Source organism: Amycolatopsis sp. cmx-11-12 (assembly GCF_046269425.1).
Classification (GTDB): Bacteria; Actinomycetota; Actinomycetes; order Mycobacteriales; family Pseudonocardiaceae; genus Amycolatopsis.
This window is the reverse complement of record NZ_JADNQM010000006.1, coordinates 170,592-343,974: the sequence shown is the minus strand read 5'-3', so window position 1 is coordinate 343,974 and position 173,383 is coordinate 170,592. Positions and strand designations below refer to the sequence as shown.

General features: G+C 68.4%; 125 protein-coding genes and 3 pseudogenes (1 of these 128 running past the window's edge). 84 read left to right on the top strand and 44 right to left on the bottom strand.

What is annotated here, in order from left to right; all coding sequences use genetic code 11:
• Window positions 1-21 precede the first annotated feature (21 nt).
• Together ACLARN_RS11285 and ACLARN_RS11280 are read left to right on the top strand one after the other, a co-directional pair.
• Window positions 22-354 carry a group II intron maturase-specific domain-containing protein gene (locus tag ACLARN_RS11285; RefSeq protein WP_409491290.1) on the top strand — a complete coding sequence of 111 codons (333 nt, stop codon included), beginning with the start codon at window positions 22-24 and terminating at the stop codon, window positions 352-354.
• Between the two features lie 98 nt (window positions 355-452).
• Window positions 453-722: pseudogene (locus ACLARN_RS11280) on the top strand (HNH endonuclease signature motif containing protein); the annotation flags it as partial.
• Window positions 723-2,081: 1,359 nt separating this feature from the next.
• Here the strand turns inward: ACLARN_RS11280 and ACLARN_RS11275 are convergent.
• Window positions 2,082-3,005: a helix-turn-helix domain-containing protein gene (locus tag ACLARN_RS11275; RefSeq protein WP_409491278.1), complete on the bottom strand. Its 924-nt coding sequence runs from the start codon at window positions 3,003-3,005 to the stop codon at window positions 2,082-2,084.
• Between the two features lie 185 nt (window positions 3,006-3,190).
• On the opposite strand from ACLARN_RS11275, the gene ACLARN_RS11270 reads away from it, so the two are divergent.
• Together ACLARN_RS11270 and ACLARN_RS11265 are read left to right on the top strand one after the other, a co-directional pair.
• Entirely contained in the window at window positions 3,191-4,393 is a 1,203-nt protein-coding gene (locus ACLARN_RS11270; RefSeq protein WP_409491277.1) for a cytochrome P450, read from the top strand.
• 5 nt (window positions 4,394-4,398) lie between these two features.
• Window positions 4,399-4,578 carry a ferredoxin gene (locus ACLARN_RS11265; protein ID WP_409491276.1) on the top strand — a complete coding sequence of 60 codons (180 nt, stop codon included), beginning with the start codon at window positions 4,399-4,401 and terminating at the stop codon, window positions 4,576-4,578.
• A gap of 49 nt (window positions 4,579-4,627) precedes the next feature.
• Here ACLARN_RS11265 and ACLARN_RS11260 read toward each other — a convergent pair whose 3' ends face one another.
• Complete coding sequence (locus ACLARN_RS11260) at window positions 4,628-5,179, bottom strand: snapalysin family zinc-dependent metalloprotease (protein WP_409491275.1); 552 nt, start codon at window positions 5,177-5,179, stop codon at window positions 4,628-4,630.
• A gap of 155 nt (window positions 5,180-5,334) precedes the next feature.
• Here ACLARN_RS11260 and ACLARN_RS11255 point away from each other — a divergent pair, with 155 nt between their 5' ends.
• The 6 genes from ACLARN_RS11255 to ACLARN_RS11230 all read left to right on the top strand — a co-directional run bounded on the left by ACLARN_RS11255 (window position 5,335) and on the right by ACLARN_RS11230 (window position 12,231).
• The gene (locus ACLARN_RS11255) at window positions 5,335-7,959 is read left to right on the top strand and encodes a P-loop NTPase fold protein (RefSeq protein ID WP_409491274.1); all 2,625 of its coding nucleotides are present in this window, start codon (window positions 5,335-5,337) and stop codon (window positions 7,957-7,959) included.
• A 36-nt stretch (window positions 7,960-7,995) separates the two neighbouring features.
• On the top strand, window positions 7,996-9,750 hold the full coding sequence (locus ACLARN_RS11250) for a substrate-binding and vWA domain-containing protein (RefSeq protein ID WP_409491273.1): 1,755 nt from the start codon (window positions 7,996-7,998) through the stop codon (window positions 9,748-9,750).
• A 1-nt stretch (window position 9,751) separates the two neighbouring features.
• Window positions 9,752-10,264: a hypothetical protein gene (locus tag ACLARN_RS11245; RefSeq protein ID WP_409491272.1), complete on the top strand. Its 513-nt coding sequence runs from the start codon at window positions 9,752-9,754 to the stop codon at window positions 10,262-10,264.
• A gap of 59 nt (window positions 10,265-10,323) precedes the next feature.
• The gene (locus tag ACLARN_RS11240) at window positions 10,324-10,689 is read left to right on the top strand and encodes a hypothetical protein (protein WP_007034234.1); all 366 of its coding nucleotides are present in this window, start codon (window positions 10,324-10,326) and stop codon (window positions 10,687-10,689) included.
• 29 nt (window positions 10,690-10,718) lie between these two features.
• Entirely contained in the window at window positions 10,719-11,420 is a 702-nt protein-coding gene (locus ACLARN_RS11235) for a Crp/Fnr family transcriptional regulator (protein ID WP_037307965.1), read from the top strand.
• A 121-nt stretch (window positions 11,421-11,541) separates the two neighbouring features.
• Window positions 11,542-12,231 carry a hypothetical protein gene (locus ACLARN_RS11230; protein WP_409491271.1) on the top strand — a complete coding sequence of 230 codons (690 nt, stop codon included), beginning with the start codon at window positions 11,542-11,544 and terminating at the stop codon, window positions 12,229-12,231.
• Window positions 12,232-12,382: 151 nt separating this feature from the next.
• On the opposite strand, the gene ACLARN_RS11225 is transcribed toward ACLARN_RS11230, so the two are convergent.
• The 5 genes from ACLARN_RS11225 to ACLARN_RS11205 all read right to left on the bottom strand — a co-directional run bounded on the left by ACLARN_RS11225 (window position 12,383) and on the right by ACLARN_RS11205 (window position 17,639).
• On the bottom strand, window positions 12,383-13,819 hold the full coding sequence (locus ACLARN_RS11225; protein ID WP_409491289.1) for a DUF1996 domain-containing protein: 1,437 nt from the start codon (window positions 13,817-13,819) through the stop codon (window positions 12,383-12,385).
• 167 nt (window positions 13,820-13,986) lie between these two features.
• Entirely contained in the window at window positions 13,987-14,541 is a 555-nt protein-coding gene (locus ACLARN_RS11220; RefSeq protein ID WP_409491270.1) for a hypothetical protein, read from the bottom strand.
• 118 nt (window positions 14,542-14,659) lie between these two features.
• Complete coding sequence (locus ACLARN_RS11215; protein WP_409491269.1) at window positions 14,660-16,177, bottom strand: tripartite tricarboxylate transporter permease; 1,518 nt, start codon at window positions 16,175-16,177, stop codon at window positions 14,660-14,662.
• Window positions 16,177-16,674 carry a tripartite tricarboxylate transporter TctB family protein gene (locus ACLARN_RS11210; protein WP_409491268.1) on the bottom strand — a complete coding sequence of 166 codons (498 nt, stop codon included), beginning with the start codon at window positions 16,672-16,674 and terminating at the stop codon, window positions 16,177-16,179. The genes ACLARN_RS11215 and ACLARN_RS11210 overlap by 1 nt, the downstream gene beginning before the upstream one ends.
• Window positions 16,671-17,639 carry a Bug family tripartite tricarboxylate transporter substrate binding protein gene (locus ACLARN_RS11205; RefSeq protein ID WP_409491288.1) on the bottom strand — a complete coding sequence of 323 codons (969 nt, stop codon included), beginning with the start codon at window positions 17,637-17,639 and terminating at the stop codon, window positions 16,671-16,673. The genes ACLARN_RS11210 and ACLARN_RS11205 overlap by 4 nt, the downstream gene beginning before the upstream one ends.
• Window positions 17,640-17,771: 132 nt before the next feature.
• Between ACLARN_RS11205 and ACLARN_RS11200 the strand changes: the two genes are divergently transcribed.
• Together ACLARN_RS11200 and ACLARN_RS11195 are read left to right on the top strand one after the other, a co-directional pair.
• A complete protein-coding gene (locus ACLARN_RS11200; protein ID WP_409491267.1) occupies window positions 17,772-19,304 on the top strand; it encodes an ATP-binding protein in 1,533 nt (510 codons plus the stop codon).
• Window positions 19,301-19,963, top strand: coding sequence for a response regulator (locus ACLARN_RS11195; protein ID WP_409491266.1), 663 nt, complete (start codon window positions 19,301-19,303; stop codon window positions 19,961-19,963). The genes ACLARN_RS11200 and ACLARN_RS11195 overlap by 4 nt, the downstream gene beginning before the upstream one ends.
• A gap of 146 nt (window positions 19,964-20,109) precedes the next feature.
• Here ACLARN_RS11195 and ACLARN_RS11190 read toward each other — a convergent pair whose 3' ends face one another.
• Both ACLARN_RS11190 and ACLARN_RS11185 read right to left on the bottom strand, forming a co-directional pair.
• A complete protein-coding gene (locus tag ACLARN_RS11190; RefSeq protein WP_409491265.1) occupies window positions 20,110-20,895 on the bottom strand; it encodes an isocitrate lyase/phosphoenolpyruvate mutase family protein in 786 nt (261 codons plus the stop codon).
• 55 nt (window positions 20,896-20,950) lie between these two features.
• Complete coding sequence (locus tag ACLARN_RS11185) at window positions 20,951-22,252, bottom strand: PLP-dependent aminotransferase family protein (RefSeq protein ID WP_409491264.1); 1,302 nt, start codon at window positions 22,250-22,252, stop codon at window positions 20,951-20,953.
• Between the two features lie 342 nt (window positions 22,253-22,594).
• On the opposite strand from ACLARN_RS11185, the gene ACLARN_RS11180 reads away from it, so the two are divergent.
• A complete protein-coding gene (locus ACLARN_RS11180) occupies window positions 22,595-23,407 on the top strand; it encodes a BTAD domain-containing putative transcriptional regulator (RefSeq protein ID WP_409491287.1) in 813 nt (270 codons plus the stop codon).
• A 101-nt stretch (window positions 23,408-23,508) separates the two neighbouring features.
• Here the strand turns inward: ACLARN_RS11180 and ACLARN_RS11175 are convergent, their stop codons facing one another.
• Genes ACLARN_RS11175 through ACLARN_RS11145 form a run of 7 tightly spaced genes read right to left on the bottom strand, consistent with a single transcriptional unit; the run spans window position 23,509 to window position 30,533 of the window.
• Complete coding sequence (locus ACLARN_RS11175) at window positions 23,509-23,763, bottom strand: acyl carrier protein (RefSeq protein WP_409491263.1); 255 nt, start codon at window positions 23,761-23,763, stop codon at window positions 23,509-23,511.
• A 28-nt stretch (window positions 23,764-23,791) separates the two neighbouring features.
• Window positions 23,792-25,054 (bottom strand): ketosynthase chain-length factor, encoded by a 1,263-nt coding sequence (locus tag ACLARN_RS11170; protein WP_409491262.1) that lies wholly within the window; start codon window positions 25,052-25,054, stop codon window positions 23,792-23,794.
• Window positions 25,051-26,325: a beta-ketoacyl-[acyl-carrier-protein] synthase family protein gene (locus ACLARN_RS11165; protein ID WP_409491261.1), complete on the bottom strand. Its 1,275-nt coding sequence runs from the start codon at window positions 26,323-26,325 to the stop codon at window positions 25,051-25,053. Before ACLARN_RS11165 ends, ACLARN_RS11170 begins: the two co-directional genes overlap by 4 nt.
• Window positions 26,326-26,342: 17 nt before the next feature.
• A complete protein-coding gene (locus ACLARN_RS11160) occupies window positions 26,343-27,353 on the bottom strand; it encodes a methyltransferase (protein WP_409491260.1) in 1,011 nt (336 codons plus the stop codon).
• A gap of 29 nt (window positions 27,354-27,382) precedes the next feature.
• Window positions 27,383-28,156: a cyclase family protein gene (locus ACLARN_RS11155; protein WP_409491259.1), complete on the bottom strand. Its 774-nt coding sequence runs from the start codon at window positions 28,154-28,156 to the stop codon at window positions 27,383-27,385.
• Between the two features lie 35 nt (window positions 28,157-28,191).
• Window positions 28,192-28,935 carry an SDR family oxidoreductase gene (locus ACLARN_RS11150; protein ID WP_409491258.1) on the bottom strand — a complete coding sequence of 248 codons (744 nt, stop codon included), beginning with the start codon at window positions 28,933-28,935 and terminating at the stop codon, window positions 28,192-28,194.
• Complete coding sequence (locus tag ACLARN_RS11145; RefSeq protein ID WP_409491257.1) at window positions 28,932-30,533, bottom strand: FAD-dependent oxidoreductase; 1,602 nt, start codon at window positions 30,531-30,533, stop codon at window positions 28,932-28,934. Before ACLARN_RS11145 ends, ACLARN_RS11150 begins: the two co-directional genes overlap by 4 nt.
• Before the next feature lie 153 nt (window positions 30,534-30,686).
• Here ACLARN_RS11145 and ACLARN_RS11140 point away from each other — a divergent pair, with 153 nt between their 5' ends.
• The 4 genes from ACLARN_RS11140 to ACLARN_RS11125 are packed head-to-tail and all read left to right on the top strand — an operon-like array spanning window position 30,687 to window position 34,535.
• Window positions 30,687-32,249 (top strand): class I adenylate-forming enzyme family protein, encoded by a 1,563-nt coding sequence (locus ACLARN_RS11140; RefSeq protein WP_409491256.1) that lies wholly within the window; start codon window positions 30,687-30,689, stop codon window positions 32,247-32,249.
• 36 nt (window positions 32,250-32,285) lie between these two features.
• Window positions 32,286-32,588 (top strand): antibiotic biosynthesis monooxygenase family protein, encoded by a 303-nt coding sequence (locus tag ACLARN_RS11135; RefSeq protein ID WP_409491255.1) that lies wholly within the window; start codon window positions 32,286-32,288, stop codon window positions 32,586-32,588.
• 37 nt (window positions 32,589-32,625) lie between these two features.
• Complete coding sequence (locus ACLARN_RS11130) at window positions 32,626-33,648, top strand: methyltransferase (RefSeq protein WP_409491254.1); 1,023 nt, start codon at window positions 32,626-32,628, stop codon at window positions 33,646-33,648.
• Complete coding sequence (locus tag ACLARN_RS11125) at window positions 33,645-34,535, top strand: aromatase/cyclase (protein ID WP_409491253.1); 891 nt, start codon at window positions 33,645-33,647, stop codon at window positions 34,533-34,535. Before ACLARN_RS11130 ends, ACLARN_RS11125 begins: the two co-directional genes overlap by 4 nt.
• Window positions 34,536-34,548: 13 nt before the next feature.
• Here the strand turns inward: ACLARN_RS11125 and ACLARN_RS11120 are convergent, their stop codons facing one another.
• Window positions 34,549-35,097, bottom strand: coding sequence for a TetR/AcrR family transcriptional regulator C-terminal domain-containing protein (locus ACLARN_RS11120; protein WP_409491252.1), 549 nt, complete (start codon window positions 35,095-35,097; stop codon window positions 34,549-34,551).
• A gap of 101 nt (window positions 35,098-35,198) precedes the next feature.
• Between ACLARN_RS11120 and ACLARN_RS11115 the strand changes: the two genes are divergently transcribed.
• Window positions 35,199-36,641 (top strand): DHA2 family efflux MFS transporter permease subunit, encoded by a 1,443-nt coding sequence (locus tag ACLARN_RS11115; RefSeq protein ID WP_409491251.1) that lies wholly within the window; start codon window positions 35,199-35,201, stop codon window positions 36,639-36,641.
• A 733-nt stretch (window positions 36,642-37,374) separates the two neighbouring features.
• Here ACLARN_RS11115 and ACLARN_RS11110 read toward each other — a convergent pair.
• Window positions 37,375-38,988: an FAD-dependent monooxygenase gene (locus ACLARN_RS11110; protein WP_409491250.1), complete on the bottom strand. Its 1,614-nt coding sequence runs from the start codon at window positions 38,986-38,988 to the stop codon at window positions 37,375-37,377.
• 10 nt (window positions 38,989-38,998) lie between these two features.
• The gene (locus ACLARN_RS11105) at window positions 38,999-39,442 is read right to left on the bottom strand and encodes a nuclear transport factor 2 family protein (RefSeq protein ID WP_409491249.1); all 444 of its coding nucleotides are present in this window, start codon (window positions 39,440-39,442) and stop codon (window positions 38,999-39,001) included.
• 196 nt (window positions 39,443-39,638) lie between these two features.
• Between ACLARN_RS11105 and ACLARN_RS11100 the strand changes: the two genes are divergently transcribed.
• The 25 genes from ACLARN_RS11100 (at window position 39,639) to ACLARN_RS10980 (ending at window position 72,568) form a co-directional block, all read left to right on the top strand.
• Window positions 39,639-40,562, top strand: coding sequence for an aromatase/cyclase (locus tag ACLARN_RS11100; RefSeq protein WP_409491248.1), 924 nt, complete (start codon window positions 39,639-39,641; stop codon window positions 40,560-40,562).
• Entirely contained in the window at window positions 40,559-41,221 is a 663-nt protein-coding gene (locus ACLARN_RS11095; protein ID WP_409491247.1) for a class I SAM-dependent methyltransferase, read from the top strand. The genes ACLARN_RS11100 and ACLARN_RS11095 overlap by 4 nt, the downstream gene beginning before the upstream one ends.
• 122 nt (window positions 41,222-41,343) lie before the next feature.
• Window positions 41,344-42,546, top strand: a complete 1,203-nt coding sequence (locus ACLARN_RS11090; RefSeq protein WP_409491246.1) for an ROK family protein — start codon at window positions 41,344-41,346, stop codon at window positions 42,544-42,546.
• A gap of 394 nt (window positions 42,547-42,940) precedes the next feature.
• Window positions 42,941-44,347 carry a hypothetical protein gene (locus ACLARN_RS11085; RefSeq protein ID WP_409491245.1) on the top strand — a complete coding sequence of 469 codons (1,407 nt, stop codon included), beginning with the start codon at window positions 42,941-42,943 and terminating at the stop codon, window positions 44,345-44,347.
• A gap of 14 nt (window positions 44,348-44,361) precedes the next feature.
• On the top strand, window positions 44,362-44,844 hold the full coding sequence (locus ACLARN_RS11080; RefSeq protein WP_409491244.1) for a hypothetical protein: 483 nt from the start codon (window positions 44,362-44,364) through the stop codon (window positions 44,842-44,844).
• A 401-nt stretch (window positions 44,845-45,245) separates the two neighbouring features.
• Window positions 45,246-46,475, top strand: coding sequence for an ROK family protein (locus tag ACLARN_RS11075; protein WP_409491243.1), 1,230 nt, complete (start codon window positions 45,246-45,248; stop codon window positions 46,473-46,475).
• Window positions 46,472-47,974, top strand: a complete 1,503-nt coding sequence (locus tag ACLARN_RS11070; RefSeq protein ID WP_409491242.1) for a sugar ABC transporter ATP-binding protein — start codon at window positions 46,472-46,474, stop codon at window positions 47,972-47,974. Before ACLARN_RS11075 ends, ACLARN_RS11070 begins: the two co-directional genes overlap by 4 nt.
• Window positions 47,971-48,987, top strand: coding sequence for an ABC transporter permease (locus ACLARN_RS11065; protein ID WP_409491241.1), 1,017 nt, complete (start codon window positions 47,971-47,973; stop codon window positions 48,985-48,987). The genes ACLARN_RS11070 and ACLARN_RS11065 overlap by 4 nt, the downstream gene beginning before the upstream one ends.
• A 22-nt stretch (window positions 48,988-49,009) precedes the next feature.
• Window positions 49,010-50,062 carry a substrate-binding domain-containing protein gene (locus ACLARN_RS11060; protein WP_409491240.1) on the top strand — a complete coding sequence of 351 codons (1,053 nt, stop codon included), beginning with the start codon at window positions 49,010-49,012 and terminating at the stop codon, window positions 50,060-50,062.
• Window positions 50,063-50,102: 40 nt separating this feature from the next.
• Window positions 50,103-51,272, top strand: coding sequence for a Gfo/Idh/MocA family protein (locus tag ACLARN_RS11055; RefSeq protein ID WP_409491239.1), 1,170 nt, complete (start codon window positions 50,103-50,105; stop codon window positions 51,270-51,272).
• A 108-nt stretch (window positions 51,273-51,380) separates the two neighbouring features.
• Window positions 51,381-52,538 (top strand): inositol-3-phosphate synthase, encoded by a 1,158-nt coding sequence (locus ACLARN_RS11050; RefSeq protein WP_409491238.1) that lies wholly within the window; start codon window positions 51,381-51,383, stop codon window positions 52,536-52,538.
• Window positions 52,535-53,383 (top strand): SCO3242 family prenyltransferase, encoded by an 849-nt coding sequence (locus tag ACLARN_RS11045; protein ID WP_409491237.1) that lies wholly within the window; start codon window positions 52,535-52,537, stop codon window positions 53,381-53,383. Before ACLARN_RS11050 ends, ACLARN_RS11045 begins: the two co-directional genes overlap by 4 nt.
• Complete coding sequence (locus tag ACLARN_RS11040; protein WP_409491236.1) at window positions 53,380-54,795, top strand: EboA domain-containing protein; 1,416 nt, start codon at window positions 53,380-53,382, stop codon at window positions 54,793-54,795. Before ACLARN_RS11045 ends, ACLARN_RS11040 begins: the two co-directional genes overlap by 4 nt.
• 2 nt (window positions 54,796-54,797) lie before the next feature.
• On the top strand, window positions 54,798-55,661 hold the full coding sequence (locus tag ACLARN_RS11035; protein WP_409491235.1) for a TatD family hydrolase: 864 nt from the start codon (window positions 54,798-54,800) through the stop codon (window positions 55,659-55,661).
• Window positions 55,658-56,728 carry a metabolite traffic protein EboE gene (gene eboE, locus ACLARN_RS11030; RefSeq protein ID WP_409491234.1) on the top strand — a complete coding sequence of 357 codons (1,071 nt, stop codon included), beginning with the start codon at window positions 55,658-55,660 and terminating at the stop codon, window positions 56,726-56,728. The genes ACLARN_RS11035 and eboE overlap by 4 nt, the downstream gene beginning before the upstream one ends.
• Entirely contained in the window at window positions 56,725-58,098 is a 1,374-nt protein-coding gene (locus ACLARN_RS11025; protein ID WP_409491233.1) for an alkaline phosphatase family protein, read from the top strand. Before eboE ends, ACLARN_RS11025 begins: the two co-directional genes overlap by 4 nt.
• Window positions 58,099-58,310: 212 nt before the next feature.
• Entirely contained in the window at window positions 58,311-61,400 is a 3,090-nt protein-coding gene (locus ACLARN_RS11020) for a ThuA domain-containing protein (protein ID WP_409491286.1), read from the top strand.
• Entirely contained in the window at window positions 61,400-62,404 is a 1,005-nt protein-coding gene (locus ACLARN_RS11015) for a sugar phosphate isomerase/epimerase family protein (protein WP_409491232.1), read from the top strand. Before ACLARN_RS11020 ends, ACLARN_RS11015 begins: the two co-directional genes overlap by 1 nt.
• Before the next feature lie 10 nt (window positions 62,405-62,414).
• Complete coding sequence (locus tag ACLARN_RS11010) at window positions 62,415-63,302, top strand: sugar phosphate isomerase/epimerase family protein (RefSeq protein WP_409491231.1); 888 nt, start codon at window positions 62,415-62,417, stop codon at window positions 63,300-63,302.
• Between the two features lie 14 nt (window positions 63,303-63,316).
• Entirely contained in the window at window positions 63,317-64,333 is a 1,017-nt protein-coding gene (locus ACLARN_RS11005) for a multicopper oxidase domain-containing protein (RefSeq protein WP_409491230.1), read from the top strand.
• A 19-nt stretch (window positions 64,334-64,352) separates the two neighbouring features.
• Window positions 64,353-68,309, top strand: coding sequence for a ThuA domain-containing protein (locus ACLARN_RS11000; RefSeq protein ID WP_409491229.1), 3,957 nt, complete (start codon window positions 64,353-64,355; stop codon window positions 68,307-68,309).
• A 67-nt stretch (window positions 68,310-68,376) separates the two neighbouring features.
• On the top strand, window positions 68,377-70,257 hold the full coding sequence (locus ACLARN_RS10995) for an OmpL47-type beta-barrel domain-containing protein (RefSeq protein WP_409491228.1): 1,881 nt from the start codon (window positions 68,377-68,379) through the stop codon (window positions 70,255-70,257).
• A gap of 578 nt (window positions 70,258-70,835) precedes the next feature.
• Window positions 70,836-71,702: a sigma-70 family RNA polymerase sigma factor gene (locus tag ACLARN_RS10990; RefSeq protein ID WP_409491227.1), complete on the top strand. Its 867-nt coding sequence runs from the start codon at window positions 70,836-70,838 to the stop codon at window positions 71,700-71,702.
• Between the two features lie 27 nt (window positions 71,703-71,729).
• Entirely contained in the window at window positions 71,730-72,203 is a 474-nt protein-coding gene (locus ACLARN_RS10985) for a carboxymuconolactone decarboxylase family protein (RefSeq protein ID WP_409491226.1), read from the top strand.
• Complete coding sequence (locus ACLARN_RS10980; protein WP_409491225.1) at window positions 72,203-72,568, top strand: DoxX family protein; 366 nt, start codon at window positions 72,203-72,205, stop codon at window positions 72,566-72,568. The genes ACLARN_RS10985 and ACLARN_RS10980 overlap by 1 nt, the downstream gene beginning before the upstream one ends.
• A gap of 77 nt (window positions 72,569-72,645) precedes the next feature.
• Here ACLARN_RS10980 and ACLARN_RS10975 read toward each other — a convergent pair whose 3' ends face one another.
• Both ACLARN_RS10975 and ACLARN_RS10970 read right to left on the bottom strand, forming a co-directional pair.
• Window positions 72,646-74,385: a BCCT family transporter gene (locus tag ACLARN_RS10975; RefSeq protein WP_409491224.1), complete on the bottom strand. Its 1,740-nt coding sequence runs from the start codon at window positions 74,383-74,385 to the stop codon at window positions 72,646-72,648.
• A 240-nt stretch (window positions 74,386-74,625) separates the two neighbouring features.
• Window positions 74,626-74,769 carry a hypothetical protein gene (locus tag ACLARN_RS10970; RefSeq protein ID WP_409491223.1) on the bottom strand — a complete coding sequence of 48 codons (144 nt, stop codon included), beginning with the start codon at window positions 74,767-74,769 and terminating at the stop codon, window positions 74,626-74,628.
• Window positions 74,770-74,855: 86 nt separating this feature from the next.
• Here ACLARN_RS10970 and ACLARN_RS10965 point away from each other — a divergent pair, with 86 nt between their 5' ends.
• Entirely contained in the window at window positions 74,856-75,812 is a 957-nt protein-coding gene (locus ACLARN_RS10965; protein WP_409491222.1) for a GlxA family transcriptional regulator, read from the top strand.
• 26 nt (window positions 75,813-75,838) lie between these two features.
• Here the strand turns inward: ACLARN_RS10965 and ACLARN_RS10960 are convergent, their stop codons facing one another.
• The 3 genes from ACLARN_RS10960 to ACLARN_RS10950 all read right to left on the bottom strand — a co-directional run bounded on the left by ACLARN_RS10960 (window position 75,839) and on the right by ACLARN_RS10950 (window position 77,380).
• Window positions 75,839-76,531 (bottom strand): hypothetical protein, encoded by a 693-nt coding sequence (locus ACLARN_RS10960; RefSeq protein ID WP_409491221.1) that lies wholly within the window; start codon window positions 76,529-76,531, stop codon window positions 75,839-75,841.
• Window positions 76,532-76,590: 59 nt separating this feature from the next.
• Complete coding sequence (locus tag ACLARN_RS10955) at window positions 76,591-77,085, bottom strand: hypothetical protein (protein WP_409491220.1); 495 nt, start codon at window positions 77,083-77,085, stop codon at window positions 76,591-76,593.
• A gap of 106 nt (window positions 77,086-77,191) precedes the next feature.
• On the bottom strand, window positions 77,192-77,380 hold the full coding sequence (locus ACLARN_RS10950; protein WP_409491219.1) for a hypothetical protein: 189 nt from the start codon (window positions 77,378-77,380) through the stop codon (window positions 77,192-77,194).
• Between the two features lie 462 nt (window positions 77,381-77,842).
• Here ACLARN_RS10950 and ACLARN_RS10945 point away from each other — a divergent pair, with 462 nt between their 5' ends.
• Both ACLARN_RS10945 and ACLARN_RS10940 read left to right on the top strand, forming a co-directional pair.
• Window positions 77,843-78,406, top strand: a complete 564-nt coding sequence (locus ACLARN_RS10945; protein ID WP_409491218.1) for a TetR/AcrR family transcriptional regulator — start codon at window positions 77,843-77,845, stop codon at window positions 78,404-78,406.
• A gap of 21 nt (window positions 78,407-78,427) precedes the next feature.
• Window positions 78,428-79,624: an FAD-dependent oxidoreductase gene (locus ACLARN_RS10940; protein ID WP_409491217.1), complete on the top strand. Its 1,197-nt coding sequence runs from the start codon at window positions 78,428-78,430 to the stop codon at window positions 79,622-79,624.
• 91 nt (window positions 79,625-79,715) lie between these two features.
• Here the strand turns inward: ACLARN_RS10940 and ACLARN_RS10935 are convergent, their stop codons facing one another.
• Together ACLARN_RS10935 and ACLARN_RS10930 are read right to left on the bottom strand one after the other, a co-directional pair.
• Complete coding sequence (locus tag ACLARN_RS10935; protein WP_409491216.1) at window positions 79,716-80,462, bottom strand: SDR family NAD(P)-dependent oxidoreductase; 747 nt, start codon at window positions 80,460-80,462, stop codon at window positions 79,716-79,718.
• The gene (locus tag ACLARN_RS10930) at window positions 80,453-81,649 is read right to left on the bottom strand and encodes a glycosyltransferase 87 family protein (RefSeq protein WP_409491215.1); all 1,197 of its coding nucleotides are present in this window, start codon (window positions 81,647-81,649) and stop codon (window positions 80,453-80,455) included. The genes ACLARN_RS10935 and ACLARN_RS10930 overlap by 10 nt, the downstream gene beginning before the upstream one ends.
• Window positions 81,650-81,987: 338 nt before the next feature.
• Between ACLARN_RS10930 and ACLARN_RS10925 the strand changes: the two genes are divergently transcribed.
• The 6 genes from ACLARN_RS10925 (at window position 81,988) to ACLARN_RS10900 (ending at window position 88,394) form a co-directional block, all read left to right on the top strand.
• Entirely contained in the window at window positions 81,988-82,893 is a 906-nt protein-coding gene (locus ACLARN_RS10925; RefSeq protein ID WP_409491214.1) for an AraC family transcriptional regulator, read from the top strand.
• A gap of 78 nt (window positions 82,894-82,971) precedes the next feature.
• Complete coding sequence (locus ACLARN_RS10920; RefSeq protein WP_409491213.1) at window positions 82,972-83,820, top strand: carbohydrate-binding protein; 849 nt, start codon at window positions 82,972-82,974, stop codon at window positions 83,818-83,820.
• Window positions 83,821-84,011: 191 nt separating this feature from the next.
• Window positions 84,012-85,361, top strand: a complete 1,350-nt coding sequence (locus ACLARN_RS10915) for an erythromycin esterase family protein (RefSeq protein WP_409491212.1) — start codon at window positions 84,012-84,014, stop codon at window positions 85,359-85,361.
• A 78-nt stretch (window positions 85,362-85,439) separates the two neighbouring features.
• Window positions 85,440-86,396, top strand: coding sequence for a sporulation protein (locus ACLARN_RS10910; RefSeq protein ID WP_409491211.1), 957 nt, complete (start codon window positions 85,440-85,442; stop codon window positions 86,394-86,396).
• A gap of 145 nt (window positions 86,397-86,541) precedes the next feature.
• Window positions 86,542-87,036: a MarR family winged helix-turn-helix transcriptional regulator gene (locus ACLARN_RS10905; RefSeq protein WP_409491210.1), complete on the top strand. Its 495-nt coding sequence runs from the start codon at window positions 86,542-86,544 to the stop codon at window positions 87,034-87,036.
• A 179-nt stretch (window positions 87,037-87,215) separates the two neighbouring features.
• Complete coding sequence (locus tag ACLARN_RS10900; RefSeq protein ID WP_409491209.1) at window positions 87,216-88,394, top strand: MFS transporter; 1,179 nt, start codon at window positions 87,216-87,218, stop codon at window positions 88,392-88,394.
• 237 nt (window positions 88,395-88,631) lie between these two features.
• Here the strand turns inward: ACLARN_RS10900 and ACLARN_RS10895 are convergent, their stop codons facing one another.
• On the bottom strand, window positions 88,632-89,534 hold the full coding sequence (locus tag ACLARN_RS10895; protein ID WP_409491208.1) for an alpha/beta hydrolase: 903 nt from the start codon (window positions 89,532-89,534) through the stop codon (window positions 88,632-88,634).
• A gap of 96 nt (window positions 89,535-89,630) precedes the next feature.
• Here ACLARN_RS10895 and ACLARN_RS10890 point away from each other — a divergent pair, with 96 nt between their 5' ends.
• From ACLARN_RS10890 to fxsT, 5 genes are all read left to right on the top strand, one after another.
• On the top strand, window positions 89,631-90,665 hold the full coding sequence (locus tag ACLARN_RS10890; protein WP_409491207.1) for a helix-turn-helix domain-containing protein: 1,035 nt from the start codon (window positions 89,631-89,633) through the stop codon (window positions 90,663-90,665).
• Window positions 90,666-90,841: 176 nt separating this feature from the next.
• The gene (locus ACLARN_RS10885) at window positions 90,842-91,558 is read left to right on the top strand and encodes a S1 family peptidase (RefSeq protein WP_409491206.1); all 717 of its coding nucleotides are present in this window, start codon (window positions 90,842-90,844) and stop codon (window positions 91,556-91,558) included.
• Between the two features lie 182 nt (window positions 91,559-91,740).
• Window positions 91,741-93,552, top strand: coding sequence for a hypothetical protein (locus ACLARN_RS10880; RefSeq protein ID WP_409491205.1), 1,812 nt, complete (start codon window positions 91,741-91,743; stop codon window positions 93,550-93,552).
• Between the two features lie 13 nt (window positions 93,553-93,565).
• On the top strand, window positions 93,566-94,645 hold the full coding sequence (locus ACLARN_RS10875; RefSeq protein ID WP_409491204.1) for an AAA family ATPase: 1,080 nt from the start codon (window positions 93,566-93,568) through the stop codon (window positions 94,643-94,645).
• A 1-nt stretch (window position 94,646) separates the two neighbouring features.
• A complete protein-coding gene (fxsT, locus tag ACLARN_RS10870) occupies window positions 94,647-99,050 on the top strand; it encodes an FxSxx-COOH system tetratricopeptide repeat protein (RefSeq protein WP_409491203.1) in 4,404 nt (1,467 codons plus the stop codon).
• Window position 99,051: 1 nt separating this feature from the next.
• Here the strand turns inward: fxsT and ACLARN_RS10865 are convergent, their stop codons facing one another.
• The 3 genes from ACLARN_RS10865 to ACLARN_RS10855 form a co-directional block, all read right to left on the bottom strand.
• Entirely contained in the window at window positions 99,052-100,521 is a 1,470-nt protein-coding gene (locus ACLARN_RS10865) for an aKG-HExxH-type peptide beta-hydroxylase (RefSeq protein WP_409491202.1), read from the bottom strand.
• A 347-nt stretch (window positions 100,522-100,868) separates the two neighbouring features.
• Window positions 100,869-101,066 (bottom strand): hypothetical protein, encoded by a 198-nt coding sequence (locus ACLARN_RS10860; RefSeq protein WP_409491201.1) that lies wholly within the window; start codon window positions 101,064-101,066, stop codon window positions 100,869-100,871.
• Window positions 101,067-101,143: 77 nt separating this feature from the next.
• Window positions 101,144-101,848 (bottom strand): Crp/Fnr family transcriptional regulator, encoded by a 705-nt coding sequence (locus tag ACLARN_RS10855; RefSeq protein ID WP_409491200.1) that lies wholly within the window; start codon window positions 101,846-101,848, stop codon window positions 101,144-101,146.
• 186 nt (window positions 101,849-102,034) lie between these two features.
• On the opposite strand from ACLARN_RS10855, the gene ACLARN_RS10850 reads away from it, so the two are divergent.
• From ACLARN_RS10850 to ACLARN_RS10830, 5 genes are all read left to right on the top strand, one after another.
• The gene (locus ACLARN_RS10850; protein ID WP_409491199.1) at window positions 102,035-102,445 is read left to right on the top strand and encodes a hypothetical protein; all 411 of its coding nucleotides are present in this window, start codon (window positions 102,035-102,037) and stop codon (window positions 102,443-102,445) included.
• 229 nt (window positions 102,446-102,674) lie between these two features.
• Entirely contained in the window at window positions 102,675-105,206 is a 2,532-nt protein-coding gene (locus tag ACLARN_RS10845) for a phosphocholine-specific phospholipase C (RefSeq protein ID WP_409491198.1), read from the top strand.
• A 35-nt stretch (window positions 105,207-105,241) separates the two neighbouring features.
• A complete protein-coding gene (locus tag ACLARN_RS10840) occupies window positions 105,242-105,532 on the top strand; it encodes a hypothetical protein (RefSeq protein WP_409491291.1) in 291 nt (96 codons plus the stop codon).
• A 233-nt stretch (window positions 105,533-105,765) separates the two neighbouring features.
• Entirely contained in the window at window positions 105,766-106,473 is a 708-nt protein-coding gene (locus ACLARN_RS10835; protein ID WP_409491197.1) for a hypothetical protein, read from the top strand.
• Complete coding sequence (locus tag ACLARN_RS10830; RefSeq protein ID WP_409491196.1) at window positions 106,473-106,838, top strand: GntR family transcriptional regulator; 366 nt, start codon at window positions 106,473-106,475, stop codon at window positions 106,836-106,838. The genes ACLARN_RS10835 and ACLARN_RS10830 overlap by 1 nt, the downstream gene beginning before the upstream one ends.
• A gap of 123 nt (window positions 106,839-106,961) precedes the next feature.
• On the opposite strand, the pseudogene ACLARN_RS10825 reads toward ACLARN_RS10830, so the two are convergent.
• From ACLARN_RS10825 to ACLARN_RS10810, 4 genes and pseudogenes are all read right to left on the bottom strand, one after another.
• Window positions 106,962-107,027, bottom strand: a pseudogene (locus ACLARN_RS10825) (MarR family transcriptional regulator); the annotation flags it as partial.
• A complete protein-coding gene (locus ACLARN_RS10820) occupies window positions 107,024-107,197 on the bottom strand; it encodes a hypothetical protein (RefSeq protein WP_409491195.1) in 174 nt (57 codons plus the stop codon). The pseudogene ACLARN_RS10825 and the gene ACLARN_RS10820, both read right to left, overlap by 4 nt.
• Window positions 107,190-113,531, bottom strand: a complete 6,342-nt coding sequence (locus tag ACLARN_RS10815; RefSeq protein ID WP_409491194.1) for an SDR family NAD(P)-dependent oxidoreductase — start codon at window positions 113,529-113,531, stop codon at window positions 107,190-107,192. Before ACLARN_RS10815 ends, ACLARN_RS10820 begins: the two co-directional genes overlap by 8 nt.
• 279 nt (window positions 113,532-113,810) lie before the next feature.
• Complete coding sequence (locus ACLARN_RS10810; protein ID WP_409491193.1) at window positions 113,811-115,025, bottom strand: cytochrome P450; 1,215 nt, start codon at window positions 115,023-115,025, stop codon at window positions 113,811-113,813.
• Window positions 115,026-115,164: 139 nt separating this feature from the next.
• On the opposite strand from ACLARN_RS10810, the gene ACLARN_RS10805 reads away from it, so the two are divergent.
• Together ACLARN_RS10805 and ACLARN_RS10800 are read left to right on the top strand one after the other, a co-directional pair.
• Entirely contained in the window at window positions 115,165-116,103 is a 939-nt protein-coding gene (locus ACLARN_RS10805) for an ATP-binding cassette domain-containing protein (RefSeq protein ID WP_409491192.1), read from the top strand.
• Window positions 116,104-116,138: 35 nt separating this feature from the next.
• A complete protein-coding gene (locus tag ACLARN_RS10800) occupies window positions 116,139-116,861 on the top strand; it encodes an ABC transporter permease (RefSeq protein WP_409491285.1) in 723 nt (240 codons plus the stop codon).
• Here the strand turns inward: ACLARN_RS10800 and ACLARN_RS10795 are convergent.
• The 3 genes from ACLARN_RS10795 to ACLARN_RS10785 form a co-directional block, all read right to left on the bottom strand.
• Complete coding sequence (locus tag ACLARN_RS10795; protein ID WP_409491191.1) at window positions 116,845-119,967, bottom strand: BTAD domain-containing putative transcriptional regulator; 3,123 nt, start codon at window positions 119,965-119,967, stop codon at window positions 116,845-116,847. The two genes, ACLARN_RS10800 and ACLARN_RS10795, sit on opposite strands and share 17 nt — an antisense overlap.
• An 83-nt stretch (window positions 119,968-120,050) precedes the next feature.
• Complete coding sequence (locus tag ACLARN_RS10790; protein ID WP_409491190.1) at window positions 120,051-120,623, bottom strand: YbhB/YbcL family Raf kinase inhibitor-like protein; 573 nt, start codon at window positions 120,621-120,623, stop codon at window positions 120,051-120,053.
• Between the two features lie 314 nt (window positions 120,624-120,937).
• A complete protein-coding gene (locus tag ACLARN_RS10785) occupies window positions 120,938-121,702 on the bottom strand; it encodes an NBR1-Ig-like domain-containing protein (protein WP_409491189.1) in 765 nt (254 codons plus the stop codon).
• Window positions 121,703-121,956: 254 nt separating this feature from the next.
• On the opposite strand from ACLARN_RS10785, the gene ACLARN_RS10780 reads away from it, so the two are divergent.
• Complete coding sequence (locus ACLARN_RS10780) at window positions 121,957-122,778, top strand: peptidoglycan-binding domain-containing protein (protein WP_409491188.1); 822 nt, start codon at window positions 121,957-121,959, stop codon at window positions 122,776-122,778.
• 235 nt (window positions 122,779-123,013) lie between these two features.
• Here ACLARN_RS10780 and ACLARN_RS10775 read toward each other — a convergent pair whose 3' ends face one another.
• A complete protein-coding gene (locus ACLARN_RS10775; protein WP_409491187.1) occupies window positions 123,014-123,217 on the bottom strand; it encodes a hypothetical protein in 204 nt (67 codons plus the stop codon).
• Window positions 123,218-123,288: 71 nt separating this feature from the next.
• On the bottom strand, window positions 123,289-123,906 hold the full coding sequence (locus ACLARN_RS10770; RefSeq protein ID WP_409491186.1) for a TetR/AcrR family transcriptional regulator: 618 nt from the start codon (window positions 123,904-123,906) through the stop codon (window positions 123,289-123,291).
• 67 nt (window positions 123,907-123,973) lie between these two features.
• Between ACLARN_RS10770 and ACLARN_RS10765 the strand changes: the two genes are divergently transcribed.
• From ACLARN_RS10765 to ACLARN_RS10750, 4 genes are all read left to right on the top strand, one after another.
• Window positions 123,974-124,615, top strand: coding sequence for an MSMEG_1061 family FMN-dependent PPOX-type flavoprotein (locus tag ACLARN_RS10765; RefSeq protein WP_409491185.1), 642 nt, complete (start codon window positions 123,974-123,976; stop codon window positions 124,613-124,615).
• Window positions 124,616-124,628: 13 nt separating this feature from the next.
• Window positions 124,629-125,534, top strand: a complete 906-nt coding sequence (locus ACLARN_RS10760; protein WP_409491184.1) for a PDR/VanB family oxidoreductase — start codon at window positions 124,629-124,631, stop codon at window positions 125,532-125,534.
• 209 nt (window positions 125,535-125,743) lie between these two features.
• The gene (locus ACLARN_RS10755) at window positions 125,744-126,694 is read left to right on the top strand and encodes an alpha/beta hydrolase (protein ID WP_409491183.1); all 951 of its coding nucleotides are present in this window, start codon (window positions 125,744-125,746) and stop codon (window positions 126,692-126,694) included.
• 94 nt (window positions 126,695-126,788) lie between these two features.
• On the top strand, window positions 126,789-127,085 hold the full coding sequence (locus tag ACLARN_RS10750) for a DUF1540 domain-containing protein (RefSeq protein ID WP_409491182.1): 297 nt from the start codon (window positions 126,789-126,791) through the stop codon (window positions 127,083-127,085).
• 99 nt (window positions 127,086-127,184) lie between these two features.
• On the opposite strand, the gene ACLARN_RS10745 is transcribed toward ACLARN_RS10750, so the two are convergent.
• The 4 genes from ACLARN_RS10745 to ACLARN_RS10730 form a co-directional block, all read right to left on the bottom strand.
• Window positions 127,185-127,415, bottom strand: coding sequence for a hypothetical protein (locus ACLARN_RS10745; protein ID WP_409491181.1), 231 nt, complete (start codon window positions 127,413-127,415; stop codon window positions 127,185-127,187).
• Between the two features lie 107 nt (window positions 127,416-127,522).
• Window positions 127,523-128,224, bottom strand: a complete 702-nt coding sequence (locus ACLARN_RS10740; RefSeq protein WP_409491180.1) for an FG-GAP repeat domain-containing protein — start codon at window positions 128,222-128,224, stop codon at window positions 127,523-127,525.
• Window positions 128,225-128,496: 272 nt separating this feature from the next.
• On the bottom strand, window positions 128,497-130,683 hold the full coding sequence (locus ACLARN_RS10735; RefSeq protein ID WP_409491179.1) for an RICIN domain-containing protein: 2,187 nt from the start codon (window positions 130,681-130,683) through the stop codon (window positions 128,497-128,499).
• A gap of 157 nt (window positions 130,684-130,840) precedes the next feature.
• The gene (locus ACLARN_RS10730; RefSeq protein WP_409491178.1) at window positions 130,841-131,734 is read right to left on the bottom strand and encodes a helix-turn-helix domain-containing protein; all 894 of its coding nucleotides are present in this window, start codon (window positions 131,732-131,734) and stop codon (window positions 130,841-130,843) included.
• Between the two features lie 189 nt (window positions 131,735-131,923).
• On the opposite strand from ACLARN_RS10730, the gene ACLARN_RS10725 reads away from it, so the two are divergent.
• Window positions 131,924-133,276 carry a hypothetical protein gene (locus ACLARN_RS10725; RefSeq protein WP_409491177.1) on the top strand — a complete coding sequence of 451 codons (1,353 nt, stop codon included), beginning with the start codon at window positions 131,924-131,926 and terminating at the stop codon, window positions 133,274-133,276.
• A gap of 169 nt (window positions 133,277-133,445) precedes the next feature.
• A complete protein-coding gene (locus ACLARN_RS10720; protein WP_409491176.1) occupies window positions 133,446-133,889 on the top strand; it encodes a hypothetical protein in 444 nt (147 codons plus the stop codon).
• Here ACLARN_RS10720 and ACLARN_RS10715 read toward each other — a convergent pair.
• Window positions 133,810-134,475, bottom strand: coding sequence for a TetR/AcrR family transcriptional regulator (locus ACLARN_RS10715; protein ID WP_409491175.1), 666 nt, complete (start codon window positions 134,473-134,475; stop codon window positions 133,810-133,812). The two genes, ACLARN_RS10720 and ACLARN_RS10715, sit on opposite strands and share 80 nt — an antisense overlap.
• A 71-nt stretch (window positions 134,476-134,546) precedes the next feature.
• On the opposite strand from ACLARN_RS10715, the gene ACLARN_RS10710 reads away from it, so the two are divergent.
• The 13 genes and pseudogenes from ACLARN_RS10710 to ACLARN_RS10650 form a co-directional block, all read left to right on the top strand.
• Window positions 134,547-135,251, top strand: coding sequence for an alpha/beta fold hydrolase (locus ACLARN_RS10710; protein WP_409491174.1), 705 nt, complete (start codon window positions 134,547-134,549; stop codon window positions 135,249-135,251).
• 222 nt (window positions 135,252-135,473) lie between these two features.
• Window positions 135,474-136,517, top strand: a complete 1,044-nt coding sequence (gene vanH-Ac1 / locus ACLARN_RS10705; protein ID WP_409491173.1) for a D-lactate dehydrogenase VanH-Ac1 — start codon at window positions 135,474-135,476, stop codon at window positions 136,515-136,517.
• 1 nt (window position 136,518) lies between these two features.
• Window positions 136,519-137,562, top strand: a complete 1,044-nt coding sequence (gene vanA, locus ACLARN_RS10700; protein WP_409491172.1) for a D-alanine--(R)-lactate ligase — start codon at window positions 136,519-136,521, stop codon at window positions 137,560-137,562.
• The gene (gene vanX, locus ACLARN_RS10695) at window positions 137,559-138,173 is read left to right on the top strand and encodes a D-Ala-D-Ala dipeptidase VanX (protein ID WP_409491171.1); all 615 of its coding nucleotides are present in this window, start codon (window positions 137,559-137,561) and stop codon (window positions 138,171-138,173) included. Before vanA ends, vanX begins: the two co-directional genes overlap by 4 nt.
• 1,037 nt (window positions 138,174-139,210) lie before the next feature.
• Complete coding sequence (locus ACLARN_RS10690) at window positions 139,211-140,176, top strand: ParB/RepB/Spo0J family partition protein (protein ID WP_409491170.1); 966 nt, start codon at window positions 139,211-139,213, stop codon at window positions 140,174-140,176.
• 27 nt (window positions 140,177-140,203) lie between these two features.
• The gene (locus ACLARN_RS10685; RefSeq protein WP_409491169.1) at window positions 140,204-141,277 is read left to right on the top strand and encodes a prephenate dehydrogenase; all 1,074 of its coding nucleotides are present in this window, start codon (window positions 140,204-140,206) and stop codon (window positions 141,275-141,277) included.
• A gap of 338 nt (window positions 141,278-141,615) precedes the next feature.
• Window positions 141,616-143,574: an ABC transporter ATP-binding protein gene (locus ACLARN_RS10680; RefSeq protein WP_409491168.1), complete on the top strand. Its 1,959-nt coding sequence runs from the start codon at window positions 141,616-141,618 to the stop codon at window positions 143,572-143,574.
• Between the two features lie 32 nt (window positions 143,575-143,606).
• A pseudogene (locus tag ACLARN_RS10675) lies at window positions 143,607-152,983 on the top strand (amino acid adenylation domain-containing protein).
• Between the two features lie 300 nt (window positions 152,984-153,283).
• Window positions 153,284-165,502 carry an amino acid adenylation domain-containing protein gene (locus ACLARN_RS10670; protein ID WP_409491167.1) on the top strand — a complete coding sequence of 4,073 codons (12,219 nt, stop codon included), beginning with the start codon at window positions 153,284-153,286 and terminating at the stop codon, window positions 165,500-165,502.
• A gap of 19 nt (window positions 165,503-165,521) precedes the next feature.
• Window positions 165,522-171,107, top strand: a complete 5,586-nt coding sequence (locus tag ACLARN_RS10665) for an amino acid adenylation domain-containing protein (RefSeq protein WP_409491166.1) — start codon at window positions 165,522-165,524, stop codon at window positions 171,105-171,107.
• The gene (locus tag ACLARN_RS10660; protein ID WP_409491165.1) at window positions 171,104-171,313 is read left to right on the top strand and encodes an MbtH family protein; all 210 of its coding nucleotides are present in this window, start codon (window positions 171,104-171,106) and stop codon (window positions 171,311-171,313) included. The genes ACLARN_RS10665 and ACLARN_RS10660 overlap by 4 nt, the downstream gene beginning before the upstream one ends.
• 114 nt (window positions 171,314-171,427) lie before the next feature.
• On the top strand, window positions 171,428-172,603 hold the full coding sequence (locus tag ACLARN_RS10655; RefSeq protein WP_409491164.1) for a cytochrome P450: 1,176 nt from the start codon (window positions 171,428-171,430) through the stop codon (window positions 172,601-172,603).
• Between the two features lie 33 nt (window positions 172,604-172,636).
• Window positions 172,637-173,383: the 5' portion of a cytochrome P450 gene (locus ACLARN_RS10650; RefSeq protein ID WP_409491284.1), read on the top strand. 450 nt of this gene lie beyond the right edge of the window; the window shows 747 of its 1,197 coding nt (coding positions 1-747); it begins with the start codon at window positions 172,637-172,639; the stop codon falls past the right edge of the window.

Genomic DNA, 173,383 nt, shown 5'->3' with positions numbered 1-173,383 from the left:
TCGGGATCACCCTATGTCTCGCTGGAACAACTCCTGAAACACCTCAACTCGGTGGTTCGTGGATGGTGTAATTACTTTCGACACGGAGTCTCATCGGCTACCTATCGCTATCTTGGCCTCTACCTGTGGCAAAGTGTGATGAAGTGGCTACGGGCGAGACATCCGAAACTGGGTTGGCGGAAGATCAAACGCCGGTACCTCACCGGGTATCCGGCAGGCCTCCCGGTGGAAAACGGGACCGTGCTCTATAACCCGCAAGAAACACCTATCGAGCGATATCGATGGCGTGGTTACGCGATCCCTACACCCTGGACAAGCCTGGCGAACATGCTGAACACAGCCCAACAAGCATAACTACATGGAGAGCCCGTTGCGGCGAGAGTCGCACGGCGGGTTCGGCGGGCGGCCTCTGGGAAACGCACCCGAGGAAACTCGGGCGGCGCGCCCAGGGCCGACCCATCTGCCACCGCCCCGCCCAGGCCTGCGACCTCGACCATGCGGTGCCCTGGCAACATGGCGGCCACACCGACGCCGACGACCTCGTCAGCTTTTGCCGCCGTGACCACCGGTTGAAAGACGAACCCGGCTGGACCTACCAGCTCACCCCCGACGGCACCCTCACCGTCACCACCCCCACCGGACACCGTTACGACAGCACGCCCCCGCCCCTGCACGAACCCCGCACCCGAACACCCCTCACCGACGAACCACCACCGTTCTGACCCCTTGTTGCCGAAAAACGGCTACAGGTCTTGTTCGCGCGAGTCAGGCCCGAGGTCCGGGCAAACGCCACCGCCCACCCCGTAGCCGAAACTCGGCGACGTGTTCTTCCACGTCACGCACGGACCCAGTGCTGCCAACTGCGCGACCATCGGCCGGTTCATCAGCCGAACCGTTGTCCATTGCCGATATTCGGCTATCACTCTTCCTGTACCGCTCACGATCCCAGCGTCATCAGCGAACAACTGTCACCGGACCGGCGACGTACGATCGGTCCTCCGCTCGTTCTGAACCTATTGCCGAAATCCGGCCACGCGTTCTTCCGCGTCACGCGCGGCCGTCGGTCATTTCATCAGTGGAACCGTTGTCGCTGGGACCGGCGGCGTACGGTCGGTCCTCCGCCACCGTTCTGAGCCCATTGCCGAAAATCGGCCACCGCTCTTCCATGCCGCTTACGATCCCAGTGCCTTCGGCTGCGCGGTCGTCGGTCGTGCTATCGGCGGAACAGCTGGTACTGGACTGGCGAGGTGTAGACGATCTTCGGTTAGTTCTGAGCCTATTGCCGAAATTCGGCCACGCGTTCTTCCGCGTCACGCGCGGCCGTCGGTCGTTCCACCAGCCGAATAGTTCTCGCTGGACCGGCGGCGTGCGGTCTGTCCTCCGCCACCGTTCTGAGGCCATTGCCGAAATTCGGCTATCGCTCTTCCGTACCGCTCACGACCCAGTGCCTTCGGCTGCGCGGTCGTCGGTCGTGCTATCGGCGGAACAGCTGGTACTGGACTGGCGAGGTGCGGACGATCTTCGGTTAGTTCTGAGCCTATTGCCGAAATCCGGCTACGCGTTCTTCCACGTCACGCGCGGCCGTCGGTCGTTTCATCAGTGGAACCGTTGTCGCTGGGACCGGCGGCGTGCGGTCGGTCCTCCGCCACCGTTCTGAGCCCATTGCCGGAAAACGGCGACGTGTTCGTCCTGTCACGCACGAACCCAGTGCTGCCAGCTGCGCAGTCGTCGTCCGCTCCACCAGCCGAACAGTTCTCGCTGAACCGGCGACGTACGGTCGGTCCTCCGCCACCGTTCCGAGCCCGTTGCCGAAATCCGGCCACCGCTCTTCCCGTACCATTCAAGAGCCCAGCGCGGCCAGGTGCGGCGGCCGTCGGTCGTCCCGTCGACGGAATCGCTGGTACTGGACTGGCGAGGTGTGGACGATCTTCCACTCGTTCTGAACCTATTGCCGAAATTCGGCCACGCGTTGTTCCTCGTTACGCGCGGCCGTCGGTCGTTTCATCAGCCGAACAGTTGTCACTGGACCGGCGGCGTACGGGCGGTCCTCCGCCACCATCCCGACCCCATTGCCGAAAAACTCACGAACCCAGCGCCGCCAACTGTGCCGCGGTAAGCCGTTCCACCAACGGAACCGCCCGATACTCGCCACCGACGGATACCACCGTCACCGGCCCGGCGATGTGCGGATGCTCGACGGTGACCCGCAAAGCGGCTGACACCTGTTCGGAGGGCCACCCCAGCGCACCCGAAAGTGCCGCGACGGACAGTGGGCGTCCGGCGTGCAGGAGGGCGGCGAGCACGGTCACCGCGTCGGCGACGAAGACCGCGACCCGGTCGTCCAGCATGACTTCGTGGATGCGCGCGTGGAATCGGGCGAGGTCGTCCATGCGGGCGCCTGCGGGGGTCGCCGTGCCGAGGATCTCGGCGCCGCGGCGGGCGATATCGGCCCAAGCGCGGTTCGAGCGGACGCTTTCGGCCCAGACCCGTTGGGGCATTTCCTCGTCGACGACGTACCGTTCCCGTCGTCCGTCCCGTTCCCGTTTGAGCATCGCCTGCGTTTCTAGGTAGGCGACGGCGTTCGAGATCGACGCAGGGCTGACTTGGAGCCGCTGGGCGAGTTCGGCCGCGGTGTGCACGCCACCGTCGCTGACGGCCAGGCACGCGAGGACTCGCGACATCATCCGCGGCAGTCCGGTCTCGACCATCATTTCGGTGAAGTCCGTTTCGAAGCGGCGCATGGCTTCCGGGTCTCGGCCGTAGCCGGGGGAGGCGAACGCGGCTTCCGGCGCGGGTGGCTTCCGGCGGCGCCGTGCCCGTTCGCCGGTCACCCGGCTCGCCTCGTCGGCGCGGTAGCCGGAATGACCGCTGTTGCGCGCGACCTCGCGGCTGATGGTCGACGTCGGGCGTTCGAGCCGCCGGGCGATCTCGGCGTATCCGAGGCCGTCCTTGAGCCACGTCGCGATCAGCCGCCGGTCCTCCAGCGTCAGCCTGCCGCCCGGCATGGGGCGCCTCCTGTGCGTTCACGCGCAGACCAATGCAACGAAGCGTTGCATTCATCGGCACCATAATTGCAACGATTTCACGAACTCTACCAGCTATAACCGGCAGAAGGCCCGTTCAAATCTTTGAGCGGCCAGTGAACGCAACGTAGCCTTTTGTTCTAGCTGAATATCTGGGAGGAACAGCTGTGACGAACTCAGTACCCCATCTCGCGGAACTACCCCTCGAACGGCCGTCGGGCTGCCCGTTCGATCCGCCCGCCGAACTCGCCTCGCTGCGTGACGAGCATCCGCTCGTCCGGCTGACGTTCCCCGACGGCCACGAAGGCTGGCTCGCGACCGGGCACGCGATCGTCCGGACCATCGTCGCGGATCCCCGGTTCAGCGCACGGCAGGAGCTGATGCACTCGCCGCTGCCGGGCGCCGCCGCGATGGTGGAGATGCCGCCCGCGGCGCCGGGGATGTTCATCAAGATGGACGATCCCGAGCACGGCCGCTATCGCAAGATGCTCACCGGCAAGTTCACCGTCCGCCGGATGCGGCTGCTCACCGAACGGGTCGAGCAGGTGACCACAGAGCACCTCGACGCCATGGAGCGGCAAGGGTCGTCGGCCGATCTGGTGACGGCCTTCGCGCAGCCCATTCCGGCGCTGATGATCTGCGAACTGCTCGGTGTCCCGTTCGCCGACCACGAGTTCTTCCGGCGCAATGTCGTGCCGTTGAACAGTCCGGGCGCATCACTGGCCGAGCAGGAAGCCGCGATCAACGCCCTCGGGGAGTACCTCTACAAGCTCGTCGTCGCGAAGCGGGCCGAGCCGACCGACGACATCCTCGGCGAGCTGGCCACCACGGAACTCACCGACGAAGAGCTCACCAGCATCGCGTTCCTCTTGCTGGGGGCCGGGTTGGACACTACGGCGAACATGCTGGCGCTGGGCACCTTCGCGTTGCTCCAGCATCCGGACCAGCTCGAAAGTCTGCGCCAGGATCCGGAGAGCGTCGAAGGGGCGGTCGAGGAACTCCTGCGCTACCTGAGCATCACGCACACCGGTGCGCGCACCGCGCTCGAAGACGTCGAGATCGGCGGACAGCTCGTCAGGGCGGGGGAGGCGGTCGCGCTCTCGATGGTGGCCGCCAACCGCGATCCGCTGAAGTTCCCCGAGCCCGACCGGCTCGATCTCCGCCGGAACACCGCCGGGCACGCGTCCTTCGGGCACGGCGTCCACCAGTGCCTCGGCCAGCAGCTCGCGCGGGTCCAGATGAAGGTCGCCTTCACCGGGCTGCTCGCCAGGTTCCCGGCGCTGCGGCTCGCCGTTCCCGCGAGTGAGGTTCCGATGCGGACGGACTCCGACATCTATGGGGTGCACGCGCTCCCGGTGGCCTGGGGCTGATCGCGATGAGACTCGAAGTCGACCGGGAACGCTGTGTGGGCGCCGGAATGTGCGTGCTGACCGCGCCAGAGGTGTTCGAACAGGACGAGCAGGACGGCAGGGTCCGGTTGCTGGAACCGGAACCGGCCGAGATCGGCGACGCCGTGCAGTTGTGCCCGGCGGCGGCGATCACGGCTAACGGCTAGGACATCGCCAAGGCCAGGGGGTGCCGGGCGGGCACCCCCTGGCACGGGATCAGCCGACGTCGACGAGGACCTTGCCCGCGTCGGCGCTCTGCGCGGCGGTGCCGGCGTAGAGCTGCTGGACCCTGGCCTTCTCCTGCGCGTTGGGGTTCACGATCTTGCAGCTGACCCCACCGGTCGAACCGGACATCAGCGACGAGCACGGGCCGGGCTTCACGTCGGGCAGGCCGAGGCTGTGCCCGAGTTCGTGGGAGGCGATCCGCGGCGTGTGATAGCCCTGCTGGACGGCCTGCCTGCCCATCCACACGGTGACCGTGCCGCCGGGGCGGACCGGGCCGAGGGTGGCGCGCGGCCAGCCGTTGTCGGCGATGACCCGGATGTTGACGCGCTGTCCCGGCGTCGCCTTCACGATGCGGACGTTGGTGACGTTGGTGTTCCAGACGTTGACGCCGGCGGCCACCGCGTCCTTGAACTCCGCGGCCTGGCTGTCGTCGTAGGTCAGGGTGGTCGCCATGATCTCGGCGGCACCGGCGGAGGGTGCTGAGAGCACCGATATGGAGAGCGCGGCGCCGGTGAGCACCGCGGCGAAGGTACGTCGAAGCACGTTGAACTCCTCGCGTTAAGGCGTGCTGGAATTTCGGAGCAGTGTCGACACTTTGTTCTGGCGAGAGGTTAAGACCTGTCAAGGTTGTCGCGGAACCCGCCGATAGTCGCCTGTCGTTAACCATGATCTTGACGAACCCGGAAGACTGTGCCGTTATGACGACGGCGCGATTCACCGGACACGAAGAACCGATCCTCGCGGTCGCGGTGAAGGGAAACCGGCTGGTCACGGGCGGCGCGGACAAGACGGTGCGGGTCTGGGACCTGGAGACCGGCGCGCAGCGGTTCGCGTTGAGCGGCCACGATCGGCCGGTGCTCGCGGTGGGCATCTCGGGTCAGTACGTGGTCGGTTGCGATGGGGCGACGGTGCGGCGCTGGCGGCTCACCGGCCGCGAGGTGCAGCCCCCGGAGGTCCAGACCACCAAGCGGACGCTCGCGGTCGCGGTGGCGAAGGAATTCGCCGTGTCCGGCGCGGGAAGCACCGTCGAGGTCCGGCGGCTGGACGGCGTGACGGTGCGCGGCCTCCGCACCGGCGGCCCGGAGATCGAATCCGTCGCGGTGACCCCGGACGGCCGGGTCGTGGTGGCCGGCGACGACACCGGCGGGGTTCGCCTGTGGGACAAGGAAGTCGTTTCCCACTACCGGTTCGGCGGCGCGGGCGCGGTCCACGTGGTCGCGGTTTCGGCCGACGGCGAGCGAGTGCTGTCCGGTGAGGGGGAGACGGTGCGCCTGTGGGGGCGACACGGCGATCCGGCCCTCGTCTTCCGCGGGCACCTCGGCGTGGTGCGGGTACTGGCCTTCAGCCCGGACGGCAAACTGGTGCTGTCCGGCGGTTCCGGCGGCGAGATCTACGTCCGCGAGATCGACGCCCCGGCCGATTACACCCTCCTCAAGGGACATGAGGGGAACGTCCGGGCGATCGCCTGCACCGCGGGCAACGAGAAGATCGTCTCGGTCGGCGACGACCGCACGATCCGGGTGTGGGATCGCTTCGGTAACCAGATCGACGGCACCGGTTTCGTGGAGCCCAAACCGGGGCGGGCGCGTCCCCGGATCACGCCCGACGTCGAAAGCGCGATCGACCTGATCGGCTTCCAGGACGACGTGCGTACCCTCGCCGCGGTCATCGCCGACCGCGAGACCAGCCCGCCGCTGTGCGTCGCCCTGCTGGGGCCTTGGGGTTCCGGCAAATCGAGTTTCGTGCGCCAGGTGACGGACCGGGTGGCCGAACTGGCCCGCCGGTCCCGCGGCGACGCCGCCAACAGCGTGTTCGCCGGTGAGATCCGGCAGATCCGGTTCAACGCCTGGCAGTACCACGACGATCACCTGTGGGTCGGGCTGGTGGACCACCTGTTCCGGAACCTCGGCGCGCCCGAGGCGCACGCGGACGCCGGCGAGGTCCGGGCCGAACGCGAGGAGCTGCGGACCCGGCTCGCGAGCCTCCGGGCCATCAAGGCGGATTCCCCGCTCACCTGGCGCTGGCGGCTGCTGGTGTCCGGCGTGGACCGGGCCGAACGCCGGCGGCGGCGGCTCGCCGTCGCGGGCTACGCGGTCTTGGGGGTGCTCGGCATCGCCGCGGCGATCACCGGATGGGCCTTGTGGCACAACGCGATCCTCGCCGTGGCGGGCGCCGTCGTCGCGCTCGGCGCCGTGCTGACCCCGGCGCTCACCACCGCGAAGTCCGCGCTCGCGCCAGTGAAGTCCACATTGGACAGACTGCGATCCGATGTCGACAAACGGGCCGAACGGTTCGAGACCGAGGTACGGGAGACCGAGGAACGGCTCCGGCGGCTGGACGCGGCCACGCGGCTCGGCGACCTGATCGAAGAGGCGACGGCAGGCAGATACGGGGACTACCAAGGGGTCTTCGCCCGGGTCCGGGAAGATCTCGCGGACCTGAGCGCCGATCTGGCGGACGCGCGGACGGAATGGCTGCTGGCGGGCGGCAAGGGTGAGCCGCCGCTGGAACGGATCGTGCTCTACATCGACGATCTCGACCGTTGCCCGCCGTCGAAGGTGATCGAGGTGCTCGCCGCCGTGCACCTGCTGCTGGCCCTGCCCGCGTTCGTCGTGGTGGTGGCCGTGGATCCGCGATGGTTGCGACGATGCCTTGACCAGCACCACGAAGAGCTGTTCGGCGCAGGGGAGGCGCGGCGGGCGGAATACCTCGACAAGATCTTCCAGATCGTGTTCGCGTTGCGCCCCATGGGGGCCGCGGCGGACGAACTGATCGACGTCCTGATGCCGATCGAAGGACGGGAACCAGTGCCGCCCGGGCACGAAGAATGGCCGGAGGAACCTGTCGAACCCGGTGGAAGCGGCGAACCGGTGGAGGTCGTCGTCAAGGACACATCCCCGCCGACGTTCTACAACATGCGGCCGGACCGGTTGCGGCTCACCGAAGTCGAACGCGATTTCGTGCACGTTCTCCGGAAACGGCTGAAAACGCCGCGGGAGATCCGGAAGCTGGTCAACCTCTACCGGCTCGTGCGCATCGGCATTCCCGACGCGGAACTGACCAGGTTCGTCGACGGCCCCTACCGGGCGGTGCTCGTCCTGCTGACCCTGCTGGTCGTCGATCCGGACTCCGCGCGCACGACCTTCCTCGCGCTTTCCGCCGGGGAATCGTTGTCCGACGCCTTTCCACCTGAATGGCGGCTAGACGCCGAATCCTTCGATGATCTAGAGGTCTATCGGAATTGGGTGGGCACCCTCGCCCGCTTCAGTTTCGAAACCTACGACCTGGTGACCGGGGAAACAGAACCGGGAACCACGGGGTAGCTACACTTGCCCGCTACAACGGCTAGGGGGCGGCGTATGCGGAGATCAGGCTGGCTTTCGCTCGTCTTCGGCGCGCTCGTCGGGACGCTCGTGATCGTGCTGCTCGCGACCACGGTCACCGCGCCCTCGAACGCGGCGAGGACCGACTGCGTCCGGCTGGTCACCAGTTCCTCCACGGAAAAGGGCGACCTGATCCGCGAACTGGCCGAGCGGTACAACAACACCGACCGGACGTTCGACGGCGGCCGGTGCGCGAAGGTCGAGGCGCACAAGAAGACCTCGGGTGCCGCGCTCGATCTCATCGCCGACGGCTGGAACGACATCGACGAGCAGCAGCCCGAACCCCAGGTCTGGCTGCCGAGTTCGTCGCTGTGGCTCGATCTGCTGCGCCAGCGCGGCAAAGGGAACCTGATCGACGAAGGCCCCAAGACCTCGCTCGCGACGAGCCCGATGGTGATCGCGATGCCGGAACCGATGGCCGCGGCGATGGGCTGGCCGAAGAAGACCATCGGCTGGAGCGACGTCCTTCAGATGAATCAGAAGGGCGGCTGGGCCTCCACTGGAGGAGAAAACGCGAAGTGGGGGAACTTCACGCTGGGCAAGGACAACCCGCGCCGGTCGACCTCGGGGCTCGCCGCGACCATCGCGACGTACTTCGCGGCGACCGGTGGCGACTACGGCAAGATCGAGACGGCGGACGCCGTGCAGTTCGTCCGCGGCATCGAGGCGTCGGTCGCCTACTACAGCGACGATTCGGTGGCCTTCCTGAAGACGCTGTACGAAGAGGACAAGAAGCCGACGCCCTACATCAGCGCGATGGCGATGCAGGAGCAGATGGTCTACCTCTACAACCACGGCGCGCCGACCGGGGATCCGAAGCAACTGAAGAACGATCCCGTCCCCCTGAACCGGCCGCTCGTCGCCGTGCACCCGAGCGAGGGGACGGTGCTGATCGACCATCCCTTCCTGACCACGGCCAAGGCGTCACCGGAGCAGCACGCGGCGGCCAAGGACTTCTACGACTTCATGCGGGAATCCCGGCAGCAGGAGAGTTTCCGCGGCCTCGGCTTCCGTGACCCGGAAGGCAGGAGCAACCCGAAGCTGGCACAGGGCGCGCACACCGCGGAAACCGGCGACTCCCGGAAGATCGAACTTCCCACCGGGGAGCAGATCCAGAGAATGCTGGACGGCTGGGAGTACACCCAGCGACGCGGCCGGATCCTGCTGGTGCTGGACCTGTCCGGATCGATGAAGGAACCGTTCGACAAGACCCGCAAGGACAAGCCGTACTCCGAGTCCCGGATCGAACTGCTGAAACCCGCGATCCGGAAACAACTCGAATACCTGCATCCCGAAGACGAGGTCGGGCTGTGGACGTTCTCGGACGGGTACGAGGAAAAGATGCCGATCGGCAAGGTGAAGGACGTCCGTGGCCCGATGATCGACCTGGTCGAAAACCTGACCCCGAAAGGGGACACGGCACTCTACAAGACCGTGGTGGAAGCCAACGGCAAGATGCGGCGGGAGTTCGATCCGAACCTCATCAACGCCGTCGTCTTCCTGACCGACGGCGACAACACCGCGGCCGGGACCACCAGGGAACAGATGCTCCAGGCCGTCGACGCCGAGCGGCTGGACAACTCCGTCCGGATCTTCACCATGGCCTACGGCGCGCAGGCGGACAGCGGCGTTCTCGACGAGATCGCGCTGAAATCCAAGGCCCGTAGCTACAAGGCCGTCGACCCGCAGGGCATCGACAAGATGTTCGTCAACGTCTTCAGTAACTTCTGACATGGCCGATCACGACAACCGCGCGTTCCACACCGTCGCCGGAGTGCTCACGCTGATCGCCGCCCTGCTCGGTCACGCGGTGACCGTGCCGCATCCGCAGGCGTGGTTCTTCGGCGCCGCCGCCGCGTTCGCCGTCCTGCTTCCCGCCGAAGTCGCGTACTTCGTGTTGAACGCCAAGCGATCGAGGCCGGCGAGGGTGGTCCGCGCGCCGGAGCCCGCCGACGACCACAAGCTCTACAGCCTGCTCGGGCGTGTGCTGACGGCCATCGAAACGGTGCAGCCTGGCGAGATGGACCTTTCGGGAACCTTCCGGCGGGCGGTGGCGAGACTCGAAAGCCGGACGGACCGGAACGCGCCCGAGGTCGTCGCGCTGCGGGTGCTGGTGCGGCAGACCACCGAGAAGCTGGTACGACACGCGCGGGACGAGAACCCGGATTCGGTGATGCTCGTCCAGCGGATGAGGGTGTACCGGGAGGATCTCGAAGAGGCCATCGCGGCGGTCGAACCAGGCTGATAGCGTCGAGTGTTCGGTGGCGAACAGACTACGGCCGTGCGTCATGCTGATCTGACAGTATGCCGTTGATCGGGCGCCGGGTTGTCGAGGGCGTGGAACATGTGGTCGTACCGGTGGAGCACCGGTTCAGCCTGGAGGAGGCCGTGCTGGCGGTGATGGCCGCCAAAAGCACCGTGCGGCCGGCCCCTGGGATCAAGGTCGCTCCGCTGAAGGTGTCAGAGGTACGGTCAGCGCTGCTATACGCGGCGAAGCACGCCGACAGACGACACCAGATCGTGGACAGCTATTTCGTCGAGGCCGAAGACGGACCGTTGCACCGGCTGGCCGAGTGGATCAGGTCGGAGCTGGTCCGGCTGGGCATCTTCACCACGCACGATGGTTCCGCCGCCGGATCGGGTGGCCGATTCGGTTACTCTCCGCGATAGGTGTTCACGACTGCCTGGGAGGGTGTTTCGTGGGTTTGGGCCCGGAGGCCGCCGAAGAAAGAGAACGTCCGTTCCTGGAGCGGCTGGACGAACCCGTCCGTGCCCGGTTGCTGGAGATGGGCACCCCGCAGACCTACGAGAGCAGGCAGGCGCTGATGCGGGCCGGTGAGCCCGGCGACTTCGTCATGCTGCTCCGGCACGGGTACGTGAAGGTGACCAGCGCCGACCGGATGGGGGCGACGGTCATCCTCGACGTCGGGGTGCCCGGCGATCTGCACGGCGAGATCGCGGTGATCGCGGGTGGTATCCGGATGGCCGACGTCGTCGCCATCGAGGAGGTCCACGTCCGGCGGATCGCGGCGAGCGAGTTCAACCGGTTCCTGCTGGACCATCCGTCGGCGATGCGGGAGGTGCTCGTCAGTGTCGCCCGCCGGTTCGTGCTCGCCCAGCGGCAGCGGACGCAGTCCTGGAAGCCGCAGGCGGTGGCGCGGGTCGCGACACGACTGGATTACCTGGTCGACGTCTGTGGCATTCGGACACCGGCCGGCTGGCGGATCGGGATCCCGTTGAGCCAGGACGAACTCGCGCAGTTCATCCCGATGGGACGGACCATGGTCGCGCAGGCACTGGACAAGCTCCGGAAGGCGGGAGTTGTGGCCAGTTCGCGCCGTGCGATCACCGTCGTCGACCGCGAGGCGTTGCGGGTGATCACGGAAAAAGGTGTGACTTAGCTCACTGGCGTTGACCATGGCGGGGTCAGGTTCTGTTCGGTTCCGAACAGAACTTCCGGTGAGGAGTGGGAACACTGCTTCCTGCCGCCAGTTTTCACCGATCAGGGGAGGGGTCGCAGAGATGCAGGTGCTGACCTCAGGCCAATACAACGCGCACACCCACGCCGTGCTCGCCGTCGACATCGTCGGTTCGTCCAAGGCCAGTGATGACCTGCTGGATCCGATGAAGACCGAGATGGAGACGCTGGTTTCCCGCTCCTTCAACGCGGTCGGGCTCGCGCCGGGGGAAGCACGTCACTTCCGGGAGACCGGGGACGGGCTCATGGTCGCGTACCCGGACCGGGCCGTCGGGCAGCTCTGCGAGGTGGTGTTCCATCTGGACCATCTGCTGCGATCCCGTAACCGCTACGCCCGCGTCCCGATGCGAGCGCGCGTGGCCGTCCACATGGGACCGATGGCGGACAATCACCGCTACCACCGCACCTACATCACGCTGACCCGGTTGCTGTGTGCCTCGACCTTCAACGACGCCGTCGGCTACTGGTGCCGTCTCGATCCGACCGGCGACAAGTTCGGCGCCGGGATGATCGTCTCGCAGTCGGTGTGGCGCAACGTGGTCGAGCCCTTCGGTGTCGCGCTGATCCCGCCCGCGCGCTGCGGCCGGATCAGTGTCACCACACCGGATTTCGCCGACAGCGCGTGGATCCACCTGCCCGGCCTGGACGCCGACGCCGTACTGGCCGAAGTGAACCCGGCGATGCCGGCGCCGCTCGTGTTCGACCGGGTGAGCCGGTTGTCGACGACGGCCTAGCCCCAGACCGGGCGGTCCGGCTTCCAGGGAGGGAGAGCCGTACCGCTCGCCGGTTTCTGGTCCGGTACCCCTACGCCGGGCCAGAAACCGGACCCCCGGCGCGGGGGGTGGGGGCGCGGGTCATCCCCGCCGCGCCCCCACCAGCTCCCATCTACTGACGGCAGCGTTTCCCGCTGTTGACGCACTTCACCAGCTGGTTCATCAGCCGCTGCGACATGACGTTCGCGAAGTCGTCGTGGTCGGAGCGCGGGTTATGCTTCTCCTGCGCGAACGCGTCGACGGCGTACTGTCCGGCGGCCTGGACCTCCGGCGGGATGTTGTACACCAGCGTGATCCGCAGCTGCGGCACGTTCTTGAAGCCGCGCGGGCATTTCCCGTTGCGGTCGGAGAACACGATATGCGTGCGGTGGTTGGCGCTGTCGGTGTTCTTCCCGTCCCAGCAGTTCGGGAACGCGTGGACGCGCGTGACCTTGCTGCCCCGCGGGCAGATCGGGTACAGCTCGGTGAGCCGGTCCTCGAAGCCGGAACAGGTCCAGCTGGGCCGGGCGTTGGCCGGTCCGTTGGTGGTCTGCTTGGCGTCGCCGTAGAGCACCCGCAGGAACCTCGGCATCGCCACGACCCGGCGGGCACCGCCGCTGGTGAACGTCAGGTCCACCTTCTCGGGCCGCTGGATCTCGCCCTCGTTGTCGCCGATCTCGTTGTTGTCGTTGACGCCGGGAAGGTCGGCGGTCTTGCCGTCGGACTTCTTCTTCTCGACGTCACCGGCGGCGTTGACGTTGCTGTTCTGGCCGCCGTTGTCGAGGCCGCCTTCGCCGTTCTGCTTCACCGCGCATCCGGCCAGCTGGTCTTCGGGCTTCGCGACCGGTTTGCCCGCCTGCCGCATGGCGTCGCCGATCTGCTTGATCGACGGCTGCCGCTTGTTCTTCAGTTCGTCGAGCACCTGGCCGGCCTGTTTTCCTTGCGCCAGCTGGTTGTTCGCGTTCTCGGCGTCCTGGTCGAGTTTGTCGAGGTTTTCGTCGACCGCGGGCATGGCCTGGTCGGGGACTTCTTCGAGTTCACTGGCGACATCGGGGCAGTCGACCTGGGCACCGGCCTCGTCCTTGGCCGCGTTCGCGCGGTCGGCGGCGAGTTTCTCCTCGTTCGCCGCCTCGTTTTCTTCCTCTTCCTCGGTGTTGATCCGGATGACGGGCCAGAAGTACGCGGATTTGTCGCCGTTCTTGCAGGTCGTGCCCGCGCGCAGCAGGCTCTTGTTGTTCGAGTCCGCGTTGGTCGAGAGGTTCCCGACGTAGTCGTGGAGGTGTTCGGCTCCATTGCGGACGCCGGGCTGCGCGATGAAGTTGTCGCCGTTGAAGTGGCCGTTCTCGTTGCGGCCACAGTCGACGGTGAACGTCCCTCGGGCGCCTCGTTTCGCGAGGTCGAGGTTGACGTTGTTGCCGCGGGGGACCTTCGCGATGTCGATGAAGAACGACTTGTCCGCGCCGTCGGCCCTGGCGGCGTCGGGGGTTCCGGTCGTGTTCACCACGACGATCCCGCCGACGGCGAGGGACAGCGCGATGGCGCCGGTGGCGACCTTGGTCCGGCGTGCCATGCGGTGGCGGCCGGCGGTTCTAAGGTTTCGGGGCATGAAATTGTTCACCTCGTTCGGTGTCGTTGCGCGGAGCCCGGGGGATGCGGCACCGGCATCACCGGTGTCACTGACTCCGTGTTGGCTGAAACGGCCCCGACGGACAGCCGGTTCAAAACGCGACCTCGCCGTTATGCTTTCGTTACCTTGTGGCGGCGGTGATAGGCGATGCCCAGGGTGATGACGATCGGCCCCCACAAGGCGATCGGGGTGACGCAGATCGTGGCCAGCGTTTCCCAGCCCTTGTTGACATAGGCGACGTTTTCGACGACGCCGTACGCGGTGAGCTGACGGCCGTCACCGAGCGGAATCGAGCTGAACAGCGCGGTGAGGATCAAGCCTCCGGCCACGGCGGGAACGACCGCCGCCATCGGCCGGACGGGTTTGCCGCCGAGGAACGGGATCCACCGGGGCACCACCTCGCCCCAGCCTCGGACCAGGCCGATGGCCAGGATCGCGATCACCTCGGAAAGCACGCTCAGCGTGAGGACGTACGGAATGCTCAGCCAAAGTTCCGGCATCTCGCGATCGTGGATCTGCCCCATTTCGAAATGGAAGGCGAAAGGGAGCCGCCACAGACACGAAGGCAGCAGAAGCCAGGGGAGCGCATAGGCGAGGCGTGTCGCCCATCGGGGAACCGGCCGTTCGGTGTCACTGACGGCCGGAGGCAGGTGAAGGATCTTCATGAGACTGATCCTGTCGCCGTGGGGCGCCGGAAAGATCACTCGCGCGGACAAGTGCCCTCCTTCCGGAGAGGGAAAAGCCCGGCCTCGGGGCAGTCGAGGCCGGGCCGGTTCCCACTGGTCAGGCGTCCACCTTGTCCTTGGGCTCCGCCTCGGGGGCGGTGGGCCGGGCAGGCAGGAAACGCTTGAGCAACGGGAAGAACAGGATCACCAGGATGATCACGTAGACGACGATCGCGAACGGGGTGTTGAACAGCCCGCCGAGGCTGCCGTCGCTCAGTTGCAGCGCGCGCCGCATCTGCTGTTCGGCGGCCGGGCCGAGGATGACGCCGATGATCGCCGGCAGCACCGGCAGGCCGTAGCGGCGCATCGCGAAGCCGATCAGGCCGATCACGAACATCACCAGCAGGTCGAAGATGTCCGCGTTGACCGCGTACGCGCCGACGCTGGCGAAGAACAGGATGCCCGCGTAGAGGTACGGCCGCGGGATCCGCAGCAGCTTCGCCCACAGCGGCGCCAGCGGCAGGTTCAGCACCAGCAGCAGTGTCAGCCCGACGAACAGCGAGGCGATCAGGCCCCACACCAGCGACGACTCCCGCTCGAACAGCAGCGGTCCCGGCTGGATGCCGTACTGCTGGAACGCCGCGAGCATCACGGCCGCGACCGCGGTGGTCGGCAGGCCGAGGGTCAGCATCGAGACCAGCGTTCCCGCCGCCGACGCCGACGCCGTCGCTTCCGGACCCGCGACGCCTTCGATGGCGCCCTTGCCGAACTCGTCCTTGTGCTTCGAGAGCCGCTTTTCCGTGACGTAGGAAAGGAACGTCGGGATCTCCGCGCCACCGGCGGGCACCGCGCCGAACGGGAACCCGATGAGCGGACCGCGCAGCCACGGCTTCCACGTGCGCTTGAGGTCGGCGCGCGACAGCCACGGCCTGCCGACCGGGATCGGTTTGAACGCGTTGCGCCGCAGGTGCGCGGCGACCCACAGCGACTCGCCGACCGCGAACAGCGCCACCGCGACGATGACGACGTCGATACCGTCGGCCAGATGCAGCGAGCCGAAGGTCAGCCGCTGCTGGCCGGTCATCTCGTCCAGTCCGACGAGACCGATGGTGAGGCCGATCAGCAGCGACGCCACACCGCGGATCCGGGAACTGCCGAGCACCGAGGTGACCGCGATGAACGCCAGCACCATGATCGCGAACAGGTCCGGCGCGCCGATGTCGACGGCGTGCTTCGCGATCACCGGGGCCAGGACGACCAGCGCGATCGTGCCGAGGATGCCGCCGATGAAATGCCCGATCGCGGCCGCCGCAAGCGCTTGCGCGCCACGTCCCTTGCGGGCCATGGGATTACCGTCGATGGCCGCGACGACCGCCGCGCTCTCGCCGGGGGTGTTCAGCAGGATCGACGTCGTCGAGCCGCCGAACATCCCGCCGTAGTAGATGCCGGCGAACATGATGAACGCGCCGGTGGGCTCCAGGCCGTAGGTCACCGGGAGCAGCAGGGCCACCGCCATGGCCGGGCCGATCCCGGGCAGCACGCCGATCGCGGTGCCCAGCAGGACCCCGATCGCCGCCATCGCGATATGGGTCGGGGTCAGCGCGGTGCCGAAGCCATCGATGAGTTGCTGGAACATCAGAACACCTCCATCAACGGGCCACCGGGGAGCGGGACACCGAGCAGGTTGTTGAAGACCAGGAAGGTCACGACGGACATGCCCGCCGCGATCAGCGGGTCACGCACCAGGTTGCGGCTGCCGAGCGCGTAGGCCGCGCCCCAGAACAGGATCGCGCCCGAGATCGGGAACCCGACCAGGCCGATCAGCGCCGCGTTGGCCAGGAAAGCACCGCACAGCAACAGGACCGTGCGCAGGTCGGCGGGCGCGGTGAGGTCGATGTCCTCGCCGCCCTCGGCCTCTCCCTTGCCGCCGCGCAGCACGTCGCGCGCCAGCAGTACGGCGACGATCAGCAGCAGCGAGCCGACCAGGATCGGCACCGCCTCCGGTCCGACGGGACCGCGCTGGGCGAAGTCGGTGGGAATGCTCAGCGCGTCGGTGAGCACCAGCACGCCGAGCACCACGAGCCCGACGCTCACCCCGAGTTCGGAGCGCTCCTTCAGCCACGTGGTCGTCATGCCAGACCCAGCTCTTTCAGCACCGTTGCCACTCGAGTGTTCTCCTCTTTGAGAAACGAACCGAACTGCTCCCCGGGCGCGAACGCCCCGGTCCATCCGTTGCGCTGCAAGGCTTCCTGCCACTGCGGCGTCTTCTGCAGCCGATCGAACAGGCTCACCAGCTTCGCGCGGTCCGCCTCGGTGATGCCGGGCGGAGCGACGATGCCGCGCCAGTTGGTGAACTTGACGTCCACACCGGACTCCGAAAGCGTCGGCGCGTCGATGCCAGGGATCCGCTTCTCGCTGGTCACCGCCAGCACCCGGAGCGTGCCCGCCTGGATCTGGTCGCGGTACTCGCCGACGCCCGAGACGCCGAACGCGACCTTGCCGCCGAGGACCGACGCGAGCAGCTCGCCGCCACCGTCGAACTGGACGTAGTTGACCGCCTTGGGCGCGAGCCCGACAGCCTTCGCCATCAGCATCGGCGCCAGGTGATCCGGTCCGCCCGGCGACGAACCGCCGCCGACCTGGACCGCGCCGGGATCCCTCTTCCACGCCTCGATCAGCTGACCGATGTTCTGGTACGGCGAGTCCTTGCCGACCACGACGATGTCCGACTCTTCGATCAGCTTCGCCACCGGCGTGGTGTCGAGCAGCGAAGACGGCGACTTGTTCGTGAACACGCTGCCGACGACGCCGAGCCCCATCGACATGACGAGTTTGCCGTTGCCGCGTTCGGCCACCGTGCGGCCGAGGCCGACCGTGCCGCCGGCGCCGGGGAGGTTGAAGACCTCCGCGTTGCCGAGCAGGTCCGCGTCCTCCATCGCCTTGGTCGCCGTGCGCGCCGTGATGTCGTAACCGCCGCCGGGCGCGTTGGGCACGAGCACCCGCAACGACCGGATCTGCGAGCCCTCGTCGGCCTCGCTGCCCGGGGTGAGCAACGGTGGCACCAGCAAAACGGCGACGAGCGCCGCCGCGATGGCCAACCAGCTACTGGGCTTCACTGTGATCCCCGCCTCTCTGCCGCGTGGTTGGACATGTTGCACTCGTGTAAACAGAGATGTCCCGCTTGCGGGCCCAATGGTTGTTGTGGTCGTTTTGGTCACGCGGAGGTGGCGATGGGTGCTCGGGGTTCCCTGGCCCGCCAGCTCCTCGTGTGGCAACTCGTAGTCGTGACCTGCCTACTGTGCGCGGTCGGCGTGCTGGCCGTCGTCCAGGCGGGGAACAACTTCCGCACGACCGAGGGACGCCGGGCGCTTTCGGTCGCGGAGAGTGTCGCCGCGCAGGGCGTCGTGGGCGACCTCGAGAACGGCCCGTTCGAACTGAACGCGCCCGCGGCGACCGCGCGGAGCTTCTCCGGGGTGGATTTCGTGGTGATCGCGGGAGCGGACCGCTACGTGCTCGCGTCACCGGATCCGGGTCAGTTGCGGACGACGCTCGACATCGGGGAGAGCACTGTCCTCTCTGGACGGTCCTGGGTCGGCGAACTCGACGGTTCGATCGTGGCGCACGTCCCGGTGCTCGACGAAAAGGGCGGCAAGGTGGTCCGCATGGTCGCGGTGGGCTCGAAGTCGCCGGGTTTCTTCGCCGGCGTGCTCGACTCGCCGGACAACGCCCTGCGGGTGCTGGGGGTCGCGCTGGTGATCGGCGTGAGCGGCTCGCTGCTGCTGGCACGGCGGGTGAAGAACCAGACGCTCGGCCTGGAACCGCACGAGATCACCGCACTGGTGGAAAACCGGGAGGCGCTCCTGCACGGCATCAAGGAGGGCGTCGTCGGCCTGGATCCGCAGCACCGGATCACCCTGGTGAACGATCAGGCCCGCGAACTGCTGGCGTTGCCGGAGGACGCCGTCGGCCGGTCGGTCGAGGATCTCGACCTCAACGAGCGGATCCGCGACCTGCTTACCGGCCGCGCGACCGGCGCCGACCAGATCGTGCTGCGGAAAGGGAAGGTGCTGACGCTGAACCGGATGCCGATCGACGTGCGAGGTGCCGTCGTCACCTTGCGGGACCGCACCGATCTGATGACCCTGCGGGACGAACTCGACGCCAGCAGGCACGCCACCGACACGTTGCGGGCGCAGGCGCACGAGTTCAGCAACCGGCTGCACACCATCTCCGGTCTGCTGGAACTCGGGGAGTACGAAGAGGTTCGCGGGTATGTCAGCCGGATCAGCTCGGCGCAGGGGGAATGGCGCGCGGAGGTCGGCTCGCGCATCGGCGACCCGGCGGTGGCGGCGCTGCTGATCGCGAAGGCGTCGCTCGCCGCGGAACGCGGGGTCGGGCTGCGGATGGCCCCGGACAGCGAACTGGACCGTGTCGAGGACGCGCTCTCCACGGATTTGGTGACAGTGCTGGGAAATCTCGTCGACAACGCCTTGGACGCGCTGGGTGGGGAACGCGGCTGGATCGAGGTCGGGGTGTGGCAGGAGGAGGACGAAGTGCGGGTGGAGGTCCGTGATTCCGGGCCCGGTGTCGCCCCGGAGATCGCCGAGGAAGTGTTCGAACACGGCTTCACCACGAAGGCCGCGGCGCACGGCCAGCGTGGTCTCGGACTCGCGCTGATCCGGCAGGCGTGCGTCCGGCGGGGCGGCTCCGTCGAGGTGCACAACGACGACGGCGCGGTGTTCACGGCGAGGCTTCCGCGATGATCCGGGTCCTCGTCGTCGACGACGATTTCATGGTCGCGAAAGTCCACAGTGGATACGTCACGCGCACGGAAGGGTTCGCCGTGGTCGGGGTCGCGCACACCGGCGCCGACGCGCTCCGGCTGGCACGGGAGCTGAAGCCGGATCTGGTGCTACTGGACGTCTATCTCCCCGACCTGGACGGGCTTTCGGTGCTGCGCGAACTCCGGGCGACCGAGGACGTCGACGTCATCGTGATCACCGCGGCGACCGACGTGGAAACCGTGCGGCAGGCGATGCGGGGCGGTGTCCTGCACTATCTGATCAAGCCGTTCGAATACGCGTCACTGCGGGATCAGCTCACTCATTTCGCCACGCTGCACCGGCGGCTGGACCGGCTGGCCGAGGCCGGACAGGCCGACGTCGACCAGGTCTTCGGCGCGCGGCCGAGTGCGAAACCCGTGCTGCCCAAGGGACTCACCGCCGAGACCGCGCGGCTGGTGGAGACCGCACTGCGCGGCGCGTCAGGTGGGATATCCGCGAGCGAATGCGCCGAGGCGACCGGCGTCGCGCGAGTGAGCGCGCGCCGGTACCTGGAGCACTTCGTGGCGACAGGGAAGGCCGAGGTGACCCTCAAGTACGGCGGGACAGGCCGCCCGGAGCGCCGCTACCTCTGGTCCTGACCGCCGCCCGCAGGTTTCTCTTGAGGGGGTAAGGCAAAGGTGTCGCTCGTGTCGCGAAAGCCACTTTCGGGACACCAGACGTCGCGAAAGTGGCTTTCGCGACACGCCACAGTTGCCCTACCTCTCTTATCACTCACGCCCCTGGACTACTTGCGGGGAGCCAGGAGGTCGTTGAGGGTGCCGTAGTCCACGGCCTCTTCGAGACGCGAGTAGGTCCCGGTCGAGAAAAGCTCCCGGGCGCTTTCGCGCGCGACGGCGTACGCGGCCTGGCTGATTCCGGAGCCGACGCTCACCCGCGCGACCCCGAGTGCGGCCAGTTCCTTGACGCTCGGCGCGCCGGGGTGGGCCATCACGTTCACCGGCGCGTCGATGCCCTCGACGAGCGCGGCGATCACGGCGGGATCGGTGGCGCCGGGGACGAAGATCCCGTCCGCGCCCGCCGCCAGGTACGCGGCGGCGCGCTCCAGCGTCTCCGGCACGCCGCCGAGCCCTCGTAGGAAGGTGTCGATCCGGGCGTTGACGAAGACCTCGTCGCTCGCCGCGCGGGCCGCCGCCAGCCGCGGGACCATCTCTTCAGGCGGCCGCGGACCGTCCTCGATGTTGATCCCGGCCGCACCCGCGGCCACCACCGCCGCGACGGTTTCGGTGACACCGGCGAGAGTGTCCGCGTAGCCGCCCTCGATGTCCGCGGTCACCGGAACCGTTGTCACGCGGGCGATCCGGGCGATCAGGTCCACCGCGAGCTCGCGGCCGAGCAGGTCGCCGTCGGGAGCGCCGAGGCTCCAGGCCACCCCGGCGCTGGTGGTGGCGATCGCCGCGGCACCCGCGTCCTCGATGATCCGGGCGCTCGCGACGTCCCACGCGTTGGCCAGCACCAGCGGGCTCGACGGGACGTGCAGGGAACGGAACAGCTGGGCCTTCTCGCTCGTCATGGGATCAGTCCAGCAGCCCGGTGGCCCGGGGTCTAGCGGTTTCGCGACATCCACCTCAGCGAGGCGAGGACGCCTTGATGAACCCGGCCAGCCGCCGGATGCCCTCGCCGAGTTCGTCCCGGGTCAGGGAACTGAAGCCGAGCCGGATGACGTTCGCCCCACCGTCGCCGACGTAGAACATCCGCATCGGCGCCCACGCCACCCCGTGGTCGCGCGCCGAGGTTTCCAGCTCCGCGTAGCCGGCGTCGAAGGGGACCTCCAGCAGCAGGAAGAATCCGCCGCCTGGCACGTTCCACCGCACGCCGTGCTCGGCGAACCCGGCCTGCGGGAAATGCTCTTCGAGGCAGCGCAACGTGGTTTCGAGGTGCCCCACGTAGAGGTCGGCCAGTTCGCGGGTGGCCTTGCGCAGGCTGTGGCCCGCCTCGGCGAGCAGTCCGCCGATCAGCGCCTGCGAGACGCCGGAGGTGTTCACCGTGAACATGCTTTTGACCTTGGCCAGCTCTTCGGCGAACGGCCTCGGCTCGCCGGTGCCGCCGAGTACCGGCTGGTCGGCGACGAGATAGCCGACCCGGGCGCCGGGGAACGCGGTCTTGGCAAAGGAGCCGAGGTAGATCACCCGCTGCTCGTTGTCGAGCGCCTTCAACGTCGGGATCTCCTCGCCCACCCGGCCGAAGAGCCCGTAGGGGTTGTCTTCCAGGAGCAGCAGATCTTCGTCCCGGGCGACCTCCAGCAGCCGCCGCCTGGTGGACAGGGGAAGGGAATGCCCGGACGGGTTGGAGAAGTCGGCGGTCACGTAGCAGGCCACCGGACGGCGGCCGCCCGCCCGCACCCGCCGCGCGACCTCGGCGACCGTTTCGGCTTCGAGGCCGTCCTCCCCCTCGGGCACCGGCTCGATGTCGATGTCGAGCAGCTTCGCCGCGCCGGCGATGCCGACGTAGCAGGGTGAAACGGTGAGCAGGACGTCGTCGGGTGAGGCGAACAGCCCGCGGAGCGCGATCATCATCGCCTCCTGGCAGCCGTGCGTGATGAGGATCGACTCCGGCTCGACGCGGATGCCCTCGTCCGCTTCCAGCATCCGGGCCACCGCGTCCCGGATCACGCCGTTGGTGGGGCCGTACTGGAACACCGCCTTCTTCACGCGTTCCTCGGGCAGCCCGCGTGCCAGCGAATCCTCGACGAACCGGTCGAGATAGCGGTGCAGGTCGGCGAACTCGAAGAAACCCTCGTACGGCCTGCCGGAAGCGAACGACAACGCCTTCGGGTAGCGGAAGGACGTCTCGCTGAGCAAGCGCATCGAATCCATCCGCGGATCAGCGACACCCGGATGCAACCGGGACAGGTGCAGGCCAGAACTCATCGGTAGCCTTCCTTCAGAGCTGGACAGTGCGGATTCGGCTGAGTAGGGTCCGGCGATTCGCCGCATTGCCCCCGACGCGACTGTTCCAGGTCCCGCTTGAATACGGGTATCGCAATACTCGAAGACAAAGTGACGCCCCAGTGGTCCAGCTCACTCGCGCTGGTCTTTTCGAGTGAGCAGCGCGGTCCACCCGGGTAAATCCTTGACCTGCACTGTCGGCGTTCGTATACATGGAAGAGGGTCATATGCAGGAATAATGGGGCCTGTATCCGGGATGCATATCAGTTTTCCCGATTAATCCGGATAGTAATCATTGAAATTGATTTTTGGGGGTTGACTTTCGTGCACATCGACCTGCTCGGTCCATTGGTGGCACACCGGGGCGGCGTTTCCTTCGTGCCAACCGCGGTGAAGCCGAAGAAGGTCCTTGCCCTGCTCGCGCTGAACGCGAACCGGTTCGTGCAGTTGCAGGCCATCGAGAACGAACTCTGGGGTACGACGCCGCCGAAGAGTGCGCTGACCACCATCCAGACCTACATCATGCAGATCCGCAAGCGGATGGACGCCGCGCTGGACGGCGACGGGCCGAGGGCGAAGGACGTGCTGATCACCGGCACCACCGGTTACCAGCTGCGGATCTTGCCACCCGACCTCGACCTCGCCCGCTACCAGGACCTCATCGCCAGGGGTGAACTAGCCCTGACCTCGGGGAAATACGACCGCGCGGCCTGTCTGTTCGCCGACGCCCTCGCCGTCTGGCGGGACGACGCGCTGGTCGACGTCCGGCACGGCCCGGCCATCGAAACCGAGGTCCGTGAACTCGACGCCTCCCGGACGCTCACCCTCGAACGCCGTATCGAGGCGGAGCTGCGGCTCGGCCAGCACTACGGCGTGCTGACCGAGCTGGCGGTGCTGACCAGGCGGCATCCGTTCAACGAGAATCTGCACGGGCAGTTCATGCGCGCGCTCTACCGCTCCGGGCGCCGGGCCGAGGCGCTTTCGCTTTACCGCCGGGTCCGGGAACGGTTCATCGGCGAGCTGGGTATCGACCCCTCGCCCCGGCTGCGTGAGCTCCACCAGATCGTCCTCAACTGTGACGACTGCCGGGGCGAAGTGTTCTCACCCAGTACGCCCGATGTGAAATCGGCTTGCTGAAAAGGACATTTCCGACAGTGTCCGGGTAATTCCCCGCGTGACGAATAAAAGATGCCATTCGGCGGAGCCCCGGTCAACGGAGTCCCGCCGAATGGCTGTCGCTATGCCGATTTCGTGACGTCGAGAGCCGTATTGACCCGATCCAGCAGGAACCGGGGTGTGGTGGCCTCCGCCACGACGTCGTCGGGGAGTGCGATCCCCATTTCGCGTTCTATTCGGCCGACCGTGTTGAACAGGGCGAGCGAGTCGTATCCGAGTTCTTCGAACGGGGTGTCCAAAATGTCCCCATCGAGGTCGACGCCCTCCTCCTCACCGGCGCTTTCGCGGAGGATGGAGGTCAGTTCCCGCAGCTGCATCTTGTTCCTTTCTCGTGCTGAACGTGACTCACTCCGCCCGGCGGAGCACCATCGCGGAGTTGAACCCGCCATGGCCCCTGGCGAGCACCACCGCGATCCGCGGCGCAGTCGCCCTCGGTTCGCCGCGGACGAGGTCGAGCAGGCCGGGATGTGCCGGGTGTCCGATATGGACGGTCGGCGGGACGACGCCGTCACGCAGCGACAACGCAGCCGTCGCCAGGTCGAGCGCCGCTCCGCCGGCGAGCAGCCGCCCGGTCGCCGTCTTGGGCGCGGTCACCGGGACCGCTCGCGGCCCGAACACGTCCGCGATGGCTTCGGCCTCCACCGCGTCGGCCTCGGGCAGGCCGCTCGCGTCGGCGAACACCACGCCGACCTCGTCCGGCCGGACCAGGGCCCGGTCCAGCGCCAGATCGATGGCCCGGCGCAGGGCCGGACCCCGGCCGGAACCGGGCCGCGGGTCGAACGTCGCAGCGTACCCGGCGATCTCGCCGTAGACCCGGGAAACGCCCCTGGCCAGCGCGTCCGCGCGGTCTTCCACCGTCAGCAGCGCCCCGCCCTCACCGGGAGCGTGCCCGTTCGCCCGGCTGTCGAAGGGCAGGTACCCGGCGGCCGGATCGGAGGCCGTGGTCAGCCCGCCCGACGCGATCATGCACACCCAGCCCCACGGGCACAGCGATCCGTCGATCCCGCCGCTGACCATGAGCGACGTCCCCAGTCGTAACCGCCGGACCGCCTTGGCGACCGCGTCGAGCCCGCCCGCTCCTTCGGCGACGACGGCGCCGCTCGCGCCGCGGATTCCGTGCCGGATGGAGATCTGCCCGGTGTTGACCGGGTAGAACCAGGCGAACGACTGATACGCGCTGACGTACGAGCCGCCTTTGCTCCACAACGCTTCGAGTTCCCGCTGGCCGAACTCGAAACCGCCGCCCGAGGCCGCCGTCAGCACGCCGACGGCGTACTCCGGCAGTTCACGGGGATCGGCGCCCGCGTCGTCGAGGACCTCGTCCGCGGCGATGAGGGCGAGTCTCGTCATATGGTCGGTCTGTGGCAGGAGCCTGCCCGGCAGATGCCGTTCGGGGACGATGTCCACCTGGCCCGCCAGCCGGGCCGAATAGCCGCGGCTGTCGAACCGGGTCACCGGCGCGATACCGCTCTTCCCGGCCAGCGTCGCGGCCCAGTACTCCTCGGCGCCCAGGCCGGTCGCTGCGACGACGCCGAGCCCGGTCACCACCGGCCGGACCGTCCTCGGCTTGCCGCCGGTGACGGCGGGGCTCCCGGTCGCGGCGGTCATGACCGCCGCCAATCCGGCGCGGTCAGCACGATCGCGCTCTGGAAGCCGCCGAACCCGCTGCCGACGCTGAGCGCGACGTCGACCCGCCGCTCCCTTGCCACCAGCGGCACGTAGTCGAGATCGCAGGCGGGATCGGGTTCGTGCAGGTTCGCCGTCGGCGGGATCACCCCGTGCTCGATGGCGAGCGCGGACGCGGCGATCTCCAGCGAACCGATCGCGCCGAGCGAATGCCCGACCATGGATTTGATCGAGCTGATCGGGACGCGGTAGGCGTGTTCGCCGAGCGCGAGTTTGTACGCGCCCGTTTCGTGCCGGTCGTTCTGCTTGGTCGCCGAGCCGTGGGCGTTGACGTACCCGAGGTCGGCCGGTTCCGTCCGTGCCCGCGCCATCGCGCCGTGGACGGCGTCCGCCAGTTCGCGGCCGTCGGGCCGCAGGCCGGTCATGCTGAACGCGTTGCAGCGCGAGGCGTACCCGCCGATCTCGCAGTAGATGTGCGCGCCACGCTGCAGCGCACGTTCCCGCTCCTCGAGGACGAAGAACGCCGAGCCCTCGCCGAGGACGAACCCGTTGCGGGTCCGGTCGAACGGCCGGGACGCGGTGTCTGGCTCGTCGTTGCGGGCGGTGGTGGCCTTGATCGCGTCGAAGCAGGCGGTGGTGATCGGCGAGATCGGCGCGTCGGACGCGCCCGCGATCATCACCTCGGCCGAACCGTCGGCGATCTGGTCGGCGGCGTGCCCGACGACGTCGATCCCCGACGTGCACCCGGTCGACACCACGCCGACCGGCCCTTCCGCCTCGACGAGCCAGGCGACCTCCGCCGCCATGGACGACGGGACGAAGTAGTCGTACAGGTGCGGCGAGCCGCGTGTTTCGTCCACCAGCCAGTCGCGGCCACCGTCGCTGACCACGCCGTACTCGCGGTCCAGGCTCATCGTCAGCCCGACGGCCGTCCCGGTGAGCACTCCGGTGGACGCCGGGTCGAGTTCGCCGAGCAAGCCGCTGTCCAGCACCGCTTCCCGCGCCGAGACCAGCGCGAACTGCGTCGCCCGGTCCCAGCGGCCGACGTCCTCCGGGGCCAGCCCGGCGGCGACCGGGTGGAAGTCGCATTCGGCGGCGACCCGCGACCGGAACGACGTCGCGTCGAACAGCGAGATCGTCCGGGTGGCCGTCCGGCCGGCGGTGAGCAGATCCCAGAACTGCTTGGTCCCGGTGCCGCCGGGGGCGACGACGCCGATCCCGGTCATCACCACTCTTCTTTCCTCGGGATGCATGGGTTCTCCTCGCACGGTCAGGCCTTCTCGGCGACGAACACCGTGTGCTGCGCCTTGGGACCGGTGTACATCCGCGTGCCGGTGAACCCGCTCGCCGTGAGCATCCGCTCGTAGGTCTCGATCGAATGCGTCTCCCCGTCGTGGGTCTGCACGAGCATGCTGACCGAGAACAGGAACGGCATCGGTGACCGCGCCGGGTCCGCGCCCTCGGGGAAGGTGTGGCCGACCACCGCGATCCGCCCGCCCGGCTTCACCACCGCGGAAAGCCGTTCCAACAGCCTCGTCGCGGTCTCCTCGGCGAAGTGGTGCAGCACGTTGGTGAGCAGGACGAGGTCGTACGGCCCGCCGAGCGGCACCGAGAACATGTCGCCGGGGATCTCTTCGAGCCGGTCGGCCAGGCCGAACCGTTCCGCGTTGCGCCGGGTGTGCGGCAGGACGTTGGGCCAGTCCAGGCCCCAGATCCGGGCCCGCGGTTCACGGCGGGCGAACGAGAAACCGTACGACCCGTGGCTGCACGCGACGTCGAGCACGTCGACGGTCTCACGGTCCTTCGCCCAGGGCACCAGCTGGTCGGCGAGCAGTTCCGCGGCGCCGTTGTTGAACCAGGTGGTGTGCTCGGCGAAGTCCTCCCAGTAGTCCAGGTCCGGGGTGAGGTAGTGCTCGTCGAGTACGGTGCCGCCCTTGCGCACCGAGTCGGTCAGCCGTTTCTGCGCGTCCCATTCCCAGTCGCTCGCGCCGAGCCGCACGGCCCCGCCGAAGTACTGCGGGCTCGACGTCGGCAGGTAGTCCTCGCCGCCCGGGGCGAGCCGGTAGCCGGTGCCCGACTTGGCCAGCAGCCCGATCGCGACCAGCCCGTCGAGCAGGATCCGCAGTGCCCGCGTGTCGACGCCGAGGGTGGTGGCGATCGCGGCCGATCCGGCGGGGCCGTCCGCCATCGTGTCGAACAACCGCAGGTCGATCGAGGTGCGCAGCATGGCCGTCTTCAGGTAGCCGCGCGAGATCTCGTGCAGCGTCTGCTTGGTGATCATGGTCGCCTTTCTCTGGCGTGGAGGGAGGTTCAGGACTCGATGAGGGCGGCGGCGCGCGCCCAGCCCGCCCCGGCGCCGGCGATCTTCACCGGCAGGCACAGCACGGTGAAGCCGGTCGCGGCGGGCAGGGCCGCCAGATTGGCCAGCCGCTCGATCTGGCAGTACTCCCGGCGTCGTCCGGCGAAATGCGCGGGCCACAGCACGTTCTTGTCGCGGGTGCGCCGGTATTCGCCGATCATGTGGCCGAACGGCGCGTCCAGGCTGAACGCGTCGGTGCCGATTACCCGCACCCCGAGATCGAGCAGGAGCTCGGTCGCCGGACCGTCGAGGCCGGTGAAATCGGTGAAGTACTTGGGGGTTCCGGCGAACTCGTCGGCGCCGAACCGCAGCAGGACGATCTCGCCGGGCCGTGGGCGGTGCCCTATCGACTCGAAGGCGGCTTCGAGGCGCTGGACGCCGACCGTGCCGACGGGTTCCTCGCTCAGGTCCAGCAGCACCCCCGCGCCGACGAACCAGTCGAGCGGGAGTTCGTCGATGTGGCGGGGCCTGCCGTAAGCGGCCTTCGAGCCGTAGTGCGACGGCGCGTCCACGTGGGTGCCGGTGTGCGTGGTCAGGGTGAGGGTGTCCAGTGACAGCAGCTCGCCGTCCGGCAGGTCGGCCGGGTCGAACTCGATGCCGAACTTCGCCGCCATCGCCTCCGCCATATGCCGCCCGCCTTCCTCGGGCGAGAGGATCCGGTGTTCGACTGGATCGGGTTCCCACTGCCCGGCGTCGACCGGGGTGGACAGATCGATGATCCGCATACGTCTCCTCGTCTCGGTTCCGCTGGGATGGCTGTTCAGGCGAGCAGGGAGAGCCCGCCGTCCACGGTGAGCACCTGCCCGCGCAGCGCGGCGGCTTCGTCCTGGCACAGCAGGAAGACGGCGTCCGCCAGTTCCTCGCGGCGGGCCAGCCGTCCGGTCGGGGTCCGGGTGGCGACCATCGCGGAGATCGGGTCGTCGCCCTGTTCCTCCCGTTCGTCGAGTTTCCCGCCGGCGACGGCGTTCACCGTGACGCCGCGGACCGCGAGGTCGACGGCGAGATAGCGGACCAGGTTCTCGAGCGCGGCCTTAGCCATGCCGAGACCGACGTAGCCGGGGATCACCGCCCGCGCGCCGAGACTGGACACGACGACGATCCGCCCGGCGCTCTCGGGGAACAGGTCGGTGAGTTTCTTGATGCCGTGCAGGAACGGCCCGAGGGCGACCCGCATATCCGCCGCGCAGGCGTCCGCGTCCGGTGTGGAAGCCGTCATCGGGTGATAGGTCGCGGCGTTGTGCACGAAGATGTCGAGACCTCCGTGCCGCTCGCGGATCCCGTCCAGCAGGTCGTCGACCTCGGCGGCGACGCCGACGTCCGCGCGGACCGAAGTCACTTTCCCCGGCAGGTCGGACAGTTCGCGGACGACGGACGCCGCTCCGCTCTCGTCCCGGGCGTGGGCGATGACGACGTCGCAGCCTTCGGACGCGAGCTTCCGGGTGATGGCAAGGCCGAGCCCTCGGTTCCCGCCGGTGACGACGGCGAGTTTCCCGCGCGGGCTCATCGGTCCGCCTTCGGCCGCAGGTGGACCCGGCCCAGCACCGAGGTCAGGTCCGTGCCGTCGAGTTTCCCGCGTGCGGCGAGGTAGCCGTCCGGCCTGACCAACAGGAAGTCGCCCTCCTCGGCGTCCAGCCCGGAGCGCAGGAGGTTCCCCGGATCCGCGAGCCGATTCGGGAAAGAGTCCATTGTGGACACCGTGCGCACGGAGACCACGCTCCGGTACTCGTCGGAGATCTCGGTCAGTGTCCGCCCGAACCCGGCTTCGTCACCCGGGAACGTCAGCAGGAGCCAGCGGGGGTCGGCGAGTTCGGCGCACAACGCACGCCAGCCCGGCGAGGCCTGTTCGGTCTCCGCCGAGCAGCCGACCCGGTCGCCCGCCTGCAGTACGTCTGCTTCTTCGATTCCCTGGCTCAGCGGGCTTTCCCGGTAGTTCAGGGCCAGCCCGGACATCCCGCGCAGGATCTTGCGTTCGATCTTGCGCCGCAACGGCGTGACCCGTTTCAGGATGCCGAGTCCCAGCGGGAGCATCACGGGTGCGGCGAAGTTGCGCAACGCGATGAGGGCGGTCGCGGTCTTGGTCGAGCCCAGCAGGACTTCGCCCACCGGGACGCGTTCCTCGCCGTAACTGTCCAAAAGCGACTCATCGGCTTCGCCGCGGACGACCTGCGCCAGCTTCCAGCCGAGATTGTGCGCGTCCTGGATGCCGGTGTTCATTCCCTGCCCGGACGCCGGGCTGTGCACGTGTGCCGCGTCGCCGGCGACGAAACAGCGGCCGGACCGCATACTCGGGATCATCCGCTGCTGGATGGTGAACGCCGATACCCACGTCGGTGTCGAGACCTCCACCGGTTTCCCCAGCGCGCGCTTCAGCTTCTCGGCGAAACGAGCGCCGACGGCCGCGTAGTCGTCGGCGTCTTCGACGTCGACGGTGTCCAGCAGCCGCCACTTCCCCGGTGTGGCGAACGGGACCAGCAGGACGGTGCCGTTCCCGGTGTGCAGCCAGTGCAGGCTGTCCCTCGGCAGGTCGAGATCGATCATCGCGTCGGCGACCAGCCAGGTCTCGATGGAGTCGCCGAGCAGTTTCAGCCCGAGACTCCGGCGGACGAAGCTGTGCGCGCCGTCGGCGCCGACGAGCCACGGAACGGTGAGCTCCTCGGTACCGCCGTCCCGGGTGAGCTTCGCGGTGGCACCTCGCTTGTCCTGGACGAGCCCGGTCACCTCGCACGACCATTCGACGTCGACCCCGAGTTCGCTCAGTTTCTTGCGAAGCACCTCTTCGGTGAAGACCTGGTCTATCTGGAGGGTGAACGGGAACCTGGTCGGCAGTTCCGAATAGTCGGTCCCGAGCCGCGCCAGCATCCGCCCGCCGCGGTGCATCGAGAAATGCCCGACCCGCTGTCCGCGCGCCAGCAGTTCGTCGAGCACGCCCATCTGGTGGTAGACCTCGAGGGTCCGGGCGTGCGTCGCGGTGGCGCGGCTGGTGGGCGCAGGGCCGTCCGCCCGGTCCACCACCCGGACACCCGCCCCGCGGCGGCGTAGTTCGTGCGCGACGGTCAGTCCCACCGGCCCCGCTCCGACGACGAGCACATCGAGCGCGTCCATCACGTTCCTCCAATCGGCATGACGTCAGCCTCACCGCCGCTGCTCTAATCCGGGCACAACGGCGGTGGAGCAAGGCGTCCGAGGTGCTCGACCCGTTTTCCAGCCGGTGCTGTGAACCTGGAATCCGCGAACGGAAACGGCGGAAGGGCGGCCATGACGGCGAGTGCGGAGAAGACGGGCGACGGGATCGTTTCGGGCCCGGCACTGGACGAGCTCGGCTCGTTCACCGCCGGATCGCGGATCGACGATCTGCTCGCGGCGGCGGCGGAATCCGTCCCCGATCAAGTCGCGTTACGCACGCCCGGCGCCGCCATCACCTACCGGGAACTCGACCGCCGGGTGACCGCGTTCGCCGCCGCGCTGCGGGAACTGGGTGCCGGGCAGGGGGAAACCGTCGCCTTGGCCGTCGGACTGGATTTCGCTTTCGCCGTCGCCTATTTCGGTATCGCCAGGGCAGGCGCCGTGAGCGCGATCGCGAACCCGTTCCTGCCGGACGACCGGCTGGCACGGTCACTCGGCCGGTCCGGCGCGGGCACCGCCGTCGTGACTCCCCGTGTCTACCGGCGGCTGGCGGGTTCCCCCGCGGTGCGGCGGTTCGTGCTGACCCACCGAGACGGCGAACTGGACACGGAAGGCGCCGGTCTATCCACAATGGACGAATTGGTGTCGGTGGGCTTCCGGCCGCGTCCCGTGACGGCGGGTGAGGTGGCCGCGCTGCAGTTCACCAGCGGTACCACGGGCCCGCCCAAGACCGTCCGGCTGACCCATCGGAACCTGATCGTGAACGCGGCCCAGACCGCGTACGGGAACCGGCTTTCCGGCACCTCGGTGCTGTTCAACTTCCTGCCGACGTTCCACCCCATGCATCTGACGATCGGCGTCGCCGCGAGGGCGACCCACGTCCTCTTCCCTGGGCAGGACCTGGCCGATGCGGTGCGGTTCGCCGCCGAAACCGGGGCGACGCATTTCTACAGCCTGCCTGTCCGGCTTTCCCGGCTCGCCGCCGACCCCCGGCTCCCCGGACTGGAAGTGCCGACACTGCAAGCGATCCTGTGCGGCGGCTCGGCACTCCCACCCGCAGCCGCGGCCACGCTTTCGGCACATTTCGGCGTACTCACGCTGCAGGGTTACGGCCTCGCCGAGACGTCACCGTCGGTCTCCCTCGGCGCGCCGGACCGGCCGAAACCCGGGTCGTCCGGGGTACTCGTACCGGGCACCGAATGCCGGATCGTGCATGTCGGCACCGGAGAAGTGCTGGACCCGGGGGAGAAAGGCGAGATCCAGGTCCGCGGACCGCAGGTGATGAAGGGCTACCTCGACGACCACGACGTCGCGCCGGGGGACTGGTTCGCGACCGGCGACGTCGGCCGCTTCGACGAAGACGGCCACCTGTTCGTGGTGGATCGGATCAAGGACGTCTTCAAATGCGACAACTGGCTGGTCGCGCCGACCGAGATCGAACGTGTGCTCGGCAGTCATCCCGCCGTCGTCGATTGCGTGGTCTTCGACCGGCCAGACGAGGTGCACGGCGCGGTCGCCTGCGGTATCGCGGTCCTCGCCGAAGCCGTCGAACCCGATGAACTCCTGAGGTTCGTCAACGACCGGGTCGCCGAATACGAACGGCTGCACGTGCTCTGGCCGGTGCCGGAGATCCCGCGTTCACCGACGGGGAAGGTGCCCCGTCGCGCGCTGCGCGACCGGTTCCTCGCCTATTGACCCCGAAACACCGAGAAACCCGAGAGAAGGAGAGCGATGTTCCACTTCATCAACCGCTTCACCGTCACCGGCGACCACGCCGAGTTCCAGCGGATCCTCGGCGACATCAACAAGTACATGTCCGCGCAGCCGGGGTTCCGCAAGCACCGGCTGTACCGTTCGGCCCGCGACCCGCAGGTCTACGTCGAGACGGCCGAATGGGAAAGCGCCGAGCAGCACAAGAAGGCGATCTCCGGCGACGACTTCCTCGCCGGTGTCAAGCGGATCATGGCGCACGCGACCGCCGAACCCGCCCCGTTCACCGTCGTCCGCGAGAACAGCGCCGCCGGTGTCCGCTGACCCCGTTTCCGTCCACACCGCGAAAGGCGGTCCTCCCATGACCAGCTCAGTTCCCCCCGCAGTGCGGCAACTGCGGGAGATGGCCCTCAGCGCCGCTTGGGCGGCGTCGATCCGCGCCGCCGCCAAGATCGGCGTCGCCGACGCGCTCGGCGACGAGCCCGCCCCGGTCGACGATCTCGCCAAGGCTGTGAAGGCCGACCCGGAGGCGCTCAACCGGCTCCTGCGGGCCTTGGCCTGCCACGGCATCTTCGACGACCGCGGGGACGGGGTGTTCGCCCACACCGACGTCTCTCGCTTGCTCCGTGACGACCACCCGAACAGCCTGCGGTACATGACCCTGTGGGCGACCGAGCCGTGGACCTGGGAGCTGTGGGCGAGGCTCGACGAGTCGATCCTCTCCGGCGAGAATGTCTTCCAGTCGTTGCACGGCAAGGACTTCTTCGACTACCTCCACGCAGACGCCCCGGAATCCGCAGCGGTGTTCGACAAGGCGATGACGCAGGCGAGCAGGTTGTCCGCCCGCCGGCTCGCCGACACGCTGGACCTGTCCGGCGTCGGGACCGTCGTCGACATCGCGGGCGGACAGGGGCAGGTGCTCGCGACCCTGTTGGAGGCCAATCCCGAAGTCCGAGGGGTGCTGTTCGACCTGCCGGAGGTGGTGGCGAACCCGGATCCGCGACTGGCCGAAGGGGGTGCGCTCGCTTCCCGTGCTGAACTGGTCAAGGGCGACTGCCGCCGCAAGGTCGGCGTGCCCGCGGATCTCTACCTGCTCAAGAACGTCTTGGAATGGGACGACGACAGCACCGTCGACACCCTGCGGAACCTCGCCGTCGCGGCGAAACCCGGCGCACGCATCGTGATCGTCGAGAACCTCATCGACGGCAGCCCCGAATCACGGTTCACCACCGCGATGGATCTGTTGCTGCTGCTGAACGTCGGCGGCAAGAAGCACACCCAGGACGGGCTGGTCAAACTCGTCTCGATGGCCGGGCTGCGGGTCGAGGAGGTCCGTCCGGTCAACGCGTACCTGCACATGGTCGTGGCGACGGTGTCCTCGTGAGCGGCGAGCACGCGCTGGTGCGGGCGGAGATCGGCGCGCCGGCCAAGGTCGTCTACGACCTGCTGACCGATCTGGGCACCTGGCCCTGGTTGTTCCCGTGGATCCTGCACACCGAACGGCTCGCCGGGAACAGTACCGAGGACGTCGTCCGCTACTGGGGTGTCACCGCGGACGAGACGATCCGGACGTGGGTTTCGAACCGCCGTCTCGACCCGGCCGCGCTGCGGATGGACTTCACCCAGCAAGGCGCCGTCGGTGAGGTGACGCGGCTGCGCGGATCGTGGACCTGCGCGGAGCTGCCCGGCGGGGGGACCAGGGTCGAGTCCGACCACGAGTTCGAAGTCGGGGAAGGAGTGCCGAAGGCGAAGGTCGCGGCGATGTTCGCCGGCCGCGGCGAGGTCCAGCTGGCGAGGCTGGGCGAATGCGCCGAGAACCAGGTGGACGTCGAGCGACGCACTTTGTCCTTTGTGGACACACTGTTCGTCTCGGCGGATGCCGCCACGGTCTTCGGGCTCCTGGAGGAGGCCGGGGCCTGGGCGGGGCGCCTTCCCGGTGTCCGGCGTTCCGACGTCGTCCGCTCCGAGTCGGACGTGCGGTTTCTCGAACTGGAGTGGACGGCTGGTGAGTCGCGTTCGGCGCGGCTGTCCCTCGCGGAGCAGCGGAAGATCGTCTGGAAGCAGCTCGCCCCGGTGGCCGGGATCGAGCTGAGCACCGGGCGGTGGCAATGCGTCCCGACTCCCGAGGGGACCGTGGTGGTGGCCGCGCAGCTGGCGATCGTCGAACCGTCGGACGAGCCGGTCGAGCAGGTCCGGCGCCGGGTGCGCCGGGACCTGACCGGGGAGAGTGTCGGGTTGCTGACCGAGGTGAAGAAGTTCGCGGAGTCCTGATCGGACTCCCGCGTCACGGGGTCGAGGACCGGAGACCGGAGATCAGCAGGCGCAGGCCGAACTCGAAGGAGGCAGCCGGGTCTTCGTGGTGCTCGACCCCGTCTTCGTCGTCGAGGTGCTGCTGCTCGTCGATCGCGCAGCCGAGGGTGTACCGGCTGATCGCCAGTATCGCGTGCACGGCGTCCTGCTCCGGGAAACCGGCCTCCAGCAACGGTTTGATCAGCGGGAGCATCGACGATTGCTCGGTGGGCCGGGAGCCGGCGTGCAGGCGCGCGCCGTCCCGGTAGGACAGCAGGGTCCGTCGGATGGTGCGGGCGCGTTCGGTGAGCCAGCCCGCCCAGTCGGTCATCGCGGCAGGGTCGTCCAGCGGGGCGAGCCGTTCGTCCAACATGGTCTCGGCCATCTGGTCGAGCAAGGCCTGCTTGCTCTTGAAGTGCGTGTACAGCGCCGGGCCCTGCACGCCGAGCTTCTCCCCGAGCTTGCGCAGGCTCAATCCGTCGAGCCCGACCTCGTCGAGGAGTTCGAGCGCGGCTCGCACGTAGCCATCCCGTCTAACGACCATGGGCACACCTTTGCCGGTTGGTGTCCGGCTTGACAACCCGAAGCCGGTCAGCCCAATATTAGCATCGTTAAGTTCTTAGTGGTGCTAAGGTTTGGATTCCCATGACGAAGACGGACCCGGTCGAGGCCCCCGACGACGAGCGCATCACGCCGGCGCTCTGGGGGATGGCTTCGATCTTGACCCTGGGCGGGGTCATGTCCATGTTCACGTCGACCGTGGTCAACGTGGCGCTGGGCACGGTCAGCGAAAAGCTGAACGCCCCGCTCAGTACGGTCCAGTGGATCGCGACCGGTTATCTGATCGCGCTCGCCGCGATGGTGCCGGTGAGCGGCTGGGCGAGCAGGCGCTACGGCGCCACCAAACTTTGGCTGGTGTGCGTCGGCCTGTTCGCGGTGTTCTCGGCGCTCAGTGCGATGGCGACGTCGATCGAGATGCTGATCGTCTTCCGGGTGCTGCAGGGCGTCACGGGCGGTCTGCTGGTCCCGGCCGGGCAGATCCTGTTCGCGGTGGCCGCCGGCCCGAAGCGGCTCGGCCGGATGATGAGCGTGCTCAGCATCCCGATCTACCTGGCCCCGGTGCTCGGCACCCTGTTCGGCAGCATGCTCACCGAAGGGCTCGGCTGGCCCTGGCTGTTCTTGGTGAACGTGCCGATCTCGGTGATCAGCCTGCTGCTGGGCTGGAAGTGGCTGCCGAGGCAGACCCCGACCGGCGACCAGCCGCTGGACTGGCCGGGGCTGCTGCTGGCGATGGTCGGCCTTCCGCTGCTGGTGTACGGCGTCGCGGAGTTCGGCGAGTCCGGCGGCCACGCCGGGGCGATGCAGCTGATCCCGACCATCGCCGGCGCGATCCTGCTCACGGCGTTCGTCCTCAACGCGCTGCGGTCGAGACATCCGCTGCTCAACCTGCGGCTGTTCCGCGACGGCGCGTTCTCCTCGGCCGCCGTGGTCATCTTCTGCATGGGCATCGCGTTGTTCGGCGCGATGATCGTGCTGCCGCTGTACTACCTGGACGTCCGGCACGAAAGCCTCGTCGACACCGGCCTGCTCACCGCGCCGCTGGCGCTGGGCACGGTGGCGGCGTTGCCGCTGGCGGGCAAGCTGACCGACAAGATCGGCGGCGCCCGCGTGATCTTCGCCGGGCTGATCATCACCATCATCGGCACGGTGCCACTGGCGATGATCACCGAAACCGACAGTTACTGGTGGCTCTCGGCGGTGCAGATCGTCCGCGGGATCGGGATCGGCCTGACCACGACGCCCGCGTTGGCCACCGGGCTGGTGATGGTGCCGAAGGAACAGATTTCGCACGCCATGCCCATCTTCAACATGCTCCAGCGGATCGGTGGTTCCTTCGGGACCTCGATCCTCACCGTGATCGTCGCCTTCCAGCTGGCCAACACCTCCCCCGGGACGGCCGCCGGAGCGGCGTCGGCCATCGCCTACACCCATTGGTGGATCGTCGGTGTCACCGCGATCGTGCTGATCCCGTCGGTGATCCTCGTCCGGGCCGAAGCCCGGCGACGACGGGAATCCACCGCCGCCTGACCTGCATTTATCGAGGGATAAGGCAAAGGTGTCGCGTGCCGTGGGCGGTCAGCCTGCGGCCGCCCGCGACCGTGTCGCGAAAGCCACTTTCGGGACATCACACGTCGCGAAAGTGGCTTTCGCGACACCCGCCCAGGCCTTGTGTCTCACCGAAGGCATGTCGGCGGCGTAGTGAAGGCCTCCTTCCCTACTTTGAAGGTCAATGCCAGGAACTTAAGGGGCGGCGCCCGAGGTTCTCCGACTGTCCATAAAGGACTCCAGGTGGGTTAAATTGTCTGATTAGCTGTTGTTTGTCCGAGTTCTCTAGTACGGGAAGGCCCCCTTCCTTGCGCCTGGCGCAAGGAAGGGGGCCTTCCTGTACTAGAGACAACCGGGCCGACGCGAGAGCATGTTCACTCCCCGTCGGCGACCCGTCCGGGTCCTGCAGCTGCCCGGTCCGACCAGGGTAAACACGTCAAAAACACGCCCGCGCCATCAACCTAAGTTCCTGACATTGACTTTGAAGGTAGGGAAGGAGGAGGCCTTCACTACCGTCTGGGCCGGCCACTCGCGCTCCCGGTCTCCGCGGAGGTTGCGAAAGTGGCTTTCGCAACCTGCCACCTTTTCCTTACCCCCTCAATGGTAGGTAAGTAAATGAAGGCCTCCTTGAGGGACCCTGGGTCCCTCAAGGAGGCCTTCACGACATCCGGCACCGCCGCAGCCGGAGGGCCCAGGGCGTTCCCCGCCTCCGGGGTCAGGGCAGTGCGACGACCTGCCGGACCGCGGCTTCGAGGACGGCTTCGGGTGACTCGGCGGTACCGGTCGCGCGCCAGGCGACCTGACCGTCGGGCCGGACCAGCAGCGCCCCCGACGGACCGATGCCCGCCTTGCGCTCCCAGGCCCCGCCCGTGTCGAGGGCGAACGCGGTGACCGGGACGCCGGTCGCCTTCGACGCCGTCCGGGCGGCCTCCGTCCACGCCGTCCCGTCCCGGCCCGCCAGCAGGGTGAACCGTTCGCGCGCGATGTCCACAGTGGACATTCGTGTACCCTCGTGGTCCACCTCGACATGCGGCACCCTGGTCCCCGGCGAACCGTCGAGGTTGGCGCCGGCGTCGGTTCCGGAGAGCGGTTCGGTGCGGGGGCCGACGATCGCCTCGGACCGGTAGACGTCGCAGAGGTGCGCGATGGCGTGCTCGGCGATCCCCACCGCCGCGCGGTCTTCCGCGGTTCCCTTGCCCCAGTGGAGATCGGGATGCCGCATCCGCAGGAGCACCTGTTCGGTGAGGAACACCGAACGTAGCCGCCGCTCGGCGTCGTAGGAGTCGAGCAGCCCTTCGCCCGCCTCGCCCCGCAGCACCATGGCGAGTTTCCACGCGAGGTTGTAGGCGTCGCAGATCCCGGTGGTCAGGCCGAAGACGCCGACCGGCGGCAGGGTGCGGGCGGCGTCCCCGGCGAGGAAGACCCGGCCCTCCCGGAACCGGTCGGCGAGCCACGCGGTGGGCCGCCATGGCGAGGTGCTCAGGATCTCCAGTTCCTGGTCCGGTTTACCGAGGCCTGCTCGGATCACCTCGCGGCAGCGTTCCGCGGTGTAGTCCTCCGGCGTCGCGTCGCGGTCTCCCGGGACCATGATGTGGTAGCACCAGCGGTCCTGTTCGGACAGTGCGATCAGCATCCCGGCCGCGTCGGGATGGGTGATGATACTGGGGGAGAAGAATCCCTTGCTCGCGATCAGCTCGCCGAGGTCGGCGCGGAACAGCACGTTGATGTGGTACCCGCCCACGATTCCCTGGCCGTCGCGGGGGATCCCGGCGAGTTCCCGTGTCCGGCTTTCGGCACCGTCGGCGCCGATGAGGTAGTCCGCCTCGATCGTGGACGTCCGGCCGCCTTCGCGAACGGTGGCAACGACACGGTCCTTCTCGCGCTCGAACGAAAGCAGCTCGGCCGAGCGGCGCACTTCGCCGCCACCGGACTCGACCGCGCGCACCAGGATGGGGTCCAGCTGGTGCTGCCCGCAGCCGCCGAGGTCGTAGGCCGGGGTGTGTTCCCGGATCAGGTCCACAAAGGACTTCGACACGTCGGACGGCGGACCGGCGGCCGACGGGTCGAATTCGGCGATGCTCCTGGCCTTGATCGGCGGTTTGCTCTCACTGCGGCGCTCCGCGACCGCGAGGAACTCCGCGCTTCGCCCGGTACTGAGCAGCGCCTCCCAGGCGCGCGGCCCGATGGAGGTGGCCCGCGGGTGGTCGGACAGGGCCGCCCGCTGCTCGACCAGCAGCGGCCGGATGCCCTGCCGGGTGAGGAAAGCGGCGGCCGCCAGGCCGACGGTACTGCCGCCGGCGATCAGCACCGGCACACGTTCCGGATTCATCGGCTCCCTTTCAGGCCAGGTCGTCGCGGGTGACGACTCGCTCGCGGACACGCAATACGCCGTCCTCGCGCACCAGGACGTCGCGGCAGACGCAGACCCGGTGCAACCGGGAGGGCCCGCCCCCGGGCGAGGCGAAGACGAGCGCGTAACAGACGACGCCGAGCGCGCCGTCCGGCCGGTCGTCGACGGTGATCATCCCGTGCCAGTGACGGTGCGTTTCGCCCGTCTCCGCCAGTGCCGCCCTCGTGCGCCGGACCGCGGCGACGAGCGCTGCGCGCCCGCGGGTCGGTTCGGGCAGCGTCGGCACGGCGAAGGTGCCGTCCTCGGTGAACGTCTCCGCCCACGCTTCGGCTTCGCCGGCGTCGAGCAGTTGCAGGTGCCGCGAGTAGAATCGTTCGATTTCGAGATAGGTACCGTCGGAGACGGTTTCTTCGGTCAGCTGCCGGGTCCGCATCGCCACTCCTCGAGGTCTCTGTCGTCGTTCTCCGACACCATCCCGATCGCCGTTGGAACGGCACTGGAGGATCCGCGGCGCGACCTCCACCGGCGGTGAACCCGTGCTCCAGCCCCGATCCCGAGAATCGTCCTGGTCAGCGACTTGGCAGGCACAGGAGGAGAGGAACCGGGCAATGACTCGGAAAATTCACCGGGTGGAAGAGAGTCGTGTCATCGCGGCGGGGGCCGAGACGGTCCGCGGCCTGATCGACGATCTCGACAGCTGGTCGCACTACCACCCGGCAGCGGTCCACGCCGAATACCTGGAGCGCAAGGACGGCGAAAGCCTGGTCGAGCAGTGGGCGCTGACCGGCGCCGAGACCGTGCGTACCTGGAAGACGCGGCGCTGGGACAAGGACAGCGGAATCGCCTTCGCGCACGAACCGGCCGCAGCGCCGTTCGCCGAAGTGCACGGGGAGTGGGTCTTCGAGAGGCGTGACGAGAAAAGCACCCTCGTGCGGATGGTGCATGAGTTCACCCTGCTCGAAGAGGACGCCGGGGCGGCCGAACGCCATCGCGAGAAGATCCGGCAGGGCAGCGTCGGATTCCTCGACACCCTGCAGTACGTCTCGGAGAACCGCGAGGAACTCTCCCGATTGACGATCACCTTCGAAGACCCGCTCTTCATCGCCGGATCGATCGAAGACGCCTACGCCTATCTCTACGAGGCCGACAAATGGCCGGAGCGCATGCCGCACGTCGCCGCGCTCCAGCTCGAAGAGACCGTGTCCAACATCCAGTTCTTCGACATGGACACCGCCGACCCGGACGGCGCGCACCGGCACAGCACGCGTTCGGTCCGGATCTGCCTGCCGCACCGCAGGATCGTCTACAAACAAGTCAAACTGCCGAAGCTGCTCGACGGCCACACGGGACATTGGGACTTCGTCGAAACCCCGGAAGGGGTCATCGCGACGACCCGGCACACCGCGACGATCAAGCCGGCCGCGCTGGACGTGCTCGGCGAGGGGACGACCGTGCGGGACGCGCGGAACTACCTCCGCCGTGTGCTCACCAACAACAGCATGTCCAATCTGCGCCTCACCAAGGCCTACGCGGAACAGCGTGCGGGCTGGTGACCGCGCACGAAGAGCGCGCGCTCGCCGGCGTCCAGAGCTACAGCCGCAAGATGCTCGCCGTCTACGACCTGTGGATCCTTGGTGTGGTCTGCCCGGTGGTATGGCACTGCTCGCGCGGGACGATGGCGGCGCAGTACGCCCGCAACGTCGGGGCCCGGCATCTCGACATCGGGCCGGGCACCGGATATTTCCTGCGTCGTACCAGGTTCCCGGTCGAGCGGCCGGAGGTGACCCTGGTCGATCTCAACGAGGACGTCCTGCACACGGCGTCGCGGCGGCTGGCGAAGTACCGGCCGTCCACCTTCCGCCGCGACGTGCTGCGCCCGCTGGACCTCGGTGAGCGCCGGTTCGATTCGGTGGGGATGAATCTGCTGCTGCACTGCCTGCCCGGCGATCTCACCGAGAAGGCGGTCGTGTTCGACCACGTGCTGCCCCATCTCGAACCGGGCGGACGCGTGTTCGGCAGCACGGTGCTCTCCCACGGGGTGAAACACGGGTTTCTCGCACCCAAGGCCTTGGAGGCGCTGAACCGGGACAACGACATGAGCAACGCCGACGACTCGCTGGAACACCTGGAAACCGCACTGGCGAAACGGTTCTCCGAGCATCGGATCACCGTCCGCGGTTCGGTGGCGCTGTTCGAGGCGAAGCAGCCTTAGTCCACTTTCGCCGTCGCGTGGGTTTGTTGCCGCCCACGCACGGCGGAGGGTTCCGAATGTCCGGGGTGCGCTCCGCCGTGGCATTCGGGACACCCCGGGCGGAACACCGTAGGCTCGGCTGAATGAGCACGGCATCCACCACGGAGCATCCGATGGTCGAAACCCGGCACCAGACCCAGTTGCTCACCCTGCTGCGGGACGAAGGCCCCATGTCCCGCGTCGAACTGGGGGAGCGGCTGGAGCTGCCGCGTGCCAGGGTGGGTGCCGAGGTCGCGCGCCTCGCCGAGGTCGGCCTCGTCGAAACCGCCGGTCCGTCGGCGAGCCGGGGCGGCAGGCGGTCGACGCTGGTGCGGCTGGCGGGGGACCTGCGGGTGCTCTCCGTCGACGTCGGCGCGACGTCGGTCGGGGTCGCCCTCACCGACGCCTCGTGCGAGGTGCTGGTGCACACCGTCGAGGACTGCGACGTCCGGAAGGGGCCGCACGCCGTCCTCAAACGCATCGCCGAACTGGCGGAGAAGATCCGCGAAGACGTGCCGGGGAAGCTGATCGCCGCCGGGATCGGCCTGCCGGGGCCGGTGAGCTTCGCCGAGGGTATGGCGGTCGCGCCGCCGATAATGCCCGGCTGGGACCGGTTCTCCGTGCGAGACCACCTCGGCGGGCTGCTGCGCTGCCCGGTCACCGTCGACAACGACGTGAACTCGATGGCGCTCGGCGAACGGCACGCCGGGGTCGCCCGCTCCATCGACGACCTGGTGTTCGTCAAGATCGGTACCGGTATCGGCTGCGGGATCGTGCTGGGCGGCAAGGTGTACCGCGGCGTCGCGGGCACCGCGGGCGACATCGGGCACATCCGCCTCGACGACTACGGGCCGACCTGCGCCTGCGGTGAGACCGGATGCCTCGAGGCGTACTTCGGCGGTGCCGCGCTGGCCCGCGACGGGCTGACGCTGGCCCGCAGCGGCCGGTCCGCGTACCTCGCCGACGTCGTCGCCGACCGCGGCGCGATCACCGCACAGGACGTCGGCCGCGCGGCGGCGTCGGGTGACTTCGGCGCGGTCAACCTGATCCGCGACGGCGGACGGCGGCTCGGCCAGGTGGTCGCCTCGCTGGTGAGTTTCGTGAACCCGGGCATGGTCGTGATCGGTGGCGGCGTCGCGCAGCTCGGGCATCAGCTGCTCGCCGAGATCCGCAGCTCGGTGTACCGGCGGTCGCTGCCGCTCGCGACCGGGAACCTGCCGATCGTGCTGTCCGAGCTGGGGGACACCGCCGGGGTCATCGGGGCCGCCTGGTCGGCTACGGACCGGGCTTTCACGCTCAGTAGCTGAGTCTCGGCGGACGGCCGACCGCCCGCAGACGTAGATCAGGATCGCGCGCCAGACGAGGCCACCCCATTCCCCCGGCGTGGGTGGCTGTCCGGGATCGACGGCACAGACGAGGACGAACGCGACGATCAGATCCGCTCGTCTGCCCGTGAGCCAGACCAGAGCCCTGTCGTGGAAACGGAATCCGTCGGTGCGCGGTTCGGTCGGGGTCGTGCTCATACGAACTCCTCCGGGTCGGTTTCCTGCCGTGGGTCGTCACTGTCAGCGCCCGGGCGCCGGACCGGTACGCCTGATGAACGGGCAGGTTGGGGCGATGCGGGGAAAGCCGGGGCAGCTTCACGAGCCGGTGACCACACGGTCGCGGACGACTACACTTCGTGTGATCGGGGAGGGACCGATGACCGAGCCGAACAGGTTGCTGCGGGCGGCGCGAGAGCGCTTGCCCTCGCCCGGCGCGCCCGGTGAGCAGGCGGGCCGGGCAGAGGTCGCCGAGGCGGTCAACGCCTGGTTGTGGGAGACCACCGGTAAACGGCACGCACTGGACGCGCACTACCTGGCGAAACTCGAGAGAGGCGTCGCGAGGTGGCCCAACGCGGCCTACCGCGCGGGCCTTCGGCACGTTCTCGGTGCCGTGGACGACGCTGCCCTGGGCTTCACGCCACCTCGCCGAGCGCTGGCCGAGCCGCGGACGTCACCCGCTTCCCTCGGTTCGCAGTGGGACTCCAGGGACATGATCGAGCGGGCGATCGTGCTGACCGACCACGATCTCCTGACCGCGGCCCGGGGAAGTCCGCTCGCCGGACCGCGACTCGGCTCAGCACTCGCCACTGAGTTACAGCCGTTCCTGTGGCCGGTCGCCGTCGACGCCCATCGTGACGGAAGCGCCTTCAGCACACCCGAACTCGACGCCGCCGAGCGGTTCGTCCAGGTGCTGCGTTCCTGGCATTCCGCGCACGGCGCTCTGTCCCGGCAAGCCGTCGCCGCGCAACTGGGGGCACACGTCCGTCGTCTGCGTGCCGCGCCGCAGGGCACTCCGGAGACCGTCCGGGGGTTCCGGGTCGGAGCCGAGATCGCGGACATCGCCGCCACCATGGCTTGGGACGTGGGGGAAAGCGGCGCGGCCCAGCGCTATTTCGTCCTCGCCGCCCAGCTCGCCCACGCGGCAGGGGACGACGCACTTGCCGCGGTCGCGTTGGCCTCGCTCGCACGCCAGTGTTTCGACCTGGGACGGCCGGGTGACGGGCTCGAGGTCATCCAGCTCGCCCAGTACTGCACAAGGCGCACCGCGTCGCCCAGACTCCGAGCCGTTCTGGCGACCCGCGAGGCGTGGGCTTACGCGCTACAAGGTGAAGCGAGAGCTTTCAGGCGAGCCGTCGCCCTCGCCGAGGACTATCACAGCGAAGGAGTGCGTGACCTCGACTCGCGCACCCCTTCGGCGAGAAGTCTCGACAGCGCGGAACTCGCGGGCGTCATCGGTGCCCGTTACCGGGATCTGGCGCGCCACGACGTTCGCTACGCCGTGACCGCGCAGGACTACATCGGCCGGGCGCTGGACCTGCGGCATCCGAGCCGGGCCCGCAACCGGATCTTCGACCTCGTGGGGCTCGCCAGGGCCCACCTCGTTTCCCGGGAGCCGGAAAGGGCCGCGGAGCTGATCGCCGAAGCGCTGCCGTCCGCCGGTGCTTGGGTGTCCGGAAGGGTGGGCGTGCGGCTGAGGGACTTCCATCGTGAAGCAGCGGTGTTCGCTACGGTGCCCGCCGTGCGGGACGCGCGTGACGCCGTCCTGATGCTGACCGCCGCCTGACGAGAGGAACTTCGTTGCCCCGCATCGGAATCACCGGCCACACGAACCTGTCCGGGGCCACCGTGCCCTTGGTCGCCGATGCGCTTCACGGGGTGCTCGCCGGGTTGGCGGGCGAGCCGCTCGTCGGCGTGACCTGCTTGGCTCGCGGTGCCGATCAGGTCTTCGCCCGGGTCGTGCTCGACCTTGGCGGCTCGGTGGAGGTCGTCCTCCCCGCCCGTGACTATCGCGACCGGAAGGTCAAGCCGGACAACGCCGCCCACTTCGACGAGCTGATCGGCCGGGCGGCGGCCGTCCACACCCTGCCCTTCCCGGAGTCGAACCGCACGGCCTACATGGCGGCCAGTGAACATCTGCTGACCGGTGTGGACGTTCTGGTCGCGGTCTGGGACGGCGGGCTCGCGGGTGGGCACGGCGGGACGGCCGACGTCGTCGACGCGGCGCGCGAGCGGGGTCTCCCGGTGACGGTCGTCTGGCCAGAGGACGCTGTCCGAGACTGACCTCGGCCACGGACCGGGCCTGCACCCTCAGTAGCTGACTGAGCCCTGTGGTCCGCCTCCAGGACTGCAATGAAAGGGCCTTTCATAGCAAAATTTGCTATGAAAGGCCCCTTCATTGCATGGGGGAGGGGGCGCGGCGGTAGCGCTGCGTGGTCTCAGGAGAGGCGCCCGGCGGCACGTTAGGCACTCACTCGACTCCGATTAGTAACGTCAAGATCGTACAGACTTTTGCATGCAAAGTGCGAAAGTCTGTACCGATCTGGACGGCTATTCGGGTGACGGAGGCCATTTCTGTCCTGTTGTCACCTTGACGAGTGACACTGACCACCCTACTTTCGCTGGCTAAGTAACAAAGTTTGTTACGGCCGATTCGTAAGTGAGGCGTCGTCAAATGGGGCAGTGTGGCCGCGACTGAATCCGGGCAGTTCGACCCGGTCAGCCCACGCACGGCGAACCTCGCCGCGCTCCTGCGGGCGTTGCGTGCGGGGCCGCTCTCGCGTACCCAGCTCGCGGCGCGGTGCGGGCTCACCAAGGCGGCCGTCTCCGGGTTGATCACCGAGCTGTCCGGACGCGGCCTCGTCCGCTCCGCCGGACTCCAGGCAGGCGGCAACGGCAGGCCCAGCCAGCTGGTCGAGCTGAACGGCGCCAGCGCCTACGGGCTCGCGCTCAGCGTCGAGGCCGACCGCTTCGCCGCCGTCGTCACGAACCTCGAAGGCCGCGTCATCGCCGAACGGGTCGAGACCGCCGACGTCGCCGCGCTCGGCCTCCACCGGAGCATGGACGAACTCGCCTTCCTCGCCGGGCAGGTGCTGCGCGACGAGCGGCCGGTCGGCGTCACGGTGTCCGTTCCCGGTCTGGTCGACTCGGCCGCCGCGGTGCTGCGGTTCGCGCCGACCCTGCGCTGGCGCGACGCCGAGATCGCCGATCTCCTGGCCGCCCGGCTCGGGCTGCCGGTCGACGCCATCGCGGTCGACAACGAGGCCAACCTCGGCGCGGTCGGCGAAACGGTCGCCGGGGTCGGTGCCGGGGTGAGCGAACTCTTCTACCTCAGCGGCGGGATGGGCGTCGGCGGCGGGCTGGTGTCCGGTGGCGCGATCCTGCGTGGTGCCAGGGGTTTCGCCGGCGAGGTCGGGCACATCACCGTCGATCCGTCCGGCGAGCAGTGCCAGTGCGGCCGGGTCGGCTGCCTGGAGACCAAGGCCGGGCTCAACGCCGTGCTGCGCGGCGCCGCCTCACCGGGCGACCCGCTGCACGATCCCGCACTCGGCGTCGACGGTCGGGTCGGGCTGCTCAAGCACCGTGTGCAGTGCGGTGACCAGCGCGCGGTCGCGGCGGTCTCGGAACTCGGGGTCGCGCTCGGCATCGCGGTGTCCACTGTGGTCGATGTACTCGACCCGGACGTCGTGGTGCTCGGCGGCTACTTCGCCGAATTGGGTGAGTGGCTGGTCGAGCCGGTGCGCCGCGAACTGTCCGCGCGGCCGCTCGGGCACGATCCCGCCTGCCGCGTCGAGCCGTCGCCGCTGGGCACCACCGCCCCGCTGCGCGGCGCCGCCCACCTCGCCACCGAACGGCTTTTCGCCGATCCGACGCTCGTTCCGCTTGCCACCGAGGCCGAGGAGGCGCCGGCATGACCTTGCTATCCGTCCGGGGGATCGTGAAGACCTTCCCCGGGGTGCGTGCGCTCGACGGCGTCGACTTCGACGTCGAACCCGGCGAGGTGCACTGTCTCCTCGGCCAGAACGGCGCGGGCAAGTCCACTTTGATCAAGACCCTCGCCGGGGCACACCGTCCCGACGAAGGCGAGATCACCTGGCAGGGCGAGCCGGTCACGCTGCCCTCACCGGTCGCCGCGCTGAAGATCGGCATCGCCACGATGTACCAGGAACTCGACCTGGTACCCGGGCTTTCCGTCGCCGACAACATCTTCCTCGGCCGCGAGCGCGCCACCTTCGGCTTCACGCGGATCAGCGAATCCCGGCACAAGGCCGCCGAGCTGATGGCCCGGCTCGGGCATCCGGAGATCTCGCCGTCGACCGAGGTCGGCAAGCTGTCCGCCGCCGGACAGCAGCTGGTCTCGATGGCGCGGGCGCTCGCGTACGACGCGAAGCTGCTGGTGATGGACGAGCCCACCGCGGCGCTCGCCGGGGAAGAGGTCGACAACCTGTTCCGCATCGTCGGCGAACTGACCGCCGAGGGGGTCGCGATCGTCTACATCTCCCACCGGCTCGAAGAACTGCGCCGGATCGGGCACCGCGTCACCGTGCTCAAGGACGGCAGGACCGTCTCCACCGGCCTCGACGCCAAGGAGACCCCGACCTCGGACCTCGTCGCGCTGATGGCGGGCCGCAAGGTCGAGACCGTCTTCGGCCCGCGTCACCAGGAGCACGTGGACCCGGACACCGAGGTCCTCAAGGTGGAAAACCTGACCACCGTCGGCGAGTTCGAGAACGTGACCTTCACCGTGCACGCGGGTGAGGTCGTCGGTATCGCGGGCCTCGTCGGTTCGGGCCGCAGTGAGCTGCTGGAAACGATCTTCGGGGCGCGCAAGCAGGACACCGGATCGGTCTCGGTCGACGGGAACACCATCCGGGGAGGCAGTGTGTCCGCGGCGGTCAAGGCCGGGATCGGCCTGGCGCCGGAGGAACGCAAGAGCCAGGGCCTGCTGCTGGACCTGTCCGTCGCGCACAACGTGACGCTGGCCAGCCTCTCCAAGTACGCGACGTTCGGCTTCTCCGACCGGTCCCGTGAACTGGAGGACGCCGGGGAAAGCCTGCGGCGCCTCGATCTCCGGCCCGCCGACCCGCAGCGGATCATCCGCACGCTCTCCGGCGGCAACCAGCAGAAGGCGGTGCTCGCGCGCTGGCTGGTCCGCGGCTGCCGGGTGCTGCTGCTGGACGAGCCGACGCGCGGGGTCGACGTCGGCGCGCGGGCCGAGCTGTACCGGCTGATCGCCGAACTGGCCGCGACCGGGGTCGCGATCGTGCTGGTCTCCAGTGAGATCCCCGAAGTACTCGGACTGTCCGACCGGGTGCTGGTGCTGCGTGAAGGACGTGTCCTGGCTGAAAAGCCGTCTGCGGAGCTGACAGAGGCGGATGTGCTCGACGTGATTCTCGAGGGGAGTGCGGCGTGACTGACCAAGCCGAGTCGGTGCGTACGGGAACCGCCGTGGAACCCGTACCACCCAAGAAGAAGGGGTTCGCCTTCTCACTCGATTCCCGGCTGCTCGCGCTGACCGGGGTGCTGGTGATCCTGTGCATCGTCGGCCAGGTGACCCGGCCCGACCAGTTCTTCACCGAAGGCAACATCTCCACGATCCTGCGGCTCGCCGCGGCCATCGGCGTGGTCAGCGTCGGGATGACGTTCGTGATCATCGCCGGTGGCATCGACCTCTCGGTCGGGTCGATCGTGGCGCTCTCCAGCGTCTGGCTGACCACCTTGGCCACCCAGTCCTACGGCCCGTGGGTAATGATCCTTTGTGGACTCCTCGTCGGCCTCGGCTGCGGGCTGGTCAACGGGATACTGGTGTCCTACGGGAAAATCGTGCCGTTCATCGCGACCTTGGCGATGTACGTCTCGGCCCGCGGCCTCGCGGAACGCATCAGCGGCCGCCGCACGCAGGTGGTGTCGGAAGCGGGCTTCCTGGAGTTCTTCCGCGGTGACCTGCTCGGCATCCCGGTGCTGATCTGGATGTTCGCGCTGGTGTTCGCGGTCGGCTGGGTGGTGCTGAACCGCACCACGTTCGGCCGCCGCACCTACGCCGTCGGCGGCAACGCGGAAGCGTCGCGGCTGGCCGGCATCAACGTCAAGCGGCACACCGCCCTCGTCTACGGCGTCGCCGGACTGTGCTGCGGTATCGCCGCGCTGATGGTCGTCGCCCGCACCACCGCGGGCGCCTCGACCAACGGCATGCTCTACGAACTCGACGCCATCGCGGCGGTCGTCATCGGCGGCACGCTGCTCACCGGTGGCCGCGGCTCGCTCATCGGCACCCTGATCGGCGTGCTGATCTTCACCGTGCTGTCCAACATCTTCACGCTCAACAACCTGGACACCGACATCCAGAACATCGCCAAGGGCGTGATCATCGTGCTGGCCGCGCTACTGCAGTTCCGCTCCGTGAAGAAAACCAAGACGAGTACTTGATCACCGTGGATGGAGAGTCGTCATGACCGAACAATCCCTGCATCGCCGCCGTTTCCTGCTGGGAGGCGCGGCCGTCGGAGCGGGTGCGCTGCTGACCGCGTGCACCTCGAACGAGGCACCGGCGCAGAACAACGCCGCCAACGTCGCGAACGCGGGTAGCAACGCGCAGCCCGGAAGTCCCGTCACCATCGGGTTTTCGGCGCCCGCCGCCGACCACGGCTGGATGGCGGCCATCACGAAGAACGCCCGCGCGCAGGCGCAGAAGTTCAGTGAGGTCACGCTCAACGCGACCGAGGGCACCAACGACGTCAACCAGCAGATCTCCCAGGTGGAGACGCTGATCAACGCCAAGGTCAACGTGCTGGTGATCCTGCCGTTCGACGGCAAGGCGCTGACCGCGGTCGGCCAGCAGGCGATGGACGCCGGTATCCAGGTGATCAACCTGGACCGCGTTTTCGACACCCCGCTCGCGTACCGCACCTGGATCGGTGGCGACAACTACCGCATGGGCGTCAACGCGGGCAACTACATCGCCCAGCAGATGAAGGCGAAGAACGTCGCCAGCCCCATCATCGGTGAGGTCGCGGGCATCGACTCGCTGCCGCTGACCCAGGAACGCAGCAAGGGTTTCAAGGATGCCTTGGCGCGTCAGGGTTTCGCGGTCGGCCCGCGGGTCTCCGCGGAGTTCACGCCGGAGTCGGGCGAGAAGCAGACGTCGAACCTGTTGCAGTCCGCGCCCAAACTGGACGCGCTCTGGAACCACGACGACGACCAGGGTGTCGGTGTGATCGCGGCGATCAACAACGCCAACCGCAAGAACTTCCTGATGGTCGGCGGCGCCGGTTCGAAGAACGCGATGAACCTGATCAAGTCCGACGCCGAGCCGCTGAAGGCGACGGTGCTCTACAGCCCGTCGATGGCGTCTTCGGCGATCTCGCTCGCGCGGCTTCTCGGCCAGGGCAAGGGCGCCGGTGACTTCGCCGAGCACGAGATCCCCGCCGAGATCACCACGTACTCCGCGGTGGTCACCAAGGAGAACGTCGACAAGTACATGGACGTCGGCTTCGACTCGTAAACCCAGCACTCCCGACACGCAGGCGGATTCTAGGAGGGGTATGAGCACGGCAAGGGAAACGATCGGGATCGGCATGGTGGGCCACGCGTTCATGGGTGCGGTGCATTCGCACGCGTGGCGCAGTGTGCACCGGTTCTTCACGCCACCGCTGATCCCGAGACTCGCCGTGCTCGGCGGCCGTGACGAGGTGCGGGCGAAGGCCGCAGCGGAACGGTTCGGCTGGGAAGACGTCGAGACGGATTGGCGTGCGCTGATCGCCCGCGACGACGTCGACCTTGTCGACATCTGCACGCCGGGCGACAGCCACGCCGAGATCGCGATCGCCGCGCTCGAAGCAGGAAAGCATGTCCTGTGCGAGAAACCGCTCGCCAACACTCTCGCCGAAGCCGAAGCGATGGCCGAGGCGGCGGCGAAGGCACGGGCGAACGGTGTCCGGTCGATGGTGGCCTTCAACTACCGCCGGGTGCCCGCGCTCGCGCATGCCAGGAAGCTGGTCGCGAGCGGGGCGCTCGGCGAGATCCGCCACGTGCGGTCGGTCTACTTGCAGGACTGGTTGTCCGACCCGCTGTCGCCGATGACCTGGCGGCTGCACAAGGACAAGGCGGGCTCCGGCGCGCTGGGCGACCTCGGCGCGCACATCGTCGACGCCGCCCAGTTCGTCACCGGCGAGAAGATCACCGGGGTTTCCGCGCTCACCAACACCTTCGTCAAGGAGCGGCCGGACGGGAACGGCGGGACCGGGCGGGTCACGGTCGACGACACCGCCCTGTTCCTCGGCCGGTTCACCGGCGGGGCCGTCGCGAGTTTCGAGGCGACCCGGTTCGCGCTGGGCCGTAAGAACGCGATGCGGCTGGAGATCAACGGGTCGAAGGCGAGCCTCGCGTTCGACTTCGAATCGATGAACGAACTGTCCTGGTTCGACGGCGGGCAACCCGCCACCGAGGCCGGGTTCCGCCGGATCCTGGTCACCGAACCCGAGCACCCGTACGTCGGGGTCTGGTGGCCGCCGGGGCACCTCCTCGGCTACGAGCACACCTTCACCAACGAGGTCGCCGACCTGCTCACCGCGATCGGCGACGGCACGGATCCCGAGCCGTCCTTCGAGGACGGATTGAGGGTTCAGCAGGTCCTCGACGCGGTCGAGCGCAGCGCGGCCGAAGAGGCTCGATGGACCGCTGTGCCCGGCGTCACTGCTAAGGGGAGTAACTGAGGAGTAGATCCAGCCGAAAGTCGCATGACGGCTATCACTGCGACTTGGTTCGATCCGAAACGTCCGACCATCCGAGGTTGGTGTTTTCGGGTTTGGAAAGGTGGAGAAATGCCTGCTCACGAGCGTACGGGCATCTGGTTGATCGGTGCGAGGGGGTCTGTCGCCACCACCGCCGCGGTCGGGCTGCTCGCCCTCCGCGCGGGGGTGACGGGCGGTGGCGGTTGCGTCACCGAACTGCCCGCTTTCGCCGATGTTCCGTTGCCGGGCTGGGATGATCTGGTCCTCGGCGGGCACGACATCGTGCACACCCCGCTGGAGAAGCGGGCCGAGCAGCTGGCGCACGCCGGCGTGTTCGGGCAGTCGGTGTTCTCGGCGGTCCGGTCCGGGCTGGCCGAAGTGGACGCCGAGATCCGCGACGGCTATCACCCGGCGACGCATACGGGTGCCCAGGCCGACGCGGCCGCCCGGCTCACCGCGGACATGCGAGCTTTCGCCGACCGGCACGACCTCGCACGGGTCGTGGTGGTCAACGTGTCCTCCACCGAGGCCCCGTGTCCCCACCTTCCCGAACACGACGACCTCGACTCGCTGGAGAAGGCGCTGGACGACCCGGCGCGGGCGGTGCTCCCGGCCAGTTCGTTGACGGCCTACGCGGCGCTGAAAGCGGGGGCTCCGTACGTCGAGTTCACGCCGTCGGCCGGGATCAGCCTGCCCGCGCTGCGGCAGCTTGCCGAGCGGGAAGGCCTGCCGTACGCGGGTTCCGACGGCAAGACCGGGGAGACCCTGCTCCGTACCGTTCTCGCGCCGATGTTCAGCGCGCGGGCGCTGAAGGTCCGTTCCTGGGCGGGCACCAACCTCCTCGGCGGCGGTGACGGCGAGACCCTGGCCGACCCGGTGACCGCGAACAGCAAGCTGGAATCGAAGGCACGCGGACTCGCGGCACTGCTCGGCGACGACGTCGTCGCGCCACTGCACATCGACAACGTGCCGGACCTCGGCGAGGTCAAGACCGCGTGGGACCACGTGTCGTTCGAGGGATTCCTCGGCGCGCGCATGAGCCTGCAGTTCACCTGGACCGGCTACGACTCCGCGCTCGCGGCGCCGCTGATCCTCGACCTCGCTCGCCTGGTCACCACCGCGCACGCCGCGGGCCAGAGCGGCGCGCTGACCGAACTCGGCTTCTTCTTCAAGGACCCGCTGGGCAGCGACGAGCACCGCTTCGCCGAGCAGTCCGCTCGCCTGATCGCCTGGGCAGGAGCCCTGTGAAGGCTTACGTAGAACTCGTCCGGGCGCCCGCGGCGCTGACGGTGCTCGGCGACACGGTCGCCGGGTCCGCCGCGGCGGGGCTCAAGATGACCGGGCGACGGCTGCTGCTGCCGCTGTCCTCGGTCGCCTTCTACTGGGCCGGGATGGCCCTCAACGACTGGGCGGACCGGAAGCTCGACGCCGTGGAGCGTCCCGAGCGGCCGATCCCGTCCGGGCGGGTGAGTGCCGGCGCGGCGCTCACCACCGGCGCCGCGCTGACCGCGGCCGGGCTCGGCCTGGCCGCGCTCGGCGGTGGCCGCACGGCGATGAAGGTCGCGGTCCCGCTCGCGGCCGCGGTCTGGGCCTACGACACCGTGCTCAAACCGACTCCGGCCGGACCGGTGGCGATGGCGGCTTGCCGCACGCTCGACGTCCTGCTGGGCGCCGGTGGCGAAACCCGCCTCGCCGCCACCGCCGCAGTGGCGGTGGGCGTGCATACGCTCGGCGTCACGGCGTTGTCCACCGGGGAGGTCCACGGCGCGGATCCGGCGACGGCCCGCGCCGCACTCGCCACCAGCTGCGCGGCGACAACGTTGGCATTGACCGGTCCGGCCCGCGGTGGCTGGCATCGCGCGGCCTCGATGGCGGCCGGTTCGGGCTACGCGGGGATGGTCGGCCGGGCGCAGGCGGACGCCGTCCGCGACCCGTCGGCGAAGGCCGTGCGCACGGCGACCAAGACCGGCATTCACGGCATGGTCCCGCTCCAGGCGGCGATCACGGCCAAGGGCTCGGTACTGGGGGCGGCGCTGGTCGCGGCCGCGCTGCCGATCGCCCGCAAGCTGTCGCGGAAGGTGAGCCCCACATGAGCTTCTCCTTGGGATACGGCACCAACGGGTTCTCCAACCACCGCCTCGACGACGCGCTCGCGGTGATCGCCGACCTCGGGTACACCGGGGTGGCGCTGACGCTGGACCACGACCACCTCGACCCGTTCGCCGACGATCTGGCGCGGCAGGTCGACCACGTGGCCTCCCGGCTCTCGGCGCTGGGCCTGAACCGCGTCGTCATCGAGACGGGCGCGCGATACCTGCTCGACCCGTGGCGCAAGCACTCGCCGACGCTGCTGTCCGACGATCCCGCGCTCCGGATCGACTTCCTGGCGCGAGCCTTGCAGATCGCGGGCGACCTCGGGGCGGATTGTGTGTCGTTCTGGTCCGGTGTGTCCACTGTGGACAACGATGTCGCGTGGTCCCGGTTGCGTGAGGGTGTCGCGGCGGTCCTGGAGCACGCCGCGCGGCTGAACGTCCGGCTGGCCATGGAGCCCGAACCCGGGCACCTCGTGCAGCATCTGGGCCAGGTACTGGACCTGCGCAAGGAACTCGGCGAACCGGAGCTGTTCGGCGTCACGCTCGACGTCGGGCACTGCGTCGCCGTCGAGCCGGTGGACGCGGCCGAATGCGTCCGCCTCGCCGGGTCGCTGCTGTGGAACGTCCAACTGGACGACATGCTGCCGAAGGTCCACGAGCATCTGGAGTTCGGTGACGGGCAGCTGGATCTGCCCGCGACTTTGGCGGCACTGGCGGAGATCGGCTACACCGGGCTGGCCGCTGTCGAGCTGCCTCGGCACAGCCACGCCGCGCCGGACGCCGCGCGGCGCGCCTTCACGGCACTGACCGCGGCGATGCCGGAGTCGTGGCTGGACAAGGCGGAACGCCGGATCCGGGAGAAGCCGTCGGTCGTCGGCTCGGTCTTCCCGGCCGTCGGCCGTGAGGTCGGCCGGGCGGCACTGCGACCCGGTACCGATCCGCAGGGGCTGGTCCACGGCACGCTTGACGACCGGGCGCGCGTCCGGCTCGTCACGGTGCTGGCCGACGTCCTCGACTCCTCGGCGCTGGCCGCGGAACTGCGGGACCTCTACCGCTACGGCGACGACGCCGAGCGGCGCGGAGTGCTGCGGGGACTCAACGCGCTGGAGTCGCCGGCGGCCGAAGTCGTCGACGCCGGTGTCCAGCTGGTCCAAGACGCCTTGCGCGCCAACGACATCCGCCTGGTCGCCGCCGCCATGGGTGCCTTCGCCCGGCACCTCGACGGGCACACCTGGCGGCACGGCGTCCTCAAATGCGTCTTCGTCGGCGTGCCACTGGCCGCCGTCGCGGACCTCACTTCCCGCGCGGACGACGAGCTCAGACGCATGCTCGCCGACTTCGCCGACGAACGCAGGGCGGCCGGACGTGACGTTCCCGCCGACGCCCTCTCATTGCTCAAGGAAGGGCACTAGCAGTGCGCATCTTCGATCCCCACATCCACATGTCCTCCCGGACCACCGACGACTACGAAGCCATGTACGCCTCCGGTGTCCGCGCGCTGGTCGAACCCGCGTTCTGGCTGGGGCAGCCGCGCACCAGCGTCGGCTCGTACACCGACTACTTCGACGCGCTCATCGGCTGGGAACGGTTCCGCGCCGCCCAGTTCGGCATCCGGCACCACTGCACGATCGCGCTGAACCCCAAGGAAGCCAACGATCCCCGCTGCCGCGAGGTGCTCGACGTCCTGCCGAGGTACCTCGCGAAGGACGGCGTGGTCGCGGTCGGCGAGGTCGGCTACGACTCGATGACCAAGGAAGAGGACGAGGTCTTTGCGCAGCAACTGGCGATGGCCCTCGAACACGATCTTCCGGTGATGGTGCACACTCCGCACCGCGACAAGCTGGAAGGCACCAAGCGCACACTCGACGTCGTCCGTGAGGCCGGCGTCGCGCCGGAGCGCGTGGTCGTCGACCACCTCAACGAGGTCACCGTCGAGCTGGTCAAGGATTCCGGTGCCTGGATGGGTTTCTCCATCTACCCGGACACCAAAATGGACGAACATCGGATGGTCGAGATCCTGCGCCGGTACGGGCTGGACAAGATGATCGTCAACTCGGCCGCGGACTGGGGCCGCTCCGACCCGCTGAAGACCGCCAAGACCGGGCAGGCGATGCTCGACGGCGGGTTCACCGAGGCCGACGTCGACAAGGTGCTGTGGCAGAACCCGGTCGACTTCTACGGCCAAAGTGGCCGACTCACCCTCGACCCGCTGCCCGGTTTCACCGGTGAGGCAGTGACTTTCGAGGGCAACTCGGTCCTGCGAGGTGCCCGCAAATGATCTCCTACTGTACGAACGTCCACCCCGCCGAAGACGTCGAGGGCATCGTCGCGCAGCTGGAGCGGTACGCGCTCCCGGTGCGTGAACGGCTGGGCGCCGATCGGCTCGGCGTCGGGCTGTGGCTTTCCGCGCCGGTCGCGCGCGGCCTCGCCGACGACCCTCAGGCGCGCAAGGATTTCCGTGCCGAACTCGACGCGCGCGGACTCAGCGTCTACACGCTGAACGCGTTCCCGTACGGCGGTTTCCACGACGACGTCGTCAAGCACGCGGTCTACCGTCCTGAGTGGACTGATCCGGACCGGGTCGCGTACACCATCGACTGCGTGAACGTGCTGTCCGACCTGCTCGCCGAGGACGCGACGTACGGCAGCATCTCGACGTTGCCGCTCGCGTGGCGCGAGCCGTGGACCGAGCACGACGACCGCCGCGCGGCCGAGGCTTTCGGCCAGGTCGTGCGGGCGATCGGTGACCGGCCGATCAAGTTGGCCGTCGAACCCGAACCCGGCTGTGTCCTCGACACCGTCGCCGACGCGCTCGGCTGGCTGTCCGGCCGCGTCGACCCAGAGTACGTCGGGCTGTGCCTGGACACCTGTCACCTCGCGGTGTCCTTCGCCGACCCGGCGGAGACCCTCAAGGCGATCGCGGCGTCCGATGTGGACATCGTCAAGGTGCAGGCCTCCGCGGCGCTGCACGTCGAGAAGCCTGCTGAGGCAAGAGAAGCACTGGCCGCCTTCGCCGAACCGCGCTATCTCCACCAGGTGCGAGAGTTTTCGGGCGGTGTCGTGCACAAGGCCGACGACCTGCCCGAGGCATGGACGGAGTTGCCGGGGGAGGGCCCGTGGCGCGTGCACTTCCATATGCCGCTGCACCAAGCTCCGGCCGCGCCGCTCGCCACCACGACCGACGTCCTGCGCACCGTCGCCGCCGGGCTGCCGGGCGAACCGCATATCGAGGTCGAGACCTACACCTGGAGCGTGCTCCCGGACGCGGGTGACCTCGTCGGCGGGATCGCCGCCGAACTCGAGTGGGCCAAGGCGAACCTCACCAGGGAAGGGGCTTCCGCATGAAGCCGCTGGTCGTCATCGACGTCGTCGGGCTGACCCCGAAGGCGTTGCGGGACATGCCGAACCTGTCCGCCGTCGCCCGCGACGGCTGGCAGGCCGAACTGGGCACGGTGCTGCCCGCCGTCACCTGCAGTGCGCAGTCGACGTTCCTCACCGGACTCATGCCCGCCCAGCACGGAATCGTCGGCAACGGTTGGTACTTCCGCGAACTCGGCGAGATCTTCCTGTGGCGCCAGCACAACCGGCTCGTCGGTGGCGAGAAGCTGTGGGAGACCGCGCGGGCGGCGCACCCCGGTTACACGTCGGCGAACGTGTGCTGGTGGTACGCGATGGGGATGAGCACCGACGTCACGGTGACCCCGCGGCCGATTTACCACGCCGACGGCCGCAAATCCCCGGACGCCTACGTGCGCCCGCCGGAACTGCACGATCAGCTGACCGGTGCGCTGGGGGAGTTCCCGCTCTTCCAGTACTGGGGCCCGACGGCGTCGATCAAATCGAGCAAGTGGGTGATCGGCGCGTCCCGGCAGATCCTGTGTGAGAAGCGGCCGGATCTGCTGCTGACCTACGTCCCGCACCTGGACTACGATCTCCAGCGCTTCGGCCCCGACGCGCCACAGGCTGCGTTGGCGGCGCGGGAGTTGGACAACGCGCTCGCGCCGCTGCTCGACGACGCCCGCAACGCCGGGGCCACCGTGGTCGCGCTCAGCGAGTACGGGATCACGAACGTCAGCAGGCCGGTCGACATCAACCGGGCGCTGCGTCGCGAGGGTCTGCTGGAGGTCTACACCCAAGCGGGCATGGAGTACCTCGACCCATGGGCGTCGCGCGCGTTCGCCGTCGCCGACCACCAGGTCGCGCACGTCTACGTCCGCGACTCTTCGGATGTGGAGCGAGTGCGTTCGATCGTCGGCGAACTGACCGGCGTCGACGAGGTCCTCGACCGTGAGGCGCAGGCTCGTTACGGGTTGGATCACGAACGCGCCGGCGACCTCGTCGCGGTCGCGGAGCCGGACTCGTGGTTCACCTACTACTACTGGCTCGACGACGAGCGGAAGCCCGACTTCGCGCGCGGCGTCGAGATCCACCGTAAACCGGGTTACGACCCCGCCGAGCTGTTCTTCGACCCGGAGGACAAGTTCGCCAAGGCGCGGGCCGGACTCAACCTGGCGAAGAAGTTCGCCGGACTGCGGTACGCGATGGACGTCGTCCCGACCGACCCGCGCTGGGTGCGCGGCTCGCACGGGCGACTGCCTGATTCCACTGAGGACGGTCCGGTGCTGCTCTGCTCGGATCCGTCGTTCCAGCCGTCCGGCCGCATCGGCGCGACCGACGTACATCCGCTGCTCCTTTCCCTGCAAGGCCTGAAATGACGGGAGGGTCAGAGGCCGGCTAGCCGGGACGTGTCGCGAAAGCCACTTTCGCGACGTCTGGTGTCCCGAAAGTGGCTTTCGCGACACCCCCTCCCCGGATCTCACGAAAGGAAAGTTCCACCCCGCAACTCCTTCCTTGATCGCCGCCGCTCATCGAAAGGATCGCCACAGCTATGTCCTTGAAACGACGACTAGGCGTGCTCGTCACGTCGATGGTCACGGCTTTGACAGGCGTCGCGCTACCGGTGCAGGCCGCACCGGAGCACGAAGCGGCGACGGTGCTCGTGTTCTCCAAGACCGCGGGATTCCGTCACGATTCGATCCCCACGGGGATCCGGGCGATCAAGGAACTGGGTGCGCAGAACCACTTCGGGGTGGAAGCCACCGAAGACGCGGCGGCCTTCACCGACGCGAACCTCAAGCGCTTCAACGCCGTGGTCTGGCTTTCCACAACCGGTGACGTGCTGAACGCGGACCAGCAGGCCGCGTTCGAGCGGTACGTGAAGGGAGGCGGCGGGTACGTGGGCGTGCACGCCGCCTCCGACACCGAGTACGACTGGCCCTGGTACGGCGACCTGGTCGGGGCGTACTTCAAGTCCCACCCGCAGATCCAGAAGGCGAACGTCAAGGTCGAAGACCATGACCATGTGTCCACTGTGGATCTTCCGGAGACCTGGCCGCGCACCGACGAGTGGTACAACTACCGCGAGAACCCTCGCAGCAAGGTCAACGTCCTGGCGAGCCTGGACGAGAAGAGCTACCAGCCCGGCGACGGCGCGATGGGCGATCACCCGATCGCCTGGTGCCACGAGAACTCCGGCGGCCGCTCCTGGTACACCGGCGGCGGGCACACCAAGGAGTCCTACGCCGAGCCCGCGTTTCGCAAGCATCTGGCTGGCGGTATCAAGTACGCCACCAAACTGAGCGAGGCGGGCTGCGCCAAGCAGACCCCGGATCCGGTCGACGCGGACTTCGACCAGATCACCCTCGCCAAGGGTGAGGAGAAGACCGGCGAGCCGATCGCGCTTTCCGTGCTGCCCAACCGCGACGTCCTGCACACCTCGCGCGACGGCCGCGTCTGGTACACCAGCTCGTCGGCGACGACCAAACTGGCCGCGACGATCCCCGTCTACAACCACGACGAGGACGGCCTCCAGGGTGTCGCCATCGACCCGGACTTCGCCAAGAACCGCTGGGTCTACCTGTACTACGCGCCCAAGCTGAACACCCCGGCCGGTGACGCGCCGGAGAACGGCACCGCGGCCGATTTCGCGCCGTTCAAGGGCCACAACCAGCTCTCGCGGTTCAAGCTCACCGCCGACAACAACCTGGACCTCGCGAGCGAGCAGAAGATCCTCCAGGTGCCGGCCGAGCGCGGCATCTGCTGCCACGCGGGCGGTGAGATCGACTTCGACGCGCAGGGCAACCTGTATCTGTCCACAGGGGACGATTCCAACCCGTTCTCCTCCGACGGTTTCACCCCGATCGACGAACGCGCCGACCGCAACCCGGTCTACGACGCGCAGCGCACCTCCGGGAACACTAACGACCTGCGCGGCAAGGTGCTGCGGATCAAGGTCGCCGCGAACGGTAAATACACCGTTCCCCAGGGCAACCTCTTCCCCAAGGGCAAGGCCAAGACCAAGCCCGAGATCTACGCGATGGGCTTCCGGAACCCGTTCCGGTTCGCCGTCGACCGTAAGACCGGCTGGATCCACCTCGCCGACTACGGCCCCGACGCCGGTACCGCCGACCCGAAGCGCGGTCCCGGTGGCACGGTCGAGTTCAACCTGATCAAGAAGCCGGGCAACTTCGGCTGGCCGTACTGTATCGGCGACAACCAGCCGTTCATCGACTACGACTTGGCCACCAAGCAGTCCGGTGCCGCCTTCGACTGCGCCAAGCCGAAGAACACCAGCCCGCGCAACACCGGGCTGACCGACCTGCCCCCGGTCGAGAAGGCGTGGATTCCTTACGACGGCGGCTCGGTGCCCGAGTTCGGGACCGGTCCGGAGTCCCCGATGGGCGGTCCGGTCTACCAGTTCGACGCGAAGAACCCGTCGCAGACGAAGTTCCCGGAGTACTTCAACGGCAAGACCTTCGCCTACGAATGGGAACGCGGCTGGATCAAGGAGATCACCGTCGGCAAGAACGGTGAACGCGGTGCCATCAAGCCGTTCTTCGACTCGATGGACCTGGTCCGCCCGATGAACGTCGAATTCGGCCCGGACGGCGCGATGTACGTCCTCGACTACGGCACCGGGTATTTCGGTGGCTCCAAGGAATCCGCGGTCTACCGCGTCGACTACACGAAGGGACGCCGGACGCCGGTGGCCCGGGTGGCCGCGGACAAGACGTCCGGCCAGGCACCGCTGACCGTCAAGTTCGACCCGGCCGGGACGAACGACCCCGACGGCGGAGCACTCACCTACGCCTGGGACTTCGACGGGAACGGCACGACCGATTCCACCGAAGCCGCGCCGGTTTCCCACACCTACGCCGCGAACGGCCAGTACACGGCGAAGCTTTCGGTCACCGATCCCACCGGTCTGACCGGTTCGGCGAGTGTGGTGGTCACCGTCGGCAACACGGCACCGGTGGTCACGCTCAAGACGCCGGTCAACGGCAGCGTGTTCAGTTTCGGCGACAAGGTCCCGTTCAAGGTCGAGGTGACCGACGCCGAGGACAATCCGATCGACTGCGCCAAGGTGACCGTCGAATACATCCTCGGTCACGAGGGCCACGGACATCCGCTGAGCCGCGCCACCGGCTGTGAGGGCACGATCGCCACCCCGGCGGACGAAGGCCATGGCGCGGACGCCAACGTGTTCGGCGTCATCAACGCCAGCTACACCGACAACGGGGGCAACGGTGTCCCGGCGCTGACCGGCGAGGCGGAGTCCATCCTGCAGCCGAAGCTGAAGCAGGCGGAGTTCTACACCCAGTCCAGTGGGATCGAGGTCGTCGGGCACGACGGCGCCAGTGGCGGCAAACGCGTCGGCCACATCGAATCCGGTGACTGGATCAAATTCGACCCGGTGAACCTCGTGGGTGTCAGCGGTATCGGCTACCGGGTCTCCTCCGGCGGGGCCGGCGGCACGATCGAGGTCCGCTCGGGTGCGGTGGATGGCCCGCTTGTCCAGACGGTCACCGTCGCCAACACCGGCGGCTGGGACACCTATGCCGACATCCCGGCCTCCGCCATCACCGACCCCGGTGGGACCGGCCCGCTGTTCCTCGTGTTCAAGGGCGGTTCCGGCGGCTTGTTCGATGTAGACGCGATCACTTTTGAGGAGTCTTGATGAGCCGTCCGATCACCTTGTTCACCGGCCAGTGGGCGGATCTCCCGTTCACCGAGGTGTGCAGGCTGGCCAGTGAGTGGGGCTACGACGGCCTCGAGATCGCGTGTTCCGGCGACCACTTCGAGGTCGACCGTGCACTGTCCGAAGAGGACTATGTGCCCGGGCGACTGAAGCTGCTCGCCGAACACGGCCTCAAGGTGTGGGCCATTTCCAACCACCTCGTCGGCCAGGCCATCTGCGACGACCCCATCGACGAACGCCACCAGGCCATCATCCCGTCCAGGGTGTGGGGCGACGGTGAACCGGAAGGCGTCCGGCAGCGGGCAGCGCAGGAAATGGCCGACACCGCCCGTGCGGCGGCGAAACTCGGTGTGGACACGGTGATCGGCTTCACCGGGTCGAAGACCTGGAAGTACGTCGCGATGTTCCCGCCGGTGTCGCAGGCGGTCATCGACGACGGCTACACCGACTTCGCGGACCGCTGGAACCCGATCCTCGACGTCTTCGACGAGGTCGGCGTGCGGTTCGCCCATGAGGTCCATCCGTCGGAGATCGCTTACGACTACTGGACGACAAAGCGTGCGCTCGAAGCTGTCGGCAACCGTCCGGCATTCGGGCTGAATTGGGATCCTTCGCATTTCATCTGGCAGGACCTCGACCCGGTCGGCTTCATCCTCGATTTCGCCGACCGGATCTACCACGTGGACTGCAAGGACACCAGGAAACGGTTCGACGGACGGAACGGACGGCTCGGCTCGCATCTCCCCTGGGGAGACCCCCGACGCGGCTGGGACTTCGTTTCGACCGGGCACGGCGACGTGCCGTGGGAGGACTGTTTCCGGGCACTGAATTCGATCGGCTACGCCGGTCCGATCTCGGTGGAGTGGGAAGACGCCGGCATGGACCGGCTCCGGGGCGCGGCGGAAGCCGTGACCTATCTGCGGGGGCTCCTGTTCGACAAGCCGTCGGCGGCCTTCGACGCGGCTTTCAGCAACCAGAAGTGAGGGCGGTTTCATGTGCGGTGAAGAAGCTGAGCGGTTCCACTCTCGACGGTCGCTCCTCCGAGGTGCCGCGACGGCGGCGGTCGCGGTGGGTGCGGCGGTAGCCCTGCCAAGTGTGGCCAATGCCGCGCAGGAGGGGCAGGACCAGGGACACGGCCACCACGGTCGGGGCCGCGTTCCGGTGGACAAGATCAGCATCCAGCTCTATTCCCTGCGCACCGCGCTGCAGGCGGATCTGCCGGGCACCCTGTCCGCGCTGGCGGATATCGGCTACCGGAAGGTCGAGCTGGCCGGGACCTACGGCCGGACGGCCGAGGAGTTCCGCGGTCTGCTGGACAAGAACCACATCAAGGCGACGTCCACGCACACCGGCATCGACGGCGATCTCGACAAGACCATCGCGGACGCGAAGGTCCTCGGCAACACCCGCGCCAACGTGCCGTGGGCGAACTTCGACACCATCGACGGCTGGAAGCAGTTCGCCGGGCGGATGGACACGGCGGCGCGGAAGTTCCGCCAGGCCGGGATCCCACTCGGGTATCACAACCACGCGCACGAATTCGCCCCCATCGGCGGCGTGCGTCCGTACGACGTGCTCACCAGGAACACGAACCCGCGTTACGTGCACCTGGAGATCGACCTGTTCTGGGCGGTGGAAGGCGGCGTCGACCCGATTTCGCTGTACCGCCGGCACTTCCCGCGCGTGGTGCAGTACCACGTCAAGGACCGGACGGCCGACGGGAAGATGGTCGACCCCGGCAAGGGTGTCATCGACTTCCCGCGCATCTTCCGCCACACCCGTCCCCATCTCGCCGAGTACATCGTCGAGCACGACAACCCCACGGATCCCCTGAGCACCGCCCAGACCGGATTCACCTATCTCCGTAACGTCCGCTTCTAGCTGGGGAATCCACAATGGACACGAACAAACGCGGGTTGTCCCGCAGATCGATGCTCGCGGGCACCGCGGCCGGGGTCATCGCCCCGGTCGTGGTGTCGGCCAGCGCCGGGTCGGCACCCGCCGCCGCGGCAGGGATGACCCGCAACATCACGGTGTACGCGGACTACGTTCCCGGCTCGACCCGGGTCGGTTACGGGCTCGAGCCCGGTAAACCGACGATCCCCGGACCGCTCCTGGAATGCTACGAGGGCGACACGCTGGTGATCGAACTGGTCAACAACACCGACCAGCGGCTCTCGATCCACCCGCACGGCGTCAACTACGACACCAAATCCGACGGCTCGCCGTTCAACGATTCCTTCAACAAACCGTACGAAACCAAGACCTACACCTGGAAGACGCGGACGGCTTACCAGGCGGCCAACGGTTTCTGGATGCCCGGCAGCGCGGGGTACTGGCACTACCACGATCACGCGTTCGGCGGGGACCACGGCACAGCGGGCCTGATGAAGGGACTCTACGGCGGCCTGATCGTGCGCAAACGCGGGGATCTGCTGCCCAGCAAGCAGTTCACCGTGGTGTTCACCGAAATGTGGATCAACCACCAGATCGCCCCGAACACGCCGATCTTCGAGGCGAACCTCGGCGAACGCGTCGAGTTCATCTGCATCGGGCACGGCAACCTGATGCACACCTTCCACCTGCACGCGCACCGCTGGGCGGACACCCGCACCGGCATGCTCACCAGCGCGACCGACAACGCCCCGATCCTCGACAACAAGACCCTGGACCCCGGTAACTCCTTCGGGTTCCAGGTGATCGCCGGTGACGGCGTCGGGCCGGGCGCGTGGATGTACCACTGCCACGTCCAGCAGCATTCGGACGACGGCATGTCCGGGGTGTTCCTGGTCCGCAACGCCGACGGCGGGATGCCCGCGGGCGCGCAAGCGGCGATCGACCGCTTCAAGGGACACCAGCATTCCACGGCCAAGCCGGACGCCAGCGGCGTTTCGGCCCACGCCCACCACTAGTCTTGAAAGGAGCGAGAACTTGAGACGAATCTTTTCAAAGAACCGCCTCCGCAGACGGTCCTTGGCCGCGTTGGCGGTCGGCGCCGTCGTCACCTCCGGGCTTCCGCTGGCCATCGCACCGGTGACCGCCGAGGCCGCCACGAACGTCCCGATCAACGTCCTGGTCTTCCACGGCACCGCCGCGGACCAGAAGGACCCCGTCCTGCGTGCCACGGACGCGATCGCGAGCCTTGGCCAGGCGAACGGGATCTCCGTGTCGTCCTCTTCGGACCCCGCGGTGTTCACCCAGGCCAACCTCGCGAAGTACCGCGGCGTCGTCTTCCTTTCCGCGCAGGGCATCACGCTCAACCGCGACCAGGAAACCTCGCTGCAGAACTACATGAAGGCGGGCGGTGGCTTCCTCGGGCTGTCGGACGCCGCTCGTGCGCAGGACGGATCGCAGTGGTTCTCCGGGCTGATCGGCGCGCGTCCGGTGGGCGCGCGTCCCACCCCGGAAGCGGTCGCCTCGGTCACCGCGAGTGCGGAGAACCCGCCCAACGAGAGCAAGGAAAAGCTCGCCGACAACAACGAGAACACCAAGTGGCTGGCCTTCTCCCCGACCGGCTGGGTCGCCTACAAGCTGGCCGCCCCGGTCGCCGTGAGCAGCTACGACCTCGTCGCCGCGAACGACTTCGCCGGCCGTAACCCGAAGAACTGGACCGTGCAAGGGTCCAACGACGGGACCACGTGGACGGATCTGGACACCCGGACGAACGAGGTGTTCACCGACCCGTTCCAGAGCCGCAAGTTCACCTTCGCCAACACCACGGCGTACTCGAACTACCGGCTGAACATCACCGCCAACGCGGGTGACCCGCTCATCCAGCTGGCCGATTTCAAGCTGTACAAGGACAACTCGACCACTCCGCCGCCGCCGGAGAACGACCCGGCCCAGGCGACGGTCGACGTCCTCGACAAGGCGAACCCGGCCACCGCAGGCCTGCCGCAGAAGTGGGTCCGCACCGACCGGTGGCTCAACTGGGAGGTCAACCCGGTCGGCACCGTGCACACCGTGGCGCAGGTCGAGGAATCGACCTACAAGCCGGGAGTCGGCGCGAACGGCGCCTTCCACCCGGTCTCGTGGTGCCGTGACTACGACGGCGGCCGTTCCTTCTACAGCGGGATGGGCCGGACCGAGGCGAGCTACGGCGAAGCCCAGTTCCGCAGCCACCTCCTCGGCGCGCTGAAGTGGACCACCGGCATGGTCCGCGGCGACTGCAAGGCGGGTATCGCGGCCAACTACAAGGTCGAACGCCTGACCGCGAAGAACCAGGCCGGTCAGCTCGATCAGATCGGCGAGCCGCACGGGCTCACCATCGCCCCCAACGGCCGGGTGTTCTACATCGGCCGCGCCGCCTGCCCGACCGGTTTCGTGGAGAGCTGGGACGACCCGAACGTCGGCCTCGGCTGCGGCACGGTCCACCAGTGGGACCCGGTCACGAAGAAGGCGAAGCTGCTCACCACGTTGAAGGTGATGGGCAACCGCGGCAACACCAACGAGATGGTCAAGAACGAGGAAGGCCTGCTCGGGCTCACGCTGGACCCGAAGTTCAGCGAGAACGGGTTCATGTACGCCTACTGGATGCCGCACGAGTCGATCAACCGTGACACGCGGATGGGCAAGCGGGTCGTTTCCCGGTTCACCTACGACCTGAAGAACCAGGCGCTGGACCAGGCGACCCGCAAGGACGTGCTCTCGTGGGACGTCCAGATCCACAGCTGCTGCCACGCCGGTGGTGGCATGGACTTCGACTCCGGCGGGAACCTGTACATCGGTTCCGGCGACAGCAACTCGTCGGGCGGCTCCAACGGGTACTCCGGCAACAACTGGACCCAGGACTACAAGGGCGTCTCGTTCCAGGACGCGCGCCGCACCGCCGGTAACACCAACGACCTCAACGGAAAGATCCTGCGGATCCACCCCGAGGCCGACGGTACGTACACCAACCCGGCTGGCAACCTGTTCCCCGAGGCGAACGATCCGGGCAACAAGACCAGGCCCGAGATCTACGTGATGGGCGTGCGGAACATCTCGCGTCTGCAAGTCGACAAGAAGACCAACTGGCTGACCGCCGCGTGGGTCGGTCCGGACGCGTCCTCGCCGAGCCCGGAACTCGGCCCGGCGAAGTACGAGACCGCGACGATCATCACCGAGGCGGGCAACCACGGCTGGCCGTACTGCATGGGCAACAAGCAGCCGTACCGTGACCGCAGCAGCACCGACGCCGCGGTCCTCACCGGCTGGTACGACTGCGACAACCCGGTCAACACCTCGCCGCGCAACACCGGCCTGGTGAACCTGCCGCCGGTCAAGAAGAACATGATCTGGTACTCGCCGGACGGCGGCGGGCCGGTGTTCCCCAACCGTCCCAACAGCTCCGTCCCGACGTACAACGCGGCCGAGGCCACCTACACGCAGCCCTACCTCAAGGGTGGCGGCCAGGCGGTCATGACCGGGCCGACGTACCACCGCGACCTGGTCAACACCAACAGCGGTGTCGCGTGGCCGTCGTACTGGAACGACAAGTGGTTCATCGGTGACCAGAGCAACGGCCAGAACCGGATCGCGGTCACCGTCGACCCGAACGGCGTGCCGAAGCAGGATCCGCCGGTGTTCGCCGAAACGGTGCGGCAGATCGTGCCGACCGGTGGCGGCGACCAGAAATTGCAGAGCTGGATGGATGCCAAGTTCGGCCCGGACGGCGCGTTGTACGCACTCGACTACGGCAACGGGTTCTTCACTCTGGACGCCAACCAGAAGCTGCTGAAGATCAGCTACACCGGCGGCGAGGCGACCCCGTCCGCGTCGGCGGTGTCGACCATGGTGCAGAACAAACCGCTCACCGCGGCCTTCACCGGGTCGAAGTCCGGCGGCGTCTCCTACAAGTGGGAGTTCGGCGACGGCACGATCTCGACACAGGCCGACCCGCGGCACACCTACCCGCGCACCGGTTTCTATACCGCCAAGCTGACCGTGACCTACGCGGACGGCGAGACGGTGACCACGCGGAACTCGGTGAGCGTCGGATGTCTCGTGGCCGATCCCAGTGCCACGGTGACCATCGGTGACACCGATACTGGGGTGACCAACCGGAACGCGGGCGGCGGCTGCACGGTCGACGACATGATCGACGACGACAGCACGTGGACCTCCCACGCCGGTTTCGTCAACCACGTCACGCAGGCCGTGGACCGGCTCGGTGACCTCGGGGTGCTGAACTCGGCCGAGTCGGACAAGATCAACGCCGCGGCCGCCGCGTCGCCCATCGGCAACAAGGGCGTCACCGGCTACGACGCGATCTACGACGGCACGGCTGAATCGTTCCGCAACTGGTCGCAGGCGCCGTCCGGGCAGTTCGCCATCCAGCCGGACGGGTCGTTGCGACCGTCCGGTGGGCTGGGGATGCTGTGGTACTCGGCTCGGCAGTTCGGCAACTTCTCGGTGAAGCTCCAGTTCAAGGACATCGCGCCGACGGGCAGTGCCAACAGTGGTGTGTTCGTGCGGTTCCCGGACCCGCGGACTCCGCTGGAGCAGCGTCCGCCGGGCAGCTGCGGCACGGTCGGGTCGGCGAAGACGTCGCAGGCCTGGGTCGCGATCTACTGTGGACACGAGGTCCAGCTGTACGACGGGGCCACCGGTGAGCCGCAGAAGACCGGGTCGATCTACAACTTCGACCCGCGGCCGCTGGACCAGGCGGGCGTGAAGCCGAAGGGGACCTGGAACGAGTACGAGGTCAAGGTCGTCGGGCAGAAGTACACGATCAGCCGCAACGGCGTCGTGATCAACGAGTTCGAGAACGCGCCGGGGATCAACTCGTCGCGGGCGGGCGACCCGTCGACCGACTTCCGGCAGTTCGTCAGCGGGTTCATCGGTCTGCAGAACCACGGTGACAACGACCTGATGGAGTTCCGCAACATCCGGGTGCGGCAGCTGTAGCCAAGACCGGCCGGGTGCGACCTCCCTCGCGCCCGGCCGGTCTCCCTGTACGGAAGGTTTTCCCGCGATGTCCCCAAGAAACCTCGCTGTGGCCCTGCTGGCCGCGGCGTTCGCCTTAGTGGGCCTGGTATTGCCGGGCTCCGCCACACCAGCCGTCGCCGCACCCGTCCAGACCCTGGAATGGACCGCCGGCGACAGCACCGACCACTACCTCAGCGCGCCCACCACCGCGGTGGCCGGTGAGACCAAGATCCTGTTCAAGAACACCGAAGCCCTCGGCTCGACGATGTCGCACTCGCTGACGTTCGACACCACGACCCCTGGCTACAACCACGACGTCACCCTGAACCTCTTCGCCAATCCTTATGACGAGAAGAACGGCGAGCACGAAGCGACCGTCACGCTGACGCCCGGGAAGTACCGGTTCTACTGCACGGTGCAGGGGCACAGCAAGATGATGGGCGAGCTGATCGTCACCGACGGCGGCGGCAACCCCGACACCACTCCGCCGACGGTGACCGCCAACGTCACCGGCACCAAGGACACGGCGGGCAACTACGTCGGTTCCGCCACGGTGAACCTGGCCGCTTCGGACAGCCAGTCCGGTGTGGACAAGGTCGAGTACCAGCTCGACGGCGGCGCGTGGACCGCGTACACGGCGCCCGTGGTGGTCTCCGCGGCCGGTTCGCACATGGTCCACCACCGCGCTACCGACAAGGCGGGAAACGTTTCGCCGGAAGGGATGTCGTCGTTCAGCGTCGTCACTGGTGACCCCGATGACAAGACGCCGCCGACGGTGACGTCCGAGGTGACGGGCACCAAGGACGGGGCGGGAAACTACCTCGACACCGCCACCGTGAAGCTGACCGCCACCGACGCCGGCACTGGCGTCGACAAGGTCGAGTACAAAGTGGACGATGGCGCGTGGACCGCGTACACCGCTCCCGTCGCGGTCTCCGCGCCGGGCATGCACATGGTCCACTATCGCGCGTCGGACAAGGCGGGCAACGTCTCGCCGGAAGGCATGGCGCACTTCACCGTCGTCAGCAGTGACACCACCGCCCCGACCGTGACCTCCGAAGTGACCGGCACCAAGGACCCCGCCGGGAACTACGTCGGCAAGGCGACCGTGACCCTGGCGGCCACCGACGCCGGTTCGGGTGTCGGCAAGGTCGAATACCAATTGGACGGTGGCCCGTGGCTGACATACTCGGCGCCACTCGCGCTGACCGTCGTCGGCGCGCACACGGTGAAGTACCGCGCCACCGACAAGGCGGGCAACGTCTCGCCGGAAGGCACGGCGACGTTCACCATCGTCGAAGGCGACGACAGCACCGCGCCTGCCGTTTCCGTGGTGGTGAGCGGTGATCTGGACGGAAGCTGGTCGTACATCGAGGACGCGACCATCAACCTGACCGCGACGGACACCGGGTCCGGTGTGGACAAGATCGAGTACAAACTGGACGGTGGTGCCTGGACGGTATACACCGCGCCGGTCAAGGTGACCGCGCTCGGCACGCACACCCTGACGTACCGGGCTTCGGACAAGGCGGGCAACGTCTCGGCGGAACAGGGCGGCGCGTTCACCATCGTCGCCGCGCCGCCGGGCCCGGACGCCTGCCCGGACTCCGACGTCCGGGACACCGTGATCCTCGGCACGGCGGACAGCCAGGTCGAGAACCGCGACACCGGTGACGGCTGCACGATCAACGACGTGATCGACGACGAGTCGGACTACTCGTCGAACGACCAGTTCGTGACCTACGTGCGGGCCGTGACGCAGGAACTCCTCGACGGCGAACTCATCTCGTCCGACGAGCGGAACCTGATCGTCACGGCGGCGATCGACTCCGGCATCGGCGGCTCGACCGCCGAACCGCAGAAACGGCCGGAGACGAAGAACCCCGGCATGAAGAAGGTCGTGAAGACGCCGATCCGGGACGTCTGAGCGCTGGACCCGCTACGCAAGTAGTCCTCTAGTTGCGGACTCCGCTGGCCGTGAAGGCCTCCTTGCCTACTCTGAAGGTCAGGGTCCCGGCAAAGTCGAGATCTTGCAGTTCAGGCGGCTATTCGCCGCCTGCGTGAGGCTGACGGTGAAGGAATGGGGACGTTGAGTGTCCCCATTCCTTCACCGTCACGGGTCACACCGGTTGCGGAGCCCCTGAGCGGGGAGGATTCCGGACGTTCAACGTCCGGAATCCTCCCCGCTCGACCCTTTCGGGCACTAGCGATGTCAAGCCCGGATTACCAAAAGCAGCGCTGACCAGCAGCTCTGCGACTTTGCCGGGACCCTGACCCTCAAGGTAGGGAAGGAAGCTTCACGGACCAACCACCCGACACGACACCTTGACGTTCTGCCCTCTAGTTGCGATCACGCGAAGGCCTCTTTCCCCGCGTCAGACGAGGGGAAGGAGGCCTTCACCACGTCAGACGCGGGGAAAGTCCCCTTCAGCTCTTCCACCGGTTACCTTTCTTCAGCCGAATCCGTCATGGCCATGACGGATTCGGCGCGAGAAAGGGAACGACATGACCGGCGAAACCTTGGCGAGCGCGTTCGAGGAGCAGCGTGGCCGTCTGGTGGCGGTGGCCCACCGGATGCTCGGCTCGCGGGCGGACGCCGAGGACGCCGTCCAGGAGGCCTGGCTGCGGCTGGCCCGCCAGGACGCCGACACGATCGACAACCTTTCCGGCTGGCTGACCACCGTCGTCGGCCGCGTCTGCATCGACGTTCTTCGCTCCCGCAAGGCCCGGCCCGAGGACTCGTTCGACGACGAGCCGCCCGAGCTGCTGGTGTTCGAGGATTCTCCCGAAGAAGACGCGGTGCTCGCCGAGTCGGTCGGGCTGGCGCTGCTGGTGGTGCTCGACACGCTCGGCCCGGCCGAGCGGCTGGCCTTCGTGCTGCATGACCTGTTCGCGGTCCCGTTCGCCGAGGTCGGCGAGATCCTCGGCAAATCCGCGGACGCCGCCAAGATGCTCGCCAGCCGCGCCCGCCGGAAGGTACAGGGACGGCGCCCCGCCGACGAGCCTCAGCAGCGCGCGGTCGTCGAAGCGTTCCTGGCGGCCGCTCGCGAAGGGGACTTCGACGGGCTGCTCCGGGTGCTCGACCCCGACGTGAAGTGGCGTTCGGAGACCGCGCACGGCGTGGTCGTCAGGCTGGGCTCGGCCGAGGTGGCCACCCGCGTGCAGCGTGGCGCCCGTGCCGTGGCGACCTTGCGTCCCGCACTGGTCAACGGCAAGCCCGGCGTCGTGACCTGGAACAAGCACGGCAAGCTGGCCGGCGTGATGGCGTGCACCATCGCCGACGGCCGCATCGTCGCGATCGACTCCGTGAGTGATCCACGTCGCCTCGCGGCCATGGGTGTTACCTCTCCGGAGGCCCCCTCGTCCAAGTAAGTGAACCTGGACGAGAAGGAGAAACCCATGCAGGCACGACTCGAACTCTTCAAGACCGCTCTCGCGCCGAAGCTGGTGAAGCACCTCGTCTCGGCGGCGAAGGTCATCGAGGCGACCGAACTTCCTTTGGCGACAAGGGAACTGGTGAACATCCGGGCCAGCCAGATCAACGGCTGCTCGGGTTGCCTCGACATGCACACCAAGGACGCGGCGCAAGCGGGGGAGACGTCGACCCGGTTGAACCTGGTGGCGGCGTGGCGGGAAACGACGGTCTTCACCGAGGCCGAACGCGCCGCGCTGGAACTCACCGAGCAGGGCTGCCGCCTCGCCGACAGCGCCGGTGTCACCGACGAGGCGTGGGACGCCGCCGCCAAGCACTACGACGAAGAGCAGCTTCTGGCGCTGGTGACGCAGATCGCGCTCATCAACGCCTTCAACCGGCTGAACGTCATCACCCGGCAGCCGGCGGGCGACTACCAGCCGGGCCAGCTGGCGCACTGATGGACACGGCACTGTGGATCGTCGCCTGGCTGCTGGCGATCATGTATCTCGTCTCCGGCGTCGGGAAACTGTTCCTGCCGAGGGAAAAGATCGCAGGGGTGGCGTCCGGCGCGGGCTGGGTGCTGGACTTCAGCCCGGGGGTGGTCAAAGCGATCGGGGCGGTCGAGATCGCGGGCGCCGTCGGCCTGGTCCTGCCCGCGCTGCTCGACATCGCGCCGGTACTGGTCCCGCTGGCCGCACTGGGACTGGCGCTGGTCATGGCGGGGGCGGTGGTCGTGCGGATCCGCCGTCACGAACCCTTGGTCGCGGTGCTGGATCTGGGCTACCTCGCCCTGTGCGTCTTCGTGGCCATCGGCCGCGCCTGATACGCGTGAAGGCCCCCTTCCCTCGGCTGGTCATTTGAAACCGTGGCCGAGGGAAGGGGGCCTTCACGCGTATCAGATCAGGACTTCTGCTTCGCGCGTCCGAGGATGCGACGGCGTCCGTGGCCGTTGGTGCGTTCCTCGTGCAGTTCCTTCAGCGACAGCATCATCGCGTCTTCCTGCTTCATCAGCGGGTCGTTGCGCAGGTCCTTCCAGACCGACGCGCACAGCCCGATCATCACGAACAGGAACGGCACCGCGATCAAGATGGTGAGATTCTGCAGACCGGTCAGCGCCTTGTTCCCGCCGACCAGCAGCATCACCGCCGCGACGGCGCCCATCAGGACGCCCCAGAAGATGACGACACCCTTCTTCGGATGCACGCTTCCGCGCTGGGACAAGGTACCCATCACCACCGACGCCGCGTCCGCACCGGAGACGAAGAAGATGGACACGAGGATCATCACCAGGATCGCGATCGGGATGAACCACGGCAGTGTCTCGAGCAGTTCGAACGTCGCCGACTGGGCACTGCCCGCGCCCGCGATGTCCGTCCCCGCCCGCTGCCTGCTGATCGCCGCGCCGCCGAAGATCGCGAACCAGATCAGGCTCACGACGCTCGGGATCGCGATGACACCGAAGATGAACTGCCGGATGGTGCGGCCGCGGGAGATCCGCGCGATGAACATGCCGACGAAGGGCGTCCACGAGATCCACCACGCCCAGTAGAAGACCGTCCAGCCACCGAGCCAGGTCTGCATCTCGTCGCCGCCGGTCATCCCGGTGCGGCCGGACATCTCCGCCAGTTCGCGGAAGTAGTCGCCGATCGCGCCCGGCACGATGTTGAGGATCAGCACGGTCGGCCCGACCACCAGCACGAACACCGCGAGCACCGCGGCGAGCACCATGTTGATGTTGGACAGCCACTGGATTCCCTTGGCCACCCCGGACACCGCCGACGCGATGAACGCGATGGTGAGGATCGCGATGATCGCGACCAGCAGGCCCTTACCGGGGTCGTCGATCCAGCCGACGGCGCCCATCCCGCCACCGACCTGAAGCGCGCCGAGCCCGAGGGAAGCGGCCGAACCGAACAGGGTGGCGAAGATCGCCATGATGTCGATCGCCTTGCCCAGCGGGCCCTCGGTGCGCCGCTTGCCGATCAGCGGCGCGAACACCGAACTGATCAGCTGGGTGCGGCCCTTGCGGAAGGTGCTGTAGGCGATCGCGAGGCCGACGACGGCGTAGATCGCCCACGGGTGCACGGTCCAGTGGAACAACGTCGTGGCCATCGCGGTGTGGACGGCTTCGTCGGAGTTCGGGGCCGCGGTGCCCGGGGGCGGGCTCGCGAGGTGGGAGACCGGCTCGTACACGCCGAAGAACATCAGGCCGATGCCCATCCCGGCGCTGAACATCATCGCGATCCACGACGACGTCCGGAATTCGGGCAGTTCCTTGTCCCCGCCCAGCGGGATCCGGCCGTAGCGGCTGATGGCCAGACAGACCGCGAAGACCACGAAACCGCTCGCGGTGAGGACGAAAGCCCAGCCGCCGTAAGGGATCACGGCGTCGTTGAGGAGGGTCGACGCGACACTCGCGAGGCTCTCCGGCGCGAGCACGCCCCAGACGATGATCGCGAGCGCGAGGGCCGCGGCCACACCGAAAACGGTCCGGTCGGTCTCGGCGGGTCGTTCGGAGGCGAGGGGGACGTGCTCATCGGGCGTGTGCCCCGGACCTGTCGTATCCGGTGCGTTGGCGAGGTCTGTCGCGGTCTCCGCGACACCCTCTTCTTCCGCTTGTTTACCGTCCTGCGAACTCATGTTCAGCCACGCGCCGATGACAGCGCGATCTCCTTCCGCCCGAGTTAACCCGTTTGCACCACTGCACCCTAACCAGAAAACTGGTAACCGGCAGAAAATACGGACTAAGTGGTTTAAACCCGTGATTATGGGTCTGACCTCGGCGGATGTCGGCTTGGTTCGCGGTCTCGGCGGGGAACGTGTCGCTCGTGACACCGGCGGTCAGGAGAGCGGGGCCGAGTTTCGCGCGAAGGGCACTGCTCAGACCGTGACGCCGCCCCGCCAGAAGGGACGGCTGAGCGGGTCGCCACCGGCGGCGCTGGGGCGGCCCTGACGCGTGTGGTTGCGCTGCAGGAGGTAGGCGACGAGGGCGATGAAGGCGAAGGTGACGATGAGTGCGGTCATGGCAGTAAGTTTGCGCCGCTGAACATCCTGCCAAAAGTGGCAGTTCTGTCGTTGTGCATCAAAATCCTGCCAGCTATGCTTCGGTCATGCTGAAGAGCGTCGCTGTAGTGCTGCTGGACGACTTCGCTCCCTTCGAGTTCGGCGTCGTCTGCGAGGTGTTCGGCTACGACCGCACCGATGACGGGGTGCCGCTGCTCGACTTCCGCGTATGCGGGGAGCGGGCGGGAGAACCGCTCAGCCTCGGCTATGGCGTCAAGATGACCCCGGAACACGGCCTCGAAGCGACCGAGGACGCGGACCTCGTCGTCGTCCCCGCCTGCGACGTGCGCGACGAGTATCCGCCCGCGGTGCTCGAAGCGCTCCGCGCGGTTTCGGCGCGGGGCGCCACGCTGCTTTCGGTCTGCACCGGCGCTTTCGTGCTGGGCGCCGCCGGTCTGCTCGATGGGCGCCGGTGCACGAACCACTGGCGGCACAGTGCCAGGTTCCGGAAGCGATTCCCGCTGGCGCAGTTGGATCCGGACGTCCTCTTCGTCGACGACGGCGACATCATCACCAGCGCCGGAACGGCCGCCGGCATCGACGCCTGCCTGCATCTGGTCCGGCGCGAACTCGGATCCGCCGCGGCCACCGCGATCGCCCGGCGCATGGTGGTGCCGCCGCAGCGTGAGGGTGGCCAGCGGCAGTTCGTCGAGGTGCCGATCCCGGAGTGCACCGGCGACAGCCTCCAGCCGGTGCTCACCTGGATGCTCGACACCATCGACCACGAGCATCCCGTCGCCGATCTTGCCCGCCGCGCCCAGATGTCCGAACGCACCTTCGCCCGCAAATTCGTGGCCGAGACGGGCACCACGCCGCACCGGTGGCTTTCGACGCAGCGGGTCCTGCACGCGAGGTCCCTGCTGGAAGAGACGACAATGGGCATCGACGAGGTCGCGCGCCGCTGCGGGTTCGGCTCGGGCGCCCTGCTGCGCCACCATTTCCACAAGGTCGTCGGTGTTTCCCCGCAGGACTACCGCCGGACCTTCGCGCCGCAGCGCGTCTAGTTCACGACATAGTCCACAAAGGACGATCAGAGGCCGAACACGGTGACGTATTCCGCGTCCCGCACGACATAACCGAAGCGCGCGCGGAGTTCGCGGACGACCGCGCGCATATGCTCGGCGCCGTAGACCACGCCGACCGTCCCTGGCTCGTGATGGCGCCGCTCGTGCAGCCCGGCCAACGCGTCCACGAGGAGTTTGTCGCGGCTGCCGCTGATCAGGTCGTCGAATTCGGGCATGGCCTCGGCCGACTCGACCCAGGAGTCGTCTTCGTCGTCGACGGTCAGGAATCGCGCCAGCATCCCGCGAGTACCGAAGCCACGCAGGAACACCCCCAGCGTCGGCGCCAGAACGGAGATCATCAGCCTGTCGCCGAGCGGGACGCGTCGCCAGCCCTCGGAGAAGCCCGGGCCGTCGAGGTCGGGGCGGATGGTCGGCGCGGTGAAGGTGTCCGCCTTCAGATCCTGCACCACCAGTCCGAGCCGTTTGTTCCGTGCCGCGAGCCGGTAGCTCGCGGTCAGCCGCGACACCGGCTTCGCGTCGCCGACCCCCTCGGCCACCACCACGTCGCAGGCGTTCGCCTGCCGCCGCACGGTGTCGAAGTAGGTCTGCGTGCCGATGTGCACCATGGGGAACAGCCGGAAATCGAGGGCCGATCCCTTGGCTCGTAACGTCAGCACCACGGCGCGGACGCCCAGTTCGTTCACGACGACGATCTCCATGGCCACCTCCTCCCTCGGTGATGGGAGAACGCGCGGCGGGTCCGGAAGGTTGCCGTGGTTCAGGCGTGACGTCGCCCGACGGCCTCCGAGATGTCGTGGGCCAGCAGGGCCGCGCCTTCGGTGAACCCGTTGATGAGGATCTTCTTGCCGTCGGTGAGCTTGACGAGGCAGCCGACGTCGCCGCCGAGGGCCTTGGCGAGGATGTTCTTCTTGGTGTGGTCGATGACCGCCTCGACCGCGTTCCACGGCACGACGGTGGTCGACCTGCTCCAGGTGTGCACGAACCCCTGCTCGTACAGGGTGAAGGTCTCGCCCCGTTTGCTGATCGCGTGCCAGCAGGCCCAGGCGCCCATCAGCATCAGCCCCAGCCCGCCGCCGATGACGACGCCGAGGAACATCTCCCCGCCGGAGGCTCCCGCTTCCTGGCCCATCAGGAACAGGACGACTCCGACGAAGGCGATCGGTGCGCCGATCGCCATCGCGGCCAGACCCCGGAGTGCGCGGCTGCGGGAATTCGTCTCGAAGCGTTCGATGTAGGCACCCAGTTCGGTCACACGCGGAACGCTAACGGCGAGCGCGGGGACCGGTCCCTGATCTGTGTCTCTCGAAGCGCGCGCCTGTCCTCGCCCAACCTGCCAACCTCAGTTTGGGAGACACACCCTAATCCTTCGGTGCCTTGGTGAAGAGACCGAGGGACTGGGCGAAGACCGCTCCGCCGACCATCACGGCGATGGGCAGGGTCTTGACCCAGAAGGCGTCAGCCTCGAGCGAGACCAGCAGCGCGATCATTCCGCCCGCCAGCACCGCCAACACGAGCATTCCCAGCGCGACGCGGGGCTTCGAGACCATGTGTCCTCCAAAAGTGGATTGAAGGAGCAAGCTTCGCGACGGCTCAACCGCGGAGCGAGGTCATTTTTGCCGCTTTCGGACTCGTCTCCGCGCAGAGCACGACATGCAGCATGCCGCTAGGCACGCCACCGTCCGGGTCTTGAGGTAGGTGGGGCCGCTGTCCTCGCGGCCGAAGACCGGGAAGGCGTTCGGCGGCAGTTTCACCGTGCTCCGGCGCCGAGCCGGGTATGCACACTTTTCCACCGGGACAACGGAAACTGAAGACTGTGGTGCAGCAAGACCAGATCAAGGAGTGGGCGTGCGGCCGCTTTGTCCAGCGAGCCGTGTGAGATCGGGCGTGCCGGGCGGATGACGCGGAACTCGTCCTTACCGAGGCGGACCTGACCACCGAGTTTGCGCGGCGGTCGCAGCCGGACATATGATCAGGGCAGTCGTACAGGACGATCGCCCTAGGAGGCGGATGTGGCAGGCTCCCCGGCCGCGGAACGTGGTCAGGCCGTGCGGCGGCGGTTGCTGGAGGCCGCGGTCGAGCTGGTGCCGGAACGAGGCTGGTCCGCGGTCAGCACCCGGATCCTGGCCGAACGTGCCGGGGTCACGCCGAGCGTCGTGCACTATCACTTCCCTTCGTTGCAGGCCTTGTTGATCGAGGGTGTGCTGGGGGCGATGCGCGAGGTCGCCGGCGCCTTCGAACCGGCGCTGGAAACCATCGACACGCCCGAGGAGGCGGTGGACGCGCTGCTGGCGTCGGTCGGCGAGTACAGCGGCGTCGATCCGATGTCGTCGCTGTTCGCCGAGGCCTATCTGACGGCGACTCGCGACGACACCTTGCGCCAGGGCATCCAGGAGATCCTCGCCGGCTTGCGCGCCCGCTTCGGCGGCTGGCTGGCGGAGCGCGGGGTGGCCGAAGCCGACGGCACGGCCGGGGTGCTTTTGGCCACGGTGGACGGGCTTCTGCTGCATCGCGCGCTCGAACCGGAGTCCGATCGCGGTGTCACCGCGGCCGTCCTCCGTCGTCTGGTCAACTGAACCCACAAGGGAGGAACCCTGATGAAGGTGGCGATCTGCGGTGCCGGGATCACCGGGCTGGCACTGGCGCACCGGCTAGCGGCGCAGGACGTCGAGGTCGTGGTGCTCGAGCGTGCCGCGGGCCCTCGGCAACAGGGCTACATGATCGACTTCTTCGGGCCGGGCTTCGACGCGGTCGAGGAGATGGGCCTGCTTCCTCAGGTCGAAGACGCGGCGTACCGGGTGGATGAAGCGAGTTTGCTGGACGATCGGGGCCGTAGCCGGGCGGCGATCGACTACGTCCGGTTCGCCAAGTCCGTGGGCGGCAGACTGTGCAGCATCATGCGGCCGGATCTGGAACGGGTGCTGCGCACGACCCTGCCGTCCACAGTGGACGTCCGGTTCGACGCCGGGGTCGCCGGAGTCGAGGATCTCGGCGACCGGGTGCGGGTCACGCTCGCGGATGGCGAGGCGCTCGAAGCCGATCTGGTGGTCGGCGCCGACGGGATCCACTCGACCGTGCGGCGGCTGGTTTTCGGTGACGAGAGCGGGTTCTTGCGCTACCTAGGCTTCCATACTGCGGCGTTCGTTTTCGAGGACGAAGAGATCCGCGAGTGGGTGGGGGAGAGGTTCTGCCTGACCGACACCATCGGGACGCAGATGGGTTTCTACGGTCTCCGCGACGGCAAACTCGCGGCGTACGCCGTGCACCGCACGGCGGATCCGACCCTGCCGGACGACGCGCGAGCGGCGTTGCGCACGACCTACGATTCGCTCGGCTGGGCGGTGCCGAAGGCACTCGATCTCTGTCCGCCCGCCGAAGAGGTGTACTACGACCAGGTGGCGCAGATCGAGATGTCGTCGTGGAGTCGCGGTCGAGTCGTTCTCGTCGGCGATGCTTGCTATGCCGTCTCCCTTCTCGCCGGTCAAGGCGCTTCTCTGGGCATCGCGGGCGCGTTCGTGCTGGCCGAACAACTCACCCGGGCGCCCTCGATCGAAGCCGCGTTCGCGGAGTACGAAAAGCTGGTCCGCCCGGTGGTGACCGAGAAGCAGCAGGTCGCCCGCCGGGGAGCGCGCTGGTTCCTGCCCGCGAATCGGTTCCTGCTCCAGGCACGCCGGGTTTTCCTTCGGGTGGCACGACTTCCTGGGCTCGAGCGTCCGCTCGCGGCTGCTGTCACGGGTAAGTCGACGGCGCTGGTGACGAATCTGAAGCAGGGGACTGTGATCCGGAGCCGGTGAGTCACGGTTCGACCTACGCCCGGGGTGTCGCGAAAGCCACTTTCGCGACGTCTGATGTCCCGAAAGTGGCTTTCGCGACACGAGCCCGTGGTCACCAGGTGGGGTGCGCGGACGCGCCTCCGTCCACGGTCAGGTCGTGTCCGGTGATCCACGCCGCGAGCGGCGAGGCGAGGAACAGGCAAGCGTTCGCGACGTCGCCGGGGGTGCCGAGTCTGCCCAGTGGCGCGGCCTGTTCCCAGCGGCGGACGCCTTCCGGCCAGGCGTCGCCGAGACCTGGCCGGTCGATGAGCCCGGGGGAGACGGCGTTGACGCGGATACCTCGCGGGCCGTATTCGAGTGCGGCGGCGCGGGCGTGCATGACCAGGGCGGCTTTCGCGCTGCTGTAGTGCGCGTGTCCGGGTGCGGGCCGGGCCGCCTCGATCGAGGCGATGTGGACGACGCTGCCGCCGTTCATCACCTCGGCCGCGGCCTGCGTGCACGAGAACGCGCTGGTGAGGTTCGCGTCGAGGACGGCACGCCAGCTTTCCGCCGACATCCCCGGCAGCGGTTCGACCGGCTGAACGCCGGCGTTGTTGATCAGGGTGTCCAGCCGTCCGGTCCAGGCCGCGGCGGCGGCCACGAGCCGTCGGCACTCGCCGTCGTCGGTGAGGTCGGCGGTGAACGTGGCGGCGGTGCCTCCGGCCTCCTCGATGCGTTCGACGAGGGCGAGCGCCGAGGCTTCGGCACGGTGGTAGTGCACGGCGACGGCGCTGCCCGCTTCGGCGAAGCGCAGGGCGATCCCCTGGCCGATGCCGCCACTGGCGCCGGTGACGAGTGTGGTGGTGCCGGTCAGATCCATCGGTCTCCCTGTCGGTTCCGCAGTGCGAGCACGCCCGAAACGGCGACGAACACCAGGCCCGCGACGACATAGCAGTTCCCCAGCCACTGCTGGGCGGTCGTCCACGTCTGCCCGGGCCGGTCGAAGGCGGGGAAGTACCGGAACGGCGCGGCGACGAAGATCGTGGCGATGACCCCCGTGCCAGCGAGCCAGGCCAGTGCCCGGCGGTGATTCCGGCGGTGCAGTACCGCGCAGCCCGCCGTGGTGAACAGCGCCGGGGCGATCCACACCCAGTGGTGTGACCACGACGTCGGCGAGATGAGCAGGGCGAACGTCGCGTTCAGCAGCAGCGCTGGTACCACCGCCGAGCGGTACATCGTCAGCGTCACCAGCACCAGCAGCACGCCGGTCAGGATGAGCCACAACGGCTTCGCGGCGGCGGAATCGACTCCGAACCGCGCCAGCACGGCTTGCAGGGTCTGGTTGGTGTGGAACGAGGTTCCGCTGATCCCCGACGCTCCGGCCAGCCCGCCGAACCAGTAGCGTGCGGAGGACTCGGGGGCGACCGCGAACGCGACGGCCGAGGCGGCCACGAACGTGCCCATAGCGGTCAGTGCACCGCGAAAGTCCTTGCGTACCAGGAAGAACAACAGGAACGCCATGGGTGTCAGCTTGACGGCCGCGGCGAGGCCGACGCCGATACCGCGGTAGCGGCCCCGTGCCAGCAGGCAGTCCGCCGCGACCAGCCCCATGAGCAGCAGGTTGATCTGCCCGAAGCCCAGTGTCTGGCGGACCGGTTCCAGGAAGAGCGCCGGTGTGATCGCCGCCGACGAGACGAGCAGCGCCTTCCACCGGTCGCCGGAGGGCCACAGCGTGCGGGTGATCGCGTAGAACGTGACGCCCAGCGCGGCCAGGCTGAGCACGAACAGCAGGAACACCGCGCCGGTCCACGGCACCAGCGCCAGCGGCGTGAGCACCAGCGCGGCGAACGGCGGATAGATGAACAGCAGCGGGATTCCGGCGTCCGAAAGCGGCAACGCGCCGTAGAGGTCGCCGCCGCTCCACAGGGTGTCGACGCCGAAGCGGTAGATCTCCAGGTCACTGTGTGAATTGCCCGCCGTCAGCATGGCGACGACGTACGCCACCGCCAGCGCGGCGAGCGCACCGGCCGACCACCAGGCCCGCCCGCGCGACGAGGCAGGAGACATCGCGTGGTGAACCCTTCAACGGCGGTGAGTGATCCGACTGTACCGGGTCAGGCCCGCCGCGCCCGCCGGCCAGGTCGCAGAAGCAGGCTTCGCCGGTTCGGAGCCCGCGGACCAGGCGAACCCGGCGGCCGCGACGTCTTGCGCGGACTGTCCTTTCCGGACCGATCCTGCCTGGCTGGATCGTCGCCGCCATGGTGATCATCCGGAACGGCCTCGCCTGCGGGGCCCTGTGGAGACCGCAGGCTGATCCGGCACGGTCAAGCGACTTCCGTCGGCAGCGGAAACACCACGCATTGGTCTAGACTTTTTATCCCCAGTGTGGTGAAAGGGACCGGTCCATGCGTGGAACAACGGTGTTGCCGAGGACGCCTTGCCTGCAGCCGAAGGCGGGCGAATTGCCATTGCACCGGCTGGAGGTCCGCGCGCCGGACGCCCTGCCGTTCACCGTCGGCACTTTCGACACGATCGGCCCGATGTCGCGGGCGGCTTTCCCGCATCGGCACACTTTCTACGAAATCGTCCACGTCACCGGCGGTACCGGTGACCACGTCGTCGATTTCACGCGCTGGGAATTGGGGCCGCCACAACTCGCGGTCATAACACCGGGGCAGGTGCATCATTGGGATGCCCGCGATCTCGCCGGATTCGTCGTGTTGTTCACCGACGACTTCCTTCTCGAGCATCCGGCCGACCGCGAAACCCTGCGACGGCTGAGTCAGCAGCCGTGGCGGCTCGACGAACGCGCGGCCGAGGAGACGGCGCGGCTGGTCGCCGAATTGGACGAGGAATTCCGTTGTGGCGGTCAGGGCACCGAGACGGTACTGCGTGCCCTGATGCACGTGCTGATCGTGCGGGCGGGACGGCTTCCCGGCCTGGCGGACGCGCGTCCGCCTGCCAGGGCACAGTCGGTGGGAACGGAATTCACCCGGCTGCTCGGCAGGCCCGATCTCGGGCTCTGGTCGGTGGGCGCGCTCGCGGAACGCATCGGGGTCACCCCGGGATACCTGACCGACGCGGTGAAGACGGCGACCGGCCGGACGGCGGCGCAACTGATGCGTGAGGCAAGGACGCGGGAGGCGAAACGGTTCCTGCTCGGCACGGATCTCACCGTCCGGCAGGTCGCCAGCCGGGTGGGATTCGCGGATCCCGCCTATTTCTGCCGGTTCTTCCGGCGGGAGACCGGATTGAGTCCCGGTGATTACCGGCGGACGGGCGACGCGCCCCCGGAGATTCACCACGACTGACCATGCCAGTCCATCGTCCGCAGCTGATCTTCTCCATACCGTCGAGGGTGATTCCCGAAGCCCCCACGAGGAGCAGGTATGGACGACGAAAAGAAGCTCAGCCGAAAGACTGTGCTGAAGGCCGCACTCGCCGCGGGTGTCGCGGCGCCGGTCGCGCTGATCGGTGGGCCCGCCCTCGCGCGCACCACCGTCGCGAGCGGCCAGGCACCCGAGCTGACCCCGTCCTGTGACGACGGCGACGACCCGACTCCGGCGCAGACCGAAGGTCCTTATTTCAAGCCGAATTCCCCGCAGCGCACCTCGCTGGTCACGCCGAACACGCAGGGTACGAGGCTCACCGTCTCCGGATACGTCTTCGGTCTCGGCTGCCTGCCGATCGCGCGGGCGCTGCTGGACTTCTGGCAGGCGGACGTCAACGGCGCCTACGACAACGTGGGGTACACGTTCCGCGGGCACCAGTTCACCAACGACCAGGGCGCGTTCTCGCTGAGCACGATCGTGCCCGGCCTGTACCCGGGCCGTACGCGGCACATTCACGTCAAGGTCCAGGCCCCGGGCGGACGGGTGCTGACCACGCAGCTCTACTTCCCCAACGAGCCGCGCAACAACACCGACTCGATCTTCGATCCGCGGCTGTTGATGACCGTGCGTGACGCGCCTCCCGCCAAGCAGGCCGCGTTCGACTTCGTGCTCAACGTGCCGCAGACGTCGACCACCCGGCCGACTCAGACGACGCAGACGACGTCGAACCCGCCCACCACTTCGACCTCCAACCCGCCTGGCGGGACGACCTGGGCGGCGGGAACCGGCTATTCCGCGGGCGCCCGGGTCACCTTCAGCGGTCGCGGTTATGTGTGCTTGCAGGGGCACACGGCCCAGCCTGGCTGGGAGCCGCCGTCCACGCCCGCGTTGTGGCGCGCGGAGTGACGAGCAACCGCTGCGGAGGGAGATAAACGCGGGTGGACTCCCGCCGCCGGGACCCACACCCCGGCGGCGGGGTCCACCCGCTCTTCGCGGGGTGGGGTTTTCCCCACCCGAAGTCGGAGCTCTGCTACAGCGCGCCACCGCCGATGCGCGGGCGATGATCGCCAACGACATCGAGCGAAGGGGCGAACGACATGGCGGACACGAAAAGGCACTGGGGAAGACGGGGACTGGCGGCGGCCGCGGTGGTCGTGACGGGAGCGGTGCTCGCTCCCCTGGCGAGCCCGGCTTTCGCGAGTGCCGCGGAGACGGCCACGGCCTGGCGGGACCCGGTGCGGTCGCTGGATCGAGCGGCACATCCGTTGTTCTCGACCGAACCCGGCCGGAACACGGCCGACCTGCGGGCGCTGGGCGCGATGATCGGTGGCGCGAAGGTGGTCGGCCTCGGCGAGGCCACCCACGGTTCCCACGAGTTCTTCACCATGAAGGAGCGGGTCTTCCGTCAGCTGGTCGAGGAGAAGGGGTTCCGGGCCTTCGCGCTGGAGCTGAGCTGGTCCGCCGGTCTCGAGATCGACGAGTACGTCCAGACGGGCAGGGGCGACGCGCGAGAGGTCGCGAAGCGGACCCTGGCCGGTTCCCCTTGGGACCGCGAGGAGTTCGTGAGCCTGATCCGGTGGATGCGTGACTACAACCGCGCCCATCCCGGCCGCACCGTGCACTTCGTCGGCGACGACCTCGGAGCGCCTTCGGTGAACGACGCGTTCTTCGCCAAGATCACCGACTACGTACGGCAGCACCATCCGGCGGCGCTGCCCCGGCTGAATCAGCTTTACACCGGCCTTCGCCCGATCGACGACGCGTTCGCCTACCTCCGCAAACCCCTCGACGAGCGGCAGCGGCTCGCCGGTCAGGCAGAGCAGGCTTTCGAGCTGGTCAAGGGCCTGACGGGCACGGACGCTCTCGACTGGACCCAGCAGCACGCCAAGTTCGTCGCGCAGACCGCCCGTTTCCTCGCCGTCGACCTCACGGACCCGAAGTCGCTGCCCGCCGCGCAGATCCTGCGTGACCGCGCGATGGCGGAGAACGTGGCCTGGTGGCAGCGGCGGACCGGCCACAAGGTCCTGCTTTCCGCGCACAACGGTCACGTCTCCTACGTCTCCGACAACCCTGAGCTGTACCCGAAGACCCAGGGCGCCTTCCTGCGCGAGACGCTGGGCCGGGACTACCTGCCGATCGGGTTCAGCTTCGACCAGGGATCCTTCCTGTCCAAGGACACTGCCGTCGGCGGCGACTGGAAGCGGTTCTCCGTCCCGGCCGCGCCGTCCGGCTCGAATGAGGACACTCTCGACAAGGTCCGTTTCCAGGACTTCTACCTCGACGTCCGCACCGCGCCGCCCGCCGCGCGCGCCTGGCTGGACACCGCCCGGCCCACCCGCACCATCGGCACGCTGTTCCCCGTCGACCCCGCGGCCATCTCGCTCGGGCGTTCCTACGACGTCGTCATCCACCTGCACGACGTACGTCAGGCCGATCTGAGAAAGTAGTGACGTCGCGCCCGGATCTCGGTAGTAGTCGAAGTGTTCCGGCACCCTTGTTCCTGTATCCAGTGGAGGAAATCCCTGATGTTCAAACGGATGCTCAGCGCCTTCGGGGTCGGCGGCCCGTCCGTCGACACCGTGCTCGACTCACCGCACGCCGTACCCGGCGAGGTGATCACCGGCCAGGTCCGCATCCAGGGCGGTTCGAGCGACGCCCAGATCGAGGAGATCCTGCTTTCGCTGGTGACCAGGGTCGAGGTCGAGCACGGCGACCACGAGCGCGCCGGGACCGCGGAGTTCCTGCGGGTCAGCGCCGGCCGGAAGGTGCGGGTGGCGGCGGGGGAGCTGACCACCGTCCCGTTCCAGATCGCGTTGCCGTGGGAGACGCCGATCAGCGCGGTCGGCGGACGTGAGCTGCCGGGCATGGTCGTCGGCGTGCGGACCGAACTCGTCATCGCGGGCGCGCCGGACAAGGGTGACCTCGACCCGGTGCTGGTCGGGCCGCTGGAATCGCAGGACCGGGTGCTGGAGGCGTTCGGCGAACTGGGCTTCTCCTTCCGCAGCGCCGACGTCGAAGCCGGGCGCCTGCACGGCGTCCGGCAGGAACTCGGGTTCTTCCAGGAGATCGAGTTCTTCCCGCCGTCGCGGTACGCCGGCCGTGTCAGCCAGGTGGAGCTGACCTTCGTCGCGAGTCCGGGCGAGCTGGTGGTGGTGCTGGAGGCGGACAAACGCGGTGGCATGTTCCGCTCCGGCGGCGACACCTTCGGCCGCTTCCACGTCTCGCACGAGGAGGCCCTGCGCACCGACTGGGCGGCGGCCATCGACGGCTGGCTGGCCAACGTCGCCGAATCCGGTGGCGGGCACGCCATGTTCGGTGGTCACCACGACCATGACTACGACCATCACGGTCATCACGGTCATCACGGCAGGCGTGGCCCGGGGATGGGCGGGGTGGTCGCCGGTGCCGCGGCCGGTGTGGTCGGCGGCATGATCCTGGGCGAGGTCATGGAGGACGTCTTCGACGGGGGAGACGAAGAGTGAGTCGTTAGTACATGAAGGCCCCTTCCTTGCGCCAGGCGCAAGGAAGGGGCCTTCATGTACTTGGGGAGTCCCGATTTCGGCCGAGATCGCCGCTCCCGCCTTGTCGACGAACGTCCGCGCTCCGAGGCCGGGGTAATCTCCGGGCGTGCCGGATCACGTTGACCACATTCTCCGCCAGTGGGCCGAAGCCCGCCCCGACCTGGACGTCTCCCCGATGGCCGTCATCGGGCGGCTGTCCAGGCTGACCCGGGTACTGGACGGCGAACTACGCGAGACGTTCGCGCGGCACGGCCTCGACCGGTCGTCGTTCGACGTGCTGGCCACCCTGCGTCGCGCCGGCACGCTGACCCCGGCCGACCTGATGCGTTCGGCGATGATCACCTCCGGCGCGGTCACTCAGCGGCTCGACCGCCTCGAAGAACGCGGCCTGGTGGCCCGCGCGCCCGACGAGACGAACGGCCGCCGCGTGCTGGTCGACCTCACCGAGCAGGGCCGTGAACTCATCGACCGGGCGCTGCCCGACCACGTCGACACCGAGCATCGGCTGCTGGGCGCGGTCAGCCCCGAGGAACGGGACCAACTGGCCGCCTTGCTGCGAAACCTGTTGCAGTCACTGGGAGACGTCGCCCTGGAGGACTGACGCTCACCGCCTTCGGTTACCCGTTTGACTTAGCGCTAAGCATCGAATAGCTTAGCGCTAAGAGGTTCGCGGGGCTGTCCCGCGTACCGCGGATCTTCCTGGGGATGAAGCACCCCGCGGCCGGAATCGCCGGTCCCGCAGGGGTTTCTTCGTCATGCTCGTGAATCGAGAGAGAAGAAATGGTCACCCGAACCGAAAGCGCGCATTCGACTTTGAAGGGCTGGGCCGGGGTCGCCGCGATCACCGCCAGCCTGTTCGTCTTCCTCACCACCGAACTGATGCCCGTCGGCCTGCTCACTCCGGTGAGTTCCAGCCTGGGCATCTCGGTGGGCGTCGCCAGCCTGATGGTCACGCTTTACGGCGTCTCCGCCGGGCTCGGCGTGCCGTTCATCGTCGCGTGGACTCGGCGGATCAACCGGCGCGTCCTGCTCTCCACCTTGCTGGCGATCCTGGCCGTCGGCAACCTGATCACCGCCCTCGCGCCCAGCTATCCTTTGGTGCTGGCGACCCGGCTCGTCATGGGCTTCGCCAACGGGGCGTTCTGGGCCATCGGCGTCGGCATGGCGATGCGGATCGTCCCGGACCGCCACGCGAACCGGGCGGCGGCGGTCGTGATGTCCGGGATCTCGATCGCCACGGTGCTGGGCATGCCGCTGGGCACGATCCTGGAGAGTCTCACCAGCTGGCAGACCACGTTCCTGATCTGGAGCGGGCTCAGTGTCCTGGTCTTCCTCGCCGTCCTCGTCCTGGTCCCGTCGCTGCCGTCGGCGAACGCGGTTTCGGTCCGCGAGGTCTTCAGCCTGCCGCGGGTGAACGTGCGCCTGCGCTCGGTCCTGATCACCGTGGTGTTGTTCGTACTCGGGCATTTCGGCGTCTACACCTTCATCCGTCCCTTCCTGGAAGGCACTTCCTCGGCCTCGTCCACCTTCATCACGGTGTGCCTGATCGTCTTCGGCATCGGGGGAGCGGCGGGGAACTTCGTCGCCGGATACTTCGTGTCGAGGAACGTGCTGGCAAGTTTCACGGTCGGGGCCGTTTCGCTCGTGGTGTCGCTGGTATTGCTGCTCACCATCGGCCACGGACAGGTCGGGGTGATGATCGCGCTGGTGCTCTGGGGGTTGTCCTACGGTGTCGTGCAATTGAGTCAGCTCACCATGACGCAGAAGTCCGCCCCCGACACGTTCGAGGCCGCGATGTCGCTCAACACCTTGGCGTACAACACTTCCATCGCCCTCGGCGCGTTGTTCGCGGGACTGCTCGCGGACAACGCGGGCATCACCAGCGTGGTGTGGTTCGGCGTGGTGCTGACCGCGGCGTCCCTGCTGTTCACGGTCGGCACCCGCCGGGCCACGACCTAGCGTCGCGTGATCAGACGGAGATCACCCGTGATTGGACGGAGATCACGCGAGATCTCCGTCTGATCACGCGTAACCTCCGTCTGATCACGCGAGATCTCCGTCCAGTCACGCGACACTGGCGTCAGAACCAGTGCAGGCAGTGCGGGGAACGCTCGGCACGGAAGAGCGCGGGCGCGTCCTGGCCCGCGGTCCATTTCGAGGGCGGACCAGGTCTTGAGCGGCCGCCCCACGGCCGGGTCAAGCGCTTTGCAGGGCCCGGCGCAGGACATCGCCCAGCTCGGCGATCTGGCGGCGCGACACGTCGGCGGACAGGATCGCCTGCGACCCGTGGAAGGTGCCGGGCCACTGGTGCAGTTCGACCGGAACACCCGCCCGCATCAGGCGGACCGCGTAGTCGATGTTCTCGTCGCGGTTGGGGCAGAACTCCGCGGTGGCCAGGTACGCGGGCGGCAGACCGGACAGGTCGGTCGCCCGCGCCGGTGCCGCGTAGGCCGAGGAGGCGGGCTGTCCGTCCAGGTAGTACCGCCACATCGCGGCGAGCTTCTCGCGGTACACCCAGGGGGTGTCAGTGAAGTTCCGCGCTGACCAGGTCTCCAGCCGGTCGTCGAGTCCCGGCTGGTTGAGCAGCTGGAAGCGGATCGGCGGCCCCTGTTCGTCCCGCGCCCGCAACGCCGTCGCCGCCGCGAGCCCGCCGCCGGCGCTGTGCCCGCCGATCGCGATGCGGTCCGGGGTGACACCGAGTTCGGCCGCGTTCTCGGCGGCCCAGGTCAGCACGGTGTAGACGTCGTCGATCGCGGCCGGGAACGGATTCTCGGGAGCCAGCCGGTAGTTCACTGAGATCACCACCGCGCCGGAGGCCTCGGCGAGCCGGGCCGCCCACGGGTGTTCGGTGTCCAGGTCGCCCATCACCCAGCCGCCGCCGTGCAGCCAGACGATGGCGCCCGGTGCCTCGATCGGGCGATAAACGCGGATCGCGACCTCCGGGTCGCCGGGCACTGTCCGGTCCTCGATCGTCATGGCGGAGGTGTCCGGTTTCGGCACCGAGGTGGCGAGCTTGGCGAAACTTTCGCGGTCGGCGACCGGGTCGTCGAGCCTCGAGGCCGGGAACAGGGCGATGAAGGCTTCCAGTTCGGGATCCATGACGACGATCCTTCCGGTTCCCGGCCAGGAGGTCGCCCGCCGATCGTCGCGCGTAGCCGCCCCGCCGCGCGACGATCGCCGCGTACGCTCGCGGTCATGGAGGCGGTGGCCGCACGGTTGTCCCATCTGGATCCCGACGTCGAAGGCGTGATCCGGGTCGTGATGTTCTACGACACCCTGATGCGACGGCGGGTCGACCTCCCCGCGCTCGCCCGCGCCACGGCGGGACTGGCGGAATGCGTGGCGGGTATCCGGCTCTCCGGCTCGGGGCGCACGATCCGGATGGCACCGGACGGCCGTGAAGCCACCGCCCCGCCCGCGCCCGCGTCCACCACCACGGCGATCACCCTCGACGAGGAAGAGATCGGCACGGTGTGGCTGGAACGCGAGGGAGCGCCCGGCGCCCTCGACGAAGCCGTACTGGACCGGCTCGCGATCGCCGTGGCGACGGTCGTGGAGCGCTACGGCCCGGCCCGCACCACCATGGCCGACCCGGCGCTCGTGGAACTCGTGATCAGCTCCACCAGCGACGAGGCGGCCAGGAACCGGGCCCTGCGGCTGCTGGGGTTCGCGACCGAGCTGCCGATCAAGGTCGTCGCCGTCCGGTCGCGGATCCCGCTCGAGAAGATCGGCACCCTGATCTGCCCGGGTCGCCCGGTCAAGGCCGCGCCGCTCGGCGAGGTGGGCATCATCCTGGCCACCGCGGTGGATCCGGCCCGGCTGCCGGATGGCGTGCGCGCCGGGATCGGAGCGGCGGAGTGTCCCCATCGGTCCTGGCAGGACGCCGGAACCGCCCTGCGTTTCACGACCGCGCGCCAGCCGGTGATCCACTACGCCGACCTCGGAGCGCTGGCGCTGCTCGCGCGGATCCCGGCGGAGGACACCCGGGCCAACGCCGACGTCGTCGCGATCACGCGCCTGGCGGCGGAACCGGAGGACCTGCGGACACTGGACGCCTACTGCGCCACGGGTTCCGTACGCCAGGCCGCCGACTCCCTGCACCTGCACCACAGCAGCGTCGCGCGGCGGCTCGCGCAGATCGGGAAGGGCCTGGCCATCGACCTGAACGAGCCCGGCGGCTTGACCAGGGCCAGGATCGCCCTCACCGCGTGGCGCCTGCTCGGCGAGTGAAGCACTACCTAATGATCTTCGCCGGATACTCAAAGATCGTTCCTGGCCGTCATGGAAATAAATACGTAGCCCACGCTAACTTTCGTCGGTTTCCGGCTTCCCTTGGCACGACACAGAATCAGCGCGTTGGTCCCCACTGACGCGGCTGTGAACCGGCCGCAGAAATGAGTCGGAACATGCGACTGCGCTCCCTTGTCCTCCTGGCAGGCACCGCCTTCATGGCGTTGCTCGGCTCGACCGCCCCCGCCGCGTCCGCCGCCGAGCCTTCCGGCGCGCAGCCGATGATCATCGGTGGCCAGTACGCGCAGAGCGGTCCCTGGGCGGCCCGGCTGTTCGTGAACGGCCAGCAGAACTGCAGTGCGACCATCATCGCGCCGCAGTACATCCTCACCGCGAAGCACTGTGTCGCGAGCAGCGGCAGCTACACCTTCCGGATCGGCAGCCTCGACCAGCAGAGCGGCGGCACCATGGCCACCGGATCCACCATCACCCGCCACGCGAGCGCGGACCTCGCCATCGTCCGGCTGACCAGCTCGATCAACGCCACCTACGCCCCGCTCGGCACCACTAGCAATGTCGCGGTCGGCCAGAACGTCCAGGTCTACGGCTGGGGCGCGACCAGCCAGTGTGGTTCCGAGATCAACTGCCAGTCCCGCTACCTGAAGGTCGCCACCGTCCGGGTCAACTCGGTCAACTGCAGTGACTACAACGGTGGCGTCGCGGTGTGCGCGAACCGCGTCGACGGCATCACCGCCGGCGGTGACTCGGGCGGCCCGATGTTCTCCGGTGGCCGCCAGGTCGGTGTCGCCTCGACCAGTGACCGGTCGAACAACACCGCCTACACCAACATCACCCGCTACCGCCCCTGGATCCAGCAGGTCGCCGGCGTCTGACCCCGGTGAATACGGAGCCCTCCCCGGCGCGGTCAGGGAGGGCTCCGTTCGTGGTGAGGAAGTCACCGGCACGGAAAAGCGCTGACTTATTTGTCATTTGATACTCAACTCCGGGGCGATCGACGCGATAATGTGGCGGTCGGCGCCGGTGGGCCGGCGCCGTGGACCTTGGGAGGGGGCCAATGGCGCAATCGACGCAGGCTCTCGACCGCACGATCGTCGTGGTGGACGTCGTGGGCTTCACCTCCCCGGACCGGAACCCACTCGATCGGCTGGCCGTGCGCCAGGGCATGTACGAGGTGCTGAAGACCGCGTTCGGGGAGAGTGGCGTCGACTTCGATTCCTGCGTAGCGGAGGATCGTGGCGACGGTGCGTTGATCCTGTTACCGCCTGGCACGACCAAAAGCCTGGTCGTCGACCGATTACCAGGCCGTATGTCGGTCGCCCTCGTCCGGCACAACCACACGCGGACCCCGCAGGCGCAGATCAGGCTGCGAGTGAGTCTCAACGCAGGTGAGGTGCTGAACGACGGGAACGGATGGGTCGGCGAGGCCGTCGACACCGCTTTCCGCATCCTGGACGCCCAGCTGGCGAAGGACGCGTTCGCGAAATCCGGTGGGATGATCGCGTTCATCTCTTCGGAGCGGTTCTTCGACGACGTCATCGCGTCGGACCCGGGCTTGCTGCCAGAGTTGTACCAGCCGATACCGGTTTCGGTGAAGACGTTCACCGGAACGGCTTATTTACGACTACACGGCGAACTCGCCGCGCCGGTTCCGAAACCGCGCCCATCCGAACTCGAACCTCCCGCCGACCGGCTTCCCGTCGACTTGCACAGCGATGTTCTCGAGTTGATTCCGCGCAAGGATTTGGTGGAGCTGCACCATCGATTGACCCAAATGGAGGTCCCCCATTTGGCGGTCATGATGAGTCGCGCGCTCGGCCCCGCCATTCCGGTGCCCCGGTTGGACGGCGTCACCGACGCGTGGAGCGCGTTCCATCTGCTCACCGACTTCAACGCCGGACCGGACGGAATCCCGCCCTCCGTAACGTTTCTGAGACTGCTGGCCGAAAACGTCGGCGGCGAGGTGGGGGCCATGCTCCTCGGCTGGATCGAGGGTCAGGCGCGGTCGCTGCGCATCGTGCCCGCACTCGGGCATCAACGGCAGAGCAGGCTCCCGATTCCGGAAAACCCCCATCTTCATTTGATGATCATGCTGGAACCGGTTTCCGTGGATCCCACGCGATGCACGCTCGCATTCTGGCGTCAGGATGACCCGGAAGTGTGGCCTCCCGCGCTGGCGGGAGTTCGGGAAATCGCCATAGACAGGGTCGAGTTCGAGGTCGACGAGGTCATCCTGGAGACTGAAGGAGTCTGGTCCGGTCAGAGTGTGTCCGCGTCGGTGGAATTCCTGTTGCCGCGCACCTTGATCACCTTGCCGGTGCAGCGATGGTCCAAGGAACACGGGACCGGCAGACCGCAGCCGTTACGGTACGGGTACAGGCTGGGAATAAGATCACTGGAGAGGATGCGGGCGAAGCATTGGCATCGCGAATGGCGCGTTCGCTGGGACTCGATGGCGAAAGATCCTTCACCCGACCGGCTGCACTATTCCGGATGCGCGGAGTTCGAGGATCACCCGATCGACGCGATACTGAGCGACGAACACTGGGTCGGAGTGGTGCTGACGAAACCGCCGTCACCCCAAGTCGACCCGGATGCCGCACCGGACGAGTTGACGAGCGCCCTTCGCAGCGGCCTGCCGGTGATCTTGTGGCATCCGGACGCCGAGCCGGAGAGTCTGCGCGAGCTGCTGGACTGGGTATTGGAGACAAAGCACGGTTTGAGAGAACTGCCGCATCGTCGCAAACTCGCGAATTCGGGCGCGGCCGTACCGGTCAAGAAATCTCTGGCTCACGATCTGGTGGTAATGTGGGACGATCCGGAGCGTGTAATTGTTCTCGACCAACCGTTGATCCCGACTCGACCGTAGGGGGATACCGCGGATGAGCGTGAACGACCAGGACGCGACCGTGAACGGCCGGACGACACCGGATGCACCTGATTGGTGGATCTATCGGGGCACCGGCAGGCCGATCCACGACATCGACCTCGCGCAGATTCTTCCCGCGCCGCCACCGTGGCGTTCTTATCGCGGTGACCCGCCGCCGGAGCACGACGTGCCGCCGCCGGACGACGGTGAGGCGGAGCGCAGGCTCGGCACCGCGTTCACGCTTTCCGAGCAGGATGTGGACGCCGGCGAACTCAACATGGTGAACGCCGCGCTGTACCTGCGGCGTCCGCTGCTCGTCACCGGGAATCCGGGCACCGGGAAGTCGAGCCTCGCCTATCGGATCGCGAGAGAACTCGGTCTCGGCCGGGTGCTGCGCTGGGCGATCACCAGTCATACCGCGCTGAGTTCCGGGCTGTACGGCTACGACGCGATCGGCCGGGTCCAGGCGGCGGCGACCGAACAGGCGCAAACCGGTGAAGAAGCGGAAGAGCCACCGATCGGGGATTTCGTCCGGCTCGGCCCGCTGGGCACCGCGTTCCTGCCCGGCAGGCTGCCTCGGGTACTGCTGATCGACGAACTCGACAAATCCGAAGCCGATCTGCCCAACGACCTGCTGTCGATCTTCGAAGACGGCGAATTCACCATCGAGGAACTGGCAAGGGCACGCAACCGCCACCCCGAAGTCACCGTGCACACCGCCGACCCGCAGCGCACCGCCATCGTCCGCGACGGCCGGATCGCCTGTCGCGCGTTCCCGGTCATCATCATGACCAGCAACGGAGAGCGGGAGTTCCCGCCCGCGTTCCTGCGCCGGTGCCTGCAATTGCGGATCGAGAACCCGGATCACGACCAGCTCGCGGCGATCGTGGCCAGTCACCTGGTCGGCGAGGACGGCGAGCACCGCGACAGTCTCATCCGCGAGTTCGCCGAACGGAGCAAGGCCGAAGGCGGCCTGCCCACCGATCGGTTGCTCGATGCCGTGTACCTGGCCACTTCTGGCGCCTACCAGCCGGATCAGGAGGCATGGCCGCGGCTGGTGGACGCCCTCTGGCAAAGACTGACGGTGCGGTGACATGGGTGGGCCGGGCGGTGCATCCGACTCGCGCTCCGTCCCGGTGGCGGAGCGGCGGCCCCCCTTTCCCAAGGGGGGTAAGCGGTTCGAGTTCGAGGACCTGAGCTGGACCGATGTCGCGGACATCGTGTGGCTGGCCGCGGCCATCGAGCCGAGGCGCACCGGCGGCGAGCCCGATGCCGCCGAGAAGCCGGAGCCGGCGTCCGGCGAAAAACGAATTCGCAACGCGCCCTCGGACCGCGGGGAAGTCCCCCCGCTCCCCGAACCGGGGCAGTCCGTGGTTCCGGAATCTTCCTCGTCGAGCGGGAGCGACGGCCGCGTCGTCGAACTGGAGGCGGTCCCCGCTGAGCTGCCCGAACCCGCGGTGGACGGCACGGGACCCGGCGGAGTGGTACTCCTCGAATCGCTGGAGTACTTCCGCGCGCTGAGAACGTTGAAACGGGAGACGCCTTCGCAGCGACATAACAACGTGGTCCTGGACGAAGTGGCGACCGCCGTCCAGGCCGCGGAGACTGGACGGTGGTGGCCAGTCACCCGATCGAAAAGAGAGCGCTGGCTGGACCTGACGCTCGTCCTCGACAACGGTCCGTCGATGGCCTTGTGGCGGCCACGGGTGTCCGCGTTTGTCGAATTGCTCCGGCAAGTGGGTGCTTTCCGCAGTATTCAGGTCCGTCTTTTGGAAACCGCGAAAGACGACGGCCAGGAGGAGCTCGTTCTCCGTGGTGGCACGCCTGGCGCCCCGGCCCGCGACCCGAACGAGATCCTGGATTCGTCGGGACGGCGCGCGGTATTGCTGCTGACCGACGGTGTCGGGGACGCGTGGCAGAAGAAGGACGCGCTGTACCCGATGCTGGCGCGCTGGGGCCGGACGATGCCGGTGAGTATCGTGCATCTGCTCCCGCAATGGTTGTGGGGGCGCTGCGGCATGAGCCCGCACAAGGCCCGGTTGAGGGTCCCGAACACGTTGGCCCCCAACGGACGCTGGGTTTGCGACCTGGCGGACGCCTGGCTCGAGCCCGGCTCGAAAGTGCCCCAAGAGGCCGTACCGGTGCCGGTGCTCGAAATGCGGCCGCGGTCGCTCGAGTGGTGGGCCGGGCTGATGACCGGCGAAAACGCCGCCGCCGTCGAAGGCACGGTCGTGCTCACCGCGGAACAGTTTTCCCGGGTTGATTCCGTTGACCGGTCGGTAACTTTGTCACCCGCCGAAAGAGTACATAGATTTCGCAGTGTTGCGTCGCCGCCAGCGCTACGCTTGGCACAGTTGCTCGCGGCGGTACCGGTCCGTCTCGACGTGGCGAAGCTGGTGGGACAACGGTTCGTGCCGGAAGCAGGACTTGAGCACCTCCTGGAACTTCTGCTTTCAGGCATCCTGTACGCTCCCGGCCTTAGGGAAGGGAAGACCACTTGGGACACAGGTGGGCTATTCGCATTTCCCGAGGCGGTCCGGGAAATGTTGCTCAGTGGCGCGCGAAGGTCGGAAACGGCCAGTGTCGTTCGGGTGGCGGCCACTCACCTAGGTCGAAGGATTCCGCTGCTCGGTCACCTCCGAGACGCTATTGCCGACCCGAACAACACGCCGGATCCGGTGCTCACACATGAGTCCTCGTCTGACGTCGAACTGGAGAGCGTTCTCATGCGCGCGCTGTCCGGGCCGTACCTGTCTCGCGCGGACCGGTTGCGGAACGTCGTTCAAGGGCGGAGCCCTGTCCTGCCCTCCCTTGAACCGAGACTGAATAAGACATCCAAGACTGTGAGCCCCAAGATGCCTGAGACGGCCGAACGTCCACCTGCCTCGACTGCTGCGATACAGGGGCGCTCGTCCTATCTCGGTGACCCCGAAGCGAATGAGCCGACGACCAGGATCACCCACCCCGCCGCGTCGGAGACATCCCGGAACTTCCCCGCCCGCCAACCCGACGACCCGCCACTGGTATTCGGGAACGTCCCGCCGCGTAACCCGAATTTCACCGGTCGCGACGAACTCCTCGACCAGCTCACCAAACGGTTGAGCAGCGGCACCACCGCCGTGCTCCCTTCGGCGCTGCATGGTCTCGGAGGTATCGGCAAGACCCAGATGGCCACCGAGTACATTTACCGGCACCTCCAGGATTACGACCTGGTCTGGTGGATCGACGCCGCGCACACCACGCAGATCCGGGCCGGTCTCACCGAACTCGCCGGGCTCCTCGGCCTCCAGGGCGCGGCTGAGGCCAACGTCGCGGTACCGGCGGTGATCGAGGCGCTGCGGACCGGACGGCCGTTCCGCCGCTGGCTTCTGATCTTCGACGCGGCGGAGAGCCCGGAGACCGTGCTGCCGTTCTTCCCGCGCAACGGTCCCGGCGAAATCCTGATCACCTCTCGGAACTCCGACTGGGCAGGCATCGCGCGCCCGTTGGAGTTGGCGGTGTTCAAGCGTGAGGAAAGTGTCGAACTGCTCGGGCGCCGCGGCCCGGAGATCGACCCGGGCGACGCCGACGAACTCGCGGAGAAGCTGGGCGATCTGCCGCTGGCTGTCGAGCAGGCGGCGGCTTGGCGTGCGGTGACCGGAATGCCGGTGCAGGAGTACCTGCGCTTGTTCGACGAGTCTGTCGAGGAGATCCTCGATACCGCGTCGGCGCCTGACAACGAGGTTTCCGTCGCCGCGGCGTGGAATGTTTCGTTCGAGGAGCTCAAGACCCGTAATCCGGCGGCTCATCAGATCCTGCACATCTGCGCTTTCTTTTCCCCGGAACCGATTTCGCGTGACCTGCTCACCGGAGTCAGCCGGGTGTCGATTTCCCCGGAGCTCGACGCCGCGCTGCGCGACCCGATCAAGCTGGCTCGCGCCATCCGTGACATCAACCGATACGGCCTCGCGAAGATCGACCACGGCAACAACACCCTTCAGCTGCACCGGCTGGTACAGCTGGTCCTGCGCAACCGGGTCATGGCCCGGCAGGTGCACGCGCGGATGCAGCACGGTGCACATCAACTACTCGCCGCGCTGGACCCGAACGACCCCGATTCCAGCAGGCACTGGTCGCGCTACCGTGAACTGCTGCCGCACGCCTATGCGGCGAATGTGCTGAACTGCGACGACGACTGGCCGCGTCAGCTCCACATCAACCTGATGCGCTATCTGTTCGAGTACGGCGACCACGAAGAAGCGGCCCGGCTCGGTCTCGAAGCGCGGGAGAAGCTCACCGACAACCTTGGTCCCACACATCCGCAAACACTCGAAGTCTCGTCGAGGCTGGGGCTCTACCTGTGGGCGATCGGCCGGTACGCCGAAGCCGCGGAACTCAATCAGCGCACACTCGCGTTGCGCCTTCAGGTGTCCGGTGAAGAGAACGAGGAGACCTTCGCTCTCCAGCTGAACATCACGATCGATCTCCGGGCACAGGGTGACTTCGCGGCGGCGACCAAGCTGAGCGAAGAGATCTACCACAAGGCCAAGCGTATGTTCGGTGAAGACGACCCGGAGACGCTGAAAGCCGCGTACCAGCACGCGATCAGCCTCCGGCTGACCGGTGCCTACCGGGCGGCGGCGGAATTGGACCAGGACACCCTCAACCGGCGGATCGAGGTCCTTGGCCGTGACCACGTCCGCACTTTCGGCGTCAACAGTTCGCTGATCGTGGACCTGCGCGAGGCTGGGGAGTACGGCAAGGCCCGGGTCCAGCAGGAACGGCTCACGGAAAACTTCTACGCCCGGTTCGGCGCGGACCAGCTGGACGCGGCGGCCAACTCGTTCCTGCTTTCGGTGGCGAGGCGCAAGGACGGCGACCATCCCGGCGCGCTCAACCTGTCCACCGACGCACTCAGGCGATTCAGGCTCGCCTACGGTGACGACCATTCCGTCACGATGGCTTGCGCTCTCGCCCACTCGATCGATCTCCGTCACTCGGGCGATCTGGCGGCTGCCAGGAAACTGGGTGAGGAAACGTTCGAGCGGTACCGGAGTGGTCTTGGTGAACACCATCCGCACACCCTCGCCGCCAACGCCGACCTCGCGGTGACCTTGCGGCTCATGGGCGACCCCGCGGCCGCCCGCGTACTCGACGAGCGTGCTCTCGAGCACTTCCGCGCCACCATCGGCCCGGATCATCCCTATGCCATCATCGTCACGATCAACCTGGCGAGTGATCTGTCGGCGTTGGGCGAGCTCGACAGGGCGGTCGAATTGGGGCGGGACGCGGTCGAACGTGGCACGCAGGTACTGGGGGAGGAACACCCCACGGTACTGGCGGCATCCTTCAACCTCGGCCAGGACCTGACCGCTCTCGGCTTGGACGAGGAGGCCGCGCCGTTACGCGACCCGATCCTGGTGAAGTATCGCCGGGTTCTCGGCGAGGCCCATCCGGGAACGCAGGCAGCGGGCCACGGTACGCGCGGCGACTGTGACATCGACCCGATGCTGATGTAGCTCAGTCCGGTACGAGTTGCCCGATCCACGAGGCGAGCTGTTCCACGGTCGGTGGCCGGGGAACAGCTCGCAAGGGCCGGTGCACCGCGCGGACGAGTTCGGGGCAGCGCAGCAGGGCACGGGCGGCCGGGTGTGGGCCTCGCGCGGACAGGGCGAGGCCCAGCCCGACCAGGGAAGCCGGGCGGTCCGGATCCGTGGCGAGTTCCTCTCGGTAGCCCTTGATGGCTTCGAGGAACTCGCCTGCGGCGTAAGCGAAATCCGCGGTGGTGGCACCGGGCACCGCGGGCGGCGGTCCATCCTGGGACAGGGGCGTGTCGCTGACGGCGAGCCGGATCAGGTCTGTCCGGGCGTGGGACCAGCTTCCGTCCGGTACCGGCGTCGGGGGGAGGTCGGTCGCATCGAGGGTGACCGGTGGCCTTGACCGCCCGCTCGACCAAGCGGCCGCCAGGCCGGCGACCACGCACGGATCCGGACGCAGGTGTCGGGCGCGCCAACCCGCGAGATGATCCCGGCCTGCCGCCGCGGCCAGTTCGCTCGCCTCCACCGGAACGGGCTCGTCCTGCCAGGGGCCGAGGCGTTCGGCGACGCTGTCGAGGAACCGGCGTCCGGCGTCGGTCAGTGTCGCGTCCGCGCGCAGGACCCGGAGCGTGCGCCATGTTTGCTCGCGCCAGTACGCGAACTCGAAGCCAGAGCGCCGGGGGCTCTGACCGGCCTTTGCCAGCGCACGCCAGAAGGCCGTGACACCGAAGAAGGCGTAGACCCCTTGCAGGGCACCGCTCAGAGGTCTCGGGTCATCGCGCCAAGCCACATAAATGCGTTCCCGCGGATCCGGCTCGGACAACTCGACCAGGTGCAGCAGGCCGCCGAGCACGATGTGCTGGAACTCGTGGATAAGGCTCTCGGCGAGGGACGCGCCGTCGGCGGGAAGACCGACCACCGCACTGCCGAACGCTTCCCCGGTCGACGCGCTCGGGTTCCGGAAGAGCACCTGGGGTTTCGGTACCAGCGAGGCCAAACCCACCGGCATGATGCGGGCAAGGCCGGGCAGATGGCCGGCGATCAGACGGCATGCCTCGTCGATCAGCCGTTGCCAGGCTGCCAAATCCTTAGCCGGCAGCCTTTCCGGCGGTACCGGCTCGTAGAGTCCGCGATAAGGATCGAGGTCGTCCAGTCGTAGCGAGAATCGGTGCGCGCCGACCTGGCTCCGCACCCGCCGGATTCCCCACCAGCCAGGGCCGTCGGAGTCGGGCGTGCTCGGCAGGCGGACCGTCGTTTCGGCGTTCGACACGAAGTACCGGCCGTTCACGCCTCGCACGACGGCCGAAGAAAAGGGTGCGGCACCGGGAAATCTGGCCATCCCCAGTGAAGGGAGCATGGCGTTGCCGTGCCACGCCGGGATGGCGGTCTCGAAGTCCAGTTCCGCCCGGATCGCCGCGGCCGCCGCGATCGCGTGTGCGTGCCCCAGGTGCATCCACAGTGGACCGACTCCGTCGATTCCGTTGCGTAGTAAGCGGGTCGTATAACCTGCCCAGCTCCCGGTGTAGGGATTGGTGAGTATCCGGTTGACCGCCCGAGGTGCTCTTGCTTCGGCACGTGCAAGGAGTTCCCAGGCGGAATCCAGCGGTGGCAGGGGGCCCGAATGCTCCGGAAGCTTGGTGGCGTCGGTCAGTAACGTGTGGATCAATAGTTTGCGCCGGCTCCGCTCGGCACGTCGCAGACGGCGAGCCATGTCCTCTTCGCCGTCAAGGCGTGCGAGTGCGTCGAAGTCCCGCCACGACAAGCGGTGGAACGCGGGACGAGCCTCGGCCGGTGGCGGCATCAGTCGATGCGCTCACCGGCCCCGTTGGACCCGCTTCTGTAGCGCGCGCGGACGTTGGTGGTGCGTTCGACGACGTGGTGCGCCGAATGCCGGAAGGCTTCACTGTCCAGATCACGTAACGCGGTGAACGAGACCGCGTCGAGATCGATCAACGTGGATTCGATGTCCGGTTCCGTGCTTGCCGAGAAAGAACTCATCGTGCCGATTCCCTCCACCCCGTGAAACGGTTGCGAGAGTTGAACCTTGACCAGGATAGCCGAGATTTCACGACTGTTCAGGCCTCTTCTGCTGGTGGCGGCCGTCCGGCGGCCAATTCTCGGAGTGCGCGAGGGCGGGTGATGGTGACGCGCTGGCGGGCGGTGTGCACCACGCCCAGCCGCCGGAGTTCTTCGAGGCCGCGGATCAGCGTGCTGCGGGAGACACGGGCGAAGCCCGCCAGCTCCCCTTGATTGAAATGGAGAGTGACCTGTTTCTCGTCCGTCCAGTCGTGGGCGTGCTGGAGGGCCAGTTCCAGGAGCACCGCCGCGAGGCGTTGCGGGAAATCCGGCCCGCCGGACTCGAGACGCAGCCGATCGGACTGTTGCAGCCGGATCGCCGCGGTACGGAAGATCTCCTCGGCGATACGCGGCCGGTCGCGCAGCACGCCGAGGAATTTCTCTCTCGACACGACAAGGGTGTGCACCTCGTCGATCGCCGACATGGTGGCGGAACGGGGGAGTCCGCTGATCGGCGCCACTTCGCCCACGATTTCCGCCGGGCCACGGGCGGCGAGCGGGGCGTCTTCGCCGCGATAGTTGGTGGCGCTGATCTTCACCCAGCCGCGCAGGACGACGAACATGCTCGTGGGCGGGCTGCCCTGGAGGGCGAGGATCTGGCCGGGGCGCCACACCTTCAGATGGCCCGCGCCGCGGAGAGCGGACTGCTCGGCGGGCGTCAGCCGTCGCCAGATCCCGTACTCGGCCGCGGAGGAATCGGTCATCCTGGCGCCGTCGGGCCCACGGGAATCGGATCGGCGCTGTGTTCCATATGACGCATCAGTCACTCCCCCGACTCGTCAGCATGGTCAGTGGGCAGAACGACCCGGAAGTTTCGAACCGCAACCGGTAATTGTGCCAGGCGAGAGGTGACTTCACCAGGCCTCGGCCCGGCGACGGGGGAGGATGTCATGCGCAGTGCCGAAAGTGTCATGGGACGGCCGAAGGATCACCGCCACGAGCCGGCCGGAGAGAATCTGCGGACGCCCAAGGCGTTCGGGCGAAGACCGGCGTTCTTCGCGCCGCACCCGCCGCTGATGTCCGGCGGGTGGTATCAGGGCGCCGATCACGAGGTCACCGGCCCTGGCCGGTACCCGGTTCCCCGTCCGCCTGCCAAGTCCGTGAAGGCGGCTTTGTTGTGGGCTCTGTTCTTGGGGCCTTTGGGTCTTTGTTACGTGTCGCCCGTCGGCGGGCTGATCGTGACGGCGATCGCGGTCACGGTGATCACCTTCGGGGGAGCCTCGATGGTGGCCGTGATCTGGCCGCTCGTCATGGCGCTCTCGCTGACGGCCTTGTCCCGGCGCTCCGGGAACGGGAAATGAGCGTCCGGCCGATCTCGGCCGGATGAACCGGGTGGGGGCCGCTCAAGGGGGGCGGCCCCCACCGCGGTGTCGTCATCCGAAAGTCGCGTCTTGTTGCTCCGATCATGCAGCCCACAGGCGGAACCCTTGTACCGAGTAGGCGACTATGTTTCCATCTGCTCGATAGTCGGACCAAAGGTGCAGTTTCGAACACAATCGAACGGGTTCAACGCAATTCCTGGAGGGCTCCGTGCGCCGTCGTACCCTGCTGAAGGCCGCTGGTGCGGCATCCGCCTTCACCTTGCTCCCGGAGAGTGTCCGGCAGGCGCTCGCCGCGGACGCGCCGGCGGGCGGGCTCGACGTCATCGAGCACGTCGTGGTGTTCATGCAGGAGAACCGGTCGTTCGACCACTATCTGGGGACGCTGCGCGGCGTCCGGGGCTTCAACGATCCGGCCGCGATCAAGCTGCCTTCGGGGGCGTCGGTCTTCCAGCAGCCCAACGGCTCGGGAACCTTGCTTCCCTATGCGATCGACGACCAGTTCATGGCCGACGTCGACCACAGCTGGTCCGGTGGGCACCGGGCGTGGAACAAGGGCCGTCACGACGCTTGGTGTGGCGTCAAGGGCGTCCGGTCGCTGACCTATCACACGCGGTCCGCGCTGCGGTTCTATCACGAGCTGGCCGACGCCTTCACCGTATGCGACGCCTACCACTGCTCGGAACTGGGACCCACCAACCCGAACCGGATGTACCTGTTCACCGGCAAACTCGGCTTCGAGCCGGACGGCACGACCCGCGCCATCGGCAACGACGCCTGGCAGAACCCGGGGCACACCGGCTACACCTGGAAGACCTACGCCGAGCGCCTCCAGACGGCGGGCCGCAGCTGGCGGGTCTATCAGGAATGGGACAACTACGGCGACAATTCGCTGGACTACTTCAGCAGTTTCCTCGCCGTCGGCACCAAAGCGCTGTCGAAGGTGAAGGACTCCGCGGGAAAGGCCTTCCCGAAGCTGGAGTACTTCTACTACGCGCTGGACTCGGCCTCGGCGGCCGAACGGACACGGTTGCTCAACGGCCTCGCGGCGGGGGTAGCGACCCTGACCGCGACCGAGCGTGCCCTTTACGATCGCGGGCTGGCCCGGGTCGCGCCCAAGCAGTTGCTCAGCGCCTTCAAGTCCGACGTCGACACGGGCAAGCTGCCGTCGGTGTCTTGGATCGTCGCGCCGGAGTCGCAGACCGAGCATCCCGCGTGGGGTCCCAACACCGGCGCGGATCTGGTCAAGTCGATCCTCGACACGATCGCGTCGAAACCCGCGGTGTGGAACAAGACGCTGTTCCTGCTGACCTACGACGAGGACGGCGGTTTCTTCGACCACGTGCCGCCACCGGCTCCACCCGCGTCTGACGACGAAGGCAAGAGCTCCGTGGCGACGACCGACGAATTCGTCTCCGGTGAGCCGATCGGGCTGGGTGTCCGGGTGCCGATGTTCGTCATCTCGCCGTGGAGCCGGGGTGGGAAGGTGTGCTCGGAGGTCTTCGACCACACCTCGGTGCTGCGGTTCCTGGAGCGGTGGAGCGGGGTCGGCGAACCGAACATCTCGCCGTGGCGGCGGACCGTCTGCGGCGATCTGACGTCGGCGCTGGACACCACGGCGCCGAGCGCCACCTATCCGGCGCTGACCAAACCGGTGCCGACGAGCGGACCGTGGAACACCCAGCCGCAACCGCCTTCCGTGCAGAAGCCACCCGTGCCGGAGACCGGGGTCCGGACGGCGCGGCCGTTGCCCTATCAGGTGACGGCGTCGGGGCGAGTGACGGCCGAGCGGTTCTGGATCGACTTCGCCAACACCGGATCGGCGGGCGCGCACTTCTACGTCTACGCCACCGCGCACCGGACCGACGGGCCGTGGCGCTACACCGTCGGCGCCGGGGCGACGCTGTCGGACTACTGGCAGGTGGGCTCCCCGGACGGGGCGTACGACCTCACCACGCACGGCCCCAACGGTTTCGTGCGGCGGTTCGCGGGGAACCGGATCACCGCGACCACCGCGGGAAAACCGAATCCGGAAGTCGTGCTGCGGCCGGGTTCCGGCGTCGTGTACCTGAAGATGACCAATGCCGGCGCCGGGTGCGAGCTGACCGTGCGCACCGGCAACCGGGGCGGCGGACCGTGGACGTACTCGGTCGCTCCCGGTGCGACGGTCGAGGACTGGTTCAGCACCGAAGGCGGAATGAGCGGCTGGTACGACCTGACCGTTCAGGGGCCCGACGGTTTCCTGCGCCGCTTCGCAGGCCATGTCGAGACCGGCGCCGAGACTATCAGCGACCCGGTCATGGGCTCCGGGCCGCTCGCGGCCACCGTCCGCTCGGCCGACAGCCAGGAGACCGCGGGCGAGTCCGGTGCCGCCACGAACGCCGTCGACGGCAACCCCGCCACCCACTGGCATACCAAGTGGTCCGGCGGGGAGGACCCGTTGCCCCACGAACTGCACCTCGATCTCGGGGCGGCCCGCACCGTCACCGGCCTGGCCTACCTGCCGCGCCAGGACGGCTCCGCCCACGGCCGTGCCGGCGGCTACGAGGTCTACTTGAGCGCCGACGGTTCGGCCTGGGGGAACCCGGTCGCCACTGGGACCTTCGCCGACGACGCCGTCCTGAAGACCCTTCGCTTCTGGCCGGCAAGGGCCCGCTACGTTCGCTTCCGCGCCCTCACCGAGGCGGGCGGGCGCGGCCCGTGGACGTCCGCGGCGGAGGTCACCCCGCTCGGCTGGACTTGATCTTTCGGGCAGAATTCGCTGTCTTAAAGGGAAAGATGCGTGACGACCGACGAGGTTGCTTTGGTGAGAGCAGCGTCATCGTGACACATCTGTCCCGCCAGTTGATGAGCCACTTTGCGCGTGCCGTCAAGGGAATCGCGGTATGCGCCGCCGCGCCCACCCCGCAGAGCCGGAACCCGAAACCGTCAGCCACCGAGCGACAGGAGGGGTCGGGCGGCAATCCTCGTTGCGTGACAACGGATCTGGCGGATCTCCCTGTGCTGCGCCAGGATGCCGCCACGCATCCGGGAACCTGCGTCAACGGAATCCTCGCCGATCCGCTGTGACGTCGTGAGCGGTACGGGCGGTTCTGGGGGCCTCCTTGCCTACCCTCAGGGTAGGCAAGGAGGCCTTCACTACCTGTGTGACAGTCACATGCGGCGGCGGTCATCCCGGGTGTCGCGAAAGCCACTTTCGCGACGTCTGATGTCCCGAACGTGGCTTTCGCGACACGGCCACTGGTCATCTGCGCACTAGTGGCGTCTCTTGTATCATGGGCTTGATACAAGGGAGGCTGATCGTGCCGTTCGACAACATCGTGGCCGTGGCCCTGTTCATGGGCCTGTTCGGGCTGCTGATCCTGGTCTTGCTGTGGCCGGGCGAAAAGCAGGGCAAGAAGGTGCTGCGCCGATGGGGTGTCGACGATCCCTCGCCGTCCGACGTCGCCGAAGCCGTGCGTTATCTGCGACGCCGCCGGTTCTGGTACCCCTGGCTGTTCCTCGGGTTGCCGGTGCTGGCCGATCTCGCCGGAGTGCGCGGCGACACCACGTCGTTCTTCCTCGCCACCCTGCTCATCGGCGCGCTGATCGCCGAGGTGCTGGCTCAGCGGCCGCGAAAGAGCGCTCGTCGTGAGGCAGGGTTGGACCGGCGTGGGGTGCGCGGGCTCATTCCCGTCTGGGGTCTGGTCACCTACGCGGCGATCGTCGCGGCGGCGGCCGCCTGGCTCGTGGTCCATCGTTGGTGGGGTTTGCTCGGGGTCGCCGTGGCCGTCTCGGCGGTCACCTGGCTGGTCATCCTGCTCGCGGTGCGCCGACCGTCCACAGGGGACAGTGTGGCGGACGGCGCGCTGCGGGTCCGCAGTGCCAGGGTGGCCGCGGGGCTGGGCCTGGCCGCCACCGTGACACTGACGATCCCGGAGGTGACGAACCTGGTTTCGTGGATCCTGGTCGTCGCCGGGTTCGCCGGCTGGTTCAACCTCGCTCACCGATCGCGGGCCGAAACCGCCTGATGTCGCTCAAGGTCGTCGTCGACACGGATCTCGGGATCGCGCCGTGGCGGCAGGTCCGGGATCAGATCGTCCGGTTGATCACCACCGGCGCGCTGGCGCCGGGCACCCGGCTGCCGCCCATTCGGCAACTCGCCAGGGATTTGGCGCTGGCGTCGGGCACGGTGGCCCGGGTGTACCGGGAGCTGGAAGAAAGCGGCTGGGTGAGCACGGCTCGCGCCAAGGGGACGGTCGTCGCCGAAGCCGCCGACCGTCCCGGCAAGGCCGATCTCCTGCGGGCCGCGGCGGACGAGTACGCCCGCGCGGCTCGTGAACTCGGCGTCGATCCCGGCGACGCGTTGGACGCTGTCGCCGCCGCGCTGGACTGAGTCACTCCAAAGACGTGTCACCGAAGTGTTCGAGCAGCAGGCGGGCTTCGTCAACCGGATCTTGACCGAACGCAGGTCGTCGCTGTCGCGCACCCGCTCGACAAGGCCCTTGGTCTCCATGCGGTCGATGCGATTCGTGATCGCCCCTGAGGTGACCATCGCGGCCTTGAGGAGCGCGCCCGGTGTCAGGCCGCCCGGTTCGCCGGATCGGCGGAGTGTGGTGAGTCGGCTGGCCAGAGCTTGTCGTCGAGGTCCGGGCGCTCGCCACGGCCGCCGGGTTCCTTGTGCTCGGCCAGACCCTCACCGGCTGGCAGCTCACCGGATTCGCCATCGCCCTCACCGCACTGACGCTCAGTCAAACACTCGCCCGGCCGGGTCGCGCAGAAGTTCGGCGAGTTCGGTGACGGTCGGGTGGTCGAACAGGACGCGCGCGGGCAGCTCCAGTCCGGTCAGCTCACGGAGCCGGGTACGCAGGTCGATGACGGCCAGCGAGTCCAGTCCGAGGTCGGTGAACGGCTTGTCCTCGGGGATGGCGCCCGGATCCGGGTGGCCGAGAACCTCGGCGAGTTCGACGCGAAGCAGGTCTCGCAGTTCCTGTTCCGACGGCTGATCCGGCCAGCGCCGATTCGACGACGGCGGCGACAGTCTCGGTGCCCGTCCGCTGATTTCGGCGATCGGGGGCAGGCCGGTGGCAGAGGGGTCGAGCCGGGCGGCGATCAGGACCGGTTCGGCGTGCCCGATCGCGGCGTCGAACAAGGCAAGCCCCTGCTCCAGGGTCAGTGCGGCCACACCGGAGGCCTGGATGCGGTGCCTCGCCGCGTCGGGAATCTGGGCGCCCAGCCCGATTTCCAGATCCCAGAGGCCCCACACGATCGACGTCGCGGGCAGGCCCTCGGCCCGCCGTCGGACGGCCAGCGCGTCGAGATAGCGGTTGGCGGCGGCGTAGTTCGCTTGCCCGGCATTGCCGAAAGTGCCTGCCAGTGAGGAAAAGAGCACGAACGCCGACAGCGGAAGACCCCGGGTGGCCTCATGCAGGATCCGGGCTGCGTCGGCCTTCGGGCGGAACACGGTGTCGAGCCCGGCGGTCGTCTGCGCGGTCAGCGCGGCGTCAGCGACGACAGCGGCCGCGTGCACCACGGCGGTCAGCGGCGGGTCGCAGGTGTCGACCAGATGCCGGACGACGTCGGGATCGGCGATGTCGCCCTCGGCGATCCGCACGTCGGCGGGCAGCTGACGGAGTTCTTCCGCGCCGGGCGCGGCGGGGCCGCGGCGGCTGACGAGCAGCAGGTGCCGGACACCGTGCGCGGACACGAGATGCCGCGCCAGTGCCCCGCCGAGCGCGCCGGTGCCGCCGGTGATCAGTACGGTGCCCGCCGGATCGAGCGGCCGGGTGGAGGCGGGCGCGGTCCGGGTGATCCGCAGCGCGTGCGGCACACCGTCCCGGATCGCCAGTTGGGGTTCCGGGTTGCCTCCGACGAGTTCGCGCACCTTCTCCATGGACACGTCGGTACCGGCTTCGACCACGGTGACCAGGCCACGGTATTCGGTCGAGGCGGCGGTTCCGAGCCCGAAGATCGCCGCCCCCGCCGGATCGGTAGCGTCGCGGGTGACCACGACACTGCGTTCTCCGCGTGGGAGCGTGTCCTGCAACCCGGCGAGCACGGTCCGGACGTCTTCGTCGCGGGCGTCGACGATCCGGACATCGTCGGCGCGTGCCGCCGGCACGGGGATCCATCGCGGGCGGTACAGCATCGTGTTTCCGGCGGGCAGCGGCCGGGTGAGCAGGGATTCCACGAGCGCGAGCGGTGCTCCGGTGGGGTCGTAGAGTTCGACGCGGACTTCGCCGGGGCCCGTCCGTACACAGTGGACTCGGGCTCGGCGCGCGGCCGGGGCGAACACGTGGACACCGCCCCAGAGGAACGGAACGCGCGTCTCCGCGTCCGGCGGCTCGGCCAGTGCCACGGTGTGCACGGCGGCGTCGAGCAGCACGGGGTGCATCTCGAAGCGACCGTCGACACCCTCGGGGAGCACGACGTCGGCGAACAGCTCGTCGCCGTCCCGCCACAAGCCCGTCACCGCGCGGAAGGCGGGACCGTAGTCGCGGGCCGCGTAGGCCCGGCTCAGGTCGACCGGTTCGGTGGCGGGAGGCGGCCACTCGCCTTTCCACGGCAGCGCGAAGACGTCGGACGGCCGCAGGCGGCCCGTGGCGTGCCGTGTCCAGTCGCCGGAATCCTTGGCGTAGATGTCGATACGGGGCCCGTCCACGACCACCTGGAGTGCGACGTCCTCGGTCCGGTCGAGCCGCAGCGGTGCCTCGATCGTCAGCTCGGCCACACTCTCTTTGCCCGCGTGCAAGGCGATCTCGACGAAAGCGGTCGCGGGGAACAGGGTCGCGCCGCCGACGACGTGGTCGGCGAGCCATCCGTGCGTGCGCACCCCGGCCGAGCCGCCGTGCACGATCCTGGGCGAGTCGGGCGCGACCAGCGCCGGTCCGAGCATCGCGTGCCCGGCGCCCGCCGGGCTCCGGCGCGGTTGCGGGTCGAGCCAGAAACGCTCGCGCTGGAAGGGATAAGTCGGCAGGTCGACTCTCCGGGCACCGCTGTCGGCGAACACCGATCGCCACGAGACGGGCACTCCCGCGGTGTGAAGTTCGCTGACCGCATCCAGTGCCCCGCGTGTTGTGTCCAAAGTGGACACTGTTGGGAGTACCGCTCCGGCGGCTCTGCTGAGCACGGCCGACGGCCCGATCTCCAGGCAGATCCCGGTTCCCGCCGCGGCCACGGTGTCCAGCGCGTCGGCGAACCGGACCGTGTCCCGGGCGTGCCGCACCCAGTGCTCCGGGCCGACGTCGGTGATCGCGCGGCCGGTCAGCCCGGAGATCAGGGTGCTCTCCGGGCTCCGGTAGGTCAGCTTCGCGGCGACCTCGCGGAATTCGGGGAGTATCGGATCGATCAGCGGCGAATGGAACGCGTGGCTGACGCGCAACCGGGTCGAACCCGGCCACTGGGCCGCGATCGCTTCCGTTACGCCCTCGGTTCCGGACAGGACAAGGGATCGGGGGCCGTTGACCGCGGCGATCGCCACCTGGTCGGCGAATTCCCCGACCAGCGGCGCGACCTCGCTCTCGGCCGCCCTCACCGCGATCATGACGCCTCCCGGCGGCAAGGCGGCCATCAGAAGGCCACGCGCGGCCACCAGAACCCCGGCGTCTTCGAGGGAGAGCACGCCGGTGACGTGCGCGGCGGCGATCTCCCCGATCGAATGCCCGGCGACGACACCCGGCCGCACACCCCAGGATTCCAGCAGCCGGACCAAGGCGACCTCGAACGCGAACAAGGCGGACTGCGCGTGGTCGGTGCGGTTCAGCAGTTCGCCGCCGTCGAACGCGACGTCACGGACCTGGCCGCCCAAGGCCTGGCAAGCCGCGTCGAAAGCCTTGCGGAACACCGGGAAAGCGGCCGACAGCTCTTTTCCCATCCCCGCGCGCTGCGCGCCCTGTCCGCTGAACAGGTACGCCGCCGTCGCCGGTGCGCGCACGGTCCGGCCGCGGCGTTCACCGGTGGCGAGAGCACGCAGGGCGGTGAGGTCGCCGGACGGGACCATCGCGCGGTGCTCCAGCGCGGTGCGGGTGGCGAGGGTGAACGCGACGTCGCTCGCGTCCCGGCCGCCCGCCGTCGCCAGCAGCCCGGAGGCGACCGCGCGCAGGGCGTTGTCGTCGGCCGCGCTCAGCAGCCACGGCGCGGGGAGAGACGCCGGACGTCCGGACTCGATCGGCGGTGGCGCTTCCGAGACGAGAACGTGCGCGTTGGTACCGCCGATCCCGAACGCGGACACCCCGGCGTGCCGGGTTTTCGTTCCTGTCCGCCATTCCTGGGCTTCGGCGAGCAGGCTCACCTCGCCGGCCGACCAGTCGACGCGGGGACTCGGATCGTCCGCGTGCAGCGACGGCGGCAATTGCTCGTGCCGCAGCGCTTCCACCATTTTGATCACCCCGGCCAGTCCCGCCGCCGCCTGGGTGTGCCCGATGTTGGCCTTCACGGATCCGAGCCACAGCGGCCGGTCACGTCCGGAATAGGCGGCGATCAGCGCCTCCGCCTCGATCGGGTCGCCGATCGGGGTGGCGGTGCCGTGCCCTTCCACGGCGTCGACGTCCGCCGCCGACAGCCCGGCGTCGGCCAGCGCGGACTCGATCACCGCGCGCTGCGCCCGGCCGCTCGGCGCGGTCAGCCCGTTCGACGCCCCGTCGGAGTTGACGGCCGAACCGCTCACCAGTGCCAGCACCGGATGCCCGTTCCGGCGAGCGTCCGACAGTCGCTCCAGCAGGATCACACCAGCGCCCTCGGCCCAGGCCGTGCCGTTCGCGCCCGCCGCGTAGGAGCGGCAGCGCCCATCGGGGGAAAGGCCGCGCTGGCGGCTGAATTCGAGGAACGTGCGCGGCGTCGACATCACCGTGGCGCCACCGGCCACGGCGAGCGAGCACTCCCCGGCCCGCAGCGCGCGCACGGCCCAGTGCAGCGCGACCAGCGAAGAGGAACACGCGGTGTCGACCGTGATCGCCGGACCGGTCAAGCCGAAGGTGTAGGAGATCCGGCCGGACGCGAGGGCGTGCGACGACCCGATGCCCAGCCGTCCTTCCAGCTGATGCCCCTCGAAACGGCTGGCGTAGTCCTCGTGCATCACCCCGACGAACACACCGGTGTCGCTGCCCCGAACCGTGGCGGTGTCGAGACCGGCGCGTTCGAACAGTTCCCACGACGTCTCCAGCAGCAGCCGCTGCTGCGGGTCGGTCGCCAGTGCCTCGCGCGGCGACATGCCGAACAGGGCGGGGTCGAAGTCCGCCGCGTCGTACAGGAAACCGCCGCGGCGGGTGGTGGAACCGCCGATGCGGTCGGGGTCCGGGTCGTACAGCGCGTCCAGGTCCCAGCCGCGGTCGGCAGGGAAGTCGCCGGTGGCGTCGACCCCGCCTGCCACCAGGTTCCACAGGTCCTCCGGCGAGGTCACGTCACCGGGGAACCGGCACGCCGTCGCGACGATGGCGATCGGTTCGTCGATCCGAGCGGTCGCGGTCGCCGTCGCGACGGGCCGGATCTCCCCGGACAGCAACCGTTCCAGTTCACCGATGACCGCCGCCGCGGTCGGGAAGTCGTAGACGAGCGACTGGGGAAGGTCGAGACCGGTCGCGTCGGCCAGCCGGTGCCGCAGGTGCACGCCGCCCACGGACGTCAGGCCCAGTTCGGCGAACGCCCGGTCGCGCCAGCCCTCTCCGAGGTCGCACAGTTCGGCGATCTCGTCGCGCACGAGGGCTTCCACGTCGTCCGGCCGGGGGATCCGCAAGGCTTTCCGCGTCGCTTTTCCCGACGGCGTCCGGGGAAGCCGCTCGACCCGGTGAAAAGCGACCGGAACCTTGAAGGGGGAGAGCCGCCGGCGGCACAGACGGCGCACCTCGTCGAGGTCCAGCTCGCCGGATCGGGGGACGAGGAACGCCACCGGCACCGAGCCGAGGACCCCATCGGGTCTTCCCGCCACGAGGACGTCGCCCACCTCCGGGATTTCGGCGATGACCGCCTCGATCTCGGTCGGGTGCACGTTCTGGCCGCCGCACACGATGACGTCGTCGACCCGGCCGTCGACCGTGAGGCGTCCTTCGGCGAGCCTGCCCGCGTCACCGGTCCGGTACCAGCCGTCCTCGCCCTCGACGCCCGGTGCGACCCCGGGACCCCGCACCTCGATCTGCCCGTCGACGATGCGGATCTCCATGCCCGGCAAGGGAGTCATGTCGTCTTCGCCGGGGATCTGGGCGGCGATCTTGCCGCTGGTCTCCGTACTGCCGTAGCCGTCGAGGACGGGGATGTCGAACAGTTCCCGGACCGCTGCCCGTGCCGACGGAGTGCAGGGCGCGCCCCCGGACAGGCACAATCGCGGAGCGGGGAGCGGGCCCTGAACCTCCTGCCGCAGGTTCAGGAAGGTCGCCGGGGTACCGGCGAGGACGCTGCCGGGATACGCCGTGAGCGCTCCCCGCAGATCGCGGTCGACGATCCTCGTATGCGTGCCCAGCGCGATCGTCCCGACGAAGGCCTGCGACAACGCGTACGCGTGGTGCAGCGGAAGCGGCCACAGAACGGTGTCGGCGTCGGAGATCCCGAACATCGGGCCGTAACAGGCTGCCGACGACCACAAGAGCGCCCGTTGCGTCGTCAGCACGCCTTTGGGGCGGCCGGTGGTGCCCGAGGTGTACAACAGCCAGGCGGGTTCGTCGAGATCGAGGTCGTCCCTTGGCTCGCCCTGTGCGGGAAGCTCGTCCTCGATGAACACTACCCGCAGTTGTGGCCGCTCCGCTTGGAGTTCGCGCGCGGTCGCCGCGTGCCGGGCTTCCGTGATCAGCAGACCGGCGCCGGAGTCGCCCACGATCCGCGTCAATTCCGTGACCGTCGACCGGGCGCTCGCCGGAACACCGATTCCGCCCGCCCGTGACACCGCCAAACAGTATTCGGTGAATTCCACCCTGGCGCCGAGGTGCAGCAGAACCCGGTCGCCGCGGGCGATTCCGAGCCCGGTCGCCAATCGGCCGCTCGAATCCAGCAATTCACCGAAAGTCAGGGTCCGGTGCTCGTCGGTGAACGCGGGCCGATCGCCCGGCTGTTCCTTCAGCAACGTCACCAACGGCCGCAGCAGCCCGCCGCGAATCTCGGTCATCGTTCGAAGGTATAGCCGCGGCGCGTTACGGCGGTTGCCCGATCGGGCAGTATTCGGTGACTCGAGGACCTCTTCCCAAGTACATGAAGGCCCCCTTACTTGCGCCTAGCGCAAGTAAGGGGGCCTTCATGTACTTCAAGCGGGCCGGTGGCAGTCGGGGCCTTGTGTCAGGACGGCGAACACGCGTGATCAGACGGAGAACTCGCGTGATCAGACGGAGAACACGCTGTTCTCCGTTCAAGCACGTGAGTTCTCCGCCTGATCACGCGTCATACGGTTCTAGGCCCAGGTGACCGGCAATTCGTGGACGCCGTAGATGTTCATGTCGGTCTTGAGCTTCACCTCGTCGGCGGGGACGGCGAGTTCGAGGGACGGGAAGCGGCTCAGCAGCCCCTCGAAACCCGCGCGCATCTCGATCCGCGACAACTGCTGCCCGAGGCACTGGTGGATGCCGTGGCCGAAGGACAGGAGACCGCGGGCGTTGCGGTGGATGTCCAAGGCGTCGGGGTCTTCGAAGCGCCGCGGGTCGCGGTTGGCGGCCAGCAGCGACACGATGACGGTCGAACCGGCGGGGATCGTTTCGCCGCCGAGTTCGAGATCTTCGGTGGCGTAGCGGAAGAAGATGTCGGCGACGGACAGGTAGCGGAGGAGTTCCTCGACGGCACCGGGGAGCAGTTCCGCGTCGGCGCGCAGTTCGGCCAGCTGCTCGGGGTTCTCCAGGAGCGCGAAGGTGCCCAGCGCCAGCATGTTCGCGGTGGTCTCGTGGCCGGCGAGCAGCAGCAGGAACGCGGCGCCCGCCAGCTCCTCGATGGTGAGGTCGTCGTGGCGGCCCAGGTCGGACAGGATGTCGTCGCCGGGGGTCTCGCGTTTACGTGTGACCAGTTCGGTGAGGAACGTGTTCATCCCGATGAACGCGGCCATCTTCTCTTCCAGTGTCTGGTCCCTGACCATGAGCTGGGCGGAGTTGGCCTGGAAGTTCTCCCGGTCCTCGTAAGGGACACCGAGCAGTTCGCAGATCACCAGCGACGGCACCGGCAGCGCGAACTCCTTGACCAGGTCGACCGGCGGGACGAGGGCGGCCATCGCGTCCAGCTGCCGCTCGGTGATCTCGACGATGTGCTCTTCGAGCTGCTTCATCCGCTTCACGGTGAAGGCGCCGGTGAGCCGCTTCCGCAACCGGCCGTGGTCCGGCGGGTCCATGGCGACGAACATGCCCGGCATCGGCGGGGACGGTTCGGTCGGGGCGGGCATCCCCGGGGTCTCGTAGGGCATGTGGAGGATGCCGATGTCCTGGCGGGAGCTGAACCGGGTGTCGGCCATCATCTGCCGGACCTCGTCGTAGCCGGTGACGAGCCAGCCCTCGTGACCGTCCGGGAAGACCATGGGACTCACCGGGCGGGCTTCACGCAGCCGGGTGATCTCGCGGGGCGGATCGAAAGGACCCGCGTCGCGCTGCATGGGGAGGCCCTGCGGGACGGGGACGGTCTGAGTCATCGGGTCGCCTTTCGTGGTGGTTGTGACGACCACGATCACCGAGGGGCCTGACACCGGACTGACACGGCGCTGACATCGGCGCCGCTCGTGTCAGCGGCGTGGCGGCGGCGTGTCAGGCCCGCCGTTCACTGTTGCTCCCATGACAGAAACAGCGATCGCGGTCTCCGGGCTGCGGAAGACCTTCGGCGACAAGGTCGTGCTCGACGGCATCGACCTGGACGTCCCCGCGGGCTCCATCTTCTCACTGCTCGGCCCGAACGGGGCCGGCAAGACGACCACGGTGAACCTCCTGACCACCTTGATGAAGGCCGACGGCGGGACGGCGAGGGTCGCCGGACACGACCTCGCGACCGAGGCCAAGGCGGTACGCGCGGCGATCGGGGTCACCGGCCAGTTCGCGGCGGTGGACGAACTGCTGACCGGCCAGGAGAACCTGCGGCTGATGGTGGACCTGAACCGGAACGCCCGTGGTGGCGAACGGGTCGTGACCGAGCTGCTGGAACGCTTCGACCTGGTGGAGTCGGCGAAGAAGCAGGCGTCGACCTACTCCGGCGGGATGCGCCGGAAGCTGGACCTGGCGATGACGCTGGTCGGGAACCCGCGGATCATCTTCCTCGACGAGCCCACCACGGGACTGGACCCGCGCAGCCGCCGCACGATGTGGTCGATCATCCGCGAGCTGGTCGCCGACGGCGTGACCATCTTCCTCACCACCCAGTACCTCGAAGAAGCCGACCAGCTCGCCGACCGGATCGCGGTCCTCGACCAGGGCCACCTGGTCGCGCAGGGCACCGCCGACGAACTCAAACGCCAGATGCCGGGCACGCACGTCCGGCTCCGGTTCACCACCGTCGCCGAACTCGACGCGGCGGCGCGGATCTTCCCCGGGGCCACCCGGGACGACGAGACGCTGGCCCTGCGGGTCCCCAGCGACGGCGGGACGAAATCCCTGCGGTCGCTGCTGGACCGGCTCGACGAGTACTCGATCGCCGCCGAAGAGTTCTCCGTCCACACCCCTGATCTCGATGACGTTTTCCTCGCCCTGACGGGCCACAGCAGCACGGAGGCAGCGCAGTGACTACTCAAACCAGGAGCAAGTCCCCCTCGATGGTGATGTTGCGCCGCAACTTCAAGCACCTCGCCCGCAATCCGACCTCGGTGTTCAACGCGATCCTGATGCCGGTCGTGATGATGCTGATGTTCGTGTACGTGTTCGGGGACGCGTTCAGCGTCGGCGTCGACTACATCGATTACGCGACACCGGGTTTGATGCTGCTGGCCGTCTGCTACGGCCTCGGCGGCACCGCGACGGCGGTGAACTCCGACATGACGAAGGGCATCATCAACCGGTTCAAGGTCATGGACGTCTCGCGGGGCGCGGTGCTGACCGGGCACGTCGTCACCAGCGTGCTGACCAACCTGGTCGCGATCGTGGCGCTCACCGGCGTGGCCTTCTTGCTGGGGTTCGCCCCGGCGGCGGGTTTCCTCGACTGGCTCGGCGTGGCCGGGATCGTCGTACTGCTCGGCTCGGCGGCGGGCTGGCTCACGGTCGCGCTGGGCTTGGCGGCGAAGTCACCGGAGACCGCGGGCATGGCCTCCGTGCCGCTGGTCATGCTGCCGTTCTTCAGCAGCGCGATCGTGCCCGCGGAGAAGATGGGTCCCGGACTCCGGGAGTTCGCGGAGTACCAGCCCTTCACACCGATCATCGAGACGCTGCGCGGACTCCTCAACGGGGCACCGGCCGCCGGCGACGTGCTCCCCGCCCTCGGGTGGTGCGTCGGGATCGCGCTCGCCGGGTATCTGTGGGCGTCCTCGACGTTCAAGAAGCGAGCGTGACCTCGACCAACTGCTTCCAGCTCGTCCGTGCACCCTCCTGCGCCGCTTCCGCGAACTTCTCTTCGCCGAGGCGGCGCAGCACTGTCTGCTCGATGCGGGTCACGTCCGGGCGCGAACGATCCGGCAGCCCGCGCAGCTCGTCGGCCGCGCCCAGCAGCCGCGCGGCCTGCTCGGGATCGTCGCGGCGCAGTGCCAGATCCGCGACCCCGACGACCATGTGGGCGATCAGGGGCACATGCCGCACCTCGGCCGCCACCTGGAAGGCCGACTCGCGGTGCGCGCGGGACTCCTCGACGTCTTCGGCGAGGTAACCCAGCAGGTCGTGGGTGATGGCGCGGACGTGCCCCAGATCCGCTTCCTCGCCCATCACGGTCGCCGCGAGGGCGAGCTGCCGCGCCGTTTCTCCGGTTTCGCCGCGCCAGTGAGCGAGCTCCGCCCGTGAAAGGGCCAGCATGCCCAGTGCTCCCGGCCACGTGACCCGTTGGGCGTACCGCTCCGCCTTGGCCGAAGCGGCCGCGCTGGAGTCTTCGTCGCCCATCAGCCAGTACAGCTGTGCCTGTCGCGACCACAGCCGGATGAGGTCCTCGACGGAACCGATCTCGGTCACGACCGTGACCGCCTGTTCGTAGTACTCGCACGCGGTGGCGAAGTCGCCGCGTGTGGCGAGCCGGTCCGCCAGTTCGGTCAGGGCGAACGAGATCCCGAACCGTTCGCCGAGGGCGCGGAACTCGTCGAGCGCGCGCTCGAGATACGTCTCCGCGTCCGGTCCGCGGTGGCCGAGCGTGATCCGCATCTTGCCGAGATGCAGCCTGGCCAGCGCGCGGACCCAGGCGTTTTCGTCCTCCAGCACCGGTTCCCAGGCGGACAAGGTCTCATCACCCCGCAACATGCGTTCCAGCGGGACGATGAGTCCCAGCAGCGGGTGACTCGCTTCTTTGCCCCGGCTGAGCCGGTACGACTCGTGGATCCACTTCGCCGCGGTGTGTTCGTCGGCGTAGCCGGAACTCACGAACAGCGAGACGAGCCCGTACACGACGGCCCCGACCTCGTCGGGTACCTCGCCTGGCGTTTCGACGGCCGCGCTGACCAGCTCCATGCCTTCCGTCCGGTGCCCGCTGAGCCACCAATACCAGCCACAGGCCGCCGCGAGCCGCATCGCCGCCGGTGCCTCGCCCGCCGCGAGGGCGCCGCGCATCGCGGAACTGATGTTGTCGTGCTCGGCGTTGAGTTTGGCGAGCCACTCCAGCTGCTCGGTGCGGCGGAGCATCGGCTCCGCCGCCTCGGCGAGTTCGGTGAAATAGGCGAGATGCGCGTGACGAGCCAGCAGCGTTTTCTCCGCCTCGGCGAGCCGTTGCGCGGCGTACTCCTTGATCGTGCCGAGCATCCGGTAGCGCGGCGCTTCGTCGCCCGCGGCCACCAGCAGCGACTTCTCGGTCAGCGCGGTGAGCAATTCGAGGACCTCGTACTGCTCGACGGCCTCACTGACGCAGACGTGCTCGGCCGCTTCCAGGCTCGCCCCGCCCGAGAACACCGAGAGACGGCACAGGACCGTCCGTTCGGCGTCGGTCAGCAGTTCCCAGCTCCAGTCGACCATCGCGCGCAGCGTCCGGTGCCGGGGCAACGCGGTCCGGCTGCCGCCGGTCAGCAGGCGGAAGCGGTCGTCGAGCCGGTTGGCGAGCTGGTCGATGGACATGGTGCGCAACCGGGCCGCGGCCAGTTCGATCGCGAGCGGCATCCCGTCCAGGACCCGGCATACCCGCGCCATCGTGGCCAGCGTGGCCTCGTCGGCCACGAAATCCTTGCGTACCGCGCTCGCGCGGTCCCGCAGCAACCGGACGGCGGGGGAGGATTCGATTTCGCGGGGATCCGCGTGCCGGTCCGGTACGGTCAGCGGCACGACGTGCCACAGCGTCTCACCGGTGATGCCGAGCGGCTCCCGGCTTGTCGCCAGGATCCGCAGCCGTCGGCATTCCCCGAGCACACGGTGCGCGAAGGCCGCGGCCGACTCGATCACGTGCTCGCAGTTGTCCAGGATCAGCAGGACTTCCCGTTCGCGGATCGCGGCGATGACCCGGTCGGTGGGTTCGGCGCTCATCGTCTCGCCCAGCAGCGCTTCCCGGAGTCCGAGCCCGGCGAGCGTCGCTTGCGCGACGTCGCCCTCCGCGCCGATGGCCGCGAGTTCCACCAGCCAGGCCCCGTCCGGCAGATCGCCGAGGAGGGTGCGCGCGGTTTCCGTGGCCAGCCTGGTCTTTCCTGAACCGCCGGGTCCGATCAGGGTGGTGAGCCGGTGTTCGGCGACGAGTTCGCGGACGGTGGCGAGATCGGCGTCCTTGCCGACGAAACTGGTCAGTTCGGCGCGCACGTTGGTCTTGCGGTTCTCCTCCCGCCGTCCCAGCTCGCCCCGCAGCAGCGCGACATGCACGGCGGACAGTTCCGGCGAGGGGTCGACGCCCAGCGCGTCGGCCAGTGCTTCCCGCGTGCGCTGGTACACGAGCAGCGCTTCGGTGTCGCGCCCTGTCGCCGCGAGAGCCCGCATCAGCGCGGCGACGAGCCGCTCGCGCAGGGGATGCGCGGCCGCCAGATCGGTCAGTTCGGTGACCAGTTTCGCGCTGTGGCCGAGGTCGATCTCCGCGTCGAACCGATCCTCCATGGCCGTCAGGCGAAGCCCTTCGAGCCGGGTGACCGCCGCGTCGAACGCGCCGCTCTCCTGCAAGCCGACGTCCTGCATGGCCGCGCCGCGCCACAACGCGAGGGCCTCGCGCAACCGCCGTGTCTCGTCGCCGCCCGCCTGACCGAGGAGGCGCTCGAACCGCACGGCGTCGACGTCGTCGGGGTCCACCTTCAGCCGGTAGCCGTCGGTCTGGCCGTCGACGACCCCTTCCGGCAGCACCTTCCGCAGCCGGGAAACGAGGCGCTGCAAGGCATTCGTCGCGTCGGCCGGCGGTTGCTCGCCCCAGATCCAGTCGACGAGCGCCGACTTCGGGACCACCCGGCCCGGTTCGAGCGCGAGGGCGATCAACAGCCCGCGCAGCCGGGCGCCCGGAACGTCGGCGAGGACGCCGTCAGCCGTGCGAACCTCGAAGGGGCCGAGCATCCCGATCTGCATTGCGCCGATTTTGCCACGGGTGATCAGCGGGCCTCCGGGCGCGGACGTCGGATGGCTCTGGGTATCTCGCCGATGTCACCGCGCTACGACTCGCCGCTGATCCTGGCCGAGCCGATCGACGCCGCGGTGATCGCCCTGGCGGCCGTCTGGGTCGACGAACTGGAGTTCAGGCTGGTGAGCGACGTCTGGTTGAGGGCGTGCACGACGAACTCGTAGGTGTTCACCGTCGAGGGCGAACACGGTCCCTGGTAGCCGTAGAGGCTCGCGCTGCCGCGGTAGTAGATCTGCCTGGCGCCCGCGGGGACCGAAGGCCGGTAGGCGTGCTGGACGTTCTGGGGGAGCGAGGCCGTGGCCGCCGGGATGTCGTAGATGACCCAGTGGATGAGGTTGGCGTTGTCGAGGTCGCGCATGACGATCGCGTAGCTCTTGGCCGCGGCGGGGGCGCCCGACCAGGCCAGAGGCGGGGACTCGTTCTTCTTGGCGGGGTCGTTCCCGCCGCCGCTGGTGCACTCGTGGACCTTGGGCAGCACGCCGCCGTTGGCGAAAGCGGTGCTGGACAAGGTGAACGCGTAGTGCTCCGCTGATGCCGACGGCGCCGAAACAGCGGCCAGGCCGGTGACGAGCAGAGCGCAGAACACGATTCTCGTGCTTCTCATCGAGGCTCCCGAGGATTCTTCGGTCCGTGGGGCGAATGGGGCGCACGCGCGCTCAACTCAGCGTAGGCATTCCGGATTCCGGCGGCTAGCGCACTTTCCGGGGTGAACAAGGTGAATTCACCGGCTCCGTCCCCGCCACCCACCGGCGAACACGCGTGATCAGACGGAGAACTCGCGTGATCAGACGGAGAACACACGTGATCAGACGGAGAACTCGCGGCGGAATCCGGCTGTGGGTGTGTCCTCCACCCCATCACGCGAGTTCTCCGTCTGATCACGTGTGTCGTCCGCCTGATCACGGGGATCGCCAGGCGTCAGGGGCGGACGTGGACGGCGAAGTAGATCGGCTGCCGGGCGGGGAACAGTTCCCGGTCCTGCTCGTCGACCATCTTCCAGAAGACCTTGCAGTCGACCGGGGCGGTGGGCGGGGTGCTGACGGTGACCGTCACCTGCACGGTGCCCTGCGGGGCGGTGTCGTTGACCGGGATCCGTTCCGGGGTGCGGCAGGTGCCGGGCGCGACCGGGAGGTCGGTGCGGCGCAGGTACCGCTTCCGCCATTCGACCGTGCCGGTGTTCTTGAGCTCCCACACCTTCACGAACTGTGTCCCCGGCTTGACCACGGTGTCGTCGGGGATCGTCACGTCGCCGAGGAACTGGCTCGAATCACCGGGATGCGGCGGTCCGGCGGGCTGGTCACCCGGCAGCAGGATGACCACGACGGCGGCGATGGCGGCGACGAGCACGAGGACCAGCGGCACCAGGACCCGTTTCGATCGCCACCGTCGCCGCGGCGCGGGGTCTGGTTCGCGGTCGGCGGAGAGCAGGAGCTGGACGCCTTGCCATCGGGCGTGCCATTCCTCTTCGTCACCGTCGCAGGCGCGGACGAACTCGCGGACGGTCTCCCACGGTTGCAGCCGTCGGCCGGTGACGGTGAGGTGCAGGGTCGCGTGGGACACCGCGCCGGACTTCGCGGCCATCTTCCGGAAGGACGGCTCCCCGGCGCGCGTGCGTAGCTTCCGCAGCTCGGCCATGAACGCTTCCAGCTCCGGTGCCCGTTCACCCGCTTGAAGTTCCGGCACGCTCCCCCTCGCGGTCTTGTCCGATGTGACAAGAATTTTCGTCACTCTGCGCGGCCGGGTGAGTGTATCGCGAACTTCGTCCCGATCGCCGCGCCGACCAGCGGGATCAGGCTGGTCACGGCCGCTGTCAAACGCTGTCAACCTGCGGTTTTTGACGTCAGACGTGCTGTACAGGTGCTTCCGGACGCCCCTCGTCCGGGCCAGTGTCGAACACGAGCTGTTCACAGGGAGCAGCACCGAGTGAAGGAGCAGTCATGCGCAAGGTGGCAACCGCCGCGATGTTCACCGCTCTGTCCGGAGCCGCGCTCATGGGGATGACGGCGGGGCAGACCGCGGTGGCCGCACCGTCGGTCAACATGGAGGCCGTGGTCAAGGCCGCCATGTGGGACCCGTACAAGGCCGACCAGTCGATCACGCCGGGCTCCGGCCCGAGCGTCAAGGCGGTCGAGGAGGCGCTGGCGGCGAAGAACCTGCTCGACAAGAAGCAGGTCGACGGGCACTTCGGCACCTCGACGGTGAAGGCGTACGCGCAGTACCAGAAGTCGCAGGGGCACAGCGGCCTGGCCGCCAGCGGTCTGCCCGGCAAAGGCTCGCTGACCGAACTGGGCAAGGGCCGCTACACCGTGACGGCGCCGATCGCCGTCGGAGCGAAGACCAGCCTGGACGGCAAGACGGTCAACAAGCGCACCGCCGACATGATCGCGGCCGCGGAGAAGAAGGCCGGGGTCAAGTTCACCGTCACGCAGGGCTCGTACAACGCCGGCGGTGTCGGTGCCTCGGGCGGCACGCACGACGGCGGTGGCGCGGTCGACATTTCGGTGAACAACATCTCGAACAAGACCGCCGCGGTGAAGGCGCTGCGTGAGGTCGGGTTCGCCGCGTGGCACCGCACGCCGAGCCAGGGCAACTGGGCGGAGCACATCCACGGCATCGCGATCAGCGACACCGACATGTCGCCGCAGGCGCAGGCCCAGGCCGGTGACTACTTCAAGGGGCTCAACGGCCTGGCGAGCCACGCCAAGGACGACGGTCCCAAGGTGAAGAAGGTGACCTGGGAGGAGTTCAAGCGCGGCTGACCTCGTCGCGTTTCGAGAAAGGGCGGGTGGCTTCGGCCGCCCGCCCATTCTCGTCAGCAGTGGCGCGACCACCAACGCCGCTCCGTTCCTCAGCCTGCCGCTACCTCTCCGGTGGCGGGGCGTACAGGGAGATAGCGGAAGCCATGGCGCGGCACGGCGAAACCGGGCTCAGTGACGTTCCGATCCCAGCGTCGTCGTGGCGGCCATGCGCTGGCCACCCGCGCGACGAAGTAGCTCAGCTCTCCGCCCGGCGGCGGGCGCGCGCGACGCCGATCCACAGCAGAACGGACACGACGGCACTCGGCGCCGCCGTCAGATAGACCGGCCACGCACGGAATCCCGACACCCACAGCATCGTGGCCAAACCGAGGGTGATCAGTGTCCAAGCCAGCGCGAGACTGTTCCCTCTCCGTTTCCAGCCTGCGATGAGGCCGCGCATCCTGTTCTCTCCTCGCGATACTCGGGTCACGATGGTGGGTACCCACTCAGCGCCTGGTCAACACCCGAAAATCAGGCGCGGAGATAGCCGGTGATCATCGCCACCAGTTCGTTCTCCAACCGCGTGGTGTCGATGGAGCCGGGGGCGGCGATGAGCTGGTGCACGGTCATCTCCACGGTGGACGAGACGAGCCGGGCCGCGGTGTCCTTGTCCTGGACGCGGACTTCGGGGTGGGCGAGGAGCAACTCGTGCAGGTCGGTGATCATCTCCCACTCCACCCGGGTGACCCGCTCCAGCAGTTCGGCGGAGCGGGGCGCCTGCTCGAACATGATCCGCAGCAGCTCCGGATCGTCGAGATGGTTGTCGATCACCGCGCGCACGAACTCCCGGATGATGGTCTCCAGCGAATCCGGGGACTCCTTGTACCTGCGGAGCGTCGCGGTGCCCCGGTCGCCGTCGAGGTGGCGGGTCAGCAACTCGGCCAGGATCGCGTCCTTGTTCGGGTAGTACTGGTACAGCGAGCCGATCGAGATCCGCGCGCGTTCGGCGATCCGGTTCGTGGTCCCCGCGGCGTACCCGTACTCGGCGAAAATGTGAGCAGCGGCGGCGAGGATGCGCTGACGGGTCAGCTCGGCCCGGACCTGACGCGGCTGTTTACGTGGCTGGATCCGTCGTTGCTCCGACGTCATGGCACTCCCGGTGAAGCGGCGTGAAAGCGAGTAGCGAACCGACTGAGTAATTGCTCATAATTGTGCCATGACCAGCAGTGATCTCGTCCAAGGGACGCGTCCTCGCCGGATCTCGTTCGAGGAGGTGCGTGCCCGGCTCGGGGAGCCGGAAGCCATGATCAAGGCCAAGGTCCACGATCGCGTCGACCGGCACGGCCATCGGTTCATCGCCCATTCCCCGCTGCTGGCGATGGCCACGTCGGACGCGTCGGGCCTGCCCGACTGCTCACCGCGCGGCGACTACCCGGGCTTCGTCAAGGTGCTCGACGAGCGCCTGCTCGCGATCCCCGACCGGCCGGGCAACAAACTCGCCGACTCCTTCCGCAATCTCGCCGAGAACGACGGGATCGGCCTGATGTTCATGGTCCCCGGCCTGCGGGAAGTGTTCCGGGTCAACGGTCGCGGGTATCCCACCGACGAACCGGACGTGCTCGCCCGGATGCGGACCGAGGGCAAACCGGCGGAACTGGCGATCATCGTGGAGGTCGAAGAGGCCTTCTTCCACTGTGGACGCGCGCTGGTCCGATCCCGGATCTGGGATCCCGCGAGCCAGGCGCTCGCCGAAGAACTGCCGTCCGCGGGAGAGATCGCCGTCGAGCAGATGGGGATCGACGTCGACCCGTCGGTACTGGAGAACATGCTCGAAACCAGCTACCGGCAGTTGTACTGAGGTGATTTCGTTGATGCAGCGGACAATTCTCGACCACGTCGAGCCGGTCGCCGAGGGCACCGTCTCGCTCGTCCTGCGCGGTGCGGAGGGCCCGCTGGCCCCCTGGGAACCGGGCGCGCACGTCGATCTGGCACTGCCGAACTGGCTGACCCGGCAGTATTCGCTGTGCGGGGATCCGGCCGATCACGGCAGCTACCGGGTCGCCGTCCGGTACGACCGGCTCAGCCGGGGCGGCTCGGAGTACGTCCACCTGTTCCTGCGCACCGGCCGCCCGCTCGAAGTTTCGGTGCCGCGCAACAACTTCCGCTTGCTGCCCGCACCGGAGTACCTGTTCGTCGCCGGCGGCATCGGCATCACTCCCCTGAAACCGATGCTGGCGGCGGCGGTCGAGGCGGGAGCATCGGCGACGTTGGTGTACGTGGGCAGGTCGATGGCCGCCATGCCGTTCGCGAGCGATCTCCAGGCGACCTATGGCGACCGGGTGCGCGTCTACGCCACAGAGGAACACGGCAGGCCCGATTTCGCCGCGCTGGCGGCCGGGCTCGGCCCACAGGCGCTGGTGTACTGCTGCGGTCCCGCGTCGATGCTCGACGCGGCCGAGGCGGCGTTCCCCGTGCAGGGACTGCACCTTGAGCGTTTTCAGCCCGTCGTCAAGGAGTTCGCGCCCAACAAGCCGTTCGAGGCGCACTGTGTCCGATCAGGACGGACGGTGCCGGTCGCCGCGGAAGAGTCCTTGCTGGACGCGTTGAACCACGCGGGGTATCCGATCCCGTCCGGGTGCCGCGAAGGGGTTTGCGGCAGTTGCGAGATCTCCGTCGTCGGCGGTGAACCGGAGCACCGTGACGACATCGGCGCGCCGCCGGGGCGGATGTACTGCTGCGTCTCCCGGGCGCCGTCCCGCCTCGATCTCGACCTCTGATCCGGCGTGTACGGCTCGTCTGCGCCGGATGGCTAGGCCGTGTCCGGTAAGTCTGTTCGATGGGCTTCGTGATCCAGGTGGTTCCTGACGGTGCGGGCGGATCGGCCTCGTACCGGGTCGTACTCGGCCGCGTCCGCCCGTGCCGTCAGGGACCGCCTGGGCGCGAAGACCGCGAACAGACTTACCGGACACGGCCTAAGCTTGGGCGGATGGTGGAGCCCGCATACGATCCCGAACTCGCCGCCGTGCTGCCCGCGCTGGCGGGGAAGGTGCCGGTCGGCATGACGGCGGAGCAGTTGGAGCGCTATCGGGCGATGGATTTCCCGTCCATCGAGGAGCAGATCGGCGACCAGCCGGTCACCCGCGCTGACCACACGATCCCCGGACACGGCGGCGAGCAGATCACGGTGTCGGTCTTCGCGCGGGCGGATCACCGCGGCCGCGGGCCGGGGATCTACCACGTCCACGGCGGCGGGATGGTGATGGGAGACCGGTTCGCGTCGGTGCGTCCGCTCATCGAGTGGGTGATGAAGTACGACGCCGTCGCGGTCACCGTCGAGTTCCGGCGTGCGCCCGAACATCCGCATCCGGTGCCGGTGGAGGACTGCTACGCCGGTCTGGAATGGATGGCCGCGCACGCGGGCGAACTGGGGTTCGACCCGGATCGGCTGGTCATCTTCGGCGGGAGCGGCGGAGGCGGCCTCGCCGCCGGCGTCACGCTGCTGGCCCGCGACCGCGGTGGCCCGGCGCTGTCCGGACAGCTGCTCCAGTGCCCGATGATCGACGACCGCGGCGAAACCGTGTCCTCACGCCAGTACGACGGTGTCGGGGTCTGGGACAGGACCAGCAACCTGACGGCGTGGACGATGGTCCTGGGGGAGCGGCGGGGAACGCCCGACGTCTCGCCGTACGCCGCCCCGGCCCGCGCCACCGATCTCGGCGGGTTGCCGCCGACGTTCATCGACGTCGGCGCGGTCGAGGTGTTCCGCGACGAGGCCGTGGCCTACGCCAGCGCCATCTGGGCCGCCGGTGGTGAAGCGGAACTGCATGTCTGGGGCGGCGCTTTTCACGGCTTTTACGATCTCGCACCCGAATCGGCGGTCACCCGGGCGTGTCTCGCCGCGCGGGAATCCTGGCTGGAACGGCTGCTCGCCAGATAACCCCCTCGCGGGTGTTTCGAATTGCCGCGGCCGTGGAGCGGTGTAACCCTGGAGGCACCGAACGACACCACCACCACGAATCGCAGGAGTCGTTATGACCACCACCGAAATGCCCGCTGTCCACGAATGTACGGTCAGTGGTTGTTCCTACAACCACGACGGCTGTCACGCTTTCGCCATCACGGTGGGCGGAGGCAATGGGTCCGCCGATTGCGGAACGTTCGTCCCGCTCAACACCAAAGGCGGACTCGATCGGGTGACCGCGCAGGTGGGGGCCTGCTCGCGGTCCGACTGCCGCCACAACTCGGCTCTGGAATGCACCGCGTCGAGTGTCCGAGTCGGTCCGGGTCAAGGCGACCATGCCGCCAACTGCCTGACCTACGCCCCGTAACGCGAACCGCCCGCGATTCGGCACCTGGTTGCGATCCTTGCGCGTGCAACCATCGCAAGTAGGTGCCGAATCGCGGGCTCTCCTGCCTCGCGGCGGCTGTCAGCTGGGAACGCGCAATTCGGTGTTGCCGTTGTAGAACACGCATTCACCACTGGGGAAGTAGAGAATCCTCATGCCTTCGCAGGTTCCCGCCTGTTCGTTTCCGGTCCCGGCCCACCTGCCGACGACCGTGTAGGACTCTTCTGCGGCGGAAGCCGGTGCGGCCACGGAAACAGCGGCGCCGAATGCGACGACGGCGATGCCGAAACCGGTGGCAAGCTTGCGGAACATCCTTTTCCTCCCTTGGTCATTTCGCTCGCGGGGAAAACAGGGCCGTGCTTCGGCTGAAAGGCGTTCCCGGGCAGTGGGTCTGCCCGAATTACCTTCGCCCGCCGAGGTCAGCTTCCGGTCTGGGCGCAGGTCGCGGCGTCGGCGCCGAGCACCGGGTCGGTGACCGGGCGGGAAGTGATCGGCAGGCGGCTCTGGGCGGTCAGCGCGCCGTCGCGAAGGGTGTAGACGGTGCGGGTGCCGCTGTAGGTGAGCGGTTCCGCGCTGACGTCGTCGGCCTCGGAGGCGACGACTTCGAAGGTGCGTCCGCCGCCGTTGAGCGGGGTGCACTGGTAACCGAGGTGGGCGGCGACCCCGCCGCCCTCGGCGACGGAGAGGGGCTTGCTGTTCTCGTCGACGACCTGGCTGAGGTTGCGGCCGTCGTAGTGCAAAGCGGTGAAGAAGGTCGTGTTGGCCCCCACCGACTGGGCGACGATGAGCTCCGCGCGGCCGTCGCCGTTCAGGTCGGCGACGCGCGGGGCCTCGAGGGGGACGGAGCTGTCGGCGCCGAGGTGGATCGAGGTGAACGTCCCGTTCACGGTCGCGGAGATGACCTGGTCGTTGTCGCCGGTGAGCTGGGCGGAGACCGTCTCGATCTCGCCGTCGCCGTCGAGGTCGGCCACGGTGGTGACCGGGTCGGCGGACGGGGCGGCCAGCGGGTTGGACAGCGGGCTGGCCTGCGGGGTGGCCAGCGCCGGGACGATGGCGGCGAGGCTCAGAGCTGCGGCGACGCCGGTGATGGTGGCGGTGCGGATGATGCTCGTGCGGTTCATGATGGTCTCTCCCTCCAGCTCCCGGTGAACTTTTCACCGAAAGTGTTCTCATAAGGGGAGACGGCCACGAGGGGGATACGTGCAGTGAAAGTGTGATGGGCCACACAGGCGCAACCCGCCGGTGAAGGCGCGTGTGGCCCGCCCCGGGTCGGGACGGGCCATACGTTTCGAGAGTCTTCGCGTGCTTGGAGGGCGAACACGCGTGCTTGGAGGGCGAACACGCGTGTCTGGATGGAGATCTCGCGTGTTTGGGTGGAGATCTCGCGTGTTTGCTAGGAGATCGCCCAGAGTTGGAGCGCGGAGCCGGTGTCGGCCCGTTGCGTGACGGCCGCACCGTCCGAAGTGGACGCGGTCGTCAGGAGCAGTCCCGACCGGACGCTGGTGAGCTTGTATGTCCCGTTCGGCTGTTTCGCCGCGGACCAGCGCTGGTTGGGGCCGCCGGTGCACGTCCACTGGATGACCCGCGCACCCGCGGTGGTGGCCCCGCCTTCGACGTCGGCGCACAGCTTCGAATGCGTGTTGGTCAGGGTGTAGGAACCGTCGGATTGCCTGGTGAACAGCCACTTCTGGTTGGCGCCCTGGTTCGGCGCCCAGGTGACCAGTGGGGTGCCGGTGGCCGTGGACGAGTCCGGGTCGTCGAGGTTCTTGCCGGACGCGGCGAGGGTGTGGACCCCGTCGAGCGTGCCCGTACCCGCGCCGGCGTCGGTGAACTTCAGCGTCTGCTCGGCCGCGGTCCGGCCGCCGCCGACGGTGTTTCCGGTGGTGTCGGTCCATGACCGCGGCGGGGTGGTCTCCGCCAGGCGTGACGCCTTGCCGGAAAGGCCGAGCACCAGTCCGCTGTAGCGGTTCACCAGCCGGAACGTCTTGGAGTCCACAGTGGACTGAATGATGAACCACTGTTGCCCCACCGTTGAAGACGAGGTGACGGTGGGTTTCACGCCCCACGCCCTGCCCGCCTGTACCGCGTCGACGCCGAGGAACTGGCCTGTGGCGGCGTTGACGACGCGGTACGAGCCGTCGCCGTCGGCGGAGAACTGCCACGCTTCGCGGTCGGAGCCGGTCGTGCTCGCGACGGACGTCGTCGCGGTTCCGGTGCCCTGAGCGAGAACGCGGCCGTCGCCGAGGCCGATGCGGTACTTGCGTGAAGTGTCCACAGGGGACGGTGCGGGCGCGGACGACGTGATGGTCTGGGTGGTGTACTCGCCGCCCGCGTTGCCGGAACACGCCACCGCGCAGTACGACCGGAACTGCTTGCCGATGATGGTGGAGTTCGTCTTGTTCGCGGCGTCGACGAACCAGCGGTACCAGGACTGGTTGGTGTAGCTCCCGGTGTCGCCGATCAGCCGCCACTTCTGCGTCGCCAGGTCGTCGGTCACGTAATAACGCTGCGGGACGACGCTGTCCACGGCTTCCGGCGCACCGATGTAGAGACCCAGATGCGCGTTGTAGGCGATGTTCATGATGAACAGATCGGATTTACGCGGCAGCTGCCCGGCGGCGATCTGCTGGCTGACGTTGCCGGTGTTGGCCGGGTCGTAGTCGTCCGCGACAGGGGTGAAACCGGTGTCGCCTGCCGACGACACGGGGACCATGTTGCTCTCGCGGCCGCCGACGCCGGGCTGGGTCCAGGCGCCGTCGAACCACTTCTGCCACGAACCCGTCGCCATCTTGCCCGAGATCGGTGCGCGGGCGACGTGGGCCAGCCCGGTCATCGGACCACCGGCGCCCGCCTTCGGCACGATGCGCGAGCCGTAGTAGACGTAGAAGTAGCCGGACGCGGTGTCGACGAACAGGCGCGGGTCGCCGTCGCCGTAGTCGAACGTCTGGTGCGGGAAGGCCGACGTGTCACCGCGCTTGGTGCTGTACGGCGAGGTGATCGCGTGGTCCTTGATGGCCCACGTCTTCCCCTGGTCCTTCGACACGGCCCAATCGATCGCGTCGTAGTGGGAGAACGAGTACGCGCCGAACGGCTCGGGCGTGAATTCGTTGTGGATCAGGCCGTACCAGTCACCGGTGTCCGGATCGACCCACGTGCCGACGAGGTCGCAGAAGTTGCGTTGCGAGTAGCCCGATCCGGCGGGCGGATAGGTGGATTCCTTGCCGGTAGGGCTGTTGTTGCAGCGCCAGGTCGTGTCGTCGTTGCGGTCGGCGGGGTTGGCCGGGTTCACCGCGTCGCTGACGGGGTTCTTGGTGAAGCTGTCGAAATCACGCCCGCTGTAGAACTCCCACTCGCGCGGCTGGTCCGCCCCGTAGAGCGCGGCCGCCTGCTGGAAGTAGAACGTGCCGTCCTTGTCGACATAGGTACTCGCCGGGGTGTCGGTGGTCGGGCTGAACGACTTCTTGGCGTCGACCGTGATGGTGTACGTCGCGTCCGGCGGTGCGGCGTCGGACGACACCGGTACCACCATGGTCGCCGCCACGGCCAACGCCGCGGCGCCGAGAAGAGGCAGGGTCCGCATGACTCTCTCCCAAGGGTGACCCGCACCACAGTTGGCGGGGCGGTCGCCGATGTTATGAACGTTACTGCGCGGAAGTCAACGCGTTCACTCAACTTCAAGCGTTGTTCATGCAGTTATTGCGCGGAAAGTCCAAGCGTCACCCTGCGGAAGTCCAAGCTCAGGCGAGTCCGTCCCGCGGCACGAGGGGCGGGTCGTCGGGGGAGGGGATCCGCGAACTCCAGCCGCCGGGGACGGCCTGGGCCCGCGATTCGCGGAACCGTCCCGGTGAGACGCCGACGCGGCGGGTGAAGAGCCGGGTGAAGTAGGCGGCGTCCTCGTAGCCGATCGCCTGCGCCACGCTCAACACCGGCATCCGTGTGGTGGCCAGGAGTTCCTTCGCGCGGTTGAGGCGGAGCGTCAGCAGATGGTCCTTCAGGCCGGACTCGGTGCTCCGGCGTACGGCCGCGCGCAGTTCGGGCAGCGTCATGCCGCGGCGGGCCGCGATCTCCGCGACGCTGATCGGCAACAGGGCGTCCTGCGCCAGCGCCTCCAGCAGGGAACCGCCGCTGGGGGTGCGGTCGGCACGCGCCCGTCGCAGCGCCACCAGCAGGTGATGCACGGCGGCCGAGGCGTCGACCTGGGCCAGTGGGCTGCCGCCCCGCGCGCAGCGCACGATCCGGCTCACGATGTCGCGGACGATCACGACGTCGCCCAAGGGCACCACCGGCGCCTCGGGCGTGACGTAGCCGAGTTCCACATAGGCGTCCACGGCGCTGCCGTCGAAGTCGACGAAGCATTCTTCCCAGCCCTGCACGGGATCGGGCGCGTAGTGGTGTCCGACGCCGGGGACGAGCCACAGCAGTGCGGGGGCGACGACCTCCTGTCGTTCCCCGCCAGCCACGGCGAACCAGCCGCGTCCCTTGGACACCACGACGGCCACGTGATGATCGAGCACGCGAGGTCCCACGACGGGCAGGACGCCGTGCTGTAGCCCGACGCCGAGGCACACCAGGCCCAGCCGTCGGTGCACGGCGGACGGTGTGAAGTAGCGCATCCAGGTCCGGTAGGCCATCACCGCATCCTCGCGCAAGGAATCGAAGAAGGGGAGTCCGCCGGATCATTCCTCGGTCCGGCGCGTCGATCACAGCGAAATCCCTTGCCGGGACCCGATGCCTGCGACACCGCCGGAAGTTCCGGTATACGTGGAAGAGAGCGCGCTGCCGGGGAGGACGGCATGCCGCTCCAAGCAAGGGGGATATTCATGTTCGACGCACGTATCGCCATCGATCAAGTGAGTCCGGCCGCCAAGCCGAAGATCAGAATCCTGTTTTACACCGATTTCATCGGCTTCAGCGGGAACAACGGGTTCGCGGTGGGTATTCTTCGCGATCTGATCTTGGGGAACCAGCCGTTCTTCGCGCAGTTCGAAATCGAATTGATCAATCGGCACGACGGTGGCCACGCCGTCAACAAACTCACTTCCGAAGTGCTCGGCCGATTTCAGCAAGTGTGGTTCTTCGGGCTGCTCCCGTGCAATTTGCCGGGTCAGCCGGAAAACGAACTCGTGGACGCGGAGGTCGCGGCGCTGCGCACCTGGATGGACGGCGGCGGTGGCGTGCTCATCGTCGGCGACCACTCCAATCCGCGGCCGCCGGAAGCGGATCCCGCACTGCCCGCCTATCTGAACCTGGGGCGGGCGCTGGGGCACCGGGTCCCGCGCGCGGGTGAGCTGCGGGTGTGGAACGACCGGCCGGACGCGAGCATCGAGTTCAGTCACAACACCCACCAGCCCGATCCGTGGGGAACCGACGTCAACATGCCGATCCCGAACGATCTCGACCCGTATCCGCAGGAGCTGATCCTGCGGAAGCAGGGCGGCAGGCCGCACGCGTTGTTCCAGGGCAGGCGCGGCCCGATCACGGTCTTCCCGGACCACATGCACGAGGGTCAGCTGCTCATTCCCGAGCAGTACCCGGCGGACGTGTGGCCGTCAGGACGCACGGGGCAGCCGAAGCCCGAGATCGTCGCGCGCGGCACGGACAAGCGTGACGGTCAGGTCTACGGCGTGACCAGCGTGTACGACGGTGCCGCGGCAGGCGTCGGGCGGATCGTCGCGGACTCCACGTGGCACCACTACTTCGACCTCAACCTGTGGGGTTTCGAGAAGGGCGGCGAGGTACTCGACCGGCTCACCGAGTACTACGTGAACCTCACGCTGTGGCTGACGCCGAAGCCGGTCAAACAGGAGGTCAACGCGCAGCTGCTGTACTGGCTGTCGCACAGCATGAGCGTCCGCGCGGTGCTGCCGGAGGGCTTCCGGGTGCCGGGGATCACCGCGGCGGGCCTGGTCCGCGAAGTCGGCGGGCAGGGCGTGCTGGACGACCTCGTCTGGCCGCTGGAAGGAACGCCGGTCGCGCCCGAGGAGCTGCTGCTGGGCGCTGTCGTCAAGGAGTCCGTCGCCGCGCTGAGCGGTGGGGACGTCGAGGCGTTCGACACCGTCGGCGTCGTCGAACGGGGCCTGCGCGCCGGGACCGAGGAGTACGCCGCCGAGCTGCGGGCGGCGCTGGGCGCGCTCGAGGGGCAGGGCGAGTTCATCTCGCAGGGACTGCGCTGACCTGCTGAAGTACATGAAGGCCCCCTTCCTTGGCGCCTAGGTACAGGAAGGGGTCCTTCATGTACCACCGTTGCGACTGGTGACCGGCCGCGCCCTGTCACTCGATCCGGTCATCGGCGCCGTCTCGCGCCGGCCTGTGGGTACTCCTCGGGAAACGGAGGAGGCAACGATGCCCGACAACGAGCTTCCTGGGTTCCTGATCATCGGACTGATCTTCATCGTCGCGGACGGCCAGATCCTCTACCGCGGTGCGCGCCGCTTCCTGAGTGGGCCGGACGCCCGCGAGGGAAGCGGATCGGTGGCCTGGATGGTGGTGACGGTCTTCCACCTGGCCGCGATCGGGGTGCTGGCCCTGGTCTCGGTCGCGGTGCCGGACTGGTCCGGTTCGACCTCCGCGTTCGTCGGCAGGCTGGGCGTCTTCCTGCTGCTCTTGGCCGTGGCCCACGTTCTCACCTTGTCGGTGCTCGCTCGCCGGCGAGAGGATCACGTCGTCGAATCCCGCTACCGTGAACACGAGACCGAGCGGCCGAAGGTCACCCCGGTGCCGGAGCAGGACGGCCGTCAGCCGCGGGTGAGCCCGGATCTCGGGGATCACGGTCCTTATCGGGCTTGAGGCCGAGCGCGAGGTGGAGCTGGCGCGCCCACCAGCGCACCTGGGCGGCTGAATCGTCCGAAGCGGCACCTGTGACTCCGGCGCTGCGCCGGAAAGCGCCGCCGTACTGGGCCTCCATGGCCATCGCCTGATGCAGGGCCGCGACGGCGAGCCGGGTGTCGTCGATCGGGTGGCCGGGGGGCCGGAGCCGGTGGAGGGCGTCGACGACCGGGGTGAGCATGCCGCTGCCGGGGTCGCGCCATCCCGCCGCGTGCAGCGCCACCGCGAGCTCGCCGTATCCGTGCCGGTAGAGCGAATGGAGAGCCTCGACGAGTTCGAGCAGGTCGGCGTCGCGGTCCAGCCAGCCCGCGAGGAGGTCCTGGAGCGCGTCTCGAAGGCGGCGGCCGCCGTGCCGGAGGAGTTCGGCGAGCAGCTTCTCGCGATTGCCGAAGTGGTGGGCGACGCCGGCGTCGGTCATGCCGACCCGCGCGGCCACCGCGCGCATCTGGACGGCGGCGACGCCGGACTCGGCGAGCAGCGAGGCCGCGGCGTCGAGGATCAGGCGTCGAGCCTCCTCCGGACTCCTTCTGGCACGGGGTGACGTCACGTCCGGATCGTACCTTGATGCACCAAGGTAAGTGAGCTACCTTGGCATCTCAAGGTAACTGGGAGAAGACGATGACCGAAATCAGTCTCACGCTGGGCGATGTCACCCTCCGGGGCACGGTGACCGGCAGCGGTCCGACGGTCCTGCTGCTCCACGCGGGCGGGGAACGGCGGAGCGTCTGGGTGCCGGTCGCGGCGATATTGGCCCGGCAGGGTCTGCGGACGGTGGCCTACGACCTGCGTGGTCACGGGGACAGCTCCGGCAAGGCGACCACGCTCCGGACCCTCGCCGACGACGTGGTCCAGATGATCGGCCGCGAGCCCGTGCCGATCGTCCTCGTGGGTGCTTCGGTCGGCGGGATGGCCGCCATCGCCGCTCTCGCGGATCCCGCCGTCGCGAAACGCGTCGCCGGGCTCGTGCTCGTCGACGTCGTACCGGACCTCGCGCCGGCCCGTATGCGCTCATGGCTCGACTTCCACGGACTCGGCGGCCGCTACACCCACCTCGTGGACGACATCCTCGGGTCGGGGCCCGCCCTTTTCGTCACGGCCGGGGCCTTGGACCTGCCCATTCTGGTGGTGCACGCCGGGCCGGGATCGCCGCTCAGCGAGGCCGATGTGCACCGTCTGCGCGCGGCCAACCGCCGGGTCACGGTCGCCAGGGTTCCGGCCGCCGGTCATCTCGTGGCGCGGGACGCGCCGGAAGAGCTCGCGCGCCTCGTGTCGGCACACGCCGTCGCGTGGCAGGGCACGGTTCCGACGGTTGACCGGTGCTAAGGTTGCGTCGAGCGAGAGTGGTCTCCGTCACGGGACGGTTCCGGGACGTGGGCCGGGCGGGCAAGATCTCTTGTCAGCGGTCATGGCGCAGGTGGAGGGGGACGCCGGGCCGAGGGGTCGCCCCCGGGGATCAGCACGGCGTGCACACGGCGTTACCTACCGGTAACCTAGTGTCGGCGTGTCGAAAACCCCGTCCAAGGCGGCGGCAGCATGCTGCCTACAATGTCCGCCATGACCTACAGCGAACCAGCGCGATCAGAGGCAAGTCGCTCCCGATCGCTGGCGTCCGCGCCCTCCTCGGCCGACGAGGCAAGGGGAATCACGATTTATGGATGCGGTCAGGACGAGGCCGTCCTGTTCAAGGAGATGGCGCCTCGCTTCGGCATAACGCCGACCATCGCGGAAGCGCCGGTATCCGAAGCCAATATCGAATTGGCGTCAGGTAACCGATGCATCAGTGTCGGTCATAAGACTCCGATCTCGAACTCCATTCTTCTCGCGCTCAGCGAGGCAGGCGTGAAGTACATCTCCACGCGGAGTATCGGGTTCAATCACCTCGACGTGAAATACGCCGAGAGCGTCGGCATCACCGTCGGGAACGTCGCCTACTCGCCGGACAGCGTCGCGGACTTCACGCTGATGCTGATGCTGATGGTGGTGCGCGACGCCAAATCCATCATCCGCCGTACGGAAGTTCATGACTACCGGCTGAACGCCGTACGCGGGAAAGAACTGCGCGACCTGACCGTCGGGGTGGTCGGCACCGGGCGCATCGGTGTCGCGGTCATGGACAGGCTGAAGGGCTTCGGCTGCCGGGTACTGGCCTACGACACGATTCTCAACGCCTCCGCCGATTACGTCCCACTCGACGAATTGCTGCAGCAGAGCGATATCGTGACACTTCACGTGCCACTCAACACGGACACGTATCACCTCCTCGATCGTCGGAACATCGAGGAGATGAAGGGTGGCGCGTACATCATCAACACCGGGCGCGGTCCGCTCATCGAAACCGAGGCCCTCATCTCGGCCCTGGAAAGCGGAAACCTCGGCGGAGCGGCGCTGGATGTCCTCGAAGGGGAGGAAGGAATCTTCTACGCCGACTGCCGGGACAAGGCAATCGACGGCAACAAGCCGTTGCTGCGGCTGCAAGAGCTGTCGAATGTGATCATCAGTCCGCATACCGCCTATTACACGGACCACGCTCTGAGTGACACTGTTGAAAACTCCATCATCAATTGTCTCAAATTCGAAAGCGGGAAGTAGTATGGATAGGTTGAAAATCGGAATTCTGTTCGGCGGCCTTTCCGAAGAGCACCCTATCTCCATCAAGTCTGCGCTGGAGGTCCAGAAGCACCTCGATCTCGGCAAGTACGAGCCGTACTACATCGGGATCACGCAGGGCGGCGCCTGGATGCTCTGCGACGCCCCCGCCGCGGATTGGGAGACCAGCGGGAACTGCCGTCCGGCCGTCCTGTCGCCGGACAGGGGCGTGCACGGGCTGCTGGTACTGGACGAGGGCAAGTACGAGACGATCGCCCTCGACCTGGTGCTGCCCGTCCTGCACGGCAAGCTCGGTGAAGACGGCGCGATGCAGGGCCTGCTGGAGATCTCCGGCATCCCCTACATCGGCTGCGATGTCCCGAGCTCGGCCATGTGCATGGACAAGTCCCTCACCTATTCCGTCATCAAGGCCGCGGGGATCCCCACGCCGAACTTCTGGATCGTCACGGACGACAACGACGTCGACCCCGACCAGTTCGACTACCCCGTCTTCGTGAAGCCGGCCCGCTCGGGTTCGTCCTTCGGTGTCAGCAAGGTGTCCAGCAAGGAAGAGCTGGCCGCCGCGCTGGCGGAGGCGCGCGAGTTCGACTCGAAGGTGCTGATCGAAGAAGCCGTCATCGGCAGCGAGATCGGCTGCTCCATCCTTGGCAACGACGACGAGCTGTTCGCCGGCGAGTGCGACCGGGTCGCGCTGACCCACGGATTCTTCAAGATCCACCAGGAAGAGAGCCCCGAGACCGGCTCCGAGAACTCGAGCTTCATCGTTCCCGCCGACATCTCGGCGGAGTCGCGCGCGGTCGTCCAGGACACCGCGAAGGCCATCTACCGCGCCCTGGGCTGCCGGGGACTCGCGCGGGTCGACCTGTTCCTCAAGGAAGACGGAAGCGTGGTCCTCAACGAGGTCAACACCCTTCCCGGCCTGACCTCGTACAGCCGTTACCCGCGGATGATGGCGGCCGCCGGCCTCTCGCTCGGCGACGTGATCGACAGGCTGGCGAAGCTGGCCTTGGCGGGGCGCGAGGGATGAAAGACGATTTCGTCTTCGTAGACGAGGTTGTGCCCGGAATCCGCTGGGATGCCAAATACGCCACCTGGGACAACTTCACCGGCAAACCGGTGGACGGATACCTGGTGAATCGCGTCGTCGGTACGCGGGCCTTCTGTGCGGCGTTGGAGAAGGCGCGGGAGAAAGCCGAGTCTCTCGGCTTCGGCCTGCTCCTTTGGGACGTCTACCGCCCGCAGCGCGCCGTGGACTGCTTCATGCGCTGGGCGGAACAGCCCGAAGACGGCCGTAAGAAGCTCAGGCATTACCCGAACATCGACCGGCCCCAAATGTTCGAAAAGGGCTACGTGGCCACCAAATCGGGCCACAGCCGGGGTAGCACGGTGGACCTGACGCTGTACCACTTGGACACCGGCGAACTCGCCGACATGGGCGGCGACCATGACGTGATGGACGTCGTTTCGCACCACGGCGCGGCGGGAATCACGCCGGAGCAGGAAAAGAACCGTGAACACCTCTGCTCCATCATGGTGGACAGCGGTTTCCGCTCCTATGAGTTCGAGTGGTGGCATTACAACCTGAAGAACGAACCGTATCCGGACACCTATTTCGACTTTCCCATCGCAAACTCGTGAGTGCTCTGGTTTGAGTACATGAAGGACCCCTTCCTTGCGCCAGGCGCAGTGAAGGGGTCCTTCGTGTACGTGCCGAGCGCTGCGGTGCCGCACTGTCCGGCTGGACGCTTGACGGGGCCGCCTTCCACCCTGCCCACCGCCTCGTCTTCGCGCTGAAACGTAGACGTCCGATGGTTGGTTCTTTTCCTCTGTCCGCGCGACGATCTCGTCTCCGCAACCGCCATCAGGATGAACAGGCGCATTTCATCTTTGGCGAGTTCATTTGTAGTGGGTTACCCACTAATGGGCCTTGACGCTGAACTGTGCGATGAGTATCGGGCGACGGGTGAGAAAGTAAAGCGAGAACCCTTCCCTGCATCACCCGCACGGGGGAAGTCCAGGCAAAGGTGGACGGGGGAAACCGTTCGCGTGAACCAAGAACGCCGCGGCGGAATCATCGAGACCGGAAAACAAGACCTGCGAACGGCCTAACTGGGGCGGCGAACAGCCTAGCTCGTTTTACTAGCGCTGATACGAAAAGCGTAGGTTCTTGAGTCGATCTTGAACGAAGGCCTTGGACGAAGACCTTCGCTGTGAGGTATCCCCATTGTTCGTCAATTGCCGACAAGGATTGGTCGTGTCATGCTGACCAGGTGTGCACTCACTGGGGACTGAGGGGGCGCGAGGTTCACTCGCGACCACGGGGCGATCGCAGATTCCAACCGGCGGAACCACTGAGCCGGTCCCGACATGTCCCCACACGGTGTGTCAAAGCGGGCCTTGGCCTTGGTCTGGCCGAGGTCGTCGAGCAAGAGCTTCGGTAGTTCGCCGGAGTACGCGCCACCGCCGGTCATCTGGGAGGCCGGGGAGGCGGCCCGTCGTCAGGCGGGCCTGACCGGTGGCGCTCATCGGGATCCTCAATGTCGAGGACGCCCGCCGCACGGTATGGGGTTGGTGCGGACGGGCTCGTGGTGTCCAACCATCGTGGCTAAGCAGTTGGACGGTGCGGTTCTCTGCCGTACCGCAAAGTGGACGGATAAAGATCCAATGGGGGCTAGGTGGATCCGATGAGGGTTGACATATTCGCTCTCCCGGTTGTCGAAATCGAGCTGTCCCGGCTGTCTTCCGTGTCTTCGCCGAGAACCTCGGGTGAAGATCCGGAGCACGTCGAGACACTGTTGTCGGCCGAGGGGGAACTTCCGCCGATTCTCGTTCACCGACCGACGATGCAGGTCGTCGACGGCCTGCACCGGCTCAAGGCGGCGCGGGTCCGAGGCGATACGAAGATCGTGGCGAGGTTCGTCGACGGCGCCGAGTCCGACGCGTTCGTCCTGGCCGTCGAGGCGAACATCCGGCACGGCCTGCCGCTCTCGCTCGCCGATCGCAAACGTGCGGCCGTCCAGATCATCGGGACGCATCCGCAGTGGTCCGATCGGCGGGTGGCGTCGGCGACCGGCATCTCCGCCGGCACGGTGGCCGACCTGCGCAAATGTGGAGGAGATACCGGAAACGAGGCCAGGATCGGGCGGGACGGGCGTATCCGCCCCATCGACAGTTCGGAGAGGAGAAGACACGCCGCCGACCTCATCCGCAGTGATCCGGGCCTTTCGCTCCGGCAGGTCGCCAAGCAGGTCGGTATCTCACCGGAAACGGTCCGGGATGTGCGCGGCCGGTTGGAGCGTGGTGAGAGCCCGACGCCGGACGGGAGCAGGAGGTTGCGGACCAAGCCGCTTCCGCTGGGCCGGACGGAACCCGACATCGGGCGTGCCGTGGATCGAGAACGTCTCGTCGTGCTGGAGCAGCTCAAGGCCGATCCCGCGCTGCGGTTGAGCGAAGTCGGCCGGATCCTGCTGCGCATGCTCTCCATGCATTCCATGGACGGGCAGGAGTGGGAAAGAATCCTGCACGGCGTTCCGCCGCATTTGTACGGCGTGGTCGCCGGGTTCGCCAGAGATCACGCCCGGGTCTGGGCGGGGTTCGCGGATCACTTGGAGAACCGGGCGACGGATCTCGCCACGGGATGACCCGGTGAACGGCATAAGGAGTATGAGGTGCCCATCGAGAAGGCGCTTGTGGTCGGCACTGGTCTGATCGGCACCTCGGCCGCGCTGGCCCTTCGTGAGAAGGGCGTGGCGGTCTACCTCTCCGACGTCGACGCGCACGCCGTCCGGCTGGCGTGTGAACTCGGCGCGGGCCAGGAGTGGACAGGCGAGGAAACGGACCTGGCGTTGATCGCCGTGCCGCCGCATCTGGTGGGGGAGCGGCTGGCCGAGTTGCAGAAACAGGGCGCGGCGCGGGCGTACACCGACGTCGCCAGTGTCAAGGCCGATCCGATCGCGGACGCGGAGCGGCTCGGCTGTGACCTGACCTCCTTCGTGCCCGGCCACCCGCTCGCCGGCCGGGAGCGGTCCGGCCCGGCCGCGGCCCGCGCCGATCTGTTCCTGGGTCGTCCCTGGGCGCTCTGCCCCGGGGTCGTGACGGGAGCAGATGCCTTGCGGCGGGCGCGGGAACTGGTCGCACTGTGCGGGGCGAACGTGGTCACCGTCGGCGCGGCCGAGCACGACTCGGCGGTGGCGCTGGTGTCGCACGCCCCGCACGTGGTGGCGTCGGCGGTGGCGGCGAGCCTGGTGGGCGGCGGCGACGTCCCGCTGAGCCTCGCCGGGCAGGGGCTGCGCGACGTGACGCGCATCGCCGCCGGGAATCCCTTGCTGTGGCGGAAGATCCTTGCCGGGAACGCCCTGCCGGTGGCCGGAGTGCTCGACCGGATCGCGGCCGACCTCGCCTCGGCGGCTTCGGCGCTGCGCTCCGGCGAGTGGGACGACGTGCTGGATCTGCTGCGGCGCGGTGTGGACGGCCACGGCCGGATCCCCGGCAAGCACAGCGGGCCGGTGCGCGATTTCGCCGTGGTACAGGTGGTGTTGCGGGACCGGCCAGGGGAGCTGGCCCGGTTGTTCAACGCGGCGGAACTGGCCGACGTCAACATCGAGGACGTCCGGTTGGAGCACTCGACGGGTCTGCCGGTCGGTGTCGCCGAGATGTCCGTGCGCCCGGAGGACACCGGCAAGCTCGCCGAAGCGCTCCGGTTCCACGGCTGGCACGTTCCGCCTGTGCCCGGCGGGAACTGATCTGGGTGTCGCGAAAGCCACTTTCGGGACATCAGATGTCCCGAAAGTGGCTTTCGCGACATGCCCGGTGCGCTTGTCAGCGGCGGTAGTGGGGGCTCTTTCACGAAGCAGGGAGGCCTTCGCGGCCAGGTGAACGCCTGCAACGGGGCGACCGCCACGGTTATCCCTCGAATGGTTTTCCCGAGCGTCTGCAGCAGCCGGCCGATGTGTCGCTTGTGGACGGTCATGGGTGGAATTTCCCTGTGATCACGGAGATGTTCGCTTGGCCCCACTCGTGGACATCGACACGATTCAGCACGATTGAGATCGCGGACTTCGCGCGTGGGAGGAATGACCGTATGGACGTAGTGATGCGCTTCGGCGCACCGAACCCGAGGGATGACGACCCCGATCCCTGGTCGATGACGGTCCGCAAGGGGACGGTGCGCAGAGTGCTCGGCTACTTTCGCCCGCACATCGGCAAGGTGTCGCTCTTCGTTGTCATCGCCTTGTTGGAGGCCGTCGTCGTCGTCGCGACGCCCTTGATCATGAGAGAGCTCATCGACAACGGCATCTTGAAGAACGACCTCGGGGTCGTGGTCTGGATGGCAGGCCTGACCGCCGTCCTCGCCGTGCTGACCGCGGCCTTGTCGCTGGCGTCGGCTTACATCGCAGGGAAGGTCGGGGAAGGGGTCACCTACGACCTCCGGATCCAGGTGCTCGACCACGTCCGGCGGCTGCCGATCGCGTTCTTCACCCGGACCCAGACCGGGGTGCTGGTGAACCGGCTGCACACCGAAGTGATCATGACCCAGCAGACGTTCGGTCACCTGCTGGTGGCGGCGACCAGCGCGGTCACGGTGGTGCTGGTGCTGGCCGAGCTGATCTACCTGTCGTGGCTCGTCGCCGTCGTCACGCTGGTGCTGGTTGCGCTGTTCCTCGTGCCCTGGGTCCAGGTGGGACGGCTCATCGGGCGGCGCACCGGAAAGATCATGGAGGCCAATGCCAGTCTCGGTGGCCTTCTCCAGGAGCGGTTCAACGTCCAGGGGGCGATGCTCTCCAAGCTCTACGGCCGTCCGGCCGAGGAGATGGCCGAGTATCGGGAACGTGCCGGCTGGATCCGCAAGCTGGGGGTGAGCCTTTCCGTCTGGGGCCGGATGTCCTTCGTCATGATGACGCTGATGGCCTCGATCGCCACGGCGATCGTCTACGGCATCGGTGGCGGCCTCGTGCTCGACGGGGTGTTCCAGCTCGGCACGCTGATCGCGATCGCCACCCTGCTCACGCGGCTGCTGGGGCCGATCACCCAGCTGTCCGGGATGCAGGAGACCGCGCAGACCGTCGTGGTGTCCTTTTCCCGGATGTTCGAGATCCTCGACCTGAAGCCGCTGATCAAGGAAAAGCCCGACGCGGTCGGACTCGCGAAGGATGTGGCGCCGGACATCGCGTTCGAGGACGTGAAGTTCCGCTATCCCACCGCGGACGAGGTCTCGCTGTCGTCGCTGGAGCAGGTGCGGGGCGCGAAGGGCCGAGGGGAAGTGACGGCGGATGTCCTGCGTGGCGTGGACTTCCACGTGCCGGCCGGAACCCTCACCGCGCTCGTCGGCCCGTCCGGCGCCGGGAAGAGCACCATCACCCATCTGGTGACCCGGCTGTACGACCCGACCTCCGGAACCATTCGCGTCGGCGGACAGGATCTGCGGGACCTCACCTTCGACTCGCTCCGCGAATCGGTCGGGGTGGTCAGCCAGGATTCTTACCTTTTCCACGACACGATCCGGGAAAACCTGCTCTACGCCCGCCCGACCGCCACCGAGGAAGAGCTGATCGAGGCCTGCAAGGGTGCCCAGATCTGGGACCTGGTCCAGTCCCTCCCCAGCGGGTTCGACACCGTCGCCGGCGATCGCGGCTACCGCATGTCGGGCGGGGAGAAGCAACGACTGGCGATCGCCAGGCTGTTGCTGAAGGCGCCGTCGATCGTCGTGCTCGACGAAGCCACCGCTCACCTCGACTCCGAGTCGGAGGCCGCGGTCCAGCGGGCGCTCAAGACCGCCCTGCGCGACCGCACTTCGCTGGTGATCGCCCACCGGTTGTCCACGATCCGCGAGGCCGACCAGATCCTCGTGATCGACGGCGGCGGGGTCCGTGAGCGCGGGACGCACGACGAACTGCTGGCCGCCGGCGGCCTTTACTCGGAGCTCTATCACACGCAGTTCGCCAATCCGGAAAGCAACGGGACCAAGGCGAACGGCAACGGAACCGGGTTCGACGACGAGCCGGAGCCCGAGCCGGTGTTCTACGGCCTTCACGGAGGATGACGATGAGTTCCGCAGCGGGTGCCACACCGACGGTGCTGGATCTGTTCGCCCGGCAGGCGAACCGGACGCCCGACGCGGTGGCCGTGGCCGACGGGGACCGGGTTCTGACGTATCGGGAACTCGATGAACTCGCCTGCCGGTTGTCCGGCCGGTTGATCGGCGGGGGTGTCCGCCTCGGCGACCGGGTCGCGGTCATGATGGACCGTTCGGCGGATTTGCTGGTGTCGCTGCTCGCCGTCTGGAAAGCGGGGGCGGCGTACGTACCGGTGGACGCCGGGTACCCCGCGCCGCGGATCGCTTTCCTGCTGGCGGATTCGGCTGTGTCCCTGATGGTGTGCTCGATCGCGACACGCGATCGCGTACCGGAGGGGATCGCGTCGATCGTCGTCACCGACGAGGACGCGAGCGACCCGTCGGCGGTCACGGTGCGCCCGGGCGACCTGGCGTACGTGATGTACACGTCCGGTTCGACGGGTACTCCGAAGGGCGTGGCCGTTCCGCACCGGAGTGTCGCGGAACTGGTGGGGGATCCCGGCTGGGCGATGGGATCCGGTGACGCGATCCTCATGCACGCGCCGCATTCCTTCGACGCGTCGCTGTGCGAGATCTGGGTGCCGTTGGTATCGGGTGCCAGGGTGGTGATCGCCGAGCCAGGGCCGGTCGACGCCCGCCGCCTACGGGAAGCGATCGCGGGCGGAGTGACGAGGGCGCATCTGACGGCGGGCAGTTTCCGTGCGGTGGCGGAGGAATCGCCGGAATCGTTCGCGGGGCTCCACGAAATCCTGACCGGCGGTGACCTGGTGCCCGCGCACGCGGTGGAGCGCGTGCGGAAGGCCGCGCCGCTCGCGCGGATCCGGCATCTGTACGGCCCGACGGAAACGACGTTGTGCGCCACCTGGCATGTGCTCGAACCGGGTGACGAGCTGGGTTCGGTGCTGCCGATCGGCCGTCCGCTCTCGGGTCGCCAGGCGCGGGTGCTCGACGCGTCGCTGCGGCCGGTGGCGCCGGGGGTGGCCGGCGACCTGTACCTTTCCGGCGCTGGTCTGGCGGACGGCTACCTGGACCGGGCGGGGCTGACGGCGGAGCGGTTCGTGGCCGATCCGTTCGCCCCTGGCGAGAGGATGTACCGGACCGGGGACCTCGCCCAGTGGACCGCCGACGGCGAGTTGCTGTTCGGAGGCCGGGCCGACGATCAGGTGAAGATCCGCGGATTCCGGGTCGAGCCTGGCGAGATCGAGGCCGCGCTGACCGCTCAGCCGGACGTCCACGAGGCCGTGGTGGTGCCGATCGACGGACGCCTGATCGGTTACGTGGTGGCCGACGCGGATCCCGCCCTCGTTCGCGAGCGTCTCGCGGCGGTGCTGCCGGAGTACCTGGTCCCGGCCGTGGTGCTCCCGGTGGCCGCGTTGCCGCTGACCGGCAATGGCAAGGTGGACCGGGCGGCGTTGCCCGCCCCCGATTTCACCGCGAAGACCGACGGCCGCGAACCCGTCACCGAGGCGGAGAGCATCCTTTGTGGACTGTTCGCCGAGGTGCTCGGCGTGGCACGAGCCGGTGCCGACGACGGCTTCTTCGACCTGGGCGGGGATTCGATCCTCGCGGTGCGCCTGGCGGCCCGTGCGGCCAAAGCCGGTCTGCTGGTGACGCCCGACCAGATCTTCAAGGAGAAGACCCCCGGACGGCTGGCCGCCACGGCGCGTGCCGTGCCGGTCGACAGGCCGGTGAACGGCCCCTTGATCACCCTGACCGCGGACGACGAGGCGGAGCTGGCGCTCGCCGTTCCCGGTGCCGAGGAGGTCTGGCCGCTGGCGCCGCTCCAGGCGGGACTGCTGTTCCAGTCGACCCTCGACGACCAGGGTCTCGACATCTACCAGACACAGTGGATCGTGGAACTGACCGGACCGCTGGACGTGCCCCGGCTACGGTCGGTGTGGGAAGCGGTTTTCGCCCGGCACGCCGAGCTTCGGCTGACCTTCCACCGGCTCGCGTCGGGCAAGACGGTGCAGGCCGTCGCTGGGCGCGTCGACCTGCCGTGGCGCGAGGTCGACCTGACGGGGGCGGCCGATATCGAGGCGGCCGTCGACGCCGTGGCCGCGGCGGAACAGCGGGAACGGTTCGACCTCACCAAGGCGCCGCTGTTCCGGCTGGTGCTGGTCCGGGTCGGCGAGGAGCGGCACCGGCTGCTGATCGTCAACCATCACATCCTGACCGACGGCTGGTCGGTGGCGGTCATCCTCAACGAGGTGTCCGCGGCTTACACGTCCGGTGGACACTTCCCGGACCGGACCGGCGCCGCCTCCTACCTGGACTACCTCGCCTGGCTCGAGCGGCAGGACAAGGACGCGGCGCGCGTGGCGTGGCTGGCGGAACTGTCCGATATCGACACGCCGGCGCTGGTCGCCAAGTCGGATTCCGTGACGGACTACGACTACCGCGTCACCTATCTTCCGCCGGATCTCTACGCCCGCCTGAACGAGTTCGCCCGCGACCACGGGCTGACGCTGAACACGGTGGTGCAGGGCGCGTGGGCGATCGTACTGGCGCGGCTCGCGCGGCGGACCGACGTTGTGTTCGGCACCACGGTCGCCTGCCGCCCCGCGGAACTCCCCGGTGTCGAGTCGATGCCGGGGCTCATGATGAACACGGTTCCGGTCCGGGTACGGCTGGACGGCGCTGAGTCCATTGTGGACATGCTCATCGGCCTGCAACACCGTCAGGTGGCCATGATGCCCCATCAGCACCTGGGGCTGACGGACATCCAGAACACGGCCGGACCGGGCGCGATGTTCGACACGCTGCTGGTGTTCGAGAACTACCCGAGGGACTTCGCCGACCAGTTCACCTATCTGGGCACCATCGAGGGGACCCACTACCCGGTGACCGTCGGCGTCATCCCGGGTGAGGAGTTCAGGATCCAGCTCGCCTACTGGCGGGGGCAGATCGACGAGGCCGTCGCCGACTCGCTCCTGGAGTGGTTCGTCGGCGCACTCGGCGCGGTGACCGCCGATCCGTCCGGTCTCGTCGGACGGACCGGCATGGGCGAGATTCCGTTGCCTCGCTGGGATCCGGCGTTGTTGGACGGGGAGCCGCTGCCGTCGCTGATCGGGCGGATGGCGGCGGACCGGCCGGACGCGGTGGCGGTGGCGGACGGCGACGGCGAACTGACATACGGGCAATTGTGGGATCGGGCGGTGCGGTTCGCCGCCGTCCTGCGTACTCGCGGGGTCGAGCGCGAGCGCCACGTCGGCCTGGTGGTCGGACGGTCCGCGTGGTGGCTGATCGGGATGCTGGGGGTGTCGCTGGCAGGCGGCGTCTTCGTCCCGGTGGATCCCGCGTATCCGGCCGAGCGGGTGAAACTGATCTTCGGCAGCGCGGATCCGATGCTGGTGGTGTGCCAGGGAAAGACCCGCGAGGCGGTGCCGGAAGAATTCGGCGGCCGGATCGTGGTGCTCGACGAACTGGACCTGACGGCGGCCCCGAGCGCGGTATTGCCGCGGGTGGGAATGCGTGACGCGGCGTACGTGATCTACACGTCGGGATCCACCGGAACGCCGAAGGGTGTCGTCGTCACCTACTCGGGCCTCGGCAATCTGGCGATGGCGCATATCGAACGACTGGCCGTGACGTCGTCGTCCCGTGTCCTGCAATTCGCGGCACTCGGCTTCGACACCATCGTGTCCGAGGTGATGATGGCGTTGCTGGCGGGGGCGACGCTGGTGATGCCGCCGGATCAGGATCTGCCGCCGCACGCGTCGCTGACCGACGCGCTGGAACGGTGGGACATCACGCATGTGAAGGCTCCGCCGTCGGTGCTCGCCACCGCCGACACGATGCCGGACAGGCTGGAGACGGTGACCGCGGCGGGAGAACTGTGCCCGCCCGGCCTTGTAAACCGCTTGGCACCTGACTTCCGGATGATCAACGCCTACGGGCCGACCGAGACCACGATCTGCGCGACGGTGAGCATGCCGTTGGCGCCGGGCGGAGACGTGATCCCGTTCGGGGCGCCGATCGCCGGGGCCCGCGGTTATCTGCTCGACGCGTTCCTGCGCCCGCTGCCGCCGGGTGTCACCGGTGAGCTGTATCTGGCCGGGATCGGGGTGGCGCGCGGCTATCTGGGTCGTTCGGCGTTGACAGCCGAGAGGTTCGTCGCCGATCCCTTCGTCGCCGGTGAGAGGATGTATCGGACGGGCGATCTGGCGTACTGGACCGAGGACGGCGAGCTGGTGTCCGCCGGGCGGGCCGACGACCAGGTCAAGATCCGCGGGTTCCGGGTCGAACCCCGCGAGATCGAGTTCGCCCTGTCCAACCACCCCCAGGTCACCCAGGCCACGGTGACCGTCCGCGAGGGCCGCCTGGTGGCCTACGTGTCGCCCGGCGACGTCGATCCGCGGGCGCTGCGGGACGAACTCGCGACCCGGTTGCCGCTGTACATGGTGCCCGCGGCCGTGATGGCGCTGGACGCGCTGCCGCTGACGCAGCACGGGAAGATCGACCGGAAGGCGTTGCCCGAACCGGACTTCTCTTCGAAGTCGGCGGGCAGGGAGCCGGCGACCGAGACCGAGCGGATCCTGTGCGAGGTGTTCGCCGAGGTTCTCGGCCTGGAGCGGGTCGGGGTCGAGGACAGTTTCTTCGAGCTGGGCGGGGATTCGATCTCGTCGATGCAGGCCGCCGCCCGCGCGCGCCGCGACGGGATCTCGCTGACGCCGCGGCAGGTGTTCGAGCACCGGACCCCCGAGCGGCTCGCGCAGCTGGTGGGGGACACGCCGCTGCCGAACCGCGCGCATGCCACGGTGGCCGACGGCGTCGGTGAAGTCGCGTTGACGCCGGTGATGCGCATGTTCGGGGATGGCGTTGTGGCGCCTGGATTCGCGCAGTGGGTGGTGGTGTCCACACCGCCGGAATTGACGGAGAAGGCTTTGGTGGCGGCGTTCACGGCGCTGGTGGACACGCACGACATGCTGCGGGCACGGGTCGTCGACGGCGAGAACGGCCGTCGGATGGTGGTCGGTGAGCCCGGATCGCTGAAGGTGGCCGGGGTGGTCACCCGCGTGAAGGCCGGTGACGGCTCGCTGGACGAGGCGGTGAAGGCCGCGGAACGCGATGCCATCGGCCGGTTGGATCCGGTGGCGGGCGTGATGGTCCAGGCGGTCTGGGTGGACGCCGGGCCGGGCGAGGTCGGCCGGCTGGTCGTGGTGGCCCATCACCTGGTGGTCGACGGGGTTTCGTGGCGGGTTCTGCTGTCGGACCTTATGCTGGCGGCCGACGCGGCGATCGCGGGACGGGAGCCGGTGCTGGAGCCGGTCGGAGTGTCGTTCCGGCGGTGGGCGGGTCTGCTTCAGGAGTGGGCGGTCTCCGCCGAGCGGACCGCGGAATTGGCGGCGTGGAAAGAGATCCTCGGTCAGGAGCAGCCGGAGCGGGCCGCCGTCGCGAGTGCCGGTCCGCGCTCGCGGTCGTGGGCGCTCCCGGCGGCCGAGGCGTCGGTGCTGGTGGGGCGGGCTCCGGTGGTGTTCCACTGCGGGGTGCACGAGGTCCTGCTGGCCGGGCTGGCCGGAGCGGTGGCGCGCTGGCGCGGCGAGGACACGGTGCTGGTCGACGTGGAAAGTCACGGTCGCCATCCCGTCGAGGGAATGGACCTGTCCAGGACGGTCGGCTGGTTCACCAGCACGCGTCCGGTGCGGCTCGACGTGGCCGGGATCGATCTGGCCGGTGCGCTCGCCGGTGACGCGGCGGCCGGGACGCTGCTGAAGGTGGTCAAGGAGCAGTCGCGGGCGGTGCCCGGCGACGAACTCGGCTACGGATTGTTGCGTTATCTCAACGCCGAGACCGGGCCGGTTCTGGCGGCACTGCCGTCGTCGCGGATCGGTTTCAATTACCTCGGCCGGTTCGTCGCCGGTGACCAGAGTGACCGGCAAGCATGGCAACTGGCCGGGGAAATGGGCAGTGCGATGGAACCGGGTATGGAATTGCCGCACGCGATCGAAGTCAACGCGATCGTCCAGGATCTGCCGAATGGTCCTGAATTGACCCTCGTCATGGAATGGCAGGACGAGCTGATCGACGAACCCGAAATCGAACGACTGGTCCAGGAACTGCTGGACATGTTGTCCGGGCTCGCCCGTCAAGCGGATGATCCCACCGCGGGTGGACATACCGTATCCGACTTCGGCCTCGTCGATCTGGACCAGGACGAGATCGAGAGCTTCGAAGCCTTGGCGGCGGAACTCAGTGAGGGGCAGACATCGTGACCACTTCGACCACGTCCTCCGGATCGGCGCTCGACGAAGTCTGGCCGTTGTCGCCGATGCAGGCGGGAATGCTCTATCACGCTTCGTTCGACGACGACGCTCCCGATATTCACGTCATTCAGCAATCGCAGATCATCGACGGGCCACTGGACGCGGAGCGGTTCCGAATCTCCTGGGAAGCCCTCCTCGGCAGGCATGCGGCGCTTCGCGCGAGTTTCCAGCGGCGGAAGACCGGCGAGTCGGTCCAGCTCATCACCCGGAAAGTGACACTCCCCTGGGCCGAATTCGATCTGTCGGACCTGACCGAAGAGGACGCGCAGGCCGAGATCGACGCGATCGCGGAGAAGGAACGCTTCAAGCGATTCGACCTGGCGAAGCCGCCGCTGTTGCGGCTGACACTGATCCGGCTCGGCCGGGAGAAACACTGCCTGGTGACGACGAGCCATCACCTGCTCATCGACGGGTGGTCGCGGGCGATCCTCGAGGCGGACCTTCTCGAGATCTACGCGGCGGGCGGCGTCGCCACGATGCCGCGGCCCGCGGGCTCCTACGGTGACTACCTGGCCTGGTTGGGCCGTCAGGACAAGCAGGCGGCGCGCGTGGCGTGGCATGCGGAACTGGCGGGCGCCGACGAATCGAAACTCGCGATCCTCGACCGGTCCGGGAAGTCGTCGGGACTGCCGGAGCGCGAGGTGTTCCGCCAGTCGCCTGCCTTCATGTCCGCTCTCGGCGAGTTCGCCCGCGGTCACGGGTTGACGCTGAACACGGTGGTGCAAGGGGCGTGGGCGGTGGTGCTGTCCCGGCTGGCGCGCCGTCGTGACGTGGTGTTCGGCGCGGTGGTTTCGGGGCGTCCGGCGGATCTTCCCGGCGCCGAGCAGGTCGTGGGACTGTTCATCAACACCGTGCCGGTGCGTGTGCGGTTGGACGGCGGGCAGTCGGTCCTTCAGCTGCTGACCGGACTACAGGAACGGCAGTCCGAGCTGATTTCGCATCACCACCTCGGCCTGCCGGAGATCCAGAAGATGGACGGCGCGGATTTCGACACGATCGTGGTGTTCGAGAACTACGCCGACGCGGCGACGAAAGCGGACTCCCCGAGCGGTCTCAGCCTGACCCTGCGGGAGTTCCACCAGGCGACGCCGTACGCGCTCACTCTGGGTGTCTTGCCGGGCGAGAGCCTGGACACCGTCCTGGAGTATCAACCAGAGGTGGTCGACGCCGAAGTCGCCAAGCGGGCGCTGCACCGGCTCGCCAGGGTGCTGGAGCGGATGATCGCGGAGCCGGGGGCGCCGGTCGGCAGGCTGGACGTGGTGGACGACGCCGAGCGCGAGCTGGTCGTCGAGCGGTGGAACGAGACCGGCGACGTGGTGGCCGCGCCGTCGGCGCTGGAGCTGTTCCGGCGGCAGGTGGAAAGGGCACCCGAAGCGACCGCCGTGCTGGCGGGTGACCGGGTCTGGTCGTTCGCGGAACTCGACGAGTGGTCCGGCCGGGTGGCGGGGGCGCTGACGGAGCGGGGCGTGCGACGCGGCGACCGCGTCGGGGTGGTGCTGGAACGCTCGGCCGAGGTGCTGGCGGCCTGGCTCGGGGTGTGGAAGGCGGGAGCGGCGTTCGTGCCGGTCGCGCCGGACTACCCGGCGGACCGGGTGGCGTTCATGCTGGCCGACTCCGCGGTCGCGGCGGTGGTGTGCCGCGCGGAGACCTCGGATGTGGTGCCGCCGGACTACGCGCCGATCATCGTGGACGAAGCCATCGAGGGCACGGTTTCGCCAGTCCCGATCGGGGCGGACGACCTGGCGTACGTCATGTACACGTCCGGTTCGACGGGTACTCCGAAGGGCGTGGCCGTCCCGCATGGGAGCGTCGCGGGCTTGGTGGGGAGTCCCGGCTGGGCGATGGAGCCCGGTGACGCGGTTCTCATGCACGCGCCGCATTCTTTCGACGCGTCGTTGTTCGAGATCTGGGTGCCGTTGGTGTCGGGTGCCAGGGTGGTGATCGCCGAGCCGGGTGCGGTGGACGCCCGCCGTTTGCGGGAGGCGATCGCGGGCGGGGTGACGAGGGCGCATCTGACGGCGGGCAGTTTCCGTGCGGTGGCGGAGGAATCGCCGGAATCGTTCGCGGGGCTGGCCGAGGTGCTGACCGGTGGTGATTCGGTGCCGGTGCGCGCGGTGGAGCGGGCGCGGAAGGCCGCGCCGCTCGCGCGGATCCGGCATTTGTACGGTCCGACGGAGACGACGTTGTGCGCGTCGTGGCATGTGCTGGAACCGGGTGACGTACTGGGTCCGGTGCTGCCGATCGGCCGACCGCTTCCCGGCAGGCGGCTGTATGTGCTGGACGTCTTCCTGCGCCCGTTGCCGCCGGGCGTCGCGGGTGATCTGTACATCGCGGGCGAGGGGCTGGCGCGGGGTTACCTGAGTCGCGCGGCGTTGACGGCCGAGCGGTTCATCGCCGATCCGTTCGCCCCAGGCAAGAGGATGTACCGGACGGGCGACGTGGCGTACTGGACCCACCAAGGCGAGCTGGTCTTCGCCGGACGGGCCGACGACCAGGTCAAGATCCGTGGCTATCGCGTGGAACCGGGCGAGATCGAGGCGGTGCTGGCGGCACAGCCGGGCGTCGACCAGGCGGTGGTGGTGGCCCGTGACGGACGGTTGATCGGCTACGTCGTGTCCGATGACGGAGTGGATCCGGTTCGGCTGCGCGAGCGGATCGGCGAGGTGCTGCCGGATTATCTGGTACCGGCGGCGGTGCTGGCGCTGGACGCCCTGCCGGTGACGGCGAACGGGAAGATCGACCGGGCGGCGTTGCCGGATCCCGACTACGGCGGACGCGTTTCCGACCGGGAGCCGGTCACGGAGATCGAGCGGGCGTTGTGCGCTCTCTTCGCCGAGGTGCTCGGGGTGGAGCAGGTCGGCGCGGATGACGACTTCTTCGAGCTGGGCGGCGATTCGATCACGTCGATGCAACTGGCGGCGCGGGCCCACCGCCACGGAATGGTCTTCGGCACGCCAGAGGTATTCGAGTACAAGACTCCGGCGGGAATCGCGACGATCGTCGAACCGGAACCGGAGAAACCCAGCGAGCCGGCCACGTCCGACGTCGCTCTCCTCGATTTGGGCAAGGACGAGATCGAGGAATTCGAAGCCGAATTCGACGCTTCTTGACCGGGCCGTGAGTGTTGTTTCGTAACCACACCACACGCGCCGGGCAGGTCGCGAAAGCCACTTTCGGGACACCAGATGTCCCGAAAGTGGCTTTCGCGACACCCGCGTCTGACGAGAGCCGCGGTGCTCAACAACCGTGAATCGCCACTCACCACCGACGTGATCCGATACATCGCCTTTTCTTGGACATGTTGTCCGGGGCGGCTTGTCGGGCGGATGATCCTCCACAGGGGACATCTCGCATTCGAGGCTGAGTTCGACGACGAACTTCAAGCCCTTCGCAGATCGAGGGAGATTTTGATGGCTCAGTCGCGGATCGAGGAAATCTGGCCGCTGTCGCCGCTGCAGGCCGGGTTGCTCTTCCACGCGGTCTACGACGGCGAAGGGCTCGACGTCTACATAGGACATTGGATCCTGGACCTGGAGGGTCCGGTCGACGCGGCGAGGCTGCGGGCGGCTTGGGAGGCGCTGCTGAACCGGCACGCCTCGCTCCGGGCTTGTTTCAGGCAGCGCAAATCGGGTGAGACGGTGCAGATCATCGCCAGGCAGGTGGAACTGCCGTGGCGTGAGGTCGATCTTTCCCACCTCGATGATCCCGCGGAGGCCGTGCGAAAGGTGGCCGAAGAGGACCGGACGAAGAGGATCGACCTCGCGACGGCGCCGTTGCTGCGGCTGACCTTGATCCGTCTCGGCGACACCACGCACCGCCTGGCGGTGACCTGCCATCACACGATCATGGACGGCTGGTCGATGCCGATCGTGCTCGACGAGCTGTCGGCGCTGTACGCGGCCGACGGTGGCGTGCCGGATCTGCCGGAAGTGACGTCGTACCGGGATTATCTCGAGTGGTTGAGCCGTAAGGACAAGACGAGGTCGCTGTCGGCGTGGGCGGCGGAGCTGAGTGGCGCCGAGGAGCCGACGCTGGTGGCGCCCGCCGATCCGGCGCGAGCGCCGTCGGTGCCGGAGAGCGTCGAGGTCGAGCTGCCGGAAGACCTCACGCGATCGCTGGACGAGCTGGCTCGCCGCCACGGGTTGACGTTGAACACGGTGGTGCAGGGCGCGTGGGCGCTGGTGCTGGCGCAGCTGGCAGGCCGGACGGACGTGGTGTTCGGGGCGGTGGTCTCGGCGCGCCCGCCGGAGTTGCGTGGCGTCGAGGGGATGGTGGGGCTGTTCCTCAACACCGTTCCCGTACGCGTGCGGTTGCGCGGCTCGACGCCGGTCGTCGAACTGCTGGCGGAGTTGCAGAAACGGCAGGCGACGCTCGTCCCCGACCAGTTCGTGGGGCTCGCGGACATCCAGCAGGCGGCCGGCCCTGGCGCGGTCTTCGACACGTTGCTCGTCTTCGAGAAGTTCCAGCGTGAGCCCGGTGAATCGGACTCCGTCAAACCTTTCGGCCTTCAGGTGAACCAGGGCAGGGAAGCCGCCCACTATCCGCTCACGCTGGTCGCGGTCCCTCGCGAGTCGATACTCCTCAAACTCGACTATCTGACGGATCTCTTCGACCGGGACACCGCCCTCTCCATCGTGGAGCGGTTCAGCGGGGTTCTGCGTCAGCTGACGGCGACGAGCGGGATCACGGTGGCCGAGGTCGAGGTGACGACCGAGGTCGAGCGCGCGTCGGTGGTGCGGGAATGGGGCGCGTCCCCGGCCGAGGCGCCGAGCGTGCCCGCCCTGGATCTGTTCGACCGCCAGGTGGAGCGCCACCGTGACGCGACAGCGGTCGTCGATGGCGATCAGACGGTGTCGTACGGAGAACTGGCCGAAAACGCGGAGCGGCTCGCCGGCTATCTGAGCGGCCGGGGCGTCCGGCGCGGGGATCGCGTGGCCGTGGTGATGGAACGGTCACGCGACCTGATCGCGACGTTGCTCGCGGTGTGGAAAGCGGGCGCGGCGTACGTGCCGGTGGATCCCGCGTACCCGGCGGAACGCGTGAAGTTCATGCTGGCCGACGCGGAGCCGTCGGCGGTGGTGTGCGCGGAAGCGTACCGGGACGCCGTACTGGACGGCGGACTCGAACCGATCGTCCTCGACGATCCGGAGACACGGCAGGCGGTCGCGGAATCCGCTCGCCTGTCGGTCGGTGTGAGCGCCGGCGACCTCGCGTACGTGATGTACACGTCGGGATCGACGGGGACGCCCAAGGGTGTCGCGGTGTCGCACGGCAATGTCGCGGCGCTGGTCGGCGAGCCCGGCTGGCGGGTGGGCCCCGACGACACCGTGTTGATGCACGCCTCGCACGCGTTCGACATCTCCTTGTACGAGATGTGGGTGCCGCTGCTGTCGGGCGCCAGGGTGGTTCTGGCCGGATCGGGCGCTGTCGACGGCGAAGCACTGGCCGGATACGTGGCCGACGGTGTGACGGCCGCCCACCTGACCGCGGGCTCCTTCCGGGTTCTGGCCGAAGAGGCACCGGAGTCGGCCGCCGGTCTGCGCGAGGTGCTGACCGGTGGGGACGCGGTGCCGCTGGCGGCGGTGGAGCGGGTGCGGCGGACGTGTCCGGACGTGCGGGTGCGGCATCTCTACGGGCCGACGGAGGCCACGCTGTGCGCGACGTGGTGGGTACTCGAACCCGGTGACGAGACGGGATCGGTGCTGCCGATCGGACGTCCGCTCGCGGGGCGGCGCGTCTACGTCCTCGACGGCTTCTTGCGACCCGTGCCCCCGGGCGTGGCCGGTGAGCTGTATGTCGCCGGAGCCGGTGTGGCGCAAGGCTATCTGGGTCGTTCCACGTTGACGGCTGGGCGATTCGTCGCCGACCCCTACGCCGCCGGTGAGCGCATGTACCGAACCGGGGACCTGGCGTACTGGACGGAGCAGGGCGCGCTGGCGTTCGCCGGACGCGCGGACGACCAGGTGAAGATCCGCGGGTACCGGGTCGAGCCCGGTGAGGTCGAAGTGGCGTTCGCCGCCTTGCCCGGTGTCGCCCAGGCCGTGGTGTCCGCGCGGGGCGAGCAGCTGATCGGTTACGTGGTCGCGGAAACCGGGCACGACGTCGACCCGGCGCGGCTGCGCGAACAGCTCGCCGAGACGCTGCCCGAGTACATGGTGCCGGCCGCGCTGCTGGTGCTGGACGAGTTGCCGTTGACGGTCAACGGAAAGGTCGACCGGCAGGCGCTGCCCGAACCGGACTTCGCCTCGAAGGCGGTGGGCAGGGCGCCCGCCACCGAGGCCGAGCGAGTCCTTTGTGGAGTGTTCGCCGAGGTGCTCGGCCTCGACCAGGTCGGGGTCGAGGACGACTTCTTCGAACTGGGCGGGGACTCGATCTCGTCGATGCAGGTGGCGGCCCGCGCGCGCAGGGAGGGATTCTCCCTGACGCCGCGGCTGGTGTTCGAGCACCGGACTCCCGGGCGGCTGGCGGCGCCGGTCCACGGTGCCCAGCCGACACAACCGTCCACAGTGGACGCTGGCGTGGGAGAGATCCTTCGGACGCCGGTGATGCGTGCCCTCGGGGACGACGCGGTGCGCCCTGGCTTCGTGCAGGCGCGAGTCGTCGTCACCCCGGCGGGCTTCGACCAGGACGCGCTGGTGACCGCCCTGCAAGCCGTGCTGGATGTGCATGACCTGATGCGGGCCAGGGTGGAGCCCGATGGGCGGCTGATGGTGGCCGAGCCGGGTGCGGTGACCGCGGCGGACCTGGTCACGCGAGTGGACGCTGTGCCTGAAAACGCTGTGTCCGAAGATCTCGACGAGGTCGCCGAGCGCGCGATCAGGGCGGTGACAGGCGAACTGGATCCGTCGAAGGGGACCATGCTGCGGGCCGTCTGGGTCGACGCCGGAACCGCCGCGCCGGGCCGGTTGGCTTTGGTGGCGCACCACCTGGCCGTCGACGCGGTTTCGTGGGGGATCCTGCTGCCGGATCTGCGCGCGGCGTACGACGAAGTGACCTCCGGCGGGACTCCTGCCCTCGAACCCGTGACGACGTCGTATCGCCAGTGGGTGCGACGGCTGACCGAGCAGGCGTTCAGTGAGAGCACCGTCGCCGAAGCCGAGTACTGGGCCGCCGCGCTGGATGGCGCGGACCCGGTGCCGGAGCAGGGTTCCGGACAGCCGCACTCGTGGTCGCGGACGTTGTCGGGAGCCGAAGCACGCGGCCTGGTGGCCGACGTGCCGGGGGCTTTCCATTGCGGGATCCAGGAAGTCCTGCTGGCGGGCCTGGCGGGCGCGGTCGCACGACCGGACGGCGCCGGGGTTCTGGTGGACGTGGAAGGCCACGGCCGCCACGCCGCCGACGGCGAGGATCTGCTGCGCACCGTCGGCTGGTTCACCAGCGTGCACCCTGTCCGCCTCGACGTTTCCGGCGTCGACCTTTCCGCTGCGGCGGCGGGGAAAGCGGCGGCGGGAGAGTTGCTGAAGGCCGTGAAGGAACAGGCCTGCGCCGTCCCCGGCGATGGTCTTGGCTACGGGCTGTTGCGCCATCTCAACCCCGAGACCGGGGCCAGGCTGGCCGGTTTGCCGTCCGCGCGGATCGGTTTCAACTACCTTGGCCGGTCCGGCGTCGCCGCCTCCGGGGACACCGCGTGGCAGGTCGCCGAAGGAGCACTCGGCGGCGGCCCGGATCTGATCCTGGCCCACGCCGTCGAGGTCGGCGCGGACGTTCAGGACACGCCCGACGGCCCCCGGCTGAGGCTCGCCATCGACAGCAGGGATCTCGACCCCACCACGGTGGAGCGGCTCGGGGAGGCCTGGGTCGACATGCTGACCGGCCTCGCGGCCCTCGCCGAGACCCTCGGCGCGGGCGGGCACACCCCGTCCGACTTCGCACTCGTCGCGGTGACGCGGCGGGACGTGGCGGAACTGGAGTCCGCGGCGCCCGGACTGACCGACATCTGGCCGCTGTCACCGTTGCAGGAAGGCATGCTCTTCGAGCGGGCCTTCGACGAGGACGGCGTCGACGTCTACCAGAGCCAGCGGATCCTGGACCTCGACGGGCCACTCGACGCCGACCGGCTGCGCGCGGGATGGGACCAGGTGGTCGCCCGGCACGAATCGCTCCGGACGAGCTTCCATCAGCTGGGCTCCGGCGAGACGGTGGCGGTCGTCGCGGACGAGGTCGACCTCCCGTGGCGTGCGGTGGATGTGTCACACCTCGACGAGGCGGACGCGAACGCGGAGGTCCAACGCCTTCTCGCGGAGGACCAGGCGGAGCGGTTCGACGTGAGCAAGCCGCCTCTGCTCCGGCTGTCGCTGATCCGCCTCGGCGAGGGACGGCACCGGCTTGTGGTTACGTCGCACCACGTTCTGCTGGACGGCTGGTCGACACCGCTCATCCTCGGCGAGATGTCGGCCGGTTACGCGGGTGGACAGGGTTCGGCGAGGGCACCGTCCTATCGGGACTATCTGTCGTGGCTGAGTGGTCAGGACGTGGCGGCGACCAGGGCGGCGTGGCGGTCGGAGCTGGCCGGGTCGGACGAACCGACCGTGGTGGACGCCGACGCGGGCAAGACGATGGTGATGCCGGACAACCATTCCGAATGGCTGCCCGAGGAGGCGACCCGCGCACTCGCCGACTTCGCCCGTGGTCATGGCCTGACGGTGAGCACGATCGTGCAAGGCGCCTGGGCGCTGGTGCTGGCGCGGTTGGCGGGCCGGACGGACGTGGTGTTCGGGACGGTGGTTTCGGGGCGTCCGGCGGAGGTGCCGGAGGTCGAGCGGATGGTGGGGATGTTCATCAACACCGTCCCGGTCCGCGTGCGGCTCGAAGGCGACCAGCCACTGGTGGAGATGTTCCAGGACTTGCAGCGGCGCCAATCCGCGCTCACCGAGCATCAGTACCTCGGGCTGCCGGAAATCCAGAAGGCGGCGGGGACGAGCGCTGTCTTCGACACCATCGTGATGGTCGAGAACTACCCGCACGGCGCCGCCGGTCTCGGCGACGACGGCGGGGTCGTGATCAGCTCGGTCGTCACCAGGACCGGGACCAGCTATCCGCTGACCATGAACGTGAGTCCCGGTGAGCGCTTGCGGATCAACGTGGCCTACCGGCCCGATCGGATCGGCGGGGAAACGGCCGCCGAGGTGGCGAGGCAGGTCGTCCGGGTACTGGAACGGGTGGTGCCGGAATCCGCGCTGCCGGTGGGCCGCTTGGGCGTGACGAGCGACGCGACACGCGTGTCCGTCGTGGAGCGTTGGAACTCGACGGGTGACGCCGTGGCAGCGTCGTCGGTGCTGGAGTTGTTCCGGCGGCAGGCGGGCCGGTCCCCGGACGCGGTGGCGGTCGTGGACGGCGGACGCACCCTGTCCTACGACGGCCTCGACCGGGAATCGGACCGGCTGGCGGGATACCTGGCCGGAATCGGTGTCCGGCGCGGTGACCACGTCGGCGTGGTGCTGGAGCGCGGCGTGGACCTGTTCGTCGCCCTGCTCGCGATCTGGAAGGCGGGGGCCGCGTACGTCCCGGTGAACGTGGACTACCCCGCGGACCGGATCGAGCGGATGCTGGTCGACGCCGGAACCTCGGTGGCGGTCTGTGTGGAAGCGACCCGGAACGCGGTGCCGGACGGCGTCGAGCCAGTGGTCATGGACGCGCCCGCGATCGAGGGAGCGCGCCGCGATGCGCCGTCGCTCACCGTCGGGGCACACGACGTGGCCTACGTGATGTACACGTCGGGATCGACCGGCGTGCCGAAGGGTGTCGCGGTGCCGCACGGAAGTGTGGCGGCACTGGCGGGCGACCCCGGCTGGTCGCAGCGCCCCGGCGATTGCGTGCTGCTGCACGCTTCGCACGCGTTCGACGCGTCGCTGGTCGAGATCTGGGTGCCGCTGGTCAGCGGGGCCCGCGTGCTGGTCGCGGAACCGGGCGCGGTCGACGCGCAGCGGCTGCGGGAAGCGATCGGACGTGGCGTGACCACCGTCCACCTGACGGCCGGGACCTTCCGGGTGGTGGCCGAGGAAGCGCCGGAGTCCTTCATCGGGCTGCGGGAGATCCTGACCGGCGGGGACGCGGTGCCACTCGCCTCCGTCGCCCGGATGCGCCGGGCCTGCCCGGACGTGCGCGTCCGTCAGCTCTACGGCCCCACCGAGATCACCCTCTGCGCCACCTGGCTCATCCTCGAACCAGGGGCCGAAACGGGCGACGTCCTGCCGATCGGCGGGCCGCTGGCCGGCAGGCAGGCGTACGTCCTCGACGCCTTCCTCCAGCCGGTGGCCCCGAACGTGACCGGCGAGCTCTACCTCGCCGGTGCCGGGCTGGCGCACGGTTACCTTGGCGCCAACGGTTCGACGTCGCAGCGGTTCGTCGCCAACCCGTTCGCGACCGGGACGAGGATGTACCGCACCGGCGACCTCGCCCGCTGGACGGAGCAGGGCGAGCTGGTGTTCGCGGGCCGGGCCGACTCCCAGGTGAAGATCCGGGGCTACCGCGTCGAACCGGGGGAGATCGAGGCGGCGCTGGCCGAGGTCCCCCACGTCGCGCAGGCGGTCGTGGTGGCGCGGGAAGAACGTCCCGGCGAAAAGCGACTGATCGCTTATGTGACCGCGGAAGCGGGACGGGAACTGGATTCCGGTGCGGTCCGCGAGCACCTCGCGGCGCGGCTGCCGGAGTTCATGGTGCCCGCGGTGGTGCTGGTGCTGGACGGATTCCCGTTGACCCTCAACGGAAAGATCGACCGCGCGGCGCTGCCCGCTCCCGAATTCACCGGGAAGCCCGCCGGTCGCGAGCCGCGCACCGAGACCGAACGAGTGTTGTGCGGCCTGTTCGCCGAGATCCTCGGGGTGGACCGGGTCGGCGCCGACGACGGTTTCTTCGAACTCGGCGGGGACTCGATCCTCTCGATGCGGTTGGCCGCACGAGCACGACGCGAGGATCTCGTCTTCGGTGCCAAGCAGGTCTTCGAACAGAAGACACCGGCGGCGATCGCGGCGATCGCCGAACGTGGCGCTGAGGCATCGGCCGACGTCGCGGACGGCGTCGGTGACGTCGCCTGGACGCCGGTGACGCGGGCACTGCTGGAACGCGATCCCCACGCGATGACCCGAGGCGCGCCCGCGCAGTGGGTGACCGTCGGCGCGCCCGGCGATCTGTCGCTGGCGGCGCTGACGGCTGGTTTGGGCGCGCTGATCGACGCACACGACCTGTTGCGGAGCCGGGTCGTCGAGACCGAGGGGCAAGAGCCCCGCCTGGTCGTGGCCGACCGGGGAACGGTCGACGCGGCGAGGCTGGTCGCGCGGGTCGAGGCAGGCGCGGCCGACCTGGACGAGATCGCGGAGCGGTGCGCCGGTGAGGCGGCCGGACGGCTGGACGCCGCGGAAGGCGTGCTGGTACAGGCGGTGTGGGTGGACGCGGGACCCGGCCGCGTCGGACGGCTTGTGCTGGTGGCGCATCACCTCGCGGTCGACGTCGTGTCGTGGCGAATCCTGCTGCCGGACCTGCAGCTGGCTTGTGAGGCCGCGGTCGCCGGCCGGGAACCGGCGCTCGACCCGCCCGCGGTTTCGTTCCGGCGCTGGGCGCGAACGCTGACCGAGCAGGCGGCGCTCCGGACCGGCGAACTGACGACGTGGACGGAGATCCTCGACGGCGCGCGGGCGCGGGTCGGCGAACTCGACCGCGCACTGGACACCGTCGCGACCGCGGGACGTAGGTCGTGGACCTTGCCGCGGGACCGGGCGAGCGTGCTCGTGGAGAAGGCCACCGCGGCCTTCCACTGCGGTGTCCACGAGGTGCTGCTGGCCACCCTGGCCGGCGCGGTGACCCACTGGCGCGGCGGCACCGCGGTCGTGGTGGACGTCGAAGGTCATGGCCGCCAGCCCCTTGAGGAGATGGACCTGTCTCGGACGGTCGGCTGGTTCACCGACGTCCATCCGCTCCGGCTGGACGTGACCGGGGTCGACACCGCCGAAGCGATCGCCGGTGGCGCCGCCGCTGGCCGGTTGCTGAAGAGTGTCAAGGAGAACGTGCGAGCTGTGCCCGATGGCGGGCTCGGCTACGGGATGCTGCGGTACCTCAACGCCGAGACGGGGCGGGTACTGGCGGCGCTGCCGGCCGCGGAGATCGGGTTCAACTACCTCGGCCGCTTCTCGTCCCGGCTCGACGGTGCGGCGCAGCCATGGCAGATCGCGGGGACCATCGGCGGCTCGGCGGAGCAGGACGCGCCGTTGCGGCATGTCGTGGAGATCGACGTGGTCGTGCTGGACTCCGACGGCGGACCCGAGATCAGCCTGACCGTGACCTGGGCCGAGCGGGTTCTCGGCGAAGCCGACGCGGAGTCGCTCGCGAAGGCCTGGCTGGATCTGCTGACCGGCCTCGCCGCACACGTCGGAGGTGATCGCGCCGGCGGGCACACCCCGTCCGACTTCCCGCTCACCGCGCTGACACAGCGGGAGGTGGAACAAGTCGAGGCCGCCGTGCCGGATCTGCACGACATCTGGCCGCTTTCCCCGCTACAGGAGGGTTTGCTGTTCCACGCCGCCGACGAACGCGGCCCGGACGTCTACGCGAGTTTGCGTAGCCTCGCCCTCGACGGCCCGCTCGACGTCGACCGCCTCCGCGCGTCGTGGCAGGCCCTTCTCGACCGGCATCCCGCCCTGCGGGCGAGTTTCCACCAGCTCGAATCCGGTGCGGCCGTGCAAGCGGTCGCCCGCGAGGTGACGGTGCCCTGGCTGGAGACCGACCTGTCGCAGCTGCCGGAGGACGAGGCGCTGGCGGAGTACGACCGCCTCGCGGCGGCGTTGCAGGCCGACCGATTCGACCTCACGCAGGCGCCGTCGCTGCGCCTGCACCTGGTGCGTCTCGGCGAACGACGGTACCGGCTGGCCATGACGTCGCACCACATCGCGGCGGACGGCTGGTCACTGCCGCTGTTCATCGTCGACGTGGTGGCGGCGTACGAAGCCGGTGGCGACGGGACGGCCCTGCCGATCCCGACGTCGTACCGCGACTACCTCGCGTGGCTCGTCCGCCAGGACAAGGCGGCCGCGCGGGAGGCGTGGCGGACCGAACTCGCGGGGCTCGACGAGGCGACCCACGTGGTGCCGCCGGACACGATCATCGCGCCCGTCGAGCCCGAACGGGTCACGTTCGAACTCGGCGAGGAGCGGAGCAGGCGGCTGGTGGAGTTCACCCGCCGCCACGGCGTCACGGTGAACACGCTCTTCCAGGGGGCATGGTCGCTGCTGCTGGCCCGGTTGACGGGCCGCGACGAAGTGGTCTTCGGGGCAACGGTGGCCGGGCGTCCGCCCGAGATCCCCGGTGTCGAGTCCGCGGTCGGCCTGTTCATGAACATGCTGCCGGTCCGGGCCCGGCTGACCGGCGCCGAACCGATCGTGGACATGCTGACGGATCTACAGGAACGCCAGGTCGCGATGATGGCGCACCAGCACATCGGGCTGGCGGAGATCAACCAGCTCGTCGGTTCCGGTGCGGCGTTCGACACGATCGTGGTGTTCGAGAACCCGCCGCTCCCGCTGCGTCCGTCCGAGGATCCCGACGCGCTCGTCATCCGACCGGCGGCGATCCCGAACGACACCGGGCACTATCCGCTGTCCATGCGGGTGTCCGCGGCGACCGGCATCCGCGGTGAATGCATCTATCGGCCGGACGTGTACGACCGGACGGAAGCCGAGGCGGTCGTCGCCTCGATCCTCCAGGCGGTGGACCAGATCGTGGCCGAGCCGCGGACACCGGTGGGCCGGGTCGCCCTGACCGGCCCGGAACAGCGCCGCCTGGTGGTGGACGAGTGGAACCAGACCGACGCGCCGCTCGAAGCGGCGACGTTGCCGGTGTTGTACCGCAGGCAGGTCGAGCTGTCCCGTGACGCGGTGGCGGTGCAGGACGCCACGCGGAGCCTGACGTTCGGTGGGCTGCTCGACGAGGTCGAGGCGCTGGCCCGGCTGCTCGTGGGGCTGGGCGTGCGGCGTGAGACCCGGGTGGGTGTGGTGGTCGGCCGCTCGGCCGAACTGGCGGTGACGCTGATGGCGGTGACGTTCGCCGGTGGGGCGTTCGTGCCGGTGGATCCGGACTATCCGCGTGAGCGGGTCGAGTTGATGCTGACGAGTTCGGCTCCCGAGGTGCTGGTGTGCACGACGGCGACCCGGGCGGTCGTGCCGTCGGGATTCGCGGGCGCGGTGCTGGTGCTGGACGAGCTGCCAGCCGCCGATCCGGGGGTGGTGCTGCCGCAGGTGGCGCCGGCCGACGCGGCGTATGTGATCTACACGTCGGGATCGACCGGGGTGCCCAAGGGCGTCGTGGTCACCCACTCCGGGCTCGCCAACCTGGCCCGTGCGCATATCGAGCGCCTCGCCGTGACGTCCTCCTCGCGGGTACTTCAGTTGTCCGCCATCGGTTTCGACGCCATCGTCTCCGAGCTGTACATGGCTCTGCTGGCAGGCGGGACCCTGGTGCTGCCCGACGCGGAGAGCATGCCGCCACGGGTGACGCTCGGCGACGCGTTGCGCCGGTGGGAGATCACGCACCTCACCGTGTCGCCGAGTGTGCTGGCGGCCGAGGAAGACCTGCCGGACAGTCTGGAGAGCGTGCTGACGGGCGGCGAGGTGTGCACACCCATGCTGGCGGACCGCTGGTCGCCGGGCCGCCGGATGATCAACGCGTACGGGCCGACCGAGACGACGATCTGCTCGACGATGAGCTTCCCGTTGTCCCCGGGACACGAGGTGGTCCCGCTCGGCGGCCCGATCCGGAACGTGCGGCACTACGTGCTCGACTCCTTCCTGCAACCGGTACGGCCGGGGGTGGCGGGCGAGCTCTACATCACGGGCGTCGGACTCGCCCGCGGTTACCTCGGGCGCCCCGGCCTGACGTCGGAACGGTTCGTCGCCAGCCCGTTCGCGCCCGGCGAGAGGATGTACCGCACCGGCGACCGGTTCCGCTGGACCCGCGAGGGCCAGCTGAAGTTCGTCGGCCGGGCCGACGCACAGGTCAAGGTGCGCGGCTACCGGGTCGAGCCCGCCGAGATCGAGACCGTGCTGTCGGAGCATCCGGGGGCCGCCCAGGTGGCGGTCGCCGTGCACCGGGACGGGCCGGGTGACAAACAGCTGGTGGCGTACATCGTGCCGGCGGCCGACACCCCCGCCGAGCCACTCGTCGCGGCCCTGCGCGAGCTGGCGGCCGAACGCCTGCCCGAGTACATGCTGCCCGCGGCGTTCGTGCCGCTGGACCGGATGCCCTTGACCCCGAACGGAAAGCTCGATCACCGGGCGCTCCAGGCTCCCGACTTCGCCGGGATGACCTCCGGGCGGGACCCGCGCACGGCGACGGAGACGACGCTGTGCGAGCTGTTCGCGGACGTGCTCGGCCTGGAACGCGTGGGTGCGGACGACAGCTTCTTCGAACTCGGCGGCGACTCGATCACGTCGATGCAGCTGTCGGCCCGTGCCCGCCGGAAGGGGCTGGAACTGACCCCGTGGCAGGTGTTCGAGGGAAAGACGCCGGAAGGGCTGGCGGTGCTCGTCACCGAACTGCCTGCCGAAAGCGAGAGCACCGCCGCGCCGGAGCCCGAGGCGGGCATGCTCGTCGCCCTTTCCCCTGACCAGTTGGACCAACTCGAGGCCGGATTGGCCCGCGATTAACCGCAAGAAGGAGCAGATCGTGACCGTTGACGACACTCGCGCGAAGCCCCGCTCCAGCGTCGAGGACGTCTGGCCTCTCTCGCCGCTGCAAGAAGGGATGCTCTTTCACACCGTCCTCGACAAGGACGGGCCGGACACCTACACCGTGCAGACCGTCTACGGCATCGACGGCCCGCTGGACGCCGGGCGACTGAAGGCGTCGTGGCAGGCGCTCATCGATCGGCATGCCGCGCTGCGCGCCTGTTTCCGCTATGTCAGCGGCGCGCAGATGGTGCAGGTCATCTCCCGCGACGCCGAGATCCCTTGGCGCGAAACGGATCTTTCCGGGCTGCCGGAGGACATCGCCGACGGCGAGGTGGACCGGCTGGCCGCTGACGAAGTGTCCGAGCGGCTGAGCATCGAGACGGCGCCGCTGATGAAACTGCACCTGGTCCGGCTGGGCCAGGAGCGCCACCGGCTCGTCCACACCCTTCATCACGTGCTGACCGACGGCTGGTCGATGCCGATCATCCATCGCGAGCTGGCCGAGATCTACGCCGCGGGCGGCGACGCGTCCGGGCTTCCGCCCACCGTGTCCTACCGGGACTATCTCGCCTGGCTGGGACGGCAGGACAAGGAAGCGGCCCGGACGGCCTGGCGGGACGAACTCGCCGGGCTGGACACCCCCACCACGGTCGTCCCCGCCGATCCGGCCCGCGTGCCGGACATCCACACGGCGGTGGTCGAGCTGTCCACCGAGCTGACGGACGGCCTCGCCCGGCTGGCGCGCGGCAACGGTCTCACCCTGAACACCGTCGTGCAGGGCGCGTGGGGTGTCGTGCTGTCGCAACTCGCCGGCCGCACCGACGTGGTGTTCGGCGCGACCGCCTCGGGGCGCCCCGCCGATCTGGCCGGTGTGGAGTCGATGGTCGGCCAGCTGCTCAACACCCTGCCAGTCCGCGTCCGGCTCGACGGCGCGCGACGGGCCGTCGACCTGTTCACCGATCTGCAACGCCGTCAGTCGACGCTGATGGCTCACCAGCATCTCGGTCTGCAGGACGTGCTGGCCGTCGCCGGACCAGGAGCGGTCTTCGACACTCTCGTCATCTACGAGAACTTCCCCCGCCAGGGACTCGGCGAGGAGCCGGACGGCCGCCTCGCCCTGCGCCCGGTGAAGCGGGGACGCAACTCCTCGCATTACCCGTTCACCCTCATCACCGGGCCCGGCGAGCGGATGCCGCTCATCCTCGACTACGACCGTGGCCTGTTCGATCACACGGCCGCCGAATCGGTCGTGGGCGCGCTGGCGCGGCTGCTGGAGCGGCTGGTCACCGAGCCCGACGTCCTCGTCGGCAGGCTGACGCTGCTGAGTGAGACCGAGCGCGCCTTGGTGGTGGACGACTTCAACGCGACCGCGGCCCCGGTGCCCGGGAAATCCGTGGTCGAGCTGTTCGGGCGGCGGGTGGCCGTGGCGCCGGACGCGGTGGCGATCACCGACGCCAACGGCGAGAACCTGACCTACGCCGCCGTGGACCAGGCGTCGAACCGGCTGGCCCGCTACCTCGCCGGTCGTGGTGTCGGCCGCGGCGACCGCGTCGGGGTGGCCATGGACCGGTCCCCGGAACTGCTGGTCACGTTCCTGGCGATCTGGAAGGCGGGCGCCGCGTACGTCCCGGTGGACGTCGAGTACCCGGCCGAGCGGATCACGTTCATCCTCACCGACTCCGAGATCTCGACCGTCGTCTGCACTCAGGCCACCAGTGGCGTCGTGCCGGAGGACTCGATCGTCCTCGACGCGCCGGAGACGCGGACGGCCGTCGACGCCTGTGCCGTCACGGCGCCGGAATTCCAGCCGAGCGCCGACGATCTCGCGTACGTCATGTACACCTCCGGATCCACGGGAATCCCGAAGGGGGTGGCCATCCCCCACGGGGCGGTGGCCGGTCTGGCAGGCGACGCGGGCTGGCAGCTCGGTCCCGACGACGGCGTGCTGATGCACGCGACGCACGTCTTCGACCCTTCGCTCTACGCGATGTGGGTCCCGCTCGTCACGGGCGGCCGGGTCCTGCTCACCGAGCCGGGAGTACTGGACGCGGGCGGTGTCCGGCAGGCCGTCGAACGGGGCGCGACCGCCGTCCACCTCACCGCCGGTACTTTCCGCGCGCTGGCGGAAACGTCCCCGGAGTGCTTCACAGGCCTGGTCGAGATCGGGACCGGCGGGGACATGGTTCCCGCGCAGTCCGTGGAGAACCTGCGGCGGGCCCAGCCCGCTCTGCGGGTGAGGAACACCTACGGGCCGACCGAGACCACCCTGTGCGCGACGTGGCTCCCGATCGAGCCCGGCGACGTGGTCGGCCGGGAACTGCCGATCGGCCATCCCATGGCGAACCGCAAGATCTACATCCTCGACGCCTTCCTGCGACCGGTCACGCCGGGTGTGGCGGGCGAGCTGTACATCGCGGGCACGGGGCTGGCCCGCGGGTACCTCGCCAAACCGGATCTGACGGCCGAGCGGTTCGTGGCGTGCCCGTTCCTGCCCGGTGAACGCATGTACCGCACCGGAGACCTGGCGCGCTGGACCCGCGACGGCGAGGTGGTGTTCCTCGGGCGCACCGACGAGCAGGTGAAGATCCGCGGCTACCGCGTCGAGCTGGGCGAGGTCGAAGCCGTGCTGGCGGCCCAGCCGGGCGTGGTCGAGGCCGTCGTCCTGGCGCGGGAGGACCAGCCGGGCGAGAAGCGTCTGGTGGGTTACGTCGTCTCCGACGGCGGCGACGCGGGAGCGGAGGAGATCCGGCGTCAGATCGGACTGGTCCTGCCCTCGTACATGGTTCCGCTGGCGATCGTCGTGCTCCCCGGCCTGCCGGTCACCCCCAACGGCAAGGTGGATCGCCGGGCGCTGCCCGCCCCCGATCTCGCGGGACGCTCGTCGGAGAAGGCGCCGCAGAGCGAAACCGAAAAGGTGCTGTGCGCGCTCTTCGCGGAGATCCTCGGCGTCGACCCGGTGGGCGTCGACGACGCCTTCCATGACCTCGGCGGGAGTTCGGCGCTGGCCATGCGGCTCATCGCGCGGATCCGGGAAGAACTCGGCGCGGATCTGCCCGTCCGGCAGCTGTTCACCTCGCCGACGCCCGCGGGTGTCGCGAGGGTGCTCGCCGCGAAGTCACGTCCCGCGCTGGTGGCGGCCACGCGAGGAGACCGGGTGCCCCTCACCGCCCGGCAGCTCCGCGCCTGGCTGCTGGCCAGTCCCGGCGAGGAGACCGCCGACCAGTACGTCTCGGTCGCGCTTCGCTTGCGCGGCAAGCTGGACGTGCCCGCGCTGGCGGCGGCGCTCGGCGATGTCGCGGCGAGGCACGAGATCTTCCGTACGAGCTTCCCCGGCCACGGACAGAGCGTCCATCAGCACATCCACGACGCCCTGGCGGTCGAGCTGGCCCCGGTCCCGGTCACCGAGGAGGACCTCCCCGGGGAACTGGCCGAGCGGCGCGAACGAGTCTTCGACCTCACCAAGGAGGTGCCGTGGCGCTGTGACCTTTTCGCACTGTCCGAAAAGGAACACGTGCTGCACCTGAAGGCGCACCGCATCCTCGCCGACGACGACTCGATCGACGTGTTCTTCCGTGACCTGGCCGCCGCGTACGGCGCTCGGCGCTCGGGCCGGGTCCCGGAGCGTGCGCCCCTTGCCTTGCAGTTCGCCGACTACGCGATCTGGGAGCAGCAGCTTCTCGCGGACGAGCAGGAGCTGGGCAGTCTCGTCAACGAGCAGGTCGTCTTCTGGCGGGACAACCTGGCCGGTATCGACGGGGAGACGGTGCTCCCGTTCGACCGCCCGCGACCGGCCGTCCCGTCGCGGCGGGCCGGTTCGGTCCCACTGCGGCTGGACGCCGCGTCGCACGCCCGGCTGACCGCGGCGGTGGAGCGGCTCGGCGCGGACGCGCAGCAGACCGTGCACGCCGCGCTCGTCATGCTCCTGGCCAACTACGGCGCCGGTGAAGACCTCGTGATCGGCACGACCCTGTCGCGGGACGACGACTTCATCGACCTGGAGCCGATGATCGGCCAGTTCGGCCGTCCGCTCGCCCTGCGCACGGACGTCTCGGGCGATCCGACCTTCCTGGAGGTCGTCGCCCGGGTGCAGGAGGCCGCCACGGGCGCGAACCAGCACCTGGACCTGCCGTTCGAGCGGATCGCCGAGCTGCTGGACCTGCCCGCCTCACTCTCCCGTCACCCCGTGTTCCAGGTGGGACTGGAGGTGCGGGACGAGGAGATCGGCACGTGGGACGCGACGGAACTGCCCGCCCTGCGCACCAGCGTCGAACCCGGCGGGCTGGAGGCCATCGAGCTGGATCTCGCGTTCCGTCTCGCCGAGTGTCGTGACGACGAGGACGAGGAGGACGGCATCGCGGGTTCCCTCCACTACGCCGTCGACCTGTTCGATCAGGACACGGCCGAGGCGGTGGCCCGGCGGCTGGTCCGCGTCATGGAACAGGTAGCGGAGGATCCCGGACGGCGAATCAGCGACCTGGACCTCTTCCTGGACGACACCGAACGCGGCCGTCCGCCCATCGCGCCGGCGCGATGGTCCGGGGCGGTCCCGCCGGTGCTCGCCGATCTGGCCGGGGACGGCCCGCTCGGCGCGCTCCTGCTCGACGGCGACCTGCGTCCCGTCGCTCCCGGCGCCGTCGGCGATCTCTACGTCACCGGTCAGGGAGTGGACGAGGGCGAGACCGATCAGCCGACCGTGCCCTGTCCGTTCGGGGCCCCGGGGCACCGCATGCTGCCCACCGGCCTGCGTGCCCGCAAGACCTCCGCCAAGACCTTGATCGTCGTCGGCGAGCGGCGGCGGTCGAACGCCTTGGTGCGGATGGGGGACTACGAGATCCTGCTGCCGCTGCGCGCGGGAGGTGACCGCCCGCCCCTGTTCTGCTTCCACGCGAGCGGGGGACTGAGCTGGAACTACGGCCCGTTGCTGAACCACCTGCCGTCGAACCAGCCGGTCTACGGAGTGCAGGCGCGCGGCCTGGCCCGTACCGAATCCCTGCCCGCCAGCGTCGAGGAGATGGCGGCCGACTACCTCGAACAGATCCGCGCCGTCCAACCGTCCGGGCCGTATCACTTCCTTGGCTGGTCTCTCGGCGGGAGGATCGCGCAGGCGATGGCCGTGGCGATCGAGGCGGCGGGGGAGGAGGTCGGTCTGCTCGCCCTGCTCGACGCCTATCCCACCTATATGGGAAAGAAATCGACCGGCGCCGCGGCCGACGAAGAGGCTTTCGGGAAACGGAAGCAGCAGGAACTGGAACTCGCCGGTGAAGTGGTGGAGGGCGAAGGCGCCCGATCGCGGTTGAAGGCGGTCATGCAAAACCTCTGGGAGGTCGGGCCGCGGCACACCGCTTCCGCGACCTTCGCCAGCGACGTCCTGCTCTTCATCGCCGCGGTGGACCGTCCCGCGCATATGCCCGTGGAATACGCGCGGGACAGCTGGAAGGACTACACCAGCGGGACCGTCGAATCTTACGAGATCCCATCCGACCACTACGAAATGGTGCAGCCCGCGGCCTTGGCCCAGATCGGGGCCATCGTCGCCGAGAAACTCCGGCCCCGGCCGGACCGTGAAAGGACACAGCGATGAGCAATCCGTTCGACAACGAAGACGGTTCCTTTTTCGTGCTGGTCAACGACGAAGGCCAGCATTCCCTCTGGCCGACCTTCGCCGAGGTGCCCGCGGGCTGGACCCGCGTCCACGGCGAGGCGGGCCGCCAGGAATGCCTCGCCTACGTCGAGGAGAACTGGACGGACCTCCGGCCGAAGAGCCTCATCCAAGAAGCCGGCGCCTGAGGCGGAGGCGTCCAGCCGCTCAATGTGGACGGTTGGACGAGCCCCGACTCTCGTCCAACCGACCTGAAACATCCATTCCGCCTCAACCGGCTGGATGGGGGGAAAGGACCAGCAGTGTTCGAGGAGATCAACGTCATCCGCGGTACGGAGGTCCACCGGAGGACCCGGTTCGACCCGGGATCCCAGCTCCGCACCCTGATGAGCGAAGGCCCCATGTCCATCTTGGGTGTCGAGGATTGCCCCGAACCGCGGACCGCGTGGCTCGTCACCGGCTACGAGGAGATCCGGCAGGTTCTCGGTTCGGACAAGTTCAGCGCCAAGCTGCTCTGGGGTGGGACCGCGGCCGGGTTCACCTGGCCCGGTTTCCTCACCCAGTACGACCCGCCGGAGCACACGCGCCTGCGCCGGATGGTGGTTTCCCCTTTCGCCGTCCGGCGGATGGAGAAGTTCCGGTCGCAGATCGAGCAGATCATCAAGTCGACCCTTGACGACATCGAGGCCATCGGCGGCCCGGTGGACTTCGTCCCGCACTTCGGGTGGGCCGTCGCGACGACGGTGACTTGTGACTTCCTCGGCATCCCCCGCGATGATCAGGCGGATCTGTCCCGCGCCCTCCACGCCAGCCGGGCCGAGAAGTCCGGCAAGAAACGCGTGGCGGCGGGGAACAAGTACATGACCTACATCGAACAGGTCGTGGCTCGCACCCGTCGCGATCCCGGCGACGACATGTTCGGCGTCGTAGTGCAGGAGAACGGCGACGAGATCACCGACGCCGAGCTGAAAGGGGTGGCCGCGTTCATCATGGGCGCGGGTGGGGACCAGATGGCCAGGTTCCTCGCGGCGGGCGCCTGGCTGATGGCCGAGAACGCCGACCAGTTCGCGATGCTCCGGGACACCCCGGAAGCCGTCCCGGATTGGCTGGACGAGGTCGTCCGCTATCTCACCACCGACGAGAAACTCACCCCGCGGATCGCGATGGAGGACGTCCGCATCGGTGATTGCGTCATCAAGGAAGGCGACACCGTCACCTGCTCCTTGCTGGCCGCGAACCGCCGGCACTTCCCCGGCCCGGAGGATCGGTTCGACATCACCAGGGAAAGGCCGGCGCACGTCGCCTTCGGGCACGGTATCCATCACTGCCTCGGCAGGCCGCTGGCCGAACTGGTGTTCCGGACGGCGATTCCGGCGCTGACACACCGCTTTCCCACGCTGAAGCTGGCCGAACCGGATCGCGAGATCAAACTGGGTCACCCGCCGTTCGACGTGGAAGCCCTGTTGCTCGATTGGTAGCGCGGAAACACAGGAGAACCGATGAACAACGCAGTGAGCGCCGACAATCCGCTCCCGCTCCACATTCGACGGCAGGGTTTGGATCCGGCGGACGAACTGCTCTCCGCCGGCACCCTGACCAGGGTCACCGTCGGCTCCGGCGCGGACGCCGAGTCCGCCTGGATGGCCACCGGGCACGCCGTCGTCCGGCAGGTGCTCGGCGATCACACGAAGTTCAGCACCCGGCGCCGCTGGGACCCGCGTGACGAGATCGGCGGGAAGGGCGTCTTCCGGCCGCGGGAACTGGTCGGCAACCTGATGGACTACGACCCGCCGGAGCACACCCGGCTCCGGCAGCTGGTGACCCCGGCGTTCACCCTGCGCCGGATGCGGCGGATGGGGCCCTACATCGACCAGATCGTGGCCGACCGGCTCGATGCCATGGAGCAGGAGGGATCCCCCGCCGATCTGATCGAGCTGGTCGCCGACGAGGTGCCGGGAGCCGTGCTGTGCGAGCTGATCGGGGTGCCCCGTGACGACCGCGCCATGTTCATGCAGCTGTGTCACCGGCATCTCGACGCCTCACTGAGCCAGCGGAAACGGGCGGCCGTCGGCGAGGCGTTCTCCCGCTACCTGCTGGCCATGATCGCCAGGGAACGGAAAGACCCCGGCGAGGGGCTGTTCGGGTCGATCGTCGCCGCACACGGCGACGCGGTCACCGACGAGGAGCTGAGAGGCTTCTGCGTGCAGGTGATCTTGGCAGGCGACGACAACATCTCCGGCATGATCGGGCTCGGCGTG

Excerpts from the sequence above, each read along its gene's own strand:
- ACLARN_RS11070 (WP_409491242.1), top strand. The coding sequence starts at position 46,472 with ATGACCTTGCTATCCGTCCGGGGGATCGTGAAGACCTTCCCCGGGGTG.
- ACLARN_RS10930 (WP_409491215.1), bottom strand. The coding sequence starts at position 81,649 with ATGTCTCCTGCCTCGTCGCGCGGGCGGGCCTGGTGGTCGGCCGGTGCG.
- ACLARN_RS11155 (WP_409491259.1), bottom strand. The coding sequence starts at position 28,156 with ATGCGGATCATCGATCTGTCCACCCCGGTCGACGCCGGGCAGTGGGAA.
- ACLARN_RS11240 (WP_007034234.1), top strand. The coding sequence starts at position 10,324 with ATGCCGTTGATCGGGCGCCGGGTTGTCGAGGGCGTGGAACATGTGGTC.
- ACLARN_RS10990 (WP_409491227.1), top strand. The coding sequence starts at position 70,836 with ATGACCGGCGAAACCTTGGCGAGCGCGTTCGAGGAGCAGCGTGGCCGT.
- ACLARN_RS10925 (WP_409491214.1), top strand. The coding sequence starts at position 81,988 with ATGCGTGGAACAACGGTGTTGCCGAGGACGCCTTGCCTGCAGCCGAAG.
- ACLARN_RS11145 (WP_409491257.1), bottom strand. The coding sequence starts at position 30,533 with ATGGACGCGCTCGATGTGCTCGTCGTCGGAGCGGGGCCGGTGGGACTG.
- ACLARN_RS10800 (WP_409491285.1), top strand. The coding sequence starts at position 116,139 with ATGTTGCGCCGCAACTTCAAGCACCTCGCCCGCAATCCGACCTCGGTG.
- ACLARN_RS10815 (WP_409491194.1), bottom strand. The coding sequence starts at position 113,531 with ATGACCGAGATTCGCGGCGGGCTGCTGCGGCCGTTGGTGACGTTGCTG.
- ACLARN_RS11115 (WP_409491251.1), top strand. The coding sequence starts at position 35,199 with ATGACGAAGACGGACCCGGTCGAGGCCCCCGACGACGAGCGCATCACG.
- ACLARN_RS11250 (WP_409491273.1), top strand. The coding sequence starts at position 7,996 with ATGCGGAGATCAGGCTGGCTTTCGCTCGTCTTCGGCGCGCTCGTCGGG.
- ACLARN_RS10950 (WP_409491219.1), bottom strand. The coding sequence starts at position 77,380 with ATGGTCTCGAAGCCCCGCGTCGCGCTGGGAATGCTCGTGTTGGCGGTG.
- ACLARN_RS10720 (WP_409491176.1), top strand. The coding sequence starts at position 133,446 with ATGCCCGACAACGAGCTTCCTGGGTTCCTGATCATCGGACTGATCTTC.
- ACLARN_RS11265 (WP_409491276.1), top strand. The coding sequence starts at position 4,399 with ATGAGACTCGAAGTCGACCGGGAACGCTGTGTGGGCGCCGGAATGTGC.
- ACLARN_RS10780 (WP_409491188.1), top strand. The coding sequence starts at position 121,957 with ATGCGCAAGGTGGCAACCGCCGCGATGTTCACCGCTCTGTCCGGAGCC.
- ACLARN_RS10875 (WP_409491204.1), top strand. The coding sequence starts at position 93,566 with ATGAGCGTGAACGACCAGGACGCGACCGTGAACGGCCGGACGACACCG.
- ACLARN_RS11255 (WP_409491274.1), top strand. The coding sequence starts at position 5,335 with ATGACGACGGCGCGATTCACCGGACACGAAGAACCGATCCTCGCGGTC.
- ACLARN_RS10710 (WP_409491174.1), top strand. The coding sequence starts at position 134,547 with ATGACCGAAATCAGTCTCACGCTGGGCGATGTCACCCTCCGGGGCACG.
- ACLARN_RS11135 (WP_409491255.1), top strand. The coding sequence starts at position 32,286 with ATGTTCCACTTCATCAACCGCTTCACCGTCACCGGCGACCACGCCGAG.
- ACLARN_RS10725 (WP_409491177.1), top strand. The coding sequence starts at position 131,924 with ATGTTCGACGCACGTATCGCCATCGATCAAGTGAGTCCGGCCGCCAAG.
- ACLARN_RS10855 (WP_409491200.1), bottom strand. The coding sequence starts at position 101,848 with ATGACCGATTCCTCCGCGGCCGAGTACGGGATCTGGCGACGGCTGACG.
- ACLARN_RS11210 (WP_409491268.1), bottom strand. The coding sequence starts at position 16,674 with ATGACGACCACGTGGCTGAAGGAGCGCTCCGAACTCGGGGTGAGCGTC.
- ACLARN_RS11040 (WP_409491236.1), top strand. The coding sequence starts at position 53,380 with ATGAGCTTCTCCTTGGGATACGGCACCAACGGGTTCTCCAACCACCGC.
- ACLARN_RS10890 (WP_409491207.1), top strand. The coding sequence starts at position 89,631 with ATGGAGGCGGTGGCCGCACGGTTGTCCCATCTGGATCCCGACGTCGAA.
- ACLARN_RS10840 (WP_409491291.1), top strand. The coding sequence starts at position 105,242 with ATGCGTGACGACCGACGAGGTTGCTTTGGTGAGAGCAGCGTCATCGTG.
- eboE (WP_409491234.1), top strand. The coding sequence starts at position 55,658 with ATGATCTCCTACTGTACGAACGTCCACCCCGCCGAAGACGTCGAGGGC.
- ACLARN_RS10985 (WP_409491226.1), top strand. The coding sequence starts at position 71,730 with ATGCAGGCACGACTCGAACTCTTCAAGACCGCTCTCGCGCCGAAGCTG.
- ACLARN_RS10940 (WP_409491217.1), top strand. The coding sequence starts at position 78,428 with ATGAAGGTGGCGATCTGCGGTGCCGGGATCACCGGGCTGGCACTGGCG.
- ACLARN_RS11160 (WP_409491260.1), bottom strand. The coding sequence starts at position 27,353 with ATGATCACCAAGCAGACGCTGCACGAGATCTCGCGCGGCTACCTGAAG.
- ACLARN_RS11225 (WP_409491289.1), bottom strand. The coding sequence starts at position 13,819 with ATGGCACGCCGGACCAAGGTCGCCACCGGCGCCATCGCGCTGTCCCTC.
- ACLARN_RS10880 (WP_409491205.1), top strand. The coding sequence starts at position 91,741 with ATGGCGCAATCGACGCAGGCTCTCGACCGCACGATCGTCGTGGTGGAC.
- ACLARN_RS11195 (WP_409491266.1), top strand. The coding sequence starts at position 19,301 with ATGATCCGGGTCCTCGTCGTCGACGACGATTTCATGGTCGCGAAAGTC.
- ACLARN_RS11105 (WP_409491249.1), bottom strand. The coding sequence starts at position 39,442 with ATGCGGACCCGGCAGCTGACCGAAGAAACCGTCTCCGACGGTACCTAT.
- ACLARN_RS10730 (WP_409491178.1), bottom strand. The coding sequence starts at position 131,734 with ATGGCCTACCGGACCTGGATGCGCTACTTCACACCGTCCGCCGTGCAC.
- ACLARN_RS10920 (WP_409491213.1), top strand. The coding sequence starts at position 82,972 with ATGGACGACGAAAAGAAGCTCAGCCGAAAGACTGTGCTGAAGGCCGCA.
- ACLARN_RS10935 (WP_409491216.1), bottom strand. The coding sequence starts at position 80,462 with ATGGATCTGACCGGCACCACCACACTCGTCACCGGCGCCAGTGGCGGC.
- ACLARN_RS11085 (WP_409491245.1), top strand. The coding sequence starts at position 42,941 with ATGACCGAGCCGAACAGGTTGCTGCGGGCGGCGCGAGAGCGCTTGCCC.
- ACLARN_RS11120 (WP_409491252.1), bottom strand. The coding sequence starts at position 35,097 with ATGGTCGTTAGACGGGATGGCTACGTGCGAGCCGCGCTCGAACTCCTC.
- ACLARN_RS11015 (WP_409491232.1), top strand. The coding sequence starts at position 61,400 with ATGAGCCGTCCGATCACCTTGTTCACCGGCCAGTGGGCGGATCTCCCG.
- ACLARN_RS10980 (WP_409491225.1), top strand. The coding sequence starts at position 72,203 with ATGGACACGGCACTGTGGATCGTCGCCTGGCTGCTGGCGATCATGTAT.
- ACLARN_RS10970 (WP_409491223.1), bottom strand. The coding sequence starts at position 74,769 with ATGACCGCACTCATCGTCACCTTCGCCTTCATCGCCCTCGTCGCCTAC.
- ACLARN_RS11170 (WP_409491262.1), bottom strand. The coding sequence starts at position 25,054 with ATGACCGCCGCGACCGGGAGCCCCGCCGTCACCGGCGGCAAGCCGAGG.
- ACLARN_RS11020 (WP_409491286.1), top strand. The coding sequence starts at position 58,311 with ATGGTCACGGCTTTGACAGGCGTCGCGCTACCGGTGCAGGCCGCACCG.
- ACLARN_RS11215 (WP_409491269.1), bottom strand. The coding sequence starts at position 16,177 with ATGTTCCAGCAACTCATCGATGGCTTCGGCACCGCGCTGACCCCGACC.
- ACLARN_RS10960 (WP_409491221.1), bottom strand. The coding sequence starts at position 76,531 with ATGGAGATCGTCGTCGTGAACGAACTGGGCGTCCGCGCCGTGGTGCTG.
- ACLARN_RS10775 (WP_409491187.1), bottom strand. The coding sequence starts at position 123,217 with ATGCGCGGCCTCATCGCAGGCTGGAAACGGAGAGGGAACAGTCTCGCG.
- ACLARN_RS10795 (WP_409491191.1), bottom strand. The coding sequence starts at position 119,967 with ATGCAGATCGGGATGCTCGGCCCCTTCGAGGTTCGCACGGCTGACGGC.
- ACLARN_RS10895 (WP_409491208.1), bottom strand. The coding sequence starts at position 89,534 with ATGGATCCCGAACTGGAAGCCTTCATCGCCCTGTTCCCGGCCTCGAGG.
- ACLARN_RS11050 (WP_409491238.1), top strand. The coding sequence starts at position 51,381 with ATGCCTGCTCACGAGCGTACGGGCATCTGGTTGATCGGTGCGAGGGGG.
- ACLARN_RS10885 (WP_409491206.1), top strand. The coding sequence starts at position 90,842 with ATGCGACTGCGCTCCCTTGTCCTCCTGGCAGGCACCGCCTTCATGGCG.
- vanH-Ac1 (WP_409491173.1), top strand. The coding sequence starts at position 135,474 with ATGTCCGCCATGACCTACAGCGAACCAGCGCGATCAGAGGCAAGTCGC.
- ACLARN_RS10790 (WP_409491190.1), bottom strand. The coding sequence starts at position 120,623 with ATGAGAAGCACGAGAATCGTGTTCTGCGCTCTGCTCGTCACCGGCCTG.
- ACLARN_RS11010 (WP_409491231.1), top strand. The coding sequence starts at position 62,415 with ATGTGCGGTGAAGAAGCTGAGCGGTTCCACTCTCGACGGTCGCTCCTC.
- ACLARN_RS10670 (WP_409491167.1), top strand. The coding sequence starts at position 153,284 with ATGGCTCAGTCGCGGATCGAGGAAATCTGGCCGCTGTCGCCGCTGCAG.
- ACLARN_RS10680 (WP_409491168.1), top strand. The coding sequence starts at position 141,616 with ATGGACGTAGTGATGCGCTTCGGCGCACCGAACCCGAGGGATGACGAC.
- ACLARN_RS11220 (WP_409491270.1), bottom strand. The coding sequence starts at position 14,541 with ATGAAGATCCTTCACCTGCCTCCGGCCGTCAGTGACACCGAACGGCCG.
- ACLARN_RS10900 (WP_409491209.1), top strand. The coding sequence starts at position 87,216 with ATGGTCACCCGAACCGAAAGCGCGCATTCGACTTTGAAGGGCTGGGCC.
- ACLARN_RS10735 (WP_409491179.1), bottom strand. The coding sequence starts at position 130,683 with ATGCGGACCCTGCCTCTTCTCGGCGCCGCGGCGTTGGCCGTGGCGGCG.
- ACLARN_RS11190 (WP_409491265.1), bottom strand. The coding sequence starts at position 20,895 with ATGACGAGCGAGAAGGCCCAGCTGTTCCGTTCCCTGCACGTCCCGTCG.
- ACLARN_RS11150 (WP_409491258.1), bottom strand. The coding sequence starts at position 28,935 with ATGAGCCCGCGCGGGAAACTCGCCGTCGTCACCGGCGGGAACCGAGGG.
- ACLARN_RS11245 (WP_409491272.1), top strand. The coding sequence starts at position 9,752 with ATGGCCGATCACGACAACCGCGCGTTCCACACCGTCGCCGGAGTGCTC.
- ACLARN_RS10770 (WP_409491186.1), bottom strand. The coding sequence starts at position 123,906 with ATGACGTCGGAGCAACGACGGATCCAGCCACGTAAACAGCCGCGTCAG.
- ACLARN_RS10910 (WP_409491211.1), top strand. The coding sequence starts at position 85,440 with ATGTTCAAACGGATGCTCAGCGCCTTCGGGGTCGGCGGCCCGTCCGTC.
- ACLARN_RS10805 (WP_409491192.1), top strand. The coding sequence starts at position 115,165 with ATGACAGAAACAGCGATCGCGGTCTCCGGGCTGCGGAAGACCTTCGGC.
- ACLARN_RS11185 (WP_409491264.1), bottom strand. The coding sequence starts at position 22,252 with ATGAGTTCTGGCCTGCACCTGTCCCGGTTGCATCCGGGTGTCGCTGAT.
- ACLARN_RS11140 (WP_409491256.1), top strand. The coding sequence starts at position 30,687 with ATGACGGCGAGTGCGGAGAAGACGGGCGACGGGATCGTTTCGGGCCCG.
- ACLARN_RS10745 (WP_409491181.1), bottom strand. The coding sequence starts at position 127,415 with ATGTTCCGCAAGCTTGCCACCGGTTTCGGCATCGCCGTCGTCGCATTC.
- ACLARN_RS10915 (WP_409491212.1), top strand. The coding sequence starts at position 84,012 with ATGGCGGACACGAAAAGGCACTGGGGAAGACGGGGACTGGCGGCGGCC.
- ACLARN_RS11165 (WP_409491261.1), bottom strand. The coding sequence starts at position 26,325 with ATGCATCCCGAGGAAAGAAGAGTGGTGATGACCGGGATCGGCGTCGTC.
- ACLARN_RS10995 (WP_409491228.1), top strand. The coding sequence starts at position 68,377 with ATGTCCCCAAGAAACCTCGCTGTGGCCCTGCTGGCCGCGGCGTTCGCC.
- vanX (WP_409491171.1), top strand. The coding sequence starts at position 137,559 with ATGAAAGACGATTTCGTCTTCGTAGACGAGGTTGTGCCCGGAATCCGC.
- ACLARN_RS11110 (WP_409491250.1), bottom strand. The coding sequence starts at position 38,988 with ATGAATCCGGAACGTGTGCCGGTGCTGATCGCCGGCGGCAGTACCGTC.
- ACLARN_RS10975 (WP_409491224.1), bottom strand. The coding sequence starts at position 74,385 with ATGAGTTCGCAGGACGGTAAACAAGCGGAAGAAGAGGGTGTCGCGGAG.
- ACLARN_RS11230 (WP_409491271.1), top strand. The coding sequence starts at position 11,542 with ATGCAGGTGCTGACCTCAGGCCAATACAACGCGCACACCCACGCCGTG.
- ACLARN_RS10740 (WP_409491180.1), bottom strand. The coding sequence starts at position 128,224 with ATGAACCGCACGAGCATCATCCGCACCGCCACCATCACCGGCGTCGCC.
- ACLARN_RS10660 (WP_409491165.1), top strand. The coding sequence starts at position 171,104 with ATGAGCAATCCGTTCGACAACGAAGACGGTTCCTTTTTCGTGCTGGTC.
- ACLARN_RS10755 (WP_409491183.1), top strand. The coding sequence starts at position 125,744 with ATGGTGGAGCCCGCATACGATCCCGAACTCGCCGCCGTGCTGCCCGCG.
- ACLARN_RS10750 (WP_409491182.1), top strand. The coding sequence starts at position 126,789 with ATGACCACCACCGAAATGCCCGCTGTCCACGAATGTACGGTCAGTGGT.
- ACLARN_RS10810 (WP_409491193.1), bottom strand. The coding sequence starts at position 115,025 with ATGACTCAGACCGTCCCCGTCCCGCAGGGCCTCCCCATGCAGCGCGAC.
- ACLARN_RS10760 (WP_409491184.1), top strand. The coding sequence starts at position 124,629 with ATGCAGCGGACAATTCTCGACCACGTCGAGCCGGTCGCCGAGGGCACC.
- ACLARN_RS11275 (WP_409491278.1), bottom strand. The coding sequence starts at position 3,005 with ATGCCGGGCGGCAGGCTGACGCTGGAGGACCGGCGGCTGATCGCGACG.
- ACLARN_RS11005 (WP_409491230.1), top strand. The coding sequence starts at position 63,317 with ATGGACACGAACAAACGCGGGTTGTCCCGCAGATCGATGCTCGCGGGC.
- ACLARN_RS10830 (WP_409491196.1), top strand. The coding sequence starts at position 106,473 with ATGTCGCTCAAGGTCGTCGTCGACACGGATCTCGGGATCGCGCCGTGG.
- ACLARN_RS10860 (WP_409491201.1), bottom strand. The coding sequence starts at position 101,066 with ATGAGTTCTTTCTCGGCAAGCACGGAACCGGACATCGAATCCACGTTG.
- ACLARN_RS10765 (WP_409491185.1), top strand. The coding sequence starts at position 123,974 with ATGACCAGCAGTGATCTCGTCCAAGGGACGCGTCCTCGCCGGATCTCG.
- ACLARN_RS11090 (WP_409491246.1), top strand. The coding sequence starts at position 41,344 with ATGAGCACGGCATCCACCACGGAGCATCCGATGGTCGAAACCCGGCAC.
- ACLARN_RS11175 (WP_409491263.1), bottom strand. The coding sequence starts at position 23,763 with ATGCAGCTGCGGGAACTGACCTCCATCCTCCGCGAAAGCGCCGGTGAG.
- ACLARN_RS10965 (WP_409491222.1), top strand. The coding sequence starts at position 74,856 with ATGCTGAAGAGCGTCGCTGTAGTGCTGCTGGACGACTTCGCTCCCTTC.
- fxsT (WP_409491203.1), top strand. The coding sequence starts at position 94,647 with ATGGGTGGGCCGGGCGGTGCATCCGACTCGCGCTCCGTCCCGGTGGCG.
- vanA (WP_409491172.1), top strand. The coding sequence starts at position 136,519 with ATGGATAGGTTGAAAATCGGAATTCTGTTCGGCGGCCTTTCCGAAGAG.
- ACLARN_RS11055 (WP_409491239.1), top strand. The coding sequence starts at position 50,103 with ATGAGCACGGCAAGGGAAACGATCGGGATCGGCATGGTGGGCCACGCG.
- ACLARN_RS11130 (WP_409491254.1), top strand. The coding sequence starts at position 32,626 with ATGACCAGCTCAGTTCCCCCCGCAGTGCGGCAACTGCGGGAGATGGCC.
- ACLARN_RS11200 (WP_409491267.1), top strand. The coding sequence starts at position 17,772 with ATGGGTGCTCGGGGTTCCCTGGCCCGCCAGCTCCTCGTGTGGCAACTC.
- ACLARN_RS10865 (WP_409491202.1), bottom strand. The coding sequence starts at position 100,521 with ATGCACCTGGGGCACGCACACGCGATCGCGGCGGCCGCGGCGATCCGG.
- ACLARN_RS10850 (WP_409491199.1), top strand. The coding sequence starts at position 102,035 with ATGCGCAGTGCCGAAAGTGTCATGGGACGGCCGAAGGATCACCGCCAC.
- ACLARN_RS11060 (WP_409491240.1), top strand. The coding sequence starts at position 49,010 with ATGACCGAACAATCCCTGCATCGCCGCCGTTTCCTGCTGGGAGGCGCG.
- ACLARN_RS11025 (WP_409491233.1), top strand. The coding sequence starts at position 56,725 with ATGAAGCCGCTGGTCGTCATCGACGTCGTCGGGCTGACCCCGAAGGCG.